209 protein-coding genes, 1 tRNA gene, 1 pseudogene and 1 riboswitch (2 of these 212 cut by a window edge) are annotated in these 230686 nt (G+C 74.4%); of the genes and pseudogenes, 84 read left to right on the top strand and 127 right to left on the bottom strand.

Features of this window, described 5'->3' with window-relative positions:
• Positions 1–356, top strand: the end of a protein-coding gene (locus ACOACO_RS10585; protein WP_420296183.1) for a sensor histidine kinase. Its footprint begins 1069 nt before the window's first position; 356 of the gene's 1425 nt are visible here — the last part of the coding sequence; its start codon lies beyond the left edge, outside the window; the stop codon is at positions 354–356.
• 432 nt (positions 357–788) lie between these two features.
• On the opposite strand, the gene ACOACO_RS10580 is transcribed toward ACOACO_RS10585, so the two are convergent.
• Entirely contained in the window at positions 789–1733 is a 945-nt protein-coding gene (locus tag ACOACO_RS10580; RefSeq protein WP_420296182.1) for a hypothetical protein, read from the bottom strand.
• Positions 1734–1736: 3 nt separating this feature from the next.
• The gene (locus tag ACOACO_RS10575) at positions 1737–2276 is read right to left on the bottom strand and encodes a SigE family RNA polymerase sigma factor (protein WP_420296181.1); all 540 of its coding nucleotides are present in this window, start codon (positions 2274–2276) and stop codon (positions 1737–1739) included.
• A 200-nt stretch (positions 2277–2476) separates the two neighbouring features.
• Between ACOACO_RS10575 and ACOACO_RS10570 the strand changes: the two genes are divergently transcribed.
• Positions 2477–3028: a hypothetical protein gene (locus tag ACOACO_RS10570; protein ID WP_420296180.1), complete on the top strand. Its 552-nt coding sequence runs from the start codon at positions 2477–2479 to the stop codon at positions 3026–3028.
• 52 nt (positions 3029–3080) lie between these two features.
• On the opposite strand, the gene ACOACO_RS10565 is transcribed toward ACOACO_RS10570, so the two are convergent.
• From ACOACO_RS10565 to ACOACO_RS10545, 5 genes are all read right to left on the bottom strand, one after another.
• A complete protein-coding gene (locus ACOACO_RS10565) occupies positions 3081–4583 on the bottom strand; it encodes a hypothetical protein (RefSeq protein WP_420296179.1) in 1503 nt (500 codons plus the stop codon).
• Positions 4584–4659: 76 nt separating this feature from the next.
• On the bottom strand, positions 4660–5598 hold the full coding sequence (locus ACOACO_RS10560; RefSeq protein WP_420296178.1) for a hypothetical protein: 939 nt from the start codon (positions 5596–5598) through the stop codon (positions 4660–4662).
• 479 nt (positions 5599–6077) lie between these two features.
• Positions 6078–6677 carry a helix-turn-helix domain-containing protein gene (locus ACOACO_RS10555; protein WP_420296177.1) on the bottom strand — a complete coding sequence of 200 codons (600 nt, stop codon included), beginning with the start codon at positions 6675–6677 and terminating at the stop codon, positions 6078–6080.
• A 305-nt stretch (positions 6678–6982) separates the two neighbouring features.
• Positions 6983–7204: a hypothetical protein gene (locus ACOACO_RS10550; protein ID WP_420296176.1), complete on the bottom strand. Its 222-nt coding sequence runs from the start codon at positions 7202–7204 to the stop codon at positions 6983–6985.
• Positions 7205–7267: 63 nt separating this feature from the next.
• Complete coding sequence (locus ACOACO_RS10545; protein WP_420296175.1) at positions 7268–7558, bottom strand: hypothetical protein; 291 nt, start codon at positions 7556–7558, stop codon at positions 7268–7270.
• 147 nt (positions 7559–7705) lie between these two features.
• On the opposite strand from ACOACO_RS10545, the gene ACOACO_RS10540 reads away from it, so the two are divergent.
• Positions 7706–8350: a PepSY domain-containing protein gene (locus tag ACOACO_RS10540; RefSeq protein WP_420296174.1), complete on the top strand. Its 645-nt coding sequence runs from the start codon at positions 7706–7708 to the stop codon at positions 8348–8350.
• 17 nt (positions 8351–8367) lie between these two features.
• Here the strand turns inward: ACOACO_RS10540 and ACOACO_RS10535 are convergent, their stop codons facing one another.
• The 3 genes from ACOACO_RS10535 to ACOACO_RS10525 are packed head-to-tail and all read right to left on the bottom strand — an operon-like array spanning position 8368 to position 12841.
• Positions 8368–9495 (bottom strand): alkaline phosphatase family protein, encoded by a 1128-nt coding sequence (locus ACOACO_RS10535; protein ID WP_420296173.1) that lies wholly within the window; start codon positions 9493–9495, stop codon positions 8368–8370.
• Positions 9496–9499: 4 nt separating this feature from the next.
• Positions 9500–10087: a DUF5998 family protein gene (locus tag ACOACO_RS10530; RefSeq protein WP_420296172.1), complete on the bottom strand. Its 588-nt coding sequence runs from the start codon at positions 10085–10087 to the stop codon at positions 9500–9502.
• 33 nt (positions 10088–10120) lie between these two features.
• Positions 10121–12841: a GNAT family N-acetyltransferase gene (locus ACOACO_RS10525; protein ID WP_420296171.1), complete on the bottom strand. Its 2721-nt coding sequence runs from the start codon at positions 12839–12841 to the stop codon at positions 10121–10123.
• Positions 12842–12962: 121 nt separating this feature from the next.
• Between ACOACO_RS10525 and ACOACO_RS10520 the strand changes: the two genes are divergently transcribed.
• Genes ACOACO_RS10520 through ACOACO_RS10505 form a run of 4 tightly spaced genes read left to right on the top strand, consistent with a single transcriptional unit; the run spans position 12963 to position 18605 of the window.
• Positions 12963–15488: a DNA gyrase/topoisomerase IV subunit A gene (locus ACOACO_RS10520; protein ID WP_420296170.1), complete on the top strand. Its 2526-nt coding sequence runs from the start codon at positions 12963–12965 to the stop codon at positions 15486–15488.
• A 5-nt stretch (positions 15489–15493) separates the two neighbouring features.
• On the top strand, positions 15494–16264 hold the full coding sequence (locus ACOACO_RS10515; RefSeq protein WP_420296169.1) for an LppX_LprAFG lipoprotein: 771 nt from the start codon (positions 15494–15496) through the stop codon (positions 16262–16264).
• Positions 16261–18051, top strand: a complete 1791-nt coding sequence (locus tag ACOACO_RS10510; RefSeq protein WP_420296168.1) for an MFS transporter — start codon at positions 16261–16263, stop codon at positions 18049–18051. Before ACOACO_RS10515 ends, ACOACO_RS10510 begins: the two co-directional genes overlap by 4 nt.
• 59 nt (positions 18052–18110) lie before the next feature.
• Entirely contained in the window at positions 18111–18605 is a 495-nt protein-coding gene (locus ACOACO_RS10505; protein WP_420296167.1) for a beta-class carbonic anhydrase, read from the top strand.
• A 2-nt stretch (positions 18606–18607) separates the two neighbouring features.
• Here ACOACO_RS10505 and ACOACO_RS10500 read toward each other — a convergent pair whose 3' ends face one another.
• The gene (locus ACOACO_RS10500) at positions 18608–19078 is read right to left on the bottom strand and encodes a hypothetical protein (protein WP_420296166.1); all 471 of its coding nucleotides are present in this window, start codon (positions 19076–19078) and stop codon (positions 18608–18610) included.
• Positions 19079–19152: 74 nt separating this feature from the next.
• Entirely contained in the window at positions 19153–21273 is a 2121-nt protein-coding gene (locus ACOACO_RS10495; RefSeq protein ID WP_420296328.1) for a DNA gyrase/topoisomerase IV subunit B, read from the bottom strand.
• A gap of 353 nt (positions 21274–21626) precedes the next feature.
• Between ACOACO_RS10495 and ACOACO_RS10490 the strand changes: the two genes are divergently transcribed.
• The 3 genes from ACOACO_RS10490 to ACOACO_RS10480 all read left to right on the top strand — a co-directional run bounded on the left by ACOACO_RS10490 (position 21627) and on the right by ACOACO_RS10480 (position 23008).
• Complete coding sequence (locus tag ACOACO_RS10490) at positions 21627–21875, top strand: DUF7455 domain-containing protein (RefSeq protein WP_277498581.1); 249 nt, start codon at positions 21627–21629, stop codon at positions 21873–21875.
• Between the two features lie 129 nt (positions 21876–22004).
• The gene (locus ACOACO_RS10485) at positions 22005–22478 is read left to right on the top strand and encodes a DUF456 domain-containing protein (RefSeq protein ID WP_420296165.1); all 474 of its coding nucleotides are present in this window, start codon (positions 22005–22007) and stop codon (positions 22476–22478) included.
• Between the two features lie 68 nt (positions 22479–22546).
• Positions 22547–23008, top strand: coding sequence for a hypothetical protein (locus ACOACO_RS10480; RefSeq protein WP_420296164.1), 462 nt, complete (start codon positions 22547–22549; stop codon positions 23006–23008).
• A gap of 70 nt (positions 23009–23078) precedes the next feature.
• Here the strand turns inward: ACOACO_RS10480 and ACOACO_RS10475 are convergent, their stop codons facing one another.
• From ACOACO_RS10475 to ACOACO_RS10450, 6 genes are all read right to left on the bottom strand, one after another.
• Entirely contained in the window at positions 23079–24638 is a 1560-nt protein-coding gene (locus ACOACO_RS10475) for an RNA polymerase sigma factor (RefSeq protein ID WP_420296163.1), read from the bottom strand.
• Between the two features lie 107 nt (positions 24639–24745).
• On the bottom strand, positions 24746–25162 hold the full coding sequence (locus ACOACO_RS10470; protein WP_420296162.1) for a YjbQ family protein: 417 nt from the start codon (positions 25160–25162) through the stop codon (positions 24746–24748).
• A gap of 52 nt (positions 25163–25214) precedes the next feature.
• Entirely contained in the window at positions 25215–25676 is a 462-nt protein-coding gene (locus ACOACO_RS10465) for a PGPGW domain-containing protein (protein WP_420296161.1), read from the bottom strand.
• A gap of 82 nt (positions 25677–25758) precedes the next feature.
• The gene (locus tag ACOACO_RS10460; protein WP_420296160.1) at positions 25759–27390 is read right to left on the bottom strand and encodes a RecQ family ATP-dependent DNA helicase; all 1632 of its coding nucleotides are present in this window, start codon (positions 27388–27390) and stop codon (positions 25759–25761) included.
• Positions 27391–27442: 52 nt separating this feature from the next.
• Complete coding sequence (locus tag ACOACO_RS10455) at positions 27443–28003, bottom strand: HhH-GPD-type base excision DNA repair protein (RefSeq protein ID WP_420296159.1); 561 nt, start codon at positions 28001–28003, stop codon at positions 27443–27445.
• A gap of 31 nt (positions 28004–28034) precedes the next feature.
• On the bottom strand, positions 28035–28418 hold the full coding sequence (locus ACOACO_RS10450) for a universal stress protein (protein WP_420296158.1): 384 nt from the start codon (positions 28416–28418) through the stop codon (positions 28035–28037).
• A gap of 135 nt (positions 28419–28553) precedes the next feature.
• Here ACOACO_RS10450 and ACOACO_RS10445 point away from each other — a divergent pair, with 135 nt between their 5' ends.
• A complete protein-coding gene (locus tag ACOACO_RS10445) occupies positions 28554–28997 on the top strand; it encodes a hypothetical protein (protein ID WP_420296157.1) in 444 nt (147 codons plus the stop codon).
• Positions 28998–29036: 39 nt separating this feature from the next.
• Here the strand turns inward: ACOACO_RS10445 and ACOACO_RS10440 are convergent, their stop codons facing one another.
• Together ACOACO_RS10440 and ACOACO_RS10435 are read right to left on the bottom strand one after the other, a co-directional pair.
• Positions 29037–30524: a glutamate--cysteine ligase gene (locus ACOACO_RS10440; protein ID WP_420296156.1), complete on the bottom strand. Its 1488-nt coding sequence runs from the start codon at positions 30522–30524 to the stop codon at positions 29037–29039.
• A 40-nt stretch (positions 30525–30564) separates the two neighbouring features.
• Positions 30565–31566, bottom strand: a complete 1002-nt coding sequence (locus tag ACOACO_RS10435; RefSeq protein ID WP_420296155.1) for a DUF4192 domain-containing protein — start codon at positions 31564–31566, stop codon at positions 30565–30567.
• 204 nt (positions 31567–31770) lie between these two features.
• Here ACOACO_RS10435 and ACOACO_RS10430 point away from each other — a divergent pair, with 204 nt between their 5' ends.
• The 3 genes from ACOACO_RS10430 to ACOACO_RS10420 all read left to right on the top strand — a co-directional run bounded on the left by ACOACO_RS10430 (position 31771) and on the right by ACOACO_RS10420 (position 36656).
• Positions 31771–33303 carry a DNA polymerase IV gene (locus tag ACOACO_RS10430; protein ID WP_420296154.1) on the top strand — a complete coding sequence of 511 codons (1533 nt, stop codon included), beginning with the start codon at positions 31771–31773 and terminating at the stop codon, positions 33301–33303.
• A 10-nt stretch (positions 33304–33313) separates the two neighbouring features.
• Positions 33314–35491, top strand: a complete 2178-nt coding sequence (locus tag ACOACO_RS10425; protein ID WP_420296153.1) for a S9 family peptidase — start codon at positions 33314–33316, stop codon at positions 35489–35491.
• 193 nt (positions 35492–35684) lie between these two features.
• Positions 35685–36656 carry a sigma-70 family RNA polymerase sigma factor gene (locus tag ACOACO_RS10420; protein ID WP_420296152.1) on the top strand — a complete coding sequence of 324 codons (972 nt, stop codon included), beginning with the start codon at positions 35685–35687 and terminating at the stop codon, positions 36654–36656.
• Positions 36657–36679: 23 nt separating this feature from the next.
• Here the strand turns inward: ACOACO_RS10420 and coaE are convergent, their stop codons facing one another.
• From coaE to ACOACO_RS10405, 3 genes are read right to left on the bottom strand one after another with little or no spacing between them, the layout of a single operon-like run.
• The gene (gene coaE / locus ACOACO_RS10415; protein ID WP_420296151.1) at positions 36680–37276 is read right to left on the bottom strand and encodes a dephospho-CoA kinase; all 597 of its coding nucleotides are present in this window, start codon (positions 37274–37276) and stop codon (positions 36680–36682) included.
• The gene (locus ACOACO_RS10410; RefSeq protein ID WP_420296150.1) at positions 37273–37938 is read right to left on the bottom strand and encodes an SIMPL domain-containing protein; all 666 of its coding nucleotides are present in this window, start codon (positions 37936–37938) and stop codon (positions 37273–37275) included. The genes coaE and ACOACO_RS10410 overlap by 4 nt, the downstream gene beginning before the upstream one ends.
• 10 nt (positions 37939–37948) lie before the next feature.
• The gene (locus ACOACO_RS10405) at positions 37949–38878 is read right to left on the bottom strand and encodes an NAD-dependent epimerase/dehydratase family protein (protein WP_420296149.1); all 930 of its coding nucleotides are present in this window, start codon (positions 38876–38878) and stop codon (positions 37949–37951) included.
• A gap of 141 nt (positions 38879–39019) precedes the next feature.
• On the opposite strand from ACOACO_RS10405, the gene ACOACO_RS10400 reads away from it, so the two are divergent.
• Positions 39020–39796 carry a TetR/AcrR family transcriptional regulator gene (locus ACOACO_RS10400; RefSeq protein ID WP_420296148.1) on the top strand — a complete coding sequence of 259 codons (777 nt, stop codon included), beginning with the start codon at positions 39020–39022 and terminating at the stop codon, positions 39794–39796.
• A gap of 4 nt (positions 39797–39800) precedes the next feature.
• Here ACOACO_RS10400 and ACOACO_RS10395 read toward each other — a convergent pair whose 3' ends face one another.
• Positions 39801–40772 carry a GlxA family transcriptional regulator gene (locus ACOACO_RS10395; protein WP_420296147.1) on the bottom strand — a complete coding sequence of 324 codons (972 nt, stop codon included), beginning with the start codon at positions 40770–40772 and terminating at the stop codon, positions 39801–39803.
• A 93-nt stretch (positions 40773–40865) separates the two neighbouring features.
• On the opposite strand from ACOACO_RS10395, the gene ACOACO_RS10390 reads away from it, so the two are divergent.
• A complete protein-coding gene (locus ACOACO_RS10390; RefSeq protein WP_420296146.1) occupies positions 40866–41009 on the top strand; it encodes a hypothetical protein in 144 nt (47 codons plus the stop codon).
• 116 nt (positions 41010–41125) lie between these two features.
• On the opposite strand, the gene rpsA is transcribed toward ACOACO_RS10390, so the two are convergent.
• Positions 41126–42607, bottom strand: coding sequence for a 30S ribosomal protein S1 (gene rpsA, locus ACOACO_RS10385; protein ID WP_420296145.1), 1482 nt, complete (start codon positions 42605–42607; stop codon positions 41126–41128).
• Between the two features lie 232 nt (positions 42608–42839).
• Between rpsA and ACOACO_RS10380 the strand changes: the two genes are divergently transcribed.
• A complete protein-coding gene (locus tag ACOACO_RS10380; protein WP_420296144.1) occupies positions 42840–43706 on the top strand; it encodes a class I SAM-dependent methyltransferase in 867 nt (288 codons plus the stop codon).
• 78 nt (positions 43707–43784) lie between these two features.
• Here the strand turns inward: ACOACO_RS10380 and ACOACO_RS10375 are convergent, their stop codons facing one another.
• Positions 43785–44738 (bottom strand): DUF3068 domain-containing protein, encoded by a 954-nt coding sequence (locus tag ACOACO_RS10375; protein ID WP_420296143.1) that lies wholly within the window; start codon positions 44736–44738, stop codon positions 43785–43787.
• 185 nt (positions 44739–44923) lie between these two features.
• On the opposite strand from ACOACO_RS10375, the gene ACOACO_RS10370 reads away from it, so the two are divergent.
• Positions 44924–46666 carry a hypothetical protein gene (locus ACOACO_RS10370; RefSeq protein ID WP_420296142.1) on the top strand — a complete coding sequence of 581 codons (1743 nt, stop codon included), beginning with the start codon at positions 44924–44926 and terminating at the stop codon, positions 46664–46666.
• A gap of 13 nt (positions 46667–46679) precedes the next feature.
• Entirely contained in the window at positions 46680–47882 is a 1203-nt protein-coding gene (locus ACOACO_RS10365) for an acyltransferase family protein (protein WP_420296141.1), read from the top strand.
• Here ACOACO_RS10365 and ACOACO_RS10360 read toward each other — a convergent pair.
• Positions 47875–52113 carry an alpha-(1->3)-arabinofuranosyltransferase domain-containing protein gene (locus ACOACO_RS10360; protein WP_420296140.1) on the bottom strand — a complete coding sequence of 1413 codons (4239 nt, stop codon included), beginning with the start codon at positions 52111–52113 and terminating at the stop codon, positions 47875–47877. The genes ACOACO_RS10365 and ACOACO_RS10360 overlap by 8 nt on opposite strands.
• Entirely contained in the window at positions 52080–52829 is a 750-nt protein-coding gene (locus tag ACOACO_RS10355; RefSeq protein ID WP_420296139.1) for a class I SAM-dependent methyltransferase, read from the bottom strand. The genes ACOACO_RS10360 and ACOACO_RS10355 overlap by 34 nt, the downstream gene beginning before the upstream one ends.
• Positions 52830–52925: 96 nt before the next feature.
• Between ACOACO_RS10355 and ACOACO_RS10350 the strand changes: the two genes are divergently transcribed.
• A complete protein-coding gene (locus tag ACOACO_RS10350) occupies positions 52926–54044 on the top strand; it encodes a glycosyltransferase family 4 protein (protein WP_420296138.1) in 1119 nt (372 codons plus the stop codon).
• On the opposite strand, the gene ACOACO_RS10345 is transcribed toward ACOACO_RS10350, so the two are convergent.
• The gene (locus ACOACO_RS10345) at positions 54022–54186 is read right to left on the bottom strand and encodes a DUF2613 family protein (RefSeq protein WP_420296137.1); all 165 of its coding nucleotides are present in this window, start codon (positions 54184–54186) and stop codon (positions 54022–54024) included. The genes ACOACO_RS10350 and ACOACO_RS10345 overlap by 23 nt on opposite strands.
• Before the next feature lie 72 nt (positions 54187–54258).
• On the bottom strand, positions 54259–56076 hold the full coding sequence (locus ACOACO_RS10340) for a hypothetical protein (RefSeq protein ID WP_420296136.1): 1818 nt from the start codon (positions 56074–56076) through the stop codon (positions 54259–54261).
• Positions 56077–56114: 38 nt separating this feature from the next.
• On the opposite strand from ACOACO_RS10340, the gene ACOACO_RS10335 reads away from it, so the two are divergent.
• Entirely contained in the window at positions 56115–57401 is a 1287-nt protein-coding gene (locus ACOACO_RS10335; RefSeq protein ID WP_420296135.1) for a lipopolysaccharide biosynthesis protein, read from the top strand.
• Here the strand turns inward: ACOACO_RS10335 and polA are convergent.
• The gene (gene polA / locus ACOACO_RS10330; RefSeq protein WP_420296134.1) at positions 57339–60065 is read right to left on the bottom strand and encodes a DNA polymerase I; all 2727 of its coding nucleotides are present in this window, start codon (positions 60063–60065) and stop codon (positions 57339–57341) included. The genes ACOACO_RS10335 and polA overlap by 63 nt on opposite strands.
• Before the next feature lie 71 nt (positions 60066–60136).
• Between polA and ACOACO_RS10325 the strand changes: the two genes are divergently transcribed.
• The gene (locus tag ACOACO_RS10325) at positions 60137–60586 is read left to right on the top strand and encodes a hotdog fold thioesterase (RefSeq protein ID WP_420296133.1); all 450 of its coding nucleotides are present in this window, start codon (positions 60137–60139) and stop codon (positions 60584–60586) included.
• A gap of 42 nt (positions 60587–60628) precedes the next feature.
• Here ACOACO_RS10325 and ACOACO_RS10320 read toward each other — a convergent pair whose 3' ends face one another.
• The gene (locus ACOACO_RS10320) at positions 60629–61198 is read right to left on the bottom strand and encodes a GNAT family N-acetyltransferase (protein WP_420296132.1); all 570 of its coding nucleotides are present in this window, start codon (positions 61196–61198) and stop codon (positions 60629–60631) included.
• A gap of 206 nt (positions 61199–61404) precedes the next feature.
• On the opposite strand from ACOACO_RS10320, the gene ACOACO_RS10315 reads away from it, so the two are divergent.
• Both ACOACO_RS10315 and ACOACO_RS10310 read left to right on the top strand, forming a co-directional pair.
• Positions 61405–62184: a DUF554 domain-containing protein gene (locus ACOACO_RS10315; protein ID WP_420296131.1), complete on the top strand. Its 780-nt coding sequence runs from the start codon at positions 61405–61407 to the stop codon at positions 62182–62184.
• A 193-nt stretch (positions 62185–62377) separates the two neighbouring features.
• Positions 62378–63679 (top strand): ABC transporter substrate-binding protein, encoded by a 1302-nt coding sequence (locus ACOACO_RS10310; RefSeq protein WP_420296130.1) that lies wholly within the window; start codon positions 62378–62380, stop codon positions 63677–63679.
• Between the two features lie 312 nt (positions 63680–63991).
• Here the strand turns inward: ACOACO_RS10310 and ACOACO_RS10305 are convergent, their stop codons facing one another.
• The 5 genes from ACOACO_RS10305 to ACOACO_RS10285 all read right to left on the bottom strand — a co-directional run bounded on the left by ACOACO_RS10305 (position 63992) and on the right by ACOACO_RS10285 (position 69268).
• Positions 63992–64792, bottom strand: a complete 801-nt coding sequence (locus ACOACO_RS10305; RefSeq protein WP_420296129.1) for an ABC transporter ATP-binding protein — start codon at positions 64790–64792, stop codon at positions 63992–63994.
• Positions 64792–65727 carry an ABC transporter ATP-binding protein gene (locus tag ACOACO_RS10300; RefSeq protein ID WP_420296128.1) on the bottom strand — a complete coding sequence of 312 codons (936 nt, stop codon included), beginning with the start codon at positions 65725–65727 and terminating at the stop codon, positions 64792–64794. The genes ACOACO_RS10305 and ACOACO_RS10300 overlap by 1 nt, the downstream gene beginning before the upstream one ends.
• Positions 65717–67003 (bottom strand): ABC transporter permease subunit, encoded by a 1287-nt coding sequence (locus ACOACO_RS10295; RefSeq protein ID WP_420296127.1) that lies wholly within the window; start codon positions 67001–67003, stop codon positions 65717–65719. The genes ACOACO_RS10300 and ACOACO_RS10295 overlap by 11 nt, the downstream gene beginning before the upstream one ends.
• A 118-nt stretch (positions 67004–67121) precedes the next feature.
• Complete coding sequence (locus ACOACO_RS10290) at positions 67122–68477, bottom strand: ABC transporter permease subunit (RefSeq protein ID WP_420296327.1); 1356 nt, start codon at positions 68475–68477, stop codon at positions 67122–67124.
• A 182-nt stretch (positions 68478–68659) separates the two neighbouring features.
• Positions 68660–69268 (bottom strand): ANTAR domain-containing response regulator, encoded by a 609-nt coding sequence (locus tag ACOACO_RS10285; RefSeq protein WP_420296126.1) that lies wholly within the window; start codon positions 69266–69268, stop codon positions 68660–68662.
• A gap of 91 nt (positions 69269–69359) precedes the next feature.
• Between ACOACO_RS10285 and ACOACO_RS10280 the strand changes: the two genes are divergently transcribed.
• A tRNA-Leu gene (locus ACOACO_RS10280) sits at positions 69360–69432 on the top strand.
• Positions 69433–69458: 26 nt separating this feature from the next.
• Entirely contained in the window at positions 69459–70226 is a 768-nt protein-coding gene (locus tag ACOACO_RS10275; RefSeq protein ID WP_420296125.1) for a transcriptional regulator, read from the top strand.
• Between the two features lie 95 nt (positions 70227–70321).
• On the opposite strand, the gene pyk is transcribed toward ACOACO_RS10275, so the two are convergent.
• From pyk to ACOACO_RS10210, 13 genes are all read right to left on the bottom strand, one after another.
• A complete protein-coding gene (gene pyk / locus ACOACO_RS10270) occupies positions 70322–71767 on the bottom strand; it encodes a pyruvate kinase (RefSeq protein ID WP_420296124.1) in 1446 nt (481 codons plus the stop codon).
• A gap of 177 nt (positions 71768–71944) precedes the next feature.
• Positions 71945–73411 (bottom strand): glutamate synthase subunit beta, encoded by a 1467-nt coding sequence (locus tag ACOACO_RS10265; RefSeq protein WP_420296123.1) that lies wholly within the window; start codon positions 73409–73411, stop codon positions 71945–71947.
• On the bottom strand, positions 73404–77951 hold the full coding sequence (gene gltB, locus ACOACO_RS10260) for a glutamate synthase large subunit (RefSeq protein WP_420296122.1): 4548 nt from the start codon (positions 77949–77951) through the stop codon (positions 73404–73406). The genes ACOACO_RS10265 and gltB overlap by 8 nt, the downstream gene beginning before the upstream one ends.
• Positions 77952–78250: 299 nt before the next feature.
• Positions 78251–79285: a prolipoprotein diacylglyceryl transferase gene (gene lgt / locus ACOACO_RS10255; RefSeq protein WP_420296121.1), complete on the bottom strand. Its 1035-nt coding sequence runs from the start codon at positions 79283–79285 to the stop codon at positions 78251–78253.
• An 18-nt stretch (positions 79286–79303) separates the two neighbouring features.
• Positions 79304–79981, bottom strand: a complete 678-nt coding sequence (locus tag ACOACO_RS10250) for an SCO family protein (protein ID WP_420296120.1) — start codon at positions 79979–79981, stop codon at positions 79304–79306.
• Complete coding sequence (gene trpA / locus ACOACO_RS10245; RefSeq protein WP_420296119.1) at positions 79974–80798, bottom strand: tryptophan synthase subunit alpha; 825 nt, start codon at positions 80796–80798, stop codon at positions 79974–79976. Before trpA ends, ACOACO_RS10250 begins: the two co-directional genes overlap by 8 nt.
• The gene (gene trpB, locus ACOACO_RS10240) at positions 80795–81964 is read right to left on the bottom strand and encodes a tryptophan synthase subunit beta (RefSeq protein WP_420296326.1); all 1170 of its coding nucleotides are present in this window, start codon (positions 81962–81964) and stop codon (positions 80795–80797) included. The genes trpA and trpB overlap by 4 nt, the downstream gene beginning before the upstream one ends.
• Positions 81965–82026: 62 nt before the next feature.
• Positions 82027–82884, bottom strand: coding sequence for an indole-3-glycerol phosphate synthase TrpC (trpC, locus tag ACOACO_RS10235; RefSeq protein ID WP_420296118.1), 858 nt, complete (start codon positions 82882–82884; stop codon positions 82027–82029).
• A gap of 5 nt (positions 82885–82889) precedes the next feature.
• Positions 82890–83090: an HGxxPAAW family protein gene (locus tag ACOACO_RS10230; RefSeq protein WP_420296117.1), complete on the bottom strand. Its 201-nt coding sequence runs from the start codon at positions 83088–83090 to the stop codon at positions 82890–82892.
• Between the two features lie 80 nt (positions 83091–83170).
• Entirely contained in the window at positions 83171–83779 is a 609-nt protein-coding gene (locus ACOACO_RS10225) for a Trp biosynthesis-associated membrane protein (protein WP_420296116.1), read from the bottom strand.
• The gene (hisI, locus tag ACOACO_RS10220) at positions 83776–84120 is read right to left on the bottom strand and encodes a phosphoribosyl-AMP cyclohydrolase (protein ID WP_277498637.1); all 345 of its coding nucleotides are present in this window, start codon (positions 84118–84120) and stop codon (positions 83776–83778) included. Before hisI ends, ACOACO_RS10225 begins: the two co-directional genes overlap by 4 nt.
• A gap of 44 nt (positions 84121–84164) precedes the next feature.
• A complete protein-coding gene (locus ACOACO_RS10215) occupies positions 84165–85991 on the bottom strand; it encodes an ABC transporter ATP-binding protein (protein ID WP_420296115.1) in 1827 nt (608 codons plus the stop codon).
• Positions 85988–87775, bottom strand: coding sequence for an ABC transporter ATP-binding protein (locus ACOACO_RS10210; RefSeq protein ID WP_420296114.1), 1788 nt, complete (start codon positions 87773–87775; stop codon positions 85988–85990). The genes ACOACO_RS10215 and ACOACO_RS10210 overlap by 4 nt, the downstream gene beginning before the upstream one ends.
• 62 nt (positions 87776–87837) lie before the next feature.
• Here ACOACO_RS10210 and ACOACO_RS10205 point away from each other — a divergent pair, with 62 nt between their 5' ends.
• Positions 87838–88440, top strand: coding sequence for a Maf family protein (locus ACOACO_RS10205; RefSeq protein WP_420296113.1), 603 nt, complete (start codon positions 87838–87840; stop codon positions 88438–88440).
• Here the strand turns inward: ACOACO_RS10205 and ACOACO_RS10200 are convergent.
• A complete protein-coding gene (locus ACOACO_RS10200) occupies positions 88367–88906 on the bottom strand; it encodes a GtrA family protein (protein ID WP_420296112.1) in 540 nt (179 codons plus the stop codon). The genes ACOACO_RS10205 and ACOACO_RS10200 overlap by 74 nt on opposite strands.
• 88 nt (positions 88907–88994) lie before the next feature.
• Here ACOACO_RS10200 and ACOACO_RS10195 point away from each other — a divergent pair, with 88 nt between their 5' ends.
• The 9 genes from ACOACO_RS10195 to ACOACO_RS10155 all read left to right on the top strand — a co-directional run bounded on the left by ACOACO_RS10195 (position 88995) and on the right by ACOACO_RS10155 (position 101652).
• Positions 88995–89654 (top strand): hypothetical protein, encoded by a 660-nt coding sequence (locus tag ACOACO_RS10195; protein ID WP_420296111.1) that lies wholly within the window; start codon positions 88995–88997, stop codon positions 89652–89654.
• A 215-nt stretch (positions 89655–89869) separates the two neighbouring features.
• Positions 89870–91642 carry an acetyl/propionyl/methylcrotonyl-CoA carboxylase subunit alpha gene (locus ACOACO_RS10190; protein ID WP_420296325.1) on the top strand — a complete coding sequence of 591 codons (1773 nt, stop codon included), beginning with the start codon at positions 89870–89872 and terminating at the stop codon, positions 91640–91642.
• A 154-nt stretch (positions 91643–91796) separates the two neighbouring features.
• Positions 91797–92786: a TIGR03557 family F420-dependent LLM class oxidoreductase gene (locus tag ACOACO_RS10185; RefSeq protein WP_420296110.1), complete on the top strand. Its 990-nt coding sequence runs from the start codon at positions 91797–91799 to the stop codon at positions 92784–92786.
• Between the two features lie 140 nt (positions 92787–92926).
• Complete coding sequence (locus tag ACOACO_RS10180; protein ID WP_420296109.1) at positions 92927–94198, top strand: hypothetical protein; 1272 nt, start codon at positions 92927–92929, stop codon at positions 94196–94198.
• Positions 94195–95412, top strand: coding sequence for a hypothetical protein (locus ACOACO_RS10175; RefSeq protein WP_420296108.1), 1218 nt, complete (start codon positions 94195–94197; stop codon positions 95410–95412). Before ACOACO_RS10180 ends, ACOACO_RS10175 begins: the two co-directional genes overlap by 4 nt.
• Positions 95409–96233, top strand: coding sequence for a hypothetical protein (locus tag ACOACO_RS10170; RefSeq protein ID WP_420296107.1), 825 nt, complete (start codon positions 95409–95411; stop codon positions 96231–96233). Before ACOACO_RS10175 ends, ACOACO_RS10170 begins: the two co-directional genes overlap by 4 nt.
• 78 nt (positions 96234–96311) lie before the next feature.
• Positions 96312–99701, top strand: coding sequence for a pyruvate carboxylase (locus tag ACOACO_RS10165; protein ID WP_420296106.1), 3390 nt, complete (start codon positions 96312–96314; stop codon positions 99699–99701).
• 8 nt (positions 99702–99709) lie between these two features.
• Positions 99710–100486, top strand: a complete 777-nt coding sequence (locus tag ACOACO_RS10160; RefSeq protein WP_420296105.1) for a PP2C family protein-serine/threonine phosphatase — start codon at positions 99710–99712, stop codon at positions 100484–100486.
• A complete protein-coding gene (locus tag ACOACO_RS10155) occupies positions 100483–101652 on the top strand; it encodes an FHA domain-containing protein (protein ID WP_420296104.1) in 1170 nt (389 codons plus the stop codon). Before ACOACO_RS10160 ends, ACOACO_RS10155 begins: the two co-directional genes overlap by 4 nt.
• A gap of 18 nt (positions 101653–101670) precedes the next feature.
• Here ACOACO_RS10155 and ACOACO_RS10150 read toward each other — a convergent pair whose 3' ends face one another.
• From ACOACO_RS10150 to lpdA, 3 genes are all read right to left on the bottom strand, one after another.
• Positions 101671–102912, bottom strand: a complete 1242-nt coding sequence (locus ACOACO_RS10150; RefSeq protein WP_420296103.1) for a SpoIID/LytB domain-containing protein — start codon at positions 102910–102912, stop codon at positions 101671–101673.
• A gap of 270 nt (positions 102913–103182) precedes the next feature.
• Positions 103183–104574, bottom strand: coding sequence for an NAD(P)H-quinone dehydrogenase (locus tag ACOACO_RS10145; protein ID WP_420296102.1), 1392 nt, complete (start codon positions 104572–104574; stop codon positions 103183–103185).
• 7 nt (positions 104575–104581) lie between these two features.
• Positions 104582–105979 (bottom strand): dihydrolipoyl dehydrogenase, encoded by a 1398-nt coding sequence (lpdA, locus tag ACOACO_RS10140; RefSeq protein ID WP_420296101.1) that lies wholly within the window; start codon positions 105977–105979, stop codon positions 104582–104584.
• A 143-nt stretch (positions 105980–106122) separates the two neighbouring features.
• Here lpdA and ACOACO_RS10135 point away from each other — a divergent pair, with 143 nt between their 5' ends.
• Positions 106123–106929, top strand: coding sequence for a purine-nucleoside phosphorylase (locus ACOACO_RS10135; RefSeq protein ID WP_420296100.1), 807 nt, complete (start codon positions 106123–106125; stop codon positions 106927–106929).
• Between the two features lie 8 nt (positions 106930–106937).
• The gene (locus tag ACOACO_RS10130; RefSeq protein ID WP_420296099.1) at positions 106938–107501 is read left to right on the top strand and encodes a TetR/AcrR family transcriptional regulator; all 564 of its coding nucleotides are present in this window, start codon (positions 106938–106940) and stop codon (positions 107499–107501) included.
• Here ACOACO_RS10130 and ACOACO_RS10125 read toward each other — a convergent pair.
• From ACOACO_RS10125 to ACOACO_RS10090, 8 genes are all read right to left on the bottom strand, one after another.
• Complete coding sequence (locus ACOACO_RS10125) at positions 107488–108633, bottom strand: hypothetical protein (RefSeq protein WP_420296098.1); 1146 nt, start codon at positions 108631–108633, stop codon at positions 107488–107490. The genes ACOACO_RS10130 and ACOACO_RS10125 overlap by 14 nt on opposite strands.
• Positions 108634–108763: 130 nt before the next feature.
• A complete protein-coding gene (locus ACOACO_RS10120) occupies positions 108764–109519 on the bottom strand; it encodes a hypothetical protein (RefSeq protein WP_420296097.1) in 756 nt (251 codons plus the stop codon).
• 134 nt (positions 109520–109653) lie between these two features.
• Entirely contained in the window at positions 109654–111360 is a 1707-nt protein-coding gene (locus tag ACOACO_RS10115) for an HtaA domain-containing protein (protein ID WP_420296096.1), read from the bottom strand.
• Between the two features lie 47 nt (positions 111361–111407).
• Positions 111408–112874: a hypothetical protein gene (locus tag ACOACO_RS10110; RefSeq protein ID WP_420296095.1), complete on the bottom strand. Its 1467-nt coding sequence runs from the start codon at positions 112872–112874 to the stop codon at positions 111408–111410.
• Positions 112871–114004, bottom strand: coding sequence for a hypothetical protein (locus ACOACO_RS10105; protein WP_420296094.1), 1134 nt, complete (start codon positions 114002–114004; stop codon positions 112871–112873). The genes ACOACO_RS10110 and ACOACO_RS10105 overlap by 4 nt, the downstream gene beginning before the upstream one ends.
• Complete coding sequence (locus ACOACO_RS10100) at positions 113989–114870, bottom strand: heme ABC transporter ATP-binding protein (protein WP_420296093.1); 882 nt, start codon at positions 114868–114870, stop codon at positions 113989–113991. Before ACOACO_RS10100 ends, ACOACO_RS10105 begins: the two co-directional genes overlap by 16 nt.
• On the bottom strand, positions 114867–115961 hold the full coding sequence (locus ACOACO_RS10095; protein ID WP_420296092.1) for a FecCD family ABC transporter permease: 1095 nt from the start codon (positions 115959–115961) through the stop codon (positions 114867–114869). The genes ACOACO_RS10100 and ACOACO_RS10095 overlap by 4 nt, the downstream gene beginning before the upstream one ends.
• Complete coding sequence (locus ACOACO_RS10090; RefSeq protein ID WP_420296091.1) at positions 115958–117025, bottom strand: heme/hemin ABC transporter substrate-binding protein; 1068 nt, start codon at positions 117023–117025, stop codon at positions 115958–115960. The genes ACOACO_RS10095 and ACOACO_RS10090 overlap by 4 nt, the downstream gene beginning before the upstream one ends.
• Positions 117026–117377: 352 nt before the next feature.
• On the opposite strand from ACOACO_RS10090, the gene ACOACO_RS10085 reads away from it, so the two are divergent.
• The 7 genes from ACOACO_RS10085 (at position 117378) to ACOACO_RS10055 (ending at position 125021) form a co-directional block, all read left to right on the top strand.
• Positions 117378–118043: a heme oxygenase (biliverdin-producing) gene (locus tag ACOACO_RS10085; RefSeq protein WP_420296090.1), complete on the top strand. Its 666-nt coding sequence runs from the start codon at positions 117378–117380 to the stop codon at positions 118041–118043.
• 27 nt (positions 118044–118070) lie between these two features.
• The gene (locus ACOACO_RS10080) at positions 118071–118889 is read left to right on the top strand and encodes an NAD-dependent epimerase/dehydratase family protein (protein ID WP_420296089.1); all 819 of its coding nucleotides are present in this window, start codon (positions 118071–118073) and stop codon (positions 118887–118889) included.
• Positions 118890–118917: 28 nt separating this feature from the next.
• Positions 118918–119409, top strand: a complete 492-nt coding sequence (locus tag ACOACO_RS10075) for a hypothetical protein (RefSeq protein ID WP_420296088.1) — start codon at positions 118918–118920, stop codon at positions 119407–119409.
• Between the two features lie 520 nt (positions 119410–119929).
• The gene (locus ACOACO_RS10070) at positions 119930–122119 is read left to right on the top strand and encodes an MMPL family transporter (protein WP_420296087.1); all 2190 of its coding nucleotides are present in this window, start codon (positions 119930–119932) and stop codon (positions 122117–122119) included.
• 151 nt (positions 122120–122270) lie between these two features.
• Positions 122271–123587, top strand: coding sequence for a sensor histidine kinase (locus ACOACO_RS10065; RefSeq protein WP_420296086.1), 1317 nt, complete (start codon positions 122271–122273; stop codon positions 123585–123587).
• Positions 123584–124255 (top strand): response regulator, encoded by a 672-nt coding sequence (locus tag ACOACO_RS10060; RefSeq protein WP_420296085.1) that lies wholly within the window; start codon positions 123584–123586, stop codon positions 124253–124255. Before ACOACO_RS10065 ends, ACOACO_RS10060 begins: the two co-directional genes overlap by 4 nt.
• Positions 124256–124436: 181 nt before the next feature.
• Complete coding sequence (locus tag ACOACO_RS10055) at positions 124437–125021, top strand: dihydrofolate reductase family protein (protein WP_420296084.1); 585 nt, start codon at positions 124437–124439, stop codon at positions 125019–125021.
• Positions 125022–125278: 257 nt separating this feature from the next.
• Here the strand turns inward: ACOACO_RS10055 and ACOACO_RS10050 are convergent, their stop codons facing one another.
• The gene (locus ACOACO_RS10050) at positions 125279–125827 is read right to left on the bottom strand and encodes a hypothetical protein (RefSeq protein WP_420296083.1); all 549 of its coding nucleotides are present in this window, start codon (positions 125825–125827) and stop codon (positions 125279–125281) included.
• Positions 125828–125864: 37 nt separating this feature from the next.
• Positions 125865–126254 carry a hypothetical protein gene (locus tag ACOACO_RS10045; protein WP_420296082.1) on the bottom strand — a complete coding sequence of 130 codons (390 nt, stop codon included), beginning with the start codon at positions 126252–126254 and terminating at the stop codon, positions 125865–125867.
• A gap of 84 nt (positions 126255–126338) precedes the next feature.
• Between ACOACO_RS10045 and ACOACO_RS10040 the strand changes: the two genes are divergently transcribed.
• Positions 126339–126734, top strand: coding sequence for a MerR family transcriptional regulator (locus ACOACO_RS10040; RefSeq protein ID WP_420296081.1), 396 nt, complete (start codon positions 126339–126341; stop codon positions 126732–126734).
• A gap of 34 nt (positions 126735–126768) precedes the next feature.
• Positions 126769–127794 (top strand): aldo/keto reductase, encoded by a 1026-nt coding sequence (locus tag ACOACO_RS10035; protein ID WP_420296080.1) that lies wholly within the window; start codon positions 126769–126771, stop codon positions 127792–127794.
• A gap of 4 nt (positions 127795–127798) precedes the next feature.
• Here the strand turns inward: ACOACO_RS10035 and ACOACO_RS10030 are convergent, their stop codons facing one another.
• Complete coding sequence (locus ACOACO_RS10030) at positions 127799–128290, bottom strand: SRPBCC family protein (protein WP_420296079.1); 492 nt, start codon at positions 128288–128290, stop codon at positions 127799–127801.
• A gap of 4 nt (positions 128291–128294) precedes the next feature.
• The gene (locus ACOACO_RS10025) at positions 128295–129230 is read right to left on the bottom strand and encodes a GNAT family N-acetyltransferase (RefSeq protein WP_420296078.1); all 936 of its coding nucleotides are present in this window, start codon (positions 129228–129230) and stop codon (positions 128295–128297) included.
• 33 nt (positions 129231–129263) lie between these two features.
• Between ACOACO_RS10025 and ACOACO_RS10020 the strand changes: the two genes are divergently transcribed.
• The 3 genes from ACOACO_RS10020 (at position 129264) to ACOACO_RS10010 (ending at position 133032) form a co-directional block, all read left to right on the top strand.
• Positions 129264–130943 carry a phospho-sugar mutase gene (locus tag ACOACO_RS10020; RefSeq protein WP_420296077.1) on the top strand — a complete coding sequence of 560 codons (1680 nt, stop codon included), beginning with the start codon at positions 129264–129266 and terminating at the stop codon, positions 130941–130943.
• Positions 130944–130989: 46 nt separating this feature from the next.
• Positions 130990–131676 (top strand): deoxyribose-phosphate aldolase, encoded by a 687-nt coding sequence (deoC, locus tag ACOACO_RS10015; protein ID WP_420296076.1) that lies wholly within the window; start codon positions 130990–130992, stop codon positions 131674–131676.
• A gap of 66 nt (positions 131677–131742) precedes the next feature.
• Positions 131743–133032, top strand: a complete 1290-nt coding sequence (locus ACOACO_RS10010) for a uridine kinase family protein (RefSeq protein WP_420296075.1) — start codon at positions 131743–131745, stop codon at positions 133030–133032.
• Here the strand turns inward: ACOACO_RS10010 and ACOACO_RS10005 are convergent.
• Positions 133004–134110, bottom strand: a complete 1107-nt coding sequence (locus ACOACO_RS10005; protein WP_420296074.1) for an adenosine deaminase — start codon at positions 134108–134110, stop codon at positions 133004–133006. The genes ACOACO_RS10010 and ACOACO_RS10005 overlap by 29 nt on opposite strands.
• Before the next feature lie 103 nt (positions 134111–134213).
• Between ACOACO_RS10005 and ACOACO_RS10000 the strand changes: the two genes are divergently transcribed.
• Both ACOACO_RS10000 and ACOACO_RS09995 read left to right on the top strand, forming a co-directional pair.
• On the top strand, positions 134214–134666 hold the full coding sequence (locus tag ACOACO_RS10000) for a MaoC family dehydratase (protein WP_420296073.1): 453 nt from the start codon (positions 134214–134216) through the stop codon (positions 134664–134666).
• An 82-nt stretch (positions 134667–134748) separates the two neighbouring features.
• On the top strand, positions 134749–135288 hold the full coding sequence (locus tag ACOACO_RS09995) for an SPFH domain-containing protein (RefSeq protein WP_420296072.1): 540 nt from the start codon (positions 134749–134751) through the stop codon (positions 135286–135288).
• Here the strand turns inward: ACOACO_RS09995 and ACOACO_RS09990 are convergent.
• From ACOACO_RS09990 to ACOACO_RS09965, 6 genes and pseudogenes are all read right to left on the bottom strand, one after another.
• A pseudogene (locus tag ACOACO_RS09990) lies at positions 135288–135560 on the bottom strand (ATP-binding cassette domain-containing protein); the annotation flags it as partial. The gene ACOACO_RS09995 and the pseudogene ACOACO_RS09990 sit on opposite strands and share 1 nt — an antisense overlap.
• A 119-nt stretch (positions 135561–135679) precedes the next feature.
• On the bottom strand, positions 135680–136726 hold the full coding sequence (locus ACOACO_RS09985; protein ID WP_420296071.1) for a BMP family lipoprotein: 1047 nt from the start codon (positions 136724–136726) through the stop codon (positions 135680–135682).
• Between the two features lie 210 nt (positions 136727–136936).
• The gene (locus ACOACO_RS09980) at positions 136937–138112 is read right to left on the bottom strand and encodes an amidohydrolase (RefSeq protein ID WP_420296070.1); all 1176 of its coding nucleotides are present in this window, start codon (positions 138110–138112) and stop codon (positions 136937–136939) included.
• Between the two features lie 26 nt (positions 138113–138138).
• Positions 138139–139146: a methylmalonyl Co-A mutase-associated GTPase MeaB gene (meaB, locus tag ACOACO_RS09975; RefSeq protein WP_420296069.1), complete on the bottom strand. Its 1008-nt coding sequence runs from the start codon at positions 139144–139146 to the stop codon at positions 138139–138141.
• A 6-nt stretch (positions 139147–139152) separates the two neighbouring features.
• Positions 139153–141321 (bottom strand): methylmalonyl-CoA mutase, encoded by a 2169-nt coding sequence (gene scpA / locus ACOACO_RS09970; RefSeq protein ID WP_420296068.1) that lies wholly within the window; start codon positions 141319–141321, stop codon positions 139153–139155.
• Positions 141318–143105 (bottom strand): methylmalonyl-CoA mutase family protein, encoded by a 1788-nt coding sequence (locus tag ACOACO_RS09965; RefSeq protein WP_420296067.1) that lies wholly within the window; start codon positions 143103–143105, stop codon positions 141318–141320. The genes scpA and ACOACO_RS09965 overlap by 4 nt, the downstream gene beginning before the upstream one ends.
• Positions 143106–143242: 137 nt before the next feature.
• Here ACOACO_RS09965 and ACOACO_RS09960 point away from each other — a divergent pair, with 137 nt between their 5' ends.
• The 4 genes from ACOACO_RS09960 (at position 143243) to ACOACO_RS09945 (ending at position 147963) form a co-directional block, all read left to right on the top strand.
• The gene (locus ACOACO_RS09960; RefSeq protein WP_420296066.1) at positions 143243–144334 is read left to right on the top strand and encodes a glycosyltransferase; all 1092 of its coding nucleotides are present in this window, start codon (positions 143243–143245) and stop codon (positions 144332–144334) included.
• Between the two features lie 137 nt (positions 144335–144471).
• The gene (locus tag ACOACO_RS09955) at positions 144472–145185 is read left to right on the top strand and encodes a succinate dehydrogenase cytochrome b subunit (RefSeq protein ID WP_420296065.1); all 714 of its coding nucleotides are present in this window, start codon (positions 144472–144474) and stop codon (positions 145183–145185) included.
• A gap of 13 nt (positions 145186–145198) precedes the next feature.
• Positions 145199–147223, top strand: a complete 2025-nt coding sequence (locus ACOACO_RS09950) for a fumarate reductase/succinate dehydrogenase flavoprotein subunit (RefSeq protein WP_420296064.1) — start codon at positions 145199–145201, stop codon at positions 147221–147223.
• Positions 147220–147963, top strand: a complete 744-nt coding sequence (locus ACOACO_RS09945) for a succinate dehydrogenase/fumarate reductase iron-sulfur subunit (RefSeq protein ID WP_420296063.1) — start codon at positions 147220–147222, stop codon at positions 147961–147963. The genes ACOACO_RS09950 and ACOACO_RS09945 overlap by 4 nt, the downstream gene beginning before the upstream one ends.
• Positions 147964–148128: 165 nt before the next feature.
• On the opposite strand, the gene ACOACO_RS09940 is transcribed toward ACOACO_RS09945, so the two are convergent.
• The 9 genes from ACOACO_RS09940 to ACOACO_RS09900 all read right to left on the bottom strand — a co-directional run bounded on the left by ACOACO_RS09940 (position 148129) and on the right by ACOACO_RS09900 (position 159995).
• Positions 148129–148371 carry an SCO4848 family membrane protein gene (locus tag ACOACO_RS09940; RefSeq protein WP_420296062.1) on the bottom strand — a complete coding sequence of 81 codons (243 nt, stop codon included), beginning with the start codon at positions 148369–148371 and terminating at the stop codon, positions 148129–148131.
• A gap of 43 nt (positions 148372–148414) precedes the next feature.
• Positions 148415–149464 carry a YihY/virulence factor BrkB family protein gene (locus tag ACOACO_RS09935; protein WP_420296061.1) on the bottom strand — a complete coding sequence of 350 codons (1050 nt, stop codon included), beginning with the start codon at positions 149462–149464 and terminating at the stop codon, positions 148415–148417.
• A 1-nt stretch (position 149465) separates the two neighbouring features.
• Positions 149466–149987: a 2'-5' RNA ligase family protein gene (locus ACOACO_RS09930; protein WP_420296060.1), complete on the bottom strand. Its 522-nt coding sequence runs from the start codon at positions 149985–149987 to the stop codon at positions 149466–149468.
• Between the two features lie 10 nt (positions 149988–149997).
• Positions 149998–151041, bottom strand: coding sequence for a tryptophan--tRNA ligase (gene trpS / locus ACOACO_RS09925; protein WP_420296059.1), 1044 nt, complete (start codon positions 151039–151041; stop codon positions 149998–150000).
• 94 nt (positions 151042–151135) lie between these two features.
• Positions 151136–152434, bottom strand: coding sequence for an MFS transporter (locus tag ACOACO_RS09920; RefSeq protein ID WP_420296058.1), 1299 nt, complete (start codon positions 152432–152434; stop codon positions 151136–151138).
• Between the two features lie 169 nt (positions 152435–152603).
• Positions 152604–156230, bottom strand: a complete 3627-nt coding sequence (locus ACOACO_RS09915; protein WP_420296057.1) for an ATP-binding cassette domain-containing protein — start codon at positions 156228–156230, stop codon at positions 152604–152606.
• A 61-nt stretch (positions 156231–156291) separates the two neighbouring features.
• Positions 156292–156759, bottom strand: coding sequence for a hypothetical protein (locus ACOACO_RS09910; protein WP_420296056.1), 468 nt, complete (start codon positions 156757–156759; stop codon positions 156292–156294).
• A gap of 151 nt (positions 156760–156910) precedes the next feature.
• Positions 156911–159142, bottom strand: a complete 2232-nt coding sequence (locus ACOACO_RS09905; RefSeq protein WP_420296055.1) for an NADP-dependent isocitrate dehydrogenase — start codon at positions 159140–159142, stop codon at positions 156911–156913.
• A gap of 118 nt (positions 159143–159260) precedes the next feature.
• Positions 159261–159995, bottom strand: coding sequence for a hypothetical protein (locus ACOACO_RS09900; protein ID WP_420296054.1), 735 nt, complete (start codon positions 159993–159995; stop codon positions 159261–159263).
• A gap of 132 nt (positions 159996–160127) precedes the next feature.
• Here ACOACO_RS09900 and ACOACO_RS09895 point away from each other — a divergent pair, with 132 nt between their 5' ends.
• Entirely contained in the window at positions 160128–161114 is a 987-nt protein-coding gene (locus tag ACOACO_RS09895; RefSeq protein ID WP_420296053.1) for a malate dehydrogenase, read from the top strand.
• 36 nt (positions 161115–161150) lie between these two features.
• Here the strand turns inward: ACOACO_RS09895 and ACOACO_RS09890 are convergent, their stop codons facing one another.
• The 5 genes from ACOACO_RS09890 to ACOACO_RS09870 all read right to left on the bottom strand — a co-directional run bounded on the left by ACOACO_RS09890 (position 161151) and on the right by ACOACO_RS09870 (position 165970).
• On the bottom strand, positions 161151–161483 hold the full coding sequence (locus ACOACO_RS09890) for a DUF3017 domain-containing protein (protein WP_420296052.1): 333 nt from the start codon (positions 161481–161483) through the stop codon (positions 161151–161153).
• Positions 161484–161488: 5 nt separating this feature from the next.
• Entirely contained in the window at positions 161489–162337 is an 849-nt protein-coding gene (locus ACOACO_RS09885) for a bifunctional methylenetetrahydrofolate dehydrogenase/methenyltetrahydrofolate cyclohydrolase (RefSeq protein WP_420296051.1), read from the bottom strand.
• A 26-nt stretch (positions 162338–162363) separates the two neighbouring features.
• Positions 162364–163932, bottom strand: coding sequence for a bifunctional phosphoribosylaminoimidazolecarboxamide formyltransferase/IMP cyclohydrolase (gene purH, locus ACOACO_RS09880; RefSeq protein WP_420296050.1), 1569 nt, complete (start codon positions 163930–163932; stop codon positions 162364–162366).
• Positions 163933–164049: 117 nt separating this feature from the next.
• A complete protein-coding gene (purN, locus tag ACOACO_RS09875) occupies positions 164050–164709 on the bottom strand; it encodes a phosphoribosylglycinamide formyltransferase (RefSeq protein WP_420296049.1) in 660 nt (219 codons plus the stop codon).
• Between the two features lie 28 nt (positions 164710–164737).
• Positions 164738–165970, bottom strand: a complete 1233-nt coding sequence (locus ACOACO_RS09870; protein ID WP_420296048.1) for a DUF6350 family protein — start codon at positions 165968–165970, stop codon at positions 164738–164740.
• 161 nt (positions 165971–166131) lie between these two features.
• Between ACOACO_RS09870 and ACOACO_RS09865 the strand changes: the two genes are divergently transcribed.
• Positions 166132–168072, top strand: coding sequence for a hypothetical protein (locus ACOACO_RS09865; protein ID WP_420296047.1), 1941 nt, complete (start codon positions 166132–166134; stop codon positions 168070–168072).
• A gap of 177 nt (positions 168073–168249) precedes the next feature.
• On the opposite strand, the gene sucD is transcribed toward ACOACO_RS09865, so the two are convergent.
• Positions 168250–169146 (bottom strand): succinate--CoA ligase subunit alpha, encoded by an 897-nt coding sequence (gene sucD, locus ACOACO_RS09860; protein ID WP_420296046.1) that lies wholly within the window; start codon positions 169144–169146, stop codon positions 168250–168252.
• Positions 169147–169165: 19 nt separating this feature from the next.
• A complete protein-coding gene (gene sucC, locus ACOACO_RS09855) occupies positions 169166–170326 on the bottom strand; it encodes an ADP-forming succinate--CoA ligase subunit beta (protein ID WP_420296045.1) in 1161 nt (386 codons plus the stop codon).
• 279 nt (positions 170327–170605) lie between these two features.
• On the opposite strand from sucC, the gene ACOACO_RS09850 reads away from it, so the two are divergent.
• The gene (locus tag ACOACO_RS09850) at positions 170606–171850 is read left to right on the top strand and encodes a M23 family metallopeptidase (protein WP_420296044.1); all 1245 of its coding nucleotides are present in this window, start codon (positions 170606–170608) and stop codon (positions 171848–171850) included.
• A gap of 82 nt (positions 171851–171932) precedes the next feature.
• On the opposite strand, the gene pcrA is transcribed toward ACOACO_RS09850, so the two are convergent.
• The 6 genes from pcrA to ACOACO_RS09820 all read right to left on the bottom strand — a co-directional run bounded on the left by pcrA (position 171933) and on the right by ACOACO_RS09820 (position 179026).
• The gene (gene pcrA, locus ACOACO_RS09845; protein WP_420296043.1) at positions 171933–174488 is read right to left on the bottom strand and encodes a DNA helicase PcrA; all 2556 of its coding nucleotides are present in this window, start codon (positions 174486–174488) and stop codon (positions 171933–171935) included.
• 61 nt (positions 174489–174549) lie between these two features.
• Positions 174550–174912 (bottom strand): hypothetical protein, encoded by a 363-nt coding sequence (locus ACOACO_RS09840; protein ID WP_420296042.1) that lies wholly within the window; start codon positions 174910–174912, stop codon positions 174550–174552.
• A 42-nt stretch (positions 174913–174954) separates the two neighbouring features.
• The gene (locus ACOACO_RS09835; RefSeq protein ID WP_420296324.1) at positions 174955–175416 is read right to left on the bottom strand and encodes a universal stress protein; all 462 of its coding nucleotides are present in this window, start codon (positions 175414–175416) and stop codon (positions 174955–174957) included.
• Positions 175416–176879 (bottom strand): APC family permease, encoded by a 1464-nt coding sequence (locus ACOACO_RS09830; RefSeq protein ID WP_420296041.1) that lies wholly within the window; start codon positions 176877–176879, stop codon positions 175416–175418. The genes ACOACO_RS09835 and ACOACO_RS09830 overlap by 1 nt, the downstream gene beginning before the upstream one ends.
• Before the next feature lie 90 nt (positions 176880–176969).
• Positions 176970–177641: a LuxR C-terminal-related transcriptional regulator gene (locus ACOACO_RS09825; RefSeq protein WP_420296040.1), complete on the bottom strand. Its 672-nt coding sequence runs from the start codon at positions 177639–177641 to the stop codon at positions 176970–176972.
• Positions 177638–179026, bottom strand: coding sequence for an ATP-binding protein (locus tag ACOACO_RS09820; protein ID WP_420296039.1), 1389 nt, complete (start codon positions 179024–179026; stop codon positions 177638–177640). Before ACOACO_RS09820 ends, ACOACO_RS09825 begins: the two co-directional genes overlap by 4 nt.
• Before the next feature lie 155 nt (positions 179027–179181).
• Between ACOACO_RS09820 and ACOACO_RS09815 the strand changes: the two genes are divergently transcribed.
• On the top strand, positions 179182–180417 hold the full coding sequence (locus tag ACOACO_RS09815) for a PspC domain-containing protein (protein WP_420296038.1): 1236 nt from the start codon (positions 179182–179184) through the stop codon (positions 180415–180417).
• On the top strand, positions 180414–180764 hold the full coding sequence (locus ACOACO_RS09810) for a hypothetical protein (RefSeq protein ID WP_420296037.1): 351 nt from the start codon (positions 180414–180416) through the stop codon (positions 180762–180764). The genes ACOACO_RS09815 and ACOACO_RS09810 overlap by 4 nt, the downstream gene beginning before the upstream one ends.
• Position 180765: 1 nt before the next feature.
• On the opposite strand, the gene ACOACO_RS09805 is transcribed toward ACOACO_RS09810, so the two are convergent.
• Together ACOACO_RS09805 and ACOACO_RS09800 are read right to left on the bottom strand one after the other, a co-directional pair.
• Positions 180766–181989 (bottom strand): glycerophosphodiester phosphodiesterase, encoded by a 1224-nt coding sequence (locus tag ACOACO_RS09805; RefSeq protein ID WP_420296036.1) that lies wholly within the window; start codon positions 181987–181989, stop codon positions 180766–180768.
• Positions 181990–182134: 145 nt separating this feature from the next.
• The gene (locus ACOACO_RS09800; RefSeq protein ID WP_420296035.1) at positions 182135–182743 is read right to left on the bottom strand and encodes a DUF4245 family protein; all 609 of its coding nucleotides are present in this window, start codon (positions 182741–182743) and stop codon (positions 182135–182137) included.
• A gap of 164 nt (positions 182744–182907) precedes the next feature.
• Here ACOACO_RS09800 and ACOACO_RS09795 point away from each other — a divergent pair, with 164 nt between their 5' ends.
• The 10 genes from ACOACO_RS09795 to ACOACO_RS09750 all read left to right on the top strand — a co-directional run bounded on the left by ACOACO_RS09795 (position 182908) and on the right by ACOACO_RS09750 (position 192719).
• Positions 182908–183300 carry a TOBE domain-containing protein gene (locus tag ACOACO_RS09795; protein ID WP_420296034.1) on the top strand — a complete coding sequence of 131 codons (393 nt, stop codon included), beginning with the start codon at positions 182908–182910 and terminating at the stop codon, positions 183298–183300.
• 28 nt (positions 183301–183328) lie between these two features.
• Positions 183329–184099: a molybdate ABC transporter substrate-binding protein gene (gene modA, locus ACOACO_RS09790; protein WP_420296033.1), complete on the top strand. Its 771-nt coding sequence runs from the start codon at positions 183329–183331 to the stop codon at positions 184097–184099.
• Positions 184096–184926, top strand: coding sequence for an ABC transporter permease (locus tag ACOACO_RS09785; protein WP_420296032.1), 831 nt, complete (start codon positions 184096–184098; stop codon positions 184924–184926). The genes modA and ACOACO_RS09785 overlap by 4 nt, the downstream gene beginning before the upstream one ends.
• On the top strand, positions 184923–186017 hold the full coding sequence (locus tag ACOACO_RS09780; protein ID WP_420296031.1) for an ABC transporter ATP-binding protein: 1095 nt from the start codon (positions 184923–184925) through the stop codon (positions 186015–186017). Before ACOACO_RS09785 ends, ACOACO_RS09780 begins: the two co-directional genes overlap by 4 nt.
• Positions 186007–187053: a class II fructose-bisphosphatase gene (gene glpX / locus ACOACO_RS09775; RefSeq protein ID WP_420296030.1), complete on the top strand. Its 1047-nt coding sequence runs from the start codon at positions 186007–186009 to the stop codon at positions 187051–187053. The genes ACOACO_RS09780 and glpX overlap by 11 nt, the downstream gene beginning before the upstream one ends.
• An 85-nt stretch (positions 187054–187138) precedes the next feature.
• Complete coding sequence (locus ACOACO_RS09770) at positions 187139–188185, top strand: alpha/beta fold hydrolase (protein WP_420296029.1); 1047 nt, start codon at positions 187139–187141, stop codon at positions 188183–188185.
• A gap of 223 nt (positions 188186–188408) precedes the next feature.
• Entirely contained in the window at positions 188409–189725 is a 1317-nt protein-coding gene (locus tag ACOACO_RS09765; protein WP_420296028.1) for an extracellular solute-binding protein, read from the top strand.
• Complete coding sequence (locus ACOACO_RS09760; protein WP_420296027.1) at positions 189722–190657, top strand: carbohydrate ABC transporter permease; 936 nt, start codon at positions 189722–189724, stop codon at positions 190655–190657. The genes ACOACO_RS09765 and ACOACO_RS09760 overlap by 4 nt, the downstream gene beginning before the upstream one ends.
• Positions 190658–190660: 3 nt before the next feature.
• Positions 190661–191509: a carbohydrate ABC transporter permease gene (locus ACOACO_RS09755; RefSeq protein WP_420296026.1), complete on the top strand. Its 849-nt coding sequence runs from the start codon at positions 190661–190663 to the stop codon at positions 191507–191509.
• Positions 191510–191513: 4 nt separating this feature from the next.
• Complete coding sequence (locus ACOACO_RS09750) at positions 191514–192719, top strand: ABC transporter ATP-binding protein (protein WP_420296025.1); 1206 nt, start codon at positions 191514–191516, stop codon at positions 192717–192719.
• A gap of 94 nt (positions 192720–192813) precedes the next feature.
• On the opposite strand, the gene ACOACO_RS09745 is transcribed toward ACOACO_RS09750, so the two are convergent.
• The 8 genes from ACOACO_RS09745 to ACOACO_RS09710 form a co-directional block, all read right to left on the bottom strand.
• The gene (locus tag ACOACO_RS09745; RefSeq protein ID WP_420296024.1) at positions 192814–193476 is read right to left on the bottom strand and encodes a DUF1707 SHOCT-like domain-containing protein; all 663 of its coding nucleotides are present in this window, start codon (positions 193474–193476) and stop codon (positions 192814–192816) included.
• Positions 193477–193536: 60 nt separating this feature from the next.
• Positions 193537–195213, bottom strand: a complete 1677-nt coding sequence (thiC, locus tag ACOACO_RS09740; protein WP_420296323.1) for a phosphomethylpyrimidine synthase ThiC — start codon at positions 195211–195213, stop codon at positions 193537–193539.
• 104 nt (positions 195214–195317) lie between these two features.
• Positions 195318–196181, bottom strand: coding sequence for a bifunctional hydroxymethylpyrimidine kinase/phosphomethylpyrimidine kinase (gene thiD, locus ACOACO_RS09735; protein WP_420296023.1), 864 nt, complete (start codon positions 196179–196181; stop codon positions 195318–195320).
• Positions 196178–196831, bottom strand: a complete 654-nt coding sequence (locus ACOACO_RS09730) for a thiamine phosphate synthase (RefSeq protein WP_420296022.1) — start codon at positions 196829–196831, stop codon at positions 196178–196180. Before ACOACO_RS09730 ends, thiD begins: the two co-directional genes overlap by 4 nt.
• On the bottom strand, positions 196828–197625 hold the full coding sequence (locus tag ACOACO_RS09725) for a thiazole synthase (protein WP_420296021.1): 798 nt from the start codon (positions 197623–197625) through the stop codon (positions 196828–196830). The genes ACOACO_RS09730 and ACOACO_RS09725 overlap by 4 nt, the downstream gene beginning before the upstream one ends.
• 8 nt (positions 197626–197633) lie before the next feature.
• Entirely contained in the window at positions 197634–197834 is a 201-nt protein-coding gene (gene thiS, locus ACOACO_RS09720; RefSeq protein WP_420296020.1) for a sulfur carrier protein ThiS, read from the bottom strand.
• Positions 197809–198948 carry an FAD-dependent oxidoreductase gene (locus tag ACOACO_RS09715; protein WP_420296019.1) on the bottom strand — a complete coding sequence of 380 codons (1140 nt, stop codon included), beginning with the start codon at positions 198946–198948 and terminating at the stop codon, positions 197809–197811. Before ACOACO_RS09715 ends, thiS begins: the two co-directional genes overlap by 26 nt.
• The gene (locus ACOACO_RS09710) at positions 198948–199580 is read right to left on the bottom strand and encodes a thiamine phosphate synthase (protein ID WP_420296018.1); all 633 of its coding nucleotides are present in this window, start codon (positions 199578–199580) and stop codon (positions 198948–198950) included. The genes ACOACO_RS09715 and ACOACO_RS09710 overlap by 1 nt, the downstream gene beginning before the upstream one ends.
• Positions 199578–199688: riboswitch (TPP riboswitch) on the bottom strand. Its footprint overlaps the gene before it by 3 nt.
• Before the next feature lie 139 nt (positions 199689–199827).
• Between ACOACO_RS09710 and ACOACO_RS09705 the strand changes: the two genes are divergently transcribed.
• Entirely contained in the window at positions 199828–201522 is a 1695-nt protein-coding gene (locus tag ACOACO_RS09705) for a fumarate hydratase (protein WP_420296017.1), read from the top strand.
• Here ACOACO_RS09705 and ACOACO_RS09700 read toward each other — a convergent pair.
• Entirely contained in the window at positions 201500–202117 is a 618-nt protein-coding gene (locus tag ACOACO_RS09700; RefSeq protein WP_420296016.1) for a DUF1990 family protein, read from the bottom strand. The two genes, ACOACO_RS09705 and ACOACO_RS09700, sit on opposite strands and share 23 nt — an antisense overlap.
• Before the next feature lie 59 nt (positions 202118–202176).
• Between ACOACO_RS09700 and ACOACO_RS09695 the strand changes: the two genes are divergently transcribed.
• Both ACOACO_RS09695 and ACOACO_RS09690 read left to right on the top strand, forming a co-directional pair.
• Positions 202177–202902 carry a hypothetical protein gene (locus ACOACO_RS09695; RefSeq protein ID WP_420296015.1) on the top strand — a complete coding sequence of 242 codons (726 nt, stop codon included), beginning with the start codon at positions 202177–202179 and terminating at the stop codon, positions 202900–202902.
• A gap of 78 nt (positions 202903–202980) precedes the next feature.
• A complete protein-coding gene (locus tag ACOACO_RS09690) occupies positions 202981–204375 on the top strand; it encodes a class II fumarate hydratase (protein WP_420296014.1) in 1395 nt (464 codons plus the stop codon).
• 109 nt (positions 204376–204484) lie between these two features.
• On the opposite strand, the gene ACOACO_RS09685 is transcribed toward ACOACO_RS09690, so the two are convergent.
• The 3 genes from ACOACO_RS09685 to ACOACO_RS09675 all read right to left on the bottom strand — a co-directional run bounded on the left by ACOACO_RS09685 (position 204485) and on the right by ACOACO_RS09675 (position 207722).
• Complete coding sequence (locus ACOACO_RS09685; RefSeq protein ID WP_420296013.1) at positions 204485–205198, bottom strand: lytic transglycosylase domain-containing protein; 714 nt, start codon at positions 205196–205198, stop codon at positions 204485–204487.
• Between the two features lie 112 nt (positions 205199–205310).
• Positions 205311–206633 (bottom strand): PhoH family protein, encoded by a 1323-nt coding sequence (locus tag ACOACO_RS09680; protein ID WP_420296012.1) that lies wholly within the window; start codon positions 206631–206633, stop codon positions 205311–205313.
• Positions 206634–206942: 309 nt separating this feature from the next.
• The gene (locus ACOACO_RS09675) at positions 206943–207722 is read right to left on the bottom strand and encodes an isoprenyl transferase (protein ID WP_420296011.1); all 780 of its coding nucleotides are present in this window, start codon (positions 207720–207722) and stop codon (positions 206943–206945) included.
• Positions 207723–207848: 126 nt separating this feature from the next.
• On the opposite strand from ACOACO_RS09675, the gene trhA reads away from it, so the two are divergent.
• On the top strand, positions 207849–208601 hold the full coding sequence (trhA, locus tag ACOACO_RS09670) for a PAQR family membrane homeostasis protein TrhA (RefSeq protein ID WP_420296010.1): 753 nt from the start codon (positions 207849–207851) through the stop codon (positions 208599–208601).
• A 56-nt stretch (positions 208602–208657) separates the two neighbouring features.
• Entirely contained in the window at positions 208658–209410 is a 753-nt protein-coding gene (locus ACOACO_RS09665) for a hypothetical protein (RefSeq protein ID WP_420296009.1), read from the top strand.
• A 47-nt stretch (positions 209411–209457) separates the two neighbouring features.
• On the opposite strand, the gene ACOACO_RS09660 is transcribed toward ACOACO_RS09665, so the two are convergent.
• Positions 209458–210288 carry a lysophospholipase gene (locus tag ACOACO_RS09660; protein ID WP_420296008.1) on the bottom strand — a complete coding sequence of 277 codons (831 nt, stop codon included), beginning with the start codon at positions 210286–210288 and terminating at the stop codon, positions 209458–209460.
• A 51-nt stretch (positions 210289–210339) separates the two neighbouring features.
• On the opposite strand from ACOACO_RS09660, the gene ACOACO_RS09655 reads away from it, so the two are divergent.
• Together ACOACO_RS09655 and ACOACO_RS09650 are read left to right on the top strand one after the other, a co-directional pair.
• Positions 210340–211398: an FUSC family protein gene (locus tag ACOACO_RS09655; RefSeq protein WP_420296007.1), complete on the top strand. Its 1059-nt coding sequence runs from the start codon at positions 210340–210342 to the stop codon at positions 211396–211398.
• Positions 211399–211402: 4 nt separating this feature from the next.
• A complete protein-coding gene (locus ACOACO_RS09650) occupies positions 211403–211903 on the top strand; it encodes a PaaI family thioesterase (RefSeq protein WP_420296006.1) in 501 nt (166 codons plus the stop codon).
• Positions 211904–211922: 19 nt separating this feature from the next.
• Here ACOACO_RS09650 and ACOACO_RS09645 read toward each other — a convergent pair whose 3' ends face one another.
• Positions 211923–212831, bottom strand: coding sequence for a serine hydrolase (locus ACOACO_RS09645; RefSeq protein WP_420296005.1), 909 nt, complete (start codon positions 212829–212831; stop codon positions 211923–211925).
• A complete protein-coding gene (locus tag ACOACO_RS09640) occupies positions 212828–213754 on the bottom strand; it encodes a LysR family transcriptional regulator (protein ID WP_420296004.1) in 927 nt (308 codons plus the stop codon). Before ACOACO_RS09640 ends, ACOACO_RS09645 begins: the two co-directional genes overlap by 4 nt.
• 121 nt (positions 213755–213875) lie before the next feature.
• Between ACOACO_RS09640 and bla the strand changes: the two genes are divergently transcribed.
• Entirely contained in the window at positions 213876–214829 is a 954-nt protein-coding gene (bla, locus tag ACOACO_RS09635) for a class A beta-lactamase (RefSeq protein ID WP_420296003.1), read from the top strand.
• Positions 214830–214835: 6 nt separating this feature from the next.
• Here the strand turns inward: bla and ACOACO_RS09630 are convergent, their stop codons facing one another.
• From ACOACO_RS09630 to ACOACO_RS09620, 3 genes are read right to left on the bottom strand one after another with little or no spacing between them, the layout of a single operon-like run.
• Positions 214836–215480 carry a class I SAM-dependent methyltransferase gene (locus tag ACOACO_RS09630; RefSeq protein WP_420296002.1) on the bottom strand — a complete coding sequence of 215 codons (645 nt, stop codon included), beginning with the start codon at positions 215478–215480 and terminating at the stop codon, positions 214836–214838.
• Positions 215473–216306: a tRNA pseudouridine(38-40) synthase TruA gene (gene truA, locus ACOACO_RS09625; RefSeq protein ID WP_420296001.1), complete on the bottom strand. Its 834-nt coding sequence runs from the start codon at positions 216304–216306 to the stop codon at positions 215473–215475. Before truA ends, ACOACO_RS09630 begins: the two co-directional genes overlap by 8 nt.
• A 9-nt stretch (positions 216307–216315) precedes the next feature.
• On the bottom strand, positions 216316–217323 hold the full coding sequence (locus ACOACO_RS09620; RefSeq protein ID WP_420296000.1) for a PfkB family carbohydrate kinase: 1008 nt from the start codon (positions 217321–217323) through the stop codon (positions 216316–216318).
• A gap of 38 nt (positions 217324–217361) precedes the next feature.
• Here ACOACO_RS09620 and ACOACO_RS09615 point away from each other — a divergent pair, with 38 nt between their 5' ends.
• On the top strand, positions 217362–217736 hold the full coding sequence (locus tag ACOACO_RS09615; RefSeq protein WP_420295999.1) for a GntR family transcriptional regulator: 375 nt from the start codon (positions 217362–217364) through the stop codon (positions 217734–217736).
• A 10-nt stretch (positions 217737–217746) separates the two neighbouring features.
• Here the strand turns inward: ACOACO_RS09615 and ACOACO_RS09610 are convergent, their stop codons facing one another.
• The 9 genes from ACOACO_RS09610 to ACOACO_RS09570 form a co-directional block, all read right to left on the bottom strand.
• Positions 217747–217992 carry a hypothetical protein gene (locus tag ACOACO_RS09610; RefSeq protein ID WP_420295998.1) on the bottom strand — a complete coding sequence of 82 codons (246 nt, stop codon included), beginning with the start codon at positions 217990–217992 and terminating at the stop codon, positions 217747–217749.
• A gap of 66 nt (positions 217993–218058) precedes the next feature.
• Positions 218059–218646: a 50S ribosomal protein L17 gene (rplQ, locus tag ACOACO_RS09605; RefSeq protein WP_420295997.1), complete on the bottom strand. Its 588-nt coding sequence runs from the start codon at positions 218644–218646 to the stop codon at positions 218059–218061.
• Positions 218647–218765: 119 nt separating this feature from the next.
• The gene (locus ACOACO_RS09600) at positions 218766–219782 is read right to left on the bottom strand and encodes a DNA-directed RNA polymerase subunit alpha (protein ID WP_420295996.1); all 1017 of its coding nucleotides are present in this window, start codon (positions 219780–219782) and stop codon (positions 218766–218768) included.
• A 122-nt stretch (positions 219783–219904) separates the two neighbouring features.
• Positions 219905–220513: a 30S ribosomal protein S4 gene (gene rpsD, locus ACOACO_RS09595; protein WP_420295995.1), complete on the bottom strand. Its 609-nt coding sequence runs from the start codon at positions 220511–220513 to the stop codon at positions 219905–219907.
• A gap of 32 nt (positions 220514–220545) precedes the next feature.
• On the bottom strand, positions 220546–220953 hold the full coding sequence (rpsK, locus tag ACOACO_RS09590; protein ID WP_277501358.1) for a 30S ribosomal protein S11: 408 nt from the start codon (positions 220951–220953) through the stop codon (positions 220546–220548).
• Positions 220954–221012: 59 nt separating this feature from the next.
• On the bottom strand, positions 221013–221387 hold the full coding sequence (gene rpsM / locus ACOACO_RS09585; RefSeq protein ID WP_163772482.1) for a 30S ribosomal protein S13: 375 nt from the start codon (positions 221385–221387) through the stop codon (positions 221013–221015).
• 186 nt (positions 221388–221573) lie between these two features.
• Positions 221574–221687, bottom strand: a complete 114-nt coding sequence (rpmJ, locus tag ACOACO_RS09580) for a 50S ribosomal protein L36 (protein WP_277501359.1) — start codon at positions 221685–221687, stop codon at positions 221574–221576.
• Positions 221688–221719: 32 nt separating this feature from the next.
• Positions 221720–221941: a translation initiation factor IF-1 gene (infA, locus tag ACOACO_RS09575; RefSeq protein WP_028473450.1), complete on the bottom strand. Its 222-nt coding sequence runs from the start codon at positions 221939–221941 to the stop codon at positions 221720–221722.
• A 286-nt stretch (positions 221942–222227) separates the two neighbouring features.
• Positions 222228–223286: an LLM class flavin-dependent oxidoreductase gene (locus tag ACOACO_RS09570; protein WP_420295994.1), complete on the bottom strand. Its 1059-nt coding sequence runs from the start codon at positions 223284–223286 to the stop codon at positions 222228–222230.
• A 91-nt stretch (positions 223287–223377) separates the two neighbouring features.
• Here ACOACO_RS09570 and ACOACO_RS09565 point away from each other — a divergent pair, with 91 nt between their 5' ends.
• Genes ACOACO_RS09565 through ACOACO_RS09550 form a run of 4 tightly spaced genes read left to right on the top strand, consistent with a single transcriptional unit; the run spans position 223378 to position 226522 of the window.
• Positions 223378–223686 (top strand): STAS domain-containing protein, encoded by a 309-nt coding sequence (locus ACOACO_RS09565; RefSeq protein WP_420295993.1) that lies wholly within the window; start codon positions 223378–223380, stop codon positions 223684–223686.
• Between the two features lie 13 nt (positions 223687–223699).
• A complete protein-coding gene (locus tag ACOACO_RS09560) occupies positions 223700–224116 on the top strand; it encodes an ATP-binding protein (protein ID WP_420295992.1) in 417 nt (138 codons plus the stop codon).
• Positions 224113–225456, top strand: coding sequence for a PP2C family protein-serine/threonine phosphatase (locus tag ACOACO_RS09555; RefSeq protein WP_420295991.1), 1344 nt, complete (start codon positions 224113–224115; stop codon positions 225454–225456). Before ACOACO_RS09560 ends, ACOACO_RS09555 begins: the two co-directional genes overlap by 4 nt.
• Before the next feature lie 34 nt (positions 225457–225490).
• The gene (locus ACOACO_RS09550; RefSeq protein ID WP_420295990.1) at positions 225491–226522 is read left to right on the top strand and encodes a cobalamin B12-binding domain-containing protein; all 1032 of its coding nucleotides are present in this window, start codon (positions 225491–225493) and stop codon (positions 226520–226522) included.
• Between the two features lie 27 nt (positions 226523–226549).
• Here ACOACO_RS09550 and ACOACO_RS09545 read toward each other — a convergent pair whose 3' ends face one another.
• The 3 genes in view from ACOACO_RS09545 to ACOACO_RS09535 are tightly spaced (at most 5 nt apart) and all read right to left on the bottom strand, a layout consistent with a single transcriptional unit that may run on beyond the window.
• A complete protein-coding gene (locus ACOACO_RS09545) occupies positions 226550–228910 on the bottom strand; it encodes a transglutaminase-like domain-containing protein (protein ID WP_420295989.1) in 2361 nt (786 codons plus the stop codon).
• Positions 228907–230076 carry a DUF58 domain-containing protein gene (locus ACOACO_RS09540; RefSeq protein ID WP_420295988.1) on the bottom strand — a complete coding sequence of 390 codons (1170 nt, stop codon included), beginning with the start codon at positions 230074–230076 and terminating at the stop codon, positions 228907–228909. Before ACOACO_RS09540 ends, ACOACO_RS09545 begins: the two co-directional genes overlap by 4 nt.
• A 5-nt stretch (positions 230077–230081) precedes the next feature.
• Positions 230082–230686, bottom strand: partial view of an AAA family ATPase gene (locus ACOACO_RS09535; protein ID WP_420295987.1) — the 3' portion only. It continues 364 nt past the right edge of the window; the window shows 605 of its 969 coding nt (coding positions 365–969); the start codon falls outside the window, past its right edge; the stop codon is at positions 230082–230084.

Raw genomic sequence — 230686 nt, 5'->3', positions numbered from 1 at the left:
TGCGGCCGGTGCGCACCACGGGCGACGGCCCGGCCCTGGGCCAGGTCGTGCGCAACCTCGTCGACAACGCCGCCCGCCACGCGGCCGGCGCGGTCGCCCTGGCCTCGACGGTCCGGCCCGACGGCGTCGTCGAGCTCGTCGTGGACGACGACGGGGCCGGGGTTCCGGCGGCGGACCGGGGCCGCGTCTTCGAGCGCTTCGTGCGCCTCGACGAGGCCCGGGCCCGCGACGACGGCGGCAGCGGGCTGGGCCTGGCCATCGTCCGGGAGGTCGCGCGCGCCCACGGCGGCGACGCCGTCGTCGTGCCCTCGCCCCTCGGCGGCGCCCGCTTCGTGGTGACCCTGCCCGCCTGCTGAGCGGTAGTCCAGCACCGAGTCAATTTCCGTCGAGACGCCGTCGCGACACTCGCGGCCTCCACGAACACCCGCTCCGCACCTGCCGCGTCCAGCGCGTTGACCGACAGCTCGGCCGGCTGGCTTCCGGTCGAGACGCGCGAAGCCCACCGGGGTCCGCACCCGCGCCGGCGCCGGCCCAGCAGCCGACGGGCTGGACGACGGCCCACCACGCGAGGCAGTTGGGCTCACAAACGATAGGTGGGCGCCTAGTGAGCCGTAGTTTTCGGCCACGGGTTCTGACCCACCGCGAGGTGGCCCTTGGGCGTTCGACCAACGGCAGGCTCAATAACGAACGATCAAGAGCCGGTGCGGCCGGTTGTAGGAAACCGACAATCGACACGTCGTCGCGCGGTCGGAACCGCCGCCCAAGAAAAGAGTTCTCGGGCGCGCCTCTTACGACCCCTGTGCGCCCGCGTCGATCGGGCCTGAGGGCGCGTACGACGGCCCCCGGAGGGGCCGTTCCTCCTCCACCCGCAATACACCGCGAACGTCAGACAAGGCGGATCGCGCCGCGTCGACATCGCCGCGCACGTGCACGACAGCGCCAACGGGGGTGTGCTCGACCTCGGCTACAACCACCTCACCGAGGGCCGAATCGCGCGCTCGGCGATCGAGCTCGACTCGGAGATCCGCGGATTCGGCACCTGACCAGGTCGACGTCAGCAACTGGAGCTCGATACCCAGCCCGTTGGCCTTTGCTTCCAACGCGTCATCCCAGTCAGAATCGGGTCGCTCACGCCAAATGGTAGTGATGCCCGCGGACTGTACGTGGTCGACCGAAAACTCGCCGAACCCGCTCGAAATCTCGGACGCGTTCTGCGTGATGAACTCGTCGAAAGTCAGGACGCCCTCGTCGTTCATCGGCTGTGTCACCACTGTGTTGAATCTGACCGGGACTTGCATCTCGGCCGCACGTGTCACGACCGCTCCCAGCAGGCCCTCCCTGTCTTCCCCGGCCCCGCTGATCACAAGCGCGTCCTCAGTCAACTCGAGAGCGAATGCCGCTCGCTGGAACCCGGCGGCGTATACGTCTCGGTAAAGGAGCGGGAGCTCGTAGCCGTCCTCGGAGGCAGGGGGCTGAGTTGCGAGGTCGGCTGCCTGGCCGGGAGGTTCGTCGCCGATGCCGTTGAGAGCGCTACCGGCGGCCGCCGACCCGAAAGCGAGGACTGCGACGGTGGAAACTGCAAGCAAGGTTTGCGCCCGCCGGCGCTTTCGGCGACCGCGTTCGATCGCCTTCGAAACGAGGAGCTCGGATACGGGGTCGAGATCGTAGGACGAGTAGGCCCGGCGGAGTTGCGCCTGGAAGTTCGAGTTCGGATTGTTCTTACGGGAGTTCATTGGCTACACCTCGCAATCTTGGGCGACGACGCCAGCGCGGGCGATCTCCACTCTTAGTCGCTGGAGACCGATGTGCGAGTTCTTCTTCACGGAACCCACCGAGCAGCAAAGGATCTCTGCTACGTCAGCAACAGCAAGGTCCTCTAGGTAACGAAGCACCACCACATTGCGCTGATGCGGCGAGAGCGCACGAAGACTCGACCTCAGAACGTCGCGATCTAGCGCCGCGTCCTCCCATTCCAGGCCAACGTCTTTAGACGCCGACTCATCGACGGAATCAGCGAAGTCCATCGGGAATTCGCTCTTATTGAGCCTCAGCCGCATTCGGGATCGCTGGGCGTTCAACACGACTTGACGCGCATAGGCGTACGGCTCGCTGGGGGGTCGTGACTGCCACCGAACCCAGATGCGCTCCAGAGCCGTTTGGAGCAGATCCTCGCCGTCGTGACCGTCCGCAGCAATCATTGTCGCGAAGTTGTGGAGGCGGGGGCCCACTGCGTCGACGAAAGCGGCGAAGTCATCGCTGGAGCGGTCCTTGCCCATCGACGTCCCACCCCCTGCGCCGTGCACTCCACTCTGGCCTCACACATACAAGACGCGCCGGGCGCCCCAATCGGTTACCTCTCACTCGCTGTTTGCTGTGCGGCGCGCTTCGCTCCTAGCGAAGCGGCCGCCGCCCAGGCTCACAAACCACCGTTTGTGACTGGAAGCTGGATGGCCTTTGGATCGACGAAGATGGCTTGGTGAAGCCCTGGGAGTCGATCGTCCACATGTCCCACGAGGAGCGCCTGGCGTACGAGACCGAGCAGATCCGAGAGGTAGTCGAGGAGCTGCTTGCAGAGGACGGTGATCGGGCTTCTTTCGTCGTTGAATCGGGCACCGCCCTGATGTGGGGCGACCTTCGTGCTGCAACCGCGACCCTGTCCTTGGTCGAAGACCCTGAGGGGCCGCGGGTCATGGTGTGGGCAGACTGGGACAGCCTTTTCGGCGTCGATCTGCCGCTGCCCGAGAACGTGACTGCCGTAGAACAGCCGTTGAACGGTGAGGAGAACACGCCGTGGTGGCGGAGCGTCTGTCGGGAGTACCACCGAGAACACGCCGACATCGGCCTCTCCGTGCTCCGCGGCGATTGCGAGTCCAGCGGCGAGCTCATCGGGGCGCTTGTTCGCCGCCGCAGTTGGACCATTCATACGCGGCACCATGGCACGGTGGTCCTTGGCCAGAGCCGATCCCGGGTGTTCCCGTCGCTGCAATGGTCCTGGGGAGACCGGAAACCTCCCGCGTCGACGGCTTGAAGCCCCCTTGGTGCCTAACCTCCCGCAGCTCGCAAACCACCGTTTGGGCAACTCAGTCGTGAAAGAGGCTCATGTCCCGCTGGATGGTGTGCGGCGTCGCTGCGAGCACGGCCTCCCGGAACCGCTCGCCCCCGTTCCAATCGTCCAGGTCGAGCACGCAGGCGCGGCCGCGACCGTCCATCAACTCCAGAGCGCCGTCTGGGCACAGCCCGACCAGTGCCAGGGTGGTGAGGTCGAGGGTCTCCCAGTCGTCTCGCAGCCGGCGCCACAGCACGGTGTCGGCGACTCCCAGCATCACCCGTCTTCGGTAGCGGCCCGTGGGTCTTGCACGCGCCGTCCAACGTCGCGGCCGACGGCTCGTTGCGGGGCGCCACGGGCTGAAGTCGTCGAGAACGAGGCCCAGCTCGTCGGCGAGGCCGTCGCGTAGCTCCTCCGTCTCGTCATACGCCACGAGGAGAGAGCCGAGCGCGTCAGCCAGCGTCTTGGTGAGCTCGTGGGGGGTGATGGTCTCGATGATCCGCAGGAGGTCCGGCGGCTCCGGGGGACGCGGGAATCCCTGAAGGTCGGCCTCGGTCGCCGCGTCCAGGTAACGCCCCCACGCGTAGGGGTTGTCCAGGTCGTTGCGCCACCCGGTCTGGGTGCGTGCGAGCCCCATCGCGCTGACGCCGTCCCGGGCGATGCGCCGCAACGCAAGGGTGGCCTCCTCGACCGTCCGCGCCACGTCGTCCTCGACCGGGTCGAGCACGAAGTCGAGCTGGGCGCGACCTTCGCCTATCCCGGTGATCTCAGGGATGACGGAGTAGATGAGCCCGCAATCGTGGCGCAATGCCCTCAACAGGTCGTGCACGACCACGTCCCGCAGGATCGGCGCGAGACCGGCATCGACGAGCAGGGAGAGCGCCACACCACCCTTCCCGCTCTCGACGAGACTGGGGCGGGTCACCAGGGGCACGCTCACTGAACGGGCGGGCACCGGACGCTCCGGCAGCTGGACGTTGAGGCCCGCTGGCACGGGTCCGGCGAAGTGCAGGCGGGCGTTGCTGCGTGTGGCCCAGGTGCTGATCCACTGCTGTGCGTCTGGGGCGGTGAGGTACGACGTGGCCGGCTCGCCCGTGTGGTGGGCGTTGCCCACCCCGCCGACCCCGTAGCGGTAGGTCAGCAGCCCGGCGCCGAATACCCCTCCGCCGCCCCGCTCGGCTCGAACCACACGTCGTTCGCGGTCGACGTTGTTCGGGTCGAAGTGGGGTGCCGCCAGTACGGCGCCGATCTGGTTGAGGCCGGCGGCCACCTCGGCCGGCGTGCCGGTGACCGAGAACTCGAGCGTGTGCGCAGACGTGATGCCTTCCGCTCGCGGCGGGATCGTCTCGTCGAGGACACGGAACACCAGGTGCTCGGCCAGGTGCGTGATCCCCATCTGCAGCGGCGCCTCGTCGGCGGTGCCGACCCCGATGGACAACGTGCCGACGTACGGCGGGTAGGCGCCCTCGAGCGTTGTCGTTGGGATGCCGTTGTGGGTCGCCCCGTCCACGACGCGGGGCGGGGATGGGTCGGCCACCGCGTCAAGGTGACAGACACGGCTGCGGGACTGCAAACAGGTCGAGGGCAGGCGGACGCCGTAGGGGCAACGTCCGTTAGCTGAGTCCGACGGCCTGGAGCAGTTGAGTGACGCCGGTTGATGTGGCGGTAGTGAGAGCCGTGGACCCCACGAGCCCGGCCAATCGCTCGAGGCCACGGGCGCGCGCTACGACGTCATCGGTATCGCCGCGCTGCACTGCGCCCTCCAGGTCGCCGATGGCGCGTTCGGCGACGTCGCGCAGACCGGGGTCGTCCACATCGGCTAGGGCGTCGCGCATCGCTCGGAAGATCTTTTCCAGCGCGGCGGCGTCGAGACCCTGGTGCTGCGTCTGGTTGACGGTCTGGCCTTGAGCGACCTGTCCAGACACGGGACCGTGAAAGTTCTGGCTGTTGTGGACGCTCATGGTGGCCTCCGCGGGTTGGGGGTTGAGGTAGTTCTGCACGTTGCCGTTGTGGTAGTCGGCGCACGCTTGGCCACGTGCTGTGAGGGAGGCTAGAAGCAGTTCGGGACCCCATGTCTTGATGCCCTTGATGAGCCCCTCGCCCTCGAGGAACGCTGCGGCCGCACTGACCTCTGCCGGCTCGAACGCGGTTCCGTAGAAGTCGCAGGGGCCCTCCGCAACAAACTGAGCGACCTCTTGGACCTCGCCCACGTCGGCGAGCCAAAGCACAATCGCGTCGCGGCAGGCGATGCGCCGGGCACGACCGTTCTGGCGCAGGGCACGCACACGGTCGAGCTCCAGCCGGCCAGCGGCCGTCACCATCGGCCAGGGCCAGGGAACGAAACCGGGCTTACACCCATACCGCTTCGCGTCCTGCTTCACCGTCTTCACCCATGCGCGCGCCTCCGCGCCCCGCCATGCGGCATCGCCGTCACCGGGGTAGCCATCGAGGAAGTCGCGACGCCTCCGCACGTCAACGCTCTCAGCCCACTCCGTGAACTGCAGCGCCGCCAGCGTCGCGTCGTCAAGGCTCCAGTCAGGATCTCCCGTCACAGCCCGTCCCCCTTCCCTCTCCCGTTGGCGGGCCGGTCTAGCTATCGCCGGCCGCGGCCCTCGTCCACCAGGCCGGGGGGTCTTATCCCTGGGCCCTCGTGGGGCTTTTCGTGGCCAGTCTCCCGCATCCCCACCGCGGCCGCCGACGCTCTTCCACAGGTCGCGGACACAGACCTAGGTCGGCACGCCGTTGACCGGCTTGACCCACGACAAGTCCAGGGGCGGCTTGCCGCTCGCGTCGACGGGCCGTAGGCACGCTTGGTGCACCCAGTCGAGCTTCATCCGCGGGGAGCCGCCGTGCGCGGGCGCGCTGGTGTCGAACCACGCGCAGAACCCCACCAGGAGCCGTCGCGCTCGTCGCGGCGCCAGGTCATCAGGAGTCCGACGCGCGCGGTGTCGATGCCCCACCGCGCGGTGGGGTCGACCCACGCGTGCCCGAACCCAGCCGCCATCCACACAGACTAGAACGAGTGTTCGATTCAGGGTGGCGGGATGCTCCGGTCAGCTCGAGCAGCGGCCGCGAGGAACGCCTGAGCGCCGATGCGCTGCAGCAAGTGGTCCTCCCGGATCCAGTTCCGCGCACCCACACGGGTCGCCGGCAGCCGCTCCTGGGCCACCAGCAGCCGCACCCACCCCGAGCTGCAGCCGAGCAGGCCGGCAGCCTGCTCGGTGGTGTACCAGCGATGCTCGGCGTCCGGCGGACCCGCCGCCCGGGCGTGCTCGGACGCCTCGGCGGCCTCGGTGGCGCGGCGTCGGCGCTCGGCCGCGCGCTCACCGTCGACGAGCTGGCGCAGCGTGTCGACGTCGCCGCGGGCGATGCTCGCGCGGGTGCCGGGCCGCTGGGTCAGGGTGCCTTCTGTGAGGGCGCGCAGGACGCGGCCGCGGGTGCAGCTGGCCAGGCGAGCCGCCTCGGCGATGGTGACCCACTGCGCCTCCCGGGCCACCAGGTCCTCGAGGGAGACCTGGTCAATCCACCAACGCTCGCGGTGCCGCACGGCCGCCAGCTCGCCGACCTGGATACGACGCACGACCATCGCCCGGGAGACCCCCAGGGCGACCGCGGCCTCCGCGGTCGTCACCTCTTCAGGCGCCTCAGCGGTGACCTTCGCCCGCGCGGCACCCCGTCGAGCGGCCTCAGCTCGTCGAGCCGCCAGCCGAGCGGCCCGCTCTTCACGTTGCCGACGCTGTTCCCCGCGGGCGCGGACCCGTCCGGCCCACCAACGCGCGAACTCCTCGACGGAGGCCCGTTCCAGCGTCGGGCGGCTACCGGCCCGAGGGCGGGTGCGCAAGAGAATGCCGGGCAGACGGCTGTGCCAGTCGATCGACGTGACCGGGCAGCCGGCGATCGCGCAGCCTCGACCTGCGTCACCCACTCCTGCACAACTCAGGTGGTCCGGTCGCCCGGGCCGGCGAGGCGGGTGTGCGGGAGGCGGCCGGCCTCGCGCTCGACGTCGACGATAGGGACCGTCGGCGGGTAGTCGATGGGTGCGAGCCCGGAGCCGGGCAGGGGCGTGTGCAGGCGGGCGTGCTCGAGCAGCTCGTACTCGGGGGTGACGTACTCCCCCGGCTCGTCGACGGCGTAGGGGTCCAGGTCGACGTCGACCACGACCTGCACACCGGCGCGCGGCCTCGGCTTCGACCTCCGCCCGTAGCCGCAGGGCGTACTCGCTCAGCTCGCGGGTCTGCTGGTCCTCCAGCGCCTGGATGCGCTGCACGTGCGGCGCCTCGACGGCCCGCCTGCGCGCGTCGAGGTCGACCAGGACGGGCGGGGGGCGTCGTCACGCGAGACCGACACCGCACCGATGAACGCGTTCGGGTCCTCCAACTGCTCGACGATAGCCGCGATCGACTCCGCCGACACACCGAGCGCGACCAGGTCCTCGCGCCACCGCTGTTCGACGAACGGCGGAGCGTCCTCCTCGAGCGGCACCACCGTGCGGACCCCCTGGTGGTACTCCACGCCGTACTCCCCCGCTTGCTGAACGCGCCTTCAGGTGCGTTCAGGGAGGCTTCAGCGGCCCCGGGGGACGGTGGTGCCACCACCCCGGGCGCGAGGCCCGGCCCGCCGCCGCAGCGGCGCGCGGGACACCGAGAGGGAGGCACCACCATGAGCATCCGCGACAAGGTCCGCACGAAGCGCGTCGTCGTCCCCACCGTCGCCGCCATCGCCCTGGTCGGGGCCGGCGGCCTCACCTGGGCCGCCGTCGCCGGCGACGACGACGGCCTGTCGGACAGCCAGCGCAGCAGCGCCGAGGAGGCGGCGCTCGAGGAGGTCGGCGGGGGCCGCGTGCTCGACGTCGACGTCGACGACGAGACCGACGAGGGCGGCGCCCGCGTCTACGAGCTCGAGGTCGTCGACGCCGACGGCGAGCGGTGGGACGTCGTCCTCGACGAGGACCTCACCGTCCTCACCTCCGCCGCTGACCGCGACGCTGACCGCGACGACGACCGCGACGACGACCGCGACGACGACCGCGACGACGACCGCGACCATGGCGACGCCGACGCCGCTACGACGGACGCCCCCGGCTCGGCGGGCGGGGTCGGGGACGACGCCCCGGTCGCCGAGGAGGAGCGGGCCCGCGTCGTCACCGCCGCGGAGGCGGCCGTCGAGGGCGGCACGGCGGTGGACGTCGACCGCAGCGACGACGCCGGCGAGGCCTTCGAGGTCGAGGTCGTCGACGCGCAGGGCCAGGACTGGGACGTCACGCTCGACGCCGACCTGCAGGTCGTCTCCGCGGTCCGCGACTGACGGCGTACCCGGGCCCGTCAGGCCACGAGGACCGGGATGAGCATCTCGTCGGCGGTCAGGGACCCGTGGAGACCGACGAGCTCGGCCTCGTACCCGAACCGCCGCGTGGACACGATCGCCGTGTCGCCCGTGCAGGCGACGAGCACGTCGCCGAGGCGCGGGCGCACGGCGTCGGTGGTCGGGCCGAACCAGCCGCGCTCCACGGCGTCCTCCCGCTCCAGCACGAGCGCGCGGTCGCCCAGCGTCTCCCGCCACGCGGCGAGCACGCCGGGCACGTCGCGGGTGGAGCAGTAGAGGTGGCGCAGGCGGGCCTCGCCGCCCAGCAGCCACACGCCGTCGAGCAGCTCGGGGTGGGCGTCCACGTCGACGCGGGCCTCCGGCGTCGTGTCGACCATGCCGTGGTCGGCGACGACGACCATCCGCACCTCGGGCGGCAGCGCACCCCGCAGCCGCTCGGCGTCGGCGTCCACCATCGCCAGCTCCTGCAGCCACGCGGCGGAGGCGACACCGTGCTGGTGGCCCGTCGCGTCGAGCTCGGACTCGTAGACGTAGGTGAGCGAGGGTCGGCGGCGGGTCGCCTCCTGCACCGCCGCGACGCGGTCGCGGACCCGGTCCACCCCGACGTACGTCGCCCCGCGGTGCGCCGCACGGGTGAGCCCGGAGCCCTCGAAGGCCGGCTTGGCGACGCTGGTGACCGCCACCCCGGCGGCCGCCAGGCGCTGGAAGAGGGTGTCGTGCGGCTGCCACTGCAGCGGGTCCACGCGGTCGTCCCAGGCCAGGGCCTGCAGCAGGCGGTCGGTGCCGGGCACCCGCGAGGTGAAGCCGACGAGGCCGTGGGCGCCCGGGGCGAGGCCGGTGCCCAGCGAGGTCAGGCTCGTCGCGGTGGTCGAGGGCACCCCGGCGGTGGCCGCCTCGGCCCCGGCCGCCAGCGCGGAGAGGAACGGGGCGTCGCGGGCGTGCCGCGCGAGCAGGTTGGCCCCCAGACCGTCGATGAGCAGCACGACGTACGCCGGGGCGTCCGGCAGCACGAGGTCGGTCGGGGCGGGGCCGACGACGTCGCCCCGGCCCAGCGCGTGGGCGACGGCGGGCACGACGTCGCCCAGCGAGCGCGCGCCGTACGCCGGGGGGACGAGGAGGTCGGCCACCGGGTCAGGCGGGCCGGGTGAGCGCCGACAGCGCGTCGGCGAAGGCCAGCAGGCCCAGCACCGCGTCCTTGCCGTCGGCGGCCGAGGAGACGCGCAGCGAGAAGTCGTCGCCCAGCAGCTCGCCGGTGTAGCCGTGGTCGGCGTCGCAGTCCGGGTCGTCGCAGGCGGCCGGCATCAGCTCGATGCGGCTCACGCCGCCCCAGCCGATGGTGAGCACGGCCTCGGCGGGCAGGCTCGGGCCCTTCGTCGGGTTGGTCGTCATGCGGGTGACGACGACGGAGCGGACGGCCGAGAGCGCCACGGCCTCCGACGACGTGGAGGTGTAGGGCTGCGGGAGCAGCTGGTCCCCCGCGTGCTCGTCGGTGTGCACCTGGATCAGCCGGGTGGGCGTCAGCACGGCCACGGTGATGTGGCGGCGCACCTCGTCGCGCTCGATCGTCGGCTCGTGGTGCACGTAGTAGGCGAGCACCTCCTCGCCGCCGACGGCCCCCTGGACGCCGTCGACGACCACCTCGGGGTAGTACCCGGTGCGCTCGATCGCGGTCCGGAGCTCGGCGGTGCGGTCGGTCGGGCGGGCGGAGCGGCTCTGCATGGACCGAAGTGTGGCACGCGCGGGCGGGGGCCCTCACTCCGGCAGCGTGTCCCCCACCATCGCGTTGAGGCGGCGCACGAACCAGTCGGACCGGGCGTCGGCGACCGGCTCGACCCGCGCGGCCGCGTTGAGCACGGTCGCGCCCTCCGCGCCGGCGAGCACCAGGGACAGGTCGAGCATGCGGACCTGCGGGATGTCGTTCTGCAGCTGGGCGACCCGGCGGACCAGCCGCTCGACGTCGGCGACGTCGGCGACGTCGCCGCCGCGGTAGCCGAAGAGCAGCGGCGCGGCCTTGATCTCGCGGACCATCTCGGCGGCGTCGACCCGGCTCAGCGGCGGGATGCGGTAGACGCGGTCGCCCAGCAGCTCGGTCAACGGGCCCGAGACCCCGAAGGAGATGACCGGCCCGAACAGCGGGTCCTCGACGGAGCCGATCGAGACCGGCACGCCAGGCCGTGCGACCTTCTGCACGACGAAGCCGGCGGAGCCCGGGTCGATGATGACGCCGCCGAGGAACTCCCAGGCGTCGGCCATCTCGCGCTCGTCGTCGATGTTGCGCCACACGTGCGCCTGGTCGGGGCGCTCGCGCAGCCGCTCGGCCGTGGCCTTGAGCACCACGCCCCAGCCGAGCCGCTCGCCGGCGGCCACCGCCTGCTCGAGGCTGGTCACGGGCACCGCCGGCCACAGCTCCACGCCGTAGCAGGCGAGCAGCTGCACCAGCTCGTCCGAGTCGAGCACGTGCCCGTCGGGGTGGCGCAGCAGCAGCTCGTTGACGAAGCGCTTCGCCTCGGTGGGGTCGATCTCGTCGTCCTCCTCCTCGGCGCCCTGCTTGCCGAGCCACACCGAGTAGCCCACGACCCGGGCCAGGGCGCGCACCGCGGCCTCCACGGCCGGGTACGACGGCACGGAGCCGCGACCGGCGGTCGCGCCGGCGACGTCGGGCACGCGCAGCAGCTCGGGGATGCCCTCGGAGCCGAGGAAGGTGGAGACCAGGGGCTTGTCGGACTGCTCCCCCACCGCGGCGAGCACGTTCGCGACGTCCTCGCCGGAGACGTCGAGCGGCGGGATGTAGACCGCCACGACCGCGTCCACGTCCGGGTCGTCGATGGCGGCGTCGAGCGCGTCCTCGAAGTCCTCCGCACCGGCGTCGGCGCCCAGCTGCACGGACTTGTTGACCACGAGGCCGACCGAGACGGCGGCGTCGGTGGCGAGCAGGCCGAGCGCGTCGGAGTTGCCGACGACGGCCACGCGGCGCCCGCGCGGCAGCGGCTGGTGGGCGAGGAGCTGGGCGACGTCGAACATCTCGTCGAGGGTGTCGACCTGGATGACGCCGGACTGGGCGAACATCGCGTCGACCGCCTCGGGCGGCGCGCCGATGGTGCGCACCGCGTGGCCCATGGGCACGCCCTGGGTGTTGCGGCCCGAGCGCACGGCGACGATCGGCTTGCGGCGCGAGACGCGCCGGGTGATGCGGGAGAACTTGCGCGGGTTGCCGATGGACTCCAGGTAGAGCAGGACGACCTCGGTCGACTCGTCCTCCTCCCAGTACTGCAGGAGGTCGTTGCCGGAGACGTCGGCGCGGTTGCCGGCCGACACGAAGGTCGACAGGCCCAGGCCCCGGTTCTGCACCTTCTCGAGGATCGCCGAGCCGAGCGCACCCGACTGGCAGAAGAAGCCCGCGCGGCCGCGGGGCGGCATCACCGTCGACAACGACGCGTTGAGCTGGCGGGTCGGGTGGGTGTTGATGATGCCCAGGCAGTTGGGCCCGATCAGGCGCAGGCCGTAGCTGCGGGCCAGGCCCACGAGCCGGCGCTGGCGCTGGCGGCCCTCCTCGCCCGTCTCGGCGAAGCCCGAGGAGATGACGATGAGGCCGTGCACGCCCTTCGCGGCGCAGTCGAGCACCACGTCCTGCACCGCCTCGGCCGGCACCGCCACGATCGCGACGTCCACGTCACCGGGGATGTCGGCGACCGAGGCGTACGACGGCAGCCCGGCCACCGCCTCGGTCGAGGGGTTCACGACGTACACGCGGCCCGTGTAGTCACCGGTGACGAGGTTGCGCACCAGCGTGCGGCCCACGGTCTCCTGGCGGCGGCTGGCGCCGATGATCGCGACCGAGCGGGCGTCGAAGAACGCCTCGATGGAGGCGGACTCGGCGCGGTGCTCGCGCTGCTGCATGACGCCGATGGCGGTCTCGGTGGGGTCGATGTCGAACTCGAGGGTGACCACGCCGTCCTCGAAGCCCGACGCGACGTGGTAGCCCGCGTCCTGGAAGGTCTGGATCATCCGCCGGTTGTCGGGCAGCACGTCGGCGGTGAAGACCTGGATGCCGCGCTCGCGGCCCGCCTGGGCGAGGTGCTCGAGGAGCACCTGCGCGATGCCGCGTCCCTGGTGGGAGTCCTGCACGAGGAAGGCGACCTCGGCCTTGGCGGCCTCGTACGCGTCGTACCGGCCCACGGCGATCATGTCGCCGCGCACCGTGAGCACGAAGGCGACCCGGCGCACGTGGTCGACGTTGGTGAAGCGCAGCACGTCGCGCTCGGAGAGCCGCGGCATCGGGGTGAAGAAGCGGTAGTACTTCGACTCGTCGGAGACCCGGGCGTAGAAGTCCACGAGCAGCTCGGCGTCGCCGGGGCCGATGGGCCGGATGTGCGCCGTGCGCCCGTCCCGCAGCAGGACGTCGGCCTCCCAGTGGCGGGGCGGCTCGGGCACCTCGGAGGTCTCGGGCACCCCGTCGTCGGCGGTCGCGGTCACGGGGTCCAACCTATCGCCTGGGCACCGCGGGGCGTGCGGGTGCTGCGCGCCACGCCAGGTGCGCGGGGCCGGACGGCGAGCCGGGCGCGGCGCCGGGCCGACGCTCCGCGACAATGCGCCCATGGCTCGACGCACGCCACCCCCGCCCGCCGACGACGTCGAGGAGCACATCCTCGACATCGACGTCTCCGACGAGATGCGCACCTCCTTCCTGGAGTACGCCTACTCGGTCATCTACTCGCGCGCCCTGCCGGACGCCCGCGACGGCCTCAAGCCGGTCCAGCGCCGCATCCTGCACACGATGAACGACATGGGCCTGCGCCCCGACCGGGGGCACGTGAAGTCGGCCCGCGTGGTCGGCGAGGTGATGGGCCGGCTGCACCCCCACGGAGACGGCGCGATCTACGACGCCCTCGTGCGCCAGGCCCAGCCCTGGGCGGTGCGCCTGCCGATGATCGACGGGCACGGCAACTTCGGCTCGCCCGACGACCCGCCCGCCGCGATGCGCTACACCGAGTGCCGCATGGCACCCGCAGCGGTGGCGATGACCGACTCGATCGAGGAGGAGACGGTCGACTTCCGGCCGAACTACGACTCCCGCGAGCTGGAGCCCGTCGTGCTGCCGGCGGCGATCCCGAGCCTGGTGGTCAACGGCACCACGGGCATCGCGGTCGGCATGGCGACCAACTGCGCCCCGCACAACCTCGGCGAGACGGTCGCCGCGCTGCGCCACCTCATCGAGCACCCCGAGGCCGACGTCGAGGCGATCATGCGCTTCATGCCGGGCCCCGACCTGCCGACCGGCGGCAAGATCGTCGGTCTCTCCGGCATCCGCGACGCCTACGAGACGGGGCGCGGGTCGTTCAAGATGCGCGCCACCGCCCGCATCGAGACCATCGGGCGCCGCAAGGGCATCATCGTCACCGAGCTGCCCTACGGCGTCGGCACCGAGAAGGTCGTCGAGCGCATCAAGACGCTCGTGCAGGGCAAGAAGCTGCAGGGCATCGCCGACATCAAGGACCTCACCGACCGGGAGAAGGGCCTGCACCTCGTCATCGAGGTCAAGAACGGCTTCCACCCCGAGGCGCTGCTCGAGCAGCTCTACAAGCAGACGCCGATGGAGGACTCCTTCGGCATCAACGCCGTCGCCCTCGTCGACGGCCAGCCCCGCACGCTGGGCCTCAAGGAGATGCTCGAGGTCTTCCTCGCCCACCGGTACGACGTGGTGCGGCGCCGCTCGACGTTCCGCCGCGGGAAGGCCGCCGACCGCCTGCACCTCGTCGAGGGCCTCCTGCTGGCGCTCGTCGACATCGACGAGGTCATCCAGGTCATCCGCACCAGCGACGACGCCGGCGCGGCGCGCGAGCGCCTGATGACGGTCTTCGACCTGTCCGAGGCCCAGGCGCAGTACATCCTCGAGATGCAGCTGCGCCGCCTCACCCGCTTCAGCAAGCTGGAGCTGGAGAAGGAGTCCGAGGAGCTGCGGCGCACCATCGAGGAGCTCGACGCGATCCTCGCCGACGAGCGCCGCCTGCGGGCCGTCGTCTCCGACGAGCTGGCCGCGGTGGCCCGCGAGCACGGCACCCCCCGCCGTACCGTCCTGCTGGAGTCGGCGTCGCTGCCGGCCACCGCGGCGGTGCCGCTGGAGGTCGCCGACGACCCGTGCTTCGTGCTCCTGTCCTCCACCGGCCTGCTCGCCCGCACCCGTACGGCGGAGCCCGCCAGCACCAGCGCCGAGCCCGGCGCCCGCGTGCAGCACGACGTCGTCGTCTCCGCGGTGCGGAGCACGGCGCGCGGCGAGGTCGGGGTGGTGACGAGCGCCGGGCGCGTGCTGCGCCTCGGGGTGCTCGACCTGCCCTCGCTGCCCGACACCGCCAGCGACCCCCACCTCGCGGGCGGCCACCCGGTGAGCGAGTTCGTCGCGCTCGAGGGCGGCGAGCGCGTCCTGTGCCTCACCGCGCTGCGCGAGGACGGGCCGGGCCTCGCGCTCGGCACCCGCCAGGGGGTCGTGAAGCGGGTCAACCCCGAGGTGCCGAACCGCGACGACTGGGAGGTCGTGCGCCTGGCCGACGGCGACGAGGTCGTCGGCGCGGTCGAGCTCGCCACCGGACGCGAGGAGCTCTGCTTCACCACCTCCGACGCCCAGCTGCTCCACTTCCCGGCCGACGCGGTCCGTCCGCAGGGGCGGGCGGGTGGCGGTGTCGCCGGCATCAAGCTCGCGGCCGGCGCCCGGGTCGTGCACTTCACGGCCTTCGACCCCGACGGCCCGCCCGGGCTCGAGGGCCACGAGCCCGTGGTCGTCACGGTCGCCGGCTCCTCCACCGCGCTGCCCGGCACGGACGTCGGCACCGTGAAGGTGACCCCGTTCAGCGAGTACCCCGGCAAGGGCCGGGCCACGGGCGGCGTGCGCTGCCACCGCTTCCTGCGGGGCGAGGACGCCCTCGTGCTCGCGTGGGCCGGCCCGGGCCCGGCGCGCGCCGCCGCTGCCTCGGGCGCGCCCGTCGACCTGCCGCCCGCCACCGGTCGGCGCGACGGCTCCGGCGTCGCCGTGGCGCAGCCCGTCGCGGGCTGCGGCGCACCGGTCCTGGCGACCCAGGTCGGGCTCGGCGCCGACCCGCTCCCGACGCACCTCGATGTGGAAGGCTGAGCCGCATGGAATCCCCCTCGACCTCCCCCACCGGCGACGGTGGCGAGCGGCCCCGCCCCAGCCGGCGCGGATGGATCATCGGCGGCATCATCGTCGTCGTCCTCCTGGTCGCCACCCTCGTCCCGGCGCTGCTGTTCGGTGACGGCGACGACGGCCTCGACTTCTCCCGCCCCGGGGTCACCCCGGAAGACGTGCTGAAGGAGGCGAAGGAGAACCTCGACGACACCGAGGGCGTGGAGATCGCGCTGACCTCGCAGGGCCTGACCGACGACGTCTCGACGGCCCTGGTGAGCGCACAGGGCACCGCGGTGCGCCCCGACCGGTTCTCGGGTGCGTTCGCGCTGCGCGCGTTCAGCCTGCCGGTCGACGTCGACATCGTCGCGACCGAGGGCACGACCTACGCCCGCGCGGCGCTGCTCGGCCCCGGCTGGCGCGAGGTCGACCCGAAGCAGTACAACGCCCCGGACCCCGGCACCCTGCTCGACCCGGACAGCGGCGTGTCGGGGATCCTCACCGCCACCCAGGACCCGGTGGAGGACGGCGAGGAGCGCTGCGGCGAGGCCACCGCGACCCGCTACACCGGCACCGTGCCGGCCGAGACCGTGCGCAACATCATCCCCGGCGCCGACGGCGACTTCGACGCGGCGTACCTCATCGACTCCGACGGCTTCCTGTGCCGGGCCGACCTCACCGGCGAGTTCTACCCCGAGGTCTCGCTGACCTACGAGATCGGGTTCAGCAACTACGGCGAGACGATCGAGATCACTGCGCCGTGACGCTGCGGGGCGCCGACCGGGCGCTGCTGGTGGTGGCGGCGGTCGCGATCGCGATCGCCGCCGCCGACACCTACGTGGTGGTGCTGGCCCTGCCCGAGATGAGCGCCGCGGCGGGCATCGAGGCGATCGACCTGCAGCGTGCGGCGCCGATCATCTCCGGCTTCCTGCTGGGGTACGTCGCGATGCTGCCCCTCATCGGGCGCGTCGCCGACCTCGAGGGCCGGATCCCGGTGCTCGTCCTCTCGCTGGCGGTCTTCGCGGTCGGCTCGGGCGTCACCGCGCTCGCCTACGACCTGCCCGGCATGGTCGCCGGCCGCTTCCTCCAGGGCGTCGGCGGCGGCGGGCTCGTGCCCGCGACGATGGCCCTGGTCGCCGACCTCTACCCGGTGCACCGCCGCGGGCTTCCCCTCGGGCTCGTCTCGGCGGTGCAGGAGCTCGGCAGCGTCGTCGGCCCCGTGCTGGGCGCGGCGGTGCTCGCGGTCGCCACGTGGCGCGGCATCTTCGCGCTCAACCTCGCCGCCGGGGTCGTGCTGCTGCTCGCCACCCAGCGGCTCGCCCGGCGCTCCGCGGCCGTCGAGGCCGGCGCCGCCTCCGGCGAGGTCTCCCCCGCGGACCCTGCCCTCGCCCCGCGCCGCCACCTCGACGTGGTGTCGGTGATGCTCGCGGTGCTCGTCACCGTGGCGGGGGCGCTCACCGCACTGCAGCCGTCCGGGCTGGTGCGCCACGTCGTGTGGGGCGAGCTGTTCGCGCCGTACGTCGGGGAGGACCGCTGGCTCTCCCCCGTCGGGCTGCTGGCGGTGCTGGGGCTCGTCGCCCTGCTGGCGTGGTCGCTGCTCGCCCCGGCCCCGCTGCTCGACCTGCGGCGCTGGGGCCGGGCGCTCGTGGCCGCCGACCTCCCGGGGGCGCTGCTGCTCGCGGTCGCGCTCGGCGGGGTCATCCTCGCGTTCGGCACCGGCGACCCCGAGATCCAGGTCTTCTCCGACCACGGTCACTGGTACCTGCTCGGCTCCGCAGTCGCCGTCGTGTGGCTCGTGGTGCACCTGCGGCGCTCGGAGCGCCCGCTGATCCCGCGCGGCGCCCTGGCCTCCCGGGGCGCCTGGGGCGGGCTGCTGGTCAGCCTGTTCGTGGGGGCCGCCCTCATCGCGGCCGTGGTCGCGCTGCCGATCTTCGCCCGCACCACGATCTACCCCGACTCGCAGCTGCTCGCCTCGCTCGTCCTGGTGCGACTGCTCGTCGCGCTCCCGGTGGGCGCCGTGCTCGGCGGCCTCCTGCTGCGGCGGGTGCCGGCGGGAGCGGTGGCCGGCGCCGGCATGGCCGCGGCCGCGGTGGGCTTCGTCGTGATGGCGCGGTGGGACGCGACGGCGCTCGAGGGCTGGAGCGCCAACGTGCCCCTGCTCCTGACCGGTCTCGGCTTCGGGCTCGCGCTGGCCCCCGTCAACGCCGTCGTGCTCGCCGCGACCGACGACGAGGTCCACGGGCTCGCCTCCGCGATGGTGGTCGTCGCCCGGATGGTCGGCATGCTCGTCGGCATCTCGGCGCTGACGAGCATCGGCCTGCGCGCGTTCTACGCGGAGCGCGACTCCCTCCCTCCGATCGGTGAGGTCTGCGGTCGCCGCGGCACGTGCGGGGAGTACAACGACCTGCTCCGCGACGCCGCCCTCACCCAGGAGCAGGTCGTCTTCGCGGGGGCCGCCGGGTGCGCGGCCGTCGCGGCGCTGCTGGCGCTTGCGCTGTTCCGCGGCACCGACACCCGGGGCGTCCGCCGGCCGGGTCTCCTGGTGGGCTGAGCGCCCGGGGGCCGGACCCCCGGCCGCCCGTCTGCGTCCCGTCGGCTACCTTGCGATCCGTGAGCGACTTCGACGACCTCCTGGAAGCGAACCGGACGTTCTCCGAGACGTTCGAGTTCGGTGGCTTCGACGGCATCGCCCGAGCGGGCGTCGCCATCGTCACCTGCATGGACAGCCGCATCGACCCCCTGGGGATGGTCGGGCTGAAGCCGGGTGACGCCAAGATCTTCCGCAACCCCGGCGGTCGCGTGACGCAGCAGGCGCTGGAGGCCCTCGTCCTCGGCGTCCACCTGCTCAACGTCGACCGCATCCTCGTGGTGCCGCACACCCGCTGCGCGGTCGCGTCGAGCACCGAGGAGGAGCTGCACGAGCGCGTCACCGCGTCGGCCGGCGTCGACTCCACCTGGCAGACGTTCAACGTGGTGCGCGACCAGCGCGCGACCCTCGCCGCGGACGTGCACAAGGTCCGCTCCCACCCGCTCGTGCCGGACTCCGTCGCGGTCGGCGGGTTCGTGTACGACGTGGACTCCGGCCTGCTGGAGCCGGTGGCCTGACCTCAGCGGCCGGCGGTCGAGCCGTCGACGAGGTCCCGGTCACCGACCGGCTCGTCGAGCTCGACCGTCGTCTGCCGCACCTGCCCGGGCGACGAGCACAGCGCCGGGCGGGGCACCTCGCGCACGACGACCACGACCTCGTCGGCGCTCTCCTCGACCGTCGTGGTGCCCGTGGAGGCGCACGGGCTCGCGTCCCAGGTCACGGTGACGGAGCTGCCGTCCACGACGGGGTCGCGCCAGGCGACCGGCGTCCCGGGGTCCTCGCCGCCGACGGCGGCGCGGACGGCCGCCACCCCGCCGATCACGCAGCCCAGCAGCAGGACGACCGCGCCCGCGAGCACGAGCCACTGGCGGCGCCCGCCCGACGTTCCGCGCTCGGTCGCGGGCCCGCCCGACGCGGACGGCGCGGCGTCGTCGTGGTCGTGGTCGTGGTCCAACAGGTCCTCGAACAGCGACGTGTCATCTCCTCGCATAACCCGTCCACCTTCGCACACCCACCGGGCGCGCCCGAGACGGTGACGGCGTGGGCCGGGCCACGCCGGGAGGCTCAGACGTCGATGGCGTCGCGGTCCACGCTGTAGCTGCCGGCCACGATGAACTCCTTGCGCGGCGCCACCTCGGAGCCCATCAGCAGCTCGAACACGTCGGCGGCGCCCTGGGCGTCGTCGATCGTCATGCGACGCAGGGTGCGGTGCCGGGGGTCCATGGTGGTCTCTGCGAGCTGCTGGGCGTCCATCTCGCCGAGACCCTTGTAGCGCTGCACCGGGTCGCGCCAGCGGATGTTCTTCCGCTTGAGCTCGGCGAGCTTCCGCTGCAGCTCGGCGTCGGAGTAGGTGTAGACGTACTTCTCCTGGCCCTTGCGCGGGTTGGAGAGCTCGATGCGGTGCAGCGGCGGCACGGCCGAGAAGACCCGCCCGGCCTCGATGAGCCCCGGCATGTACCGGAAGAACAGCGTGGCGAGCAGGCAGCGGATGTGGGCGCCGTCGGAGTCGGCGTCGGCCATGAAGATGATGCGGCCGTAGCGGGCGGAGTCGAGGTCGAAGGTGCGACCCGAGCCGGCGCCCACCACCTGGATGATCGAGGCGCACTCGGCGTTCTTCAGCATGTCGGCCATCGAGGCCTTCTGCACGTTGAGGATCTTGCCGCGGATCGGCAGGAGCGCCTGGAACTCGGAGTTGCGGGCCAGCTTGGCCGTGCCCAGCGCGGAGTCGCCCTCGACGATGAACAGCTCGGAGCGCTCGGCGTCGGTCGAGCGGCAGTCGGCGAGCTTCGCGGGCAGCGCCGACGACTCCAGCGCGGTCTTGCGGCGCTGGTTCTCCTTGTGCTGGCGGGCCGCCAGGCGCGTCTTCGCCGCGCCCACCACCTTGTCCATGACGAGGCGGGCCTGGGCCTTCTCGACCTTCTTGGTGCTGGTGAGGAACTCCTTGAGCTCGCGGGCGACGACCTTGCGCACGATGGTGCGGGCGGCCGGCGTACCCAGGATCTCCTTCGTCTGGCCCTCGAACTGCGGCTCGGCCAGGCTCACCGTCACCACGGCGGTCAGGCCCTCGAGCACGTCGTCCTTGAGCACGTCGGCGTCGGCCTGCTTGAGCGTCTTGGTGGCGCGCAGCACGTCGTTGAAGGTGCGCGTCAATGCCTGCTCGAAGCCGTTGACGTGGGTGCCGCCCTTCGGCGTGGCGATGACGTTCACGTAGGAGCGCAGCTCGGTGTCGTAGCCGTGGCCCCAGCGCGCCGCCACGTCGACCACGAGCTCGCGCTCGACGTCCTGCGGCGTCATGTGGCCGGCGGCGTCGAGCACGGGGACGGTCTCGGTGAAGGTGTCGCTGCCCCGCAGGCGCAGGATGTCGGTGACGGCCTCGTCGTGGGCGAGGTGCTCGACGTACTCCGCGATGCCGCCGTCGAACTTGAACTCCTCCTCGCGGGCCACCTCGCCGCGCAGGTCGCGGATGATCAGCTGCAGGCCCGGGACGATGAAGGCCGTCTGCCGCGCCCGGGTGACCAGGTCGTCCCAGACGAACGCCGCGTCGGAGGTGAAGATCTGGCGGTCGGGCCAGAAGCGCACGCGCGTGCCCGTGGCGCCCTTCGCCGTCACGCGGGGGCCCTTGCGGGTCAGGCCCGAGCGGACCTCGAAGCCCGCCTGGGGGCCGTCCCCGTCGTACACCCCGGGGACGCCGCGGCGGAACGAGATGCCCTGGCGCGCCGGCGGCCGGTCGATGTCGACGTCGAGCCGGGAGGACAGCGCGTTGACGACCGAGGCCCCGACGCCGTGGAGGCCGCCGCTGGCCGCGTAGGAGCCGCCGCCGAACTTGCCGCCCGCGTGCAGCTTGGTGAAGACGACCTCGACGCCCGGCAGTCCCGTGCGCGGCTCGGCGTCGACCGGGATGCCCCGCCCGTCGTCGTGGACCTCGACGGAGTCGTCCGCGTGCAGCGTCACCTCGATGCGGCTCGCGTGCCCGCCCAGCGCCTCGTCCACGCCGTTGTCGATGATCTCCCACACGCAGTGCATGAGACCCCGCGTGTCGGTGGACCCGATGTACATGCCCGGGCGCTTGCGGACCGCTTCCAGGCCCTCGAGGACGAGGAGGTTGGCTGCGTTGTACGTGGCGTCGATGACGGTGCTCCCTCTGCGTGCTGCGGGCGGCGTCGTACGACGTCGCGCGAGCCGCAATCTACCGGCGGGCACCGACGGTGCCGGGGACCCGGTGCCGCCCTGCGCGGCCCGAGTCGGACACGCGGTCGGACACGCGGTCGGACACGCGGTCGGACACGCCCGCGCCGAGGTGCGCCGAAATGCCCCCGGGCGGCCCGTGCAGGCGGGAGGATGGCGCACGCCCCCTCGACGGCGAGGGGGCGACAGCCAGCGCGGCACCACCGCGGTGCGCGTCGGCGGAGCACCTCCCCCGTCTCAGGAATGGGGTGCGCCGTCGGCGGGTACAGCGGGCCGTGATGGGATCCAGGTGTCAGCCCGACCACACGCCGAGGGGAATGTTTTCCCCCGCGGCTAGGTTGGGCAAGGCACCGATGAAGAGAAATGAGGCCGATGTGACCACTGCAGTTGCCCCCAACTCCGCGGCACTGACCGCGACGGACCGCTGCGACCGCTGCGGCGCCCAGGCCTACCTGCGTGTCGAGCTGGCCAGCGGCGGCGAGCTCCTGTTCTGCGCGCACCACGCGCGTCAGCACGGGGACGCTCTCCGTTCCGTCGCGAGCAACGTCCAGGACGAGACCCACCGACTCCAGGGCACGCCCGGCGCGGGATCCGCCGAGTAACGCCCCGGGCGCCACGCGCCCACCGACGACCGACCACGACGGCCCCGGACCACCAGGTCCGGGGCCGTCGTGCGTCCCGGGCCGGTCGGCACCGCAGCGGTCCTCGCTGCGACCTGCGAGGATGGCGCCGTGACCTGGACCGACGCCCTCGTGGCGCTGCTCGTGGCCGTCGGCATCGTCGGCATCGTCGTGCCGGTGCTCCCCGGCACCCTGCTCATCGGCGCCACCTTCCTGGGGTGGGCCGTGCTGACCGGCGGCGCCGCGTGGGGCTGGTTCGCCGCCATCGCCGTCATCCTGGTCGTCGGCACCGTGGTGCAGTACGCGCTGCCCGGGCAGCGGCTCAAGGCCGCCGGTGTGCCCGGTCGCACGCTGCTCCTCGGTGGCCTCGCCGGTGTCGTCGGCTTCTTCGTCATCCCCTTCGTCGGCCTGTTCGTCGGCTTCGTGGCCGGGGTGTACGCCGCGGAGGTGCAGCGCGTCGGGTCCGTCGCGGCCCGGCCGTCGACGGTCGCGGCGCTCAAGGCCGTCGCCATGAGCATCGCCATCGAGGCCACGGCTGCGGTCGTCGCCTCGGCCGTCTGGTTCGTGGCGATCTTCCAGCTCTGAGACCGGCCCCGTCCGAGACCGGGGACGCCGCGCCCGATGCCCGGGCGCCCACCGGGTACCGGGGGCACATGCGCCGCCACCTCCTCGCCGTACCCGCCCTCGCCCTGATCCCCGCCCTCGCCGCCTGCTCGGCCAGCGACGAGGAGTCCCCCGACAACGTCGCGCCGGAGGCGAGCTCCACCGTCGGCACCGGCATGACCGAGAGCGGCTCTCCGTCGGCGAGCTCGACCACCTCCGAGAGCTCGGGCGCCGGCTCCGGCGCGTCCGGCGCCCCCGCGGACGCCCCGGCGTGCGCCGAGGTGTGGGTCGTCGGCGGCAGCATCCCGGCCGACTACGAGGGCTGCCTCGACGAGGAGGGGACGCTCGAGGTCGCCGAGACCACCGAGTGCACGGACGGGCGCCAGCTGCTCACCGGGCCGTCCGGCTTCGGCTTCGCCGGCGAGACCGCCACCCCGACGCCCGCCGGGCTCGCCGAGCCCGACCCCGCCAGCCCCGAGTACACCGCCGCGCTCGAGGAGTGCACCGGCTGACCTCTCCCCCGTACGACGACGGCCCGTCACCGAGGATCTCGGTGACGGGCCGTCGTGGTGAGGCGGGCGCTCAGTCCAGGTAGTCGCGCAGCACCTGCGAGCGCGACGGGTGGCGCAGCTTGCTCATCGTCTTCGACTCGATCTGACGGATGCGCTCGCGCGTCACGCCGTACACCTTGCCGATCTCGTCCAGGGTCTTCGGCTGGCCGTCGGTCAGGCCGAAGCGCATCGAGACGACGCCGGCCTCGCGCTCGGACAGCGTGTCGAGCACCGCGTGCAGCTGCTCCTGGAGCAGCGTGAACGACACGGCGTCGGCGGGCACGATCGCCTCGGAGTCCTCGATGAGGTCACCGAACTCCGAGTCGCCGTCCTCGCCGAGCGGTGTGTGGAGCGAGATGGGCTCGCGGCCGTACTTCTGGACCTCGACGACCTTCTCGGGCGTCATGTCGAGCTCCTTGGCCAGCTCCTCCGGGGTGGGCTCGCGGCCCAGGTCCTGGAGCATCTGGCGCTGGACGCGGGCCAGCTTGTTGATGACCTCGACCATGTGCACCGGGATGCGGATGGTGCGGGCCTGGTCGGCCATCGCGCGGGTGATGGCCTGACGGATCCACCACGTCGCGTACGTCGAGAACTTGTAGCCCTTGGTGTAGTCGAACTTCTCGACCGCGCGGATCAGACCGAGGTTGCCCTCCTGGATGAGGTCCAGGAACAGCATGCCGCGGCCGGTGTAGCGCTTCGCGAGCGAGACGACGAGACGCAGGTTGGCCTCGAGCAGGTGGTTCTTCGCGCGGCGCCCGTCGTCGGCGATCCACTCGAGCTCCTCGAGCACCTTGGGCGTGATCTTGCCGCCCTTGGCGAGCTTCTCGTCGGCGAAGAGACCGGCCTCGATCCGCTTGGCGAGCTCGACCTCCATCTCCGCGTTGAGGAGGGGGACCTTGCCGATCTGCTTCAGGTAGTCCTTGACCGGGTCGGCCGTCGCGCCGGCCACCATGACCTGCTGCTCGGGCTCGTCCGTGTCGTCGGCCGCCGAGACGACGAAGGAGGCCTCCTTCTCGTCCTGCTTGATCGTGGGGTCGGCCACGACGTCCTTCTCGAACACCTCGTCCGGGATGTCGGGCAGGATCTTCTTGCCGTCGGGGCCGACAGCGGCCGCGGGGGTCTCGGCGCCGTCGGTCTCCTCGACCTCGACCTCGATGACGTCCTCGACCACCTCGATGCCCTCGAGGTCGACGATCTCCTCGGCGTCCACGCCGTCGGCGTCGGCGTCGGGGGCGGCCTTCGCGGCCGCCGCCTTCTTCGCCGGGGCCGCCTTCTTCGCCGCCGCCTTGGCGGGGGCCTTCTTCGCCGCGGTCTTCTTCGCCGTGCCGGCGCTGGCCGTCGTCGTACGACGGGTCGCCGAGGCCGCGACGGCGCGCGTGGCGCCCGCGGCGATGTCGACGGTGATGCCGAGGGTGCTCAGGTGCACGAGCAGGGCCTTGAGGTGGACCGGCTCGATGGCCGCGTCCTCGCTGGCCTGCCGGACCTGGTCGGGGGTGACCACGCCGGTCGCCGAGCCGTGCTCCACCAGAGCGGCCAGGGCGGGGTGCGAGAGCACCTCGGCGGGGAGCTTCTTGCGTGCGATCGAAGCCACGAACACCTCTCGTCAACTACATCAGGGCGCGGCAGAGCCAGGTACTGTCAAGAGCCGCGAGCACCATGATGCCACGCGCCCCCACGCATCGCCGACCTGACCCGGGCTCACGCGCCCGCGGCGTCACCCAGGAAGCTGAGCCGCACCTCGCGCTCCGCGTTGTCCACGTTGAGGTCGACCAGGCAGATGCTCTGCCAGGTGCCGAGCGCGAGCCGGCCGTCGAGCACCGGCACGGTGGCGTACGGCGGGACCAGCGCCGGCATCACGTGGGAACGGCCGTGCCCGCGGCTCCCGTGGCGGTGGCGCCAGCGGTCGTCGGCCGGCAGCAGGTCACCGAGGGCGGCGAGCAGGTCGTCGTCGCTGCCCGCGCCCGTCTCCAGGACGGCGATGCCCGCCGTCGCGTGCGGCACGAAGACGTGCAGCAGGCCGTCGCCGCGGCCGGCGGCGTACTCCCGGCAGTCCTCGGTCAGGTCGAGCACGACCTCGCGGTCGCCGGTGCGGTAGGTCCGGGTCTGGCTGTCCATCCTGCGATCGTGCCAGGCGGGCCCGCGCGGCACCCGCCCCCGCGCCTCGGCCTCACCCCCGCCCCGCCGCGGCGGCGGCCGCCTCCATGCGCGCGAGCTCGTCGGGCCGGCCGTGGTAGCGCCGGTAGCTGTGGACGACCAGGGCCAGGCTCACGAGCCCAGACAGCACCTGGCTGACGCCGGCGGTCAGCCCGCCGGGCAGCCACGTCCACGGCGGCAGCACCCACCACGACGGCTGGTCGGGCGCCCAGATCCACAGCACCCCGGAGGCGGCGAGCAGCGTCGTGCCGACGATCGAGGCCCACGCCTTGGGGTGGGTGCGCACGCCGCGGGCGGCGGCGAGCTCGACCTGCGCCCGCAGCCGGTCGACGCGCCGCGCCGCCCACTCCTGGTAGCGCGCCAGGATGCCCAGACCGATGACGCCGACGAGCAGGCCCGGGCCCGGGAGGGGGAACAGCACGACCCCGAGCAGCAGCAGCACCCAGCCGACCACGATCGCCACCAGCCGACGCATGCGGACGAGGCTGACCCTCCTCCGCGACCGGCAGGTGAACGCGCGACCACGGGCGGGCGCCGCCGGGCCGGGTCGGGCAGCGTCAGGCCGGCGTCAGCAGCCCCTGCTCGTCCACCAGGCGGGTCGCGAGGGTCTTGTAGCCGTTCTCCTCGAACAGCACCGTCACCTGGTGCTCGTCGGCCTCGACGACGACCCCGGTGCCGAAGTCGGCGTGCACCACGCGCTCGCCGCGGCGCTCGTCGTCGACCGCGGGCGCCTCGTCGGCCCGGCCCGAGCGGCAGTTGTCGCAGTGGCTGCAGGGCTCGGAGGAGTGGCCGTAGTACCCCAGCAGCCAGGCCGAGCGGCAGCGGCCGGTCTCGGCGAACTCCCGCATCATTTCGACGCGGGACTGCTCGAGGCGGCGGCGCTCCCGCGCGACGTCCAGCACGGCCTCGACGTCCGCGTCGGGACCGGCCAGCTCGGCGAGGTTGAGGACGCGGGTCGCGGCGGCCGTCCCGACGCCGGCCGCCTCGGCGACCTCGCGGACGTCGGCCGCGCCCACCCGGCGGGCGGCGTCGAGCACCGAGCGCACCGTGCCCCGCCGCGGCACGCCGGCGGAGAAGAAGCGGCCGAGGGCCCGGTCCTCCGGCCGGTGCATGAGCACGACGTCGGCCGGCTCGCCGTCACGCCCGGCGCGGCCGATCTCCTGGAAGTAGTCGTCGACGGAGGCCGGGGCGCCGGCGTGCACGACGAGACGGACGTCGGGCTTGTCGATGCCCATGCCGAAGGCCGAGGTCGCGACGAGCACGTCGAGGTCGCCCGCCTCGAACCGGGCGTGCACCTCCTCGCGCTCGGCGCGCCGCAGCCCGGCGTGGTAGGCGGCGCTGCGCCGGCCGCGGGCGGCGAGGTCGCCGGCCAGCTGCTCGGCGTGCCTGCGGGTGCGCACGTAGACCAGCGCCATCCCCGCGTCCTCGCTCCCCCCGGCACCGGTGTCGGCGTCGGTGTCCGCACCGGGGTCGGCGTCGCGGCGCTCGGCCAGCTCGCGCACCCGCTCGTCGAGCCGATCGCCGTCGGGCACCTGCTCGACCGAGAGCCGGAGGTTCGGGCGCGCCAGGTCGGCGGTGACGACGGCGACGTCGTCGAGACCCAGCCGCGCGGTGATCGACTCCAGCACCGGCGCGGCCGCCGTCGCGGTGGTGGCCACGCGCACGGCCCGGTCACCGGACCCGTCGAGCCGGTCGAGCAACGAGCCCAGCCGCAGGTAGTCGGGGCGGAAGTCGTGGCCCCACTCGGAGACGCAGTGGGCCTCGTCGACGGCCACGAGCCCGGGCGGGCACGCGGCGAGCGCCTCGGCCACCTCGACGTTGGCGAGCTGCTCGGGTGCCAGGAACAACAGGTCGACCTCGCACCGGCCGACCGCCGCCAGCAGGTCCGCGCGACGGCCCTTCGCCAGCGTCGAGTCGAGACGCTCGACCCGTACGTCGGTCTCCTCCAGGTGGGCGACCTGGTCGCGCTGGAGGGCCAGCAGCGGGGAGACCACGAGCGTCCACCCGTCGACCAGGCGACCGGCCGCGAGGTAGACCAGCGACTTCCCGGACCCGGTCGGGGCCAGGACGACGGTGTCCCTGCCGTCGAGCACGGAGCCGAGCGCCTCGCGCTGCCAGCCGGTCGGGGTGTCGACGCCGAAGGCGGAGGCCGCCGCGTCGATGCGCTCGTCCGTCGTCTCGTCCGCCACGCATGAAGACTGGCAGCGCCCTCCAAGCGCGTCGCCCGGCCGGCGCAACGCCCTACTTCTTCGCCGCGGCCTTCTTCTGCTTCTTGTAGTCCCGCACCTTCTGCAGCGACTCGCCGTCCACGACGTCGGCCACCGACCGGAAGCCCGGCTCGGCGTAGTCGCCGACCGCCTGCTCCCAGCCGTCGGGGCGCACGTCGCGCTGCTTGGCCAGCAGGGCCACGAAGATCTGGGCCTTCTGCTTGCCGAAGCCCGGCAGGGCCATGACCCGCTTCAACAGGTCCTTCCCGTCGGTCGCCTCCGTCCACAGGCGGGCGGCGTCGCCGTCGTGCTCGTCGACGACGATGCGGGCCAGCTCCTGCAGCCGCGCGGCCATCGAGCCGGGGAAGCGATGGATGGCGGGCGCCGTGGCGCACAGCGCGGCGAACTCCTCGGGGTCGGCCGCGGCGATGCGCGCCGGGTCCAGCGTGCCGAACCGGTCCAGCACCTTCGCGGGGCCGCGGAAGGCGTGCTCCATCGGGTACTGCTGGTCGAGCATCATCCCCACGAGCAGCGCGAAGGGGTCGGACTCGAGGACGGCGTCGGCGGCCGCGTCACCGGTGATCTGGATGGCCATGGGGCCATCCTGCCGCAGGGCGCGGGCGCGCTCAGCCGACCGCGGGCACCTTGACGGCGAGGACGGGGGTGCGGGCGTCGAGCAGGATGCGCTGGGCGTTGCTGCCGAGCAGCAGCTTGCCGACGGGGGTACGTCGGCGCAGGCCGATCACGATGAGGTCGGCGTCCAGCTCCTCGGCCACCGCCAGCAGGTCCTCGGCCGGGTCGAACGCCCCGGTCGTCACGCGCACCTCGTGGGGCACGCCGGCGGCGGCGAGCAGCTCGCGCGCGGGCTCGAGGCCCTCGACGGTGTCGTCCCCGCGGGTGGCGCTCACGAGCACGACGCGGGCGTCGCGCAGACGCGCCTCCTCGATCGCCTTGTGCAGGGCCGCCTCGCCCTCCGGCTTGGTCACGTATCCCACGACGATCGTTGTCACGCGCACTCCCCTTCGCTGCGGCAGCCACGTCGGTCACGACGGGCCCTCCTGGGCACGCTAGCCGATGCGCCCGACCCGCGTCGGCCTGTGGAGAGCCGTTCGCCCCGGACGGCGCCACGGGTGAGGCTGACGGTCGTGACCCGCCCTCCCCCGCGTCCCGCGCACCCGGCGGGCGGCGCCGCGCCGGTGGGCACGTCGTACGACGAGCTGCGCACCGCCGTGCGGTGCCTCCTGGCCGAGGGACGGCGCAGCCGCTTCGCGCCCCGGGTGCACGCGGGCCGGCCGGGCGGCACGGTCCGCAGCGTCGAGGCCGCGCCGTACGACGACCACGCGCTGCAGGCCGACGTGCTCACCGTGATGGTCGAGGCGCTGGCCGCGACCACGCCCCCGCTGGTGTGGGTCACGCGGCCGGGCGGGTCCGGGGCGCCGGAGGCGGCGGACCTCGACCTGGCGTGGCTGCGCGCGACCCGGGCGGCGTCCGGCGAGCTCGGCGTGCCGCTCGCCTTCGCCGTCGTCACGCGGCACGGGTGGTGGGACCCGCTGGGCGGCGCGAGCCGCACGTGGCGCCGGCTGCGCTGAGCCGCCGCCGGGGCCGCCGGGAGACACGCCGGGCGGGGCTCAGACGTCCCAGGTGTGCACGGGCTCGTTGGTGTGCATGCGCTCGCGGTAGTCGCCGCAGGCGCGGCGCAGCGCCTCCTCGCGGGGCACGCCGTCGCCCTCGGCCCGCACCCGGCGCACGAGCCAGTCCGCGCCGTTCGTGCCGCGCAGGCACCGCTGCTCGATCACCCCCAGGAGGCGGTCGATCTCGTCCGTGCCCACGCCCCACGCGAGCAGGCCGTTGCGGGCCTGCGGCAGCAGGCGGCGCAGCACGAGCTCGGTGACCGGCACCTGGCCCACGCCGGGCCAGTAGACCTGCGCGTCGATGCCGTGCTGGGCGGCGGTGTGGAAGTTCTCCTCCGCCGCGCTGAACGACATCTGCGACCACAGGGGGCGCTCGTCGGTCGCGAGCTCGCGCACGAGGCCGAAGTAGAAGGCGGCGTTGGCGATGGTGTCGACCACCGTGGGCCCGGCCGCGAGCACCCGGTTCTCGACCCGCAGGTGCGGCCGGCCGTCCGCGACGTCGTAGACGGGCCGGTTCCACCGGTAGACCGTGCCGTTGTGCAGCCGCAGCTCGGTGAGCTCGGGCACGCCGCCGTCGTCCAGCACGGCCAGCGGGTCCTCACCCTCGGTGACGGGCAGCAGCGCCGGGAAGTAGCGGACGTTCTCCTCGAACAGGTCGAACACCGACGTCACCCACCGCTCGCCGAACCACACCCGGGGGCGCACGCCCTGCGCCTTCAGCTCCTCGCTGCGGGTGTCGGTGGCCTGCTCGAAGAGCGGGATGCGCGTCTCGCGCCACGCCTCCTTGCCGAACAGGTACGGCGCGTTGGCCCCCACCGCGATCTGCACGCCGGCGATGGCCTGGGAGGCGTTCCAGTAGGCCGCGAAGTCCTCCGGCGCCGTCTGCACGTGCAGCTGCGTGCTCGTGCAGGCGGCCTCCGGCACGATCGAGTCGGTGCGCGTGCGCACCCGCTCCACCCCGCGGACGTCGATCTCGATGTCCTCGCCGCGCGCGGCGAGGATCTGCTCCGACAGCAGGGCGTAGCGCGGGTTGGGGCTCAACGACGCCGGGCGCATGTGGCCCTCGCCCAGGGTCGGCAGGATGCCGACCATCACGAGGTGCGCGCCGACGGCCGCGCTCGCCGCCTCGGCCTCGTTGAGGCTGCGGCGCAGGCCCTCCTCGAACGCGGTCAGCCCACCCGGCCCGCCGGCCACCTCGGGCGCGAGCCGGGCGGGCGGCACGTTGATCTCGACGTTGAACTGGCCCAGCTCGGTCTGGAAGTCGGGACTCGCGATCGCCTCGAGCACCTCGGCGTTGCGCAGCGCGGGTCGCTCCTCGGCGTCCACGAGGTTGAGCTCGACCTCCAGCCCGGTGCGCGGGTCGTCGGCCTCGAACGCCTCCTCGCGGAGCATGCGGGCCAGCGCGTCGAGCGAGTGCCGGACCTTCTCCCGGTGCCGCGTGCGGTCAGCGCGGGTGAACTGCTGCTGATCGACCTCGTCTCCCATGGCGCGAGCGTAGTGGGCGCCCTGACGCCGACTCCGCCGCTCATGCCGGCGAGGGCAGCTCCCCCGCCCCGACCTCCTCCCACCAGTCCGGCGGCGTCGCCGTCTCCAGCAGGTCCCGCACGAGGCAGCCGAGGGGGTGCTCCGGGGCCTCGGCCAGGCACACGTCGACCGCGCACCAGGCCAGGGCGCCGTCGCCGTGCAGCCAGGCGCTGAGCCCGACCAGCGCCGCCACGCCCGACCGCGCCCCCTCCGGCGCCCGCCGCAGCGCCGGCACCCACACGTCGAGGTGCGCCCGGGCGTCGGGGCGGGTCATCCCGGCCCACGCGGCGTCGCGGTTCACCCCGACCTCCAGGGCCACGAGCAGCCGGGCCAGGTCGGCCGGGCCCGGCTCGGCCCCGGACTCCAGGGCCCGCAGCACCGTGCGCCGCACCCAGGCGGCCTCCTCGACCCCCTGCACCCGCCGGCGCTCACGGGCGACCGCCTCGGCGACGTCGCCACGCTGCTCGAGCGGCAGCGGGGCCAGCTGGGCGGCCATCGCCGCCCGGGAGCGGTGCACCACCCGGCCGTCGACCACGGCCCGGGCGCGCACGGGGTGGGTGTCGTTGCGGTACGGCGTGCCCTCCGCCCCCGGGGAGGCCCCCGCGGGGACGCACGCGGAGTCCCCGGCGACGTACCAGCGCCGCCCGTCCGCCCGGATCGCCGTCGCGAGACCGATCCCGGCCTGCCAGCAGCGGTCCCGCAGCGCGTCGGCGACCGCGTCGGCCAGGTCGGCGCGGTCGGTGTAGAGCACGGCCGCCACGACACCCACGCCGTGGCGCACGCACGGCGCGACCACGGCGTCGACGACGAGGTCGACGTCCCGCGGGTCCGCCGGCAGGTCGATGCGCAGGTGCATGCCGCTGCGCCCCGGGGTGCCGGAGGGGCCCTGCCGGCCGGAGCGGCCGTCCGCCCCGAACGTGAGGACGGCCAGGGAGTCGGCGGGCTCGAACCCGAGCACCACCGGCACGGCGGCCAGGAGGTCGGCGGGCGTGCGCAGGCGCACGACGGGTTGCTCGCCGGCGGGCGGGAGGTCGGGTCGGGTCCCGGGCGACGGGACGGAGCGGAGGGGTCGGGGGCCGGTGCGGCGCTGTTCGGTCATGCCCCCGGCGTCCCCGGCCCCCGGCAGGCCCACCCCGCCCGATCCGTGCCTGTGGACGACCGGCGGTTGCCGCCGGCCTGTGGACGGGAAGCGGCTAGCGTGCCCTGCGTGTCGCCGTCCGTGCCGCCTCCGCCCGGGCCCGTCGTCCGACGGCCCCACGCGTCGGTGCTGCACCTCGACCTCGACGCCTTCTTCGCCGCCGTCGAGCAGCGGGACAAGCCCTCCCTGCGCGGCAAGCCCGTCGTGGTGGGCGGCACCGGCGGCCGCGGTGTCGTCGCCACCGCGTCGTACGAGGCGCGGGTCTTCGGCGTGCGGTCCGCCATGTCGACCCGCGAGGCGCGCGCCCGGTGCCCGCACGCGGCGTACCTGCGGGGGCGCTTCGACGCCTACCGCGAGGCCAGCGGCGTCGTCATGGGGCTCCTGCGGGAGGTCTCCCCGCTCGTCGAGCCCCTGTCGATGGACGAGGCCTTCGTCGACCTCGCCGCCGCCACCGACCCCGCCCTGCGGGACCTGTCGACCCCGGCCGTCACCGAGTTCGCCGAGGAGCTGCGCACCCGGGTGCGGGAGGCCACGGGCGGCCTGACGGCGTCGGTGGGCCTCGGCACCTCGAAGTTCGTCGCGAAGGTGGCGAGCGACCTCGACAAGCCCGACGGCCTCGTCGTGGTCGCCCCGGGCACCGAGCAGGAGCTGCTGCGCCCGATGTCGGTGTCCGTCATCCCCGGCGTCGGGCCCGCCACCGCCGAGCGCCTGCGCCGCGCCGGCGTGCGCACGGTCGCCGACCTGGAGGGCCTCAGCCTCGACGAGCTCGTCCGCCAGGTCGGCAACGCCCACGGCCGCTCGCTGCACGAGCTGGCCCGCGCCCACGACCCCCGGCCGGTCGTCGCGGAGCGGGAGGCGAAGTCGGTGAGCGCCGAGGGCACCTACGAGACCGACCTGCGCGACACCGCCGTCATGGCCGAGCTGCTCGCCCGGCAGGCCGGGGGCGTCGCGCGGCGCCTCGCCGACGCGGGGCTGTCGGGGCGGACCGTCACCATCAAGGTGCGCCTGCACGACTTCACCACCCTCAACCGCTCGGCGACCCTGCCGTCGCCGGTCGACGACGCCGCGAGCATCGCCCGCGTGGCCCGCCGGCTGCTCGCCGAGCTCGCCACGACCACCGACCTGCGCGACGGCGTCCGGCTGCTCGGCGTCGGCGTCTCCGGGCTCGCCGACTGGGTGCAGGAGGACCTCTTCGGCACCCTGCTGCCGGGCCCCGACGACCCGGACCAGCCGCCCGCCTCGTCCGCTGCCGCCGCGTCCACCTCCCCCGCTCCGGGCCCCGCGGCCCCGGACGCCGAGACGTCTCCCCCGACCGACCCGGCCGGCGCGGGTGCCCGCAGCGACACGACGTACGCACCCGGCACCGACGTGGAGCACGACGAGCACGGTCGCGGCTGGGTGTGGGGCTCGGGCCGCGGCGTCGTCACTGTGCGCTTCGAGACCGCCGACACCCCGCCCGGGCCCGTCCGCTCCTTCCGCGTCGACGACCCGGCGCTGCGGCCCTGGCAGCGCCCGGCGGCGCCTCCCGCGCCCGGGACCACCGACGGCGGGGAGGACGACGGCGGGGAGGACCGCGGCGGGGGCGTCGTACCCCGCGACTAGCCTCGGGCCCATGACCTCGAGCGCTCCCGAGCACCCGCCCGTCGCCGAACCCCGGCCCGTCACGACCACCCACCACGGCCACGAGCGCACGGACGAGTACGACTGGCTGCGCGCCAAGGACGACCCGGAGGTCCTCGCCCACCTCGAGGCGGAGAACGCGTGGACCGAGGCGCGCACCGCGCACCTCGCCGACCTGCGCGAGGCGATCTTCGGCGAGATCAAGGCCCGCACGCAGGAGACCGACCTGTCGGTGCCGACCCGCAACCGGGGCTACTGGTACTACTCGCGCTCCTTCGAGGGCAAGGAGTACGGCGCGAGCTGCCGCGTCGCGGTCACCGACCCCGACGACTGGACGCCGCCGCAGCCGGCGGCCGACAGCGCGCCCGACCAGCCGGCCCTGGCCGGCGAGGAGCTGCTGCTCGACCTCAACGAGCTGGCGGAGGGCCACGAGTTCTTCTCCCTCGGCGGCTCGTCGATCAGCCCGAGCACCACGCTGCTCGCCTACGCCACCGACACGGTGGGCGACGAGCGCTACACGGTGCGGGTCAAGGACCTCGCCACCGGCGACCTGCTGGCCGACGAGCTGACGGGCGTCCTCGGCGGCGTCACCTGGAACCGCGACTCCGACGCCTTCTACTACACGACCGTCGACGACACCTGGCGCCCCGACAAGGTGTGGCGCCACGTGCTCGGCACCGACCAGTCCGACGACGAGCTGGTCTTCCACGAGACCGACGCCCGCTACTGGACCGGCATCGGCCGCTCCCGCACCGACCGGTTCCTGCTCGTGTTCACCGGGTCGAAGACGACCAGCGAGGTGCGGTTCCTCGACTTCGACGACGCCGCGGCCGGGCTGCAGCTGTTCGCCCCGCGGGTCGAGGGCGTCGAGTACGGCGTGGAGCACGCCCGTCTCGCCGGCGAGGACGTGTTCCTGGTGCTGCACAACGCCGACGGCCCCGACTTCGCCGTCGCGGTCGCGCCCGTGGCGCCCACCCCCCGGGAGGACTGGCGCCCTCTGCTCGCCCACGACCCCGCGGTGCGGCTCGAGGCCGTCGAGGCCTTCGCGGGGCACCTCGTGGTGCACCAGCGCAGCGAGGGCCTCACCCGGCTGCGCATCATCGAGCTCGACGACGCGGCGGCCTCGGGGACCGGCGACGACTACCTGGTCGAGTTCGACGAGGCGGTCCACACCATCGACACGGGCAGCAACCCGGCCTTCGACCAGCCGGTGGTGCGGCTGGGCTACACGACGCTGGCCGTGCCCGCGTCGGTCTACGACTACGACGTCCGCACGCGGGAGCGTCACCTGCTGCGACGCACGCCCGTGCTGGGCGGTTACGACCCGTCCGCCTACGTCGAGCAGCGGCTGTGGGCCACCTCCGACGACGGCGAGCGGGTGCCGATCTCCCTCGTGGCGCGCCGCGAGGTCGCGGACGCCGTCGCCGCGGGCACCCCGGCGCCGCTGCACCTGTACGGCTACGGCTCCTACGAGGTGTCGGTGGACCCGTACTTCTCCGTGGCGCGGCTCTCAGTGCTCGACCGGGGCGCCGTCTTCGCCATCGCCCACGTGCGCGGCGGCGGCGAGATGGGCCGCCGCTGGTACGACGCCGGGAAGATGGAGCACAAGCAGAACACCTTCACCGACTTCATCGCCTGCGGGCGCCACCTCGTCGCGGAGGGCTGGACGACGCCCGAGCGGATGGTCGCCGAGGGCGGCAGCGCCGGCGGGCTGCTCATGGGCGCGGTCGCCAACCAGGCGCCCGAGCTGTGGGGCGGGATCGTCGCCGAGGTGCCGTTCGTCGACGCCCTCACCTCGATGCTCGACTCCTCCCTCCCCCTGACGGTCGGCGAGTACGAGGAGTGGGGCAACCCGGAGGACGACCCGGAGGCGTACGCACGGATGGCGGGGTACGCGCCGTACGACAACGTGGCCGCCGTCGACTACCCGCCGATCCTGGCGGAGACGTCGCTCAACGACACCCGGGTGCTCTACGTCGAGCCGGCGAAGTGGGTGGCACGCCTGCGGGCCACCGCCGTCGGGCGTCGCGACTTCCTGTTGCGCACCGAGATGTCGGCCGGTCACGGCGGGGTGTCCGGGCGCTACAAGGCCTGGCGCGACCGGGCCTTCAGCCTGGCCTGGATCCTCGAACGGATGGGTCTCGCGGACCGCGATCCCCTCGGAGGCTGAGACCTCCCCGCGAGGACTGAGAAGTCCCTGAGATTAAACGTTTCCTGCAACTCGCAGGGATTCCCGCTCGTCGGGTACTGGTGAGACGCGCGGCGGGGAGGCCCCACCAATCGGGAATCCCCTCCGCGCCGAAGCAGTTACACCACACGTGCGGCGTACCACCCGACGCCGCACCGACGAGGAGGCGGGTCAGATGTCCACACGCACCACGAAGGCAACGGGACGCGCGACCGGGGACCGCGACATCGAGGGTCGCGACAGCGTCGGCCTGTACCTGGACGAGATCGCCCGTACGCCGCTGCTCGACGCGATCACCGAGGTCGAGCTGGCGAAGACGATCGAGGCCGGGCTGTACGCCGAGCACCTGCTGGCGATCGGCCGGGTCGGCCGGCGCGGCGGCGGCGCACCCAAGTCCGCCACGCGCGAGGAGCTCGAGTGGCTCGCGGCCGAGGGCCAGCGCGCCATCGACACGTTCATCCAGGCCAACCTGCGCCTGGTCGTCTCGATCGCCCGCAAGTACGGCCGCTCCCAGATGCCGATGCTGGACCTGATCCAGGAGGGCAACACCGGCCTGATCCGCGCGGTCGAGAAGTTCGACTACGCGAAGGGCTTCAAGTTCTCCACCTACGCCACCTGGTGGGTGCGCCAGGCGATCACCCGCGGCATCGCGCAGCAGGCCCGCGTCGTGCGGCTGCCCGTGCACGTCGTGGAGGAGCTCAACCAGGTCAGCGGTGCCCGCCGCACGCTCGAGCGCCAGCTCGGCCGCGACCCCGAGCCCGAGGAGATCGCCACCGAGCTCGGCATGACGATGGAGCGCGTGACCGACCTGCTGTCGTGGGGTCGCGAGCACGTCAGCCTCGACTCCCCCGTGGACGAGGACGGCGACACCTCGCTGGGTGACCTCATGGCGCAGGCGACCTCCCCGGGGCCTGACCTGACGGTGCTCGACGTCGAGTCCCGCGACCGCCTCAACACGCTGGTCGCGCTGCTCGACGACCGCTCCGCCGACATCATCCGCTCGCGCTACGGCCTGTCCGACGGCCGCCAGCACAAGCTGGCCGACATCGGCACCAAGCACGGCATCTCCGCCGAGCGCGTCCGCCAGCTCGAGCGGGAGGCCCTGCAGAAGCTGCGCGGCTTCGCGGACCCGGACCTGGCTGCCTGACCCCAGCCCGGTCCGTCCGGCCCTCAGGGCCGGGGCGCCCGCCGCAGCTCGTCGATGACCTCCACCACACGCTGGTGGAGGTCGTCGCGCGTCCCGGTGTTGTCGATGACGTGGGTGGCGACCGCCAGCCGCTCCTCCCGCGTCGCCTGCGCGGCGATGCGCGCGCGGGCGTCGGCCTCCGTCCAGCCCCGGTCGCCCGTCATGCGGGCGACCTGCACCTCGACCGGGACGTCGACCACGACCACCGCGTCGAAGCGCCCCTGCTGCCCCGTCTCCACGAGCAGCGGGATGTCGTGCACGACCAGCGTCCCGGGGCCGGCCGCCGCCTCGAGCTCGGCGGCCGCCGCCCGGATGAGCGGGTGGAGGATCCCCTCGAGGGCGACCCGCCGGTCGGGGTCCGCGAAGACGATCGCGCCCAGCGCGGCCCGGTCGAGCGCGCCGTCGTCGGCGAGCACCGACGGGCCGAACTCCTCGACCACGGCGGCGAGCCCCGGCGTACCCGGCTCCACGACCTGCCGCGCCAGCAGGTCGGAGTCCACGACAACCGCCCCCAGCTCACGCAGCACGGCGGCCACGGTGCTCTTGCCGGAGGCCACTCCCCCGGTCAGCCCGATCCTCATGCGTCCTCCTCGGTGGCGGTGAACCGCGCGTGCACGCGGACGGTCAGGTCGACGGGGGCCGGCGAGACGGGGGCGTGGGCGAAGCCCGGCCCCGATGCGGGCACGGCGCCGCTCATGCCGCGCCAGGCGCGGTCCCCGGAGTCGTGCAGCAGGCCCGCGTCCGCGACCGCCACGACCCGAGGGCGAGCGAGCCCGGCGGCCGCGGCGTAGTCGCCCGCACGCTCCCGGGCGTCGGCGACGGCCTCGCGGCGCAGCCGCGCGAGCACCTCGCGCTGGTGCTCCCGCGTCAGCGTCCACTCGACGTGGGCGACCTCGAACCCGTCGACGTCGGACGCCTGCGCCACCCAGCGGGCGAGCGCGGCGGCGTCGTCGAGCTCGGCGCGGACCGAGACCAGGGCGTAGCGCCGCGGCTCGCGCGCACGCTCGGGACCGTCGTGCACCCAGTGGTCCTCGCGGCCAGAGATGACCGCGTCGACCGACCGGGAGCGCACGGGCCCGTCCACGGGCAGGAGCGCCACGACCTGCTCGGCCGCCCGCGCCACGTCGGCGTGCACCTGCGCGCCGTCGGGGCCGGTACGGCGGACCCGGGCGTGCACCGTGCCCCGGTCGGGCGGGACGGCGGCGTGCGCCGCGCCCTCGACGGTGATCTCGACCTGCGTCACGCCGACGACACTACTGGCCGGCGAGTGCCGCCTCCGCGCTCGCGCGGCACACCTCGTCCCAGGGCGTCGGCGCCAGGCCCAGCTCGCGCTGGGCGGCGGTGGAGTCCAGCACGTAGGGGCACTCGAACTGGTGGGCCGTCTCGCGCAGCTCGCGGAGCAGCGGCACGACGGCGCCGCCGACCGTGAGCAGCGCCCGCGGCTGGGACCGGACGCGCACGGGCGGACGGCCGACCGCCCGGCACAGGTCGGCGATGGTCTCGGCCTGCGTGCGGGCGGGGTTCGTCGGCACGTGCCACACCCGCCCGTGGGCCTCGGGCCGGTCGACGACGGCCACGAGGGTCCGGGCGACGTCGCGCACGTCGGTCATCGAGTGCGGCACGTCGGTGCGACCGAAGACGCGTACCGGCCGCCCCGCCAGCGCACGGGGCGCCACCCGGGCGACGTGCGCCGTACCGACCCCGGGCCCGACGTAGTCGGACCCACGCACCTCGAAGCCCCGGAGCCGGCCGGCCTCGTGGGCCTCCCGCACGTCCGCCCACATCCGGGCCCGCAACGCGCCCTTCGCGCCCCTCGCCGTGTCCGGCATGCCCTCGACCATCGGGCCGTCGACCTCGCCGTAGGGGTACAGGTTGCCCGTGACCGCCAGCACCGCCCCCGTCTCCTGCGCCGCCCGCAGGAACGCGGCGGCCGCCGGGGGCCACCACGTCGCCCACACGTCGTACGACGGGGGGTTGATGCAGTTGTAGAGGGCCACGGCGCCCTCGGTCTCGCGCACGAGCGCCTCGCCGTCCGCCACGTCGAGCGCGACGCGGCGCGCCCCCACGACCTCCGGGCCCGCGCCCGACCGGCTGACGAGCCGGACCTCCTCGCCCCGTGCGACCAGCTGCGCCGCGACCGCGCGTCCCACCGCGCCGGCGCCCACCACCACGTGACCAGCCACCACGCCCACCTCCTGTGATCATCGATCCGATTCGAGAGCAGTGCTCTGCCTCGTGGTGGACGGTGCCACGGACCAGCACGCATGCGCAAGAGCAGCGCTCTCGTCGTGGTCGGGCGCTCCGGGTGGCGCTAGGCTGCGTGCGTGCCGACCCCACCCGCCGACCGGACCGAGCCGGGCCCGCCCTCCGCCGGCCGCAACGCGCGCACCCTGGCGCGGGCCGAGCTGACCCGCGCGATCCTCGACAGCGCCCGCCGCCAGCTGGCCGAGGTCGGGCCGGCGGGCCTCTCGCTGCGCGCAGTCTCGCGCGACCTCGACATGGCGTCGTCGGCGGTCTACCGCTACTTCGCGAACCGCGACGCGCTGCTGACGGCCCTGCTCGTCCACACCTACGACGACCTGGGTGCGGCCGCCGAGGCCGCCGACCCGGGCACGGGAGTCGACCCGGCGACGCGCCTCACTGCGGTCGGGCGCGCCTTCCGCACCTGGGCCCGCGCCCATCCCCACGAGTACGCGCTGCTCTACGGCAGCCCGGTCCCCGGGTACGTCGCGCCCGCCGACACCGTCGGCCCCGCCACCCGGATCACCCGCGTGCTCCTCGAGGTGGTCGCGGCCGTCCCGGGCGCGGCCGAGCGACCCGCCGACGACTCGGCCCGCCTCGACGACGCCACCGCGGCCGCGATCGCACCCGTGGCGGCCCTGGCGAGCCGGCCGCTCGCACCGGAGACCGTGGCCCGGGCCTTGCAGACCTGGGCCACCCTGGTCGGCCAGGTGTCGCTCGAGCTCTTCGAGCACCTGCAGGACGCGGTGCTCGACCACGACGCGCACTTCGAGCAGGTGCTGCGCCAGGTGGTGGCCGACCTCATGGCCGACGTGGCGGCCGACCCGGTGGCCGACCCGGTGGCCGACCCGGCGACGTGAGTCCTCAGCCGGTCGCCGCCCGCTCCTCCTCGCTGCACGCGAACGTGCGGCGGTAGCGCTGGGGACTGACCCCCCGGGCCCGGGTGAAGTGGTGGCGCAGGGTGGCCGCGTTGACGAAGCCCACCTCGGCGGCGATCCGCTCGACCGCCAGGTCGGTGCGCTCCAGCAGCTCCTCGGCGAGCCGCACCCGCTGGGCGGTGACCCAGGCGTGCGGCGTCGTGCCCGTCTCGTCGCGGAAGCGGCGCGCGAAGGTGCGCGGCGACATGTGGGCCCGGCGGGCGAGCTCCTCGACCCCGAGGTCGGCGGCGAGGTTCTCGGCCACCCAGGCGAGCAGCGGGCCCAGGGTCTCGGCGGTGCACTCGGGCACCGCGCGGGCGATGAACTGCGCCTGACCGCCCTCGCGCTGCGGCGGCACGACCATGCGGCGCGCGACGACGCCGGCCACGGCCGACCCGAGCTCCTGGCGCCACACGTGCAGACAGGCGTCCAGGCCGGCCGCCGTGCCGGCGCTGGTGACGACCTGGCCGGCGTCGACGTACAGGACCTCCGGGACGACCCGGGCGCGGGGGAACCGCTCCGCCAGCTCCGCCGTGTGCATCCAGTGGGTCGTGCACTCCCGGTCGTCGAGGAGGCCGGCGGCGCCGAGCACGAAGGCGCCGGTGCACACCGAGAGCAGGCGGGCGCCGCGGTCGCGAGCCGCCCGGAGCGCCTCGACCACCTCCCCCGGCGGGTCCGCCCGCGGGAGGGACGGGACGGCGACGAGGTCGGCGTCGGCGAGCCGGTCCATCCCGTGCTCGACCGTCACCGACAGGCCCGGCACGGTGGTCGAGAGCGGCCCGGGGGTCGGACCGCACACGGCGAAGTCGATGGCCGGCAGGCCGTCGTCCGTGCGGTCCACCCCGAACGCCTCGCACAGCACGCCCAGCTCGAACGGCGCCATCCCCGCGTAGGCCAGCACGGCCACGTTTCCCAGCACCCGCACAGCGTGGCACACGAGTGGCAGGAAATCGCCCCAACCGGGCATATCTGCCACTCGTGGCGCGATCGGGGCGGTAGCACGATTTCTGCCATGACCATCGCCCTCATCGCCCTGGTGCTGCTGACCCTCCTCGCCGTCGCCGTCGCACGAACGGTGGCCCACGACCGCGGATCGGCCCCCCGCTCGCACCCCGCGGACGCCTTCGACCCCACGGGCCCCGGGAGGTGGCGCTGACGCACCTGCCGACGGCGCCGACCGCGCCCCGAGACGGACGAAGGGCGTCCACCCCCGTGGGGGTGGACGCCCTTCGCGTCGTTCGGTGCGCCGGTGGCGCGAGCCCTAGCTCAGGCTCACGCGCCGCCGCCGGTCAGCTTCTCGCGCAGCGCCTGGAGCGCCTCGTCGGAGGCGAGCGAACCGCCGCCGGTCTCGTCCGCGCCCTCGACGACGTCGCCGCCGCTGGAGTACGACGTGGCCTCGCCGGCCTCGGCGTCGGCCTGCTTGGCCTCGGCCTGCTGCTTGACGTGCGCCTCCCAGCGAGCGTGCGCCTTGGCGTACTGCTCCTCCCAGGTCGCGCGCTGCTCGTCGAAGCCCTCGAGCCACTCACCCGTCTCGGGGTCGAAGCCCTCGGGGTAGATGTAGTTGCCCTGCTCGTCGTACGACGCGGTCATGCCGTAGAGCGTCGGGTCGAACTCGTCGGCGTCGGCCGCGGCAGCCGTCTCGTTCGCCTGCTTCAGCGAGAGCGAGATGCGGCGACGCTCGAGGTCGATGTCGATGATCTTGACCATGACGTCGTCGTTGACCTGGACGACCTGCTCCGGGATCTCCACGTGGCGCTCGGCCAGCTCGGAGATGTGCACCAGGCCCTCGATGCCCTCCTCGACGCGGACGAACGAGCCGAAGGGCACCAGCTTGGTGACCTTGCCCGGCACGATCTGGCCGATCTGGTGGGTGCGGGCGAAGTGCTGCCAGGGGTCCTCCTGCGTCGCCTTGAGCGACAGCGAGACCCGCTCGCGGTCCATGTCGACGTCGAGGACCTCGACCGTGACCTCGTCACCGACGGTGACGACCTCGGAGGGGTGGTCGATGTGCTTCCACGACAGCTCGGACACGTGGACGAGACCGTCGACGCCGCCGAGGTCCACGAACGCACCGAAGTTGACGATCGAGGAGACGACGCCCTTGCGGATCTGGCCCTTCTGCAGCTGCGTCAGGAAGCCCTGGCGGACCTCCGACTGCGTCTGCTCGAGCCAGGCGCGGCGCGACAGGACCACGTTGTTGCGGTTCTTGTCGAGCTCGATGATCTTCGCCTCGAGCGTCTGGCCGACGTACGGCTGCAGGTCGCGGACGCGACGCATCTCCACCAGCGAGGCGGGGAGGAAGCCGCGGAGGCCGATGTCGAGGATGAGGCCGCCCTTGACGACCTCGATGACGGTGCCCTCGACGACGCCGTCCTCCTCCTTGACCTTCTCGATCGTGCCCCAGGCGCGCTCGTACTGCGCGCGCTTCTTGGACAGGATCAGGCGACCCTCCTTGTCCTCCTTCTGGAGGACCAGGGCCTCGACCTTGTCACCGACCTCGACGACCTCGGAGGGGTCGATGTCGTGCTTGATCGACAGCTCGCGCGAGGGGATGACGCCCTCGGTCTTGTAGCCGATGTCGAGCAGGACCTCGTCCCGGTCGACCTTCACGATCGTGCCGTCGACGATGTCACCGTCGTTGAAGTACTTGATGGTCGCGTCGATCGCGGCCAGGAAGTCCTCTTCGGAACCGATGTCGTTGATCGCGACCTGCGGAGCCTCGGAACCGGGAAGAGTGGAGATGCTGCTCGTCATGTGGAAGGGGGAACCTTTGCGGTGGACAGTTGGTCGGTCGGGCACGCACAGCGGTCAGTCGTCACTACCGGTGGTGACTGTCTCCGGGGCGGCTTCGACCACCGCGGCGACGAGTAGCGAGCACGGGTCCACTCCGTCCGGGACGCAGGCAGACCTCTGGCGCTCGAAAGAGCCTACGCCCGCGCTCCCCACGGCGTCCAACCGGGTCGGTGGGGCTCCCTAGGGTGGGGCCGTGCCCGACCAGGACCCCCACGACCCCGACAGGGGCGTCGACGACGCCGACGACGAGGTCGTCGTGACCCTCGCCCACCGGCGCCCCGTCGACGACGCCACGAGCCGGCGGGCCAACCGCGCGGACTGGGACCGCTCCGCCGACGACTACCAGGCCGAGCACGGCGCGTTCCTCGGCGACGACGGCTTCGTCTGGGGGCCGGAGGGCCGCACGGAGGAGGAGCTGGGGCTGCTGGGCGACGTCCGCGACCGCGACGTGCTCGAGATCGGTGCCGGCGCGGCGCAGTGCTCGCGGTGGGTCGCCGCCCGCGGCGGGCGGCCCGTCGCGCTCGACCTGTCGTTCCGGCAGCTGCAGCACGCGCGGCGCATCGACGCGGCGCGGAGCTCCGTCGTACCGCTCGTGCAGGCGGGGGCCACCGACCTGCCGTTGGGCGACGACACCTTCGACCTCGCCTTCGCCTCGTACGGCGCGCTGCCGTTCGTCGCCGACGCGGGGCGCGCCCTCGGCGAGGTGGCCCGCGTGGTGCGGCCGGGCGGGCGGTTCGTCTTCTCCCTGACTCACCCCGTGCGCTGGGCGTTCCCCGACGTGCCCGGGCCCGAGGGGCTCGTCGCGTCGCAGGACTACTGGGACGAGACGCCGTACGTCGAGGTGGACGGGGCGACCGGCGAGGTCGGGTACGTCGAGCACCACCGCACGCTCGGCACGTGGGTGCGGCTGCTCACCGCCAGCGGGCTGGCCCTGGTCGACCTCGTGGAGCCGACGTGGCCCGCGACGAACGACGCCACCTGGGCCGGCTGGTCGCCGCTGCGCGGGCGGGTGCTGCCGGGGACCGCGATCTTCGTGACGGTCGTCGCCGGGAGGAGCTGAGCCCGACGTCCCGCCCCGGGCCCGGACACGCAGGAGGGCGGCACCGTCGCCGGTGCCGCCCTCCTCGTGCTCAGGTGCTCACTCGACCCGCGTCGCGCCCCCGGTGTGCCCGGCGTGCCCGTCGTGCCCGTCGCGGGTGCGGCGGCCGCCGCCACCGGCGGTGACGAGCAGGAACGCGCCCGCGAGCAGGAGGATGAGGCCGAGGATGCCGCCCACGAGCGGGATCCAGGTGCCGAGCAGCTTCAGCGTGCCGGCGTTGTCCTCAGCACTGGCCACGTTGTTCTTCACCGTCTCGTCGGTGTAGGCCAGCTCGATGTCGAGGGCCACGTCGCCGGTCGCCGTCGTGCGGGTCTCGTCCTGCGTCTGCTTGATGATCGCGCCCGTGGTCGGGTCGATCCAGTAGACCTTCGTCTGGCTGTAGGTGCCCTGGACGCCGTCCGCGATCTCGGTCTCCTGGTCCTGCACCGAGTACTCGAACTTGTAGGTGCGCAGCCCCTCGACCGACTCGGTGCCGACGTACTCCGCCGTCACGGCCTCCCCCAGCACGTCGTCCCAGACGTCGTAGTCCTTCTGCTCGACGCGGAAGGGCCACTTGTTGACGAGGCCCTGCTTCTGCTCGTAGTCCTCGGGGACGTAGTCGCCCCGGTCGACCGCGACGGCGTCGCTGCGGTCGGTCGCGAAGACGTCGGGCTCACCGATGGTGACGATGCGCCGGTCCTCGCCCGTCAGGCAGTACTCGTCGGGCTCGAGGTCCTCGTCGACCACCAGGCAGGTGTAGGCCGCGAAGACGATGACGTCGTCGTCGGAGCGCTCGGAGTCGGCCTTCGTGACGTTGAGGGCCTTGACGGGCTGCGGCTCGCCGTCGCCGACCTGCACCACCGCTCCGCTCGCCTCCCCCGACAGGGTGGTGCGGCTGTCCGTGTCGAGCGGCGTCCGCTCGGCTGCCGGCAGGCCCCACAGACGTGCCACCAAGGCGGCGATGACCAAGAAAGCACCTAGTCCCAGCAGTGCCCACGAACCGAACTTCCGCATCTCTTCCCTCCCACAGGAGCCACGATGGCCGCCGAAGGCTAGCAGTAAGTTACGCACCGGTCACCTCGAACTTGTGAAGTAGACCACGCCCTCGAAGGCCGTGGGATAGTTCCCGCGTGCCCGGCGCGTCGACCCCCTCGTCGTGGTCTGGACCACGCACCGTCCTGCGCCTCTCACTGCTCCTCGTGGGCGTCCACCTCGGGGTGCTGACGTGGGTGCTGCGGCGCTCCTGGTGGCACGCTCCGGACTACGCACTCCTCGCCGACGCTCGCGCCTCGACGGGCACCCGAGCCGTGCTCGACCCCCTCGACGGACGGCTGTCGGTGGTGGCACGGGCGGCCGCGGAGCTGGTGGCCCGGGAGGACCCCGTGCGCTGGCCGCTCGCCGCCGGGCTCCTCGTCGCGGCGCAGCTGCTCGCCTCGCTCGCGGTCCTCGCCCTGCTGCTCACGGCCTGCGGGCGCCGGCCACGGGTGCTCCCGCTCCTCACCCTTTACCTCGCCTCCCCCCTCACCTGGGCCGCCGGTCGGTGGTGGGCCTCCGGGCTGACGACGGCGGTCCTGGTGGCCCTCGTGGCCGGCGCCCTGGCCGCCCGGTTGCGTGCGGTGCGATCGGGCCGGCGCCGCTGGGACGTCGCCGCGGCCACCGCGGCGGTGCTGGCCGCCCTCTGCTCCCCCGCCGCGCTCGCGCTCCCCGTGCTGCTCGGCGGCCTGCACCTGCTCCGGCACCCGGGCGGCGGTGCGGACGGGCAGGGCGGCGGGCTCCGTCGTACGGGCGTGGCGGTCGGGTGCGGCGCGGTCGTCGCGGTGGCGGCCGCGGTCGTGCACGCGGTCCTCGTGCCGGGCAGCGCCCTGGGCGAGCCGAGCGCGGCGGCGGCGCGGGCAGCGCTGGCGACCGTGGGCGAGGCCTGGCTCCCCGGGCTCCTCGGCGGCCCCTGGACCTGGAGCGACGACGCCACCGCCGCCCGGGTGCCCGACCCGCCCGCGGCGGCCGTCGCCGTCGCGGCGGTCGTCGTCACCGCCGTCGTCGTGGCCCTCCTGCGCCGGCCCGGGGCTCGCGCCCCGGTGGCCCTGCTCCTCGGCTGGGTGGTCGTCGTGGTGGTGCTCGGCACCTTCCTGGCCGCCCCCACCGAGGCCGCCCGGATCGAGGTGCCCACGCAGCTGGTCGCCGTGCTGGTGCCCCCGACCCTCCTGGCGGTCGGCCTCGCGCTCGGCCCCCGGCCGGTCGACCAGTCCGCCGCCCCGCGGGAGGGTCGCCTCCGACGGCTGACCGCCCACCTCGAGGACCTGCGGCCCCTCGTGCCGTACGGCGCGCCCGTCGCCGCCGCGCTGCTGGTCGTCGTGGCCCTCCTGGCCACCACAACCCTCGTGCGCGCACAGCTCACCGACGACGCGGCCGCGGACTGGGCCCGCGCCGCCCGGCAGGCGGCCGAGCAGCGTCCCGTCGTCGACCTGGCCGACGCCCCCGTTCCCGCGTTCGTCGACGTCCCCTCCCGGGACGTGCCGCTGCGGACGGGCACGGTGCTCGACCTGGTGACCGACAACGTCCGTGTGCCGGTGACGACCTCGAACCTCGTGGTCGTGACCGAGGACGGCGCCCTCCGCCCCGCCCGCGTCGTGGGCACCGCGGCGTACCCCGCCCTCGCGGGCACGTGCGGCTCCCTGGTCGCCGACGCACCGGTGCGGGTGCGGCTGCCGGAGGCGACCGGTCCGGGGAGCCACTGGGTGTCGATCGGCTACCTGTCGGGCGCGAACCGCACCCTCGCGGTGCGCGCCGGCGACACCGAGGCCGAGGTCCCGATGCGCTCCGGCGCCAAGACCGTCTACGTTCGGGTCGAGGGCGACGTCCGTACGGTCGTGCTCGACCCCGTCACCCGCGAGGGCGGGCCCGCGACCTGCGTGGTCGGCCTCGACGTCGGGGACGCGGAGTGACCAGGAGGACCCGATGACGACGAGCAGCACCGACCCCGTCACCACCACGGCGGCCGCGGCCCCCGACCCGACGACCACCACGCCCGGCCGCGACTGGTTCCCCCTGCTCGACACCCTGCGGGCCGTCGGGGCGATCGCCGTCATGACGACGCACGTCGCCTTCCTGACGGGCTCGTACGGCGGGCAGGGGTACGACGGGTGGCTGCTGGCCCGCCTCGACGTCGGGGTGGCCCTCTTCTTCGTGCTCTCCGGGTTCCTGCTGTCGCGGCCCTACCTCGCCACGGCTGTCGCGGGCCGGCCGGCACCGTCGCTGGCGCGCTACGCCCGGCGGCGCGTGTGGCGCGTGCTGCCCCTGGCGGTCGTGACGGTGGCCCTCGCCCTGGTCCTCCTCGAGAGCAACCGCGGGGCGTCCTGGTACGACCGGCTGAGCGCGCTGACCCTGACCAGCACGTACCTGCGGCCGTCGTTCCCGGCGGGCCTCACCCACCTGTGGAGCCTCGCCACCGAGATCACGTTCTACGCCGTGCTGCCCGCGCTCATGGCGCTCCTCGTGGGCCGACGGCGGCGGACGCTGCGCGTGGGACGGGTCGTGCTGCTCGTCGCGGGCAGCTTCGCGCTCGCCGCGGTCTGGTTCGCCGTCGCCGTCCCCGCCCTCGAGGGGGTGGGGGTGCCCTCGACCTGGCTGCCCGGCTACCTCGCCTGGTTCGCGGTCGGCATCGGTCTCGCCGCGGCGCGCGAGGCGGCGACCTCCGGCGCGGACGGCCGGCTGCTCGCGAGCCTCCGAACGCTGGCCCTGCAGCCCGGCGTCTGCTGGACGCTGGCCGGCGGCCTCCTCCTGCTGGCCTCGACCCCGATCGCCGGCCCCGCCACGCTCGCCCCCGTCGCCCCGGAGCAGCACGTCGTCAAGGTCGTGCTCTACGCCGTCGCCGCGGGCCTCGTCGTGCTCACAGGGGTCTTCCCCACCACGCCCCGGTACGCCGCCGCGCTGGGCCACGCGGCGCCGCGCCGTCTGGGCGCGATCTCGTACGCCGTGTTCTGCCTCCACCTGCCGATCATCCACCTCGTCTTCTTCGCGACGGGCTGGGAGTTCTTCGAGGGCCGGTTCCTCGCCGTCTGGGTGCTGACGGCGGGGCTCACGTGGGTGGCCTCCGAGGCGGCGTACCGGTGGATCGAGGTGCCCGCCCAGCGCATCGGCCACGGGCGCCCCGTCAGGTAGACGCGGCCCCAGCGGGGTCGTCGTCCGGCGGCGCACCCGGCTCCAGGGCCGCGCGCAGCAGCACGCCGGCGAGGGTGACGAGGGCGGCGTGCTGCGGCCAGGCGGACGCCCCGGCCCAGCCGGAGGCCGACCCCCAGGGTTGCAGCGCGTAGCCGACGGCGGCCGCGAACAGCGGCAGGGCCAGCACCCACGGGACCAGGTCGTCCGCGCGCTCGCGCAGGACGGTCGCGGCCGCCGCGAGGACGACGCCGACGGCGGCGCCGATGACGACGGCCCCGGTGCCGGCCACCACTCCCAGCACGAGCAGGACGAGGGCGACCGCCGGCCACGGGCGGTGGCCGCGCGGTCGCAGCGGCCCCGCCGACGCCCGCGCGTCGCGCCCCGCCCGGCGGCGCCGGGCCGGGAGCGACCCGAGGACGACGACCCCCACGAGCACGAGCAGCGCGAGACCGCCGACCGCCATGCCGGCGCGGTAGGTCGCGTCCGGCACGTAGCGGACGACGACCTCGCCGGTGCCGACGCCCGGCAGGGCCCATCCCTGCTGCCAGCCGTCGACGACCAGCGGGTCGAGGGCCGCCCCGTCCTGGGTCGCCGCCCACCCGGGGTTGACGTTCTCCCGCACGACGGCGAGGCGGTCGCCGTCGCCCACGTCGAGCGCGCGCGTGGAGGCGTCCGCGCCGATCCCCCCGGCGGACGCGACCGGGCTCGTCGAGGCGGTGCGGGCGCCGACCCGGGTGAGGACCACACCGTCGACGGCGAAGGCCGCGCCGTCCTCGACGACCACCTCGTTGCGACCCGCGGCGAGGACCACGCGTGCCTCCTCCCCGCAGGGCACCGCCTCGGCGGTCCGGGCGCCCGCGGCGTCGGCACCGGAAGTGACGACCTCGGTGGGCGTGCGCACGCCCCCGACGACGAGCGTCGGGCCGGTGCCGCACCCGAGCGCCCGGGAGGCCGTCGGCAGCGCGACCGGCAGGTCGGGGGCGCCCTCGAGCCGCAGCTCGCTGATGCCGATCGACGGCCCGTCGTCTCCCGCCCCGGGAGCGCTCACGTCGCTCTCCGCCCGGACGACCGCGACGGTCAGGCGCTCGGCGGTGATCGGCGGGAACGAGGCGCGGCCGTCGCGGAGCTCCACCGTGGTGCGCCCGCCGGGCCAGGTGAGGGCGAGCTCGGTGGGGGCCCGCGCGGCGGCACCCGCGTCGAGCCGCACCTCCACCTCCGTCACCACGCGTGGTCCGAGGAAGGTCAGGTCGAGCTCGGGGCGCAGGTCGTCGGGGTCCGCCAACCAGGTCGTTCCGCGCAGCCCGTCGACCGCCGCGGTGGCCGAGGCCCGGGGGTCCGGGACCGCCAGCGACGACGCGGACACCCGGACCGTCCCGTCCTCGCGCGTGAGGGAGCCCAGGACGTCACCGGCGCGCGGGCGGACGGTCAGGCGGGGCATGTAGGCGTCGGTCGTGGGCACGGTGACCACCCGGCGCACGGCGCCCGGCTCCTCGTCCGCCACGACGGCCTCGGCGGTGCACCGGACCGCGCTGCCCACCTCGGCGCAGCCGTCGCGGGCGTCGCGGTCGGCGCGGAGCACCACCTGGTCCGGGGCGCCCCAGGAGGCCGGCAGCTCGGGGAGCTCGTACCACCGCTCGACCACGGTGCCGGGCACCACCACCTCCGCGAGCGACACGTCCTGCTCCCCCGCCGGCGACGCGTCCTCGACCCGCAGCCACCCCACGGGGCCGTCGGCCTGCACCCGCACGTCGACGCTGTCGCCCGCGGGCAGCGCGATCTCCTCCGAGGTCCCGCCCGGCCAGCGCAGCCGGACGACCTGCTCGGCCACCGCGTCGGCCCCGCCCGTGAGCCGCACCTCGACGGCACGCTCGGCGGGCAGCGGCTCCTCGAGGTCGACCTGCCACCACGCGCGGCCCGCGGTGCCGGCGTCCGCCGTCCAGGACGACCCGGGGTCGCCGTCGACGGCGGCGAAGGGCAGCGCACCGCGCCGGGCGGCGCCGAAGCCGCCGGCGTCGGACACCGAGGAGGACGCCGAGACGCGCGCGGCACCGGTGATCGCGGCGGTCGTCGACCACCGGTCCTCGGTGTCGAGGAGGTAGTCGCGGGTGGGGCTGGTGGTGGTGCGCGGCTCGTCGCCCGTCAGCACCGGCGACGACGCGTCGTTGATCCGCGCGAAGTCGCGCTCCCGGGCCCGCAGGCCGTCCGTCAGCACGACGCGGGAGCCGGCGAGCGCCTCGCCGAGCTCGCCGTCGGGCCCCCGGGGGGCGTCGGCCGCGAGCACGGTCGGCCGGTCGGCGACGACCCCGAGGTCGAGGAGGTCCGCGAGGTCCTCCGGACCGCCGGCGACCACGTCGGGCCACGTGCTGGTGAGGGTGGTCGCGGCGCCGGGGACCTCGAACACCTCGATGGCGGGGTGGAACTCCCGCCACCCGCGCTCGAGGACGAGACGGTCGCCGTCGTCGGCCTCCAGCACCGTCTCGCCACCGCGGTCCGGGCCGAAGGTCGCCACCACCTCGAGACCGGGTGAGGACTCGAGCGCCTGGTGCACCAGCGCGGTCGGCGGCTGGTCGCCGTCCGGCAGGAGGTCGTTGCGCACGACGACGTGGCGCACGCCGGCCCGCTGCAGGTACGCCGTCAGCCCCGCGCCGCCCTCGCCCTGGGCGAGGCGCTGCTCGATGCCGTCGAGCATGCGGATGGTGCCCGGCGGGGTCAGCGGGATGACGTTGCGCACGGCCCACCGCGAGCCGGCGAGGAACTGCAGCGGCTCGTCGCGGGGGCTGCCCCAGTCGTAGTCGGCGAAGCGGGACCCGGGCGCGAGGAGCGCGACCGCGCCGCCGTCCCGGCCGCTCCCGTCGTCCTGGTCCGCCAGCCAGGCGGCGGCCTCCGGCCAGTGGTCGGGGACCCCGAACGACTCCCCCGTCGGCGCGAGGCGGCCGAGCAGCGCCGGCATGGCCGCCCCCACGACCACGACCATCGTCGTTGCCAGCACCGCCCCCCGCTCCACCACCCGGCCGGAGCCCGCCGAGCGGGGGGTGCGCCGTACCGCGTGGTCGAGGAGGAAGCCCAGGCCGACCACCAGCGGGAGCCGCACCAGCGGGTCGAACTTGTGGACGTTGCGCAGGGGGGCCAGGGCGCCGTCGAGGGCCTGCGCGAGGTCGCCGGCGAACCAGCCGGACACCGCACCGGCGTGGCCGGCCGTCACCATCACGAGGCCGAGGGCGAGGCCGCCGGCGAGGAAGGTGCGGTGCGGGGTGCGCCGGTCGAGCAGCCCCGCCGCGCCGACGAGCAGCACCACGCCGCTGTTGAGCACGAGGTAGGACGTCGTGACGAGGTCGTTCCCGGCCCGCGAGCGCGCGTCGAGGTACGGCACCCAGTTCGAGGTGCCGCGCAACGCGTCGAAGACGGTCGTGGGGAAGGTCGTCGCGCCGCTGGTCTCGATGAAGTCGAGGAACGGGGGGCTGTAGGCGCCCATGAGGAACAGCGGGACGAGCCACCACAGCGTGCCGAGCAGCGTGAACAGGGGCCACCAGATCATCAGCGCCCGTCGGCGCGGCCCGGGGGCGCGCGTCAGCAGCCACAGCGCGCCGAGCGGGATGACCGCGAACGTCGCGGCGGCGTTGACCCCGCCCACCATGGCGACGCCGAGCGCGGCGAGCGCCGCGGCCCGGCGGGGGCTGCCGCGCTCGCTGCCCACCACCAGCGCCAGCAGCACCCACGGCGCCAGGGCGCTCGGCCACCCCTCGATCGAGATGGGCCCCAGCACGGTCAGCAGCCGCGGGGAGAGGGCGTACGCCGCCGCGCCCACGAGCACGGCGATGTCCGAGCGGACCCCGAGCGCGCGCAGCAGGAGCGCCGTACCGACGAGGGCGGTGCACAGCACCACGGCCCACCACAGGCGCTGCACGACCCAGCCGTCGAGCCCGATCGTGTCGCCCAGCCAGAAGAACGGGCCCATCGGCCACAGGTAGCCGTAGGCCTGGTTCTGCAGCTGCCCGAACGTGCCCTCGGCGTCCCACAGGTGCAGCGCCCGCGAGAGGAACCCGCCCGGGTCGGCGACGAGGTCGAACTTGGTGTCGGAGACGAGCAGGCCGGGCGACTGCACGAACGCCAGGCCGGTCAGCAGCACGCAGGCGGCGACGAGGCGCAGGGTCAGCCGGGAGGCCGGGGTGGTCGCCCCGTCCACGGGTACGGCGGAGCTCACCGCCGGCGCAGCACGATCACGAGGTTCCACGTGACCACCTCCCGCAGCACGGGCACGCGCACGATCCAGCGGGCCCACCACGGGTGGTAGCGCGGCAGGATCGCGAGGACCTCGCCCGCCTCCTGGCGGGCCGCCCACCGCAGGCCCTGCGCGACGGTCACGGCGAACAGGGACTCGCCGTACCGGTTCTTGGGCTCGTGGCCGTGGGTGCGGCGGTAGCGCCGGCGCGCCCGGGTGCCGCCGAGGTAGTGCCACGGCGCGGTCTCGTGCCCGCCCCACGGGCCCCACCAGACCGTCCACGAGAGGAACACGACGCCCCCGGGACGGGTGACCCGCAGCATCTCGTCGGCCATCGTCCACGGCTCGGGCACGTGCTCGAGCACGTTGGAGGAGTAGCAGACGTCGACCACACCGTCGCCGAACGGCAGGTCCATCCCGCTGCCGATCACCGTGCGCGGGTGGATGTCGCCCGCACCGGCGAGCTCGCCGACGTCGGCGTCGAGGGCGACGTACGTCGCGCCCGCCCCCTCGAAGGCCCGCCGGAAGTAGCCGGGACCGCCGCCGACGTCGAGCAGAACGGCGCCGTCGAGGTCGGCGTGCTCGGCCAGCTGGGCCACGGAGTCCTCCGCCAGGGCCGTGTAGAAGCGGGCCGGGTCGGGCTGCTCGTAGCGGAACTCGCGCAGCAGCCGCACCGAGCGCCGCAGCGTGGCGCGACGGGGACCGGAGCGGCGCGGGGACCTGGGCACCCGCCGGAGACTACCCGTGACCCGCCGCACGTTACCGACGGGTTGGGATAACCTCGCGCGGCGGCCGGGGAGGGTCGCGGGAGACGAGGGAGTGCAGTGCGCGGACGGCACGTCGTGTTCACCAGCTGGCGGGACACGCTCAACCCGGAGGGCGGGGGCGCCGAGCGGTACCTCGAGCAGGTGGCGGCAGGACTCGCCGCCCAGGGGGCGCGGGTGACGGTCTTCAGCGCCGCCTACCCCGGGGCGCCGCGCAGCGAGGTCCGGGACGGCGTGCGCCACGTGCACGCGGGCACGAAGACCACCGTCTACCTGTGGGGCTTCTGGCTCCTGCTCACCGGGCGTCTCGGGCGGCCGGACGTCGTCGTCGACGTGCAGAACGGGCTGCCGTTCCTCACCCGGTTCGCGGTGCGGTGCCCGGTCGTCGTGCTCGTGCACCACGTGCACCGCGAGCAGTGGCCCGTGGTCTACCCCGGGGTGACGGGCCGCTTCGGGTGGTGGGTCGAGCGCTGGCTGGCGCCGCGGGTCTACCGGCGCTCCCGCTACGTCGCCGTCTCCGAGGCCACCCGCGACGAGCTCGCCGAGCTGGGGGTCGACCCGGAGCGGGTGACGGTCGTGCACAACGGCACCGACCCCGCGGCCCCCACGGACGTCGAGCGGGCCACCGTCCCCACCATCTGCGTCGTCGGGCGCCTCGTGCCGCACAAGCAGGTCGAGCAGGCCATCGACGCGGTCGCACTGCTGCGGGGCACCCTGCCGGACCTGCGCCTGGTGGTCGTGGGCTCGGGCTGGTGGGCCGCCGAGCTGGTCGACCACGCGGAGGCCCGCGGCGTCACCGACGCCGTCGTCTTCGCGGGCCAGGTCGACGAGCAGCGCAAGCACGACCTCTACGCGTCGTCGTGGGTCATGGCGGTGCCCTCGCTCAAGGAGGGTTGGGGCCTCGTGATCGTCGAGGCCGGGTCGCACGGCGTGCCGACGGTGGCCTACGCGGCCGCGGGGGGCACGCGCGAGTCCGTGCTCGACGGCGAGTCGGGGCTGCTCGTCGACACCTTCGACGAGTTCGCCGAGGCGCTACGACGGGTGCTGACGGACGAGGCGCTGCGGAGTCGGCTGGGCGCCGGCGCGCGCCTGCGCGCCGGCGAGTTCACCTGGGAGCAGGCGCAGTCGACGTTCGCGCGCGTGCTCGCCGGTGAGATCAGTTCTCGCCGTACTCGATGATCGAACTGGTGGGCGCGTGCGAGTCGACCGGCGACTTCTCCGGCGCCGACGTCTGCGAGTTGACGACACCGACGACGGTGACTGCTGCCACCGAACCGCCGACCACGAGCGACACGATCGTGCCGATGATTCCTGTACCCATGTGAGACCTCCCTCGTCCGTCGGCGACTGTACCAGCGAGTAGAGCGCGCGTCCCGATCCTCGGCGACGTCCGTCACACGTCACGGGCCGCGACCCGGTCGGGTCCCCGGCGGCGGGCGACCGCGGCTCGTGCGCCGGCCGCGAGACCCAGGAGCGGCAGGGCGAGGAACGCCGACCACGCCGCGGCGAGCGTCGCGGTCGCGACCGGTCCCGGGGAGTCGGCCGGGGGCGCGGCGACCTCCCCCTCGAGCCTCGCCAGGACGAGCTCGTCCCCCGCACTGACGACGTCCTCCTCCAACGTGGGCGCGAGCTCCGGGGGCGCGCCGTCGACGTCGGGCCCGCGGGCGCGCAGGACGTAGGCGACGCCGAGCTCGCGCAGCGCCGCCGTCCGGTCCGCGGCACCGGGCAGTGCCAGCGCCTCGGCGACGCGGGCGGCCCGCGGGTCCTCCCCCGCGACGGTGCGCCCGCCGACGACCAGGGAGTCGTCGGTGACCACGTCGGCGCCCCGCAGCACGCGCGGCACCGGGTCGAGCACGGTGCGCCCGGCGTTCCACCCCGGGGCGCGGAACGCGGCGAACGGCAGGCTGACGACGAGCGCGTCCTCGAGGTCGCGCCCGACAGCGTCGGTGCGCCACGCCTGCGCCGCCGCGGGGTACGCCGCCGGGTAGCGCTGAGCTCGCAGCTCGCCTGCCGCTCCCCCGGCCAGTCCGGGCAGCAGCGCGACGGGCAGGAGGGCGGCCGCGACACCCAGCGCCACCCGACCCGGTACGGCGGGACGCACCCGGGCGAGCCCGTCGCCCGCGCCGGCGGCGAGCCCCACGACCGCGGCCGGCACGACGAGCCCGAGCAACCGGGCCCCGTCCCGGGCCACCCCGCCCCCGGGCACGTGCGTCGCCAGCCAGGCGTTCACGCCGGGCGCGGCCCACGACACCAGCGCCACCGCCCACGCCACCCCGGCGGCCCCGACGAGCGCCCACCGCTCGGCGGCGGGCACGCGGGCCCGGCCGGCGAGCACGACGACGACACCGCCGAGCACGACGGCGGCCCAGAGCACCGAGGTCACGAGCCCCAGCCCGTGCGGGACCACGGCGGTGTTCCAGATCCCGCCCAGGCCCGCGACGGCGAGCGGCGTGGGCACGTCGTCCCCACGGGCCGCGAACACCTCGGCCGCCACCCGCGCCGCGGCCGGGTCGCTGCGCGTCACCCCGCCGGCCAGCGCACCCGCGAGCACCCACGGGGCGTTGGCCGCCACGACGACCGCCGCCAGACCCGCCCACGCACGCCGGCCGGCCCGACCCGCGACCCCCACGAGGAGGGCGAGCGCGACCGCCGTGCCCAGGCCGGCCGAGGCGCTGAGCGACCCGATCGCGGCGAGGGCCGCGACGTGGGGCGGCAGCCCGCCCCCCTCCGCGCGCAGGCGTCGGCCGGCGAGCAGCAGCCACGGCAGCACGCCGTACCCCAGCAGCACCGGCCAGTGCCCGACCAGCAGGCGCTCGGCGACGAACGGGTTCCAGGTGGCGACCCCGGCGACGAGCAGCCGGGCCGCCAGGGGGGCGTCACGGGCCAGCCGGTGCGCACCCGCGCCCGCGGCGACGAGCGCGCCCAGCAGCACGACGCGCTGCAGCACCGCCCCCGGCACGACCTCGTCGAGGAGCGCCACCACCTGGTCCGACGGCACGGCGCGCGGGACGCCGTCCACCCAGCCCCAGCCGGCGGAGGTCACGGCCAGGTCGGGCACCCAGACCATGTCGTAGGAGAGGACGAGGCCCGGAGCCAACGCCGGGCCGAGGGCCAGCAGCGCGAGGGCGAGGACGACGACGTCGAGGACCGCGCTCGGGACACCGGCGACGGGCAGCGACGGACGTCCCCGCCCCGCTCCGCGCAGCGCCACGTGCCCGCACCTCCACCTCGTCCTCTAGGCTCCGCCGGGTGAGCGGATCGAGGGGCACGCTACGGGAGCTGCTGCGCACCGGCGCCGGCGTGGCGATCGCCATGGCGGTGATGAACGTCGGCACCTACGGCTTCACCCTGGTCGCCGCCCGCGTGCTGGGCCCGCGGGAGTACAGCGCGGTCGCCGCCCTCATGGGCATCCTGCTCATCGTCAACGTGCTGTCGGTCGGCCTCCAGGCCACCGGCGCCCGCCAGGTGGCCGCCTCCCCCGAGGACCGCGCCACCATCGAGAACCGCGTGCTGCGCACCACCGACCGCTCCGCGTGGGCGCTCGGAGCCGTGTGCCTGCTGCTCAGCCCGCTGGCGACGTTGCTGCTCGACCTGGACTCCTGGCTGCCCGCCGTGCTGGTGGCACTGACCGCGGTACCGCTGACCAAGATGGGCGGGCAGGCGGGCATCTTCCAGGGCGAGAAGGAGTGGGCGCCGCTCGCCGGCATCTACCTCGGCATGGGGCTCGGCCGGCTCGTCTTCGGGTGCCTGGGACTGCTCGTGCAGCAGGACGCCACCGGTGCCATGGCGGGCGTGCTCGTCGGTGCCGTCGTGCCCGTGCTCGTCGGCGGGTGGGCGCTGCGCCGTCGCCGGGGCGCGCGCCCGGGTCCGGCCGACGTGCGCTCGGTGCTGCGGGAGGTCTCGCACAACTCCCACGCCCTGCTGGCGTTCTTCGCCCTCACCAACGCCGACGTCGTCCTCGCCCGCGTCACCCTCGACTCGCACGAGGCCGGCCTGTACGCCGGTGGCCTCATCCTCACCAAGGCCGTGCTGTTCCTGCCGCAGTTCGTCGTCGTCATCGCGTTCCCGTCGATGGCCGCCGAGGGCGCCCGCCGGATGTACCTCAAGGGCATCGGGCTCGTGTTCGTCATGGGCGTGCTCGCCACCGCCGGCGCCTTCGTGCTCGACGGCCTCGCCGTGACGTTCGTCGGCGGCGCCGAGTACGCCGAGATCCGCTCCACCGTCTGGATCTTCGCGGCGCTCGGCACCGTGCTGGCCATGACCCAGGTGATGGTCTACGAGGTCGTCGCCCGCCAGCACCGCCGCGCCGTCTACCTCGTCTGGGCCGGCCTCCTCGTGCTGGGCGGGCTCGCCCCGCTCGCCGAGCACGGCACGGCCCTGCTCGAGATCGTGCTCGCGGTCAACGTCGTCGTGCTGCTGACGCTGCTCGCCGTCGCCCTGCTGCGCCCGGCGGCGGAGGACGGCGAGCCCGGGTCAGTGGGCGGCGGCGTGCCAGCTGACGCCGGTGCCGACCGAGACGTCGAGCGGCACCCGTAGGTCGGCCGCCGCGCCCATCTGGGTGCGGACCAGCTGCTCCAGCGCCTCCTCCTCGCCCGGCGCCACCTCGAGCACGAGCTCGTCGTGCACCTGCAGCAGCAGCCGCGACGCCAGGCCGTCGGCCTCGATCGCCCGCTGCACGGCGAGCATCGCGACCTTGATCAAGTCCGCCGCCGAGCCCTGGATCGGCGCGTTCAACGCCATCCGCTCGGCCGCCTCGCGGCGCATCCGGTTGTCGCTCGTCAGGTCGGGCAGCTGCCGGCGCCGACCCATGATCGTCTCCGTGTAACCGCTCTTGCGGGCCTCGACGACGATGCCCGCCAGGTAGTCGCGGATGCCGCCGAAGGTCTCGAAGTACTCGTCCATCAGTCCCTGCGCCTCACCCGGCGTGATGCGCAGCTGCTGCGAGAGGCCGAACGCCGACAGCCCATAGGCGAGGCCGTAGTTCATCGCCTTGATCTTCGCCCGCATCTCGCTGGTGACAGCGTCGGGCGCCACGTCGAACACGCGCGCAGCGGTGATCGAGTGGAAGTCCTGGCCCGAGCGGAACGCCTCGGTCAGGCCCTCGTCCTCCGACAGGTGGGCCATGATCCGCATCTCGATCTGGCTGTAGTCGGCCGTCATGAGGGACTCACCCCCGGGGCCGACGACGAACGCCTCCCGGATGCGGCGGCCCTCCTCGGTGCGCACGGGGATGTTCTGCAGGTTGGGGTCGGTGCTGGAGAGGCGGCCCGTCGCCGCGATCATCTGGTTGAACGTGGTGTGGATGCGGCCGTCGGGCTGGACCGTCTTGAGCAGGCCCTCGATGGTCTGGCGCAGCCGCGCCACGTCGCGGTGGCGCAGCAGGTGCAGCAGGAACGGGTGCTCGGTCTTGACGTAGAGGGCCTGCAGCGCGTCCGCGTCGGTGGTGTAGCCCGTCTTGGTGCGCTTGGTCTTCGGCATCCCCAGCTCGTCGAAGAGCACCACCTGGAGCTGCTTCGGCGAACCCAGGTTGATCTCCTTGCCGATCACCGCGAACGCGTCGTCGGCCGCGCGCCGCACCTCGTCGGCGAAGTGGGCCTCGAGCTCCTCGAGCCGGCCGGTGTCGACCGCGACCCCGGTGCGCTCGATCCGGCCCAGCAGCTGGATGAGCGGGAGCTCGACCTCCGCGAGCAGGCGTGCCCCTCCGACGGCCTCGACCTCGCCGTCCAGCGCCTCGGCCAGGTCGATGACCGCCCGGGCGTGGAGCATCGCCGTGTCGGCCACCTCGTCACCGGCGTCGAACAGTGCCTCCTGAGCGTCGTCGCTCTCGCTGCGCAGCTCCCGGCGCAGGTAGCGCAGCGTCAGGTCGCCCAGCACGTAGGACCGCTGGTCCGGCTGCACGAGGTACGCCGCCAGGGCGGTGTCGCTGATGAGACCGGCCAGGGTCCACCCGTGGGCGGCGAGGGCGTGCTGCGGGCCCTTCGCGTCGTGCAGGACCTTCGGCCGCTCGGGATCCGCGAGCCAGGCGGCGAGCGCGACCTCGTCGTCGGCGGTCAGGCTCGACACGTCGACGTACGCCGCGAGCCCGGTCGCGTCGGCCAGGGCGATGCCCTCCACGACGCCGGTGCCGGAGCCCCAGGTGCCGCGCACGTGGACGCCGACGTGCTGCCCGCCCAGCCCACCGAGGAACGCCGCGACCTCGCCGGCCGCGAGCTGGCGGCCCACGAGCTGGAAGCCACCCTCCTCGACCGGGATCTCCTCCTCGACGCTCAAGGTGTCGATGGTCCGCTGCCGCAGCTCGCCACGGAACTCGAGCTCGTCGAACAGGGTCAAGGCGGCCGCCCGGTCCCACGGCGTCAGCAGCAGGTCCGCCGGCGCCAGCTCGAGGTCGAGGTCGCGCACGAGCGCGTTGAGCTGGCGGTTGCGGATGACGTCGCCGAGGTGCTCGCGCAGCGCCTCGCCCTTCTTGCCGGTGATCTTGTCGGCGTTCGCGATGACGTTGTCGAGCCCGTCGTACGCGTTGATCCACTTGGCCGCGAAGCCCTGCCCGACGCCCGGCACGCCGGGCAGGTTGTCGGAGGTCTCCCCGACGATCGCCGCGAGCTCGGGGTAGCGGTGCGGGGGCACCCCGTACTTCTCCTGGACCGCCGCCGGGGTCATCCGGGCGAGGTCGGAGACGCCACGCATCGGGTAGAGCACCGTGGAGCGGTCGGAGACCAGCTGGAGCGAGTCGCGGTCGCCGGTGAGGATCAGCACGTCCATCTCCGGGTCCTCCGCGAGCGCACGGGTGACCCAGGTGGCGATGATGTCGTCCGCCTCGTAGCCCTGCTTCGTCTGGAACCGGATGCCCATCGCCCCCAGCACCTGCTGGATCAGGGGCAGCTGGCTCGAGAACTCCCCCGGCGTCTTGTTGCGCTTCGCCTTGTACTCCGCGTACTGCTCCAGGCGGAATGTCTGGCGGGACAGGTCGAACGCGACGCCCACGTGCGTCGGCTGCTCGTCGCGCAGCACGTTGACGAGCATCGAGGTGAAGCCGTAGACGGCGTTGGTGTGCTGGCCCGTGGTGGTCGAGAAGTTCTCCACCGGCAGCGCGAAGAACGCGCGGTAGGCGAGGGAGTGGCCGTCCAGCAGCAGCAGGCGCCTGCGCCCGCCGGCGGCGGTCGTGGCGGACGCGGACACGGGGGCGCTGCTCTGCTCGGGCACGCCCGCGACCCTACCGCCGCGCGCCGACCACCCCACGCGGGCGGGCGCCCGGCCACCGGCATGATGAGCCCATGAGCGACGACGACACGACCACCACCACGCCCGCCGTCGAGGACATCCTCGCCGCCATGCCCCACGGCATGGGCAGCCTCAACGAGAAGATGGGCATCGAGCTCGTCGAGGTCGCCGCGGACCGCATCGTGGCGACCATGCCGGTCGAGGGGAACACCCAGCCCTACGGGCTGTTGCACGGCGGGGCCTCGGTCGTGCTCGCCGAGACGCTCGGCTCCATCGGCTCCGCCCTGCACGCCTACCCCGACCGTCTGGCCGTGGGCGTCGACATCAACGCCACGCACCACCGCTCGGCCAGCAGCGGCACCGTGACGGCCGTCGCCACGCCCGCCCACCTGGGGCGCACGTCGACGTGCTTCGAGGTCGTCATCACCGACGAGCGCGACCGCCGCGTCTGCACGGCGCGGATCACCTGCGCGCTGATCCCGGCGGACCGCCTCGGGCACTGACCCGGCGTACGACGGGGAGCCCCGGGACCGCCCGGGGCCCGCTCAGCCGGCGCGCGGGGTGGGCGCCTGACGGCGCGCGGAGCGCCGGGCGGCGAGCACGTGCGTCAGCTGCTGGCGGCCCGCGGGCCGCGTCATGGTGGGACGCATTGCGTTGATGCGGGCACGGACCGCGGTGGTCGGCGCGAGGCGCAGGGAGGCCCGGGTCGCGAGGCCGAGGCGGGCCATGAAGCGGTTGGCGTCGCGGGAGGTCGAGAGCGACGCGGTCGACACCTGCGGCACCTCGTTCTCCTCCGCGAACGCGACCCCGGCCTCGATGAGGGAGCGGCCCACGCCGCGGCGGCGGAACTCCTCGCGCACCGTCGGCGACACGATGTGCACGACGGGCGTGAGGTTGAGCGGGGAGATGGTCGTCAGCTGCAGCAGCACGGCGCCGGCGAACTCACCGTCGTGCTCGGCCACCACGACCCGGGTGGGGCCGCCCGCCTGCGAGCGCTCGACGACCTCGCCGAGGTCGACCTGCCCGTCCTCGGGCCGCACCGCGTCGCCCCACAGCTCGAGCAGGAGCGGCACGTCGTCGGGACCGGCGGCGCGCAGCAGGAGCGGTGCAGCCATCACGCGATCACCCAAGCCATCCCAGTGCCTCCCAGCGATCCAGCCCGCGGCGCGGGCGGTGACGTGCGCGCCATCCTCGCGCGGCACCCGTCGCGAGCCGGACGCCGGGGCCACCCTACGCTCGCCCGTGCCGGCTCGACAGGGCGGCCGGGCAGGACGGAACACCCGCACGGACCGCCCGCGGTCCCCACCCCCAGGAGGCACCCGTGTTCACCGGCAGCGGCACGGCGGTCAACATCGTCACCGTCCTCGTGGGCTCGGGCGTCGGCGTCGCCCTGGGCCACCGCCTGCCGGAGCGGGTACGCCGCGTGGTCACCGACGGTCTCGGGCTGGTCACGCTGCTCGTCGCCGGCACCGCCGCCGTCGACGTGCTGGACCCCGAGCTGGCCGCCGCGACCGGCACGGGCGCCCCGATGCTGATCGTGCTCGGCGCGGTGCTCGTGGGTGGGATCGTCGGCGCGGCGCTCGACCTCGACGGCCGGCTGCTCGCCCTGGGCCACCTCGCGCAGCGGCGGCTCACCCGTCGTACCGCTCCCCCCGCCGGCGTCCCCGGCGACGCCGCGGCTCCCGACGACGCCGACCGGTTCGCCGCGGGCTTCGTCGCCGCGTCGATCCTGTTCTGCACGGGGCCGCTCACCGTGCTCGGCTCGCTCAACGACGGGTTGGGGACCGGTGCCGACCAGCTCTACCTCAAGGCGGTCCTCGACGGCTTCGCCGCGATCGCCTTCGCGGCCACGTTCGGCTGGGGGGTCGCGGCGAGCGCCCTGACCGTCCTCGTCGTGCAGGGCGGCCTCACCCTCGTCGGCGTCGTGGCCGGCGACGTCCTCCCCGCTGCGCACGTCGCGGCGCTCAGCGCGGTGGGGGGCGTGCTGCTCGTCGGCGTCGCGCTGCGCCTGCTGGACGTCAAGCAGGTCGCGGTGGCCTCGCTGCTCCCCGCCCTCGTGGTGGCCCCCGCCCTGGTCGAGCTGGTCGTCCGCCTGCGCTGACGCCGTACCGGTCCGGTCCTGTGGCCCCCTGGTCTGGTCCGGTCCGTCGCCCGCAGGCCGCCGGATGGTCACGAAACGGCCACAAATGGCAGGAGGTCGCGGACTCCCCCCCGCGGGCCGGTGCCGAGGGCTACGTTCCCTCCAGACCCCGGCGGTTCCCGCCGGGCGGATCCCGAGAATCCACGGAGGATTGATGAAGAGCAGGTCCACCACCTTCCGCCTCGCCGCGGTCGTGTCCGCCGGCGTGCTCGCCCTGTCCGCCTGCGGCGGCGGCGAGGAGGAGAACACCGACGAGGGCGGCTCGAACGGCGGGGACAACTCCTCGGAGTCGCCCGCCGCCGAGGGCGACGGCACCCTGACCTTCGGGTCCCTGCTGCCCGAGACCGGCAGCCTCGCGTTCCTCGGCCCGCCGGAGTTCGCGGGCGTCGACCTGGCCGTCCAGGAGATCAACGAGGCCGGCGGCGTGCTCGGCCAGGACGTCGTCCACGTCCGTGGCGACTCGGGCGACGCCGACTCCGGCATCGCGCCCGCCGAGGTCGACTCGCTGCTGTCGGCGAACTCCGACGTCATCGTGGGTGCGGCGTCCTCGGGCGTCTCCATGACCGTCATCGACCAGATCATGGACGCCGGCGCGGTCATGTACTCCCCGGCCAACACCTCGACCGACTTCGACGAGGGCGACTACGCGGAGCCGGACCTGTACTTCCGCACCGCGCCGTCCGACATCCTCCAGGGTGCGGTCATGGCCAACCTCCTCATCGAGGACGGCCGCTCGAACGTCGCGATCCTGGCCCGCCAGGACGCGTACGGCGAGACGCTCGCCGAGCAGGTCCAGACCAACCTCGAGAACGCCGGCAGCTCGGTCGCCGCGACCGTCTTCTACGGCGAGAACGCGCAGTCGTTCGACTCGCAGGTCGAGGAGATCGCGGCCGCCGGTGGCGACGCGCTCCTGCTCATCGGCTTCGAGGAGACGGCGACGATCATCCCGCAGCTGATCACCGCCGGCGCCGGCCCGCAGGACCTGCCGACGTACTTCGTCGACGGCAACACGGCCGACTACTCCGCCGACTCCGACCCGTCGCTCCCCCCGGGCGTGCTCACCGGCACGAAGGGCACCATCCCCGGCGCGGACACCGCGGGCGAGTTCCAGGAGCGCCTGCTCGCGATCGACCCGGAGCTGACGTCGTTCGCCTACGCCGCCGAGTCCTACGACGCGGTCATCACGTCGGCGCTCGCCGCCATCGCCGCCGAGAGCGACGCCGGTGAGGCCATCGCCGACGCCCTCGTCGACGTGACGAAGGAGGGCACGAAGTGCACCACCTTCGCCGAGTGCGCCGAGCTGCTCGCCTCCGGTGAGGACATCGACTACGACGGTGCCTCGGGCCCCATCGAGCTCGGTGAGACGGGCAGCCCGACCGCTGCGTCGATCGGCATCTACGAGTACGACGCCGAGAACCGCAACGCGCCGGTCGACTACATCGCCGGCGAGATCTGAGCCGGTACGACCCACGCACCACACCCCTGAGCGGGCCCGGGACCAGCTGGTCCCGGGCCCGTTCTGCGTCTGCGGACGGTCGCGGCACTGCGGCGGCGGCACTGCGGCGGCGGTTCGACGGGGCGCCGGTCGGGGTGGGGCGCCGGTCGGGGTGGGGCGCGCCGGACGTCGGGCGTCGGGCACCGGGCGGCCTACTCGGGTACGACGGAGGGCCCCGGTCCGCTCGTGCGGCCGGGGCCCTCGTCGTAGGGGTCGTGCGGGTCGTTCGGGTCGCGCTGCTCGTGCACCCGCCGGCGGCGCCGGCGGGGCGGATCAGGCGGGGGTGCCCTCGTCCTTCGCCTCGGCGGCGCCGAGCGTGCCGAGGTAGAGCTGGATGACCTTCGGGTCGTTCGCCAGCGAGCGCCCCGTGCCCGTGTAGGCGTTGCGGCCGTGGTCGAGCACGTAGCCGCGGTCGCAGATCTGCAGGCAGCGACGGGCGTTCTGCTCGACCATGATCACGGAGACGCCGGCACGGTTGATGTTGCGCGTCTGCACGAACACCTCGTCCTGCAGCACCGGCGAGAGGCCGGCGGAGGGCTCGTCCAGCAGCAGCACCGACGGCGCCATCATCAGCGCCCGGCCCATGGCGACCATCTGGCGCTCGCCGCCCGACAGGGAGCCCGCGCGCTGCTTCCGGCGCTCCCCCAGCCGCGGGAAGATGTCGGTCACGAAGTCGAACCGCTCCGTGAACTTCTTCGGCGCCTGGTAGCAGCCCATCTCGAGGTTCTCCTCGATGGTCAGGCTGGGGAACACGTTGTTCGTCTGCGGGACGAAGCCGATGCCCGCCGTCACGAGCTGGTCGGCGCGCTTGTTGGTGATGTCGCGCCCCTCGAGGGTGACGGACCCGCTGCGCACGTTGACCAGGCCGAAGAGGGCCTTGAGCAGCGTCGACTTGCCGGCGCCGTTGGGGCCGATGATGCCGACCAGCTCGCCCTTGTTGCAGTACAGGTCGGCGCCGTTGAGGATGTTGACGCCCGGCAGGTAGCCCCCGGTCAGGTCGTCGGCGCGGAGGATCGCGTCGCCCGCCGCGGCGAGGTGCGCCTCGCGCTCGGGCGTCGTCGTGGCTGCGCTCATCAGTGCTTCTCCTCCTCGTTGGCGGCCTCGAGCTCGGCGTTGGCCTCGGCCTCGATCGCGGCCTCGTCCATCTCGCTGAGGTCGGTGTCGTGGTGGGCCCCGAGGTACGCGTCGATGACGGCCTGGTTCTGCATGACGCGGTCGGGGGTGCCCTCGGCGACGATCCGGCCCTGCGCCATGACGATGACCCAGTCGGAGATGTCGCGGACCATGTCCATGTCGTGCTCGACGAACAGCACGGTGCGGCCCTCGTCGCGCAGCGACTTCACGTGGCCGAGCAGCGACTGCTTGAGCGCCGGGTTCACACCGGCCATGGGCTCGTCGAGCATGATCAGCTCGGGGTCGACCATGAGGGCGCGCGCCATCTCGAGCAGCTTGCGCTGGCCGCCCGACAGCGAGCCCGCGAAGTCCTCGCGCTTGGCGTCGAGCTTGAACCGGCGCAGCAGGTCGTCGGCGCGCACCGTGTTCTCCTGCTCCTGCTTCTTCCACAGGAACGGGAAGGCCGCCTGCCACATGCGCTCACCGCGCTGGCCGGTCGCGCCGAGGCGCATGTTCTCGATGACGGTCAGCTTGGCGAGCACCTTCGTCAGCTGGAAGGTGCGCACCATCCCGAGCCGCGCGACCTTGTACGGCGCCACGCGCTGCAGGGAGCGCCCGTTGAAGCTCCACTTGCCCTCGTCGGGCACGTCGAAGCCGGTGAGCAGGTTGAACAGCGTGGTCTTGCCGGCGCCGTTCGGGCCGATGAGGGCCGTGATGGCACCGCGCTGGATCTCGATGTGGTCGACGTCGACGGCCTTGAGGCCGCCGAACTGACGGGTGATGCTGTCGCCGACGATGATCGGGTCCGGCTTGGGCGAGCCCGGCTCGCTGCCGACGCCCGACAGGTCGGGGCGCGGGCGCGGCTGGACGGAGGTGCCTGCGAGTTCAGCGGCCATCGATCGCGATCTCCCTTCGGTCACCGAAGATCCCCTGGGGACGGAAGATCATCAGCAGCATGAGTCCGAGGCCCGTCGCGATGAAGCGCACGAGGCTCGCCTGGGTGTTGTCCATGAACCAGTCCGGCATGAGCGGGCTCGGGCCCGACGTCGCCTGGTCGAAGAAGTCGCCGAGACCGGCGATGAGGAACCAGAGGACCATCGCGCCGATGACCGGGCCGAGCACGCGCGCGGCACCACCGATCAGCAGCGCGGTGAACGCCAGGAACGTCATGTTGGTGGAGTAGTCGCTGGGCACGACCGAGGCCTGCTTGAGGGCCAGGAACAGACCGGCCAGGCCACCGAACACGCCGCCGAGCACCAGCGCCTGCATTTTGTAGGCGAAGACGTTCTTGCCCAGCGAGCGCACGGCCTCCTCGTCCTCGCGGATGGAGCGCAGCACGCGGCCCCAGGGGCTGCGCATGAGCGCCCACACCAGGAGGCAGCACAGGGCGACGAGCGTCCAGCCGACGACCATCGACCACAGGTCGCGGGCGCTGAAGGACACGATGCCGAGGTCGAGCCGCTCGCTGAACGGGTTCATGTCCTGGTAGGTGCTGGCGAAGCCGTTGAGGCCGTTGGAGCCGCCGAACACGTCCTTGGTCTCGACCGCGCCGAACACCAGCCGCAGGATCTCGGCGGTCGCGATGGTCGCGATGGCCAGGTAGTCGGCCCGCAACCGCAGCGTCGGCAGACCGAGCACGATCGCGAGGGCCACCGGGGCGAGCAGCGCGACGATGACGCCCATCCAGAACGGGAGGTCCCAGGTGACGACGCTGACGGCGAGGCCGTAGGCACCCACCGCCATGAAGCCGGCCTGGCCGAAGTTCAGCAGGCCCGTGTAGCCGAAGTGGACGTTGAGGCCGATCGCGGCGAGGGCGTAGACGATCGCGTTCGGGCCGAAGGCCTGGTTCAGCGCCGTGCGGAACACACCGGTCAGCTCGACGTCCGAGATGCCCGCGGTGAAGCCGATGACCAGCCACAGCACGAGGTAGACGGTGCCGATGACGCCGAGCACCTGGCCGGCGATCGCGAGACCGCGACCACCCTGCCGGCCGTCCGACGCCTCGATCTCGCGGACCGCCTTGCGACCCGCCAGCCAGGCGAAGGGCGAGGTGAAGCCGAACGCGAGGGTGATGCCGAGGATGCCGAGGACCACGGAGGTCACGGCGCCGCGGTTGTTCTGCTGCGCCACGACCGGGGCAGCGGGCTTCGCCGTGGTCGAGGTGTCGCTCATGCGTTGCTCCGATCGTGGGTGGCGCCCACCGGGGCGGGGTCACGGTCGTCGTGACGGTGCGGGGTGGCCGGGGCCGCGGGGGCGGCCGGCATGGGGACGGTCGGGTTCGTCATGGCGCTCACCCGATCCGCTCGCGGCGGCCCAGGATGCCCTGCGGCCGGATCAGCAGGACGAGGATGAGGACGACGAGGGCGCCGACCTCCTTGATGGAGGAGGGCACGCCGAAGAGCGGACCGACCTCGACCATGATGCCGATGACCATCGAGCCGAACAGCGCGCCCCAGATGGTGCCGAGGCCGCCGAGGGTGACCGCGGCGAACACGAGCAGCAGCAGCTTGAAGCCCATGAGGAAGTTGATCTGGCTGTTGATCGCCAGCAGCACCCCCGCCAGGCCCGTCAGGGCGGTGCCGAGCACCCAGACCGAGCTGATGACCCGGTCCACCTTCAGGCCCGACGAGGCCGAGAGCGCGGGGTTGTCGGAGACCGCCCGCATCGCCTTGCCCATCCGGGTGCGCATCAGGGCGATGCAGACGACCACGATGGTGACGACCGAGATCCCGATGATCGCGATCTCCTTGTCGGCCAGGCTGACGATCCCGTAGTCGGTGCGCGCCTGGCTCACGTACTCGCTGAGCGACTTGCGCGAGCTGCCGATCGAGTACTGGTAGAGGTTGCGCAGCAGCAGGCTGAGGCCGATGGACACGATCATCATGGCGATGAGTCCGGTCCCCCGCCGTCGCAGCGGGCGCCACAACCCCCGGTCCTGCGCCCAGCCGAACGCGGCGGAGACGAGCACGGCGACCACGCCGGCCAGCACGACCGGCATGCCGAGGCCGCGGTTGGCGACGTACGTCGCGAGCGCCCCGAACGTGATGAGCTCGCCGTGGGCGAAGTTGGTGAGACCGGTCGTGCCGAAGATGAGGGAGAGACCGAGGGCGGCGAGGGCCACGATGAGCCCGAACTTCACGCCGGAGACCAGGCTGGTCGTCAGCCGGTCGGCGAAGGAGACCGTCTCGACCTCCTGCACGCCGATCGGGAAGAGGCCGCCGTTGGCGCCGTTGATGCGCGCGGTGATGATGATCTCGGACTTCGTGCTGTCGCCGAGCTCGATGCCGTCGGGCAGCGAGTCCTCGTCGAGGGTCACGGTGTAGGTGCCCAGCTCGGGGATCGGGACGATGACGACGCCGTCGGGATCGGTCTGCGCCGACCCGATCTCCTCGCCGTCCTCGGACTCCACCGTGAGCGTCACGCCGGTCACCGGCTCGTCGGCGGCCTCGTCGAGCAGACGCACCCGCACGTAGGGACCGTCGGCCGGCGGCTGGGCCGCCGGGACCGTGGTCTCCCCGGACCCGGGCTCGCCCGTGGCACCCGCGCTGGGGGACGGCGTCGGCGCCTCCGTCTCCTCGGCGGCGTGGGCGGCGCTGAGCGGAAGCATCAGCACCACGAGCAGGGCGAGAAGCGCCATGAAACGCATTCGCACGCGGTGACTCCTGTCGTTGGAGCGCACTCCGCGCTCGTCGGTCGGCACACCCTAACGGCGCCGACGAGCCCTCAACGCGGGTTTCGCACCCCCGGAGGTAACAGTTCAGTCTCCGACCGTGATCGGTACGGCGGACGCGGCCGCCGCGGCCCCGCTCAGACCTGCCCGGGCCCCGCTCAGGCGGTGCCGGAGGCGCCGGGGCCGTGCGCCACGACCCCCTCGGCCACCTGCCGCATCGAGAGCCGCAGGTCCATCGCCGTCTTCTGGATCCACCGGAAGGCGTCGGGCTCCGAGAGGCCGAGGTCCTTCTGCAGCACGCCCTTCGCGCGGTCGACGGCCTTGCGGGTCTCGAGTCGCTCGGTGAGGTCGCCGACCTCCTGCTCGAGCTGGCTCAGCTCGGCGAAGCGGCTGACGGCCATCTCGATCGCCGGCACCAGGTCGGTCGCCGAGAACGGCTTCACGAGGTAGGCCATGGCGCCGGCGTCGCGCGCCCGCTCCACCAGCTCGCGCTGGGAGAACGCGGTGAGGATGACGACCGGCGCGATGCGCTGGGCCGCGATGCGCTCGGCCGCGGCGATCCCGTCGAGCACGGGCATCTTGACGTCGAGCACGACGAGGTCGGGGCGCAGCTCCTCGGCGAGCTCGATGGCCTTCTGCCCGTCGCCGGCCTCGCCGACCACCTCGTAGCCCTCGTCGGCCAGCATCTCGGCCAGGTCCATGCGGATGAGCGCCTCGTCCTCCGCGATGACGACGCGTCGGCGGGCACCCTGGGCTTGATCGGTCACGGGTGAAGGCTAGCCCTCGGCGGGGACGTCCGAGACCGGACGTCTCGCGGAGAGGCGGGGCTCACGCATCCGGTACGGTTCCACCGGCCCGGCCCCGGTAGTCCAACGGCAGAGACAGTGGTCTCAAACACCATCCAGTGTGGGTTCGAATCCCACCCGGGGCACTCCGGCCACCCGTCCCGTTCCGTCGGTGCCCTCCCCCATGCTCGGCACCGTGCACGGCGAACGCACCCGGACGGCGGCCCTCGACCTCCTGGCCACCGGTCTGTCGCTGGCCGAGGTCTCCCGTCGTACGGGCGTGGCCCGATCGACCCTGCGGTCTTGGGCCGTCACGCCCACCCCGGTGACGCTCACCGGGTGCTCCCGGTGCGGGGGCCCGTCGCTCGACGAGCCGGCGTACGCCGCGCTCCTGGGCTACTACCTCGGCGACGGCTGCCTGTCGCGCGCCGCTCGCTGCTGGACCCTCCGCGTCAGCTGCGACGCGACGCTGCCGGCGGTGCTGGCCGACGTGACCGAGGTGGTGCGCCGGGTCAACCGCCGACGGCCGGCCCACCACGTCCGGGCTCCCGGGGTCGTGGTCGTGGCCTCGCACTGGCAGCACTGGCCCTGCCTGCTCCCCCAGCACGGCCCGGGCCGCAAGCACGAGCGACCGATCGTGCTCGAGCCGTGGCAGCGGGAGCTGGTCGAGCGCCACCCGGGCGCGTTCCTGCGCGGGCTGCTGCACTCCGACGGCGCGCGGGTGCGCAACTGGGCGACCCGGGTGGTGGCGGGCGAGCGGCGCCGCTACGACTACCCGCGGTGGCAGTTCGTCAACGCCTCGCCCGACATCCGCGGGCTGTGCTGCTGGGCGCTGGACCTGGTGGGCGTGGCCTGGCGCGGCTCCGGGCCCCGCACGATCAGCGTGTCCCGGCGCGAGGCGGTCGCCCGCCTCGACGCACTCGTCGGGACGAAGGCCTGAGCGCGGGGCCCCGCGGCCCCGGCGGACGCAGCACGGCCCCGGGTGCTCCCGGGGCCGTGCGGCGTCGTGCTCGGTGGGGCGAGGTCGGAACGAGGTCAGGCGCGGCGGTACGCCGGCGCGACCTCGTTGATCGCGTCGCCCATCTGGTGCACGCGCAGCGCGTTCGTCGAGCCGGGGATGCCGGGCGGGGCGCCGGCGATGATGACGACCAGGTCGCCCTCCCGCACGCGCTCGATGCGCAGCAGCGCCTCGTCGACCTGCCGCACCATCTCGTCGGTGTGCTCGACCTGCGCGGTCTTGAACGTCTCGACGCCCCACGTCGCGGCCAGCTGCGAGCGCGTCGAGGCCAGCGGGGTGAAGGCCAGGATGGGGATGGGGCCGCGGTAGCGGGCCAGGCGCCGGGCCGAGTCGCCGCTCTGCGTGAACGCCACCAGGTACTTCGCACCCACCCGCTCGGCGACCTGCGCCGCGGCCAGAGCGATGATGCCGCCGGTGGTGTGGGGGTCCCAGTCGATCGAGCGGATGTCGGCGGCCGCGTGGCGGTCGGCGCTCTCGATGATGCGCGCCATGGTCTCGACGGCGGTCACGGGGTACTCCCCCACGCTCGTCTCGCCCGACAGCATCACGGCGTCCGCCCCGTCGAGGACGGCGTTGGCGACGTCCGAGGCCTCCGCGCGCGTCGGCGCGGGCGCCGTGATCATCGACTCGAGCATCTGCGTCGCGACGATGACGGGCTTGGCGTTGCGGCGGGCCAGGTCGACGATCCGCTTCTGGTGGAACGGCACGTCCTCCAGCGGGCACTCCACGCCGAGGTCGCCGCGCGCCACCATGAAGGCGTCGAACGCGTCGATGATCTCCTCGAGGTTGTCGATCGCCTGCGGCTTCTCGATCTTGGCGATGATCGGGACGCTGCGCCCCTCCTCCGCCATGATCGCGCGCACGTCGTCGGCGTCCGCCGCGGAGCGCACGAAGCTGAGCGCGACCATGTCGACGCCGATCCGCAGGGCCCACCGCAGGTCGGCGACGTCCTTCTCCGAGAGCGCGGGCACCGACACGGCCACGCCGGGCAGGTTGATGCCCTTGTGGTTCGAGACCCGGCCCCCGACGAGCACCTCGACCTCGACGTCGGTCTCCGTGGTCGACACGACCCGCATGCGGACCTTGCCGTCGTCGATGAGCAGCGCGTCGCCGGGCTTCACGTCACCGGGCAGACCCTTGTACGTCGTGCCGCAGATCGACGCGTCGCCGTCGACGTCGCGGGTGGTGATCGTCCAGCTCTGGCCGCGGCGCAGCAGCACCGGGCCGTCGGAGAACGTCTCCAGCCGGATCTTCGGCCCCTGCAGGTCGGCGAGGATGCCCACCCCCCGCCCGCTGGCGTCGGACGCCTGGCGGACGTGCTGGTAGACCTGCTCGTGGTCCGCGTAGGCACCGTGGCTCATGTTGAGCCGCGCCACGTCCATGCCGGCGTACACCAGCTCCTGGACGCGGCGGGCGGAGGAGGTCGCGGGACCCAACGTACAAACGATCTTGGCTCTGCGCACGAGTCAACGGTACTGCCGACCACCCCCGCGGGTGACACTGGTCTGGATCGTTCAAATGAACTTCACAGCAACGCCACGGGGCCGGGACCCCCGTGAGGGTCCCGGCCCCGTGGCCCGGCACTGACGACAGGTGCGGTGCGGCCGGCGTCGGTGGTACGACGCGAGCGGCCGCCGCGCTCACACGACCAGCGGTCGCTCCGTCGACTTGATGGGCACCGGCAGCGACGTGGAGCCCGTGAGGTACTCGTCCACCGCCGCCGCGGCCGCCCGCCCCTCGGCGATGGCCCAGACGATGAGCGACTGCCCGCGACCGGCGTCACCGGCCGCGAACACGCCCTCGACCGAGGTCCGGTACGTCGGGTCGCGCTTGACGTTGCGCCGCTCGTCGAGCTCGAGCCCGAGCTGGGCCACGACCGAGTCGGTCTCCGGCCCGGTGAAGCCCATCGCGAAGAGCACCAGCTCGGCCGGGATCTCGCGCTCGGAGCCCTCGATCTCGACGAGGCGGCCGTCCTCGAACCGCACGTCGACGAGGAGCAGCGCGCGGACGTTGCCGTCCTCGTCGCCGCGGAACTCCTTGGTGGACACGCCGTACACCCGGTCGCCGCCCTCCTCGTGGGCCGAGGAGACGCGGAACAGCGCGGGGTACGTCGGCCAGGGCTGCGTGCTCGGGCGCTCGCCACCCGGCTGGGGCATGATCTCGAGCTGCGTGATGGACGCCGCTCCCTGGCGGATGGACGTGCCGAGGCAGTCCGCGCCCGTGTCGCCGCCGCCGATGATGACGACGTTCTTGCCGTCGGCGCGCACCTGGCCCTCGACGGTCTCCCCGACCGCGACCCGGTTGGCCTGCGGCAGGAAGTCCATCGCCTGGTGGATGCCGCCGAGCTCGCGCCCGGGGACCGGCAGGTCGCGGGGGACGGTGGAGCCGGTGGCCAGCACGACGGCGTCGTAGCGGGCCCGCAGGTCCTCGCCGGTGACGTCCTTGCCCACGTCGACGCCCGTGCGGAACACGGTGCCCTCGCGGCGCATCTGGTCGAGGCGCCGGTCGACGTGCTGCTTCTCCATCTTGAACTCGGGGATGCCGTAGCGCAGCAGGCCGCCGATGCGGTCGGACCGCTCGTAGACCGCGACGGTGTGGCCGGCGCGGGTCAGCTGCTGCGCGGCGGCCAGGCCCGCGGGGCCCGAGCCGACGACGGCGACGGTCTTGCCCGACAGCCACTCGGGCGGCTGCGGCTTGACGTAGCCGGCCTCCCACGCGCGGTCGATGATCGAGACCTCGACGTTCTTGATGGTCACCGGGTCCTGGTTGATGCCCAGCACGCAGGCGGTCTCGCAGGGCGCCGGGCAGAGGCGACCGGTGAACTCCGGGAAGTTGTTCGTGGCGTGCAGCCGCTCGATCGCCTCCTCCCAGTCGTCGCGCCAGACCAGGTCGTTCCACTCCGGGATGATGTTGCCCAGCGGGCAGCCCTGGTGGCAGAACGGGATGCCGCAGTCCATGCAGCGCCCGGCCTGCGGCGTGATGATCGGCAGCAGCGCACGGCCGATGCCGTTGGGGTAGACCTCGTTCCAGTCGTTCACCCGCTCCTCGACGGGACGACGGGTCGCGACCTTGCGGCCCTCCTTGAGGAAGCCCTTCGGGTCAGCCATGCAGCACCTCCATGATCCGGGCGGCCGTCTGGTCCTCGTCGAGGCCCTCGGCTTCCGCAGCGGCGCGGGCGTCGAGCACCCGCTTGTAGTCACGCGGCATCACCTCGGTGAAGCGCGCCAGCGACGCGGGCCAGTCGGCGAGCAGCTGCTCGGCGATGACCGACCCGGTCTCCTCGAAGAACGTGCGGACGTGGCCGTGCAGCTCCTCGGCCGCCTCGCCCTCGACCGCGCGGAGGTCGACCAGCTCGCCGTTGACCCGCCACGGCTTGAGGTCGAGCACCCACGCGATGCCGCCCGACATGCCGGCCGCGAAGTTGCGGCCCGTCTTGCCGAGCACCACCACGCGTCCACCGGTCATGTACTCGCAGGCGTGGTCGCCCACGCCCTCGGTCACCACGACGGCGCCGGAGTTGCGCACGCAGCAGCGCTCGCCCACCCCGCCCCGGATGAAGATCTCACCGGAGGTCGCGCCGTACCCGATCGTGTTGCCCGCGATGATCTGCTCGTGCGAGGCGAACGTCGCCGCGCGGTCCGGGCGGATCACCAGGCGGCCGCCCGAGAGGCCCTTGCCGACGTAGTCGTTGCCGTCGCCCTCGAGGCGCAGCGTCACGCCGCGCGGGACGAAGGCGCCGAACGACTGCCCCGCCGAGCCGGTCAGGGTGATGTCGATCGTGCCGTCCGGCAGGCCCTCGCCGCGGTAGCGCCTGGTCACCTCGTGGCCGAGCATCGTGCCGACCGTCCGGTTGACGTTGCGCACCGCGACCTGGGCCCGGACCGGCTCGCCGTTCTCGAGCGCGGGGCGGGCGATGGCGATGAGCTCGTTGTCGAGCGCCTTCTCCAGCGCGTGGTCCTGCGTCTTCGTGCAGCGCAGGTCCTGCTCGGGGAACGCCGTTGTGTCGGGCTCGTGGAGGATCGGCGTCAGGTCGAGACCGGCCGCCTTCCAGTGGTCCACGGCCTGCTCCACGTCGAGCGCGCCGACCTGGCCGACGGCCTCGTCGATGCTGCGGAAGCCCAGCTGCGCCAGGTACTCCCGCACCTCCTCCGCGATGTAGGTGAAGAAGTTCACGACGTACTCGGCCTTGCCGCTGAAGCGCTCGCGCAGCACCGGGTTCTGCGTCGCGACGCCCACGGGGCAGGTGTCGAGGTGGCAGACCCGCATCATGATGCAGCCCGAGACGACGAGCGGGGCGGTGGCGAAGCCGAACTCCTCGGCGCCCAGCAGGGCGGCGATGACGACGTCGCGACCGGTCTTGAGCTGGCCGTCGGCCTGCACCACGATCCGGTCCCGCAGCCCGTTGATGAGCAGCGTCTGCTGGGCCTCGGCGAGGCCGAGCTCCCAGGGACCGCCCGCGTGCTTGAGCGACGTGAGCGGGGACGCGCCCGTGCCGCCGTCGTGGCCCGAGATGAGGACCACGTCCGCGTGCGCCTTGGAGACGCCCGTGGCGACGGTGCCGACGCCGACCTCGGAGACCAGCTTCACGTGGACCCGCGCCGCCGGGTTGGCGTTCTTCAGGTCGTGGATCAGCTGCGCCAGGTCCTCGATCGAGTAGATGTCATGGTGCGGCGGCGGGGAGATCAGGCCCACGCCGGGCGTGCTGTGCCGGGTCTTGGCCACCCACGGGTAGACCTTGTGGCCCGGCAGCTGGCCGCCCTCGCCGGGCTTCGCGCCCTGCGCCATCTTGATCTGGATGTCGTCCGCGTTCGTCAGGTACTCGCTCGTCACGCCGAAGCGTCCCGAGGCGACCTGCTTGATCGAGCTGCGGCGCTCCGGGTCGTGGAGGCGGTCGGCGTCCTCGCCGCCCTCACCGGTGTTCGACTTGCCGCCGAGCCGGTTCATGGCGATCGCGAGGGTCTCGTGCGCCTCCTGGGAGATGGAGCCGTACGACATCGCGCCGGTGGAGAACCGCTTGACGATCTCGGAGACCGGCTCGACCTCCTCGACGGGGATCGGCCGGCGACCGGTCGCGCCGGCGTCCTTGAACCGGAAGAGCCCGCGCAGCGTCATGAGGCGCTCGGACTGCTCGTCCACGCGGCTCGTGTACTGCTTGAACACGTCGTACCGGCCCGCGCGCGTCGAGTGCTGCAGGCGGAACACGGTCTCGGGGTCGAACAGGTGCGGCTCGCCCTCGCGACGCCACTGGTACTCGCCGCCGATGGCCAGCTCGCGGTGCGACGGGGCCACGCCGCTGGGGGGGTACGCCGCGGCGTGGCGCCGCGCGACCTCCTCGGCGACCGTGTCGATGCCGATGCCGCCGAGCTTGGAGGTCGTGCCGACGAAGTACTCGTCCACGAGCTCCTGCGAGAGACCGACGGCCTCGAAGATCTGCGCGCCGGTGTAGGAGGCGACCGTCGAGACGCCGATCTTGCTCATCACCTTGAGCACGCCCTTGCCGAGCGCCTTCACGAGGTGCTTGACGGCGACCTCGGGCTCGGCCTTGACGTAGTACCCCGCCCGCGCCAGGTCCTCGACGGACTCCATGGCGAGGTAGGGGTTGACGGCGGCCGCGCCGTACCCGACGAGCAGGGCGACGTGGTGCACCTCGCGGACGTCGCCGGCCTCGACGAGCAGGCCGACCTGGGTGCGGGTCTTCTCGCGCACCAGGTGGTGGTGGACCGCGCCCGTGAGCAGCAGCGACGGGATCGGCGCCAGCTCGCGGGTGGAGTGGCGGTCCGAGAGCACGATGATGCGGGCGCCGTCGGCGATCGCGGCGCTGACCTCGGCGCAGATCTCCCGCAGGCGGGCGGCCATCGCCGCGCCGCCGCCCTCGACGGGGTACAGGCCCCGGGCGACGTGCGTGACGAAGCCGGGGTGCTCGCCGTCGCGGTTGATGTGGCGGATCTTCGCCAGCTCGTCGTTGTCGATGACGGGGAACGGCAGCACGACCTGGCGGCACGAGTCCGGGCCCGGCTCGAGCAGGTTGGCCTCCGGGCCGATGGAGCCGTTGAGCGAGGTGACGAGCTCCTCGCGGATGGCGTCCAGCGGCGGGTTGGTGACCTGCGCGAACAGCTGGGAGAAGTAGTCGAACAGCAGCCGCGGCTTCTCGCTGAGCGCCGCGATCGGGGTGTCGGTGCCCATCGAGCCGATCGGCTCGGCGCCGGCGTTGGCCATCGGCGCGAGGAGGACGCGCAGCTCCTCCTCGGTGTAGCCGAAGACCTGCTGGCGGCGGGTGACCGAGGCGTGCGTGTGCACGACGTGCTCGCGCTCCGGCACGTCCTTCAGGTGCACGAGGCCGTCGGCCAGCCACTCGGCGTAGGGCTGCTCGGCCGCGAGGCCCGCCTTGATCTCCTCGTCCTCCACGATCCGGTGCTCGGCCGTGTCGACGAGGAACATCTTGCCGGGCTGCAGACGGCCCTTGCGCACGATCGTGGCCGGGTCGATGTCGAGCACGCCGACCTCGGAGGCCAGGACGACGAGGCCGTCGTCGGTGACCCAGAAGCGGGAGGGGCGCAGGCCGTTGCGGTCGAGCGTCGCGCCGATCTGGGTGCCGTCGGTGAAGACGACGCAGGCGGGGCCGTCCCACGGCTCCATCATCGTGGAGTGGAACTCGTAGAAGGCCCGCTTGGCCTCGTCCATCTCCCCGTGGTTCTCCCAGGCCTCCGGGATCATCATGAGCACGGAGTGCGGCAGGCTGCGCCCGCCAAGGTGCAGCAGCTCCAGCACCTCGTCGAAGGACGCGGAGTCCGAGGCGCCCGGGGTGCAGATCGGGAAGAGACGGTCGAGGTCGCCCGGGATGGCGTCGGAGGCCAGGAGGGCCTCGCGGGCGCGCATCCAGTTGCGGTTGCCCATGACCGTGTTGATCTCGCCGTTGTGCGCGATGAAGCGGAACGGGTGCGCCAGCGGCCAGCTCGGGAACGTGTTCGTCGAGAAGCGCGAGTGCACCACGCCGATCGCCGACGCCATGCGCTCGTCGACGAGGTCGGGGAAGAAGTGGTCGAGCTGGTCGGTCGTCAGCATGCCCTTGTAGACCAGGGTGCGCGACGACAGCGACGGGAAGTAGGCCTCCGCCTCCCGCTCCGCGCGCTTGCGCAGGCAGAACGCGAGGCGCTCCAGGTCCATGCCGCCCACCGAGCGGTCGGCGGGAGCCACGAACAGCTGGCTGAAGGTCGGCATGACGCCGAGCGCCATCGAGCCGAGCACGGCGGGCTCGACCGGGACGTCGCGCCACCCGAGGACCTCGAGGCCCTCCTGGGTCGCGATCTCCTCGATCGTGGTGCGCGCCTTGGCGAGGTCGTCGCCCTCGCGCGGCAGGAAGGCGGTGCCGACGGCGTAGCCGCCGACCTCCGGCAGCTCGAAGTCCACGACGGCGCGCAGGAACGCGTCGGGGACCTGGAGCAGGATGCCGGCGCCGTCGCCGGAGTTGACCTCGGCGCCGGCGGCGCCGCGGTGGTCGAGGTTGCGCAGCGCCTGCAGGGCCTTGGCCACGATGTCGTGGCTGGCCTCGCCGGTCATGGTGGCCACGAAGGCGACACCACAGGCGTCGTGCTCGAACCGCGGGTCGTAGAGCCCTTGGGCCTCGGGGATCGCGTGCGAGATGGGCACGTGGACATCTCCCGTCGTCGGGGCCCGGCGGGCGTGGGGGCGCGCCGGGCGATCACTGGTGCGGGGGTGGTCGTGGCGTCGCGCGGAGCGACAGCTCGTGGCTGTCGTGCCGGCTGGGTGCGAGGCCCCGGGCCCACCTTCGAAGGGACGACGTTGGCCCTGCAGGCGGTGAGGTTACCACCGTGAAACGTCGCTGGTGCGCGACGGCCACACGGTGGCGGTACGCCGTTCAGTCGCAGGGCCGGCGGCGGGGCCGGACGGAGGGCCCGACCGCGGGCCCGCCGGCGGCCGGCGGAGCGTCAGCCGCGGGAGCCGAACCGGCGACGGCGCGGCGGGGCGGGCGCGCCGCCCTCGGTGTCCTGGGTGGTCGAGGTGGTGCCGGAGCGCCCGGCGCGCGCGTCCGCGGCGGCCCCCGGCGCGGCGTCGGGATCCACCTCGTCGGTCCCGGCGTCGGTCCCCGCGTCGGTCGCCTCGGGGCGGCGCCCCTCGACGTACACGTCGTCCTCACGGGTCCGCCCGCGGGTGACGAGCAGGTACACGACGGCGGCGGTGAACAGCACGATCGAGGTCCACACGTTGAGGCGCAGCCCCAGCACGTCGTCGAGCTGCACCTCGTCGATGCGCAGCGACTCGGTGAAGGCGCGCCCGACCGTGTACGTCGCGACGTAGAGCGCGACCACGCGGCCGCCGCCCAGGCGGTAGCGGCGGTCGAGCCAGACGATGAGGGCGAAGGCCGCGAGGTTCCAGAGGAACTCGTAGAGGTAGGTCGGGTGGAACGTCTCGAACTGGGTGTAGCCGGTCGGACGGTTCTCGAGGTCGATGCTCAGGCCCCACGGCAGGTCGGTGGGCCGGCCGAACAGCTCCTGGTTGAACCAGTTGCCCCACCGCCCGATCGCCTGGGCCACGAGCAGGCCGGGCGCGAGGGCGTCGACGAGCGGCAGGAACCGGATGCCCTTGCGGCGCGCGCCGATCCAGGCGCCGAGCGCGCCGAGGGCGATCGCGCCCCAGATGCCGAGGCCGCCCTCCCACAGGTACAGCGCGCGGATCGGCTCGCGGCCCTCGCCGAAGTAGAGCTCCCAGTCGGTCGCGACGTGGTAGATCCGGGCGCCGACGATGCCGAGCAGCACCGCGGGCACCGCGATGTCCTGCACGTCGCCGTACTGCCCGCCGCGGGCCACCCACCGGCGCTCCCCGATCATCACGGCGGCGACGACGCCGAGGATGATGCACAGCGCGTAGCCCCGCAGGGGCAGCGGCCCCAGGTGCCACACGCCCTGGTCCGGGCTGGGGATCGCGTGGACGAGCGCCGGGAACGCGTCGAGGGCCGTGAGCATGGGGCCCATCATCGCCCGTCAGGAGGCGGGACGCGCCAGGAGGGTCGCGACGTCGGTGGCGAGCTGGTGGGGCGAGGTGTCCCGCATCCACAGCACCGGCACCGTGTCGTCGGCGTCGACGCCGCTCACCTGGTCGTGGTGGGTGACGTCGTAGCCGCCGCTCGGCAGCCGCGCCCCCTCCTCGAAGTAGACGTGGAAGCCGTCCCCGGCCTCCTGCAGCGCGGCCATGTCGCCGGTCAGCCCGACGAACGCCGGGTCGAACCGCTCGAGGTAGGTGCGAAGGGTGGCCACGTCGTCGCGCGCCGGGTCGGTCGTGACGAACAGGACCTGCACGCGCTCCTGGTCGGCCGGCTCGAGCCGGGCCAGCGCGTTAGCGACGTTCGCCATCACCATCTGGCAGATGTCGGGGCAGTTCGAGTAGCCGAAGAAGACCAGCGTCAGGTCCGCGGTCGAGTCGGTCGTCAACGAGTACGGCGTGCCCTCCGGCGCGTCGCCCAGCGTCGAGGTCAGCGTCACGTCGGGCACCTCGTAGGGCGCCTGGTCGATGACGGAGCCGTAGAGCGCGTCGTCGCTGATCTCCGCGCCCACCATCGGGTTGAGCGGCTCGGCCGAGCCGCCGCACGCGGTGAGGCCGGCCAGCGCGAGGGCGGCGACGGCGGCAGCGCGGCGTACCCGGGCCGGGGCGGACTCACGCACCGCCGGCGCTCCCCCGGCGTACTCCCGTGGCGAGGTCCTCGGTGAGGGCGCGCAGCGCCGCGAGGCCCGCCTGGCGGTCCGTGCCGGCGTCGAGCAGGGTGCGCACGAAGGCCGAGCCGACGATGACGCCGTCCGCGTAGGCCGCCACGTCCGCCGCCTGGTCGCCGTTGCCGACGCCGAGGCCGACCCCGACGGGCAGGTCGGCACCGCGGGGCTGCAGCGCCCGGGCGCGGGTGACGAGCGGGCCGCCGAGCTCGCTCGAGGCGACGCGCGCCCCGGTGACGCCCATGACGGCGGTGGCGTAGACGAAGCCCCGGCAGGCCGCGGTCGTCATGGTGATCCGCTCGTCGGTGGAGGACGGTGCCACGAGGAAGACCTTGTCGAGGTCGCGGGCGTCGGCCGCCGCGATCCACTCCGCGCCGTAGTCGGGCGTGATGTCGGGGGTGATGAGACCCGCTCCCCCGGCCTCGGACAGGTCGCGCGCGAACCGCTCGACGCCGTACCGCTCGACGGGGTTCCAGTAGGTCATCACGAGCGTCGGGGTGCCGGTCGCCGCGACGGCCTCGACGGTGCGCAGGACGTCGGCGACGCGGAAGCCGCCGTCGAGCGCCTGCTGCGCCGCGGCCTGGATGGTGGGGCCGTCCATGACCGGGTCGCTGTAGGGCAGGCCGACCTCGATGACGTCGCAGCCGGCGTCGACCATGGTGCGCAGCGCCTCGATGGCGCCGGGCACGTCGGGGAAGCCGGCGGGCAGGTAGCCGACGAGGGCCGCGCGGCCCTCCTCGCGGGCGCGGGCGAACGCGGGGGCGGTGCTCACGCCTCGATCTCCTTCTCCGTGCGGCCGAGCCCGAACCACTCGATCGCGGTGCCCATGTCCTTGTCGCCGCGGCCCGACAGGTTGACGAGCACGGTGGCCTCGGGGCCCTTCGTCGCCGCGAGCTCACGGGCGACGTCGAGCGCGCCGGCGACCGCGTGGGCCGACTCGATCGCGCAGATGATGCCCTCGGTGCGGGCCAGCAGGGACATCGCGTCCATGGCGGCCGCGTCGGTGACGGGGACGTAGGTGGCGCGCCCGACGTCCGCCAGGTGGGAGTGCTGCGGGCCCACCCCGGGGTAGTCGAGCCCGGCCGAGATGGAGTGCGACTCCACGGTCTGGCCGTCCTCGTCCTGCAGCACGAAGGTGCGGGAGCCGTGGAGGACGCCCGACTCGCCGGCCGTGATGGTGGCCGCGTGGCGTCCGGTCGCGACGCCGTCGCCCCCGGGCTCGAAGCCCCAGATGGCCACGTCGTCGTCCTCGAGGAAGCCCGCGAACAGGCCGATGGCGTTCGAGCCGCCGCCGACGCAGGCGGCGACGGCGTCCGGCAGCCGGCCGTACCGCTCGAGCACCTGCGCCCGGGCCTCGTCGCCGATCCCGCGGCAGAACTCGCGGACCATCGACGGGAACGGGTGCGGGCCCGCCGCCGTGCCGAAGAGGTACGCCGTGTGGTCCACGCTGGCGACCCAGTCGCGGAACGCCTCGTTGATGGCGTCCTTGAGCGTGCCGCTGCCCGTGTCGACTGCGACGACCTCGGCGCCCAGCAGCTGCATCCGGGCGACGTTGAGGGCCTGGCGCCGCGTGTCGACGGCGCCCATGTAGATCGTGCAGTCGAGACCGAAGTACGCCGCGGCGGTCGCGCTGGCCACGCCGTGCTGGCCGGCCCCGGTCTCGGCGATGACGCGCTTCTTGCCCATGCGCCTGGTCAGCAGCGCCTGGCCCAGCACGTTGCGGATCTTGTGGGCGCCGGTGTGGTTGAGGTCCTCGCGCTTGAGCAGCACGCGGCAGCCGACCATCTCGGAGAGGCGGGTGGCCTCGTAGAGCGGGCTCGGGATGCCGGCGTACTCGCGCAGGATGGTCTCGAACTCGGCGGTGAAGCCGGGGTCGGCCATCGCCGTGTGCCACGCCTCGGTGAGCTCGTCGAGCGCCGCCACGAGCGCCTCGGGCATGAACCGGCCGCCCCACCGGCCGGACTCGCCGAAGAAGCCGTGGTCGTCGGCGTCGAAGCGGCTCACGGGGTGACCTCCACGGTCGGCTGGGACGGGGGCTCGGACGAGGGCTGGGACGGGGTCCCGGCCGACGGCCGGCTGCGGGTGATGCCGGACATGGCGCGCACGGCGCCCTCCGGGTCGCCGTCGCGCACGAGGGTCTCGCCCACCAGGACGGCGCGCGCACCCTGCTCGACGTACCCCTCGACGTCGGCGACGCCGCCGATGCCGGACTCGGCGACGAGCACGCGGTCCGCGGGCACGAGCGGGGCGAGGCGCCCGAACGCGGCCGGGTCGACGGCGAGGGTCTTGAGGTTGCGGGCGTTGACGCCCACCAGCTCGGCGCCGAGGGCGACGGCGCGCTCGGTCTCGGCCTCGTCGTGCACCTCGACCAGCACGGTGAGCCCCAGCTCGCGGGCCAGGTCGTGCAGGCGGTGCAGCGTCGGGTCGTCGAGCGCGGCGACGATGAGCAGCACGAGGTCGGCGCCCGCGGCGCGGGCCTCGACCACCTGGTACTCGGTCACCACGAAGTCCTTGCGCAGCAGCGGCACGTCGACCGCGGCGCGCACCGCGACGAGGTCGGCGAGGGAGCCGCCGAAGCGGCGCTCCTCGGTGAGCACGCTGATGGCCGCCGCACCGCCGGCCGCGTACGCCGACGCGAGCACGACGGGGTCGGGGATGTCGGCCAGGTGCCCCTTGCTGGGGCTGCGCCGCTTGACCTCGGCGATCACGCTCGACCCCGCGGCGCGCAGCGCCGGCATGGGGTCGCGGGGCGGGTCGACGTCGGCGAGCCGCGCCCGCAGCCCGGCCAGGTCGACCTGGGCCTCGCGGCGCGCCAGGTCCTCACGGACCCCGGCGACGATCTCGTCGAGGACCGTCACCCCGGTCAGTGCTTCTCCTCGTGCAGGCCCATCTTGGCCATCACCAGGAAGAGGAAGAAGGACCCGACGGCCAGCCCGAGGCCGACGTAGAACACGGGGAGGTTGATGGGGTCGAGCATGAGGCCCACGGACCCGACGAGGAACCCGATCATCGCGACGAAGACGCTGGTCCAGGCCGCGGGGGTGTTGCCGTGGTTGTTCGACATGAGGGCTCCTCGGTTGCGGGGGGTGCGTCGGCGCCGGGCTCGCCCGGGCCACGGTCGATTCTAGGCGGGCCGCGGTCGGATCACCGCGTCGGGTCCTCGCCCTCGTCGATGGCCTTCCAGAGGTCGAGGGAGGTCTCGGGGGCCCGGGTGGCGGTGGTCGCGGCGTCGGCGGGCGCGTCGTACCGCGACCCCATCTCGGGCCACGACGGTGCGAGCCGCACCGCGGCGACGCAGGCGGCCAGGGCGACGAGGGCGGCCAGAGCCGTCACCGGCAGCCACGCGGTGACGCCCGGGTCGGCGTCGGTCGTGCCGCCCCGCGCGAGCTGCTCGGCCACGTCGTCGGGCAGGGTGCGGACCGAGGTGACCGCCACGGCCACCACGCCCAGGGCCGCGAGCGCACCGAGGGCGGCCGCGGCGCGGCGGAACCAGCCCCGGGTCACCAGCAGGACGCCCCAGCACGCGAGGAGCACGAGCCCGAGGGCGGCGGCCAGCGGCGCCTCACCGATGTCGCTGGTCCGCGCCAGGCCGCCCGGGCCGATGCCCGCGACGCGACCGGTCTCGCCGTCGGTGCCCACCCACGCCCGCGTGCCGCCCAGGGCGGTCAGGCCGCTGGCGACCAGTCCGACGAGGACGACGGGCCCGAAGGTGCGGCGCCGGCCGTCGGGCCGCGGGGTGGCGGGAGCGCTCACGCGGGGCCCAGCCGGACGGCGTCGAAGCAGGTGCGGTCCCCGGTGTGGCAGGCCGCGCCCTCCTGGTCGACCTTCACCAGCAGGGTGTCGCCGTCGCAGTCGAGGCGCACGTCCTTCACCCACTGGCGGTGGCCGGAGGTCTCGCCCTTCACCCAGTACTCCCGCCGGGAGCGGGACCAGTACGTCGCGCGCCCGGTCGCCAGCGTGCGGGCGAGGGCCTCGTCGTCCATCCAGCCCAGCATCAGGACCTCGCCCGTGTCGTGCTGCTGGACGACGGCGGGGACCAGACCGTCCTCCGTGCGCTTGAGGCGGGCGGCGATCTCGGGGGCCAGGGTGCTCACCGCTCCAGTATCCGGGCCGGTCGGCACCGGCCCGTCGGGGGTGGTCACCGCTCGCCCGCCACGGCCTGCTGGGCGACCCACGAGCGGTGGAGCCGCGCGTACACGCCGTCGGGCTGCGCGACGAGCGCCGCGTGCGGGCCGTGCTGCACCACGCGGCCGGCGTCGACCACGACGACCTCGTCCGCGTTCTCCGCCGTCGTGAGGCGGTGGGCGATGGTGATCGAGGTGCGGCCGTCCATGAGCGCCTCGAGCGCGCGGCTGATGCGCATCTCCAAGGCCGGGTCGACGGCACTCGTCGCCTCGTCCAGGACGAGCAGGTCGGGGTCGGCGAGGTGCGCGCGCAGGAGCGCGACCAGCTGCCGCTCCCCCGCCGACAGGGACTCGCCGCGCTGGCCCACACGGGTGTGGACGCCGTCGGGCAGCCCGAGGAGCCAGTCGTCGACGCCGATCTCCGCGGCGGCGGCCAGCACGCGCTGCTCGTCGGCGTCGAGGTCGCCGTACCGGAGATTCGCCAGCACGGTGTCGTCGAAGAGGAAGCCCTCCTGGGGCACCAGCACGACGCGGCGGCGCAGCGAGCTGCTGCGCACCTCGCGCAGGTCGACCCCGTCGAGGAGCACCGCGCCGTCCGTCGGGTCGGCCAACCGCGTCAGCAGCTTCGCGATCGTCGACTTGCCCGAGCCGGTCTCGCCGACGACGGCGACGCGACGCCCCGCCTCGATGCGCAGCGAGATGCCGCGCAGCACGGGCTCCCCGCCGCCGTACGCGAACCAGACGTCGTCGAGCTCCACGTCGACCGCGCGGTCGGGCAGCTCGGCACCGTCCTCGCCGGGGTCGACGAGCTCGGCGGGGGTGTCGAGCAGGGCGACGACCCGGCGCCAGCCCGCGATGGCGTTCTGGGCGTCGGTGAGGATCTGCGTGCCCATCTGCACCGGACCGACGAAGAGGGTGACGAGGAAGGCGAACGCGAGGATCTCGCCGGCGCTCACGTCGCCCGCGAGCCCGAGCCAGACGCCGACCACGATGACGCCGGCGTTGGCCAGGCCGGCCGAGATCCCGCCGAGGGAGAACGAGACAGCCGTGAAGCCCTGCGCCTTCGTGGCGGCGGAGCGGTAGCGGTCGATCGAGGTGTCGATGCGGGCCTGGGTGCGCGCCTCCACGGCGTACGAGCGCACGACCGCGGCGCCGACGACGGGCTCGGCGATGGCCGACAGCATCACGCCGACCTGGTTGCGCACGATGCCGTAGGCCTGCGACAGCTTGCGCTGGAAGTAGCGCAGCGACGCGAAGAGCGGCGCGAAGCAGACCCAGACCACGAGGGTGAGGCGCCAGTCGTAGACGGCCATGACGACGGTCGCGACCAGGATCTGGCCGATGCTGACGATGAACAGCACGCCGCCGAACACGATGAACTGGCTGACCTGGTCGATGTCGCTGGTGACGCGCGAGACCAGGGCCCCGCGGCGCTCCGTGTCCTGCGTGCCCAGCGGCAGGTCGTGGACGTGGCGGAAGGCCTTGACCCGCAGCGTGGCCAGGCCGGTCTCGGCGGCGACGAAGAGGCGGGCGGTCATGAAGTACGACGCCACGCCCGTCACCAGCACGGCGACGCCGGCGGCGACGGCCATGAGGACGGTGAAGCCCACGTCGGGGCCGCCGGGCGCTCCGATGCCGCGGTCGAGCGTCTGCTGCACCGCGACGGGCACGACGACCTGGCCGACGGTGGAGAGCACCGCCAGCAGGAGGGTCCCGACGAGCCCGTCGATGAGCTCCGGGGAGTGGCGCACCCCGCGGCGGATGGTGTCGACGGCGCCGATGTCGTCGCCGGTGCCGACGCTCGTGGTCTCGCGACGGGTCGGGCTGGTCACGGCGCTCACGCCTGGACCTCCTCGGGAAGGGCCTCGTAGGCGTTGACGAGCCGGGCGTAGGCCGGGCTGCGCTCGAGCAGGGCGGCGTGGGGACCGCGGTCGACGATGCGGCCCTGGTCGAGGTGGACCACCTCGTCGGCGAGGCTGATGGTGGCCTTGCGGTAGGCGACCACGACCACGGTGGCGCCGTCGGCGCCCTCCCGCAGCGCCGCCAGGATGCGGGCCTCGACCTCGGGGTCGACCGCCGAGGTCGCGTCGTCGAGCACGAGCAGGCGGGGGCGGCGCACGAGGGCCCGGGCGAGCGAGAGGCGCTGGCGCTGGCCGCCGGACAGGGTGGTGCCGCGCTCGCCCAGCGGGGTGTCGAGCCCCTGCGGCAGGCGGGCGACGAAGCCGTCGGCCTGCGCGACCCGCAGGGCGGCCCACACCTCGTCGTCGGTGACGTCGACCCCGAGCGCGACGTTGCCGCGCACGGTGTCGTCGAAGAGGAAGGCGGTCTGCGGCACGACCGCGAGCACCTCGGCCAGGGCGCCCGGCGCCAGGTCGCGCAGGTCGGTGCCGTCGATGCGCACGTGGCCGGCCGCGGGGTCGACCAGCCGGCTCAGCAGGGCGGTGAGGGTGCTCTTGCCCGACGCCGTCGGGCCCACGAGGGCCACCGTGCGGCCCGGCTCGACCCGGAAGGACACGTCCTGCAGGACGGGGACGGCCGCGTCGTACCCGTAGCGCACGTTCTCGACCTCGAGGAGCGCGCCGCCCGCCGCGGTGCGCGGGGCCGGGCTCACGCCGTACTCCATCCCGGCCTGCTCCTCGAGCACCGCGTGCACGCGGTCGAAGCCGACGACGCTGCGGGGCAGCTCGCCGAGCAGCCAGCCGATCGAGCGGATGGGGAAGGCGACGACGGTGAGCAGGTAGGCCACCGTGACGACGGCTCCGGCGTCGGTGTCGCCGTCGAGCACCCGAACGACGCCGACGACCAGCACGAGGAGCACCCCGATGCTGGGCAGCGCGTTGAGCAGCGGGTCGAAGAGGGCCCGGCGCCGGCCGGCCTCGATGGCGACGTCGCGCAGGTCGGCGGTGCGCCGGGCGAAGCGCTCGGTCTCCTCGGCCTCGCGGCCCAGGGTCTTGACCACGAGCGCGCCCTCGAACGACTCGTGGGCGATCTCGCTGACCTCGCCGCGCAGCTCCTGCACCCGGGTCATCAGCGGGGAGGTGACGCGCTGGAACCACAGGTTGACCGCGATCACGGCCGGGAACACCATCAGGCCGACGACCGCGAGCACGACGTCGGTGAGGAGCATCTGCGCGACGGCGACGACCATCATGGCGATCGTGCCGACGGCCATCGGCAGCGGGGCCACGGGGCCCCACGCCGCCTGGACGTCGGAGTTCGCGTTGGACAGCAGCACGCCGGTGGGGTGGCGGTGGTGCCACGACATGGGCAGCGACAGGTACTGCCGCGTCACGGCCCGGCGGTAGTGGGCCTCCATCCGGTACTGCATGATCCCCGCGCCGAGGCGCCGCGCCACGATGCCGACCGCGCGCAGGATGGCGACGCCGACGAAGAGGCCGAAGACCGCCCACAGTGCTCCCGCACCCACCTCGCCGGTCTCGAAGGCGGGGAGGACGACGTGGTCGGTGGACCAGCCGAGCACCCAGGCGTCGGCCACGGTGAGGGCGCCGAAGAGGACGCTGCCCACCGCCGAGACGGTGAACACCCAGGGCTCCCGCCGGATCGCGACGCCGAGCACCTTCAGGCCGGCCGCGGTGGTGGAACGGTCGCGGGAGGAGGCAGGCACGGTGGTCCAACCTAGGAGACGGGGCCGACATTCCGCACGTCGCCGGCCCTAGGCTCGACCGGGTGACGACGCTCGTGCTCGCCTCCGCCTCCCCCGCCCGTCTGGCCACCCTCCGCACGGCGGGCGTCGAGCCCCTCGTCGTGGTCTCCGGCGCCGACGAGTCGGGCCTCGAGCACCTCGCCCCGGCGCAGATGGCCGGCCAGCTGGCCGTCCGCAAGGCCGACGCGGTCGTGCGCCGCGGCGGTCTCCCCGACGACGCCCTCGTCCTCGGGTGCGACTCCGTGCTGGAGGTCGACGGGACCGCCCACGGCAAGCCGGGCACGGCGGAGGTCGCGACGCGGCGCTGGCAGGAGGTGCGCGGTCGCTCGGGCGTGCTCCACACCGGGCACGCGCTCCTCGACCTGGCCGGTGACCGCAGCACGACGGCGGTGGCCTCGACCGTCGTGCACTTCGCGGACGTCGACGACGAGGAGATCGCCGCCTACGTGGCGACCGGTGAGCCGCTCGACGTCGCCGGCGGGTTCACGCTGGAGGGGCGGGGCGCCGCGTTCGTCACGGGCGTCGAGGGCGACCCCCACAACGTGGTCGGCGTCAGCGTGCCTCTCCTGAGGACCCTGTGCGCCGAGCTGGGGCTGCGGTGGACGGACCTGTGGGCTCCGCGATGATCGCCGCGGGCACCGTCGACGCCCGCTGCACCGGGCTGTTGAAGACGTAGGTGCGGAAGAGGTAGAAGCGGGCGACGAAGCCGGCCGACAGCCCGATCACGTTCGCCGAGATGTTGTCGGCGACCGGGTCGCTCAGCCCGAGCACCGAGCGGCTGAACCACAGGCACGCCATCGGCAGCACCATCGTCACGACGTTGATCCCGGCGTAGGCCAGGAAGCCGCCGTCGGCCCCCGGGGCCTGGCGGTGCCGGAAGACCCACCGCTTGGTGCCGCTGTAGCTGACGAGCATGCCGATCGTGTTGGCGAGCACGTACGACGAGTACGGCCGGTCGCCCAGCACGGGGTCCACCACCCAGGCACCGTGCAGCAGGGCGTTGAAGAGCACGAAGGACACGAGGGTCGCGAGACCGCCGACGAGGCTGAACTTGCTGACCTCGGCGGCCAGCCGTCGCCAACGCCGTCCCATGCATCGCAGGCTATCCCCAGCGCGCCCCCGGCGTCGCACGCCGCCCCCGCGGGTGTGGCCGTGGCCGGGAGGGGGTAGCACCGCGGCCGTGAACCCCACCGGCCCCACCGGCCCCACCTCGCCCGCGCCCGCCGGGTCCCCCTCGGGTTCCCCCGACGCGTGGCGGGTCCGCTTCGACGACCGCACCGGCGCCCTCCACCTGCTGGACCCCGCGGGCCGGCCCGCGGGGCGGGTCGAGCTCGCCGAGGGCCTGCCGCCGGGCTGGACCGAGGCGCCCCCGCTGCAGCGGGTGTGGCGCTCGGTGAACGACCCGCTGGGCAGCCTCGCGCGCCGCACGTGGGTCCGCGGGCGCGGCCGGCTGCTCGACGGCGCACGCGGCACGCTGCTGCTGCCCGGGGGCGCTGTCGGCACCGTCGACAACGGGCGCGGCGAGGGCTGGCGCCGCCGCCACCGGGACGGGTACGTCGAGGTGCACGGGGTCCGGTGGGAGGTGCAGCACCGCTCGCGCCGCCGTACCTGGGTGCTGCGGGACGGCGTGCGGGTGGCGCGGATGCGGCGGCGCGGGCTGCGGCCCCGCACCTGGGGCACCGCCGAGGAGGGGGCCGCGCCCCGGAGCCGGACCCGGGTGCGGTGGGAGCCCGCGGCGACGGCGCACGACGCCCTCCCCGTCACCGTCGCCCGGACGGCCCTCGGTCCCGCCGGCCGGCCCGGCTGGTGGTCGGCGCTGCTGGACGGCATCAGCATCTGAGGGCGAGCACCGGGGCCGACGGCGCCCACCGGGTCCGTGAGCGGGCTCACGGCGCGGGCGCGGTACGCCGTACCGGCCGACAGGGACCGAATTCCGGATCCGCTCGCTCACGACGGCCCCGGTGCCCCTAGACTCCGCTGCGGTGGCGCCGCGGGGCGCGCCGTGAGTCGAGTGACCCGAGCCTTCGAGGAGTGCCCGTGCCCGAGATCAAGCCCTTGCGTCGCGTCCTCATCGCCAACCGCGGTGAGATCGCCGTGCGCGTCATCCGCGCCTGCAAGGACGCCGGCATCGGCAGCGTCGCCGTCTACGCCGAGCCCGACCGCGACGCGCTGTTCGTGCGGCTCGCCGACGAGGCGCACTCGCTCGGCGGCGCGACGCCTGCCGACTCCTACCTCGACATCGCGAAGATCATCGCGGTCGCCGAGAAGTCCGGGGCCGACTCGGTCCACCCGGGCTACGGCTTCCTCGCCGAGAACGCCGACTTCGCCCAGGCCGTCATCGACGCCGGGCTGACCTGGATCGGTCCCCCGCCGGCGGCCATCGAGGCGCTCGGCGACAAGGCGAAGGCCAAGCACATCGCCGACAAGGCGAAGGCGCCCCTGGCGCCCGGCACCAAGGACCCCGTGGCCGACGCCGACGAGGTCGTCGAGTTCGCGAAGGCCAACGGCCTGCCCGTCGCCATCAAGGCCGTCTTCGGCGGCGGCGGCCGCGGCCTCAAGGTCGCCCGCACCCTCGAGGAGATCCCCGACGCCTACGAGTCGGCGGTGCGCGAGGCGGTCACCGCCTTCGGCCGCGGCGAGTGCCTGGTGGAGAAGTTCCTCGACAAGCCGCGCCACGTCGAGACCCAGTGCCTCGCCGACCAGCACGGCAACGTCGTCGTCGTCTCGACCCGCGACTGCTCGCTGCAGCGCCGCAACCAGAAGCTCGTCGAGGAGGCGCCCGCGCCGTTCCTCAGCGACGAGCAGCTGGCCGAGCTCTACGAGTCCTCCAAGCGCATCCTGCGCGAGGCGGGCTACCACGGCGCCGGCACCTGCGAGTTCCTCGTCGCCCAGGACGGCACCATCTCGTTCCTCGAGGTCAACACCCGCCTCCAGGTCGAGCACTGCGTCTCCGAGGAGGTCACCGGCATCGACCTGGTGCGCGAGATGTTCCGCATCGCCGCCGGCGAGGAGCTGGGCTACGACGACCCCGAGATCCGCGGCCACTCGATCGAGTTCCGCATCAACGCCGAGGACGGCGGACGCAACTTCATGCCCGCGCCCGGCACGCTCACCGCGTGGAACCCGCCGCAGGGCCCCGGTGTCCGCGTCGACGGCGGCTACGAGAACGGCGAGACCGTCCCCGGCTCGTTCGACTCCCTCATCGCCAAGCTCATCGTCACCGGCCGTGACCGCACCCAGGCCCTCGAGCGCTCCCGCCGTGCCCTGGGCGAGTTCGTCGTCGACGGCATGCCGACGGTGCTCCCGTTCCACCGCGCGGTCGTCGAGGACCCGGCGTACGTCGGCGCCTCGACCCCCACTGGCCAGGGCGAGTTCACCGTCTACACGCAGTGGATCGAGACGGACTTCGACAACCAGATCGAGCCCTACGCGGGCGCCGTCGGCGAGGCCGAGGAGGAGGGCGAGCGCCAGACGGTCGTCGTCGAGGTCGGCGGCCGCCGCCTCGAGGTCGTGCTCCCGGCGGGCCTCGGCGGGGTCGCCGCGGGCGCGGGTGCGGCGGGCGCGAAGAAGCCGAAGCGCAGCGGCGCCAAGAAGGCCGGCGCGGCCGCCTCGGGCGACTCCGTCACCTCGCCCATGCAGGGCACGATCGTCAAGGTCGTCGTCTCCGAGGGCCAGGAGGTCGCCGAGGGCGACACCATCGTCGTGCTCGAGGCGATGAAGATGGAGCAGCCGCTGAAGGCCCACAAGGCGGGCACCGTCACCGGCCTGACCGCCGAGGTCGGGGCCACCGTCACCAACGGCGCGGTCGTCTGCGAGCTCAAGGACTGACCGCTCCCCCCGCACGGCAGCAGGACACCAGCACCTGACCGGCACGGGCCGGTACGACGCCGGGTCGCCCCTCGCGGGCGGCCCGGCGTCGTGCGTCGCGGACCGTCCGGGATGCGGCCCGGGTGCGTTTGGACCGCCGTGCTCGGGTGGATCCATGACGACCCGTTTCGGCTACACCCTCATGACAGAGCAGTCCGGCCCCAAGGACCTCGTGCGTCACGCCGTCGCGGCGGAGCAGGTCGGGTTCGACTTCGAGGTCTCCAGCGACCACTACTTCCCGTGGCTCTCGGCGCAGGGGCACGCGCCGTACGCCTGGAGCGTGCTCGGCGCCGTCGCGCACGCCACCGAGCGGGTGGACCTGATGACCTACGTGACCTGCCCGACGATCCGCTACCACCCCGCCGTCGTCGCCCAGAAGGCCGCGACCCTGGGGCTGCTGTCCGACAACCGCTTCACGCTCGGCCTCGGCGCCGGCGAGAACCTCAACGAGCACGTCGTCGGCCAGGGCTGGCCGAGCGTCGACGCCCGCCAGGACATGCTCGTCGAGGCCGTGGAGATCATCCGCGCGCTGCACACCGGCGAGCTGACGACGTGGGAGGGCGACTACTTCCGGGTCGACTCGGCCCGCATCTGGGACCTGCCCGACGAGCCGGTCGACATCGGCATCGCGGTCGGCGGCGAGAAGGCCGTGCACCGCTTCGGCCCGCTGGCCGACCACCTCGTGGCCACCGAGCCCGACGCCGGGCTCGTCGAGACCTGGAACGCCACCGAGGGCGCCCCGCGCATCGGCTCGCCCGGCCGCGCCGTCGGCCAGATCCCGATCGCCTGGGGCCGCGACGCCGAGGAGGCCACCCAGCGGGCCCACGAGCAGTTCCGCTGGTTCGCCGGCGGCTGGGCCGTCAACGCCGACCTGCCGACCACGGCCGGGTTCGCGGGCGCGACGCAGTACGTGCGGCCCGAGGACGTCGCCGAGACCATCCCCTGCGGGCCCGACCTGGACGCCGTCGTCGAGGCCGTCAAGCCGTTCTGGGAGGCCGGGTTCACCGACGTCGCCCTCGTGCAGGTCGGCGGGGACACGGTCGACGAGTTCCTCGCCGAGGCCGCCGGCCCCCTGCTGGAGAAGCTGCGGGCCGCCGCCCCCTGATCCCCCGCACCACCCGTCACCGCACCCACCCGCCCGGCCCGCACACCCGCGGGCCGGGCGCGTGGCGCAGAATGGGCGCGGCCGACGAGGGGCGGCCACGGCGCCCGGCGCCGGTACGACGCACGAGGGGGCGGGAGCACGTGGCCGAGGACGACCTGGACGAGATCATCGCCGCCCTCGAGACCACGGGCCTCTACGTCCACCGCTCTGCCGCGTCGAGGCTGGAGCCCCACGAGCAGGCCGTGATCGTCGACAACCTCACGGCCCTGCGCGAGGCCGGCGCACCGGTGTTCGTCGTCGTGGAGGACCTGTCCGAGTCCGGCCGGTTCGAGCGGAACATGGACAACCTCCTCGCGCTCGTCCACGACGAGGCCGACCAGGAGGGCCTCTACCTGGACGGCCTCTACCTCGGCACCAGCTACTTCTACGAGCCGGCGTACGTCGAGGAGAACGGCGGGCCCGAGTACACCCTCGCGGAGCGGGCATGGAACCCGTCGGAGCAGCTTCCCGACGCCTACGACGCCCTCGACGTCCACGTCGTCGAGCCGGAGCTCGGACCGGCGCTCGTGCGGTTGACGGAGGCGCTGGCGGCCCACGTGTCGGGCGGGCCGGCCGACATGGCGGTCTGGGACGACTTCCAGCAGGAGGTCCGCGAGACCCGCGAGGAGTCGTACGCGCGGACGAGCGGCGACGGGGGCGGCGACGGGGACGGGCTCGGCGCCGGCGCCACGACGGGCATCCTGCTGGGCGTCGTCGTGCTGGTCGTCCTGGTCGCCCGCGCCCTCCGCGGCGGACGCTCGTCGGGCTCCGGCACGTCGGCGGGCACGACCCGCAACGGCGCCTTCGTCCTGCCCCCGTCCGCCCTCGACCTGGTCCGGTCCGCCCGCGACGCCGGCGTCGTCACCCGCGGGAGGGACGCGCTGCTCGCCCTGGGTGAGGCCGTCGACGAGGCGGAGCTGACACCGAAGGGCGACGCCACGTCCTGGCAGGCCGCGCTCGACCACTACGACGCCGCCCGGCGGGTGCTGCGGCCCGAGGAGCGCGCGGATGACGTGCCCCTCCTCGACGGCGTCGGCGGCCTCGTGCTCGCCGAGCGCGGGCGTGCCGCCCTCGCCGCGGCGCTGCGCGGCCGCGCGTACCGGCCGTCGCCACCGTGCCTGCTCAACCCGCTCCACGGGCCGGGCGAGAACGTGCGCGACGTCGAGGTGGCCGGCGAGCGGCTGCACGCACCGTTGTGCAACCGGTGCCGCCGTGACCTCAAGCGCGGGGCCCGGCCCGAGATCCTCGACGTGATGGTGGACGGCCGGCCGCGCCACTACTTCGAGAGCGGCATCGAGCCCTGGGCATCGACCGGCTTCGGGGCCCTCCAACCGGACCTCGTCGGCGCGGTCCACCGGATGCGGCAGCGGTGAGCGCGGTGGCCCCCGTCCCCGAGGACGACGACCTCGGCCTCTCCCCCTCGATCGACGACGTCGCCGCGGCGCTGCGCGAGGACCCGGTCCTCGTGCACCCGCTGTACGGCAACGGCGCCCGTGACGAGGTGGACGCCGCCCTGACGGCGAAGGTGGGGACGGCGCGGGAGGAGGGGGTGCCCGTGTACGTCGCCCTCGTGCCCGGCGTCCCGGGTCTCGCCGAGGGCGATCACGGCTACGAGGCAGCCCAGGACCTCGCCCTGCGCCTGTCCCGCGAGCTCGGCGACGGCTACTACTTCACCGCCACGGACCCGTCCTCCAACGCGAGCGCCGACCTCGGCACCGGCGAGTGGAGCTCGACCAGGATCGAGTACGTGCCCGGGCAGTCCCAGGACGCGCAGAGCGCCGTCGTGGGCCAGGTCGCGTGGGGCGTGGACCAGCTCGCCGGCACCGCGGACGACCCGGGGCAGTACCTCGGTGGCATCTGGCAGCGCCCCGACTGGGACATCGGGGGCGACGGACCGTCCGACGCCTTCAGCGCCTCCTTCGCGCCCGCCGTCGCCTTCGTGGCCGTCGGGATCGGCGCGACGCTCCTGGTGCGCAACGTGACCCGCTGGCGGGAGACGGCGCCCGCCGGGACCCGGGTGCGCCGTGACGCCAAGGTGCTCGCGGACGCCTCGGCGCCGAGCCGCGGCGGGGTCGACTCCCCGGACCATCTCGCCACGCTGGAGCACACCGTGCGCCGCGAGCTCGACGTCGTCGGTCGACGCCGCTCCCGACGAGCGGGGCGACCGCTCGACGCCGCCACCCGCACCCGGGTGGACGGGTCGTACGCCACGGCGCAGGCCATCCTCGACGACCCGTCCCCCGGACGGGCCCGCCGCCTCGACCTCGTCGGCGCCCTCGTCCTGACCCGCGTGGCGGCCGAGGCGCTCGACGAGCCGAGGGGAGCGCCGTACCGCCCCTGCTTCGCGAACCCCCTGCACGGGCGGGGCGACCGCACGCGGGAGGTGGCCGACGCGGGCCTCGCGGTGCCCGTGTGCAAGGCCTGCTCGGTCGGCCCCATCACCGACCCGCTGACCGTGCGGCACGGTCTGCGTCGGCGTCCCTACTACGAGGGCGGCGACGTCTGGGCCCGCACCGGGTTCGGTGCCCTCGTCGACGACCTGTGGAGCGAGGTCGGCCGGGCCCGGGCCGGAGGGGGTCGCTCGTGAGGGCCTTCCTCCGCACCCGCACGCTCGCCGCCGTGGTCGGCCTGGCGTGCGGCACCCTCGCCGCGCTCGGCGTGCGGCAGGACATCGGGGGCCCGGACGGTCCCCGCGACGACCTGGCCCCGGGCGACGTCCTCCAGCAGGCCATGGACGCCTGGGCGGCGGGCGACCACGTCGTCGTCGCCCCCGGGAGCAGCGCGCTGCTCGACCCCGCGGCGGAGTCCGCCATCGAGGAGGTCATCGCCGAGGAGGGCGCGCCCCTCTACGTGCTGGTCGTCGCGAAGTCGTGGAACGCGGGGTACGCCCAGGCCGGCCACGCCCTCGACCAGGTCATGGCCAACGTCGAGGTCGAGGGCGTGGTCGCGATCTGGGAGGGCAACGGCGACGGCGACGTCGCCCTCACCGGCCACCGGTCCCTGCCCCCGTCGTACCGGCTCGAGGAGGCCGGCGTCGCACTGGCCCCGGAGGACGTAGCAATTTACGACGAGATCTCCTCGTACGGGATGGTCGGGCAGGCCTCGGCACGGCTCGACGAGTGGGCCCGCGCCATCCCACCCGACATCACCGACGTCGAGGACACCACCGAGCCCCGGGGGTCCACCCGCCGCGGCGACACCGTCCTCGGCGCCGTCGTCGGAACCGTGGTGGGTCTGGTCGGCGGCGGCGTGGTGTGGGGCCTCATCGGGATCGTCCGCGTCCGCTCCGGCCGGTCCTTCACCAACGTGCCCGTCGCCGCCGGGTCGTCGCCGAAGGCCCGCCCGGTCGAGATGCGCAAGCCGCGGGACACCACGCGCGGCCGGCCTCCCCGCAAGCGCCGACGCTGAGGGTCCGCCGCACCCGACCCGTCCCGCCCACCGGGCCTCGTGCACCCGCTCGGGTGAGGATGTGGATAGCCTCCCCCCATGTTCTCCAAGGTGCTGGTGGCCAACCGGGGCGAGATCGCGATCCGGGCGTTCCGCGCGGCGTACGAGCTGGATGTCAGGACCGTCGCCGTCTTCCCCTACGAGGACCGCTGGTCCGAGCACCGGCTGAAGGCCGACGAGGCCTACGAGATCGGCGAGCGCGGCCACCCGGTGCGCAACTACCTCGATCCCGAGGCGGTGGTCGCCGCGGCCGTGGCCTGCGGCGCCGACGCGGTCTACCCGGGCTACGGCTTCCTCTCGGAGAACCCCGCGCTCGCCGAGGCCTGCGCGAACGCCGGCATCACGTTCGTGGGCCCGACCTCGGAGATCCTCGAGCTGACCGGCAACAAGGCGCGCGCCATCGCGGCGGCCAAGGCGGCCGGGGTGCCGGTGCTGGCCAGCGTCGAGCCGTCCACCGACGTGGACGCGATCGTCGAGGCCGCGTCCTCGCTGCCCTACCCCCTCTTCGTCAAGGCCGTGGCCGGCGGCGGCGGGCGCGGCATGCGCCGCGTCGAGCGCCCCGAGGCCCTGCGCGAGGCGGTCGAGACCTGCATGCGCGAGGGCGAGGCCGCGTTCGGCGACCCGACCGTCTTCGTGGAGCAGGCCGTCGTCGAGCCGCGCCACATCGAGGTCCAGGTCCTGGCCGACGGCACCGGCGAGGTCATCCACCTCTTCGAGCGCGACTGCTCGGTGCAGCGCCGCCACCAGAAGGTCATCGAGATCGCGCCCGCGCCGAACCTCGACCCGGCGCTGCGCGACCGCATGTGCGCCGACGCGGTGAAGTTCGCCCGGCACATCGGCTACCGCAACGCCGGCACGGTCGAGTTCCTCCTCGACCCCGACGGCAACTACGTCTTCATCGAGATGAACCCCCGCATCCAGGTCGAGCACACGGTCACCGAGGAGGTCACCGACGTCGACCTCGTGCAGTCCCAGCTGCGCATCGCCGCCGGCGAGACCCTCGCCGACCTCGGCCTGTCCCAGGACACGGTCCGGTTGCGCGGGGCCGCCCTGCAGTGCCGCATCACCACCGAGGACCCGGCCAACGACTTCCGCCCCGACACCGGCAAGATCTCGACGTACCGCTCCCCCGGCGGCCCGGGCGTGCGCGTCGACGGTGGTACGACGTACGCCGGCGCCGAGGTCAGCCCCCACTTCGACTCGATGCTGGCGAAGCTCACGTGCCGGGGCCGCACGTTCGAGAAGGCCGTCGAGAAGGCCCGCCGAGCGGTCGCGGAGTTCCGCATCCGCGGCGTGCGCACCAACATCTCGTTCCTCTCCGGCGTGCTGGCCGACCCCGACTTCACCGCCGGGCGGGTCACGACGAGCTTCATCGAGACCCACCCCGCCCTGCTGACCGCTCGGCCGTCGGCCGACCGCGGCACGAAGCTGCTGCGCTACCTCGCCGACGTGACGGTCAACAAGCCGCACGGCGAGGCGCCCGTGACCCTCGACCCGGTCACGAAGCTGCCGGTGGTCGAGGAGTCCGTGCCCGCGCCGGACGGCTCGCGCCAGCTGCTGCTCGAGGTCGGCCCCGAGGAGTTCGCCCGGCGCCTGCGCGCCCAGACGCAGGTGGCCGTCACCGACACCACGTTCCGCGACGCCCACCAGTCGCTGCTCGCGACCCGCGTGCGCACCCGCGACCTGATGGCCGCCGCGCCCGTCGTGGCCCGCACGCTGCCGCAGCTGTGGTCGCTGGAGGCGTGGGGCGGCGCGACGTACGACGTGGCGCTGCGCTTCCTCTCCGAGGACCCGTGGGAGCGCCTGGCGCAGCTGCGTCAGGCCGTGCCGAACATCCAGCTGCAGATGCTGCTGCGCGGGCGCAACACGGTGGGCTACACGCCGTACCCGACGGAGGTGACCGACGCCTTCGTGGCGGAGGCCGCCGCGACCGGCATCGACGTCTTCCGGGTCTTCGACGCCCTCAACGACGTCTCGCAGATGCGGCCCGCGATCGACGCGGTGCGGGCCACCGGCACGACCGTGGCCGAGGTGGCGCTGTGCTACACCGGCGACCTGTCCGACCCCGGCGAGCGGCTCTACACCCTCGACTACTACCTCCGCCTGGCCGAGCAGATCGTCGAGGCCGGCGCCCACGTGCTGGCCGTCAAGGACATGGCGGGCCTGCTGCGCGCGCCCGCCGCCCGCACCCTCGTCACCGCGCTGCGCGAGCGCTTCGACCTGCCGGTGCACCTGCACACCCACGACACCGCCGGCGGGCAGCTCGCGACCCTGCTGTCGGCCATCGACGCCGGTGTCGACGCCGTCGACGCCGCGACCGCCACCATGGCCGGCACCACCAGCCAGCCCTCGCTGACCGCCCTCGTCGCGGCCACCGACCACTCCGCGCGCGAGACCGGTCTCGACCTCGGGGCCGTCGGCGCGCTGGAGCCGTACTGGGAGGCGGTACGCCGGGTCTACGCGCCCTTCGAGTCCGGCCTCTCCTCCCCCACCGGCCGCGTCTACCGCCACGAGATCCCCGGCGGCCAGCTCTCGAACCTGCGTCAGCAGGCCGTGGCGCTCGGCCTCGCGGAGAAGTTCGAGCAGATCGAGGACACCTACGCCGCCGCGAACGACATCCTCGGCAACATCCCCAAGGTGACGCCGTCGTCGAAGGTGATCGGCGACCTCGCCCTCCACCTCGTCGGCACGGGCGCCGACACCCCGGAGAAGATCGCCGACTTCGCCGAGAACCCCGGCGACTACGACCTGCCCGACTCCGTCATCGGGTTCCTCTCCGGCGAGCTCGGCGACCCGCCGGGCGGCTGGCCCGAGCCGTTCCGCACCAAGGCGCTCGAGGGCCGCACCTGGAAGCAGCCCGCGGCCGAGCTCACCGACGACCAGCGCGCCGGGCTCGCCTCCGACCCGCGCGGCACCCTCAACGAGCTGCTCTTCCCCGGCCCGACGAAGGACTTCCGGGCGGCCCGCGAGACGTACGGCGACGTCGGCCGCATCCCGACGCTCGACTACCTCTACGGCCTGCGTCGCGGCGAGGAGCACACCGTCGAGCTCGACGAGGGCAAGACCCTCATCCTCGGCCTCGAGGCGGTCAGCGAGCCCGACGAGCGCGGCTACCGCACGGTGATGTGCACCATCAACGGCCAGCTGCGGCCCCTGTCGGTGCGCGACCGCTCGATCGCCGCCGACGAGCAGAGCACCGAGAAGGCCGACCCGGGCGACCCCACCCACGTGGCCGCCCCGTTCCAGGGCGTCGTCACCGTCGTCGTCGGCGAGGGCGAGGCGGTGGAGGCCGGCGCGGTCCTCGCGACCATCGAGGCCATGAAGATGGAGGCGGCGATCACGGCGCCGCGCGCGGGCACCGTCCGGCGCCTCGCCCTGAGCGGCACCCGCCCCGTCGAGGGCGGCGACCTCGTCGCCGTCGTGGAGTAGCAGGCACCGTGGTCAGGCACGCACCGGCGCCCGCCCCCTTCGACATCGATCGGGGGGCGGCCAGCGACGTGGGTGTGCGCCGTCGCGAGAACGAGGACGCCTGGTACGCCGACGACCGGCTCTGCCTCGTGGCCGACGGCATGGGCGGCCACCACGACGGGGCCGCCGCCGCGTCGGTCGTCGCGGCCACGCTGGCCGAGCAGCCCTGGACGTACGGCGTGAACGCAGCCGGCCTGCGGGCCGCCGTGGCCGAGGCGGGTCGCCGCGTGACCGGCCTGGCCGACGGGTCCGGCGCCGCCCCGGGGTCGACCCTCACCGGCGTCGCGGTGGCGGAGGAGGACGGCCGCCCGGGCTGGCTCGTCTTCCACCTCGGGCAGTCCCGGGCCTACCTGCTGCGCGACGGTGTGCTGGAGTGCCTGACCACCGACCACACCCGTCGCCAGGAGCTGATCGACCAGGGCGTCCCCGCCGTCGACACGGAGCTCGCGGACGACGGCCACGTGCTCACCCGCGCGCTCGGGGCCGGCCAGGGCGGCGCCCCCGAGCTCGACGTCGACTTCCACCCGGCCCGCGCCGGCGACCGGGTGCTCCTGTGCACCGACGGCGTCACCGGCGAGCTGACCGACCAGCTCGTGACCGCCGTGCTGCTGGCGCACCCCGACCCCCGCCTCGCGGCCGAGACGCTCGTCGCGGCGGCGGTCGACGCGGGCGGTCGGGACAACACGACCGCGGTGGTGGTCGACGCCCGGCCCACGGGCCGGCTCGCGGCGGGGGCCGGCCGGTGACGCGCCCGGGCAGCCGGCCGCCGGCACACTTCCTCCACCTCGCCGGGGACCACCTGGGCGTCGTCTGCGACGCGGGCGTCGCGATCGTCGACCGCACGGTCGGGGCCGAGGCGGCCACCGTCCTGTGGGAGGTGCTCAACGAGGGCCCCGACCTCGGCGTGTTCCTCGCCGCGCTCGGCTCCGTGAGCCGGCGCACGCTGCTCGACCTGCCCCCGTTCGCGATCGCCCTGTGGTCGGGCCCGAGCACCGACCGTCGCACCCACCTCGCGGCCCGCGGCACCGGGTTCGTCGCGAGCGCGAGCGGCGACACCGACCACGCCGTCGCCGGGACCGGGGCCGCCACCTGGTCCGAGCGCACCGTCGACGGCGCCCAGCGCATCGCCGTGCGGGCGACGCCCCCCGGGGACGCCGGCGACGCGACGCCCGCCGCGCCGCCCCCCGCGCTGCCCATCGTCTCGGGGGTGGCCGCCGCGCGCCGTCTGCACTCCCCGGGCTGGGGCCGCTCCGGCGCCGGCACCGATCCCGCCCAGGCGCTGCTCGACGCCCGGGCACGACACCCGGCGCCGCGACCCGGTGGGGTGGCCCGGCCCTCGGACGCCTCCGCGACCCTGCACCGGCCCCTGCCCCCGCTCCCGGCCCCGCCGGAGGAGGGCATCGGCACGACCCGGCTCGGCTCGCGCGGCGGACCGGTCCGGTCCGGCGGCACCTCGTCAGGCCCGGGGGCGCTGCCGTCGGTGGCCTGCGGCCAGGGTCACCCGAACCCGCCGCACCGCACGACCTGCCGGGTGTGCGGCGTCACCGTGACGCGCGACGTGCGTCCGGTGGTGGCGCCGGCGCGCGGCCGGATGACCGTGAGCACCGGCGAGGTCGTCGAGATCGACGCCCCCGTCGTGGTCGGCCGGTCCCCACGGGCCGACCTGCTGCCCGGACCGGCCGCGGCCCGCCTCGTCGCCGTGCCGGAGGGTCACGTCTCCGCGACCCACGTCGAGGTCCGCCCCGACGGGTGGCAGGTCGTCGCGCTGGACAAGCGCTCGACCAACGGCACGTTCCTGCGGCGGCCCGACCGGGAGCCCCTGCGGCTGCGCGACGAGCCGGTCGTGCTGGCCAGCGGGGACGTGCTGGACCTCGGCCACGGCGCCTGGCTGTCGTTCGACGAGCTCGCCTGAGGCCCCCGCCGGTGGTGCTCAGCTGCGGGGCGCCACCCGGAACGTGAACCAGGTCGACTTCAGCCCGAGCTTCGAGCGCACCGTGGCGCCCGTGACCGTGACGGTCCCGGCACTGCCGCGGAACGTCACCGAGTTCACCCGGCCGCCCCACTCGCCGTACCCGTTGCGGTCGGAGACCGCGATGGCCTGCAGGTTCCCGAGCTGCGGCCACGCCCGCTCGATCGTCGTGTCGGTGATGCGCAGCAGCCAGGTGTGGTTCGGGTTGGCCGACGTGCCGTCGTACGGGTCCTGCCGGGCCGTCAGGTACGGCGCGGACCCGTTGTTGGTCCACCCCCCGTTCGACGAGGAGAACTGCGCGAACGCCGGCTTGCCCTGGTAGCTGAGGATCGCGCCCGCGGTCGCGTCGATGGCCCGGTTCGAGCCGGTCTGCTCGGCCGAGTACCCGCCGTACACCTGGCAGGTGGTGGTGTCGCAGATCTGGTAGTGGCGGGCCTTGGGCTCGGAGCGCTGCTGCACCGCGTACGTGCGGGCGGCGACGGCCTGGGCCTGCACGGCGGCCGGGGTCCAGGACGACGGCATCTCCTTCGGGACGACCCCGCGCAGGTAGTGCTCGAGCGTCACGTAGTTGACCGTGTCGCGGCCCGAGGCGCCGGGCTGGGCGATGGCGGCGCGCAGGGTGCCGCGGTACTGCACCGTGGTGCGGCCGCCGTCCAGGATGAGCGGGATCGCCCCGCCGCTGGCGTAGAGCTCGGCCTCGCCCTGCGTGCGCTTCCAGAACACCCACTTGCCGCCCCGCGCGAAGCTGACGATGGAGGTGTCGGCGCCGCCGTAGCTCACCCGCCAGCTGCCCGACACGCCGGCCGGGACGGGCAGGCGGGCGTTCGTGCCGCGGTCGACGACCGTCAGGCCCTCACGCCAGCCGACGATGGTGTCGCCGTCGTCGTCGGCGGAGATCCGCACGCTGATCGTGCCGCCCGCCGTCGTCACCGTGGTGCCCGGGTAGTAGAAGCGCAGGATCTCGCGCACGTTCACGCCGCGCTGCGCCGCGCCGTACGCGCCGTACTGCGACATGCCGTTGCCGTGGCCGAAGCCGTGCCCGTCGATGGCGATGGTCGCGGCGTCGGGCACAGCCCACCACTGGTCGGTGACCGGTACGGCGCCCGCGCGGCCGCCGCCGGCGGCGACGAGGCCGACGCCGAGCAGCAGGGAGACGAGGAGACGGGCACGGCGCAGGCGGGGGCGGCGCGGACGGGCAAGCACGGGTGGGGCTCCTGGGGCAGGCGGCAGGCGGCAGCCCCGGGCGGGGGACGTCCCGGGGCTGGTGTGAAGGGTGTGACGGATGTGCACTCGCGATCGGACCACAGGCGCGCGGGGCCGTGCAATCGGAACGCGTGAACTACACGGCGGTAGTTAGCGCCCCGGTCGGGACGTGCGACGGGGCCCGCCGCACGGCGGGCCCCGTCGGTGACGCTGGGGTGCTGCTGGGGTGATCCTGGGACGCTGCTGGGCGCAGGTCGGTGGCCGGGGACCTCAGACGTGGTGCATCCGGCGGGCCGCCTCGGCGATCGATCCGGACATCGAGGGGTAGACCGTGAACACCGCGGCCAGCTGGTCGGCGGTGAGGCCCTCCCCCACCGCGACGGCGACCGGGTGGATGAGCTCGGAGGCACGCGGGCCGACGACGACGCCGCCCACCACGATGCCGGTGCCGGGACGGCAGATGAGCTTCACGAAGCCGTCGCGGACACCCTGCATCTTGGCGCGGGGGTTGCCCGACAGCGGCAGCAGGACCGTCTCGGCCTGGATCTCGCCCTCGTCGACCGACTGCTGCGACCAGCCGACGGTCGCGATCTCCGGGGAGGTGAAGACGTTCGACGAGACCTTGCGCAGGTCGAGGGGCAGCACGGCGTCGCCCAGGTGGTGCTGCATCGCGATCCGCCCCTGCATCGCGGCCACCGACGCCAGCATGAGCACGCCGGTGCAGTCGCCCGCGGCGTACACGCCCCGCGCGCTCGTGCGCGAGACGCGGTCCACGCCCACGAAGCCGCCGTCCTTCAGGCGCACCCCGGCCTCCTCGAGACCGAGCCCCTCGGTGTTCGGCACCGAGCCGAGCGCCAGGATGCAGTGCGAGCACTCCACCTCGGTGCCGTCGGTGAGCCGGACGGTGACGACGTCGCCCGAGCGGGTGACGGACTCCATCCGGGAGCGGCTCAGCACCTTCATGCCGCGCCGCTTCAGCACCTCCTCGAGCACGCCGGCCGCGTCGGCGTCCTCGCCGGGCAGCACCCGGTCGCGCGAGGAGACCAGCGTGACGTCGATGCCCAGGGAGAGGTACGCCGAGGCGAACTCCGCGCCCGTGACGCCGGAGCCGACGACGACGAGCTTCTCGGGCACGTCGGCGATGTCGTAGACCTGCTCCCAGGTGAGGATGCGCTCCCCGTCCGGCACCGCGCTCGGCAGGACGCGCGGCGAGGCGCCGGTCGCGACGAGCACGGCCCCGGCCTCGAGGGTCTCCTCGCCGCCGTCGACCAGGTCGACCACGACGCGGCTCGGGCCGTCGAGACGGCCGCGACCGTGGACGAGGCGCACGCCCTCGCGGTCGAGGCGCCCGGCGATGTCGGTCGACTGGTCGGCCGCGAGCTGCTTGACCCGGGCGTTGACCCGCCCGAGGTCGACGCGGATCGAGGTGGCCGCGTCGCCCTCGCCGTCGAGGAAGCTCAGCCCCAGCTCGGAGGAGCCGGAGAGCTCCGACATGAGCTCGCTCGTGGCGATGAGGGTCTTGCTCGGCACGCAGTCGGTCAGCACGGCCGAGCCGCCGAGGCCGTCGGTGTCGACCACCGTGACCTCGGCCCCCGCCTGGGCGGCGACGAGTGCGGACTCGTAGCCGCCGGGACCGCCCCCGACGATGACGACGCGGTTCATCGGCACCTCAGAGGTTGATCATGTGGCCGGAGATGCCGTGGACGGCCTCCTTGACGGCCTCGGTCAGCGTCGGGTGCGCGAAGACGTTGCGCCCGACCTCGTCCGCGGTCAGGTCCCACTTCTGGGCCAGCGTGAGCACGGGCAGCAGCTCGGTCACGTCGGGGCCGATCATGTGGGCGCCGAGGATCTCGTTGTGCTCGGCGTCCGCGACCACCTTGACGAACCCGACACCGTCGCCGAGGCCCTGGGCCTTGCCGTTGGCGCTGAACGGGAACGTCGAGGTCTTGACGTCGTAGCCCTTGTCCTTGGCCTGCTGCTCCGAGTAGCCGAACGAGCCGATCTGCGGGTGGCAGTACGTCGCGCGCGGGATGAAGTCGAACTCGACCGGCATGGTCTCGGCGCCGGCGATGACCTCGGCGGCGACGATGCCCATGGCCTCGGCGACGTGGGCGAGCATCATGCGGCCGGTGACGTCGCCGATGGCGTAGACGCCGTCGACGTTGGTGCGGCCGTACTCGTCGATCGCGATGGCGCCGCGCTCGGTGAGCTCGACTCCCGTGTTCTCCAGGCCGTAGCCCTCGGTGCGCGGCGCGAAGCCGAACGCGGCGAGCATCTTGTCGGCCTCGAGCACCTGCTCGTCGCCGCCCGCGGCGGGGGCGACGGTGACCTTGACGCCCGAGCCCGTGTCCTCGACGCCCTTGACGGCGGTCGAGGTCATGATCTTGATGCCCAGCTTCTTGTAGTGCTTGAGCAGCTCCTTGGACACGTCGGCGTCCTCGGTCGGCACGATGCGGTCGAGGAACTCGACGATGGTGACGTCGACGCCGAAGTTCTTCATCACGTAGGCGAACTCGACGCCGATCGCGCCCGAGCCGCCGATGATGATCGAGCCCGGCAGGTTCTCGTCGAGGATCTGCTCCTCGTAGGTGACCACGTTCTGGCTGATCTCGACGCCGGGCACCGTGCGCACCTTCGCGCCGGACGCGATGATCACGTCGTCGGCCGTGTAGGTCGTCGTGGAGCCGTCGGAGCCCTTCACGTCGATCGACTTGGGACCGGTGAAGGTGCCCCACCCGTCGATCTCGGTGATCTTGTTCTTCTTCATCAGGTAGTGGACGCCCTTGACGATGCCGGCGCTCACCTGGCGGGAGCGCTTGAACGTCGGGCCGTAGGACATCGTGACGTCACCCTCGATGCCGAACTTGGCCTTGTCGTGGGTGAGCGTGTGGGCGAGCTCCGCGTTCTTCAGGAGCGCCTTGGACGGGATGCAGCCGACGTTCAGGCACACACCGCCCCAGTACTTCTCCTCGATGACGGCGACGGACTTGCCGAGCTGGGCGGCTCGGATCGCCGCGACGTATCCACCGGGGCCGGCACCAAGGACGAGGACATCGAAGTGGGTCACGGGTACCAGACTATCCACCCGGGCGGGCCCGCCCGGGGTGGGAGGGCTACCGCCCGGTACGCCCTGCGCGAACGCGGCGGCCGGGGGCCCGGTGCGAGTGCGTCGACGGGTGTCCCGGGCCACCCTGGCCTACAGTTCGCGACGTGCACCACGACGACCTGGACCCGACCGAGGCCGCTACCGCTGCCGCCGCCCGCCTCACCGAGCTGACGGGGGTGGAGCGCCACGACGCGGCCGTCGTCCTGGGGTCGGGCTGGCTCCCGGCCGTCGACATGCTCGGCGAGACGGTGGCCGAGATCGCGACGACCGACCTGCCCGGGTTCGCGCCCGCCGCGGTGGCCGGGCACGCCGGGCGGATCCGCTCCGTGCGCGCCGGCGACCGCTCCGTGCTGGTCTTCCTCAGCCGCACCCACTACTACGAGGGCCGCGGCGTGCGTGCCGTCGTGCACGGCGTGCGCACCGCCGCCGCCGCCGGGTGCCGCACCATCGTGCTCACCAACGGCTGCGGGGGCCTGAAGGAGACGTGGTCCCCCGGCACGCCGGTGCTCATCAGCGACCACATCAACCTGACGGGCCGCTCGCCGATCGAGGGCGCCGAGTTCATCGACCTCACCGACCTCTACTCGTCCCGCCTGCGGGCCCTGTGCCGCGAGGTGGAGCCCGGGCTCGACGAGGGCGTCTACGTGCAGTTCCCCGGCCCCCACTACGAGACGCCCGCCGAGATCGGCATGGTCCGCGCCATCGGCGGCCACCTCGTCGGCATGAGCACGACCCTCGAGGCCATCGCCGCCCGCCAGGCGGGCATGGAGGTGCTGGGCATCTCGCTCGTGACCAACCTCGCCGCCGGCATCTCGGGCGAGCCGCTCGACCACGCCGAGGTGCTCGAGGCAGGTCGCTCCGCCGCCACGCGGATGGGCACGCTGCTCGGCGCCGTGGTGCCGAGGCTCTAGGCCGGCGCGTGCCCAAGATCTCGGGAGAGTCCCTGTCGGCCCACCGCGAGCAGATCCGCGAGCGGGTGTTCGCCGCGTTCGTCGAGCTGGTCGCCGAGCGCAGCTTCGAGGCCATCACGATGGCCCAGCTCGCCGCGCGGGCCGGGGTGGGGCGCACCTCGATCTACCACCACTTCCCCGACAAGGACGCGGTCGTGGTGGCCTTCGCCTCGCACGAGACGACGCGGTACCTGGAGAAGCTGCACGGGGTCCTGGCCGACGCCGGCAGCCCGACGGAGCGGCTGCGCCGCTACCTGCACCACCACCTGGCCGAGGGCGAGCAGTTCCACCTGGGGCTGGGACCCCAGGTCTACGGGCTGCTGTCGGACTCCTCCCTGCGCGAGATCCGCGAGCACGTCGTCGCGGTCGAGGCCGTGCTGCGCGACATCGTGGACGAGGGGGTGGCGAGCGGCGAGTTCGCCGTGCGGGACGTCGACGCCGTGCTCCCCCTCGTCCACGCCTGCCTGAACCCGCGGCAGGTGCCCGCGGAGGTCGTGGTCGAGTTCGTCCTGGGCGGCGTCAGCGCACGCTGAACGCACGCGTGGCGCTCGACGCCTCGAACACGTTGGACCCGCCGTACCCGACGACGAGGCGGTAGCTCCCGGCCGGCAGCGCGGGGACGGCGAAGCGCCGGAGGCCGTCGAACGCCGCGTTCGCCACCAGCTGCTGGACGCCCGACGACCAGGCCACCGAGCCGTCGGCGCGGTAGACCTTCACCGCGATCGGGCCGCGGGCCCGGGGCACGGCGAGGTGCACGCGGCGGTCGGTCGCCACGGCCCCGGCCAGGACGCTGCTCCCCCGCCCGGCGCGGGGCGCCACCTCGAACGACGAGACGGCCGTCGTCGCCGCACGCGTCACCACGAGCTCGCGCGAGAGGACGAGCCCGTCCGCCGCCGGCTCGGGGCTGCGCACCTCGAGCTGCAGCGTGCGGGTGCCCGGGAGGGTGCGCTCGGGGATCCGGAAGCGCAGCACGCCGCCACCTCGGTTCTCGCCCACGACGGGGGCTCCGTCGAGGCCGGTGAGCACGCCGCCCAGGTCGGCGGGGCGCTCGATGCCGCGCACCGCGAGCCACACGTAGCTGTCGGTGCGGCCGAAGCCGTGGGTCGTCGCACCGGAGGACTCGACGACCACGTCGCCCCGCAGCGCGTCGCGGTCGACCTCGAGCGGCACCGAGGCGGAGCCGCCGGGGCCCGCCTCGCCGTCGGACTGCCAGGCGTAGACCGCGTGGTCCGCGTCGGCGAGCACCCGCTCGGCCTCGGCGGTGAGGGTCGTGGTGAGGGCGCCGGCGTACTCCTCGGCGGCGGCCGCGGGCTCGGTGACCACGGCGGCGAAGACCGAGGGGTCGAGCGATGCGGGGTCCTCGAGCCCGGCGGGGCCGAGGGCGAAGGTCACGGTGTCCCCGCCGCCGTCGGCGGGCAGCACCACGCCGCGGGCCGTGGCGTCCACGGCGAGCCCGGCGGACGAGGCGGAGCGCACGCGGGCGTCGAGGGTGAGCGCGGCCTCGGCCGCCGACACCGCGGCGGGTGCGGCGGGTGCGGCGGGTGCCGACGCTGCGGTGGCCGCGCCGGCGGGGGCGAGCAGCGCCGGGCCGCCGAGCGCGAGGGCGGCGACGGAGGCGAGCGCCACGCGGCGCAGGGGGCGGGTGGAGGTACGACGAGCCGTCACGGCGGTCCTTCCGAGCAAGGATCGGGGCCGGTCCGTCCGCCCCCGCGAACGCCCGACCCTAGCGCTCGACGGCCCCGGCCGGGAGGGCCTCGGCCACCGGTCGAGGGGCGTCGGCCGTGCGCTCGACGCCTCAGCGCACGACCAGCCCGCGGACGGTGGCGCCGGGCTCCAGGTTCGCCGAGCCCCCGTACCCCACGGCCAGGCGGTAGTCGCCCGGCCGCAGCACCGGCAGCCGCACGACCAGCGTCCCGTCGGCGGCGACGGGCAGCGTGCCGGAGCTCCACACGCTGTCCGCGCCCAGGTAGACCTTGACCGAGACCGTCCCGTCGGGCTGCGGGGGCGTGGTGTCGAGCCCGCGCACGAAGGGCGCCACGCGCAGCAGCCCGGTGTCGCGGGTGGTGGGCGGCCGGATGAAGGAGGCCCCGACGACGGACTCCGCCTTGCGCACCTCGAAGGCGTGGGTGGCGCGCAGCCCGTCGCCCTCTCCCCCGGCGGTGTCCAGGGTCGCCGTGACCTCGTGGGACCCGGCACCGAGGGCGGGGTCGGGGCGGACGTGGGCGCGTCCGGACCACGACAGCGGCAGCGTCGTCGGCTCGCCGACCCCGGTGACCTCGACCCGGGCCTCGTCGTCGACGTCGCCGGAGACGTAGGCCGTGAACCCCTGCAGCGCCTCGTCGACGCGCCCGTAGGTCAGGGTCGTGGGGCCGTCGACCCGCAGCTCGACACCGGTCTCGTCGGCGTCGTCGGGACGGGCGGTGGCGGGGTCGGAGCCGCCGGGCAGCACGAGCGCCAGGACGGCGAGGACGGCGAGGGCCACCACGACGGCACCCACCGCGAGGGCGGCCGGGGACGGCCCCGCGCCGGCGGTACGACGTTCCTCACCCATGTCGGCTCCCTCGGTGTGGGCCATCTCGTGCGACCGGCCGCGTCCCGGTCCCGGTCCCGGCCACCGGCCCAGACTAGATGCCCGGACGCACGCGGGGCCCGGTCCTCGACAGACCGGGCCCCGCGCGGTGCAGATCAGCGCACGTCGACGTAGCGCGAGTGGTTCGAGGACAGCAGCAGGTTCGACCCGCCGTACCCGATGACGACGGCGTACCGGCCGGCCGGGAGGCGCGGCACCGTGACCTGCAGCTGGCCGCCGGCGAGCTGCTTGACGCCGGAGTACCAGACGACGCGGTTGCCCTGGTAGAACTTCACGGCCACCGGGCCGGCCGCGGCCGGGACGCCCGTGGTGTTGCTCTGCGGCGTGACCACGACGCGCACGCTGCTCGCGGCGCGGCTCGACGGGCTGGAAAGGAACGAGGCGCCCGTCGTCGACTTGCCCGGCAGCACGGTGAACGTCGTCGTCGTGGTGGTGCCGTCGCCCGCGCCGTCGGTGGCCAGGGTGTAGCGCGCGGTGTAGGTGCCCGGCGCGAGGGTGGCGGGCACCCGGAACGCGGCCTGGCCGTACTTCACCGGGGTGGCCTGGGCCGGGCCGACGCCCGTCAGGGTCACCGTGCCGGCCCCGTCGGCGACGCCGGCGACCTTCGCGGCGACCCAGGTGGTGGTGGCGTAGCGCTGGCCGGTGGAACCGATCGCGGTGAGGCTGACGTCCGCACCGGGCTGCTCGAGGGCGTCCCAGTCGATGGTGACCGGGGTCTGGGTGTCCTGCGAGACGTTCGAGTAGGTGTGCGCCTGCCAGGTGTAGAGCGCGTAGTCGACCGCCGGGTCGAGCGCCTCGGTCGGCGCGCTGACCGACGTGGTGAAGGTGCCGCCCTCGCCGATGGACGCCGCGGGCACCCAGTTCACGCCGGCGAACAGCTCGATGTTCTCCCGGTCGGTGACGTCCGGCATCTCGCCGGCCGGGGCGAGCCCGACGTACACGCCGTTGTCACCCTCGACCGTCACGCCGCGGAAGCCGGTGCCGGCGACGCGCAGGAGCAGACCGTCCTCGTACGACGCGGAGGTGGTCTCCCACGCGACGGACGGCGCGGCGGCGGGCGTCGCCGTGGCCGTGAAGGCCGACGGCCGCTTCGCGCTCTGGCCGGCGCGGCTCTGGTAGAAGTGCGCCCGCACCCCCGGCGTCAGTGCGCCCAGGAACTCGGGCGCGAACGAGGCGCCCTCGACGGGCTGGCCCGCCGGGATCCCCATCGCGGTGGCCTGCTCGGAGTCGGCCGGCAGCACGCCCGCCCAGTCCGGCGTGGCGGTGATCGTGCCGAGCCCGTCGGCGCCGGCGGTCCACTCGGCCGGGGCGTCGAAGGTGGTGACGACGACCCGGGTCGGCTCGGTCTGCGCCGGGCTCGACCCCATCCCGCCGGTGTTCCACGCCGAGACGGTGGCCTCGATCGTGCCCTGGCCCGACGCGTCGACCGTCACGACCGGGTCGGCCACCGTGACCGTGTACTGCGCCGGGAGGCCGTAGTTGGGACCGAACGTGCCGGAGACCGAGCCCTCGTAGGCCACGCTCGCCGCGCCGGTGGACGGGTCGTACGTGCCCACCCCGCCGGGGAACGTGACGACGCCGTCCGCGTCCTCCGTCGCACCGTCGGCCAGCACGTGCTCGGCCAGGTGGTCGTCGAACTGCTGCGAGATCTCCCACTGCAGGGAGGGGGCGACGACGACCTCGTCGGCCGCCGAGGCGGCAGGGGTCGCCAGGGCCAGGGGCGCGGTCACCAGGGCCGCGACGGCCGCCGTGGCGCTCGCGCGGACGCCGCGACGAGCTCCCGATCGGGTGAGGGTGGGCATGGGTGCTTCCTTTCTCGGGTCGGCGCGGGCGCGCCGAGAGGGGCCGGTCAGACCGGGGGTGGGATGGGGCGGGCACCGCCCGAGCGGCGGGAGCGGGCCAGCGGGCCCGGGAGTCGGTGGGCGGGCACGGCGAGCAGGGCGGCCGCGGCCAGCAGCAGCCCGCCGCCGACCCACCACAGGGCGCTGGTGGCCCCGGCGGCCGCCGGCTCGTCGCGGGCGGTGACGGCGGAGACCGACTGCAGGTCGTAGCCGAACCCCAGCTGGTCGAGGGCCGCGACCGCGGCCGCGGCCGGGACCGTGAGGGCGCGGGCGGTGGTCGGGGCCGGCGCGCCGGCGGAGCGTGGGACGGCGGGCCGGGGCGCGACGTCCGCCGGACGCGTGGGCGGGGCCAGGGCCGTGTTCTCCGGCACGGGTACGGCGGTCGTCGGGCCCGGCGCGGGCTGCGGCCCCGCGACGGGGGTGGACGCGTCGTACGCCACCGTCACCGGGAGCGCGACCTTGAAGGCGTCGGTGGCGGCACCGCTGGAGTACCAGAACGCGCCGGTGCCGAGCTCCTCCATGAGGGTGACGAACGACTGCGGGAAGGACCCGGCGTCGGCGACGTCGGTGCGCTGCGCCGTCCCGCTCACCCGCACCCCGCGGTAGGCGGGCGTCGCGCTGAAACCGGTGACGTCGTCGAGGTCCACGGCCGGGAGGTCGGCGAGGCTCACCTCCCGGGGCGCCACGGGCTCGCGCTGCGTGGGGTCGTCGCGCGACGAGGCGTAGCCGGTGACGGTGCCGGTCAGGGTGCCGCGGCCGTCGGCGACGCTCAGCACCGGGTCGGAGACGTGGAAGAAGGAGCGCCCCGAGTAGTAGAGGACCGTGAAGGTGCCCGTCCACGCGATGCGGGCGGTGCCCGCGGTGCGGTCGACCGTCCCCTCCCCCGCGCGCAGCACGACCTGGTGGTTGCTGAACGTGCCGGCGCCCGGGTTGGTGATGGGCGCGCCCGCGCTGGTGGTGCGCAGCCCGGCCCACGTGGCGGTGCGCCAGGAGGAGCCGTCCCACTTCTCGATCGCGACGTCGCCGTCCGTGGCGGTCCACTGACGCTCGCGGAGGTGGGCGCCGACCCCGGGCACCGCGCGGCCGGCGGCGAGGAAGTTGTGGGCGCCGGGCTCGTGCGCGGCGTTGTTCGACTCGTTCGTCAGGCCCCAGCGCAGCACGGCGTCGTCGACAGTGACGGCTCCCGTCGTCGGCGGGGCGGTGGGCTCGGGTTCTCCAGTGGGCTCGGTCGTCGGCGCCGTCGTCGGCTCGGTCGTCGGTTCGGCCGTCGCCGGGGTGGTCGCCGGAGCGGTCGTCGACGGCGCGCCCGTGGCGGTCTCCGCCGCCTGCGCCGCCTGCGCCGCCTGCGCCGCCCGGGGGGCGGGGACGCCCAGCACCACCGACGCCAGCAGGGTGCACAGGGTGAGGACCCCGACGCAGGCGAGGACGGCGGCGCGGACCCGGGCGACGCGGTCGCGGCGGTGCGGGGCGGTCACCGGGCGGCCCTCCGGCGCACGAGCACGACGCGGGCGACGGCGGCGAGCAGCACGAGGGCGGCGGCCACCACGAACGCGACGGCGAGCCGGTCGGTGCCCGCGTCCTCGGTGGGTGCCGCGTCGCCCTCCGACGCCGCGACCTCCGCGGCGTCGTCGGCGGCGCGCACGGCGAAGCTGACGACGAGCGGCTCGTCGAGGCCGAAGACGCGCAGCTCGTGCGTGCCGGCGGGGGTGTCGGCCGGGAGGGTGATGACCCCGGCCATGCTGCCGTCCGCCGCGACCTGGAACGGCCCGGCGGCGGCCTCCCCGTCGTCGAAGGTCACGCTGACCTGGCGGCCGGGCACCAGGCCGGTCGCCTGGAACGGGAGCACCCGGCCCGCGACCGCGGCACCGCGGTCGACGTCGAGCGCGGCGGGACCGGCGGCCACGGGGGCGGCAGCAGCGGGTGCGCCCGGGGCGGCGGTCCCGCCGGGCGCAGCGTCGGTCCCTGCCCCGGCGCCCGACGAGGCGGAGGGTGCCGCGGCGGCGGGCTGCTCGTCGTACAGGTCGGCGACGCGGACCGGGGTGAAGGTCTCGTTCGTGCCGTTGGCGACCCCGTGGGCGCCGACGGTGATGATGCCGCAGGTGACGCGGCGGCAGTCGACGGTGCGCTCGCCGTTCGCGCGGTCGTAGGCCGTGAACGTCGCGCCGGGGACCACCACGGAGGTGGACCAGGAGCCGTCGGCGCCGATGGTGCCGCCGTTGGCGGAGGACGCGGTGTCGGAGCCCGGGAAGGCGACGAACTTCTGGAACCCCTGGTTGTCGCGGCTCTCGGAGTCGGGCACGTAGAAGTACTCCACCCCGGTGCGGCCGCCGCGCGTGGGCTGCCAGCCGTCGGAGACGGTGCCGAAGAAGACGTAGAGGCCGCCGTGGCCGCCCGCCACGGACTGGAAGCCGCGGCCCGAGACGGTGAGCGTGGTCGCGTAGGTCGCGTCGACGACCGGGTCGCCGTCGGGGTTGGCGACGACGACGCGCGCCGCGGCCTGCGCGGGCGGGGCGGCGGCGAGCGGCACGAGCACCCCGACGCACGCCAGCAGGAGGGCGAGCGCGGCGGGGGCGCGACGGGACGCGACGGTCAGGTGGCCGGGCACGGCTGCTCCTGGTGCGGGTCGGCGGACGGGACGGGTACGGCGGACGCGGCGGTCTGCGCCCCCGGCAGGGCCGGCAGGGCCGGCGGGGCCGGCGTGCGGGCGGGCCGGACGGGGACGACGACGAGGTGGCCCCCGTGCTCGATGACGTCGACCGGGTGCTGGTAGACCTCGCTGATCAGCGCGGGGGTGACGACGTCGCGGGGCGGGCCGCTGGCGCGCAGGACGCCGCCGGCCAGCACGCAGACGCGGTCGGCGTACGCCGCGGCGAGGGACAGGTCGTGGAGCACGACGACGACCGCGGCCCCACCCGCGGCCTCCTCGCGGGCGACGCGGAGCACCGCCTCCTGGTGCTGCAGGTCGAGGGCGGCGGTCGGCTCGTCGAGGAGCAGCAGGGTCGTGGCCTGGGCGAGCACGCGCGCCATCGAGACGCGGGCCTGCTCCCCGCCCGACAGTGTCGGGAAGAGGCGGGTGGCGAGGTGGGCCACGTCGGCGCGCTCCTCCGCGTCGGCGACGACCGCCAGGTCGCGCTCGGCCTCGGCGGAGCGGTGCCATGGGGCCCGCCCCATCTCGACGACCTCGCGGGCGCGGAACCCGAAGGCGAGGCGCTGCTGCTGGAGCAGCACGGCGCGGCGCCGGGCCAGCTCACGCGCCCGGTAGGACGCGACGGGACGCCCGTCGAGCTCGACGGTGCCGGTCGTGGGCTCGACGTCGCCGGTGAGCACCGAGAGCAGCGTGGACTTGCCCGCGCCGTTGGGCCCGACGAGCACGACGACCTCCCCCGCGGCGACGTCGAGGTCGACGCCGTCGAGGATCGGCGTGCCGTCGATGACGACCCCGACCCCGCGGGCCCGCAGGCCGGCGCTCACGCCCAGCCCCCCGCCGTACGACGGGCGCGGCGCAGCAGCCAGAAGAAGAAGGGGCCGCCGACCAGCGAGGTGAGCATGCCGATGGGCAGGTCGGCGTTGGCGATCGCCGTGCGGGCCCACAGGTCGGCGAGCACGAGGAGCACGGCGCCGCCCAGCGCGCTCGCGGGCACGAGGACGCGGTGGCCCGGCCCGGCGACGAGCCGCACCAGGTGCGGCACCACGAGGCCCACGAAGGCGATGACGCCGCAGAACGCGACCCCGGCCGCGGTGAGCAGCGCGACGAGGACGATGCAGACCATGCGCAGGCGCTCCACGTCGACGCCCACGTGGCGCGCGGCCCGGTCGCCCAGCGCCAGGAGGTCGAGCTGCCGGGCGAGGACGAGCGCGGCCGCCACGCCGACCACCACGAGCGGGGTGACGACCTGGACCTCCGCCCAGCGCGAGCCGTTGAGGCTGCCGAGGGTCCAGAAGACGATCTCCTCGCGCGCCGAGGTGTTGGCGAGGAAGAGGAGGAAGGCGAGGCCGGCGCTGGTGATGGCGTTGACCGCCACCCCGGTGAGCACGAGGGTCACGACCTCGGTGCGCCCGTTGTCCCGCGCCATCACGTAGACGACGAGCGTGGTGACCAGGCCCCCCGCGAAGGCGCAGACGGCGATGGTCCAGCTGCCGGCGAAGTCGAGCGAGAAGACGATGACGGTCGCGGCGGCGACCGCGGCGCCGGAGGAGACCCCGACGACCCCCGGCTCGGCGAGCGGGTTGCCGAACACGCCCTGCATCAACGCCCCCGCCGTGGCGAGCGCGGCGCCGACGAGCGCCGTCATGACGACGCGGGGGAAGCGGACGTTCCACAGGTTGTTCTCGGCCTGCGGGTGGGTGGGCAGCGGGCCGAGGTCGAGCCCGAGCCGGTGCAGCACCGAGCCGAGCACCTCGCCGGGCGGGATCGGGAACTGGCCGGTGGCCGCGGACAGGACGCAGGCCACCACCAGGGCGACCGCGAGGGCGCCGATCAGGCCCATCCCTCCGGTCAGCGAGCGCACCCGTCCCCGGGGGCCGACCGCGACGTCGCGCGGCAGCGTCGGCGCCGTCGTCACGCGACCTCCCCGGGCGCGTGGACGGCGACGGCGAGCGCGTTGAGCACCTGGGCGGTGAGCGGTCCGTAGCCCAGGATCTGGGCGTCGGCCATGTCGACGAAGCGGCGGCTCTCCCCGGCCGGGGTGGCCGCGAGCGCGGGCAGCCGCTCGAGCAGGCCGTCCACCCCGCCGGCGGACTCGAGGCCGTCGGTCATCATCAGCACCAGCTCGGGCTGCGCGGCGATGATGCCCTCGTCGGTGACGGGCCGCATGCCGGCCCAGCCGATCTCGCCGGCCACGTCGTACCCGCCCACGGCGGTGATGAGGGCGTCGGCACCGGAGCCCTCGCCGAACATGTAGTAGATGCCCGAGGTGCCGCGCACGTAGAGGAAGACGGTCCGAAGCCGCTCGCCCGGGTCCGCCGGCGCGACCTCCGCGATCCGAGCGGTCACCTCGGCGACCTCGGCCTCGACGCGCTCCGCCAGCTGCTGCCCCGCGGTCGGCACGCCGAGGGCGGCGGCGACCTCGGCGGTGAGGCTCGAGAGGTTGTCGAGACCGCGGTGGGAGTCGACGACGACGACCGGGATGCCCGAGTCGCGCATCTGCAGCATCACGTCCCAGGGACCGAGCGAGGTGTCCGTGATGATGAGGGTCGGGTCGAGGGCGAGGATCGCCTCCGCGTTGAGGTCGTGGCCGTTCTGCGTGACCAGCGGCAGGTCCGCCCCCTCGGCGAACTGGGTGCTGACGTCGCGGCCCACGAGCGCGTCGCCCAGGCCGAGCTCGAACACGGTGCGCGAGAGCGTGCCGTAGACGTCGAGCGCCAGCACCCGGCTGACGTCGGTGACCTCCACCTCCGTGCCCTGGGCGTCCGTCACGGTGACGGGGAGGTCGGGCACGGGGTCGGCCACGGGCTCGACCGGCGTCTCGGGGATGATCGCGGAGACCTCGCCCTCCCAGTCGCGCGGGTCGTCGAGCGGGGTGACCTGGGCGAGCGGCGGGGCCGCGGGCCCGGAGGCGCCGTCGTGACCGTCGTCCGCCGCCCCGACACCCTCGAGGCCGCAGCCCCCGAGCGCCGCCGCGAGCACGAGTGCGAGCCCGGCGGTGACCGCGCTCCCCCGTCGGGGCGGTCGGGGAGCGGGGCCGTGGCCGAGCCGACGGGCGGCACGGCGCGACGGGTGGGGTCGCAGGACAGGGCGCATTCTTCGCGGGCTCTCGTGGTCGAGGACGGGGGTACGGCGGCACGCCGACCCCAAGCGGTCGACTTAGGTTACCCTAACCGAAGTGAGGCTAGCCTTGCCTACTTGCGGACCACATCTTGACAGACTGTCGAGAACATGTCGACACTCTGTCAGGATCTTCTCGGCGGTCGCAGCGCCGCGTCCCGCCACCGCAACGCCCGCCACCCGCCCGCCCACCGCCCCACCCGGGAGCCGCGCCATGACCGTCCTGACCCGTCCCGACCTCGACGCTCCGCTGTCCACCGTGATGCGGGAGGGCTCGCAGGCCGAGCACGCCGCGGCGGAGGGCTCGTCCTTCATGGCCGAGCTGCTGGCCGGCCGCGTGAACGAGGCGGGGTACGCCGCCTACCTGCTGCGCCTGCGCCAGGTCTACGTCGCGATCGAGGAGACCGTCCACGCCCACGCGCACGACCCGGCCGTGGCGGCGGTCCTCGACACCGACCTCGAGCGCCTCGCGGCGATCGACGCCGACCTCGAGCACTGGGCGCCGGGCGGGGCGCGGACCGTGGACAGCGCCGCCGCCACCGCGTACGCCGACCGCGTGCGCGCCGGCGCCGCCTGGGCCCCGCTGCTGGTCGCCCACCACTACACGCGCTACCTCGGCGACCTGTCGGGCGGCCAGGCGATCGGCCGCATCCTGTCGCGGGCCTTCGACCTCGAGGCGGGCGCCGGCACCGCGTTCTACGCCTTCCCGGCGATCCCCAAGCCGAAGCCGTACAAGGACGCCTACCGCGCCCGGCTCGACGCCCTCGACCTGACCGTCGAGGAGAAGCAGCGGGTCGTCGACGAGGTCCGGGTCGCCTTCGACCTCAACCAGGCGCTCTTCCGCGAGCTGGGCGCCGACCTCGCGTCGTACCGGCGCTGACGCGCGCCCGCCCCTAGGGTGGGCGCTGTGCGCGTACTCGTCACCGGCTCGGCCGGGAGCATCGGTCGGGTGGTGGTGAACGGTCTGACCGCGGCCGGCCACGACGTCGTGGGCGCGGACCGCGCCCCGGAGCCCGAGGGCTGGACGCTGCCCTGGCACACGCTGGAGTGCGCGGACGCCGACGCGGTGCTCGCCGCCTTCGACGCCCAGGCCGAGGCCGGCGCCCCCGTGGAGGCCGTGGTCCACCTCGCGGGGAACCCGGACGAGGACGGCCTCGTCGAGGCCCTCACCTCCCACACGACGACCACCGCCGCGCTCCTCGACGCGATGCGGGCCCACCGGGTCGACCGGATCGTCTACGCGTCGTCGAACCACGCCGTCGGGCGCACGCCGCACGGCTCCTACTCCCCCGCCGACCCGCTGCCCGTGACGACGCCGCCGCGCCCCGACACGTTCTACGGCGTCGCGAAGGTCGCGGCCGAGGCCGTGCTGGCGCTCTACGCCGACCGGTACGGCATCGACGCGGTGGCGTGCCGCATCGGCTCGTTCCTCGAGGAGCCGGCCACCCGCCGCAACCTCGCGACGTGGCTCTCCCCCGACGACTGCGTGCGCATGGTGCTCGCCGCCCTCACCGCACCGGCCCCCGGCTTCGCCGTGCTGTACGGCGTGTCCGCCAACACCCGCGGCTGGTGGGACCTCGCGCCCGGACGGGCCCTGGGCTACGAGCCCCTCGACGACGCCGAGGCGTGGGCCGAGCGCATCGGTGCCCGGGCCGACGACGCCGTCGAGGACGCCCACGTCGGTGGGCCCTTCGCGACCGAGGCGTTCTACCGCCCCGCGCTCTGACGTCCCGGCGCTCGTCGACGGGCTCGACGTGGGCGGCCGAGCATGCCGAGACTCCTCGGGTGAGCGAGACGCCCCCCCCTTCCCCTTCACCGTCACGTGGCACGGCGAGGCGCCGGAGCAGTACGAGTCGGCGGACGAGCTCGCGAGCGACCTCGACCTCTACAGCGACGGACCCTGCGACGCCGCCGAGGACCAGCCCGATGTCCGCGACGCCGTCGGCCGGCGGGTGCGTGTCGCGACCGATGCGAGCCTGGATCTGCTCCTCGCCGTGCGCGTCCCCGACGACTACGACGCGAACGGCCTGTACGTCATCGAGGCCGCCACCGCGGGCGGGACTGTCTGGGTCGAGCAGTACGCCGGGACGGCCCACCGCTGCTACTGGCCGGCCGATCGGCGCGCGGAGCCGGCGCACTGGAGCCGGGCCGCCGTGGTGCCAGCCGGTGCGGACGCCCGTGGACCTGTCGACTTCCGTGTCTTCGCCGACGCCTGGCACCAGGCCCGCCGCGCGCCGCAGCCCTAGCCCTGGCCCAGCCCGTGGGCCCCGCCGGTCACCGGGTGGGCGTCGAGCCGCGTGACCGCGGTCCGGGCTCGTCCGCACTCATCGGTCGGATCGCGCGAACAGGCTCGAAGCCCTCGCCGGTCTCGACGTGCGCGACGTAGGCGCCGTCGGCGGAGCGAGTCACCGCCACCTCGCCGACGCTGAGGACCCCCCACCCCGCGAACGGGATCCGGGGTCCGGTGCGTCGTCCTCCCCGGCAGTGGCGCGGGTCAGCGCGGCGGCATGCCGTCACCGCACAACACCCCTGAGGAGTCCGGACGCGGGAATCCGAGGCCACCGGGCGTGCCGGTGTTGGCGCACACCGCTGCGGAGTGAGCGGCGCGCCACTGCGCCTACGACGAGCGGTGGATCTGGGGGCGGGCATACCGCCGTCGCAGTACGCGACAACACCGCGCTGGGGCGACGCGCTAGACGCCCTTCGGGACAGACGATCGGAACGCACCTGCTGCTCCGTCCTGTCTCGTCTCGAAAGGCTCACTTCATGTCGACGTTCCTCGCCAGCTTGGGGCGCTTCAGCGCCCGCCACCGGATGGTGGTGGTGACCGCCTGGCTTGCCCTGTTCCTCGGGCTCGCCGGCGTCATCGCCGCGAACGGGATGGGGGAGACCGCCGAGGACACCATCCCGGACTCCCGCGCCTCCCAGGCACTGGCGGTGATGGGCGAACACTTCCCCTCGGAGCAGCCTGCCGAGGACGCGCAGGAGCTCCAGCTGGTCTTCGCACCCGAGACGGGCTCGGTCGCGGACCCCGCCGTCGCCGAGGAGATCCAGGGTCTGCTGGACGAGGCGAGCGCCTTGCCCGGCCTGGAGTCCATCACCAACCCGCTCGACCCCGAGAACCCCTACATCTCCCCCGACGGGAGCACGGCGGTCTCGACGCTGACCTACGTCGGGCTGGACGAGGAGCAGCAGGAACCCTCGTACGAGGCGGCGCTCGAGCTGCAGGAGTCCGCCCCGGACGAGCTGGGCGTCGAGCTCGGCGGCAACCTGGTGGCGCTCGGCTCGGAGCAGGGCATCGGCGAGATCATCGGTGTGCTCGCCGCGTTCCTCGTCCTCCTCGTCACCTTCGGCTCGCTCCGTGCGGCCGGCGCCAACCTGTTCGTCGCCGCGTTCGGCGTCGGGGTCGGCCTGATCGGCACCTTCGCCTACGGCGCCCTGACCCCCATCGGCGGCAACACGATCGTCCTGGCCTCCATGCTCGGACTGGCGGTCGGCATCGACTACGGGCTCCTCGTCCTCTCCCGCTTCCAGCACGAGCTACGAGGCGGTCGAACGGTCGAGGACGCCGTCGCCCGCGCCACGGGTACGGCCGGCACCGCCGTGGTCTTCGCCGGCGCCACCGTGATCGTGGCGCTGGTTGCGCTGGTCGTGGCCGACATCGGCTTCGTCACCGAGATGGGCTTCGCCGCCGCGTTCGCCGTACTGACCGCGGTTCTGCTGTCGGTCACCCTGCTTCCGGTGCTCCTGAGGACGATGGGCATGAAGGCCCTGTCGAAGAAGCACCGCCGCGAGATCGCCGAGGGGCTGCGCTACACCGACGACGACGCACGCACCGGCGGTTTCCTGCGCAGCTGGGGCACGGGCGTCGTGAAGCACCCGGTCGTGTCCCTGGTGGCCGGCACCGTCGTCCTGGCGATCGTGGCCATCCCGTTCCTGAGCATGAAGACGGCGTTCTCCGTCCCCGGTGGTGCCGACCCGGAGTCGACCGAGCGGGCCGCCTACAACTTGATCCTCGACGAGTTCGACGGTGTCCAGAGCCCCGTCATCGTGCTGGCCGAGGGCGAGGACGTGGCGAGCAGCGCCGACGACCTGGAGCGGGAGCTCGCTGCTCTGCCTGCCGTCACCTCCACGACCCCGGTCGAGATCAGCGCCGACGGCCAGTTCGCCCGCATCACGCTGATCCCCGAAGGCGGGCCGATCGACGACTCGACGAAGGAACTGGTCCAGGACATCCGTGACCGCGACGACACGCTGGTCGAGGGGCTGACCCTCGAGCCGACGGGTGAGGCCGCCATCGGCATCGACCAGGGCGACGCGCTCAACGAGGCGCTCATCAAGTACGTGATCGTCATCGTGCTGATCTCGATGGCGCTGCTGGTCCTCATGTTCCGGTCGATCCTGATCCCCGTGGTCGCGACCGCGGGCTACCTGCTCTCGCTGCTGGCCTCCTTCGGTGCCAGCACCGCCATCTTCCAGTGGGGCTGGGAGTTCCCGCTGGTGCGGGCCGCTCAGGGCGACCCCATGATGAGCCTGCTCCCGATCCTCCTCGTCGGGGTCCTGTTCGGTCTGGCCATGGACTACCAGGTCTTCCTGGTCTCCCGGATCAAGGAGATGCACGACCAGGGCCTGCCGGCCAGGGAGGCGATCATCGAGGGCTTCGCGCGAGCCGCCCCGGTGCTCGTCGCCGCGGCGACGATCATGACGGTGGTCTTCGCGGGATTCGCCTCGGCGACCTTCGCCATCGCTGCATCCATCGGGTTCGGGCTCATGGTCGGAGTGATCGCCGACGCGTTCATCGTCCGGATGATCCTCATGCCGGCCGCGATGACCCTGCTGGGCGAGTCCGCGTGGTGGCTGCCCAAGTGGCTCGACAAGCTCCTCCCGGTGATCGACACCGAGGGTCACACGCTGGACCACCCGTCCCACCGCGAGCCCGAGGTCGCGAACGCCTGACCCACCCGTGGTCGTGGGGTCGTGGGGTCGTCGCTGTCCGGCGACGACCGCGCGACCCACGTTCCCGTGGGCGAGACCGACACCGGTGCGCGGCGACCACCATCCCTGCGGCACGATCGCGGACACAGCCAGCCCGAGAGTCAGGAACACGATGGACACCGACACGATCACCGGTGGAGGGCCCCGGCTTCGCCCCGCGCTCCGCGGCCGGTGGTCGCACGGGTACGGGTGGCGGCACCTGCCGCTGACCGCCAGCACCCTGGTCGTCATGCTCGTCGCGGTGTGGCACCGAGAGGGTCACCTCGAGAGTCCCGGGCCCGCGCTCCTCGTGTTCACCGCGCTGCAGTGGCTCCCGCTGACCGTCCGCACGGTGTGGCCGGTCCCGGTGCTGGGCGCCACCACGGCCGCGTCGGCCGCGCAGCTGGTCCTCATCCCCCAGCTGGACGAGGACTGGGAATCAGCAGTCGGCATGGCGGTCTTCCAACCGGTCCCGGTTGCCGTCATGGTCGCGGCGTTCACCGTCGGGCTGCGGGCACCGCGTCGTACCGCCTGGGTCGCCGGGGCCACCGCTGCCGCGGTGCTGCCCCTGCTCGCCCTGGGGACCCACCCGGCCGAGGACTACCTCTGGACGCACCTGGTCATGGTCAACCTCGTCCTCGACGGAACCGTCGCCGGCGTCCTCGTTGCCGCGCGCCGGGAGCGCACCGTCCGGGAGCAGGCAGAGCAGGTTGAGCAGACGCGTCGCGAGGTCGAGGCCGAGCGGCTCCGGATCGCCCGGGAGCTCCACGACGTGCTCGCCCACCACCTCACCCTGGTCAACGCCCAGGCCTCCGTGGCCGACTACCTGGTCCGCACCGATCCCGACGCCGCGGCCCAGGCACTGCGCGGGCTGGCCAAGCACACCCGACAGGCACTCGACGAGGTCCGCGCCACCGTCGGCCTGCTCCGCCAGGCCCCCGAGGCGACCGAGGCGGCCGCCGGCACCGCAGGCGGGCCGGGCGCGCCTCCGACCGAGAGCGGCAGCGCGCCACCCCTGCCCACGCTCGACCAGCTGCCCGAGCTGGTCACCGCCGTCAGCGCCGCCGGGGCCACCGTCGACCTGCGGGTCCACGGGACTCGGACGGCGCTCTCACCGCGAGGGGAGCTCGCTGCCTACCGCCTCGTCCAGGAAGCGCTCACCAACGCCCGGAAGCACGCTCCCGGCACGAAGATCACGATCACGTTGGACTGGGACGCGGACCACGTCCGCGTCCGGGTCCACAACCCTGCGCCGCCAGCACGACCCGGCTCGCCCGCTCCCACCGGCGGGCACGGACTGGTGGGAATGGCTGAGCGCGTCAAGGCGGCCGGGGGGACCCTCGACCTACGACGCCCGGGTGACGGCTTCACGGTCACCGCGGTCCTGCCGACGGAACCCATCGACCCCCCGTTCTCGCCCACGCCGCTCGACAGGACGGAGACCCCGTGACCATCCGCGTGCTGCTGGCCGACGACCAGGCGCTGCTGCGCGGCACCTTCCGGCTGCTGATCGACTCCGCGCCCGGCTTCGAGGTGGCCGGAGAAGCGGCGACCGGTGCGGAGGCGATCGCACGTGTCCGCAGCGACCGCGCCGACGTCGTGCTCATGGACATCCGGATGCCGGAGATGGACGGCATCGAGGCCACCCGTCACATCACGGCAGACGACGACCTCGCCGGTGTCAAGGTGCTGGTGCTCACCACCTTCGAGACCGAGGAGCTCGTCGTCGAGGCGCTTCGTGCCGGGGCCTCGGGCTTCCTCGGCAAGGGAGTCGAGCCCCGGGTGCTGCTCGATGCCATCCGCACCGTCGCGGCTGGGGACTCCCTCCTGTCCCCCGCCGCGACCACCGCTCTCATCGAACGGTTGCTCGCCCAGGCACCGCCGATCCCGACGCACGCGCCGACCGGGACCGACCCCCTGACCGCCCGCGAGCGCGAGATCACCACCCTCGTCGGTCATGGACTGTCCAACGACGAGATCGCCGACCGGCTCGTCATCAGCCCCGCGACCGCCAAGACCCACGTCAACCGCGCGATGGCGAAGGTCGGAGCCCGCGACCGCGCCCAGCTGGTGGTCCACGCGTACGAGACCGGACTCGTCAAGCCGAGGTCCAGCTGAGGGCCGGACGGCGCAGCGAGAGGCGCTGTGCGCACTGCATCCCCGCCTGACCACCTCGGTCGCCGCCCACGGAACGAGGAGCACGCCGGCACCACCGGCCGGGGCACCGATGAGAACGGGCACCGGCAGCCGTCTGAGTACGGACCGATGACCGCGCGCGGCGCATCAAGGGAGAGCAAGGATGAGACCACTTCGATACTCCATCAACGTCACGCTCGACGGCTCGGTCTCTCACGAGGCGGGCCTCCCGCCGGACGAGGAGTCGATGCGCTACTGGACCGCTCAGATGGAGCGAGCCGACGCGCTGCTGCTCGGCCGGGTGACCTACCAGATGATGGAGTCGGCGTGGCGGCGTCCGGCCTCGGGCACGTGGCCCGACTGGATGGCGGAGTGGGAGATCCCGTTCGCCGAGGCCATCGATCGGGCGAGGAAGTACGTCGTGTCGAGCACGCTGGACGAGGTCGACTGGAACGCCCAGCTGGTGCGAGGCGACGTGGGGCAGGCCGTCCAGCGGCTCAAGCAGGAGCCCGGCGAGGGCCTGTGGGTGGGCGGCGTGACGCTGCCCGTGGCGCTGGCGGACCTGGGGCTCGTCGACGAGTACGAGCTCGTCGTGCAGCCGGTCCTGGCCGGGCACGGGCCGACCTTGCTCGCCGGTCTGCGCGAGCGCATTCGGCTCGAGCTCGTGGACCGCCACGAGTTCCCCTCAGGGGCGGTGGCCGTGCGCTACCGGCCCACGCGAGCCACGGATCGACGCGGGAGATCCTGACGCGGGCAGCGGCCTCCCGTCTGCGGCGGCGCAGCACCACCACGAGGTCGTCATCCGCAGCGATGGCCTGGTGCGGGCCCAGCGGCGGCAGTTCCGCTCCCACCGCGGTTCGCCCGAGGCGACGTCGAGGGGCGACGAGCCTCGTCACCGTGTCGCCCCACCGGGGAGGCGCCGCACTGGCGCCACGCCGACAGCAACGGGTTCGAAGCACCCGTCGCTCGTGGACCTGATCCTGGCGAGGACAGCGCCACGTCCTTTCACTCGTGCCAGCAGGGCTCGCTCTGCCAGGCGTCCAGCTGGTCCACCGGGGCGACCGCGGTCTCGCCGGTGGACGTCAGGTACAGGAACTCGCCCCGGTCGAGCTCCGTCCAGGTCGACACCCGCCCGTCCGGCCCGTCGAGGGACCTCTTGTTCGAGTAGGTCCAGCCGTTGACCACCCAGGACACGTCCCGACCGAACACGACGTCCGCCGGGACCCGGAGCGGCCAGGAGCTGCCGTCGACGACCTCACCGGGTGCGTCGACGACGGCCAGGTCCTGGGCGTCGTGCTCCGCGGGCAGGTCGGCGACGTCGCCCGTCTCCTCGTCGTCCGTGTCGTCGTCGCCCGTGCGGTCGTGGGGCCGCGCGTCGAGGGTGAGGCCGTCGACCGGCTCGGAGCCCTCGCAGATCTTGACGTGCGCGACGTAGGTGTCGTCGTCCGCACGGATGACGGCCACCTCACCGACGCTCGGCACACCGCACCCGCCGAGCGCGACCGCCACCACCGCACCGACGGCGAGCAGCCGTGCCCAGGAGGTCCGGCCCACCCGTGCATCCCAGCACCACGACCCTGGGTCCACGGCGTCACCGTCCCCGTGGCGAGGACGCAGCGCCCCGCGCGTCAGCTGCTGCCCGCCAGAGCCTCGGCGCGGTGGCCGCCACGACGGCACCGAAGGCCGCCTGCAGGATCAGGCCCCACGATCCTAACCCGGTGGTCGTCGCGAGGACGGTCGCGTTGACTGCGACGTCGGAGACCATGATCGCGACCCCCAGGACCACGCCCGAGCGCCTCCGCAGCGCGGTCAGCACGGCGGCGACCGGGTCCAGCACGGTGAGCGACACCCAGTACGCACGAACTCCGATCGGGAACCCGGCGTACACGTCCCGCCCGCCGTCGACCAGGTCGACGACGTGGGTCGTCGTACCGACGAGGAAGCCGGCGACCCAGACCAGGCGGACGACGCGGGTCAGCACGCCCGCAGCGTACGGCGACGACCGGGCGGCCGCGCGACACTCACCCCTTGACCTCGAGCGCACTCGAAGGTCGACACTGGGCCGGTGAGCGCCCTGCCGGAGACCAGCCCGTCGTACTCGATCGCCGAGGCGGCCGCCCTGAGCGGCCTGACCACCCACACGCTGCGCTACTACGAGCGCGACGGCCTCCTGCTCGCGCCCGTCGGGCGGGCCAGCACGGGGCACCGGCGCTACGACGTCGAGGATCTGCGGTGGATCGAGATGGTCACCCGGCTGCGCTCGACGGGGATGCCCGTGCGGGAGGTGCGGCGGTACGCCGACCTGGTGCGCGCGGGCGACGGCAACGAGGCCGAGCGGCTCGAGCTGCTGCGCGAGCACCGTCGTGCGGTGCTGCAGCAGCTCGCCGAGACCACCGAGCACCTGGGCGCCATCGACCGGAAGATCGGCATCTACACCGACCGGCTGCGCCAGGACGCTTGACCTCGAGCGCGCTCGAAGGTCTTCACTGGAGGACATGAGCGAGAACAGCACCCCGTCCACCACCACGCTGGGCACCGCGGCGCCCCTGACCGTCTCCGCCCTCGGCCTGGGCTGCATGGGCATGTCGGAGTTCTACGGCACCGGCGACGAGGCCGAGGCGACGCGGACCATCCACCGCGCGCTCGACCTCGGCGTCACCTTTCTCGACACCGCGGACATGTACGGCCCCTTCACCAACGAGACGCTCGTCGGGGCGGCCCTGGCCTCCGCGCCCCAGCCGCGCGACGTCGTGCAGCTGGCCACGAAGTTCGGCAACGAGCGGCTCCCCGACGGCACCCGGGTCGGCGTCAACGGCCGCCCCGAGTACGTGCGCGCCGCCTGCGACGCCTCCCTGCAGCGCCTCGGCGTCGACCACATCGACCTCTACTACCAGCACCGCGTCGACTTCTCCGTGCCGATCGAGGAGACCGTCGGCGCGATGAAGGAGCTCGTCGAGGCCGGCAAGGTCCGCTTCCTCGGCCTCTCCGAGGCCGGCCCCGAGACCATCCGCCGGGCTCACACCGTGCACCCGATCACCGCGCTGCAGACCGAGTACTCGCTGTTCACCCGCGACCTCGAGGACGCGGTCTGGCCGGTCCTCGCCGAGCTCGGCATCGGCCTCGTGCCCTACTCCCCCCTCGGCCGCGGCCTGCTGACCGGCACCATCGCGCGCCCCGACGACCTGCCGGCCGACGACTCCCGCCGCTCGGCCTACTTCCCGCGCTTCGCCGACGGCGCGCTCGAGGCCAACCTCGTGCTCGTCGCCCGCCTGCGGGAGGTGGCGGAGCGCCTCGGCTGCACCCCGGGCCAGCTCGCGCTCGCCTGGGTGCTCGCCCGCTCCGGCCCCGAGGTCGGCGTGGCGCCCATCCCGGGCACCAAGCGGGTCCGCTACCTCGAGGAGAACGCCGCCGCCCTCGCCGTGGACCTCACCCCGGACCTCGTCGCCGAGCTCGAGGCCGCCGTGCCGCGCGACGCCGTCGTGGGCGAGCGGTACGGCGACATGTCCACCATCGACGCCTGACGGCTCAGGCCGCGCCGGGCCCCGCGTCGGGCCCCGCGTCGGGCCCCGCGAGGCACCCGAGCAGCCCCCGGCGGCAGCCCTCCATCATCCGGTGGTGGTTCCAGCGCAGCAGCGGGTCCGCGAGGCGCACGAGCGGGGTCGGCACCCGGCCGGGCCGCCCGGCGAGGTCGACCTCCTGGTGGTAGTCGACCCGGCAGCCGGGGCCCCCGCCGACCGCGGCCTCCGGGGTGAGCGCGAACCGCGCCTCGCCCCGGAGGTCCCCGTCGACGTCGACGGCGAGCAGGTCGGGCTCGCGGACGCGGGCGTGCAGGTGCAACCGCAGCTCGTAGGGCAGGGTCGAGCGCGCGACGACGTCCGCGGCGTCGGGGCCGAGCGCGACGACGGCACGCACCTGCGGCCACCACGCGGCGTACCCCTCCACGTCGCCGAGGACCGCGGCCACCCGGTCGGGGGCGTGCGGCAGGTGCCAGCGCTCGGTGAACACGTAGGCGGCCACCGGCTCAGCCCTCCCCGCGGGGGCGGAGCGCCGGGCGCCTCTGCCACGTCGTCAGCAGCGGCCGGTAGCCCGCCGAGGCCCAGAAGGGCGCCGACCACGGGCTGACCCCGGCGTGGTGGAGCAGGAGCGCGGCCCAGCCCTCGTCGACGGCGCGGGCGTGCGCGGTCGCGGCGAGCACCCGGCCGAGGCCGGCCGAGCGGTGGGCGGGGTCGACGTACGCCCCCACGAGGTAGCCGGCCGGGGCGAGCCAGGTGGCGCCGGTGGCCCACGACGCGGGCTCGGGCGGGTTGACCTGGCAGAAGGCCAGCGGGACGCCGTCGACCTCCGCGACCCACGTCCAGCCCTCGTCACGCGCGAGCGCCTCCGCGAGCTCGGGGGCCAGCGAGGCCCGCGCGTCGGGACGCTCGGGCACGGAGCCGAACCGGGTCTCCCACCGGTGCAGGTCGAGGGTCCGCTCGAGCAGCCACGGCACGTCGGCCTCCCCCGCGGTCCGGACGACGACCCCGTCGGGCGGGGTCCGCCACTGCGGCGGGTCCGGACGGTCGAGGGTGCGCAGGGCCAGCACGGAGGCGGGGCCGAAGTGGCGGTGCACGAGGGGCGCCACCAGCTCCGTGTCGCGGCTCGCCAGCGTCACCGAGGCCGCGGTCTCGTCGTCGCTGGCGGCCGGGTCGTCGGCCAGCTCCGCGAGCCAGTCGTCGAGCACCCGCCCCCAGGCCGCGTCGCCGGGGGCTGCGGCGCGCACGTGCAGCGCGTGGCTGCGCCGGGCGACCCACAGCGAGTCGGTGGTCGTGGTGGTGGCGACGGCGCCCACGCCGTCGTCGAGCAGCGCCCGCCCCTCCGGCAGCTCGGACACGCGCACCAGCGGGTCCACCTCCGCCAGTCGCGCCTCGTGGGCGGCCTGCAGGGCCGCGAGCTCGGGACCGGGTGTCGAGGAGCGCACCTCCCCATCCTGGCACCGGCTACCGTGCCGCCCATGACGTCTCCGCTGCCCACCGACCTCGCCGACCGGGCCCGGACCTGGATGGCCGAGGACCCCGACGAGGTCACCCGCGCCGAGCTCGCCGCCGTGCTCGAGGCCGCGGAGCAGGGGGACACGGCGGCCGCCGCCGACCTCGCGGACCGCTTCGACGGCACCCTCGAGTTCGGTACGGCGGGCCTGCGCGGCGCCCTGGGCGCGGGGCCCAACCGGATGAACCGCGTCGTCGTGCTGCGCGCCGCGGCGGGCCTCGCGGCCTACCTGCGGGCGAACGGCGCCGGCAACGAGGACTCGGTCGTCATCGGGTACGACGCGCGCCGCAACTCCGACGTCTTCGCGCGCGACACCGCCGAGGTCGTCACGGGCGCCGGCCTCAAGGCCCTCCTGCTGCCGCGCCCCCTGCCGACGCCGCTGCTGGCCTACGCGATCCGCGAGCTGGGCTGCGTCGCGGGCGTGATGGTGACGGCGAGCCACAACCCTCCCGAGGACAACGGCTACAAGGTCTACCTGGGCGACGGCTCGCAGATCGTGCCGCCCGCCGACAGCGGGATCGCGGCCGAGATCGACCGCGTCGGGGCGCTGGCGGACGTGCCGCGCGGCGGTCCCGGCCGGGTGCTCGACGACTCCGTGGTCGACCGCTACCTCGACACCGTCTCGGCGCTCGCCGACGACGGCCCCCGCGACCTGCGCATCGTCTACACGCCGCTGCACGGCGTGGGCGGCGTCCCGGTGCGTCAGGTGCTCGAGACCGCCGGCTTCGACGAGCCGTCGGTGGTGGAGGCGCAGGAGGAGCCGGACGGCGCGTTCCCGACGGTCGCGTTCCCCAACCCCGAGGAGCCGGGCGCCATGGACCTGGCCCTCGAGCTGGCCGTGCGGGTGGGCGCGGACCTCGTCGTGGCCAACGACCCCGACGCCGACCGCTGCGCCGCGGCCGTGCCCGTGCCCGGCTCGGCCTCCCCGTCGTGGCGGATGCTGCGCGGCGACGAGGTCGGCGCCCTGCTCGCCGCCCACCTGCTCTCGCGCGGCGCCGAGGGCGTCTTCGCCTGCTCGATCGTCTCCTCGTCGCTGCTGGGCAAGATCGCGGCCGCCGCCGGGCAGCCGCACGCGGAGACCCTCACGGGGTTCAAGTGGATCGGGCGCCTCGAGGGGCTCGCCTACGGCTACGAGGAGGCGCTGGGCTACTGCGTCGACCCGTCGTCGGTGCGCGACAAGGACGGCGTCTCCGCGCTGCTGATGCTCTGCGAGCTGGCCGCGGCGCTCAAGGCCGAGAGCCGCACCCTGCTCGACGCGCTCGACGACCTCGCCCGCACCCACGGGCTGCACGCGACCGACCAGCTCTCCGTGCGCGTGGCGGACCTCGCCGTCATCCGCGACGCGATGGCGCGCCTGCGCGCCAGCCCGCCCGCCGAGCTGGGCGGGCTGGCGGTCCTCGAGGCCACCGACCTGGCCCTCGGCACGCCGGAGCTGCCCCCCACCGACGGCCTGCGCTACCGGCTCGCCGACGGCGCGCGCGTCATCGTCCGCCCGAGCGGCACGGAGCCGAAGATCAAGTGCTACCTCGAGGTCGTCGTACCGGTCGAGGCGGGCGCCGAGGACGGCGTCGCGGCCGCCCGGATCGTCGCCACGCAGCGCCTCGACGCCCTGAAGCAGGGCGTGCGCGAGGCCGCCGGGCTCTGAGCGCCCGCCCGGCGGGGGCGGCGGCGCAGGCACCTATGCTGACCCGGTGACCGCCGAGACCCCCGCCGCGAGCCCCGCCGAGATCGCCCGCCTCATCGACCACACGCTGCTGAAGCCGGAGGCGACGCGCGCCGACGTCGACGCCCTCGTGGCCGAGGCCGCGGAGCTGGGCACCTACTCGGTCTGCGTCTCGCCCTCGATGCTCCCGCTCGAGGTGCCCGCCGGGCTCGCGGTCGCCGTCGTCTGCGGCTTCCCGAGCGGCAAGCACACGTCGACGATCAAGGCGGCCGAGGCGGCCGAGGCCGTCGCCAACGGCGCCGACGAGGTCGACATGGTCATCGACGTGGGTGCCGCGATCGAGGGCCGGTACGACGACGTGCGGGCCGACATCGCGGCCGTGCGTGCCGCCGTACCCGCCCCCACGGTGCTCAAGGTGATCATCGAGTCGGCGGCCCTGCCCGACGAGGCGATCGTCGCGGTCTGCCACGCGGCGGCGGGCGTCGGCGCGGACTTCGTGAAGACCTCCACCGGGTTCCACCCGGCCGGCGGGGCGTCGGAGCACGCCGTCCGGCTCATGGCCGAGACCGTCGGCCCGGGTGTCGGCGTCAAGGCCTCCGGCGGTGTCCGCACCCTCGAGCAGGCGCAGGCGATGGTCGCCGCGGGCGCGACGCGCCTCGGCGTCTCCGGCAGCCGCGCGCTGCTCGGCGGCGGCCCGTCCACCGGCTCCTACTGAGCCGACGACGACCAGCGACGACCGAGCCAGACCGCCCGAGACCGCCCGAGAACGGACCGGCCGCCCGTGACCACCGCTCCCCCGACCGCCCGGGTCGTCGTCCTCGCCGGCCCCTCCGGCTCGGGCAAGTCCCGCCTGGCCGAGCGGCTGGGCCTGCCCGTCCTGCGGCTCGACGACTTCTACCGCGACGGTGACGACCCGGCGCTGCCGCACATCACCGAGGGCGCGAACGCCGGCCTCGTCGACTGGGACCACCCCGACTCCTGGCTGCCGGACGACGCGATGGCGGCCCTGGAGGCCCTGTGCCGCGACGGACGGGCCGAGGTGCCGGTCTACGACATCGCCGCCAACGGGCGCACGGGCTCCCGGGTGCTCGACCTCGGCGGGTCGCCGCTGTTCGTGGCCGAGGGCATCTTCGCCGCCGACGTCATCGCGGCGTGCGCCGAGCGGGGGCTGCTCGCCGCGGCGTACTGCCTGACCCAGCCGCCCGCGGTGACCTTCTGGCGGCGCCTGACCCGCGACCTGCACGAGCGGCGCAAGCCGCCGCTGGTGCTGCTGCGCCGCGGCCTGGCCCTGGCCCGGGCGCAGCGCGACGTCGTCGCCCACGCGGTGGAGCGGGGCGCGACGCCGGCCTCCACGCACGACGCGTTCGCGGCGCTGCGCGACCTCGTCGCCGCCACCGACTCCCGCCCGCCGGCGGCCCGCTCCTCCCTCGGGGCGGCCCTGGAGCTGTTCCGCCAGCCCGACGGCACGACCTGCGGGTCCTGCTGCCTGGTGGCCGCCCATCTGCACCACTCCCCGGCGTACGCCGCCGCGGTCCTCGGCGACGCCGACCTCCTGCCCCGGCTGCACGCCGAGGCGCTCGCCGTGCAGCGGGTGACGGCCGGGGCCCGGCTCGCCGGCGAGACCCAGCTGCCGTGGCCGGCCCGGCTCGGTACGGCGCCCTGGGCCCTCGCGCGCCACCTGCGGCTGGTCTCGGGGCGACCGGGCACGACGTACGCCTGGACCCCGCGCGGGGTCGACTTCTGGGAGCGGATGACCGCGGCCGTCGACGCGGGCCACCCGGTGCCGCTCTACGTCGGCACCCGGCTGCTGCCGCGCCACGTCGTGCTGGTGCTCGACGTCGCCGACGACCACCTCGTGGCCTACCAGCCGGGGCGCGGCGGCACGGTGCGCGTCACCCGCGGGCAGGTCACGCGCAGCGAGGCGCGGGCGCTGGGGTGGCCGCACGTGTGGGGCGGCGTGCTGCCGACCCTCACCGCGGGCGGCGACCCCCGCCGGGCACCGGTACGACGCGCCCTCCCCCTGGCGCGCCGCCGGGCCGGCGTCACCGCAGTGCCGCGTAACCGGGCTTGACGACCTCGGTGATGAGCGCGTAGCGCTTGTCGTAGTGGGTGAACGCCGACTTCATGGCGTTCGTCGTCAGCCACTCGAGCCGGTCGAGGTCGAAGCCGAGCTCGGTGTGCAGCAGCCACATCTCGTCGGTCATCGACGTCCGGCTCATGAGCCGGTTGTCGGTGTTGACGGTGACCCGGAAGCGGAGGTCGGCGAGCAGGCCGATGGGGTGCTCCGCGATCGAGGGCGCGGCGCCCGTCTGCACGTTGGAACTGGGGCACATCTCGAGCGGGATGCGCTTGTCGCGCACGTAGCTGGCGAGGCGGCCCAGGCGCACCTGGCCGTCGGGACCGACCTCGACGTCGTCGATGATCCGGACGCCGTGGCCGAGCCGGTCGGCGCCGCACCACTGCAGGGCCTCCCAGATCGACGGCAGCCCGAACGCCTCGCCCGCGTGGATGGTGAAGTGCGCGTTCTCGCGGCGCAGGTACTCGAACGCGTCGAGGTGGCGGGTGGGCGGGTAGCCCGCCTCGGCGCCCGCGATGTCGAACCCGGTGACGCCCCGGTCGCGCCAGGCCACGGCGAGCTCGGCGATCTCGCGCGACATCGCCTGGTGGCGCATCGCGGTGAGGATCTGGCGCGCGACGATCGGTCGACCGGCCTCGGCGGCGAGCGCCATGCCCTCGTCGAAGCCGGCCTGCACCGCGGCGACCACGTCGTCGGGCGTCAGGCCCTGCTCGGTCATCAGCTCGGGTGCGTAGCGGACCTCGGCGTAGACGACGCCGTCCTCGGACAGGTCCTCGACGCACTCGCGGGCGATGCGCGTGATGGCGTCGCGGCGCTGCATCACGGCCACCGTGTGGCTGAAGGTCTCGAGGTAGCGCACGAGCGAGCCGGAGTCCGCCGACTCGGCGAACCAGTCCGCGAGCCCGGCGGGGTCGCCGGCCGGCAGCTCGTGGCCGATCTCGGCGGAGAGGTCGACGATCGTGGAGGGGCGCAGGCCGCCGTCGAGGTGGTCGTGGAGCAGCACCTTGGGGGCGCGACGCACCAGCTCCCGGGTCAGCGGGGCGGGGGCGGAGGGGGGTGTGGTCTCGGCCATGGCTCATCCTCTCAGCCGCTAGGGTCCCGAGCGGGAATCGACGCACCACCCCGCCAGCCCCCACCAGCCCCCACCAGCCCCCACCAGCCCGACAGGAGCCAGCATGCGCACGTTCACGACGCTCGACGAGGTCGCCGCCGCCGCCGGGGAGGAGCTCGGCACGTCGGAGTGGGTCACCATCGACCAGCAGCGGGTCGACACCTTCGCCGAGGCGACCGGGGACCACCAGTGGATCCACGTCGACGCCGAGCGCGCGGCCGCCGGCCCGTTCGGCGGCACCATCGCCCACGGCTACCTGACGCTGTCGCTCGTGCCGTGGCTCGGCAGCCTCGTCTTCTCGTTCGAGACGCCCGGCGCCAAGCTCAACTACGGCGTCAACAAGGTGCGGTACCCCCAGCCGCTGCTGGTGGGGCGCCGCGTGCGGGCGCACGTCGCGCTCGGCGACGTGGCCGACCTCCCGGCCGGCAAGCAGGCGCTCCTGCGCTACACGATCGAGATCGAGGGCGAGGCCAAGCCCGCGTGCGTCGCCGAGACCGTCGTGCTGCTGCTCCCCTGAGCCGGCTCTAGCAAAGTGCTATCACTCTGCTAGATTCTCCCCGAGGGCCGGCGAGGGACGCCGGCCGAGGAGGGGGACGACCATGGCGATCACCGAGGACGAGACGCGACTCGACATCGACGAGCGGCGCAGCCCGGCCGTCGGCGGTTGGCCCGTGCTGGGCCTGTTCGTGCTGATGCTGGCGGGCGGCACGGCCGCCCTGGTGGCCGGGCTCGTCCGGCTGACCGACGACCCGGGGGCCGCCGGCGCGCTGCTGACCGGCCTGGGCGTGCTGGTCCTGTTGGCCGCCCTCGTGGTGTCGACCGGCTTCGCGGTGGTGGCACCCGGGGAGACGCGCGTGGTGGTGTTCTTCGGCAACTACCTCGGCACGATCCGCCGGACGGGCCTCGCGTGGACGGTGCCGTTCACGCTGCGCCCGAAGGTGCCGGTGCGGGTGCTCAACTTCGAGACCGAGACGCTGAAGGTCAACGAGCGCAACGGCTCCCCCGTGCAGGTCTCCGCGATCGTCGTGTGGCAGGTGAAGGACACCGCGAAGGCCCACTTCGCCGTCGACGACTACCGCGACTTCATCGAGAGCCAGGCCGAGTCGGCGCTGCGCCAGGTCGTGGCCCGCCACCCCTAGACGGGGACCAGCATGAAGTGCTGGTGGACCATGCCGATGCCGGCGGCGAGCGCGTCGCCCGGCCCCGAGAACGAGACGGGCTCGCCGTCGAGCAGGATCCTGCCCTCGGTGGGCTCGAGCAGGCCGTAGAGCATGTTCATCAGGGTCGACTTGCCAGCACCGTTCTCGCCGAGCAGGCAGTGCACCTCCCCCGGCTCGACGACGAGGTCGATCGCGTCGTTCGCCGTGAAGGTGCCGAACCTCTTCGTGAGGCCGTGGATCTCGAGACGCATGGGGACTCCCGGGACAGCCGCAGGTCGGGGGGCCGCAGCACGCTGCGGCCCCCCGACCCACGGTCGTTGATCAGGTCGTGATCACTGGACGGTGGCGCGCCGCGCGCGCCACCCCCGTGTCACTCGTCGAGCTGGATCTCGCCGTCGATCAGCTGCTGGCGCAGGTCGTCGATCTCGCTCGCGGTCTCGTCGCTGACGTCCGCGCCGAACTCGGCCAGACCGACACCCTCGTTCTCGAGCGTACCGACGAAGACCTCGTTGGTGAACGTGTCGCTGGCGGACTCGTAGATCGCCGTCTCGACCGCCACGTCCATGCCCTTGACCACGGAGGTCAGCAGGATGTCACCGAACTCCGTCGACTCGGTGCCGTCGGTGTCGACCCAGATGCCCCAGGCGCCCGCGTCGCGCGCCGCCTGCAGCGCGCCGAGACCGGCCGGACCGGCCACGGGGAAGATGACGTCGGCGCCCTGGCCGATCAGCTGCTGCGCGATGGACTGACCGGCGGTCTGGTCCTCGAAGCTGTCGGTGAAGGAGTCCTGGCCGAGGACCTGGACGTCGGCGCCCTTCTCCTCGTTGTAGTACTCGACACCCTGGGCGAAGCCGTCCATGAAGTCGGTCACGGTCGGGATGTTCTGGCCGCCGAGCATGCCGACGACGCCGGACTCGGAGGTCGCGGCCGCCGTGTAGCCGGCGAGGAACGACGGGGAGAGCGTGTCGAAGACGAGACCCTTCACGTTCTCGCTCGGCGCGTCGTAGGCGAAGTCCACGATGGCGAAGTCGACCTCGGGGTTCTCCGCCGCCGCGGCGGCCGTCGCGTCACCGAGGAGGAAGCCGACCGTCGTGATCTGGTTGCAGCCCTCGTCGATGAGGCCCTGGATGTTGTCCGCGAACTGCGAGGGGTCGGTCGACTCGGCCTCGGCGGTCTGCACGCCGTAGATGTCGGCGGCGCTCTGCAGGCCCGCGTACGACGTCTCGTTGAACGACTGGTCGTCGAAGCCGCCGGAGTCGGACACCATGCAGGCCAGGAAGTCGGGGAACTGCTCGTCGGAGGCCTCGCGCGTCTCCGACGGCGAGGAGGACCCGCTCGAGTCCGAGCCACCCTCGTCCGCGCGCTCGCCGCAGGCGGTGAGGAGCAGGGTCAGCGACGCTCCGAGCACAGCGGCCATGCGAACATTTCTCTTCACGGGGTTGCCTCCTGGGCATCGGGCGCCCATCCGCTCGGGCGCGACCGTCGCACCCTAGTTCGTGGTGGTAGGCGGGGCGAACCGGTTGGCCGAGAATGGCCGCTTCGTTACCGGAGGGTGATGTTCCGGGGTCTGCGGGACGCCGGCAGAGCGGTCAGACGCTCGTCGGTCCGCCCACGGCGACGTCCGAGGTCAGGCGGAGGCGGCCGCGAGCGCCTCGACGGCGGTCTCGGCCAGCAGGGCGGCGCCGATGCCGATGGCCCGCTCGTCCACCACCAGGTCGCCCTGGTGCAGGTCGTAGGTGCGCCCGCCCGGCGTGCGGGTGCCCAGCCGCGCCAGGGCGCCCGGCACGTGCCGCAGGTACCACCCGAAGTCCTCGCCGCCGAGGCTCTGCACGGTCGCCACGGCGCCGTCCGGACCGAGGACCGTCAGTGCGGCCCGGCGCAGCACGGCGGTGGCGGCCGGGTCGTTGTCGACCGGCGGGACGCCCCGGGTGTAGTGCACGACCGCCTCCACGCCGTACGGCTCGGCCAGCTGACCCACGGCGCGGCGCACCACCTCCTCGGCGCTCGCCCACGCCTGGACGTCGAGCATCCGCACCGTGCCGGACATCCGGCCCTCGACGGGGATGACGTTCGGTGCCACGCCGGCCTCGACGTGGCCCCACACGACGCTCGCACCGGCCCGGGGGTCGATCCGGCGCGAGAGCACCGCCGGCAGCTCGGTGAGCAGCTTGCCCAGCGCGAAGGTCAGGTCCTCGGTGAGGTGCGGCCGCGAGCTGTGGCCGCCGCGTCCGCTGAGGTGGACGACGAGGGAGTCGGCCGCCCCGGTCACGGGCCCCTCCCGGAGCCCCACCTGGCCGACGTCGACGGAGGGGTCGCAGTGCAGCGCGAAGATCGAGACGACGTCCTCGAGCCCGCCGGCCGCCACGACCTCGAGCGCGCCGCCGGGCATGACCTCCTCGGCGGGCTGGAAGAACAGCCGCACCCGCCCGCGCAGCTCCCCGCGGTGGTGCAGCTCCTGCAGCGTCAGGGCCGCCCCGAGGAGCGCCGAGGTGTGCACGTCGTGCCCGCAGGCGTGCGCCACGCCCGTGACGGTGCTGGCCCACGGCAGGCCCGAGCGGTCCTCCAGGGGCAGGGCGTCGAGGTCGCCGCGCAGGGCGACCACGGGGCCCTCGGTGCCGACCTCGGCGATGACGCCCGTGCGGGACAGCCGCTCGTGGCGGATGCCGGCGGCGCTCAGGCGGTCGGTGACGAGCGTGGTCGTGCGCTGCTCGTTCCACGACAGCTCGGGGTGGGCGTGGATGTCCCGGCGCAGGGCCACCAGCTCGTCGGCGAGGGCCGTCAGGATCTGGGAGGTCGCGTGCACGAGGGCTGACCCTAGCGTCGCGCCCCTCAGGCGTCGTACGCCGCCAGGATCCGGTCGGCGGCGACGGTGGCCGGCAGGTCCCCCGCGAGGACGGCCGCGCGGACGTCCTCACGCACGGCACGGACCGCCGGGGAGTGCCGCAGCCGCTGCTCGAGCTCGTCGCGCACCAGCGCCCAGGTGAACTCCAGCTGCTGCTCGGCGCGCTTGCGCCGCAGGCCCTCGGGGCCGAGGTGGTCGCGGTGGCCGAGGACGCGCTGCCACAGGTCGTCGACGCCCACGTCGGTCAGGCCGGAGCACGTGACCACCGGGGGCGCCCACTCGTCGTGGCCGCGCACCAGGCGCAGCGCGCCGGCGAGCTCGCGCGCCGCGACGCGCGCCTCCTGCTCGCGGTCGCCGTCGGCCTTGTTGACCGCGATGACGTCGGCGATCTCGAGGATGCCCTTCTTGATGCCCTGCAGCTGGTCGCCGGTGCGGGCCAGCGTGAGGAACAGGAAGGTGTCGACCATCCCGGCCACGGTGATCTCCGACTGCCCGACGCCGACCGTCTCGACGAGCACCACGTCGTACCCCGCCGCCTCGAGCACCGCCATGGCCTGCACGGTCGCCCGGGCGACACCGCCGAGCGTCCCGGCGGACGGCGAGGGACGGATGAACGCGCCCGGGTCGGCGGCCAGGCGGCCCATGCGGGTCTTGTCCCCCAGCACCGACCCGCCGGTCCGCACGCTGGAGGGGTCGACGGCCAGCACGCCCACGCGGTGGCCCTCGGCGGTCAGCCGCGACCCCAGCGCCTCGATGAACGTCGACTTGCCCACCCCGGGCACGCCCGAGATCCCGACCCGCACGACGCCCGAGCCGCCTGGGCCGCCCGGGCCGCCCGAGTCCCCCGTGCCCGCGTCACCGGCGAGCGCGGTCAGCAGCTCGCGCGCCTGCTCGCGGTGCTGCGGGCGGGACGACTCCACGAGGGTGATCGCCCGGGACACCGCGGCGCGGCGTCCCGAGCGGATGCCCTCGAGCAGCTCCTCGACGGACGGCACGCCGGGTCAGCCGTGGCCGAGCTGCTCGCGCAGCTTGGCCAGCAGGTCGAGCGCCGACTCGGCGATCACCGTGCCCGGGAGGAACACCGACGCCGCGCCCATCTCCTTGAGGGTCGGCACGTCGTCGGGCGGGATCACGCCCCCGATGACGACCATGATGTCGTCGCGGCCCTGCTCGGCGAGCGCGGCACGCAGCGCCGGCAGGAGGACGAGGTGGCCGGCCGCGAGCGAGCTGACGCCGACGATGTGCACGTCGGCGTCCACCGCCTGCTGGGCGACCTCCTCGGGCGTGGAGAACAGCGGCCCCACGTCGACGTCGAAGCCCATGTCGGCGAACGCGGAGACGATCACCTTCTGGCCGCGGTCGTGACCGTCCTGGCCCATCTTGGCGACGAGGATCCGCGGGCGCCGGCCCTCCGCCTCCTCGAACTCGGCGGTCTCCGCGAGCACGCGCCGCACGGGCCCGCTGCCGTCCTCGCCCAGCGTCGACTCGTCGCGGTACACGCCCGAGATCGTACGGATCACGGCCTGGTGGCGCCCGTAGACCTTCTCCAGCGCGTCGGAGATCTCCCCGACGGTGGCCTTGGCCCGCGCCGCGTCCACGGCGAGCGCGAGGAGGTTGCCCTCCAGCGCCGGGCCGGGCTGCGAGCCGGCCGCGTTCGTCAGGGCCTCCAGCGAGCGCCGCACGGCGTCGTCGTCGCGCTCGGCGCGCAGGCGCTCGAGCTTGGCGACCTGGCGGCGGTAGACGTCGTCGTTGTCGACCTTGAGGACGTCGAGCCTGTCCTCGGCGGCCAGGCGGTGCGTGTTGACGCCGATGACCTTCTGGGCGCCGGCGTCGATGCGCGCCTGGGTGCGCGCCGCCGCCTCCTCGATGCGCATCTTCGGGATGCCCTGCTCGATGGCCTGCGCCATGCCGCCCGCGGCCTCGGCCTCGGAGATGTGGGCCCAGGCGCGCTCGGCGAGGTCGTGGGTGAGGCGCTCCAGGTAGTAGGAGCCCGCCCAGGGGTCGATGGTTCCCGTCGTGCCCGACTCCTGCTGCAGCAGCAGCTGGGTGTTGCGCGCGATCCGCGCGGAGAAGTCGGTCGGCAGGGCGATGGCCTCGTCGAGCGCGTTCGTGTGCAGGCTCTGGGTGTGGCCCTGGGTCGAGGCCATGGCCTCGATGCAGGTGCGGCCCACGTTGTTGAACACGTCCTGGGCGGTCAGCGACCACCCGGAGGTCTGCGAGTGGGTGCGCAGCGACAGCGACTTGGGGTTCTTCGGGTCGAACTGCCGCACGAGCCGGGCCCACAGGGCGCGGGCCGCGCGCAGCTTGGCGACCTCCATCGAGAAGTTCATGCCGATGGCCCAGAAGAAGGAGAGCCGCGGCGCGAACACGTCGATGTCGAGCCCCGCCTCGAGGCCGGCGCGGATGTACTCCACGCCGTCCGCGAGCGTGTAGGCCAGCTCGAGGTCGGCCGTCGCCCCGGCCTCCTGCATGTGGTAGCCGGAGATGGAGATCGAGTTGAACCGCGGCATCCGCGCCGACGTGAAGCTGAAGATGTCGGAGATGATCCGCATCGACGGCGACGGCGGGTAGATGTAGGTGTTGCGGACCATGAACTCCTTGAGGATGTCGTTCTGGATGGTCCCGGCCAGCTTCTCCGGCGCCACCCCCTGCTCCTCGGCCGCGACGATGTAGAGGGCCAGCACCGGCAGCACGGCGCCGTTCATGGTCATCGACACGCTCATCTCGTCGAGCGGGATGCCGTCGAAGAGCGTGCGGGTGTCGTAGATCGAGTCGATCGCCACGCCGGCCATGCCGACGTCGCCGCGCACGCGCGGGTGGTCGGAGTCGTAGCCGCGGTGGGTGGCGAGGTCGAAGGCGACGGAGAGGCCCTTCTGGCCGGCCGCGAGGTTGCGGCGGTAGAAGGCGTTCGACTCCTCGGCGGTGGAGAACCCGGCGTACTGCCGGATGGTCCACGGCTGCGTCGTGTACATGGTCGGGTACGGCCCGCGCAGGAACGGGCTCAGGCCCGGCCACGTGTCGAGCGCGTCGAGGCCCGCCACGTCCTCGGGGCCGTAGGCCGGCTTGACCTCGATGCCCTCCGGGGAGGTCCACGCCTCGCCGTCGGTGGGCGGCGCGACGGCCCGGCCGCCGCGCAGGTCGAGGCCCTCGAAGCTCTTCGGAACGCTCATGCCAGGTGCTCCCTCGTCCGGGTGAGGAACGCGAGGGCGTCCACGCCCACCGCGCAGGAGTCGTCGGTGTGGTCGGTCGGCCTGCCCGCGATCACGACGCGGGTGGCTCCCGCCTCCCGCAGCGCCGCGGCGGCCTGCTCCCCCCACTCCGCGTACGTCGCGTCCGACCCGGCCAGGCACACCACGGGCGGGCTGCCCGCCGCCGTGTACGCCGCGACGAGCGCGTCGGGCCCGTCGGTCGGGCCCGCCACCTCGACGGCGATGCCGCCGGCGGCCAGCAGGTTGCTGGCGAACGTGGCCCGGGCGGTGTGCGCCGCGACCGTGCCCATCGTGGCGAGGAAGACCGGTCGCGCCGCCGGGGCGTCGCGCAGGGCCTCGAAGCTCGCGCCGTACGGGCGCACGCCGTCCCAGGCGCCGTCGGGCTCGCGCTCGGGAAGCACCTCGGCCGGGTTCGGGAACTCCGAGAGGCCCGTGAGCGGGCGCTTGCGCGTCGCGACCTGCTGCTCCCGCTCGGCCACCGTCGCCGCGACCAGCTCCTCGACGACGGCGTCGAGCCCGTCGAGGCCGCCGGACTGCAGCGCGGCGTCGAGCCGGGGCAGGAGCGCCCACGCCGCGAGGGCCAGGTCGTCGGTGAGGCGCTCGACCGCGTAGGCGCCGCCCGCGAGGTCGGCCACCTTCCCGAGGTGGGACTCGTCGATGAGCAGGTGGGAGGTGTTCCGCGCGATGCGGCGGCCGAAGGCCTCCGGCCGGCCCAGCGGGGAGTCGAAGGGCAGCACCGTCACCGACTCGGCGCCACCGACGCCCGCGGCGAACGCGGCGACGGTGGTGCGCAGCATGTTCACGTAGGGGTCGTAGCGGCTCATCATGGGCCGGCTCGTCACCGCGTGCTGGCGCTGCTGCACCGCGGCGGCCTCGCCCTCGACGTCCTCGCTCAGCTCGACGAGGCGGGCCCACAGGCGGCGGGCGGCCCGCAGCTTGGCGATGCCGGGGAACTGCTCGTCGGTGACCGCGTAGCGGAACTCCACCAGGCCGGCCGCCTCGGCGAGCGGCACCCCCGCACCGGTCAGCACCCGCAGGACGCGGGCGCCGGCGGCCAGCGACCAGGCCAGCTCCTGCGCGTCCGAGGCCCCTCGGTCGTGGACGACGGTGGCGTCGACGACGACGCCCAGCACACCGGCCTCGCGGGCGAGGCCGACGACCTCCAGCAGCGCGTCCTCGGGGGCCAGGGCGGCGACGCCGAGGTTGGTGCCGGCCGCGGGCTCCGTGGCCTCGAGGTACGCGAGGAAGGCGCGGGCCGCGCCGACCGGGTCGCTCGGCGCGTCCAGCACGACCGGGGCCAGGTCGAGGTAGACCCCGGCCAGCAGGGCGGGCAGGTCCGTGGCGGCGTCGACCGTGAGCCACAGCGAGGTCACGCCGCCCTCGAGGTCGGCGAGCAGCGTCTCGTTGCCGGCGCGGGCGTCGAGGCCGACGGCGCCGAGGTGCGCGCGGACGTCCCACGGGCCCGTGCGGGTCGGGCGGCCCTGCGTCGCCAGGTCGGCCACGGACTCCGGCGTGCCCAGCGGGGTGACCTCGATGCCGTCCAGCGTGCGGCGCGTCAGCCGCTGCCAGACCAGCTCGTCGGGGTCGTCCTCGCCCAGGCGACGGGCCTTGCGCAGGACGCGCGCGGCCTCGGCCTCCCAGTCCGCACGGGTCCACCGGTCGGTCGCGGCGTCCGCGAGCGCGAGGGCGCCCTGCTCCGGCTGCAGCTCGGTCGGCTCGTCGAGCCCACCCTCCACTTCGGTCATGGTGCGAACCATAGAAGGTGTGACGGACGTCGCGACACCGGGTCCCACGAATCAGGCACCGCGGCCCGCGGGCCCGTTCACCCGGCGGTCACGCCGCGGCCACTCCCCCGTCGTGGCGTCCTCCCACTCTCGGACTCATGCGGATCGCGCTCGTGACCGAGTCCTTCTACCCGGCCACCGACGGCACGACCACGACGGTGCGCAACCTCCTCGACCGGCTCGTCGACCGCGGCCACACCGTGCGCCTCGTCGCGCCGGCGCCGGGGCTGACGTCGTACCGCGGGGTCGAGATCGTGCGCGTGCGGGCCCTGGACAAGCCGGGGCGCCAGGTGCGGGCGGCCCTGGAGGGCTTCGCCCCCGACCTCGTGCACGTCACCTCGAGCCTGGAGCTGGGCCCGACCATCGGCCGCAAGGCCCTCAAGCACGCCCGGCGACTCGACGTGCCCACCGTCGTCGTGCAGCAGACCCCGGTGAGCGACCTGGCCGCCCCGCTGTGGCAGGCCAAGGTCGCCGAGCGCGCCGACCGCGTCCTCGTCACCGCCCGGTGGATGGTCGACCGGCTCGCGGCCCTCGACGTCGACGCCCACCTGTGGTCCCCCGGCGTCGACACCGCCGCCTTCACCCCCGCCCTGCGCGACGAGTGGCTGCACGACAAGTGGGCGAAGGCGCGGTCGCGGGGCGGCCCGCGGGTCGTCGTCGGCTACGTCGGCGCGCTCGAGAAGGACCACGGGGTACGACGTCTGCCCGAGGTCGCCGCCGTCCCCGGCACCCGGCTCGTCGTGGTGGGCCAGGGCTCGCAGCGGGAGTGGCTCACCCACCGCCTGGCCGGGGTCACCGGCCCCGGCGCCAAGCTCGCCGGACCGCTGACCGCCGGCGACCTGACGACCGCGGTCGCCTCCCTCGACGTGCTCGTGCACCCCGGCGAGCACCTCACGTGCGCCCACACGCTGCGCGAGGCGGCCGCGTCCGGCGTACCCGTCGTCGCCGCCCGCACCGGCGGCGCCCGCGACGTGGTCGCCCACCTGGAGTCCGGGCTGCTGTTCGACCCGTCCACGCCCCGCGGCCTGCGCGACGCCGTCGAGGCGGTCACGGCCGACCGGCACCGCGGCCTCATGGGTGCCCACGGTCGCGAGCTGGCGCTGCAGCGCTCCTGGCACGACGCCGTGGACGAGCTCGTCGAGCGGCACTACGCGTCGGTCCTCGACGCCCCGCACCTCGCGCCGGCCTGACCCGCGGCCCCGGGGGGACCGCAGGGAGGGGTCTGCCCGTACCCCATCGTTAACGTGTCGGTAACAGGGGATATGTCACACGAGGTGAGGTCGACCTTCGTTACTGACCCCCTGGTAGGGGGAGTAGCGTTCCGGTCGTGGCAACCCCGACCCTTGTCTCTCCTCCCAGGTCGACACGCTCGACCATCGCGCTGAAGCTGGTGATGGCGACCAGCGGGCTCCTCTTCGTCGCGTACGTGCTCGCGCACATGTACGGGAACCTGAAGGCGTTCTCCGGCCAGGACAAGTTCAACGACTACGCGCACCACCTGCGCGAGTTCGGCGAGCCGATCCTGCCGTACGAGGGCTTCCTCTGGATCGCCCGGACCGTGCTGCTCGTGGCCCTCGTGGCCCACGTGGTGGCCGCCGTGCTCCTGACGAACCGCAACCGCCGGGCCCGCAGCACCCGCTACCAGGTCAAGAAGAACGTGGCGTCCTCGCTGTCCTCGCGCACCATGCGCTGGGGCGGGGCGGCGCTGCTCCTCTTCATCATCTGGCACCTCGTGAACTTCAGCTTCGGGAAGGTGAACGTGGCCACCGGCGAGACCGGCAGCGCCGCGGGCGACCCCTACACGCTGATGGTCGAGTCCTTCGAGGTCTGGTGGCTCACGGTGATCTACCTGGTGGCGATGGTGGCGCTCGCGCTCCACCTCCACCACGGCACCTGGAGCGCGATCCAGACGCTGGGCTACACCAACACGGCCGCGGCGCGTCGCCGGGCGAAGCAGGCCGGCCTGGTGCTGGCCGTCGTCGTCGCCGGCGGTTTCTCGCTCGTCCCGCTGGCCGTGCTCTTCGGCATCATCGAGAAGTAAGGGAGTCCCGACCATGGCTGGATCCACCCTCCACGAGGGCCTCGCCCCGCTCAACGTCGCTCCCGAGCAGAAGTCGGACGACGCCCACGGCTACTACGTGCTCGGCGACAAGCTCGTCGACGCGAAGGCGCCGACGGGTCCCATCAAGGACCGCTGGACCACCCGCAAGTTCGAGAACCGCCTGGTCAACCCGGCCAACCGCCGCAAGCTCGACATCATCATGGTCGGCACGGGCCTGGCCGGCGGCGCCGCCGCCGCCACGCTCGGCGAGGCCGGCTACAACGTGAAGTCCTTCTGCTACCAGGACTCCCCGCGCCGCGCCCACTCGATCGCGGCCCAGGGCGGCATCAACGCGGCGAAGAACTACAAGGAGGACGGCGACTCGACGTTCCGCCTCTTCTACGACACGGTCAAGGGCGGCGACTACCGCAGCCGCGAGTCGAACGTGTACCGCCTGGCCGAGGTCAGCGCGAACATCATCGACCAGTGCGTCGCGCAGGGCGTGCCCTTCGCCCGCGAGTACGGCGGCCTGCTCGACAACCGCTCCTTCGGCGGCGTGCAGGTGTCCCGCACGTTCTACGCCCGCGGCCAGACGGGCCAGCAGCTGCTCATCGGCGCCTACCAGGCCATGGAGCGCCAGGTCGCGGCCGGCACGGTGAAGCAGTACACGCGCCACGAGATGCTGGAGCTGATCGTCGTCGACGGCCGTGCCCGCGGGATCATCGCGCGCGACATGGTGACCGGCGAGATCGAGACGCACCTCGCGGACGTCGTCGTGCTCGCCACCGGCGGCTACGGCAACGTCTTCTACCTGTCGACCAACGCGATGGGCTCGAACGTCACCGCCACGTGGCGTGCGCACCGCAAGGGCGCCTACATGGCCAACCCCTGCTACACGCAGATCCACCCCACCTGCATCCCGGTCTCGGGCGACTTCCAGTCGAAGCTGACCCTGATGTCGGAGTCGCTGCGCAACGACGGTCGCATCTGGGTGCCGAAGAACCGCGAGGACTGCGACAAGGACCCGCGGGACATCCCGGAGGAGGACCGCGACTACTACCTGGAGCGGATCTACCCCAGCTTCGGCAACCTGGTCCCCCGCGACATCGCCTCGCGCCAGGCCAAGAACGTCTGCGACGAGGGTCGCGGCGTCGGCCCGGTCGTCGGCGACTTCCGCCGCGGGGTGTACCTCGACTTCGCCGACGCCATCGCGCGCATGGGTCGCGAGGCGGTCGAGACGAAGTACGGCAACCTGTTCGACATGTACGCCCGCATCACCGGCGAGGACCCGTACGAGGTGCCGATGCGCATCTACCCCGCGGTCCACTACGTCATGGGCGGCCTGTGGGTCGACTACGACCTGCAGTCGAACATCACCGGGCTCTACGTGACCGGCGAGGCCAACTTCTCCGACCACGGCGCGAACCGCCTCGGTGCCTCGGCCCTGATGCAGGGTCTCGCCGACGGCTACTTCGTGCTGCCGAACACCATCCGCGACTACCTCGCGGACGGCCCGTTCCCGAAGGTCCCGGAGGACCACCCCGAGGTCGTCGCCGCCCGCGAGTCCGTCGAGGCCCGCATCAACACCTTCATGTCGATGAACGGCACCCGCTCCGCCGACAGCTACCACAAGGAGCTCGGCAACATCATGTGGGAGTACTGCGGCATGGAGCGCACGGAGGAGGGCCTGCGCAAGGCGATCGACATGATCCGCGAGCTCAAGGCCGACTTCTGGAGCAACCTCAAGGTGCTCGGCACGGCGGACGGCATCAACCAGAGCCTCGAGAAGGCCGGCCGCGTCGCCGACTTCATCGAGCTCGGGGAGCTCATGTGCATCGACGCCCTCAACCGCCGCGAGTCCTGCGGCGGCCACTTCCGCGGTGAGTCCCAGACCGAGGACGGCGAGGCGCTGCGTCACGACGACGAGTTCGCCTACGTCGCCGCCTGGGAGTGGGGGGGCGAGGACGGCCAGCCCGTGCTCCACAAGGAAGACCTGATCTACACCGCCATCGAGATGAAGCAGCGGAGCTACAAGTGAAGTTGACCCTGAAGATCTGGCGCCAGCCGAACACGGCGACCGCCGGAGCGATGCACACCTACGAGCTCGATGGCGTCTCCGAGGACATGAGCTTCCTGGAGATGCTCGACGTCCTCAACGAGAAGCTGAACACGACCGGCGAGGAGCCGATCGCGTTCGACTCCGACTGTCGCGAGGGCATCTGCGGCATGTGCGGCCTGATGATCAACGGCGAGGCGCACGGCCCGGAGGTCACCACGACCTGCCAGCTGCACATGCGGTCCTTCAAGGACGGCGACGAGATCACGATCGAGCCCTGGCGCGCGGACTCGTTCCCCGTGCTCAAGGACCTGTGCGTGGACCGCTCGGCGCTCGACCGCATGGTGCAGGCCGGTGGCTACATCTCCGCCAACACCGGCTCCGCGCCCGACGCGCACGCCGCCCCGGTGGAGAAGAAGAAGGCCGACCGCGCCTTCGACGTCGCCACCTGCATCAGCTGCGGCGCCTGCGTCGCGGCCTGCCCGAACGGCTCCGCCTCGCTGTTCCTCGGCGCGAAGATCACCCACCTCGGTGAGCTGCCGCAGGGTCAGCCGGAGCGCTACTCCCGCGTGATCGGCATGGTCGGCCAGCACGACCACGACGGCTTCGGCGGGTGCACGAACATCGGCGAGTGCGCCGCGGCGTGCCCCAAGGAGATCCCGCTGGACGTCATCAGCCAGCTCAACAAGGACCTCCGCACCGCGATGGTCAAGGGCCGCTGAGGCGGCTCCCGCGTCGTACGACGTGACGTTCGGCCCGTCCGGGGACTCCCCCCGGGCGGGCCGTTCGACGTCCGCCGGGGGTACGGCGTGCCCGTCACCGGTCCCGTGAGCGGCCGGCTCAGGTCACGGAGCGGTCACGAAGGTCACGGAGAGGTCACGGAGAGGTCACGGGGTGGTCGTGGTCTCCCGGCGGGTGGCCCTGAGGGCCTGGAGCCCGAGGCGGCCGAGGACGGCCGCGATGAGCAGGTTGACGACCACGAGCACGGAGTGGGCGACCCAGTAGCCGGTGGCGCGCTCCTCCCCCGCGGACCACGCCGAGGCCAGGTTGCGCGCGAAGTTGCCAAAGGTCACGACGTTCCACACCGCGACCGCCAGCAGGAGCACGGCGTGCTTGCGCTCGAACCTCATCCCGGACCCCTTCACCTCGTCGGAGGGGTCATCGTGCCACGCCTCAGCGGGCGCGCCGCAGCAGGGTGAGGAAGCCCAGCACGGTGCCGGCGCCGAGCGCGAACGACCGCGCGGCGACCTGGTTGGTGGTCAGCTCCCGCTCGTCGTCCTTGTCGAGGTCGACCCGCAGGGCGGCCAGGCGGGCCTCCTCGAGCGCGGCCGCGTGCTCGCGGCGCAGCCGGGCCGACGTGGAGGTGTGCGCCCAGGAGGCGGCGTACATGACCACCCGGGAGAAGTAGTTGATCCACACGAGGAGGATCAGCGCGATGCCGAAGGCCTGGAAGGCGGGCTGGCCCTTGGTCGCGCTGAGGAGCACGCCGGCGACCTGCTTGAGCACCTCGAAGCCGACGGCGCCCAGCAGCGCGCCCTTCCAGAGGTCGAAGCGCGGGATGTCGGGCTTGACGAGCAACGTGAAGATCGCGGTGAAGAGCAGCGAGCTGGCGCCGATGCCGATCACGACGGTGATGACGCGCAGCAGCCACGAGAGCTCGTCGCCCAGCCCGACGAGGTCGAGCACCTCCGAGGAGAACGCGTTGACGCCGCTGGAGATCGCGACGCTGGTGAGCAGGATGACCCCGATGGCGGGGAGCGTCAGCAGGTCGCGCAGCTTGCCCTTGAGGAAGCTCGGCTGCTCCTTCGCCGGCTCCTCGAACACCACCATGAGCGACTCGCGCAGCCCCGAGAGCCACCCCAGGCCCGAGTAGAGGACGCCCAGCAGGCCGATGACCCCGGCGGTGCCCGCCACCTCCTCGAAGTCGGCGATGGAGATCTGGCCCTCGTCCGAGCCGATCATCCCGGGGAAGATGCCCGAGATGGCGTCGACCAGGTCCTGCTGCGCGTCCGGGTAGATGCGCGCCAGGTAGCCGACGAGGAAGAACGCCAGCGCCAGCAGGGGGAAGAAGGAGAGGAACCCGAAGAAGGTGACGGCCCCGGCCTGGGTGTTGCCCTTCACCGCCCCGTAGTGGCGCTGCATCCGCACCACGTGGTCGAGCCACGGGTGGGCCGTGCGCTGCTCGGCCAGCCAGACGACGACCCGTTCCTTCGGGCCGGCCACCTCAGCCGTCCCGTCGCTGCAGCGCGAAGTCGTCGCTGCGGCGCCAGCCGGTGCTCTCGTCGTGGACGTAGAGGTGGAACATCGCCACCTCGAAGACGCACTCGAAGGCCGCCAGCTCCTTGAACGCGCGGTCCAGGCGGTCGTCGTCGAGGTGGTGGGCCACCGTGACGTGCGGGTGGTACGGGAAGCTGAGGTCCACCTCCAGCGGGCCCCGCCGCAGCGAGGCGGCCAGCTGCTCGGTCTCCGCGATGCCCTCCGCGACCGTCACGAACACCACCGGGGAGACCGGACGGAACGTGCCGGTGCCGCGCAGGTGTACCCGGAAGCCGCGGTGCTGCGTCGCGACCGCCGCGAGGTGGTCGGACACGGCCGCGAGCTCGTCCGCGGCGACCTCGGTCGGCGGGATGAGGGTGACGTGGGTGGGGATGAGGTCCGCGGTGGCGTCCCCCAGGGAACGGCGGTAGTCCTGGAGCTGGGCCCCCCAGGGCTCCGGGATCGCGAGGGCTACTCCGATCGTGGGCACGGCGTCGACCCTAGCCGAGGGGTCGAACGAAGCCGACGCGCTCGTAGACGTCCGCGAGCGTGCGGTCCGCGACCTCGCGGGCCCGCTGCGCGCCCGCGGCCAGCACCTCGTCGAGGCGGGCCCGGTCGTCGAGGAGCTCGAGGGTCCGCTCCCGCAGCGGCGTCACGAACGCCACGACGACGTCGGCGAGGTCGCCCTTGAGGTCGCCGTACCCCCGGCCCTCGTAGTCGGCGGCGATCTCGTGCACGCCGCGGCCCGTCAGCGCCGAGAAGATGGACAGCAGGTTCGACACCCCGGGCTTGGCCTCGGGGTCGAACGCCACCACGGCCTCGGAGTCCGTCACCGCGGAGCGGATCTTCTTCGCGCTCACCTTCGGCTCGTCGAGCAGGTCGATGATGCCGGCGGGCGAGGACGCCGACTTGCTCATCTTCGCCGTCGGGTTCTGCAGGTCGTAGATCTTCGCCGTCTCGCGCAGGATGTAGGGCTCCGGCAGGCGGAACGTCTTCTTGTAGCGGGTGTTGAACCGGTGGGCGAGGTCGCGGGTCAGCTCGAGGTGCTGGCGCTGGTCCTCCCCCACGGGCACGTACGCCGGTCGGTACAGCAGGATGTCGGCCGCCTGCAGGATCGGGTAGGTGAAGAGGCCGACGCTCGCCGCCCCCTCACCGCCCTTGGCCGACTTGTCCTTGAACTGCGTCATGCGCCGCGCCTCGCCGAATGCCGTGATGCTGTTGAGCACCCAGGCCAGCTGCGCGTGGGCGGGCACGTGCGACTGCACGAAGAGCGACGAGCGGGCGGGGTCGACGCCCATCGCGAGCAGCTGGGCGGCGGAGCGGTAGGTGCGCTCGCGCAGCAGCCGCGGGTCGTGCTCGACGGTGATCGCGTGGAGGTCGACCACCATGTAGAACGGCTCGTGGTCCTCCTGCAGGCTCACCCACTGCCGCAGCGCGCCGAGGTAGTTCCCGAAGTGGAACGAGTCGGCCGTCGGCTGGATCCCCGAGAGGACCCGCGGCAGCGACCCGCCCGGGGACGAGGCTTCCTGGGTCTGCGCAGACATGCGCACGATTCAACCACCCGGCCGCGGGCGCCCCGCACCGGGCTCGGGCGGGACCCGACGAGGGCCCGACGGGGCCCGCGGGGCCCGGTCGGGCCTAGACGGCGGTCGTCGCCCGGCGGCGGGCGACCAGGGACCAGCAGAAGATGAGGAGCCCACCGGCGGCCAGACCGGCACCCACGAGGCTCGGGGCGCGGTAGCCGTGGCCGGCGTCGATGACGAGGCCGCCGAGGAACGCGCCGAGGCCGTTGGCGATGTTGAGCGCCGAGTGGTTGAGCGCAGCGCCGAGCATCTGCGCGTCCCCGGCCGACTGCATGAGGCGCACCTGGAGGTTGATCGCCAGCACGGAGCCGAGCAGGCCCACGACGAAGACGATCGCCACCATCGCGACCACGCTGCCGGCGAGCGGCACCACGAGGGCGAGCACGACGACGGAGACGACGAACGCCCCGACGACGGAGCGCTCCACGTTCCAGTCGGCCAGCACGCCGGCGAGCCACGACCCCAGCACCGAGCCCACGCCGAACGCCAGCAGGAAGGCCGGCACGGCGCTCTTCGCCAGCCCGGTCTCGTCGGTGATGAGCGGCGCGACGTAGCTGTACATCGCGAAGATGCCGCCGAAGCCCACCATGCCGGTGGCGACGGCGTACAGCACCGCGGGGCGGCGCAGCGCGGACAGCTCCCGGCGCACCGTGGCGGTGCGGTCGCCCGGGGTGTGGGGCACGGCGAGGAGCACGAGGACGGCGGTGATGATCGTCAGGGCGAGCACGAACCAGTAGGCGCTGCGCCACCCGACCTCCTGGCCGAGCCACGTGCTGGCCGGCACGCCCGCCACGGTGCCGACGGACAGGCCCACCATGACGCCGCTGATCGCGCGCCCCTGCTGGTCGGGCCGCACGAGGGAGGCGGCGATGAGCGAGGCGACCCCGAAGTACGCCCCGTGCGGGAGGCCGGCGACGAAGCGGGCGAGCAGCACCGGGAGGTAGCCGCTGGCCAGCGCGGTGAACGCGCTGCCGAGACCGAGCGCCAGCACGAGGCCGACGGCCAGCTCGCGCCGCGGCAGGCGGGCGCCGAGCGCGACGATGAGGGGGGCGCCCACGACGACGCCGAGCGCGTACGACGTGATGATGTGCCCCGTGGTGGGGATCGACTCGTCGATGCCCCGCGCGATGTCGGGCAGCAGGCCCATCGTCACGAACTCGGTCGTGCCGATCGCGAAGCCGCCCATGGCCAGCGCCACGATGGCGAGCGCGAGGCGTCCGCCGGACAGCGGGGCGTCCGCCGCCGGGGCGGCCGTTGCGGGGCCGGCGTCCACGACGGTGCCGTCCGCGGCACCCTCGCGGTCGTGGGGCAGGTCGCGGTCGGACGGCGGCGGGGTGGAGGTCGAGGTCGTCATCGGCACTCATGCTGCAACTCGCGGGGCCGCGACGGCGATTCCTCGTCGCCGCGGTGACCTGCGCCACCGACGCAGCGCGCCGGACCGCGCGCCGGACCGCGCGCCGGACCGCGCGCCGGACCTCGCGCCGGACCTCGCGCCCGGCCTCGCGAGGCCCCCCGTCCGGGGCTCATCCGGCGAGGTGGCCCCACCGGGCGGACAGGTCCGCCCAGGGCCCGTCCGCGACCACCGCGCCGTCGACGAGCACGACCACGCGGTGCGCCTGCACGAGCGCCGCCCGCTTCGAGGTGGCGCCGAGCACCGTGGTGCCCCGCTCGCGCAGCCCCCGCCACAGCTCGACCTCCGTGCGGGCGTCGAGCGCGCTCGACACGTCGTCGGCGACGAGCAGCTCCGGCTCGCAGGCCAGAGCCCGGGCGAGCGCCAGGCGCTGCACCTGTCCCCCGGACAGCCGTACGCCGCGGTGCCCGACCAGCGCGTCGGGTCCGCCGGCCGCCTCGACGTCGGGGCCCAGGCGCGCCGTCGTCACCGCCGGGCCGACCGCCCGGTCGTGGTCGAGCCGCACGTTGTCGTCGAAGGTGCCCGACAGCACCCGGGGCACCTGGGCGACGTGGGCGACCTGCGCGGGGCGCAGGAAGTGCTCCGGGTCGCCCACGGGCCGGCCGTTCCAGCGCAGGGTGCCGGTGTGGTCGACGAGGCCCGCCACGGCGCCCAGGAGGCTCGACTTCCCGGACCCGACCTGCCCGAGCAGCAGCACGAGCTCGCCGGCCCGCACGGTGAGGTCGACGTCCACGACGCCGCGCGTGCCGTCGTCGTGGACGGCCGCGAACCCGCGCAGCTCGAGGGTGCGCAGCGGCTCCCGGACCACGGGCGGCGGCGCGGGCGCCGTGCCGCGCACCAGGTCGACGCCCGGCGGGAGGCGCACGAGGTCCGTCCCGCCGGCGAACCGGCTCGTGGCGCGCTGCCACGCCCGGGTGCCGGGCGCCTCGGTGATCACCCAGCCCGCGACGAGGCCGAAGTAGTCGAAGCCGGTGACGGCCGCCGAGACGAGCAGCGCCGTCGCCAGGTCCCACCCGCCGGCCAGGTGGATGCCCCAGGCGGCCACGACCCCGCCCTGCACCACGACGAGGGGCACCCCGTCGAGCGCGGCCTGCACCCGGTGCTCGCGCACGGCCGCGTCCACCCGGCCACCGTCGACGGCCCGAAGGTGGCGCTGCACGGCCGGGGTGGCGGCGGCCAGCTTGACGGTGCGCGCCGCGTCGAGGGCCGAGACGAGGGAGCGCCCGAACCCGGCGCGGGCGGTGGCCGCGGCAGCCGCCGAGCGGCCGGCCAGCGGGCGGCCCAAGGAGGACGCCAGCGACGAGGCCACCATGACGGCCAGCAGCACGGCACCGGCCAGCAGGCTCCCGCCGAGCACCGTGGTCACGACGACGATGACGAGGGCGTTGACCAGGTCGACCCAGCGGTCGGCGTACCGCGCGTACCGGTCGGCGTCGAGGGCCCGGCCCGCCACCTCGCCGGGCGGCGTGCGCGGCAGCCGCTCCTGCGCGGTCTGCCCGAGGAGCACCGTCGTGCGCACCCGCAGCAGCACCTCGATCCACCAGCGCGGGTAGCGGCGCACGGCGTCGGTCAGCAGCAGCGGACCGGCGAGCAGGCTCACCGCCAGCAGCGCGAGGAGCGGCCACGGGATCCCCCCGCCGTCCCCGGCGACGTCCTGCACGACCCGCCCCCACAGGAAGGCGCTGACGGCGCCGAACGCGCCCGTCAGCGCGGACAGCAGGAAGAGGACCGCTGCGAACAGTCCCCAGGCCGGGCGCACGGTGATCGCCGACAGGATGCCCCGCGCCAGGCTCGGCCCGTCGCCGGGCTCGGGGCGGCCGAGGGGCTCGCCCTGCCGCCGTACCCCGCCCACCGGGGCCGCGCCTCCCGCCGGGGCCGTCGGCCTCGCCGGGGTCCCCGGGGTCCCCGGGTTCGCCGCGGCGGGTCCGACCTCGGGCTCCACCTCCTGGGCCGCCTCGAGCAGGTCGCGGAAGGGGCCGGGCTGCCGCGCGAGGGTGCGCCGCTCCCCCTGCTGCACGACCCGGCCGTGGTCGAGCACGGCCACGAGGTCGGCCCGGGCGATCGTGGAGAGCCGGTGGGCGACGAGCAGCCCGGTGCGGCCCGCGAGCAACCGGTCCGCGGCCCGCACGACGGTCTCCTCGGTCACCGGGTCCATGCGGGCCGTCGCCTCGTCGAGCACGACGACGTGCACGTCGCGCACGAGCAGGCGCGCGAAGGCGACGAGCTGCTCCTCGCCCGCCGACAGGCTGGTGCCGCCGGGCCCGAGGGGCGTGTCGAGGCCGGCCGGCAGGCCGGCGACCCAGCCGCCGAGGCCGAGCTCGTCGACCGCCTCCTCCAGCCGCCGGCGCGGCACGTCGGCGAAGAGGGCGATGTTCTCGGCCAGGGTGCCCGCGAGGATCTCGGTGCGCTGGGTGACGACCCCGACCCGGCGGCGCAGGTCCTCCAGGTCGAGGTCGCGCACGTCCGCGCCGCCGAGCAGCACGCTGCCGCGCGGCGGCTCGTGCGCCCGCGAGACCAGCGCCGCGAGCGTGGACTTGCCCGAGCCGGAGCGACCGACCAACGCGCACGTGCGGCCCGACGCCACGTGCAGCGAGACGTCCGCGAGCGCGAACGTGCCCTCCTCGTAGGCGAACGTCAGGCCGCGCAGCTCGAGGTCCGCGTCGGCGGGCACCGGCGCCCCGCCCTCGGGCTCGCGCTCCGCGCCCAGCAGCTGGCGCAGCCGCACGAGCGCGCCGAGGCCGGCCTGCAGGTCGGGGATGTGCCGGGCCATCTGGTCGACCTGGCCGACGAACGTGGTCGTCACGAGGAAGAGGGTGACGACGCGCCCGACCGACAGGGAGTCGTCGACGACGAGCGCCACGCCGGTGATCGCCGTACCGGCCAGCAGGGCGTGCAGCAGCACCCCCGTGCGCAGGGCGATCGCGGCCTGGCTGGCGACCACCGCGGCCATCTTGGCGTGCACCCGCGCCGCCAGCTCGCTCGTGCGGCGCAGCACGTGGGCCTGGCCCAGCGAGGTGCGCAGGTCGTCGCGTGCGGCGACGCCCTCCTCGAAGGCGGCGGCGTGGTCGGTCCAGGCCACCTCCTCCTCGACCTTGCGACGCGTCAGGTCGGCCAGCAGCGGGCGGACCGAGAGCACCGCGATCGTGCCGACGACCGGGAACAGGAACCACGCCGGCCACCAGGTCAGGCCCGCCACGACCCACATCGGCACGGCGGCGAAGACCGTGCGCAGCGCCTCCCACACCTGGCGGCGCACGAGCGTGCCGACGTCGTGGGTGTCGTCGTCCACCCGGTCGAGGACCTCGCCGACCGCCTGCTCCGACAGCGTCGCGAGCGGTTGGTGGAGCGCGGCGTCGAGGAGGTCGTCGCGCAGGCGCCCCTCGGCGCGGTCGACGACACCGGCCCACAGCACGCGGCCCACCGAGTCGAGCGCCGCGCCGCCCACGAGGCAGGCGGCCAGCACGGTCACCAGGGTGCCGCTCGGGCCCGCCGCGAGGCGACCGGCGACGACCGTGCCCAGGGTCTCCCCCACCGCGCCGAGGAACGACAGCACGAGCGCGACCGCGGTCGCGGGGGCCCGCAGGCGGCGCGCGTCGACCGTGCGGGCGAGCGGCGGCCGGGCCTCGCCCCCGGCACCGCCGCGGGCGCCGCCCGGGGTGTCCGTGGGACCGGCGGTCCGGCCCGGGGACGGGTCGGTCGCGGGGTGGGTGGAGGGGGTGATGGTGTCGGCGCCGCTCATGTCGGGATCGACCGTAGGGCGCCGCACCGACGCTCCGCCTCCCCTTTTCCCCGCCGCCGGCTCAGCAGACGGTGGTGATCTCCCCGACCGCGGTGTCGAGCCGGGCCTCGGCCTCGGCGACCGCCTGCTCGTCGACGGCACCCTCGGCGCCCGCGCGGGCCTGGGTCACGAGGGCGTCGAGCGCGGTGCGCGCGTCCTCCACGTGGCCGCGCAGCTCCCCCGACAGACCCCGCTCCGCGGTGGCGAGACCGTCGCGCAGGGCGGTCAGCTCGCGCTCCGCGCGGGCGGGGTCGACGCCGATCCGGTCGGTGGCCTCGTGCGCCTGGCGGGTCACGCCGTCCACGGCGTCCTGCGCCAGGCTGCACCCGGCGTCGGAGGCGGCGTCGCGCACGGCCGTCTCGACCTCGGAGCACCCGGCGAGGGCGACGACGGACAGGACGAGGCCGGACAGCACCGCCGCGGACCGCGGCCCCGGTCGCGCCGGGGCGGAGGGGACGGCCCGGGACCAGGGGGTACGACGCGCGCTCACCGCGCCATCATCCCCGACGGCTCCAGCCCGGGGCGCCCCCGGAACGCCGGCCCGCGGGCAGGGCCGGAGACGCGCACCGGGTGCGGCCCGCAACTGCGGACCGCACCCGGTGGAGTGCGTCGTACCCGTGTCCCCGCGCGCGGGGGTCGGCTCAGAGCGTCGCGACGGCGTCGTGGAGCTTCGCGACGGCGGCGTTGAGCGTGGCGCTGGGGCGCATGACGGCCTCGGCCTTGGCCGGGTCGGGGCGGAAGTAGCCCCCGATGTCGGCCGGGCTGCCCTGCACCGCGGCGAGCTCGCCGACGATCTTCTCCTCGTCGCTGCGCAGCGAGGTCGCGAGCGCCGAGAACGCGGAGGCCAGCTCGGCGTCCTCGGTCTGCGCCGCCAGCTCCTCGGCCCAGTAGAGCGCCAGGTAGAAGTGCGAGCCGCGGTTGTCGATGCCACCGACGCGACGCGTGGGCGACTTGTCCTCGTTGAGGAACGTGCCCGTGGCCCGGTCGAGGGTGTCGGCCAGCACCTGGGCGCGGGCGTTGCCGGTCGAGGTCGCCAGGTGCTCGAAGGAGGCGGCCAGGGCGAAGAACTCTCCGAGGCTGTCCCAGCGCAGGTAGTTCTCCTTGACGAGCTGCTGCACGTGCTTCGGGGCGGAGCCGCCGGCGCCGGTCTCGAAGAGGCCACCGCCGTTCATCAGCGGCACGACGGACAGCATCTTGGCCGAGGTGCCGAGCTCGAGGATCGGGAACAGGTCCGTGTTGTAGTCGCGCAGCACGTTGCCGGTCACCGAGATGGTGTCCTCGCCGCGGCGGATCCGCTCGAGCGAGTACGCCGTCGCCTCCGCCGGCGCCATGATCTCGATCGTCAGGCCCTCGGTGTCGTGCTCGGACAGGTACTTCTTCACGAGCTCGATGAGGTTGGCGTCGTGGGCGCGGGTCTCGTCGAGCCAGAAGACGGCCGGGACGCCGGTGGCGCGGGCGCGGGTCACGGCCAGCTTCACCCAGTCGCGGATGGGCGCGTCCTTCGTCTGGCAGGCGCGCCAGATGTCGCCCGGCTGCACGTCGTGGCTCAGCAGCACCTCGCCCGCACCGTTGCGCACCTCGACGGTGCCCGCGGCGGGGATCTCGAAGGTCTTGTCGTGGGAGCCGTACTCCTCCGCCGCCTTGGCCATGAGGCCGACGTTGGGCACCGAGCCCATGGTCGCGGGGTCGAACGCGCCGTTGGCCCGGCAGTCGTCGATCACCGTCTGGTAGACGCCCGCGTAGGAGGAGTCGGGGATGACCGCGAGGGTGTCGGCCTCCTCGCCGTCCGGGCCCCACATGTGGCCCGACGTGCGGATCATCGCCGGCATGGAGGCGTCGATGATGACGTCGCTCGGCACGTGCAGGTTGGTGATGCCCTTGTCGGAGTCCACCATCGCCAGCGCCGGGCCGTCGGCCAGGCCCTGCTGCACGGCGGCCTTGATGGCGTCGCCCTCGGGCAGGGTCTCGACCGCGCTCAGCAGGCCGCCGAGGCCGTCGTTCGGGGAGATGCCCGCGGCCTTCAGCTGCTCGCCGTACTGCTCGAAGAGCGTCGGGAAGAACGCCTGCACGACGTGGCCGAAGATGATCGGGTCGGAGACCTTCATCATCGTGGCCTTGAGGTGGGCGGAGAACAGGACGCCCTCGGCCTTGGCGCGCGCGACCTGCTCCGTCAGGAAGCGACGCAGCGCGGCGACGTCCATGTAGGTGGCGTCGACGACCTCGCCCGCGAGCACCGGCACCGCGTCCTTGAAGACGGTCTCGGCGCCGTCGGTGCCGACGTGCACGATCTGCAGGGTGTCCTCGGCGGGGATCACCACCGACTTCTCGTTGGAGCGGAAGTCGTCCTTGCCCATCGTCGCCACGTTGGTCTTGGAGTCGGCGCTCCACGCACCCATGCGGTGCGGGTGGGCCTTGGCGTAGCCCTTGACCGACGCGGGCGCGCGGCGGTCGGAGTTGCCCTCGCGCAGCACGGGGTTCACGGCGGAGCCCTTGACCTTGTCGTACTTGGCGCGGATCTCCCGCTCCTCGTCCGTGGTCGGGTTCTCCGGGTACGCCGGGAGGTCGTAGCCCTGCTCCTGCAGCTCCTTCACCGCGGCCTTCAGCTGCGGGATGGAGGCGGAGATGTTGGGCAGCTTGATGATGTTGGCCTCGGGCTTCGTGGCCAGCTCGCCGAGCTCGGCGAGCGCGTCGTCGAGACGCTGCTCCTCGGTCAGGCGCTCGGGGAACTGGGCGATGATGCGGCCCGCCAGCGAGATGTCACGCGTCTCCACGTCCACTCCCGCGGTCGCGGCGTAGGCCTCGACAATCGGCAGGAAGGAGTACGTCGCGAGCAGCGGCGCCTCGTCGGTGTGGGTGTAGATGATCTTGGCCATGGGCGTGGTCGACTCCTGAGCTCTCGAGGCGGTCGGAAGAATCTCTCGACGTCAAGATACCTGACGCGCGTACGGCACCTGACGCCCGGTGACAGCGTCGCAGGTCGCCCCCGAGGTGTCACGGCCCGAGGAGGGTCCAGGTCGAGCCCGGCTCCTCGAAGCGGGCCAGCCCGACGCCCCGGGCCAGCAGCTCCTCGCCCCGGCGGGCGGCGCGGGGCCGCCCCTCGTCCCGCGCCGGGCCGTCGGTCGTGACCTCCAGCAGCAGCACCTCGAGCTCCTGGCCCGCGACGGGAGCGAGCTCCCCCACCTCCTGCACGCGCACCCGCTCCCCGGCCAGGCGCGGCACGGACAGGCGCACGTAGCCGTCCCCCACGCGCGGCACGCCGGTGACGACGAGACCCGCCTCGGCGCCGTCGCGGCCGGCCTCCCAGCGCGAGCCGTCGGCGAGGGTGCCGCCGACGAGCCAGACGTTGCGGCGACGGTCCTGCGCGAACCACGCCGTGCGCTCCGGCGGCAGCGCGCGCGTGCCCCACGTCGCGGCGACCGCCTCGGTGCGCACGCCGGTCGCCGGGACGCCGCCGACCTGCTCCGGGGCGCCGGCGACGGTGCGCCGCAGCCGGCGGCCGGTCGCGTCGGCGTACACCCGCGCGGTGCCGCCCACGAGGGGCCACCAGGGGTTGTCGACGTCGGTGACGAAGTCGACCGGGTCGGGCGTCGGGGTGGGCACGGTCAGCTCGTCGACCCCCGACGGCGGGGCCGTCGCCGGGCCGGTCCCGCAGGCGGCCAGGAGCAGGGCCGCGGGCGTCGCGACCGCGCCGGCCAGGACGCCCCGCCGCGACACGGGAGGGGTCATGGGGGCCAGCATGCCAGCGCGCCCCGGCACGTGACGCAGGTCTCGCCGTCCGCCCACGACGCTGCTAGCGTCGCGACCGGGCGCGCCCGCGCCGCCCGGCCGTCCCGTCCGCCTCGCACCCCAGGAGTCCATGTGAGCACGTCCCCCCTCAAGGTCGCCGTCACCGGGGCCGCCGGCCAGATCGGCTACAGCCTGCTGTTCCGGCTCGCCAGCGGGGCGTTGACGGGCGAGCGGCCGATCGAGCTGCGGCTGCTGGAGATCACGCCCGCGCTCGGGGCGCTCGAGGGCGTCGTCATGGAGCTCGACGACTGCGCCTTCCCGGGACTGGCCGGCGTCGAGATCGGCGACGACCCCCGGAAGGTCTTCGACGGCGTCGACCTCGCGCTGCTGGTCGGCGCGCGGCCCCGCACCAAGGGGATGGAGCGCGGCGACCTGCTCTCGGCCAACGGCGCGATCTTCACCGAGCAGGGCAAGGCCCTCAACGAGGTCGCCGCCGACGGCGTGCGCATCGGCGTGACCGGCAACCCGGCGAACACGAACGCGCTCATCGCGCAGCGCAACGCCCCCGACATCCCCGCCGAGCGCTTCACCGCGCTGACGCGCCTCGACCACAACCGCGCGCTGGCCCAGCTGGCCAAGCGCACCGGGTCGCCCGTCTCGGAGATCCGCCGCATGACGATCTGGGGCAACCACTCCGCGACGCAGTACCCCGACCTCTTCCACGCCGAGGTCGGCGGTCGCAACGCCGCCGAGGTCGTCGACGACCAGGCCTGGATCGCCGACACCTTCATCCCGACCGTCGCGAAGCGCGGCGCGGCCATCATCGAGGCGCGCGGGTCCTCCTCGGCGGCCTCGGCCGCCTCGGCCACCATCGACGCGGCCCGCGACTGGCTGTTCGGCTCGGCCGCCGACGACTGGGTGTCGATGGCGGTCGTCTCCGACGGCTCGTACGGCGTGCCCGAGGGCCTGGTGTCGTCGTTCCCCGTCACCACGCGCGACGGGGACTGGGAGATCGTCCAGGGCCTGGAGATCGACGACTTCTCCCGCGCCCGCATCGACGCCTCGGTCGCCGAGCTCGAGGAGGAGCGCCAGGCGGTCACCGAGCTCGGCCTGGTCTGAGGCTCCCGGGAGCAACTGCCGGGAGCAGCCGGGCGCTCAGGCGCCCGGCTGCTCCGGGATGTCCTCGGCCAGCAGGAGCAGCGCCGCACCGACGGCCAGCAGCAGGCTGGCGTCCGTGAAGCGGTTGCGGACGCCGAGCATCCCCGCCTGGCCGGCCGGCAGAACGAGCCGGGCCGTGCCGCCGCCCAGCAGGGCGGCGGCGATCCAGCGGACGCCGGTGCGCCACTCCCCCGCGACGACCACCCACAGCCCGATGCCGCACAGCAGCATCACGACGAGGTAGGCGTACCCCCCGAGGTGCGCCGGCAGGAACCGGCGGCGGGCGCGGTCCGGCGTACCGTCGTCGGCGCGGGAGCCCGGCAGGACCACGACGCTCAGACCCGGCTCTCGGCCAGCGACACCACGTTCGCCAGCAGCATGGCGCGTGTCATCGGACCCACGCCGCCCGGGTTGGGCGAGACCCAGCCCGCCACCTCCCACACGTCGTCGGCCACGTCGCCGGCGATCTTGCCGTCGACGCGCGAGACGCCCACGTCGAGCACGGCGGCGCCGGGCTTGACCATGTCGGCCGTGATGATGCCGGGCACGCCGGCCGCCGCGACCACGACGTCGGCCTGGCGCACGTGCGCCGCCAGGTCGCGCGTGCCGGTGTGGCACAGCGTGACCGTCGCGTTCTCGCTGCGGCGGGTGAGCAGCAGGCCGAGCGGGCGCCCCACGGTGACGCCGCGGCCCACGACCACGACCTCGGCGCCGGCGATCTCCACGCCGTGGCGGCGCAGCAGCTCGACGATGCCGTACGGCGTGCACGGCAGCGGCGCGTCCTCACCCAGCACGAGCCAGCCGAGGTTGGTCGGGTGCAGGCCGTCGGCGTCCTTCGCCGGGTCCACGAGCCCCAGCACGCGGTTCTCGTCGATGCCCCGCGGCAGCGGCAGCTGCACGATGTAGCCGGTGCAGGCGGGGTCCTCGTTGAGGCCGCGCACGGCCTCCTCGATCTCGGCCTGCGTCGCCGTGGCCGGCAGGTCGACCCGGATCGAGGCAATACCGACCTCGGCGCAGTCCTTGTGCTTGCCGTTCACGTACCAGCGGCTGCCGGGGTCGTCGCCCACGAGCACGGTGCCCAGCCCGGGCACGACGCCCTTCTCCGCCAGGGCGGCGACCCGGGTCGCCACCTCGCCCTTGATCGCCTTCGCGGTGGCGCTGCCGTCGAGCTTCTGCGCGGTCATGTCGTCCTCCTCGTCTCGTCGGCTGCTCAGTGGGCGAAGTGGCGGGTGCCGGTGAGGTACATCGTCACGCCCGCGGCCTTCGCGGCCTCGATCGTGAGCTCGTCGCGCACCGAGCCGCCGGGCTGCACGATCGCCGCCACCCCCGCGTCGATGAGGATCTGGGGGCCGTCCTCGAAGGGGAAGAACGCGTCGGAGGCCGCCACCGAGCCGCGGGCCCGGTCGCCGGCCCGCTCGACGGCGAGGCGGCACGAGTCGACGCGGTTGACCTGGCCCATGCCGACGCCCACCGAGGCGCCGTCCTTGGCGAGCAGGATGGCGTTGGACTTCACGCCGCGCACCGCGCGCCACGCGAAGGCGAGGTCGGCGAGCAGCTCCGGGGAGGCGGCCTCGCCCGTCGCGAGCGTCCAGGTCGACGGGTCGTCGCCCTCGGCCTGCAGGCGGTCGGCCTGCTGCACGAGCTGGCCGCCGGAGACGGGACGCACCTCGAGCGGGGGACGCTCCGCGTCGGCGGCGCAGCGCAGGACGCGGATGTTCTTCTTGCGGGTCAGCACCTCGAGGGCGCCGGGCTCGAAGTCGGGGGCGACGACGACCTCGGTGAACACCTCGGCGACCTGCTCGGCCATCGCCACGGAGACCGGGCGGTTCGCGGCGATGACGCCGCCGAACGCGGAGACGGGGTCGCAGGCGTGGGCCCGGGCGTGGGCCTCGGCGACGTCGGCGCCGACCGCGATGCCGCACGGGTTGGCGTGCTTGATGATCGCCACGGCCGGCTCGTCGAAGTCGGCCGCCGCCCGGCGGGCGGCGTCGGTGTCGACGTAGTTGTTGTAGGACATCTCCTTGCCGTGCAGCTGCTCGGCCTCGGCCAGGCCGCCGGTGCCGTCGACGTAGAGCGCTGCCGACTGGTGCGGGTTCTCGCCGTAGCGCAGCACCGCCGAGCGGGTGAGCGCGGAGCCGGTGAACGCGGGCCAGCCCGCTGCGTCGGTGTCGGTCGCGGCGGTGTAGGCACCCGCGAACCACTCGGCCACGGCCACGTCGTACGCCGCGGTGTGGGCGAACGCCTGCGCGGCGAGCTGCTTGCGCTGGGCCAGCGTGAAGCCGCCCGCGGCGACGGCGGCGAGCGCCTCGTCGTACGCCGCGGGGGACGTCAGCACGGCGACCGACGGGTGGTTCTTCGCGGCGGCGCGCACCATCGACGGCCCGCCGATGTCGATCTGCTCGACGCACTCGTCGGGCGAGGCGCCCGAGGCGACGGTCTGGCGGAACGGGTAGAGGTTGACGACCACGAGCTCGAAGGGCTCCACCCCGAGGTCGGCCAGCTGCGCGACGTGGGAGTCGAGACGGCGGTCGGCGAGGATGCCGGCGTGCACCCGCGGGTGCAGCGTCTTCACGCGGCCGTCGAGGCACTCCGGGAAGCCCGTGAGGTCCTCGACCTTGGTGACGGGCAGGCCGAGGCCGGCGATGAGGGCGGCGGAGCCGCCGGTGGAGACGAGCTCGACGCCCGCCTCGGCGAGGCCGCGGACGAGGGTCTCGAGCCCCGTCTTGTCGAAGACGGAGACGAGCGCGCGGCGCACGGGGACCTGGTCGGGACTGCTCACGGTGGAACTCCTCGTGGGGGACGAAGGCGGACATCCGGTGCGCACCCAGGCGGTCGATGCGCACGCTGCTGCACTCCCTGGTGGTCGACCACCTGCGCCAGTCGTGTGGGCCCCAGGCTAGTCGACGGCGGGGGCGGGCGCCGCTCCGGGCGTCGCACCGAACCGGGCGGTGCGGCCCTCGACGTGCACCCCCTCGCGGGCGAGGCGCCCGACCGTCCCGACGAGCATGGCCCGCTCGGCGACCTTGATGCGCTCGTGCAGCGACTCCTCGTCGTCGGTCTCGAGGACGGGCACCGCGCTCTGCGCGAGGATCACGCCGGTGTCGACGCCCGCGTCGACCACGAAGAGGGTCGCGCCGGTGATCTTGACGCCGTACGCCAGCGCGTCGGCGGGCCCGTGCATCCCCGGGAAGCTGGGGCTCAGCGCAGGGTGGGTGTTGACGACGCGGCCGCCGAAGCGGTCGAGGAACGCGGGCCCCACGAGCTTCATGAAGCCCGCCAGGACCACCCAGTCGGGGTCGTGGGCGGCCACGGCGTCGGTCAGCGCCGCGTCCCAGGCGCCCCGGTCGGGGTGGTCGCGCAGCCGCTCCACGAAGGTCGGCACGCCGGCCCGCTCGGCCCGGCGCAGGCCCTCCACGCCGTCGCGGTCCGCGCCGACGGCGACGACCCGCGCGCCGTACGCCGGGTCGGCCGCGGCGTCGAGCAGCGCCTGCAGGTTGGTCCCGGAGCCGGAGACGAGGACGACGAGGCGAGCGGGCTGGTCGGGCTGGTCGGGCACGGCCGGGAGTCTAGGGGCCGCGGGGGGCTCAGCCCGCCGGGAGGCCGCGGCGCTGCAGCAGCGTCATGAGCAGCCCGCCCACCAGTCCGCCGGTCGCGAGCGCGACGACGGCGTGGACGGTGACGTCGCCCGCGAACGGGCCGACCTCCGCCATCCGGCCCGGCCCCACGGCCCCGCCCGCCAGGCGGGCCACGACGCCGAGGGCGAGGCCGGCGAGCACGCCGGCCGCTCCACCGCGCAGCACGCCCACCTCCAGGCGGGTGGTGGGCCGGACCCGCTGGACGAGGGCGACCACGACGGCCGCCAGCACGAAGGGGGCGACGAGCAGCACGGTGGCCAGCCACCCGGGGGCGGGCTCGGCCGGGGTGGCCGCGACGAGCGGGAACACCGGGACGGGGCCGAGGGCGACCGCGGACGGGGCCACGACGGTGCCCGTGCCCAGCGCGAAGCCCGGACCGAGACCGTAGGCGCCGGCCATGACCACGACGTTGGGCACGAGCAGCAGGGCGAGGCCGACGACGAGCAGCGCCGTACCGGGTCCGGTCTGCAGGCGCGACAGGGTGGACGCGGCGTCGGAGAGGCCGAGGGCGAGGGCCGTGGCCGCCAGGAGGCCCGCGACGACGGCCCACGCGAGCACCAGGGCAACGGCGGCGGCCAGGCCGTCGCGCAGGTCGGCGGGCACGAGGTCCGCCCACACCGCGGCGCGCCCGGACCCGACGGCGATCCCCGCGCCGCCGACGCCGACCGCGAGCAGGAGCGACCACAGGAGCACGCCGGCGAGGGAGACGCCGTCGCCCGGCCCGGAGGCGAGGACGGCGGTGAGCAGGGCGGGCACGACGTACGACGCGGCGAACAGCCCGACCGCCGTCGGCACCACGAGGTCCCGCTCCCCCGCGGCGATGGCGCGGGCGTCCGGGCCGTGGGCGGCGAGCGTCTCGCCCGTGCGCAGCCCGAGCCGCCAGCAGACCACGGCACAGAGCAGCGTGATGCCGAGCGGCACCACCGTCACCGGCGTCCCCTGCACGTCGACGCCGGAGCCGTGACCCGTGAGCCAGCCCAGCGCGCCCACGCGCAGCGCACCGGAGGGCCGGCCGTGCGCCCCGGCGTCGGAGACGAACCAGCCGACCACGCCCACCGCGAGGGCCACCACGAGCGTCGACAGCGCCGCCACGGCGCCGCCGGCCGACGCGACGAGCACGAGGCCGCGCGGCGCCGGCGCGGCGGGGGGTCGGGACCGGAGGCCGGTGAGCACGGAAGTCATCGGGCCCATCCTCGTGGCGGGCGGGCCGGCGACCGGGGAGCCCTCGCCCGACACGCCGCACCGGGGCCCGTGCCCGGCCCGTGCCCGGCCCGCGCCCGACCCGCGCCCGGATCGGGTGCCGGACCGGGGCGGGCGCGGCGTCGGCTACCGTGGTCGCCGCCATGGCCGACTCCGATGCGTTCGACGCGTTCTACAAGGACGCCCGCGACCGGTTGCTGGCCCAGACCTACCTCCTCACCGGCGACCTGCCGGCGGCTCGCAGCGCCGTGCGCGAGGCGTTCGTCGCGGCGTGGCACCACTGGCCGAAGGTCGCGTCCTCCGGCGACCCGGAGTCGGAGGTGCGGCCCCGCGCCTGGACCCTCGCCCAGCGCCGCGCCACCACGCGCCCCTGGCACCGCGAGAAGGGCCTCGCGCCCGAGGTGACCGCGACGCTCGAGGCGCTCGCCGCGCTCGACGGCGCCCCGCGGCGCCTGCTGGTGCTCTCCGAGCTGGCCGGGCTCGCGCTGGGCGACGCCGCCCGCGAGGCCGGTGTGACGCTGGAGGAGGGGGCGCGCCACGTCGCCGTCGGCCGGGCGGAGTACGCCGAGGCGCTCGGGCTCACCACGCCCGAGGAGGTCACCGCGACCCTCGGCGTCGCCGCCGACGCGGCGACGGCGGACGCGCGCTGGTCCCGCCCGTCCATCCTCCGGCGGGCCGGGTCACGCCGCCGCCGCACGCACGCCGTCGTCGGCGTCGCGCTCGCGGTCGTCGCGGTCGGCGCGTCGGGCCTCGTCGTGCACGACGACGCCGGCACCCCGACCTCGCTGGCGCGGTCGGTGGACCGCGACGCCCGGACGCCCGGCGACCCCCCGCAGCTGACGCCGCCGGAGCTGGCGGACACCCTCACCGTCGACACGCTCCTGCCCACCTCGGACGTCGAGGCGCTCGGCCCCGACCTGACGTGGACCACGACGACCACCGACAACACGCCGGGCGACGGGCTCCGGCTGCCGTGCCAGGAGGCGCGGTACGCCGACGCCGACGGGCTCGTGGGCTTCGTGCGGACGTTCTCGGCGACGACGGCGGAGGGCCGTTCGCTCAAGGCCTACCAGGCCAGCGAGCTGTCCCGGACCCCCGAGGCCGCCGGCGGCGCCTACGGCACGTGGGCCACGTGGCTCGCGGGCTGCTCCACCCCGCGCACGCAGCTCGTCGCGACGTACGACGTGGAGGGCGTGGGGGACGAGGCCGTGGCCTTCGTGCTGCGCCGCAGCGGCGAGGACGCCGGCATCGTCACGGCCGGCGTGGCCCGCACCGGGGACATCACCACCGTCACGGTCGCCGAGGCCGTCGGCGCGGAGGAGGACGCGGGCCCGACCGTGGCCAACCTGCTGGCCACCGGCGTCAACCGGGTCTGCGGGGCCGAGGGCGGCGGGGAGTGCGCGAGCGACCCCGCCCTGGCACCGCGCCTGCCGCTGCCCGTCGGCGACGACCCGTACCTGCTCGACGTGGTCGACCTCCCGCCCGTGCCCGGCGTCGAGCTGCCGTGGTCGGGCACCCGTCCGGCCGCACCCGCCACGGGCACCGAGTCGGCGACCGTCTGCGACCGCGCGAACTTCCTGGGCGAGGGCATCGCCGCACCCGTCACCCGCACGTTCCTCATCACCGACGCCGGTCTGCCCGACACGTTCGGCCTCAGCCAGTCGACCGGCACCTTCGCGGACGCCCAGGTGGCCCAGGGCTTCGTCGGCGCGATCGAGGGCCGCGTCGCGGACTGCCAGGAGCAGGACCTCGTGACCGGCGCCGAGCTCATCGGCGACGCGACGTACGACGACGGGCGCCTCCTCGTGTGGAGCATCGACGTGCGCGTGAGCGAGGACGCCACGGTGCGGATGCTCATGGGCGTCGCCCGTGCGGGCGCGCTCGTCACCCAGGTGAACCTCGTCCCCGCCGGCGAGGCGACGCTGGACGACGCCGAGTTCGTCGCCCTCGTCGACCGCGCCCGCCAGCGCCTCGCGCAGGTCGTCGCCAGCGCCGCCGCCGCTCCCGCCCCGGCCGAGGCGACCACGCCCGCCGAGCCGACGGCCCCGGCCGCACCCGCCAGCCCCGCGCCCACCCAGGGCTGAGCGCGGCCGAGGGGTGGCGGGTTCCCCGGTGCACCGGGGAACCCGCCACTTCCCGTGCGGAGTTTCACACCGGAAGTGGCGGGTTTCGGCTTCAACCGTCTGCGCCCGCCCGCCTCCGGACGCGAGCAGGGCCCGCCCCCTCGCGGGGACGGGCCCTGTCGGGCGTGCGGTGACGGCTCAGAGCGCGTCGAGGATCTCCCGCATCAGGCGAGCGGTCTCGGACGGCGTCTTGCCGACCTTGACGCCGACGGCCTCGAGGGCCTCCTTCTTCGCCTGCGCGGTGCCCGAGGAGCCCGAGACGATGGCGCCGGCGTGGCCCATCGTCTTGCCCTCCGGGGCGGTGAAGCCCGCGACGTAGCCGACGACCGGCTTCGTCACGTTGTCCTTGATGTACGCCGCGGCCCGCTCCTCGGCGTCGCCACCGATCTCGCCGATCATGACGATGGCCTTGGTCTCGGGGTCCGCCTCGAACGCCGCGAGGGCGTCGATGTGGGTGGTCCCGACGATCGGGTCGCCGCCGATGCCGATGGCGGTCGAGAAGCCGTAGTCGCGCAGCTCGAACATCATCTGGTAGGTCAGCGTGCCCGACTTCGACACGAGGCCGACGGGGCCCTTGCCCGCGATCGTCGCCGGCGTGATGCCCGCGAGCGCCTCGCCCGGCGTGATGATGCCGGGGCAGTTGGGACCGATCATCCGGGTGGACTTGCCGTCGAGGTACGCCCACACCTCGGCCGTGTCCTGCACGGGCACGCCCTCGGTGATGACCACGAGCAGGCCGATGCCCGCGTCGATGGCCTCGATGGCCGCGTCCTTGGTGAACGCCGGCGGCACGAACGCGACGGACACGTCGGCGCCCGTCTCCTTCATCGCCTCGGCGACCGAGCCGAACACGGGGAGCTCGACGGCGTTGCCGTCCTTGTCCGTGTGGCTGACGGTCGTGCCCGCCTTGCGGGCGTTGACGCCGCCCACGACGTTCGTGCCGGACTTGAGCATGAGGGCGGTGTGCTTGGTGCCCTCACCGCCCGTGATGCCCTGGACGATGACCTTGGAGTCCTTGTTGAGGTAGATCGACATGTTCTCTCTCCGTCCCGTCTCAGGCGTTCGCCAGCTCGGCGGCCTTGTCGGCCGCACCGTCCATCGTCGGCACGACCGTCACCAGCGGGTGGTCGCGCTCCGCGAGGATGCGACGGCCCTCCTCGACGTTGTTGCCGTCGAGGCGGACGACGAGCGGCTTGGTGGCCTCGTCGCCCAGGATGTCCAGGGCGCCGACGATGCCGTTGGCCACGGCGTCGCACGACGTGATGCCGCCGAAGACGTTGACGAACACGCTCTTGACCTGGGGGTCGTTGAGGATCACGTCGAGGCCGTCGGCCATGACCTGCGCCGAGGCGCCGCCGCCGATGTCGAGGAAGTTGGCGGGCTTCACGCCGCCGTGCGCCTCACCGGCGTACGCGACGACGTCGAGGGTGCTCATCACGAGACCCGCACCGTTGCCGATGATGCCGACCTCGCCGTCGAGCTTGACGTAGTTGAGGCCCTTCTCCTTGGCCTTCGCCTCGAGGGGGTCGGCCGCGGCCTTGTCCTCGAACTCGGCGTGGTCGGAGTGGCGGAACTCGGCGTTCTCGTCGAGCGACACCTTGCCGTCGAGCGCCTCGAGCACGTCGCCCTCGAGCCGGGCGAGAGGGTTCACCTCGACGAGGGTGGCGTCCTCCTCCACGAAGACCTTCCACAGCGCCAGGACCATCTGCACGGCCTGGTCGGTGAGGGCCTCGGGGAACTGGGCCTCCGCCACGATCGCGCGCGCCTTGGCCTCGTCCACGCCCGTGCCCGGGTCGATCGGGATCTGCCGCACGGCCTCGGGGTTGGTCTTCGCGACCTCCTCGATCTCGACACCACCCTCGACGGACGCGATGCAGAGGTACTGCCGGTTGGCCCGGTCGAGCAGGAAGGAGAAGTAGTACTCCTCCTGGATGCTCGCGGCCGGGGCGATGAGGACCCGGTTGACCGTGAGGCCCTTGATCTCCATGCCGAGGATGTTGGACGCGTGCTCGTGCGCCTCGTCGGGCGTCTTGGCGAGCTTCACGCCACCCGCCTTGCCACGGCCGCCGGCCTTCACCTGCGCCTTGACGACGACGACGCCGAGCTGCTCCGCCGCCGCCCGGGCCTCGTCGGGCGTGTTCGCCACGATGCCCTCGGTCACGGCCACGCCGTGCTTCGCGAAGAGCTGCTTCGCCTGGTACTCCATCAGGTCCACGATCCGACCAGTCCTTTATGTGTGAGGTGAGAGTCCGGATTCCTCGCGGCACGATAGACCTGCACCGTCCGGCGCCGCACAGGGGTCTCGCACCGGCGGGTACGACGTGACGCCCGCCACACGCGCCGGGTCGGCGCGGACCCGGCGCCCGCACGATCCACAACTCGACCGCACCCGGGATTCCGGTGGGCGCCGTCCGTCCGTTACAGTCGGGCGCTGACCTTCCGAGCACGTCGAGCAGGCCCCCGCCTGCCGAACCGAACGAGGAACACGAGGTAGATGGGCAACCACCGAGCCGAACGCCGCGGCCCCCGCCGCGCAGGCTCGTCGACCGCCGACGCCCCTCGCACGGCCGGAGGCAAGCGCGCCGCCCGTCCCGCACCGCGCCGCAGCCCCGTCCCGGAGCTCGAGGCCACCGAGGCGCACCCGGTCGACGAGTCCCCCGAGATCGTCCGCTCCCCCGAGACCGCCGCGCCCGTCCTGGCCGCACTGGCCGACGACGCCGCCCGCGAGGCACTGGTACCCACCACCCCCGCGCCCCAGACGGTCCTCCCGTCCGTGGCCGCCGCGGGCCGCCGTCTGCGCTCCGAGGTCTCGTTCGAGGACACGACGCTCACGCTCCCCGCCGTCGCGGCCGAGGCGTCCCCGGCGACGACGTACGACGTCCGCGGGTTCGCCGCGCAGGCGCGCGCCGACCGCAGGGCCGGCACGAGCGCCACGGCGGGTCGCCGCAAGGCCGTTCGCACGCGGGAGGCCGCCGCCCCGTCGGGCCTGCGCCTGCCGATCCGCCCCTCGGCCCCCGTGCTCGCGGGCGTGGCCGTGCTGGCGATCTCCGCCGGCGGTGCCGTCACCGCCGGAGGCACCGGCCCCCTCGCCGAGGTCGACCCCACGTCGTACCGGCTCGCGGCCAGCAACGCGATGTCCGGCACCACGGTGGAGTCCAGCAGCGACCTGCTGACCGAGCGCACCCGCGCCGTCAGCCGCGACTCCGAGCGCGACGCCCTCGAGGACGCCGCGGACGACGCGACGATCGCCGAGACCGAGGCCCAGGCCGAGCGCCGCTCCACCCAGCTGCAGGCGCTGGCCACCTCCGCGGAACAGGAGGCGCAGCGCGTCGCCGAGAACGCCTGGGTGCTGCCGGTCGACAACTACCGCCTGACCAACCGCTTCGGCCAGGCCGAGGCCTACTACGCGTCCGGCTACCACACCGGTCTCGACTTCGCCGCCCCGTCCGGCACGCCGATCCGCGCGGTCGCCGGCGGCCGCGTCTCGGAGACCGGCTACGCGGGCAGCTACGGCAACAAGACCGTCATCACGCTCGAGGACGGCACGGAGATGTGGTACGCCCACCAGTCCTCGATCAGCGTCTCCTCGGGCGCCGAGGTCGCGGCGGGCGACGTGATCGGGTACGTCGGCTCGACCGGCAACAGCTCCGGCCCCCACCTGCACCTCGAGGTGCGCCCCGGCGCCGGCGACCCGGTGGACCCGTTCGCCGCGCTGGTGCAGAACGGCGTCACCCCCTGACGCCCGCGGACCATCCCGGCGGCTCCTGAGCCGTCGCCCCGAGCGGCCCCGACGCACTGCGCGTCGGGGCCGCTCGTGCTTCTCAGAGCTTCTCGACCGGGGCGTAGCGCAGCAGCAGCCGCTTGACGCCCTGGGAGCCGAAGTCGATGGAGGCCACGGCCTTCTCGGCCGCCCCCTCCACCGTCACCACCGAGCCCATGCCGAAGGCGTCGTGCACGACGCGGTCGCCCGGCGCCAGGGAGGGCACCGGCCGGTTCTTCTTCGCCTTGGCCGCGGCGTCGGCGCGGGCGGCGGCCGCGGAGAAGTTGCGCCGACCGGCAGCCGTGGGCAGGCCCAGCGGCGTCGTCGAGCCACTGCCGGGGCGGGCGCCGGCCGCAGCGTTGCCCGAGCCGAGGTCGGAGCGCGTCCAGGACGTCATGGCCGCGGCGGTGCGCCGCCACTCCACGAGGTCGACGGGCAGCTCGTCGAGGAAGCGCGAGGCGGGGTTGTGCGACGGGGCGCCCCACGCCGAGCGCACCACCGCGCGCGAGATGTAGAGGCGCTGCTCCGCGCGGGTCAGCCCGACGTACGCCAGCCGGCGCTCCTCCTCCAGCTCCTTGCGGTCCCCCAGCGTGCGCATGTGCGGGAAGACGCCGTCCTCCATGCCGGTGAGGAACACGACGGGGAACTCGAGCCCCTTGGCGGTGTGCAGCGTCATGAGGGTGACGACGCCACCGCCCGCGCCGTCGTCGTCGGGGATCTGGTCGGCGTCGGCGACCAGCGCGACCCGCTCGAGGAAGTCGGTGAGGCCCGGCGTCACCGCGCCCGCCTCGACGTCGTCAGGGTCCGCCGAGGGCCCCGCCTGGGGGTCGTCGGCGAACTCGCGCGCCACGGCCACCAGCTCGGCCAGGTTCTCCAGGCGCGTCTGGTCCTGCGGGTCGTCGGACTCCTCCAGCTCCGCGAGGTAGCCGCTGCGGTCGAGCGCCGCCTCGAGGATGACGTCGGGACGCTCGTCGGCCGCGACCATCTGCTGCAGCTGCTCCACGACGTCGACGAACGCCCGGATGGAGTTGAGCGAGCGGGTCGCGATGCCGTCGGCGCGGTGGGCGACGCGCAGCGCCTCCCAGTACGTCGAGCCGTCGCGCGCCGCGAGCGCGGCGACGCAGGCCTGCGCCCGGTCGCCGATCCCCCGCTTCGGCGTGTTGACCACGCGGCGCAGCGAGACCTCGTCGGCCGGGTTGGCCAGCATGCGCAGGTAGGCCAGCGCGTCGCGCACCTCGCGCCGCTCGTAGAACCGGACGCCGCCGACGACCTTGTAGGGCATCCCCACCCGCACGAAGATCTCCTCGAAGACCCGCGACTGCGCGTTGGTGCGGTAGAAGACGGCGACGTCGGCGGGGCGCACCCCGTGCTCGTCGGTCAGGGTGTCGATCTCGTCGGCGACGAAGCGGGCCTCGTCGTGCTCGTCGTCCGCGACGTAGCCCACGATCGGCTCGCCGTCGCCCGCGTCCGTCCACAGCCGCTTGGGCTTGCGGCCCTCGTTGTTGCCGATGACGGCGTTCGCGGCGGTGAGGATGGTCTGCGTCGAGCGGTAGTTCTGCTCGAGCATCACCGTGGTCGCGTCGGGGAAGTCCTGCTCGAAGTCGAGGATGTTGCGGATGTTCGCGCCCCGGAACGCGTAGATCGACTGGTCGGCGTCACCGACCACCATGAGCTCGCTCGGCCCGACGCGCTCCCCCGCCGAGCCGCCGACGTCGCCCGGCACCGGCGTGGTCGAGTCGCGCGCCGCCTCCGGGTCGTCGGCGCACAGCTGGTGGATGAGGGCGTACTGCGCGTGGTTGGTGTCCTGGTACTCGTCCACGAGCACGTGGCGGAACCGGCGGCGGTAGACCTCCCGCACCTCCGGGTACGCCGAGAACAGGTGCACCGTGGTCATGATGAGGTCGTCGAAGTCGAGCGCGTTCGCGTCCCGCAGGCGCCGCTGGTACTGCGTGTACGCCGCCGCGTAGGCCTCCTCCAGCCCGTTGCTCGCGTCGGCCGCGGCCTGCTCGGGGTCCTTCAGCTCGTTCTTGGCGTTCGAGACCCAGGCGAGCACGGCCCGCGGCTGGTAGCGCTTCGGGTCGAGCTCGAGGTCGCTGAGGACGAGCCCCATGAGGCGCTGGGAGTCGGCGGAGTCGTAGATCGAGAAGCTCGACGAGTACCCCAGCCGGTCGATCTCCTTGCGCAGGATGCGCACGCAGGCGGAGTGGAAGGTCGAGACCCACATGACGCGGGCGCGGCGCCCGACGAGCGCCTCGACCCGCGCCTTCATCTCTGCCGCGGCCTTGTTGGTGAAGGTGATGGCGAGGATCGAGCCGGGGTGCGCGCCCCGCTCGGAGACCAGCCAGGCGATGCGCCGCGTGAGCACGCGGGTCTTGCCCGACCCGGCGCCCGCGACCACGAGCAGCGGCTTGCCGGCGTGGACCACGGCCTGGCGCTGGGGGTCGTTGAGGCCCTCGAGGAGCGCTGCGGCGCGGTCGGCGCCGGCGTCGGCCGCGCCGTCGCCGGCGGGTGCGGCGCCACGCCCGGCGGCCCTCGACGGGGGTTCGCGGCGGGCCTGGAGGTGCTCGAGACCGGGCAGGACGGAGGTGTCGACCGGGGGGACGGAGGGTGAGGACATCGTGGCGTCAAGGGTACGCACCGCCACCCCCCGTCGCGGCCGGGGCACCCGCCCCGGCGGCTCAGTCGAAGGTGTGCACCGGTGACCAGAAGAGCGCGACGACGACCTGGACGACCGAGAGCACGAGCAGGCCGGCGAACAGCCCGTCGGGGATGCGCGGCTTGCGGGTGTTGGCCATCACGAGCACGAGCAGCACGAGGCCGATCCCGAACTTCACCGCGATCTTGCCGTGGTCGACCGCGGCGTCGCCGGCCTCCAGCACGCCGACGAGGAGCAGGCCGGCGACGAACGCCGTGCCGACCCCGTCCCGCACGGGCGGGGTGATGCGCTTCTCGGGGTCCCGCACCTGGGCGAGCAGCCCGCCGATGAGGGCCGCGAAGCCGAGCACGTGCAGCAGCAGGAGGACGAGGCGCAGGATCTCCACGGCCCGCAGCCTAGTGCCCGGCCGGACGGCGGGGCGCAGCCGTCAGCGCTTGCGACGCGGCTGGGGCCGGACCACCAGGACGGGGCACGGGGCGTACTGCTGGACCCGCTGGGCGGTGCTGCCGAGCAGCACCCGGTCCGACAGCCCCCGCCCGCCGCTGGCGACGACGACGAGACCGGCGTCGACCTCCTCGGCGTACCGGATGATCTCCGCCCCCGGCGACCCGCTGCGGATGCGGCGCGAGACCTCGGGCCCCCAGTCCGCGAACACGGCGGCGACCGCCTCGGTCGCGGCCCGCGCGGCGTCGCGGAACGAGGCGACCTCGCGTGTCGCCGACTCCCGCGGCCCCGGGTCGAGCTCGTTGACGAAGGACACCGCCGCCAACGGCCGCACGACCGCGAGGACGGTGATGGCGGAGAGGGCGCCGGGATCGGCGAAGGAGCGCAGGTGCCGGGCCGCGGCGAGCGACTGCCGGGACCCGTCGGTGGCGACGACGACGTGCATCACGCACCCCCGTCCCGGCCGCCGCGGGCCCCGAGCACCCGTTCGCACAGGTAGAGCACCACGCCGAGGGCGAGCAGGCCGGCGCACCACACGAGCGAGGTCCAGTCGTCCACCACGACGTACAGGAGCAGCGCCGTGTTGCCCACGAGGCCGAGCACGAGCAGGGGCGTCGGGGCCCGGAACGTCCCCGGCCCCTCGTCGTGCCCGCGCAGCCGGAAGGCCGAGACGATCACGAGGCCGTAGATGAAGAGGGTGAGCACCACGGTGACGTTGGCGAGCGTCGTGACGAGCCCGTCGCTGCCGCCCCACCCGGCGCGGTCGACCGCCGTGCCGACGCAGAGCAGGCCCACGACCACCGTGGCCGCGAAGAGGAGGGCCACCCACGGGCTGCGCCGGGTCGCGTGCACCCGCGCGAAGACCCCGGGGACGACGTCCTCGCGGGCCATGCCGAACAGGATGCGCGACTGGGTGACCACCGCGACGAGGGTGGTGTTGGTGATGGCGACCATCGCGATGACCGAGAACACCGTTACCATCGTGCCGTTCGGGACGGGCACGACGTCCGCCTGGACGACCTGCAGCAGCGCCGGGTCGCCGTCGGTGTCGACGAGCCGGTCGAAGGGCACGACCAGGGCCGCGCTGACGGCCACGAGCACGTAGACGATCCCGGCGCCGACCATGCCGCCGACCAGCGCGCGCGGGAAGGTGCGCCGCGGGTCGACCGTCTCCTCGGCGACGTTCGCCGCGTTCTCGAACCCGGTCATCGCGAAGAAGGCCAGCGCGATGCCGGCGACGAGCGCCCAGACGGGGTTGCCCTCGGCCTCGAAGCTGGTGAGCACCCCGGCGTCGGCCTCGCCGCTCACGACGTGGGCGATGCCGATCGCCACGATGATGACGAGGCCCGACACCTCGACCACCGTCATCACGAGGTTGGCGGTGACGGACTCGGTGATGCCGATGAAGTTGACGAGCGCCAGCAGGCACACGAAGACGATCGAGACCAGCAGGGCGGGCGGGGCGTCCCAGATCGCGGCGAAGTACGTCGAGAAGCCCGTGGCCAGCGACCCCGCGGCCGCGAAGGTCGCCGAGAGCATGCTGATCGTGATGAGGAACGTGAACGCCGGCGACCGGAACGCCTTCCCGACGTACAGCGCCGCGCCCGCCGCCTGGGGGTACTTCGTGACGAGCTCGGCGTAGGCCAGCCCGGTCAGGGTCGCCACGGTGACGCCGGCCATGAACGCGAGCCAGAAGGCCCCGCCGACCGCGGCGGCCACCGCGCCGATGAGCACGTAGATCCCGGAGCCGAGCACGTCGCCCAGCACGTAGAAGAACAGCAGCCGGCCGGTGATCGCGCGGTGCAGGTCGTCGGGGCCGTCGTCCGCCCCCTCTCCCGGCGCCCGGGCCGGTGCCGCCGTGGCCTCGCCGACGTCGGGGTCGAGGGCCGGTCGTCCGGGATCGCTCATGTCGTACCTCCCGTGGGGAGCGCCTTGGGGTGCCCGATCCCAGCCGTTACCCCGCGCCGGCCGTCCCCAACCCCCTCGGCACCCCCGTCCTCACAGCAGCCGGCGGTCGGACGCCCACCTCGCGAGCTCGTGGCGCGAGGACAGCTGCAGCTTGCGGAGCACGCTCGACATGTGGGTCTCGACGGTCTTCACCGAGATGAAGAGCTCGCGGGCGACCTCCTTGTAGGCGTAGCCGCGGGCGATGAGCCGCATGACCTCGCGCTCGCGCTCCGAGAGCAGGTCGAGGTCAGCGTCGACGTCGGCCACCGGGATCGCGCCGGCGAAGGCGTCGAGCACGAAGCCCGCCAGGCGCGGGGAGAAGACGGCGTCCCCGTCGGCGACCCGGCCGATCGCGTCGACGAGCTCGCCCGCGCTGATCGTCTTCGTCACGTAGCCCCGGGCGCCGCCGCGGATCGTCCCGATGACGTCGTCGGCGGCGTCGCTGACGCTGAGCGCGAGGTAGCGCGTGGCGGGAGCGGAGGCGACGCTGCGCCGTACCACCTCGACCCCGCCGCCACCGGGCAGGTGGACGTCGAGCAGCACCACGTCCGGTCGCGTGCGGGCGACGACGGCGACCGCCTCGTCGACGTCGGCGGCCTCGCCGACCACCTCGACGCGCCCGGCGCCCGCGGTCGCGAGCTCGCTGCGCACCCCGGCGCGGAACATGTGGTGGTCGTCGACCACCACCACCCGCACCGGCTGCGTCCGGGGTTCGTCGCTCATCCCTCGTCCTCCCTCGTCTGGCCCGCCGCCTGCACCGGCAGGTGCAGGCGCACCTCCGTGCCCTCCCCGGGCGCCGAGCGCACGCGCGCCCAGCCCCCGTGCCGGGCCATCCTCTCGACGATGCTGCCGCGCACGCCGTGCCGGCCCGCCGGCAGGGCCTCGGGGTCGAACCCGGCGCCCCGGTCACGGACGAACACGTCCACCGTGCCGCCGATGACCTCGAGGTACACGTCGACCCGTCCCGTGCCCGCGTGCTTCGCCGCGTTGACCACGGCCTCGCGGGTGGCCGCGACGACCGGGGCGAGCCGCTCGTCGTACGGCGCGTCCCCCACCGTGACGACCTCGACCTCCACGCCGTGGTCGTCCTCGACGGCCGCCGCGGCCGCGCGCACCGCGCCCGCCAGGCTGCTGGCCTCGGTCCGCTCCTCGGCGAAGAGCCAGCCGCGCAGGTCGCGCTCCTGGCTGCGGGCCAGCCGCGCGACGGCGGTCGGGTCGTGGGCGTTCTTCTGGATGAGGGCGAGCGTCTGCAGCACCGAGTCGTGCAGGTGGGCGGCGACGTCGGCGCGCTCCTGGCTGCGCACGCGCTCGGCGCGCTCCTCCCCCAGGTCGCTCACCAGCCGCACGACCCACGGGCCGACGACCACCGCGAGCCCGCCGATGCCGAGCAGCACCGCCAGCACCACCTCGCGCGCGGCACCCAGACCGCCGTCGCGCAGCACGAGCACGAGCAGGCCGCCGGCCAGCAGGAGGCCGCCCGCGGCGAGCCGGGCGTAGGCCGCCCAGCCGCCGGAGCCGAGCACCATGCCGACCGGGTCCAGGGACTCGGTGCGCTCCAGCCACCGCTCCCGCTGCGCCTCGTCGGCCTGGCGCCACAGCAGCGCGACGCCACCCGCGACGAGCGCCAGCGCCCACACGAGCGTGCCGCGCCCGACGGCCGCCTCGACCACCAGGACACAGCCGACCGCGACGCAGCCGACCACGGTGGCCTGGCCGACGTTGACCACGTGCCGGGCACGGCGGGGGCGGCGCCCGTCGCGGGTCGCGCCCGCCAGCCCGGGGGCCCCGGGACCGGGCGAGGTCGCGGCCGGCAGCAGCATCCAGTACGCGCCGTACAGCACGACACCGAGACCGCCGAGGAGCGTCGTCACCGCGAAGACGGCCCGCAGCGCCAGCACCGGCACCGCGAGGTGGGTCGCCAGCCCGGCCGCGACGCCGCCGACGACACCTGTCTCGAGGTCGCGGCGCGCGCGGCGCACCGACGTGGCGTCGGCGGCGGGCGCGGGGCCGGCAGCGGCTCCGGCAGCAGGACCGGCAGCAGGACCGGCAGCAGGACCAGCGGCGGCTCCGGCAGCGGGGCCTGCGGCGGCGGGGAAGGGGTCGGGCATGGCGGAACCATCGTCACACGGGCGCGCACCGCCGCACATCGGGACGATCCCCGAGCGACCCCCGACCCGCCGGAGGAGACGCCGGGTCCGTCCCCGGGGCAGGATCAGGGGCGTCCCCGATGGTCGGGAGGCCCGCGGCGCACGAGGCTGGATGCATGACGACGACACACGACGAGGCACCCGCCTCCCCCGGTGGGCCGCACCCCGGCGACACCCACGACCACGGTCCGCGCGTGACGGGCGCCCAGGTCCGGGACCTGCGCCGGCTGCGGCGCTCCCGCGACGACCGCTACGTGGCCGGCGTCGCGGGCGGGCTCGCCCGCCACCTCGACCTCGACCCCCTCGTGCTGCGCGTCGCGCTCGCCGTGCTCGTGCTGTTCGGGGGCAGCGGCCTGCTGCTCTACGGCGCGGTCTGGCTGCTCGTGCCCTCCGACGACACCGAGGACGCCGTCGTCCCCCTCGACGACCGCAGCCGCACGGTCGCGCTCGCGATCGCCGGGGCGCTGGCGGCGCTCGCCCTGCTGGGCGACCTCGTGGAGGGCTGGGTGCCCTGGCCGCTGCTCCTCGTGCTGCTCGTCGTCGCGCTCGTGGTGGGCGGCCACCAGCGCCGCTCCACCCCCCGCGCGACCCCCGGCCCGGCCGCGGCCGGCGGGCCCGCGACGACCACCCCGGCCTACCCCGGCGCCACGGCGTACACCGGCGCCACGGGCCACCCTGGCGGCCCGGCGTACCCCTCCGGCCCCCGGTACGTCGCGCCGCCCCGTCCGCGCAACCCCCTGCGCCGCGGCCCGCTCCTCTTCTGGTTCACCGGCGCGCTCGTCGTCTTCGGGGTCGGGCTCCTGGCGCTGGTCGACGTCGCCGGCCTCCACGTCGTGCCGTCGGCCTACCCGGCCCTCGCGCTCGCCGTCGTCGGCACCATGCTCGTCGTGGGGGCGTTCTACGGACGGGCCGGCGGTCTCATCCTGGTCGGGCTGCTGCTGGCCGGCGCGACGGCCGCGACCGCGGCCGCCGAGGAGGCCGGCTCGGCCGAGCGCCGTGTCGCGCCGACCAGCGCCGCGGGCGTGCAGGACCGCTACCGCCAGGGCGCGGGCGAGCTGCTCGTCGACCTCTCCGGCGTGCGCGACGTCGAGCAGCTGGCCGGGCGCACCGTCCGCATCGAGGCGGGCGCGGCCCGCGTGGAGGTCGTCCTGCCGCCCGGCCTGGACGCAGAGGTCTTCGTCGACGTCGGGCTCGGCGGCGCCGAGGTGCTGGGCCGCGTGCACGAGGGGCCGGGCGTGCAGCTGCGCGAGGCCCACGACGCGCCCGGCACGACGCCCGGGGTGCGCTCGCACGAGGCGCTCGGGCTCGACATCAGCCTCGGGCTCGGCGACGTCGTGGTGGTGACCCCGTGAGCGCCCCGCACCCGCCCGTCCCCGAGCCCGAGCACACCCACCCCCTGACGACGAGCACGACGGAGGCGACCGTGGCCACCCACCCCGACCCCACCCGGCACCTCGGGGCCACTGCGGCCGCCGAGCCCGCCGAGACCGTCACCTGGTGGGGTGCCGGCCGGCACCCCGTGAACGTCGGTCACCTCGTCATGGGGGTCGCGTTCCTGGGTCTCACCCTGGTGTGGGCGCTGCTGGTCTCCGGGGCCGTCGAGGCCGTCGACGCCCGGTGGCTCCTGCCGCTGCCCTGGCTCGCGGCCGGCGGCGCCGGCATGGCCGCCACGGTGCTGGCGGCCCGCCGGCGCCGCTGACTCAGCGCCGCCGGCGCGGCTGGTCGGCCACCCAGGCGTCGCGGGCCCGGACCGCGACGTCGGGGTGGTCGGCGAACAGCACGTCGACGCCCGCGTCGAGGAACGCCCGCGACTCGGCCGCGAGGTCGCCGTGGGCGTTCGGGTCGGTGCCGATCCGGAAGTTCGTCGCCATGAACTGGTTCTCCGCCCGCAGGGTCCACACGACGACCCCGAGCCGCGCGCGGTGGGCGTCCCGGACGAGGGTGCTCGGCGCGCCGGTGGCGCCCGTCGCCGGGTCGCGCGGCAGCACGCGGTCCTTGTGGGGCGCGACGTGCTCGGCGTACCGCGCGATCTCCCGGAGGCCGCGCGGGGTGACGAGGTCGTCGTACGTGCGGGGGTCGCCGGCCGCGACGAGGTCGTACGGCGCGCCCGCGGCGTCCACGAGCTGGGCCAGGGGCACGTCGGTGAGCCGGTCGAGCTCGCGCAGGTTGGTCGTCTCGAACGACTGGACGACGACGTCGTCGTGACGGCTGTCGAGGCCGTGCTCGTCGAGCGTCGCCACGAGCGGCTCCTCGAGGCTCAGGCCGATGGAGTCGAAGTACGTCGGGTGCTTGGTCTCCGGCGCCACCGTGATGTCGCGGCCCACCTCGCGCGACTCCGCCGCGACGAAGGTCAGGACCTCGTCGAGCGTCGGCACCTCGTAGAGGCCGTCGTACGCCGTGTTGCCCGGCCGCACCTGGGGCAGCCGCTCGACGGCGCGCAGGGTCTTGAGCTCGGCGAGGGTGAAGTCCTCGGTGAACCAGCCCGTGACGGGGCGGCCGTCGATGGTCTTGGTGGTGCGGCGGTCGGCGAACTCGGGGTGGTCCGCGACGTCGGTGGTGCCGCTGATCTCGTTCTCGTGGCGGGCGACCAGCACGCCGTCGCGGGTGCTGACCAGGTCGGGCTCGATGGCGTCCGCGCCCTGGGCGATCGCGAGCTCGTAGGCGGCCAGCGTGTGCTCCGGGCGGTAGCCGGAGGCGCCGCGGTGCCCGAACACCTCGGGCTGGTCGTGGCGGCCGTTCCCGTGGCCGTGACCGTTGCCGTTGCCGTTCCCGTGGCCGTGGCCGTGGCCGTTGCCGCGGTCCGCGGCGTGCTCGGGGGTGGCGGCGCCGACGGGCGCGGTGGGGGCGATCAGGGCGAGGGCGGCCGTCGCGACGACGACCGGCGTGGCGGTGCGCAGGGTCCGAGAGAGGTTCCGAGAGGTCATGCGGCCCACCCGAACCCAGCCGGGCGACGCCGCCCGGACACCGTGGTGGCGCCCGCGTGACCCCGCGACGACCCGTGGGTGAACCGGGCCGCCCCGGCTCCCCGGCCGCCGGTCAGCCGCCGGTCAGTCGCGGGTCAGCCGCGGGTCAGCCGCGGGTCAGCGGCGCGTCCGTGAGCGAGCCCGCGAGGTCCACGAGCTCGTCCTGGTCGAGGCTGCCGTAGACGACGGCGACCGACGGCGCGTCGGCCTCGGCCCCGGTCGGCAGCACCCGCACGAGGGCGGTGTCGGAGCCCTCGGTCCACACGTCCCACTCCCCCGCGACCGCGGCGGTCGACGACGGCACGTCGACGTTCCCGGCCGCCTCGCGCTCCTCGCCGAGCACGGTGTCGAGCACCGTGTCCTCGTCGACGAGCGTCACCTTGACCCCGGCGAAGCGCTCGCCGTCGACGAGCATCCCGAGGGTCCACTCGGGCTGCTCGCCGAACGGCAGCCGGGCGGAGGTGGCCTGCCAGCCGTCCGGCAGCTCGGCCGGGTACAGGACGGGGAACCCGGACTCCTGGCCGGCGCGCACCGCGGAGAGGTAGTCGACCTCCTCGACCGGCGCCACGGACGCCGGGTCGGCCCGGAAGAAGTCCCGGAAGACGACGAACGCCACGACCGCCAGCACCAGCACGATCATCGACCCGACGAGCCCCCCGAAGCTGCGGTTGTACCGGCCGGGCTTGCCCACGGGGGCGGGTCGGGAGGCGCTCACGGGCCCCATCCTCCCACCCGCGGCACGACGTTCCGCAGCCGCCGCCCGCGCACCCCGGCCCAGGACCGGACCACCTCCGCAGGTGCGGACCCCAGAGCCGGATCGACCCGCGATCCGGGATCCTATGCCCCCGTCTCACCGCAGGTGCGGCATAGTGGGCCCTCGTGGACACCTACCGCGTGGCCGAGGCGGCCGCCCTCCTCGGCGTGAGCGACGACACCGTGCGCCGGTGGATCGACGCCGGGCGCCTGCCCGCGCGGCGTGAGGGCGGCCGGACGGTGGTCGACGGCCCGGAGCTCGCGGCGTACGCCGCCCGCGAGGCCGAGCAGCAGCCGGACGACGCGCGGGCCGGCGCGGTGAGCGCGCGCAACCGGATGCCCGGCATCGTGACGCGGGTCGTCGCCGACACGGTGATGGCCCAGGTCGAGATGGTCTGCGGGCCCTACCGCGTCGTCTCGCTGATGAGCGCCGAGGCCGCCCGCGAGCTGGGGCTCGAGCCCGGCGCCCGCGCCGTCGCCTCCGTGAAGTCCACCAACGTCGTCGTCGAGCGTCCCTGACGCGCCCGGCCCACCGATCGGAGCACCCGTGCCCCTCGTCCCCACCCGCCGCCCGCTCGGCACCGGCCTCGCCGCGCTCGCCGTCCTCCCCCTCGCCGCGTGCGGAGCCGACGCGGGTACGGCGGGCGACGGGTCGGCGCGCACCCTCACCGTCCTCGCGGCCGCCTCCCTGACGGGCACCTTCACCGAGCTGGCCGAGCGGTTCGAGGCCGAGCACGAGGGGGTGCGCGTCGACCTGGTGCTGGACTCCTCGGGCACCCTGGCCGACCAGGCCGCGCAGGGCGCCCCCGGCGACGTGCTGGCCACGGCCGACACCGCCTCGATGGAGCGCGCCGGCGACGCCCGCGCGGACGACCCGGTCGTCTTCGCGACCAACGAGCTGGTGCTCGTCACCCCCGCCGGCAACGCGGCCGGCGTGGAGGGCCTCGCGTCGCTGGACGACGACGACGTGACCTACGTCGTCTGCGTCGAGACCGCGCCCTGCGGTGCGCTCGCCGAGCAGGCGCTGACCGACGCGGGCGTCACCCGGGAGCCGGCGAGCCTCGAGCGCGACGTCAAGGCGACGCTGGCGCGGGTGAGCGAGGACGAGGCCGACGCCGGGCTCGTCTACCGCACCGACGCCCTGGCGGCGGGGGCCGACGTCGCGACGCTCGACCTCCCGACGTCGCTGGTCACGGACTACCCCGTCACCACCCTCGCGCAGGGCGCCGAGCCGGGTCTCGCGGCGGAGTTCGTCGACCTGCTGCTGTCCGAGGCCGGCGCCGACGTCCTCGCGGCCGCCGGCTTCGGGACCCCGTGAGCGACCGCGCGACCCTCGGGCGTCCCCCGGCGCTGCTGTGGGTGCCCGCCGCCGTGGCGGTGGTGTTCCTCGCCGTGCCGCTCCTCGCCCTCGTGCTCGCGACCCCGTGGTCGTCGCTGCTCGCCGACCTCCGCTCCCCCGACGTGCTCGCCGCCCTGCGACTGAGCGCGCTCACCTCGCTCGCCACCGTCCTCGCCTGCCTGGTCGTCGGCACGCCGCTGGCCTGGGTGCTCGCGCGGGTCGACTTCCCCGGCCGCGGTCTCGTGCGGGCGCTCGTCACCGTGCCGCTCGTGCTCCCGCCCGTCGTCGCCGGTGTCGCCCTCATCGCCGCCCTGGGGCGCAGCGGGCTCGTGGGCGGCCCGCTCGACGCGGCCACCGGGCTCACCCTCCCCTTCACCACCGCGGCGGTGGTGGTGGCGCACACCTTCGTGTCGCTGCCCTTCTACGTCATCAGCGTCGAGGGAGCCCTGCGCTCGGCCGGGGAGGACTTCGACGAGGTGGCCGCCGGTCTCGGGGCGACCCGCTGGTACACCTTCCGCCGCGTCACCCTGCCCCTCGCCCTGCCCGGCGTGGTGGCCGGCTCCGTGCTGGCCTGGGCGCGCTCGCTCGGCGAGTTCGGCGCCACCGTCACCTTCGCCGGCAACTACCCGGGCACCACCCAGACGATGCCGTCGCGCATCTACTCCGTCTACCTCGCCGACCCGGAGGCGGCCCGCACGCTGGCGATGATCCTGCTGCTCGCCTCCGTCGGCGTGCTCGCGCTGCTGCGCAACCGGTGGCTCACCACCGGCACGGCCCCGCGGGTGGGCCCGGGGGTGGCGGCGTGAGCGGGCTCGTCGCGGACCTCGAGGTGCCCGGGCGGCTGCGGGCCGCCGTACGCGCGGAGCCCGGCGACGTGCTCGTCGTCGTCGGGCCCAACGGCTCCGGCAAGACCACCCTCCTGCGCTGCCTCGCCGGTCTGCTCCCCGGCACCGGCGCGGGCACCGGCACCGGCACCGGCACCGGGAGCAGCGGCCCCGCGGTGGAGGTCGCGGTGGGCGGGCGGTCCTGGACCTCGCCGCTGGTGCTGCCCCGCGACCGGCGGGTCGGGTACGTCGTGCAGGGCCAGGCCCTCTTCCCCCACCTCGACGCCCGGGAGAACGTGGCCTTCGGGCTGCGGGCCCGGGGCGCGGACCGTCGGGCGGCCCGCGCCCGCGCCGACGCGGAGCTCGAGCGGCTGGGCGTCGGCCACCTCGCGGGGCGCCGTCCCGGCGAGCTGTCCGGGGGGCAGGCCCAGCGGGTCGCGATCGCGCGGGCCCTGGCGACCGATCCCGAGCTGCTCCTGCTCGACGAGCCGTTCGCGGGTCTCGACGTCGGCGTCGCCGCCGCGCTGCGGGTGGAGCTCGCGCGGCACCTCGCGGCGTACGACGGCACGGCTGTCCTCGTCACCCACGACGCCGTCGACGCGCTCGCCCTGGGCACGCGGATGCTGGTGCTCGAGGACGGCCGCGTCGCGCAGGAGGGCACGCCCGCCGAGGTGGCGGCCCGCCCGCGCACCGACCACGTGGCCCGGCTCGTCGGCCTCAACCTGGTGCCCGCCGGGCCCGCGGGGCTCGCGCAGCTCGCGGCGTTCCGGCCCAGCGCCGTCACCCTGTCGCCCGACGCCCCCGCCGCGCCGGCCGGCTCGGCGCGGCTGCGCTGGCACGGCCGGGTCGAGCAGCTCGTGCCGTACGGCGACGGCGTGCGCGTCTCGGTGCGCACCTCCGGGGACGCGCCGGTGGCCCTGCTGGCCGACGTCACGGCCGCAGCGGTGGCCGAGCTGGGGCTGCACCCGGGGGTCGAGGTGTGGGCGAGCGCGAAGGAGACGGCCGTGACCCGCTACCCGGCCGGTGCCGCCGACGACGCCGGGCCGACGCTACGATCCGGCCATGGCGACTGATCCTTCGACGATGTCCGACCTGCCCGAAGACCTGCGGGTAGAGCCGGAGGCGCCCGATCGCAACCTCGCGCTCGAGCTCGTGCGGGTCACCGAGGCGGCCGCCATGGCGGCGGGCCGCTGGGTCGGCAAGGGCGACAAGAACGGCGCCGACGGCGTCGCGGTCAACGCCATGCGCGTCATGATCTCGAGCGTCGGCATGAACGGCACCGTCGTCATCGGCGAGGGCGAGAAGGACGACGCCCCGATGCTCTACAACGGCGAGCGCGTCGGCAACGGCACCGGCCCGGAGTGCGACGTGGCCGTCGACCCGATCGACGGCACCACGCTGACCGCCAAGGGCATGGCCAACGCCGTCGCCGTGCTGGCCGTCGCCCCCCGCGGCTCGATGTACGACCCCTCCGCCGTGTTCTACATGGAGAAGCTGGTGACGGGGCCCGAGGCGGCCGACGTCGTCGACATCCGCCTGCCCATCGCCGAGAACATCGCCCGCGTCGCCAAGGCGAAGCGCTCGGGCGCCGAGGACGTGACGGTCGTCCTCCTCGACCGCCCGCGCCACGAGCAGATGGCCCGGGAGATCCGCGACGCCGGGGCCCGCATCAAGTTCATCACCGACGGCGACGTGGCCGGCGCCATCGCCGCGGCCCGCCCGGGCTCCGGCGTCGACCTCCTGCTCGGCGTGGGCGGCACCCCCGAGGGCATCATCACGGCCTGCGCGATGAAGTGCCTGGGCGGCGTCATCCAGGGCCGGCTGTGGCCCACCGACGACGAGGAGCGCCAGCGCGCCCTCGACGCCGGTCACGACCTCGACCCCGACCACGTGCTCACCACCGACGACCTCGTGACCGGCGACGACTGCTTCTTCGTGGCCACGGGCATCACCGACGGCGAGCTTATGCGCGGCGTGCGCTACTCCGGCGGCGGGGCCACCACCGACTCGCTCGTCATGCGCTCCCGCAGCGGCACCATCCGCCAGGTCGTCTCCGAGCACCGCCTCAGCAAGCTGCGCGCCTACTCGGCCATCGACTTCGAGCGCTGAGCCGACCGGTTCCGGCCGGCGGGCCCGGGCCCCTCGGGTCCGGGTCCGGCCGGGGCTGACGGGGGCGGCTGTCATCATGGCGGGCATGGCCCCGAACGACCCCTCCCTCCCGTCCGAGCCGGCCCACGACCCCGACGCCGGGGCCGAGGAGCACCTCGACGCCGGTCTGGCGCCCGAGCCGGAGGACGTCGAGCGGGGGGCCGACCTCCCGCCGGAGCTGGCCGCCGTGCCCCGCTCCCCGGAGTCGTTCGCGCCCGTGCGCGACGACCTCGAGCTCTGCTACCAGACGTACGGCGACGCCGAGGACCCCCCGGTGCTGCTCGTCATGGGCCTCGGCGGCCACATGACGTGGTGGCCCGACGAGCTGTGCCGGATGATCGCGGCCGAGGGCTACTTCGTCGTCCGCTACGACAACCGCGACGTCGGTCGGTCGACCCGGGTGGCGGAGCGGGTGGGCAAGTCCGCGATCGTGCGGGCGTTCCTCGGCCTGCCGGTCCACGTGCCCTACACGATGGCCGACCTCGCCGAGGACGCCGTGCTGCTGCTCGACCACCTCGGGATCGACCGGGCCCACGTGGCGGGCGTGTCGATGGGCGGCATGATCGCCCAGACCCTCACCGTCGACCACCCCGAGCGCGTGCTGTCGCTGACCTCGATCATGTCGACGACCGGCAACCGCCGCGTCGGCTGGCAGCACCCGCGCCTGCTGCCCGTGCTCGTCGCGCCGCGCCGCCCCGACCTGGAGTCGTACGTCGCGAGCACCGCCATGATGGCCCGTCTCATCGGGTCGCCGGCGTACACCGACACCGACGACGCGGTGCGCTCGCGCGCCGTGGAGACCCACGGGCGGGGCGTCAGCAGCTCCGGCATCCTGCGCCAGATGGGCGCGATCCTCACCCAGCCCGACCGCACGGCGAAGCTGCGCGAGGTGCGGGTGCCCGTCACGGTCATGCACGGCAAGCAGGACCGGATGGTGCACCCCTCGGGCGGACGGGCGACGGCCGCGGCCGTGCCCGGCGCGCGGCTGGTGCTCGTCGCCGGGATGGGGCACGACCTCCCCCGCGGCCTCTTCCCCTCGTTCGCGGACGTCATCACCAGCACGGCCCGTCGCGCGACCCGCGCCGACGCCTGAGGACCACCTGAGGCCAACCTGAGGCCCGCCTGGGCGAGCGGGCCGCGCGCCGTACCCATCTGGGAGCCGCTCAAACCCCCTCGACACCCCCCGACCCCCTTTCTGACCTGGGGTTACGCTCACGAGACGTTCCGTGGCACGAGGGGCGGCCGGGGTGCTGGACAACGCCGCCGCGAGGGTCTAGACCTGTGTGCCACACAACTCAATGGAGAGGGAGTGGCACATGGGTGGCCCCCATCCCCGTCTCGGACGGAGGGTCGGCGCGGCGGCGACGCTCGTGCTGGCGGCGAGCACGCTCACCGCCTGCGGCAGCTCCGGCAAGCCGACGCTGAACTGGTACATCAACCCCGACGGCCAGGCGACGTTGACGTCGCTGGCCGAGCGGTGCAGCACGGACGACTACGACATCGAGATCCAGCTGCTGCCCACGGGCGCGACGGACCAGCGCACGCAGCTCGCGCGCCGGCTCGCCGCGTCGGACAGCTCGACGGACCTGATGAGCCTCGACCCGGTCTTCGTGCCGGAGTTCGCCAGCGCCGGTTGGCTGCTCGAGCTGCCCGAGGACGTGGCGTCGAACGTCGTGGACGAGGACGTGCTCGCGGGCCCGGCGGAGACCGTCACCTGGGAGGACGGCGTCTACGCCGCTCCGCAGTGGGCGAACACGCAGGTGCTCTGGTACCGCCAGTCGCTCGCCGAGGCCGCCGGCATCGCCGAGGACCTCGAGGCGGGCACCGCGACCTGGGAGCAGGTCATCACCGCGGCGTCCGAGAACGGCGCGACCGTGGGCGTGCAGGCCGACCGCTACGAGGCCTACATGGTGTGGATCAACGCGCTGGTGCAGGGCGCCGGCGGCGAGATCGTCAGCAACACCGAGGAGGGCGTCGACGCCGAGGTCGAGATCGACTCCGAGGCGGGCCGGGCGGCCGCGACGGTCGTCCAGCAGCTCGCGGACTCCGAGGCGGCGCAGTCCGACCTCTCCGTCTCCCGCGAGGGCACCTCGCTCGGCGCGATGTTCGCCGAGGGCAGCCCGGGCGAGTTCATGACGAACTGGACGTTCGTCTACAAGAACTACGAGCCGAGCGAGACCAACACGGTCGTCACCGAGGAGCAGTTCGAGGACCTGGCCTGGGCGCGCTACCCGCGCACCGTCGAGGGCGAGGAGTCCAAGCCCCCGGTCGGCGGCATCAACATCGGCGTCGGGGCCTTCACCGAGCACCAGGACTACGCCCTCGAGGCCGCCCAGTGCGTCACCGACCCGGAGGCCCAGCTGGCGCTGGCCGTGACCGACGGCCTCATGCCGGCCCGGGCGTCGGTGTACGACGAGCAGGAGCTCGTCGACGCCTACGACCCGACGCTGCTGGAGCTGTTCCGCACCAGCGTCGAGGAGGGCGGCCCCCGCCCGAAGAGCGCGTTCTACAACCAGATCTCGGGCGCGATCCAGGCGCGGTGGCACTCCCCGTTCGACGTCGACCCGGAGACCACGCCGCGCGAGTCGGCGGAGTACCTCCGCGACGTGCTCCGAGGGGAGGCACTGCTGTGACCCACACCGTGACCGCACCCGCCCCGGCGGAGCAGCGGAAGAAGGCCAGCGACCGGGCCGTGGCCGAGAACAAGCTCGGCATGAAGCTCGTCGCCCCCGCGCTCGTCGTCATGCTCCTCGTGACGGCGTTCCCCATGCTGCAGGCGCTGTGGCTCTCGCTGTCGAACTACGCGCTGACGGCGCCGGACGACCGCTCCTTCGTCGGCCTGCAGAACTACGTGACGGCCCTGACCGACCCGCTGTTCTGGCGCACGATGCTGGTGACGGTCGGGATCATGGTCGTGACCGTGCTCTTCGAGCTGGTCATCGGGTTCGTCTTCGCCCTGGTGATGCACCGGGTGATCTTCGCGCGCGGCATCATCCGCACGTCGATCCTCATCCCCTACGGCATCATCACGGTGGTCTCGGGCTTCGCCTGGCAGTTCGCCTTCAGCGGCACCAACGGGTTCGTGAACCTGTGGCTGCCGTTCATCGAGGACAACTTCAACTGGTTCGGCGAGCAGTTCCCGGCGCTCTTCGCGATCTGCGTCTCGGAGATCTGGAAGACCACGCCGTTCATGTCGCTGCTGCTCCTCGCCGGCCTCGCCCAGGTGTCCGAGGACATGATCGAGGCCGCCAAGGTCGACGGCGCCACGTGGTGGCAGCGCCTGTTCCGGGTGATCCTGCCGAACATGCGGGCCGCGATCATGGTCGCGATCCTGTTCCGCGCCCTCGACGCGTTCCGCATCTTCGACAACATCTTCGTGATGACGGCGGGCGCGGTGAACACCGAGTCGGTCTCGTTCCTCACCTACCGCCAGGTGATCGAGCAGTTCCAGATCGGCATGGGGTCGGCGCTCTCGGTGCTGCTGTTCCTCTCGGTGCTCGTCATCGCCTTCGGAATCGTCAAGCTCTTCCGCGTCGACCTCGCCGCGGCACGGCAGGAGGGATGAGCGATGGGTAACGGTTCCGCGCTCCGCAAGGCCGGCATCGCCGTCGGCGCACTGCTGATCCTCGCCTGGTGCCTGCTGCCGGTCGCCTGGATCATCTCGCTCTCCTTCAAGTCGCAGGAGGCGATCACCAACGGCAGCCCCGGGTTCTTCCCCGCCGACGGCGGCTTCGCCGGCTGGGACAACTACGTGGCGGCCTGGGAGAACGACCAGTTCCGCCGGGCCATCTTCAACTCGGTCGGCATCTCGCTCATCGCGACGGTGCTGTCGGTCATCGTGGCGACGCTCGCGGCGTACGCGATCGCGCGGCTGGAGTTCAAGGGCAAGAAGCTCGTGCTCACCACCGCGCTGGCGATCGCCATGTTCCCGGTGGTCTCGCTCGTCGGCCCGTTGTTCGACCTGTGGCGGGCGATCGGGCTCTACGACACGTGGCCCGGCCTGATCATCCCCTACATGTCCTTCACGCTGCCGCTGGCGATCTGGACCCTGTCCGCCTTCTTCCGGGAGATCCCGTGGGAGATGGAGCAGGCCGCCCAGGTCGACGGCGCCACGTCGTGGCAGGCCTTCCGCAAGGTGATCGTGCCGTTGGCGGCGCCCGGCGTTTTCACCGCCGCGATCCTCACGTTCTTCTTCGCCTGGAACGACTTCGTCTTCGGGATCTCGCTGACCTCCACCGAGGCCGCGCGACCGATCCCCGCGTCGCTGTCGTTCTTCGTCGGGGCAGATCCGTTCAACCGGCCGGCGTCCCTGCTGGCCGCGGGAGCCGTCATCGCGACGATCCCGATCATCGTCATCGTGCTGGTCTTCCAGCGCAAGATCGTCGCCGGGCTCACGTCCGGCGCAGTGAAGGGATGATTCCGTGGCCGGCATCCAGATGAAGAACATCGTCAAGAAGTACGGCGACGGCTTCCCCGCGGTGAACGACGTCTCCATCGACATCGCGGACGGCGAGTTCGTGATCCTCGTGGGGCCGTCGGGATGCGGGAAGTCGACGCTCCTGCGGATGATCGTGGGCCTGGAGGACATCACCTCCGGGGACATGGTCATCGGCGAGAAGCGGGTCAACGACCTGGCTCCCCGCGACCGCAACCTCGCGATGGTCTTCCAGAACTACGCGCTCTACCCCCACCTCACCGTCTACGAGAACATCGCGTTCCCGCTGCGGCTGGCCGGCGCCTCCGACGCCGAGGTGGACGCCAAGGTCCGCGAGGCCTCGACGACGCTGGAGCTCGACGAGCACCTCGAGCGCAAGCCCGGCAACCTGTCGGGCGGCCAGCGCCAGCGCGTGGCCATGGGCCGCGCCATCGTGCGCGACGCCGACGCGTTCCTCTTCGACGAGCCGCTGTCGAACCTCGACGCCAAGCTCCGCGGCCAGATGCGCACCGAGATCGCGCGGCTGCAGAAGAAGCTGGGCATCACCACCGTCTACGTCACCCACGACCAGACGGAGGCCATGACGCTCGGCGACCGCGTGGCGGTCCTCAAGCGGGGCGTGCTCCAGCAGCTCGCGTCGCCGCGGGAGCTCTACGAGAACCCCGGCAACCTCTTCGTCGCCGGCTTCATCGGCTCCCCGCCGATGAACTTCCTGCCGGCCGAGGTGGACGGCACGAAGGTGCAGCTGCCGTTCGGCACCGTCGAGATCCCGGCCGACCGGGCCGAGAAGGTCGCCGGCCGGGGCCTGCTCATCGCGGGCATCCGGCCCGGGGCGTTCGAGGACGCCTCGCTCGTCGACGAGGCCAAGGCGCCCATGGGCTCGACGTTCCGCGCCAAGGTCGAGGTCGTCGAGTGGCTCGGCAATGAGACCTACGCCTACCTGCCGTTCGAGGCGCCGCCGGAGGTCCAGAAGCAGCTCGAGCAGCTGGAGAGGGACCTCGACGGCGACCAGCTGCGCACGCAGCTCGTCATCAGCCTCGACGGCGCGAGCCGCGTCCGCGAGGGCGACGAGGCGGAGATCTGGGTCGACACCTCGCAGATGCACCTGTTCGACCCCGCGACGGGCGAGAACCTGACGGTGGACCGCTCCCGCGCCGGGCGCATCCCGGAGCTGGACGGCCCCGCCGCCTGACCCCACCGCACCACCGCGACCCGGGCCCCGCCCCGGACGCACGACGGCCCCCGGTCCACCAGGACCGGGGGCCGTCGGCATCACCGCCGCGTCGTCACTCCAGGAGCTTGCGCTTGCGCTTGCGCTCCCCCGGCATCGGCTTGCGGGTGACGCTGACACCGCCCATCAGCGCCACGCCGCGGACCCGCACGACGGGCGAGCCCTCGTCGTACTGCGCCTCGACGCGGTCGCGGCCCTGCTCGAAACCGCCCATGATGCCGATGCCGTCGATCACGACGCGGGTCCAGGCGTTCACGGTGATGTCGACGCCGCCCATGAGCGCGTTGGCGGTGATCACCACCTCCCGCGTCGCGAAGCGCGCCTCGCGCAGGTCGAGCTCGACGCCGCCCATCAGCGCGAAGGCGTTGTGGGTCGGCCCGACCTCCCACACGCCCTTGCGCGTCACCCCGCTCATCACCGCGACGCTCGCCGCGTAGTGGTCGGCGGGCACGGGCGGGCCGGCGTACGACTTCGTGAACGACACGGGCGACGGCGCCGCCACCCCCGGTACGGCGAGCCCGCCCACCGTCGGCGCGTCCCCGGGGAGGTCGGCGAGCAGCGGCACCAGGTCGGCGTAGATCTTGGCGCCGTAGGCGGCCTCCAGCCGCTCGTCGAGCTCGTCGGGCTCGAGGCGGCCCTCCCCCGCCGCGTCGCGGAGCAGGTCGGCCACCTTGTGCCGGTCGGCGTCGGAGATGCGCAGCTGGGACGGATCGCTCACCCGCCCAGCCTAGGTGTCCCGAGCCCCCGCGGGGACCCGACCAAGGTCGGGTTCCGCGCCTCAGCGGGGATCGACGTAGACCGTCCCGCCCAGGTCCACGAACTCGCGGGACTTCTCCTGCATCCCCGCGAACCGCTCGCGGACGTCGTGGCTGATCCGCATCGAGCAGAACCGCGGGCCGCACATGGAGCAGAAGTGCGCGGTCTTCGCCGCCTCGGCCGGGAGCGTCTCGTCGTGCAGCGCCTGCGCGGTGACCGGGTCGAGGGAGAGGGCGAACTGGTCGTGCCAGCGGAACTCGAAGCGGGCCCGCGACAGGGCGTCGTCCCACTCCCGCGCCCGCGGGTGGCCCTTCGCGACGTCGGCGGCGTGCGCGCAGAGCTTGTAGGTCACCACGCCCGTCTTGACGTCGTCGCGGTCGGGCAGGCCCAGGTGCTCCTTCGGGGTGACGTAGCAGAGCATGGCGGTGCCGTGCATCGCGATGCTCGCCGCGCCGATGGCGGACGTGATGTGGTCGTAGCCCGGCGCCACGTCGGTCGCCAGCGGGCCGAGCGTGTAGAAGGGCGCCCCGTGGCACCACTCCTGCTGCAGGCGCACGTTCTCCTCGACGAGGTCGAGCGGCACGTGCCCCGGGCCCTCGACCATGACCTGCACGTCGTGCTCCCAGGCGCGCACCGTCAGGTCCGCGAGGGTGCGCAGCTCGGCGAGCTGGGCCGCGTCGTTGGCGTCGGCGACGGAGCCCGGCCGCAGGCCGTCGCCCAGGCTGAAGCTCACGTCGTACGCGGCCAGCAGCTCGCACAGCTCGTCGAAGTGGGTGTGGAGGAAGTTCTGCTCGTGGTGGGCCAGGCACCAGCCCGCCATGATCGAGCCGCCCCGCGACACGATGCCGGTCACCCGGTCGGCGGTGAGCGGCACGTGCTCGAGCAGCACGCCGGCGTGCACGGTCATGTAGTCGACGCCCTGCTCGCACTGCTCGACGACGGTGTCGCGGTAGACCTCCCAGCTCAGGGCGGCGGCGTCGCCCCCGACCTTCTCCAGCGCCTGGTAGAGCGGCACCGTGCCGATGGGCACGGGCGAGTTCCGCACCACCCACTCGCGCGTGGTGTGGATGTCGTCGCCCGTCGAGAGGTCCATGACGGTGTCGGCGCCCCAGGTGACGGCCCAGGTCAGCTTCTCCACCTCCTCGGCGACCGACGACGTGACGGCCGAGTTGCCGATGTTGGCGTTCACCTTCACGAGGAAGCGGCGCCCGATGACCATCGGCTCCAGCTCGGGGTGGTTGACGTTGGCCGGGACGATGGCGCGGCCGGCCGCGACCTCGCTGCGCACCAGCTCCGGATCGCAGCCCTCGCGGGCGGCCGCGTAGGCCATCTCCGTCGTCACCACGCCCTGCCGCGCCAGGTGGAGCTGCGTAGGACGCCGCCCGGGCAGGGCCCGGCGCGGCGCCCGCCGCTCGCCACGCCACTGCGTGCGCACCTCGCCGCGGCGCACGGCGGCGGGACCGTCGTCGCGCAGCCGCGTGGCCCGGCCCTCGTACGGCGCGGTGTCGCCGCGTGCGTCGAGCCACGGGGTCCGCAGGGGGGGCAGGCCGACCTCGGGGTCGGACCCGGGGCCCGCGGTGGTGTAGCGGTCGAAGGTGCTGCCGTCGGTGAGCGCCACCCGGGTCACGGGCACGCGCAGCGGCGTGCCGTCCGGCCCGGGCGGGCCCTCGAGCAGCACCCGTGCGTGGGCCGGGTGCACCGGGCCGGCGCCGTCCGGCGCGGTCGGCGCGGGGGCGGGCTCCGGGGTCGGCCCCGGGGCGGGGGTCGGAGCCGGGGTCGGGGTGACGGTCGGGTCGGTGGTGGTCACGAGGTCTCCTGGGGTCGGTGGGGCGGGTGGGGGTCGAGGGTGTGGGCGACGGGCCCGCGGCCGCGGCCGAGGTCCCAGTCCGCCGAGCGCGCGAGCTGGCGGGCGACGTAGCGGGCGGCCGCACCGACGGCCGGCTCGAGGTCGGCGCCACCGGCCAGCCCGGCGGCCAGGGCGGCGGAGAAGGTGCAGCCGGACCCGTGGTCGTTCTCGGTGCGGACGCGGGGGTGCACGAGCGGCACCGGGCTCCGACCGGGCCGGGCGAGCCAGTCGGTGCAGGTCGCCCGGGGGACGGCCCCCGGAGCGGGCCCGCCCGTGAGGACGACGGCGCAGCCCGTCGCGGCCAGGGCCGCGGCGAGGCGGGGCGCGGGCGTGGTGTCGTCGGGAGGGAGGCCCAGGAGGGCGCGGGCCTCATCGGCGTTGGGCGTCACCACGGTGGCCCGGGGCAGCAGGACGTCGGCGTAGGCCGCGGCGACCGACGCGTCGCCGAGGACGGCGCCCGAGGTCGCCACGAGCACCGGGTCGACCACGAGCGGCCGGTCGGGGCGGGCCGCGAGCCGCTCCGCGACGAGCCGGACCACCGCGGGCGAGCCGAGCACCCCGGTCTTGACGGCACCGACGGGCAGGTCGCCGAGCACCGCGTCCACCTGGGCGGCCACCACCTCGGGCGGCGGGGCGTGCACCGCGTGCACCTCGGTGGTGTCCTGGGCCGTCACCGCCGTGACGACGCAGGCGCCGTGGACGCCGTGGGCCGCGAACGTCGTCAGGTCGGCGGCCACGCCCGCGGCGCCCCCGGAGTCGGTGCCCGCGACGGTGAGCACGACGGGCGGTGTGGGCGACCGGGTGCTCGACAGTGTGGTCATCGGTCCTCCCCGCGGCTCGCGGCGGCGGTGGCCGCGCCGACCGCCGCGAGGAGGGCGGCGACCTCGGCCGCGGGCTCGGGGGCGCGCATGACCGCGCCCATCACCGCGACGCCGTGGGCACCGGCGTGCACCGCGTCCGCGGCCGTGCGGGCGTCGATCCCGCCCAGCGCGAGCACCCGGGTCGCCGAGCCGGCGCAGCGGCGGCGGGCCTCGCCGTACGCCGCGGGGGGCAGGGACGGCCCGTGGCCCGGCTTGCTCGCGGTGGCCGCGAACGGGGACAGCGTCACGTACGCCGCGCCCTGCGCCGCCGCGCGCGCGACCTCCTCGACGTCGTGGCAGGAGCGGGCGTGGATCCCGGCCCCCGGCGCGCGGTCGCCGGCTCGGTGGTCGGGCTGGTGGGCGGCGAGGTGCACCCCGTGCGCGCCGGGCAGGAGCGCGTGCGCGGTCAGCACCGTCAGGTCCGGGACCTCCCGCAGCCGGGCGACGAGCGCGCGGCGTGCGTCCACCGCGAGGTCCAGCTCGCGCACGACGACGGTGCGCAGCCCCGCCGCCGCGCACTCGCGCACGGTGCGGACCAGCCCCCGCCCCAGCGACAGCTGGGAGCGGTCGGTGAGCAGCACGACATCGGTCCGCACGCCGTCGGTCGTCACGCCGTCACCCGACCCGTCGACGGGCTCGACGCCCGGGCCACCGGCCGGCGCGGGATCCGGCCGGCGCCGCGCGCGGCCCACCCGGCCTCCACCGCGAGCCGCAGCGCCCGGGCCATCGCCACGGGGTCCTCGGCCCGGGTCACCGCGCTCGCCGCCAGGACGGCGTCGCACCCCAGCTCCAGCGCCGTGCAGGCGTCGCTCGCCGTGCCGACCCCGGCGTCCAGCACCACGGGGACCGCCCCGTCCACGGTGGCGACGAGGGCCTCGACCGCGTGCGGGTCGAGCACGCCGAGCCCGGAGCCGATCGGCGACCCGAGCGGCATGACGGCCGCGCAGCCGGCGTCGAGCAGCCGGCGCGCGATCCCCGCGTCCGCGGTCGTGTAGGGCAGCACGACGAAGCCGCGGGCGACGAGCCGCTCGGCGGCGTCGACGAGCTCGACGACGTCCGGCAGCAGCGTCCGGTCGTCGGTGACGACCTCCAGCTTCACCCAGTCGGTGCCGAGCGCCTCGCGGGCCAGCTCGGCGGTGAGCACCGCCTCGTGGGCGCTGCGGCAGCCCGCCGTGTTCGGCAGCAGCCGCACGCCGCGTCGTCGCAGCGTCGCGAGCAGGCCACCCGCTGCGCTCGTCGAGGTCCGCCGCACGCTCACCGTGACGAGGCCCGGCGCGGCGGCGTCGAGCACCGGGTCGAGCAGGGCGGGACGCGGCAGCCCGCCCGTGCCGAGCAGCAGCCGCGAGCCCAGCTGCTCGCCGGCCACGACCAGACCGTCGTGCCGCCCGTCCACCTGCCCGCTCACCTGCCCGCTCACCCGCCCTGCACCGCCGTCACGATCTCGACGACGTCGCCGTCGTCCAGGGGCGTGGAGGCGTGCTCGGCGCGCCGCACGACGGCGCCGTTGACGGCGACGGCGTGCCCGGCGGGGTCCCCGACGCGCGCGGCCACGAGCTCGGCGACGGTGCGGGCGGGGGTGGGGACGGGTTCACCGTTGACGGTGAGGTGCGGCATGGCGTTCCTCCTGGGTCTCGGTACGGCGGGGTTCGGTACGGCGGGGGTCGGTGCGGCGGGGGTCGAGCAGCGGCTCGACGTGCCCGGTGGCGAGGTGCTCGGCGACGAGCCGTGCGGTGAGCGGGGCGAGCAGCACGCCGTGGCGGAAGTGGCCGGCGGCGAGCACCACGGGGACGGCCCCGCCCGACCCGCCCGACCCGCCCGGCGCCGGTCCGACGAGCGGCAGGTGGTCGGCCGTCGTCGGCCGGTCCCGGGCGGTCGCCTCGACGAGCTCCGCCCGGTCGAGACCCGGCAGCAGCACGCGGGCGGCCTCGAGCAGCCGGGCCACGCCGCCGGCCGTGACGACGGGGGGCCCGTCGTGCTCCTCGCTCGTGGCGCCGACGACCACCTCGACGCCGGGGGCCGGCGCACCGGGCTCGGGCGGGCGGGGCTCGGGCGGGCGGGGCTCGGGCGGGCGGGGCACGACGTACACCGGCTCCCCCGCCACCCACCCGCGGACCACGTGGCGCGGCGGGTCGTCGGTGTGCAGGCGCAGCACCTCGCCGCGGACGCCGCGGACGAGGTCGCCGTGCGGGGCGGGCAGCCGGGCGCCGGTCGCGACCACCTCGACGTCGTGCGCCCACCCCGTCGCGGCGGGCTCCACCCGCACGCGCGAGCGCAGCGCGGCGACCACGCGTCGCGGGTCCACGGCCCGGTCCTCGGGGAGCAGGGCACCGCCGGCGACCCGCCCGAGGGAGGGCTCCGCACGGCGCAGGGCCGGCCGGGCCAGCAGCGTCGCTGCCCCGCCCAGCGAGCGCAGGAGGCCGACCTGGCGCTCGACGTCCTGCAGGTCGCCCCGGTCGTGGCCGACGAGCAGCGTGCCGGCCCGGTGGAGCGGGACGCCGAGACGGGCCGCGTACGCCGGCCACAGCGCGGCGCTGCGCAGCGTGAGGGCGAGCAGCCCCTCCTCGCCCCACCACACCTCGCTGCCGGGCGCCAGCATCCCGGCGGCCGCGTGCGAGGCACCGGACCCGGGTGCGGGATCGACCACCAGCACCGCGTGGCCGCCGCGCTGCAGCTCCTCGGCGACGGCGAGACCGACGATGCCGGCCCCCCGCACGAGCACGCGCGCCATCAGCGCGCGGCCAGGAGGTCCTCCGCCGCGGCCAGGGGGTCGGGTTGTCGCCAGATCGCGCCGATGACGGCCACGCCGTGGGCACCGGCGGCCCAGGCCTCCGCGGCGAGGGCGGGCGTCATGCCGCCGATGGCGACGAGCGGCAGGGGGCCCACGGCGGCGGCGAGCCCGTCGACGCCGCGGGGGGCCGGCAGTCCCGCCTTCGACGTCGACGCCGCCACGGGACCGAAGCCCGCGTAGTCGGCACCGGCGGCCGCCGCGGCCTCGACCGCCGGGCGGTCGCGGCAGGTGGCGCCGACGAGGAACCCCGGGAGGGCGAGCGCGTCCACGACGCGCCGGGCGGCGGGCACGGGGAGGTCGTCCGCGCCGAGGTGCACCCCGTCGGCGGACGTGGCGAGCGCGACGTCGAGTCGGTCGTTCACCACGACCCGGGCGCCGTGGGGCCGCACGGCCTCGACGACCCGGTGGGTCAGGTCGACGAGCGCGGCCGTGGTCGCGGCCTTCGCCCGCACCTGGAAGCCGTCCACCCCCCGCGCGGCGAGCGCCGGCAGCAGCGCGAGGTCGTCGTCGAGGTCGACGAGGCAGAACAGGCGCGGCACACCGGTGGCCGCGCCGCTGGTGACAGCAGGCACGAGAACGCTCCTCACTTCCTGCGCCGGCATGACCCGGATCAGGTTCGACGGTCGGGGCGGTCTCAGCCCCATCTCAGCCCACTGCCGTGGACTCCCGTGGTGGATGCCGCACACCGTACTCGTCCTCGCGACGGGCGCAACCCCGGCCCGCAGCCCCCGTCGAGGACCGGGAGGGGGACCAGGAGGGGGACCAGGAAGGGGACCCTGTGCGGCCCCCGGGTGTGACGCGGGTCTACGGTGCGTGTCCGTGAGCGCACCGCTGGGCGAGGACTTCCGCTACTCCGACCTGCTGCCCCTGGGGGCCGACACCACGCCGTACCGGCTGGTGACGACCGAGGGCGTGTCGAGCTTCGAGGCCGGCGGGCGCACGTTCCTCGAGGTGGAGCCCGAGGCGATCCGACGGCTCACCGCCGAGGCCATGCACGACATCGCGCACTACCTGCGCCCCGCCCACCTCGCGCAGCTGCGCCGGATCATCGACGACCCCGAGGCCAGCGGCAACGACCGGTTCGTGGCGCTCGACCTGCTGAAGAACGTCAACATCTCCGCGGGCGGCGTGCTCCCCATGTGCCAGGACACCGGCACGGCGATCGTCATGGGGAAGAAGTCCGAGGGCGTCCTCACCGGCGCCGACGACGGCGAGGCGATCAGCGCGGGCGTGTACGACGCGTACACCCGGCTGAACCTGCGCTACTCCCAGCTCGCCCCGCTCACGACGTACGACGAGAAGAACACCGGCACGAACCTCCCGGCGCAGGTCGAGATCTACTCGACCCCGCAGACGTCGGGGAAGCCGGAGTACAAGTTCCTCTTCATGGCGAAGGGCGGCGGCAGCGCCAACAAGTCGTTCCTGTTCCAGGAGACGAAGGCGATCCTCAACCCGAAGCGCCTGCTGCAGTTCCTCGACGAGAAGATCCGCAGCCTCGGCACGGCGGCGTGCCCGCCGTACCACCTCGCGGTCGTCATCGGCGGCACGAGCGCGGAGTTCGCGCTGAAGACGGCGAAGTACGCGAGCGCGCACTACCTCGACGCGCTGCCGACCGAGGGCTCGATGGCGGCGCACGGCTTCCGCGACCTCGAGCTGGAGCAGCAGGTCTTCGAGCTGACCCAGGGCTTCGGGATCGGCGCGCAGTTCGGCGGCAAGTACTTCTGCCACGACGTCCGCGTGGTGCGCCTGCCCCGGCACGGGGCGTCGTGCCCCGTCGCGATCGCGGTCTCCTGCTCCGCCGACCGCCAGGCGCTGGGCAAGATCACCCCCGACGGCGTCTTCCTCGAACAGCTCGAGACCGACCCCGCGCGCTACCTGCCGGACACCACCGCGGAGCAGCTCATCCAGGGCGGGGAGGTCGTGCGCATCGACCTCAACCAGCCGATGAGCGACATCCTCGCGGAGCTGCGCAAGCACCCGGTGAAGACGCGGCTGTCGCTGACCGGCCCGCTCGTCGTGGCCCGCGACATCGCGCACGCCAAGATCCAGGAGCGGCTCGACGCGGGCGAGGAGATGCCGGCGTACCTGCGGGACCACCCCGTGTACTACGCGGGCCCGGCCAAGACGCCCGAGGGCATGGCGTCGGGCTCGTTCGGCCCCACCACGGCGGGCCGCATGGACTCCTACGTCCGCTCGTTCCAGGCCGCCGGCGGCTCGATGGTGATGCTCGCCAAGGGCAACCGCAGCAAGCAGGTCACCGAGGCGTGCGCCGAGTTCGGCGGCTTCTACCTCGGCTCGATCGGCGGTCCCGCCGCGCGGCTGGCGCAGGACTGCATCAAGAGCCAGGAGGTGCTGGAGTACCCCGAGCTCGGCATGGAGGCCGTGTGGAAGATCGAGGTGGAGGACTTCCCCGCCTTCATCGTGGTCGACGCCGAGGGCAACGACTTCTTCACCGACCCGTCGGGGGCCGTGACCGTGCCGCTGAGCGGGATCAGGGTCCGCTCGGCCCAGTGAGGTCGGCGGGCGGGGTGAGGTCGGCGGGCGGGGTGAGCCCGGCCAGCGCCGCGAGGTAGCGCCCGGTCACGTGCCGCTGGACGGCCCCGGTGACGGGGCCGCCGAGGCGCGCCCACCACGTGGCGGGCCGGGAGAACGCCCGCACGACGAGCACCACGGTGTCGTCGGCGCGGTGCTCCAGCACGAACGCCTCCTCCCCCTCCTCGGGGTGGCCGGGGAGCGTGCCGTAGGAGTAGCCGACGCGCCGGGGCGTCGCCACGGCGGCCACGACGAGCACGGGCGCCCGCACGCCGACCGGCCCCCGGCCCAGGAGCAGCTCGGCGACGCTGCCCTCCGCGGTGGCCGGGCCGTCGGCCAGCACGGCCACGCCCGCCCGGCGCTGCACCTCCCAGGCACCGAGCGCCGTCGCGGCACGGGCGAACGCGGCGGCGCCGCGGCCGACCACCTGCTCGCGCTCGACGCCGGCGTAACCCGCCGGGGCGGCTCCCCCGGCCAGCGTCAGCCCGCGCAGCAGGGCGTCGTACGTCGGACCCTGCGCCCGCAGCGCGGACGCCCGGTCGGCGGGCAGCGGGAGCAGGGGCCGTGGCGGTCTCATGCCTGCGACGGTACGCCGCACCCGCTCGCGGGGGCCGCGCCCGCCACTAGGCTCCGGCCGTGGACCAGCCCGCCTCCCCGCATCCCGGCCCGCACCCCGGCCTGCACCCCGCCCCGGAGACCGACCCCGCTCCCGGCGACGTCGCCCGCGCCCGCTCCGAGCGGGGCGAGGTCGCGCTGCGCCGCCGCGAGGACGGCGCGCTCGAGCTGCGGGTGAACGGCGTCTTCGTCATGGACACCCTCGAGACCACCAGCGAGCGGCTGCTGGCCGAAGCCGCGCTGGCGGCCTGCGAGCGGCCCGAACGGGTGCTCGTCGGCGGTCTCGGGCTCGGCTTCACCGCTCGCGCCGTCCTCGCCGACGACCGGGTGCGCCGCCTCGACGTCGTCGAGATCGAGCCCGCCGTCGTCGCCTGGATGCGCGACGGCACGGTGCCGCACGGGCCGGCGTACCTCGCCGACGAGCGGCTGCGCGTCGTGGAGGCCGACGTGGCCGTCGCGCTCGCCGACGCGGCGGACGGCGCCTACGACCTCGTGCTCCTGGACGTCGACAACGGCCCGGACAACCTCGTCCACGCGCCCAACGCGGCGCTCTACACGCCCCCGCTGCTGGCCGGCGTACGACGCGTGCTCGCCCCCGGCGGCACCGTGGCCGTCTGGTCCGCGACGCACTCCCCCGCCCTGGAGCGCGCCCTGGCCGACGTGCTGGGCGCGTCGACGACCCACGAGGTCGCCGTGCCGGGCCACGGTCGCGTCGGCTCCTACTGGCTGCACTCCGCGCGCCGCTGACGGGCGGGCCGAGGGGCGGACTGACGGGCGGACTGACGGGCGGGCCGGCGGGACCGGGGCGAGGGTAGCCTCGCGGGCATGGCTGAGAACCAGGAAGAGTTCCGCGTCGAGCACGACTCGATGGGCGAGGTGAAGGTCCCGCGCGAGGCCCTGTGGCGCGCGCAGACGCAGCGGGCGATCGAGAACTTCCCGATCTCCGGCACGACGCTCGAGCGCCGCCACATCCAGGCGATGGCGCTGGTGAAGGCCGCCGCGGCCCGCGTCAACACCGACCTCGGCGTCGTCACCGCCGAGCAGGGCGACGCCATCGCCGCCGCCTGCGCGACGATCGCCGCGGGCGACGTCGACGCCCACTTCCCCCTCGACGTGTTCCAGACGGGCTCGGGCACGAGCTCGAACATGAACACCAACGAGGTCATCGCCTCCCTCGCCCGCGACGCCGGCACCGACGTGCACCCCAACGACCACGTCAACGCCAGCCAGTCGAGCAACGACACGTTCCCCACCTCGATCCACGTGGCCGCGACCCTGGCCGTCGGCGAGGACCTCGTGCCCGCCCTCGGCGTGCTCGCGACCTCGCTCGAGAGCAAGGCCGAGGAGTTCGCCGGCCTCGTGAAGTCCGGGCGCACCCACCTCATGGACGCCACCCCGGTCATGCTCGGCCAGGAGCTCGGCGGGTACGCCGCGACGATCCGCTACGGCGTCGAGCGGCTCGAGTCGGTGCTGCCCCGCGTGCGCGAGCTGCCCCTGGGCGGCACCGCGGTCGGCACCGGCATCAACACCCCGCAGGGCTTCGCGGCCGCCGCCATCTCCGCGCTGGGCGAGGCCACCGGCCAGCCGTTCACAGAGGCCCGCAACCACTTCGAGGCCCAGGGCACCCGCGACTCCCTCGTCGAGCTCTCCGGCGTGCTGCGCACCATCGCCGTCGGCCTCACCAAGATCTGCAACGACCTGCGCTGGATGAGCTCGGGCCCGACGACCGGCCTCGCCGAGATCCACCTGCCCGACCTGCAGCCGGGCTCGTCGATCATGCCGGGCAAGGTGAACCCCGTCCTGCCCGAGGCCACCCTCATGGTCTGCGCGCAGGTCATCGGCAACGACGCCGCGATGACGGTGGCCGGCCTGTCGGGCAACTTCGAGCTCAACGTGATGCTGCCGGTCATGGCGCGCAACGTGCTGGAGTCCGTGCGACTGCTCTCGACCTCGTCGGTGCTGCTCGCCGAGCGCTGCATCGACGGCATCACCGCCGACGCCGAGCGCATGCGCCGCTACGCCGCCTCGTCACCGTCCGTGGTCACCCCGCTCAACAAGCACGTGGGCTACGAGGCCGCGGCCAAGATCGCGAAGAAGGCCCTCGCCGACGGCGCCACCATCCGCGAGACGGTCATCGCGATGGGCTACGTCGAGCGCGGCGAGCTCACCGAGGAGCAGCTCGACGCCGCCCTCGACCTGGAGTCGATGACGCACCCCTGAGCCGCTGCGGCGTGCCCCGCGGGGCCGCGGACGCGACGAGGGCCGGTACGGCGGGACTCCCCGCCGTACCGGCCCTCGTGCGTGCGTCGTGTGCCCGGGTCGTGCGGGCTCAGTACCAGTTGACGGCCTGGCTGTGCGCCCAGGCCGAGCAGGGGGTGCCGTAGCGGTCCTCGATGTAGCCCAGCCCCCAGCGGATCTGGGTCGCCGGGTTGGTCTCCCAGTCGTCGCCGGCCGAGGCCATCTTCGAGCCGGGCAGCGACTGCGGGATGCCGTAGGCCGACGAGGTCGGGTTGTCGGCCGTGACGTCCCAGCCGGACTCCTTGGTCCACAGCGAGTCGAGGCACTCCCACTGGTCGGCGCCGAAGCCGGCCTCGGTGAGGAGCATGCGCCCGACCTCGCGGGGGTCCAGGTCGGAGGCGTCCTCCGCCTGCGTGACCGCGGGCCCGGCGGCGCCCGAGAGGGCCACCGCCTTCGCCGGGTCGACGGCGGCGCGGGTGTCGGAGCGGGAGGTCACGGAGCCGGCGGCACGTTCGGCCAGCAGCTCGTCGGCCACGATGCCGGCGTCGTCCGCGGCCGCGCTCGGGGTCGTGGCGGCCTCGGCGCCCTCGGCCAGCGAGGCGGAGGCCAGGTGGCCGTCCGCGGCGGACACACCGCCGGCGGTCAGCACCCCGCCGCCCACGACCACGCCGGTCGCGGCGGCGGCGACGGAGGTGAGGACGACGGTGGAGCGCAGGGCCTTCGAGGGGTCCAGCGGGAGGACGGCGCGACCGGGGGCGCGGTGCTTCGCCTGCCGGTGCCGGGGCTCGTACTTCTGCTTCGTCAACTGATCGGTGCTCACGTGAGGGGCCGGGGACCGCGGGACAGCCTGCCCGAGGTGCTCGGACGAGGCAAACCCGCGGTCCACCGGCCGCGACGCGCGACCCCTGGTGGGCGAGCTAGAGGGCGACGTTCTCCAGCATCTCGGTGACCAGGGCGGCGATGGGCGAGCGCTCCGAGCGCGTCAGGGTGACGTGCGCGAAGAGGGGGTGGCCCTTGAGCTTGTCGACCACCGCGACGACGCCGTCGTGCCGGCCCACCCGCAGGTTGTCGCGCTGGGCGACGTCGTGGGTGAGCACCACCTTCGAGTTGGCGCCGATGCGCGAGAGCACCGTCAGCAGCACGTTGCGCTCCAGCGACTGCGCCTCGTCCACGATGACGAACGCATCGTGGAGCGAGCGGCCGCGGATGTGGGTGAGGGGCAGCACCTCGAGCATGCCGCGGTCCAGCACCTCGTCGATGACGTCGCGCGACGTCAGGGCACCGAGGGTGTCGAAGACCGCCTGGGCCCACGGCGACATCTTCTCGCTCTCGCTGCCGGGCAGGTAGCCGAGCTCCTGGCCCCCGACCGCGAACAACGGCCGGAAGACGACCACCTTCTTGTGCTGGCGCCGCTCGAGCACGGTCTCGAGGCCCGCGCACAGCGCGAGGGCCGACTTGCCCGTGCCCGCCCGGCCGCCGAGCGAGACGATGCCGACCTCGGGGTCGAGCAGCATCTCGAGGGCGATGCGCTGCTCGGCCGAGCGACCGTGGATGCCGAAGGCGTCCCGGTCCCCGCGCACGAGGTGGGCCCGCTTGTCGGCGCCGACGCGGGCGAGCGCCGTACCCCGGTCCGACAGCAGCACGAGGCCCTGGTGGCACACGAGGTCGCGGGCCTGGTCCAGGTCCGTCGTGCCGTGGTCGTAGAGGTCGTCGAGCACGTCGGCCGGGACCTCGAGCTCGGCCATGCCGGTGTAGCCGACCTCCGAGTCGCTCACGGCCTCGCCGCGGTACTCCTCCGCGTCGAGACCCACGGCCGAGGCCTTGATGCGCAGCGGCAGGTCCTTCGAGACCAGCGTGACGACGCGTCCCTCGTCGGCCAGGTTCCGCGCCACGGCGAGGATGCGGGTGTCGTTGTCGCCGAGCCGGAAGCCCGACGGCAGGGCTCCCGGGTCGGTGTGGTTGAGCTCCACGCGCAACGTGCCGCCCAGGTCACCGACGGGCACCGGCTGGTCCAGCCGGCCGTTGGTGACCCGCAGCTCGTCGAGCGTGCGGAGCGCGGTGCGCGCGAAGTACCCCAGCTCGGGGTGGTGCCGCTTGCCCTCCAGCTCGGTGATCACCACCACCGGGAGGACCACCTCGTGCTCGTCGAACCGGCGCAGTGCGCCGGGGTCGGCCAGCAGCACGCTGGTGTCGAGCACGTAGGTGCGGACGGACGTCTCGCGCGTCGGGTTCGAGGCCACGGTCTACCCCTCAACGAACCGGTGCGCGCACTCGTCGCCCCGGCCCTAGCTCCAGCAGGCGGACTCAGGGATCACCCGAAGACGGGAGTGCCCGCCTCCTCCCACGCAGCGGCTGTGCCGCGCGGTGCAGTCGTGGTCGTCCACGATCGGGCCTCCTGGGTACGGCGGGCTTCCCCACCCGCCGATGAGCAGGAAATTACTCCCGGGCCCGGGCCGCCCGTGGCGACACGCGCGGATGCGAGGTGAACGGTGCGTTACCGGTGCGAACACCCGTCACACCAGCCCCACCGGCACCGCGCGCGCCGGGGTTCAGCGCCCGTGACGCCGCTCGCGCTCGCCGTACGCCCGGATGGCCCGCAGGAAGTCGACCCGGCGGAAGTCGGGCCAGAAGGCCTCGCAGAAGTAGAACTCGCTCCCCGCGCTCTGCCACAGCAGGAAGCCGCCGAGCCGCTGCTCCCCCGACGTGCGGATGACGAGGTCCGGGTCGGGCTGGCCCTTGGTGTAGAGGTGGTCGCCGATCATCGCGACGTCGACCTGGGCGGCCAGCTCCTCCAGCGTCGTGCCGCGGCGGGCGTGCTCGAGCAGCAGCGACCGCACGGCGTCCGCGATCTCGTGCCGCCCGCCGTACCCGACCGCGACGTTGACGAGGATGCCGTCCACCTCCGCCGTGGCCGCCGCCGCCGCCCGCAGCCGCTCGGAGGTCTCCGGCGGCAGCAGGTCCAGCGCCCCGACCGGGTGCAGGCGCCAGCGGCGCTGGTCGGCGAGGCTGTCGACGGCGTCCGCGATGATCTCCAGCAGCGGCTCGAGCTCGTCGGCGGAGCGGTTGAGGTTGTCGGTCGAGAGCAGCCACAGCGTGACGACCTCCACGCCGATCTCCTCGCACCAGCCGAGGAGGGGCTCGATGTTCGCCGCCCCCGCCCGGTGGCCGTGCGCGGTGTCGGCGCCGACGGCCCGCGCCCAGCGCCGGTTGCCGTCGAGCATCACGCCGACGTGGGCCGGCACGCGGGAGGCCGGGAGGCGCCGCACCATCCGCGCCTCGTACGCCGGGTAGAGCGCACGACGCACGACGGACTTCCAGCTCCTGGCCACCCGACGATGCTAGTGGCGCGCGGTCCGGGCACCGCCAGGACTCCCCGTGGCCCGCGCCGCGGCCCGGGCGCGAGGTGGGGCCTCGCCGCGCCGGGAGGTCGCCGGCACGACGGCTACATTGGGCCCATGAACGCTCCCTCCCAGCGCATCGCCGAGCTCCGTGGCGCCGCCGGTGAGCGTCTCGACGCCGCCGGCAAGCAGGTCCGCGAGGTGCTCGACGACGTCAAGCCGCACCTGCGCGGGTGGCTGCACCTCGGCACCGCCCCCGTGGCCCTCGCGGCCGGCATCGTGCTCGTCGCGCTCTCCCCCGACGCCACGACGCGCATCGGATCGGCGATCTTCACCCTGAGCGCCCTGCTGCTGTTCACGGTCTCGGCGGTCTACCACCGCGGCACCTGGTCGCCGCGCACGTGGTCGTTCCTCAGGCGCTTCGACCACGCCAACATCTTCCTGCTCATCGCGGGCTCCTACACGCCCTTCACGCTGCTGCTGCTCGAGGGCGCGCAGCGCACCGCGCTGCTCGTGGTGGTGTGGTCGGGCGCCCTGGCGGGCGTCGCCCTCAAGGTGCTCTGGCGGGGCGCCCCGCGGTGGCTGAACGCCCCCATCTACCTGGCGCTGGGCTGGGCGGCGGTGTTCTTCATCCCCGGCTTCCACGACGGCGCGATCGCCCGGTACGGCACCACCGTGGGCGTCGCCGTCTTCACCATGATCTGCGTGGGCGGCGGCCTCTACACCCTCGGCGGCATCGTCTACGGCCTGAAGCGGCCCAACCCCTCGCCGCGCTGGTTCGGCTTCCACGAGGTCTTCCACACGTTCACGATCCTGGCGTTCTCCGCCCACTACGTCGGGGTCTCGCTCGCGACGTACTCCCTGCGCTGACGCCCGGCAGGCCCGGGTTCGTCCCCGCCCGGGCCGTCGGGGTGGTTGGATCAGTCGTGCCCACTTCCCCCGACCGTGTGGACGTCGCCCGGGCGATCGGGGCGACGTGGGCCGCCGAGCTGGACCCGCGGGTCCGCCGCTGGTCGCTCCTGCTGTCCGCCGGCGAGGTCGAGCTGGCCCGCGCGGAGCGCGACGCCTACGACGGCGGCGGCACCCTCACGCCCTTCCTCGCGCTGCAGGTCGTGGAGCGCGGCCTCGCCACGGTCGACGTCCTCCTGGCCCTCGCCCGGGGCGCCCGCTCCGACCTCGACGGCGTGCGCGCGGCGCTCGACGTGCTCGGCGGTGCCGACGCGGTCAACGAGCGCCTGCGCCGGGGCGGGAACCTCACGCGGGCCCACGCCGACGGGTCGAGCCGTGTCGTGCCGGCCGAGCACGCCGAGGCCGTCGCGGCGCTGACGGGCAACCCGGCGTACGCCGACGCCCGCACCGTGCTGCTCGGTCACCGCTCCGCGGGCCTGGCCGCGGCCCTGGTCCCCGAGGGCGCCGCCGAGGTCGGTCCGACGCTGTGGCACGCGCGCGCCACGTCCGGCGGCGTGCGTCACGACGGAGGGCTGCTCGTGCTCCCCGACGGCACCGAGCTGGCGGTGCACTGCTTCACCGAGCTGGGTGCGGACGGTCCCGACGACGGTCCCGACGAGGGGCTGGACGACGGGCCCGACGACGTCCTCGACGCCGTGGCGCGGGCGTTCGCCACGACCCTGCGGCTGCTGGGCCACCGCGGGCTGACCGACCCGGGCCGGCCGGCCTGACACCCCCGGGCCTGACACCCGCGGGCCTGACACCCCGGGCCGGCCGCTCAGAGGTGCCGGTGCACGAACTCCAGCACGTCGGCGAGCACCTCGTCGCGGTTGGTCTCGTTGAGGATCTCGTGGCGCGCCCCGGGGTACTCGCGCGACTCCGAGCCGCCGGGCGCCGCGATCGCGGCGAACCCGGCCCGGGACAGGGCGACCGGCACGAGGGCGTCCTCGGCGCCGTGCAGGTGCAGCAGCGGGGTCGAGGTCACGGGACCGGCGGCCGTGATGGTGCCGAGGAACGCGACGAGCGCCGCGACCGTCGTGCGCTTGAACGGGCCGTGCCACACCAGCGGGTCGGCGACGTACGCCTCCCCCACCGCCGGGTCGCGCGACAGCGTCGCCGGGTCGATGGGCACGTCCGGGATCTCGGGCAGGTCGAGCAGCGCCTCGGCCGCCTCCCACCGCCCCAGCACGGGCCCGCTGAGCACGACGCAGGCCAGGCCGTCGCCGTGGCGCTGGGCGTAGCGGGCCGCGATCATGCCGCCCATCGAGTGGCCGAGCAGCACCACCGGCAGGCCGGGGTGGTCGGCCCGGGCGGCCTGCTCGAGCAGGTGGACGTCGTCCACGACGGCCTCGAAGTCGGGCACCAGGACGCGCTCGCCGGCGCTGCGGCCGTGACCGCGGTGGTCGACGCCGTACGCCACCGCGCCGTCCGCGACGAGGCGCTCCGCGACCCACGTGTAGCGGCCGACGTGCTCGCCGTACCCGTGGCACAGCAGCACGACGTACGACGGGTCGGGGCCGCTCCAGCGACGGCCGGCGAGGGTGCCGGCGTGGCCTGCCAGCTCGAGGGCGTCGTCGCCGTCGGGCGCGGGCGGGGTGACGTGGGTCATGGTGCCGAGCCTGCCACGCGCGTGGGCGTCGGGTCCTGCGATCCTGGGGCGGTGGGGCACGCACGGACGGTGATCGCGGACCTGCTGCGCGTGCACCCGGCCGCCGGCACACGGGTGGTCGCCCTGCGGGCGGGCGCGACGATCCTCGTGCCCCTGCTGGTGCTGGCCGGCACCGACCGCCTGACCTGGGGCCTCTACGCCGTCTTCGGCGCGTTCGCCGCCGTGTACGGCGGGAGCACCGCCGCGCGGGGTCGCTGGCGGGTGCAGGCCCACGCGGGCTCCCTCCTCGTCGCGGCGGCCACCACCGGCGCCGCCGTGGCGCTCTCCGAGCACCGCGCGTGGCTCGCCGTGCCCGTCGCCGCGGCCTGGGCGGCGCTCGCGGCCGACGCGTCGGACCGCCGGCGCTGGGTGCCGCCCGGCCCCCTCTTCGTCGTCTTCGCCGTCGGCGCCTGCTCCGCCCGGCCCACCGAGCCCCACGAGGTCCCCGTCGCCCTGGGCATCGCCGGGGGCACGGCGGCCCTCGCGCTGGCCCTCGGCGTCCTCGACGAGCGCCGGCCCCGCCCCGCCCCACCGGCCCCGGCCGCCCGCCACACGCCCCCGGCGGCCGACCGTCGCCGCCTCCACGTCGCCCGGGTCGCCGTCGCGGTCGGGGTCGCCGGCGTGCTGGCCACCGCGAGCGGCATCGGCCACCCCTACTGGGCCATGGTGGCGGCCGTCGTCCCCCTCGCCGTGCCCCGCCTGCGGGCCCAGGTCGTGCGGGCGCTGCAACGCGCGCTGGGCACGACCGTCGGCATCGGTCTCGCCGCGGTGCTGCTGTCGGTGCCGCTCTCGCCGCTGGCGGCCGTGCTCGTGGCCGCCGCGCTGCAGGGCGTGGCCGAGCTGCTCGTGGTGCGCAACTACGGCGCCGCGCTGGTGTTCATCACGCCGCTGGCCCTGCTGATGGGCCACCTCGCCCACCCGGAGCCCGTCGGCGACCTCGTGGTCGACCGGCTTGCCGAGACCCTGCTGGGCATCGCGGTCGGGCTGCTCGTGGCCTGGGTGACGCGTCAGCGACCTGCGCCCGCAGTGCCCGCACCGCCCGCACCGCCCGGTCCGTCCCTGGCAGGGTGAGCCCATGACGTCGACGCGCACCCCGGAGCCCGTCCCGCACCCGGACGGGCCGAGCCTGCAGGACCGCTACCTCCCCGACCTCCCCTGCTTCGGCTGCGGACCCGCCAACCCCCGGGGCCTCCGGCTGCGCAGCTTCGCCCCGGACGCGGGCGGCCCGGTCGTCGCCGCCTTCACCCCGTGGCCGGAGCACGACAACGGCCTGGGCTTCCTCAACGGCGGGATCATCGCCACCGTCCTCGACTGCCACTCGGCCGCGGCCGTCGTCCACGCCGCGCACGAGAACGGCTGGCCCGCCGAGCCCGGGGTGCCGCTGCCCTACGTGACCGCGGGCCTCGACGTGCGCTACCGCCGTCCGGCGCCCCTGGCGGCCACCCTCGGCCTGGTGGCCGAGGTGCGCGACGCGTCGTACGACGAGATCACCGCCCACGTGCGCCTCGAGCACGACGGGAAGGTGCGCGCCGAGGCCGAGGCGACCTGGAAGCGGTGGCGGCCCCGACCGGCCTGACGCCCCCGGGTCCCGGCGCTCAGCCCGCGCGCAGCAGGTCGTGCAGCGCCCGGGCGACGCCGCCCATCACGGCCTCGGCGCCCGGCTGGACGGCCGCCGCCACCCGGGACTCGGTGAGCGCGACGACCGCCAGGCGGGCGCCGTCGTCGTGCTCGACCACCCCCATCTCGTGGCGCTGGTTGAGGACCGTGCCCGTCTTCGACGACCAGCGCTCGGCGTCGCTGCTGAAGTCGGGGGCGAGCCGCTGGCGCATCACGCTGTGGCCCATGAGCATCCGGACCCGCGCGGCCACCTCGGGGCGCACGCGGGTGGGTCGCCAGACCTCCTGCAGCAGGTCGGCGAGGGACCCGGCGGCGGCGGAGCTCGCGAGGCCGACGTCGAGCTGCTCGACCGGGTGGCCGCCGCCGGGGGTGCCGAGCGCGGCGGCGAGCCGGTACGCCAGGTGGGCGTCCTCCGGTGCGAGCCGCTCCACGGCCGTTCCGACGAGCGGGGCGAGCGTGTGGCGCACCGCGATGCCGCCGATCCCGAGGTCGTCGAGGTGCTCCGCGACCGCGGCGGGGGGCACGAGGGCGAAGAGGGCGTCGGCGGCCGCCGAGTCGCTGATGGCGAGGGCCAGGTAGAGGAGGTCGTCGACCGCCACCGTGGCCGGGTGGCGGAAGCGGCCGAGACCCGGGGCGCCCGCGCGGTCCGCCGGACCGTTCGTCCCCGGCGCCACCTCGACCCGGTGCGCGGGGTCGATCTCGCCGCGGGCCACCCGGTCGAGCACCGCGAGGGCGAGCGGCACCTTCACCAGCGAGGCGGCCGCGTAGCGACGGGCCGGGTCGATCGCGACCTGTTCCCCCGTGGCGAGGTCGCGCACGACGAAGGACCCGACGAGCCCGGCCGCGTCGAGGCGGTCGCGCAGCTCCCGCAGCAGCCGCGTGCTCACGACGGTGCCTCCTCGCCGGCCCCGAGGACCTCGGCGAGCGCCGGGCCGACGGCGGCCAGGACGCGGGCCGCCTCGTCCCGCGACGTCGCGACGAGGGCGTGGGTGCGCTGCAGCGGGCGGCCCGCCGCCACGTCGCCGAGCGGGCGCCAGTGGAGCTCCGCGGCCCGGGCCTCGGCGGGCGTGCAGAGCAGCAGGTCCCCGGCCAGCACTGCGGCCAGCGCCGCCGTGACCGACCCGGCGACCGCGACCTGGCCGGGCCGCAGGGCGAGCCGGTCGCGCAGCCGGAGCAGGGGGTCGCGCACGTGGGGCACGTCGTCCTCGGGCAGGAGCCAGAGCCGCCGCGGCTCCTCGGGCGCCCCGTCCGAGGCCGCCACCCCGTCCCGCGCGCGCCGGACCCGCAACGACGCGAGGTGCACGACGGCGCCCCCGCCGACCCGCGCCGTACCCACGCCGAGCGGGACCCGCCAGGTCGCGTCGTCGGGCGCGGCGGGCACGACGGCGGCCTGGACGACCCGCTCGTCGACGAGCTCGGCGCGGCGGCGCGGGTCGGCCGTCACCAGGTCGACCACCAGACCCGCCCGGGCTCCGGCGGCGACGACCTCGGCGAGCACCCGGTCGACCACGGCCGGGCCGGCGGGCACGGCGATGCCGACCGGCCCGCGGCCGGCGCGGGCGGCCGCGGCGTCGAGCTCCTCGGCCGCCACCACCACCCGGCGCGCCGCCGGCAGCAGGTGCCGGCCCGCGTCGGTCAGCCGGGCCCGCCGGGCCGACCGGTCGAGCAGCACGACGTCGAGCCGCTGCTCCAGCGCGGCGACGCGCCGGCTCGCCACCGACTGGGGGACGCCGGTCGCGGCCGCGGCCTCCGTCACGCTCCCGCGCTCGCCGACGGCGAGGAGGAGGCGGCAGGCGGCGACGAGGTCCACCCGCCGAGGATGGCACATCGATGCCATAACGGCATGGGACCGGTCGTCGCGGTCTTGGACCGCATGGGTGCAGGTCGGCCAGGCTGCGACGCGTCCCGTCCTCGCTCGGAAGGTCCCACCCGTGACCACACCGCTCCGCCGCCGCACCGCCCTCGCCGCCCGCGTCGTCGGCCTCGCGCTCGCGTTCCCCGTCGCCCTCGCGGGCTGCACCGACGGCGACCCCTCCGCGGCCCCCGACCGCGGCGCGAGCAGCGCCACCAGCACCGCCGCCGTTCCCGTCGACGCCTCCGCGGCCCTGACCGCACTGGAGGAGCAGTACGACGCGCGCCTCGGCGTGCTGGCCGTCGAGGTCGGCACCGGCCGCACGGTCGCGCACCGCGCCGACGAGCGGTTCGCGTTCGCCTCGACCATCAAGGCCCTCCAGGTGGGCGCCCTGCTCGAGACGGCCACCGACGCCGACCTGGAGCGGCGGGTCACCTGGACCGACGCCGACCTCGTGACGTACTCGCCCGTCACCGAGCAGCACGTGGACGACGGGCTCACCGTCCTCGAGCTCGCGGACGCCGCCGTGCGGTTCAGCGACAACACGGCCGCGAACCTGCTGTTCGCCGAGCTCGGGGGCCCCGCCGGGCTGGCCGAGCGGCTGCGCGGGGTGGGCGACACCACCACGAACCCCGTGCGGGTCGAGCCGGAGCTCAACACCGCCGTGCCCGGCGACGACCGCGACACCACCACGCCGCGGGCGATGGCCGCGACGCTGCAGGCCTACGCCCTGGGCGACGTGCTGACGCCCGAGCGCCGGGAGCTGCTCGTCGACCTCCTGCGCCGCAACACCACGGGCGACGCCCTCGTCCGGGCCGGCGCGCCCGACGGGTGGACCGTCGGGGACAAGACGGGATCGGCGTCGTGGGGCACGCGCAACGACGTGGCCGTCGCCTGGCCGCCCGCCGGGTCCGACGGCGCGTCGCCCGTCGTGCTCGTCGTCATGACCAGCGGGAGCGCGCAGGACGCGCCGACGCACGACGCGCTCGTCGCCGACGCCACCCGCGCCGCGTTCGCCGCCCTGGACGACTGACCCGCCTCAGGGGGCGCGCCGCACCTCGAGGACGCGGAAGCCCTTGGCGCTGGCCAGCCGGTCGGTGGGCCAGCCCTGCTCGTCGAGCCAGCGGGCGAGCGAGTCCGCCCCCAGGTTCTTGCCCACGACCAGCACGGCGCGCCCGCCCGGCGCCAGGCGCGGCAGCCAGGTCAGCAGCAGCTCGTGCAGCGCCGCCTTGCCGATGCGGATGGGCGGGTTCGACCAGATCTCGTCGAACTCCCCGTCCGGCACCCCGTCGGGCAGGACGGCGCGGTAGCGCTCCGCCACGCCGAGCGCGCTGGCGTTCTCGCGGGCGAGCAGCAGGGCCCGCTCGTTGACGTCGACCCCGACGACCTCCGCCGCGGGGACGGTCGCGGCGACGGCGAGGCCGATCACGCCGTACCCGCAGCCCAGGTCGAGCACCCGCCGCACCCCGGCGGGCGGGTCGGTCTCGCGGAAGAGCACCGCGGTGCCCACGTCGAGGCGGCCCCGCGCGAACACGCCCGACCCGGTGACGAGGGACAGCCGCCGGTCCCACACCTCGACCTCGACGGGCTCGCGCGTGAAGGGCACCGAGGGATCGGCGGTGAAGTAGTGCTCGCCCGGGTCGGAGGCCTCGGGGGTCTCGGGGGTCTCGGGGACGTCAGCCACGGGTGCGCACCTTCCGGGTCTGCTCGGCGCGCAGCGCGAGCTCGGCGTCGTCGGGGTACCCGACCTCCTCCAGCACCAGGCCGTGCGGGTGCACCACCTGCACCGCCGGGTCGCGCCGGCCGCCCACGAGCACCTCGTGGGCCCAGGTGGCCGGGCGCCGTCCCTCCCCCACCGTGAGCAGGCAGCCGACGAGGGCGCGCACCATGTTGTGGCAGAACGCGTCGGCCACGACGGTGCCGACGAGCACGCCGTCGTCGCGACGGGTCCAGGAGAGCTCGAGCAGCGTGCGGATCGTCGTGGCGCCGGGACGCTTCTTGCAGAAGGCGGCGAAGTCCTGCTCGCCGACGAGGGTCGCGGCGGCCGCGTTCATCGCGGTCTCGTCCACGGGCTGGCCCCACGACAGCACGTGCCGGCGCGTCAACGGGTCGACGACCCCGGCGCGGTCGGCGACGCGGTATGCGTAGCGGCGCCACAGCGCCGAGAACCGGGCGTCGAACCCTTCGGGCGCCACGCGGGTGCGGTGCACGCGCACGTCGGGCGGCAGCACCCCGTTGAGCCGGCGGGCCAGGGCCGGGACCGGGTCGTCGACCCCGCGGCCGGCGCTGCGGGCGACGAGGTCGTCGTCGAGGTCGACGTGGACCACCTGGCCGCGCGCGTGCACGCCGGCGTCGGTGCGCCCGGCGACGACGACGGCCGGCCGCTCAGGGGCCCGGACGACGGTCTCCAGCGCCGCCTCCAGCTCGCCCTGCACGGTGCGCAGCGCCGGCTGGGTGGCCCAGCCGTGGAAGTCGGTGCCGTCGTAGGCGAGGTCGATCCGCAGGCGCACCGGGTGATCCTACGAGTCGGCGGGACCCTCCACCTCCGCGAGGTACGGCGGGTCCGCCCCGGGCCGCGAGACGGTCACGGCGGCCGCGCGGGCGGCGTACGCCAGGGCGTGGCGCAGGTCGCCCTCCCCGAGGCCGGCGAGCCGGTCGCGGTGCTGCGCGCCGACGACGCCGAGGTCCCACAGCGCGCTGATGAACGCGGCGGCCAGGGTGTCCCCCGCGCCGATGGTGTCGACGACGCCGAGGTCGCGCACGGCGGGCACGGTGACCTCGCCGCCCGGGTGGTGGCAGGTGGCTCCCTCGGCGCCGCGGGTCACGACGACGAGCGCGGGACCCAGGGCGCGGAGCCGTGCGACGGCGGCGGCCTCGTCGAGGTCCGGCCACAGGGCGGCGAGGTCCTCGTCGGAGGCCTTGACGACGTCGGCCTCCGCCACGACCGCCTCGACCTGCGTGACGACCTCCGCGCCGGTGCCGGTGATGGCCGGGCGGGCGTTGACGTCGTAGCTGACGAGGGCCCGCAGCCGCTCGCGGCGCACGAGGTCCAGCACGTCGTTCGCCCCCGGCGCCAGCACCGCGCCGATCGAGCACACGTGGAGCCAGCCGGGGTCGGCGTCGGGCACGTGCACCGCACCGAGGCGCCACTCGAGGTCGAACTCGTACGACGCCGCGCCGTCCGCCCCGATGGTCGCGACGGCGCTCGAGGTGTGGTCGATGACCTCGGGGTCGGCGGCGAGCCGCACCCCGTCGCGACCGAGGTGGGCGGCGAGGATCCCGCCGAGCCGGTCATCGGCCAGCGCGGTCGCGAACCACGTCGGACGGCCGAGGCGCACCAACGCGACGGCCACGTTGGCGGCGCTGCCGCCCGCCCGCTCCTCGACGGTCCCGTCGGGGCGGCGCACGACGTCGACCAGGGACTCCCCCGCCACGAGCGCCACGGGACCGGGCTCGGGCGTGGCCTCGGGCGCGGGCTCGGACGGGTTCGGGGGTGCGGGCTGCGTCGCGTCGACCGGCTGCTGCATGGGTCCACCCCACCACACGGGCCCCCTAGAGTGGCGCCGTGCCCGCCCTCGCGCTCGACCCGCCCGACCCGTCGTCCGCCACGCCTCCCTTCGAGCAGCTGCGCGCCCAGCTCGCGAGCCGGGTGGCCGCCGGCGAGCTGCCGCCCGGCGAGCGGCTGCCCACGGTGCGGGCGCTCGCCGCCGAGCTGGGGCTGGCGGCGGGGACCGTCGCGCGCGTCTACCGCGAGCTCGAGGCCGACGGGGTCGTCGTCACGCGCGGCCGCTCCGGGACGTTCGTGGCGTCCACGGCGGCGGCGGGCGACGCGGACCCCGCCGCCGCGGAGTACGCCGCGGCCGCCCGCCGTGCCGGCCTGTCGCTGGCCGAGGCGACCCGGGCCGTGGAGCGGGCCTGGGACCCGGGTTCCTCGCGCTGAGGCGCCGGACCTACTGCCGGCCCTCGATGATGTGCTCGCCCGCCGACTCCTCCTGGGCCGCGGCCACGTCGGGGGCCTCGGTGGTCGGCGCGACGTCGTCCGCGCCGGGCGTCGGGCCTGCGCCGCCGTCGGGCTCCTCCTCCGCGCCGGAGACGTGCTGGCCGGCCTCCGCCTCGCGGGCGTCGCCCTCCAGGGTGGGCTCCTCGTCCGGGTTGTCGGTCCTCAGCTGCTCTGCGGGTGACTTGTCGGTGCTCATGACCCCCCAACGTAGAGCAGCCCGCCACCCCGGTGGGGTGACGGGCTGCTCGACGAGCAGGTGCGCTCAGGCCTTGGCGTCGTCCGACGACTCGTCGGCGGCCTCGGTCGGCTCCGCGGTCTCCTCGGTGGTGGTCTCCTCGGCGGGAGCCTCCTCGGTGACCTCGGCGCCCTCTACGTCGGCCTCGGCGACCGGGGTCTCCTCGACCTCCTCCGCGGGGGCGGCCGGGGCGGCGGTGGCCGCACCGGTGGTGGCCGGGCCGGTGGTCGCCTTCGCGACGTACGCCTCGGTCACGAGCTCGATGACCGCCATGGCGGCGTTGTCGCCCTTGCGGGGGTTGAGCTTCGTGATGCGGGTGTAGCCGCCCGGACGCTCCGCGAAGGTCGGCGCGATCTCCGTGAAGAGGGCGTGCACGACGCCCTTGTCGCGGATGGACTTGAGCACCTCGCGGCGCTGGTGCAGCGGGTTCTCACCGTTGTGGGCCTTGACGGCCTTGGTGATGAGCTTCTCCGCCACGGGGCGCAGCGTGCGCGCACGCGACTCGGTGGTGACGATCCGGCCGTGCTCGAAGAGCTGGGTGGCCAGGTTCGACAGGATCAGCCGCTGGTGGGACGGGCTGCCGCCGAGGCGGGGACCCTTCTTCGGGGTGGGCATGGTTCTTCTCTCTTCTCCCCGGCCGTACGAGGTACCGGGGTAGACGGTGCTGCGGCGGCGGTCGCCGCCGCAGCAGGGTCGGACCTAGCGGCCCGGGTGGGACAGGGGCCGGTCGTGGATCAGTACTGCTCGTCCTCGACGAACGCGTCGTCGTCGTCGTCGCCGTACGCCGCGAGGGCGGTCGCCGGGTCGAAGCCGGGCGCGCTGTCCTTGAGGGACAGGCCCATCTCGACCAGCTTCGCCTTGACCTCGTCGATCGACTTGGCGCCGAAGTTGCGGATGTCGAGCAGGTCCTGCTCCGAGCGCCCGATGAGCTCACCCACGGTGTGGATGCCCTCGCGCTTGAGGCAGTTGTACGAGCGCACCGTCAGCTGCAGGTCCTCGACCGGGAGGGCGAGGTCCGCCGCGAGCTGCTCGTCGACCGGCGAGGGGCCGATGTCGATGCCCTCGGCCTCGACGTTGAGCTCGCGGGCGAGGCCGAAGAGCTCGACGAGCGTCTTGCCGGCCGACGCGATGGCGTCGCGGGGACGGATCGACGGCTTGGTCTCGACGTCGATGATCAGCTTGTCGAAGTCGGTGCGCTGCTCGACCCGGGTGGCCTCGACCTTGTAGGTCACCTTGAGGACCGGGCTGTAGATCGAGTCGACCGGGATGCGGCCGATCTCGTTGTCGGCGCCCTTGTTCTGCACGGCGGAGACGTAGCCGCGGCCGCGCTCGACGACGAGCTCCATCTCGAGCTTGCCCTTGTCGGACAGCGTCGCGATCTTCAGGTCGGGGTTGTGCACCTCGACGCCGGCCGGCGGCGCGATGTCGGCGGCGGTGACGTCACCGGCACCCGACTTGCGCAGGTACATGGTGACGGGCTCGTCGTGCTCGGAGGAGACCACCAGGCCCTTGAGGTTCAGGATGACCTCGGTGACGTCCTCCTTCACCCCCTCGACGGTGGAGAACTCGTGGAGCACGTTGTCGAGCTTGATGCTGGTGACCGACGCCCCCGGGATGGAGGACAGCAGCGTGCGGCGCAGCGAGTTGCCGAGCGTGTAGCCGAAGCCCGGCTCCAGCGGCTCGATGACGAATCGAGCGCGGAAGTCGCCGACCGTCTCCTCGGTGAGAGTCGGGCGCTGAGCGATGAGCACTGGTTGATTCCTTTCCGGACCCACCCACTATTTGACGGGACCGAACGACGTGGAGCGAGGGACGAACGGGACGACACAGCGGTGCGGGGCGGCGACTCGGTCGCTGCCCCGCACCGACCGGGTCACTTCTTCGAGTAGAACTCGACGATCAGCTGCTCCTGCACGGGCACGTCGATCTGCGCGCGGACCGGGCGCTGGTGCACCAGGATCCGCATGCGGCTCGGGACGGCCTCGAGCCACGCCGGGACGACGCGCTCGCCGTGCGTCTCGCGCGCGACGATGAACGGCGTCATCTCGAGCGACTTCTCGCGCACGTCGATGACGTCGTACTGCGACACCTGGTACGACGGGATGTTGACCTTCTTGCCGTTCACCAGGAAGTGGCCGTGGCTCACGAGCTGGCGGGCGTGGCGGCGCGTGCGGGCGAAGCCGGCGCGGTACACCACGTTGTCGAGGCGGCACTCCAGCAGCTCGAGCAGGTTGTCACCCGTCTTGCCGGTGCGGCGCGAGGCCTCGACGTAGTAGTTGTAGAACTGCCGCTCGAGCACGCCGTAGCTGATGCGCGCCTTCTGCTTCTCCTGCAGCTGGGCGCGGTACTCGCTCTCCTTGACGCGAGCACGGCCGTGCATGCCGGGCGGGTAGGGGCGGCGCTCGAACGCGGCGTCGCCACCGACGAGGTCGACACCAAGACGGCGCGACTTCTTGGTCATGGGGCCGGTGTAACGGGCCATGTCTCAGTCTCTCCTAGGTCTCTGGTGTCGGGTCAGACGCGGCGGCGCTTGGGCGGCCGGCATCCGTTGTGGGGCTGCGGCGTGACGTCCTGGATGGTGCCGACCTCGAGGCCGATCGCACCCAGGGACCGGATCGCCGTCTCGCGGCCCGAGCCCGGGCCCTTGACGAAGACGTCGATCTTCTTCATGCCGTGCTCCATCGCCCGACGACCAGCGGCCTCGGCGGCCATCTGCGCCGCGTACGGCGTGGACTTGCGCGAGCCCTTGAAGCCGACGGTGCCGGCCGAGGCCCACGAGATCACCGCACCGGTGGGGTCGGTGATGGTGACGTGCGTGTTGTTGAACGTGCTCTTGATGTGAGCCTCGCCAGCGGCGACGTTCTTCTTCTCCTTGCGGCGCACCTTCTTGGCGCCAGCCGCAGCGCGTCCCTTGGGGGGCATGCGTTATCTCCTGAAAGGTCTGGTGAGCTCGTGATGGGAGGGCTGCGATCCCGGGGGGATCAGCGAGCCTTCTTCTTGCCGGCAACGGTGCGCTTGGGGCCCTTGCGGGTGCGCGCGTTGGTCTTCGTGCGCTGACCGCGGACCGGGAGGCCCATGCGGTGGCGCCGACCCTGGTAGCTGCCGATCTCGATCTTGCGGCGGATGTCGGCCTGGACCTCGCGTCGGAGGTCACCCTCGAACTTGTAGTTGGCCTCGATCTCGTCGCGGAGCTTCACCAGCTCCTCGTCCCCCAGGGTGTGCACGCGGGCGTTCGGGTCGACACCCGTGGCCGCGAGGATCTGCTGGGAGCTGGTACGGCCGATGCCGTAGATGTAGGTGAGTGCGATCTCGACGCGCTTGTCGCGCGGGAGGTCGACACCAACGAGGCGTGCCATGCGTGGTGTTTCCCTTCGATGTGCACAGAGGTGTCGGTCGTGTCGCGCCCCGGTCGGTCGGCCCGATCTGTCGGGCCACCGGGCTCCGGCCTCTGCTCCGGAGGTGCATCCCCCGCGCCAGGCGCGGGTTGAGCGAACACGGTGGTGGGTGGTGCTGGTGCTGCTGGCGGGCACGGGGCCCGTTCGTCAGCCCTGACGCTGCTTGTGACGCGGGTTCTCGCAGATCACCATGACCCGCGAGTGCCGGCGGATCACCTTGCACTTGTCACAGATGGGCTTGACGCTCGGCTTGACCTTCACGAGGAGGTCCTTTCAACGTGTCTCGGCTGATGTCACTTGTAGCGGTAGACGATGCGGCCGCGCGTCAGGTCGTACGGCGAGAGCTCCACCACCACGCGGTCCTCGGGGAGGATCCGGATGTAGTGCTGCCGCATCTTGCCGCTGATGTGCGCGAGGACCTTGTGCCCGTTGCTCAGCTCCACGCGGAACATCGCGTTGGGGAGAGCCTCGATGACGGAGCCCTCGATCTCGATGACGCCTTCCTTCTTGGCCATGTCCTCACAATCCGTCGTGCCGGCGTACCGGCCGTGGTCGTCTCGTCTACCGTTGGTGCACCGTCCGACCCCGTGGGGGCGATCGGTCGGCCGGCCCGGGAACCGCCTGCCGGCCCGGATCGCGCCGGGTGGCAGTGGACCTCGTGCAGCCGCTCGGTGGACCTCATCCCGGAGAACCGGACAGCCGCGAGGCACCACGAAGCAGACCCACGTTGGGCCGACGCAGCAGTCTAGGTGAGCGGCCCAACGATTCCTAATCCGTTCACCGCGCCCGCGGCGGGGCCCCTCAGCCGTCGGCCGCGAGCAGGCGCAGCGTCTCCTCGCGCGCGGGCGAGGAGCCCGCCGCGACGCCCGTGGTCTCGCCCGGCACCGGGTGCACCATCACCTCGTCGACACCGTGCTGCGCCGCGAGGGCCGCCACCTGGGCGCGCGCCTGCGCGGGGTCGCCCACCACCCACCGCTCGAGCATCGCGTCCACGAGCTGCTGGTGGCTGGGCGGCAGCTCGACCGCGAGGGCCTCCTCCACCGTTGGCTGGGGACGCAGTGGCTGACCGGTGCGCAGCGCCAGCATGGAGAGCTGCTGGGGGCGGGCGCGGCGCCGCGCCTCCTCCTCGGTGGGCGCGACCACCGCGTTCACGGTCAGGAAGGTGCGCGGCGCCGCCAGCTCCGCCGAGGGCTCGAACGTCGAGCGGTACAGGTGCAGCGCACGCTCGGTGCCCTCGCCGCTGAAGTGGTGCGCGAAGACGTAGGGCATGCCCCGCTGGGCGGCGAGCCGGGCGGAGTAGTCGGAGGAGCCGAGCAGCCAGGCGGTGGGGACCGAGCGGGCCACGGGCGTGGCCCGCAGCGCGTGGGTGCGACCGGACAGCTGCAGCCCCACCCCCTCCGGCGACAGCATCGCCACCACGTTGCCCACGTGCTCCGCGAAGCGGGCCACGGCCTCGTCGTCCGTGCCGGCCGGGCCGCCGTGGCGCAGCGCCCAGCTCGTGACCGGGTCGGACCCGGGGGCCCGGCCGATGCCGAGGTCGATGCGGCCGGGGTAGGCCGCCTCCAGCAGGGCGAACTGCTCGGCCACGACCAGCGGCGCGTGGTTGGGGAGCATGACGCCCCCCGAGCCGACCCGCAGGCGCTGCGTCGCCCCGGCGATCATCGCGATCAGCACCGGGGGGTTCGTGGCGGCCACCGCCGGCATGTTGTGGTGCTCCGCGACCCAGTAGCGCTCGTAGCCCGTCGCGTCCGCCACCCGGGCCAGCGAGAGCGACGCCGCGACGGCGTCCCCGGTCGTCTGGTCGGAGCGGACGGGCACGAGGTCGAGCACGGACAGGCGCGGGGCGGGGTGGTCGCTCATCGCCGGTCCCAACCGGGGGCGCCACGGCGCTATTCCCGCTCGTACCCGAGAGGGGAGGCGTGGCCCTCGGGGCGTCGCGTATCGTCGCCCCGTGACCGAAACATCGTTCTCCGCCACCACCGAGCCGGGCACGCTCGTGCTGTCGGGCGACATCGACGCCGCCGACCACCGCGCGCTCAACGACCTGATCGAGCAGGCGAGCGCCACGTTCACCGAGAACCTGACGATCGACCTGCGTGCCGTGACGTTCCTTCCGAGCATCATCGTCGGCGTGCTCGCCCGCGCCACGGTGATGGCGAAGAAGAACGGCGCCCGCGTCACGCTGGTCGCCGTCGAGGGCACCGTGCCGCAGCGGGTGCTGACCGTGTGCAAGATCCCCTACGAGCAGGTCACCGCCTGACCGGCGCCCTCCCATGGCACTACCGACCCCCCTCCCCGACGCCGCGCCGTCCTGGCACGTGCTCGACCTCCCGCACGCACCGGAGGCGGCACGCCGGACCTGCGCGGCCCTGCGGGACGACCTCGGGGCCCTCGGTGTGCCGACCAGCGTGCTGAACGACGCGATCATCGTCGCCGGCGAGCTCGTCACGAACGCGGTCGAGCACGGCCGGGCGCGCGACGCCGGGACGATAGAGGTCGCCTGGCTCCTCGCCGCCGACAGCCTGCAGCTGCGGGTCGTCGACGCCGGTGAGGGCCCGGACATCCCGGGCGGCACCGTCTCCGCGGACGGCCTGCGGGGACGCGGGCTCGCCATGGTCGCGGCGATCTGCGCCGAGCTCGCCCTCGACCGCAGCGGCTGCACCACCTTCACGGCCCGGATCCCCCTGTGACGGCGAGCAGCGAGGCCCCTCCCGGCCTCCTGAACGTCGGCACGATCCTGGGCGGCGTCGACCGCGCCGGACTCGCCGAGCGCCGCGCCGCCTTCCTCGAGCGCCTCCACGACGTCACGGCGAGCGTGCACCACCCCGGCCGGGCGATCGAGCTGGTCGCGGACACGTTCGTGCACCACGTCACCGAGTTCGCCCAGGTCACGCTCCACACCCACCAGGGGTGGATCGCCGCCGGCCAGGTCGAGGGCCACGCCCCGGTCGACCACGACGGGTACGCCATCGGCCGCAACCAGGCCGCCGTGCTGCGGGGGCTCCTCGCCCGGCGCTCCCCCGAGCACTGGGTGCTGCCGCCGGACACGCCCGACCGCGCCGAGGTGCTCGCCCGCCTGCTGGGCCGCACGCCGCTCGTCGGCCAGCTCGAGCAGCTCGGCGCCGTCGGGCTGCTCAACGTGCCGCTCCTGGCCCGCGGCCGCGCGATCGGGCTCCTCACGCTCGCGCGCCGGGGACCCTTCGACTTCGACGCCGACGACGTGGCGTTCCTCGAGGGCGTCGCCCACCGGGTCGCGGCGACCCTGGACGTGTGCGTCGTCGTCGCGGACAACCGGCACGTCGCGGCGACGCTGCGCACCTCGCTGCTCCCGCCGCCCATCCCGGCGACCTCGGGGCTCGACCTCGCGTCGTACAGCCGCGTGGCGCAGGAGGAGGTCACCGTCGGCGGTGACTTCATCGACGTGCACGGGCCCGACGACGACACGACGCTGCTGCTCGGCGACGCCGTCGGCAAGGGCGTGGTGGCGGCGATCGCGGCCAAGCGCATCCGTTCCGCGGTGCGCACCGCGGCGCTGGTCGACCGCTCGCCCGACCGCGTGCTGGCCCTCACGAACCAGGTGCTGGTCGCCGAGGCCGAGTCGGCCATCGAGAGCTTCGCCACCGCCGTGTGCGGGCGCCTGCGGCGACGTCCGGACGGAGCGGTGGACCTCGACCTCACCAACGCCGGCCACCCGCCGCCGATCGTGCTGCGGCGCGACGGACGGCTGGAGTACGTCGAGTCGAACGGCCCCGCGCTGGGCGTCTTCGAGGAGGCCACCTACGCCTCCGCGCGCCTCGTGCTCCAGCCCGGCGACACGCTCATCTGCTACACCGACGGCATCACCGAGGCGCGCGGCGCGGACGAGATGTTCGGCGAGGACGGCATCGCCGCGGCCCTGGCCGGCCTGGGCGGCGCGCCGAGCAGCGCGATCGTGGAGCGGCTCGCGGTGAGCGTGTCGGAGTTCGTCGCCGGCGACACCCACGACCGCGACGACGTGGCCGTCGTGGCCGTGCAGCCGCGGGTGCGGTGACGACCACGTGGGCGACGGCGGCGACAGCAGCGACGTGACGACCACCGACGCGGGTCCGGGCACCGGACCCGGGGCGGGCCTGGGCGACGGGGCCACCGAGCGCTACTGGGCCGCCGTCGACACCGGCGACGCCCCGGCCGCCCGCGACGTCGCGCTCGCGGCCCTCGACGCCGGGGCCACCCTCCCCCAGGTCCTCGACGGGCTCGTGGGCGAGGCCCAGCGCCGCGTCGGCCGGCTGTGGGAGCGGGCGGAGTGGACCGTCGCGCGCGAGCACGGGGCCACCGCGGTCGGCGAGTTCGTCGTGCGCAGCCTGCGCGAGCGCACCCGCCACGGGGCCCACACCCGCGGCGGCCGCCCCCTGCTGGTGCTCTGCGCCGAGCGGGAGTGGCACGCCCTGCCCGCCCTCATGCTCAGCGCGCGGCTCGAGCACGAGGGTCACCCGGTCCACTACCTCGGCGCCGACGTGTCGACGGCCGTCCTGCAGGGCGCGCTGATGGAGACCGGCCCCCGGGCCGTGCTCGTCAGCGCCTCGCTCTCCTCGTCCCTGGTCTACGTGCGCCGCCACGTCGAGGCCGCCCGCGCCGTCCGGGTGCCCGTGGTGGTGGGCGGCTCGGCCTTCGACCCTGCCGGCGCGCGCGCCCGACGCCTCGGCGCGAGCGCCTGGGTGGGGCCCGGCGACGACACGGGCGCGGTGGTCGCCGCACTGCCCACCTCCGTCCCGCCCGCCGAGGACCTGCCCGGCCCCGGGGCCCGCGAGGCCGACACCCTCATGGCGTCGCACGCCGCGGTCGCGGGGGACGTGGTCGCCCGGATGCGCGCCGACCGCACCGCCAACCGTAACGCCCTCGAGGCCATCGTTGACCAGGTGCCCCACGTCGTCGGCTCGCTCGCCGCCGCCCTGCTGCTCGACGACCCCCGGATCGTGGACGAGTCCGGCGTCTGGCTGCGCGAGGTCGCCTCGGCCCGCGGGTGCGACGGCGACACCGTGAGCGCCGTCTGGTCCTCCCTCGAGCGGCAGGTCGCCGACTTCCCCTGCGCCCGCGCGCTGCTCGCCCGGCGCGCCTGACCCCACCTGCCCCGCCCGTCGAGGTCGTCAGGTACGGCGGAAGCTCCGCACGCTCGCCGCGGCCCGCACCCGGCGGTGCCACGGCACGCCCTCCCGCAGCTCCCGGCGTACCGCCATGACCTGCTCCCAGTAGTCCGCGGCCACGCCGTCCGCGGGCGGGGTCGGGCCGAACACGTGGCCGTCGGCCGTGCGCGCCAGCGCCGGGGCCGCGGGCAGCGGCAGCGACCGCGCCTGCTCGCGCCGCGTGACGCCCGCGGCGACCGGCACCCCCGCGCCGAGGTCGCGGGCGGCGTCGACGAGCTCGCGCCACGCCCCCACGAGGCGGGCCGACGCCCGCGGGGCGCCCCGGCGGCGCCGCCGGCGCCAGGCCTTCGCCCCCAGCACGAGCGCGAACCACAGCGCCACGAGGAGCAGCGGCCCACCGACGATCCCCAGCACCCACACCACCCAGGCGGGCAGCTCGAACCCGGCCTCCTCGGGCTCGCCGGCGCGGGCGTCGAGCTCGGCGTCGGTCTGGTCGGTGAGGCTGGAGGGCGGCGGGACGGGCGCCGGGGGCGGCACGACGGTGCCGGACATCTCCTGCTCGTTGAGCGGCGGTCGCTCGGCGGGCCGGTCGTAGTCCATGAAGGTCTCGGTGGGCAGGGTGCGCCACGAGCCGTCGGCGACCTGCAGCTCCACCCACGCCTCGACGTGCTCGCCCCGCACCACCCCGTCGGCCGGGACGACCGCCCCGACGACGACCCGCGCGGGCACGCCGATGGCGTTGGCGACCAGCGCCATCGTGGCGGCGTACTGCTCGTCGTTGCCCGCCATCACCACGTCGTCGACGAAGCCCTCGCCGAGCCGGCCGCGGTAGTGCCCCGCCGTGTAGATCTTCTCGGCCTCGAGCACGCCGTCGGTGTACTTGCCCACGGTGCGCAGGTGGCGCGCGGCCGCGAGCACGCGGGCCATCGGCTCGGCCTCGCCCGCGGTCCACTGCACGGCCTGGGTGGCGAGGAACGAGGCGGCCGACGCGAGCGCCGGGTCCGGCGTGCCCGGCAGGTCGTCCGCGTCGACCTCGTCGGGCGGCAGGACGGCCTCGAGCACGTAGGCGTCGCCCGGCGCCAGGCCGCTCGGCACGACGCCGGTGGAGGTCGCCAGGTTGTAGCGGAACGAGGCGGCGGCCGCGTCGCCGCGCGGGCCGGTGAACCGCAGCTCGGTGAGGGCCCCGACGGTGGGGAGCCACACGCCGTCGTACCCCTCCCCCAGCTCGACGCGGACGTCGACCTCCTCGCCCTCGACCGGGTTGTCGATGGAGGTCGAGACGCGCTGGAACGACGCGCGGGTGACGCCGACGCCGCTCGCGCCGGCCGCCCGGTCCGCCGCGCCCCACACGACGCCGTCGTAGGAGTCGAGCGCGGCGAAGCGCACGCGGGTGCCCTCGGGCGCGCCCTCGAGGGTCATCAGCACCTGCTCGTAGCGGTTGGCGGCGTCGGGCTCGGGCATCTCGACGTACCGGCGGAAGGAGGCGAGCGGCGAGGGGTACTGCCCCACCTCGAAGGGCGGGGAGACGTGCTCGCGCAGCACGAAGCGGTCGTCGTCGCCGACGGCCCAGGACCCGACGGGCACGGCGAGCGCGCCGGCGAGGGCGACGAGGGCGGCGCCGGTGAGACCGCGGCGCAGCCGGCCGGACGCGGGGCCCGTGCCGCCGGTGACGGTGGGCACGACGGGGGCGGTCGCCGCCGCACGGGCCGCCCGCAGGCGGGCGCGCAGGCCCGCGACGCCGAGGGACAGCGCCGCGAACGCGCCGCCCTGGAGCAGCACGGACGCCGGGGTGGCGACGCCCAGCAGCAGCACCGCGCCGAGCACGAGGAACGGCCCGGCGAGGACGAGCACCGCCTGCAGCGCCACCGGGGGGCGGCGCAGGCCCGCGGCGAGCACGGCGGCCAGGGCCCCGGCCGTGCCGAGGACGAACGGGAGGACCAGCAGCGGACCGTCGCCGTCGACGGGCGGCAGGGTGGTGAGGGCGTCGCGCCACCCCCCGACGACGGCGTCCCCCAGCTGCTCGAGCGTGCCGGGCAGCGGCAGGTACGCCGTGCCCCCCGCGGAGCGCAGGCAGAGCGGGCCCCCCAGCAGGACGACCCCGGCCGCGGCGAGGAGCACCGGCAGGGCGGGGGGCCAGCGGTGGCGGCGCGCCAGGAGCGCGGAGCCCGCGCCGAGGAGCGCGCCGACCGCGCCCACGAGCAGGAACTGGGCGCCCGTGAAGGTGCGGGCGAGGCCGGAGAGGGCGACGACCACCAGCAGGACGAGCAGGGCGGCCTCGCCGAGGTCGCCGCGGGTGAGCCGGGGCCGCCGCCGGGTGCGCCGCGAGCCCGGGGTCGGCGCTGGAGGCGGGGTCGGCGCGCTCACGACGCCCCCCAGCGCAGCAGGGCGGCGAGGTCGTCGCGGCGGGCCAGCGTCAGCACCGGCACGTCGCCGGCCTCACGCACGTGGGCACGCGCGGCGGGGTCGACGAGCAGGCCGAGGCGGCGCACCTGCGGACCGTACGTCGCGGCCGCGCGGGTCAGGGTCGCGAACGACGTGCCGGTGCCGCCGAGGAGGAACAGCAGGCTGGTGTCGGGGGCGACCCGCGCCGCCTCCTGGGCGCCCGCGAGCAGACCGCGGCCCTCGGTGGTGGCGCGGCAGACGGCGTCGAGCACCCGGTTGCCGTCGGTGCCGGTCACGACCTGGCTGCCGCACACGAAGGTGGCGGCGAAGTCGTCGAGCGTGGCGCGGGCGACGATCGAGGCGGCGACGCTCATCGCGGTCTCCAGCTCCTCCTCGTCGCCCCACGCCGCCGGGTCGTCGTCGACCACCACGGTGGCGTGGGAGCGGCGGGTGTCCTGGTACTGCCGCACGAGGAGCTGGCCCACCTTGGCCGAGGAGCGCCAGTGGACGTGGCGCAGGTCGTCGCCCGGCGCGTACTCCCGCAGGGCGTGGAACGCGAGGTCGCTCGACGTCACGGCGTCGGTGGTGACGCCCTCGAGGTCGCGCAGCAGCCCCGCGCCGAGGGACTCCAACGGCACCATCACCGGACGCACCAGCACCTCCTCCACGCCCGTCCACACCGCGTCGCGGGAGAACACGCCGACGGGGTCGCCCCGGCGGGTGGAGGCGGGGCCGACCGCGACCACGCCGCGCCGCTCGGTGCGCAGCAGCAGGTCCTCGAGGTGCGCGGCCCCCGGACGCAGCGCGGGCAGGGCGTAGCGGTGCGTCGACGCCCCCACCGGCAGCTCGAGGGCGACGGGCAGCAGCCGCCGGGACCCGGTGTTGGTGACCACGACGCCGACCGCGACGCTGGCCCCGGCCACCACGCGGCGCGGCTCCGCCGTGACGTCCACCCGCACCCGCGTGCGACCCAGCACGAACGGGGCGGCCAGCACGAGCAGCAGGAGGCAGGCCGCCGCGACCACCCCGGCCTCCCGCCAGCCGGCGACGACCGCGACGACCCCCGCGAGCACGCCCAGGCACGCGACCGCCCACCCCAGGGGGTCGACGACCGCGACGGCGGGACGCAGGGACCGCAGGACGCGCACGGGCCTCAGGCCACCCGGTCGGTCGGCGGCGCGACCGCGTCGAGCAGGCGGCCGATGACCGTGTCGACGGTGACGCCGCCGAACTGCGCCTCCGCGTCGAGCAGCAGGCGGTGGCACAGCACGGGCTGCGCGAGCTCCTTCACGTCGTCGGGCACGACGTGGTCCCGGCCGTCGGCGGCCGCCCACGTCTTCGCCACGCGGATGAACGCCAGGCAGCCGCGGGCCGAGAGCCCGAGGCGGACGTGCGGGAGGCGCCGCGACTCCTCGGCGAGGTCCGCGACGTACCCGACCACGGCGGGGTCGACGTACACCTGGTCGGCGAGCCCGCTCATCTGCGAGACGACCTCCGCGGTGATCACCGGCGTCACCAGCGAGGCGCGGTCGCGGGTGCCGGCCTCGACGAGGAGCGCGACGGTGGAGGCGTGGTCGGGGTAGCCGACCGAGGTCTTCATGAGGAAGCGGTCGAGCTGCGCCTCGGGCAGCCGGTAGGTGCCGGCCTGCTCGATCGGGTTCTGGGTGGCCACGACCATGAACGGGCGCCCCACGGGACGGGGCTCGCCGTCGACGGTGACCCGGCCCTCCTCCATGACCTCCAGCAGCGCCGCCTGGG

This window comes from Nocardioides sp. CPCC 205120, from assembly GCF_048654585.1.
Classification (GTDB): domain Bacteria; phylum Actinomycetota; class Actinomycetes; order Propionibacteriales; family Nocardioidaceae; genus Nocardioides.
The sequence above is the reverse complement of the archived record's forward strand: the minus strand, read 5'-3'. Positions and strand labels throughout refer to the sequence as shown.

What these genes read in the sequence shown, in the direction of transcription:
- ACOACO_RS10580 (WP_420296182.1), bottom strand. Translation starts at nt 1,733, where the DNA reads ATGAACTCCCGTAAGAACAATCCGAACTCGAACTTCCAGGCGCAACTC.
- ACOACO_RS10575 (WP_420296181.1), bottom strand. Translation starts at nt 2,276, where the DNA reads ATGGGCAAGGACCGCTCCAGCGATGACTTCGCCGCTTTCGTCGACGCA.
- ACOACO_RS10540 (WP_420296174.1), top strand. Translation starts at nt 7,706, where the DNA reads ATGAGCATCCGCGACAAGGTCCGCACGAAGCGCGTCGTCGTCCCCACC.
- ACOACO_RS10530 (WP_420296172.1), bottom strand. Translation starts at nt 10,087, where the DNA reads ATGCAGAGCCGCTCCGCCCGCCCGACCGACCGCACCGCCGAGCTCCGG.
- ACOACO_RS10520 (WP_420296170.1), top strand. Translation starts at nt 12,963, where the DNA reads ATGGCTCGACGCACGCCACCCCCGCCCGCCGACGACGTCGAGGAGCAC.
- ACOACO_RS10515 (WP_420296169.1), top strand. Translation starts at nt 15,494, where the DNA reads ATGGAATCCCCCTCGACCTCCCCCACCGGCGACGGTGGCGAGCGGCCC.
- ACOACO_RS10500 (WP_420296166.1), bottom strand. Translation starts at nt 19,078, where the DNA reads ATGCGAGGAGATGACACGTCGCTGTTCGAGGACCTGTTGGACCACGAC.
- ACOACO_RS10490 (WP_277498581.1), top strand. Translation starts at nt 21,627, where the DNA reads ATGAAGAGAAATGAGGCCGATGTGACCACTGCAGTTGCCCCCAACTCC.
- ACOACO_RS10480 (WP_420296164.1), top strand. Translation starts at nt 22,547, where the DNA reads ATGCGCCGCCACCTCCTCGCCGTACCCGCCCTCGCCCTGATCCCCGCC.
- ACOACO_RS10470 (WP_420296162.1), bottom strand. Translation starts at nt 25,162, where the DNA reads ATGGACAGCCAGACCCGGACCTACCGCACCGGCGACCGCGAGGTCGTG.
- ACOACO_RS10465 (WP_420296161.1), bottom strand. Translation starts at nt 25,676, where the DNA reads ATGCGTCGGCTGGTGGCGATCGTGGTCGGCTGGGTGCTGCTGCTGCTC.
- ACOACO_RS10455 (WP_420296159.1), bottom strand. Translation starts at nt 28,003, where the DNA reads ATGGCCATCCAGATCACCGGTGACGCGGCCGCCGACGCCGTCCTCGAG.
- ACOACO_RS10440 (WP_420296156.1), bottom strand. Translation starts at nt 30,524, where the DNA reads ATGGGAGACGAGGTCGATCAGCAGCAGTTCACCCGCGCTGACCGCACG.
- ACOACO_RS10425 (WP_420296153.1), top strand. Translation starts at nt 33,314, where the DNA reads ATGACCTCGAGCGCTCCCGAGCACCCGCCCGTCGCCGAACCCCGGCCC.
- ACOACO_RS10420 (WP_420296152.1), top strand. Translation starts at nt 35,685, where the DNA reads ATGTCCACACGCACCACGAAGGCAACGGGACGCGCGACCGGGGACCGC.
- coaE (WP_420296151.1), bottom strand. Translation starts at nt 37,276, where the DNA reads ATGAGGATCGGGCTGACCGGGGGAGTGGCCTCCGGCAAGAGCACCGTG.
- ACOACO_RS10390 (WP_420296146.1), top strand. Translation starts at nt 40,866, where the DNA reads ATGACCATCGCCCTCATCGCCCTGGTGCTGCTGACCCTCCTCGCCGTC.
- rpsA (WP_420296145.1), bottom strand. Translation starts at nt 42,607, where the DNA reads ATGACGAGCAGCATCTCCACTCTTCCCGGTTCCGAGGCTCCGCAGGTC.
- ACOACO_RS10375 (WP_420296143.1), bottom strand. Translation starts at nt 44,738, where the DNA reads ATGCGGAAGTTCGGTTCGTGGGCACTGCTGGGACTAGGTGCTTTCTTG.
- ACOACO_RS10365 (WP_420296141.1), top strand. Translation starts at nt 46,680, where the DNA reads ATGACGACGAGCAGCACCGACCCCGTCACCACCACGGCGGCCGCGGCC.
- ACOACO_RS10345 (WP_420296137.1), bottom strand. Translation starts at nt 54,186, where the DNA reads ATGGGTACAGGAATCATCGGCACGATCGTGTCGCTCGTGGTCGGCGGT.
- ACOACO_RS10325 (WP_420296133.1), top strand. Translation starts at nt 60,137, where the DNA reads ATGAGCGACGACGACACGACCACCACCACGCCCGCCGTCGAGGACATC.
- ACOACO_RS10320 (WP_420296132.1), bottom strand. Translation starts at nt 61,198, where the DNA reads ATGGCTGCACCGCTCCTGCTGCGCGCCGCCGGTCCCGACGACGTGCCG.
- ACOACO_RS10310 (WP_420296130.1), top strand. Translation starts at nt 62,378, where the DNA reads ATGAAGAGCAGGTCCACCACCTTCCGCCTCGCCGCGGTCGTGTCCGCC.
- ACOACO_RS10305 (WP_420296129.1), bottom strand. Translation starts at nt 64,792, where the DNA reads ATGAGCGCAGCCACGACGACGCCCGAGCGCGAGGCGCACCTCGCCGCG.
- ACOACO_RS10300 (WP_420296128.1), bottom strand. Translation starts at nt 65,727, where the DNA reads ATGGCCGCTGAACTCGCAGGCACCTCCGTCCAGCCGCGCCCGCGCCCC.
- ACOACO_RS10295 (WP_420296127.1), bottom strand. Translation starts at nt 67,003, where the DNA reads ATGAGCGACACCTCGACCACGGCGAAGCCCGCTGCCCCGGTCGTGGCG.
- ACOACO_RS10290 (WP_420296327.1), bottom strand. Translation starts at nt 68,477, where the DNA reads ATGCGTTTCATGGCGCTTCTCGCCCTGCTCGTGGTGCTGATGCTTCCG.
- ACOACO_RS10265 (WP_420296123.1), bottom strand. Translation starts at nt 73,411, where the DNA reads ATGGCTGACCCGAAGGGCTTCCTCAAGGAGGGCCGCAAGGTCGCGACC.
- lgt (WP_420296121.1), bottom strand. Translation starts at nt 79,285, where the DNA reads ATGCTCACGGCCCTCGACGCGTTCCCGGCGCTCGTCCACGCGATCCCC.
- trpB (WP_420296326.1), bottom strand. Translation starts at nt 81,964, where the DNA reads ATGCCCGAGGCGCTCGTGGCGGCGCTCGACGAGCTCACCGAGGCGTGG.
- ACOACO_RS10230 (WP_420296117.1), bottom strand. Translation starts at nt 83,090, where the DNA reads ATGTCGAACAACCACGGCAACACCCCCGCGGCCTGGACCAGCGTCTTC.
- ACOACO_RS10200 (WP_420296112.1), bottom strand. Translation starts at nt 88,906, where the DNA reads ATGGGACGGCGTTGGCGACGGCTGGCCGCCGAGGTCAGCAAGTTCAGC.
- ACOACO_RS10185 (WP_420296110.1), top strand. Translation starts at nt 91,797, where the DNA reads ATGACGACCCGTTTCGGCTACACCCTCATGACAGAGCAGTCCGGCCCC.
- ACOACO_RS10165 (WP_420296106.1), top strand. Translation starts at nt 96,312, where the DNA reads ATGTTCTCCAAGGTGCTGGTGGCCAACCGGGGCGAGATCGCGATCCGG.
- ACOACO_RS10145 (WP_420296102.1), bottom strand. Translation starts at nt 104,574, where the DNA reads ATGAACCGCGTCGTCATCGTCGGGGGCGGTCCCGGCGGCTACGAGTCC.
- ACOACO_RS10120 (WP_420296097.1), bottom strand. Translation starts at nt 109,519, where the DNA reads ATGGGTGAGGAACGTCGTACCGCCGGCGCGGGGCCGTCCCCGGCCGCC.
- ACOACO_RS10115 (WP_420296096.1), bottom strand. Translation starts at nt 111,360, where the DNA reads ATGCCCACCCTCACCCGATCGGGAGCTCGTCGCGGCGTCCGCGCGAGC.
- ACOACO_RS10085 (WP_420296090.1), top strand. Translation starts at nt 117,378, where the DNA reads ATGACCGTCCTGACCCGTCCCGACCTCGACGCTCCGCTGTCCACCGTG.
- ACOACO_RS10070 (WP_420296087.1), top strand. Translation starts at nt 119,930, where the DNA reads ATGTCGACGTTCCTCGCCAGCTTGGGGCGCTTCAGCGCCCGCCACCGG.
- ACOACO_RS10065 (WP_420296086.1), top strand. Translation starts at nt 122,271, where the DNA reads ATGGACACCGACACGATCACCGGTGGAGGGCCCCGGCTTCGCCCCGCG.
- ACOACO_RS10055 (WP_420296084.1), top strand. Translation starts at nt 124,437, where the DNA reads ATGAGACCACTTCGATACTCCATCAACGTCACGCTCGACGGCTCGGTC.
- ACOACO_RS10035 (WP_420296080.1), top strand. Translation starts at nt 126,769, where the DNA reads ATGAGCGAGAACAGCACCCCGTCCACCACCACGCTGGGCACCGCGGCG.
- ACOACO_RS10020 (WP_420296077.1), top strand. Translation starts at nt 129,264, where the DNA reads ATGACGTCTCCGCTGCCCACCGACCTCGCCGACCGGGCCCGGACCTGG.
- ACOACO_RS10005 (WP_420296074.1), bottom strand. Translation starts at nt 134,110, where the DNA reads ATGGCCGAGACCACACCCCCCTCCGCCCCCGCCCCGCTGACCCGGGAG.
- ACOACO_RS10000 (WP_420296073.1), top strand. Translation starts at nt 134,214, where the DNA reads ATGCGCACGTTCACGACGCTCGACGAGGTCGCCGCCGCCGCCGGGGAG.
- ACOACO_RS09995 (WP_420296072.1), top strand. Translation starts at nt 134,749, where the DNA reads ATGGCGATCACCGAGGACGAGACGCGACTCGACATCGACGAGCGGCGC.
- ACOACO_RS09985 (WP_420296071.1), bottom strand. Translation starts at nt 136,726, where the DNA reads ATGGCCGCTGTGCTCGGAGCGTCGCTGACCCTGCTCCTCACCGCCTGC.
- scpA (WP_420296068.1), bottom strand. Translation starts at nt 141,321, where the DNA reads ATGAGCGTTCCGAAGAGCTTCGAGGGCCTCGACCTGCGCGGCGGCCGG.
- ACOACO_RS09965 (WP_420296067.1), bottom strand. Translation starts at nt 143,105, where the DNA reads ATGACCGAAGTGGAGGGTGGGCTCGACGAGCCGACCGAGCTGCAGCCG.
- ACOACO_RS09960 (WP_420296066.1), top strand. Translation starts at nt 143,243, where the DNA reads ATGCGGATCGCGCTCGTGACCGAGTCCTTCTACCCGGCCACCGACGGC.
- ACOACO_RS09950 (WP_420296064.1), top strand. Translation starts at nt 145,199, where the DNA reads ATGGCTGGATCCACCCTCCACGAGGGCCTCGCCCCGCTCAACGTCGCT.
- ACOACO_RS09940 (WP_420296062.1), bottom strand. Translation starts at nt 148,371, where the DNA reads ATGAGGTTCGAGCGCAAGCACGCCGTGCTCCTGCTGGCGGTCGCGGTG.
- trpS (WP_420296059.1), bottom strand. Translation starts at nt 151,041, where the DNA reads ATGTCTGCGCAGACCCAGGAAGCCTCGTCCCCGGGCGGGTCGCTGCCG.
- ACOACO_RS09920 (WP_420296058.1), bottom strand. Translation starts at nt 152,434, where the DNA reads ATGACGACCTCGACCTCCACCCCGCCGCCGTCCGACCGCGACCTGCCC.
- ACOACO_RS09915 (WP_420296057.1), bottom strand. Translation starts at nt 156,230, where the DNA reads ATGAGCGGCGCCGACACCATCACCCCCTCCACCCACCCCGCGACCGAC.
- ACOACO_RS09905 (WP_420296055.1), bottom strand. Translation starts at nt 159,142, where the DNA reads ATGGCCAAGATCATCTACACCCACACCGACGAGGCGCCGCTGCTCGCG.
- ACOACO_RS09900 (WP_420296054.1), bottom strand. Translation starts at nt 159,995, where the DNA reads ATGACCCCTCCCGTGTCGCGGCGGGGCGTCCTGGCCGGCGCGGTCGCG.
- ACOACO_RS09885 (WP_420296051.1), bottom strand. Translation starts at nt 162,337, where the DNA reads ATGACCGCGCAGAAGCTCGACGGCAGCGCCACCGCGAAGGCGATCAAG.
- ACOACO_RS09870 (WP_420296048.1), bottom strand. Translation starts at nt 165,970, where the DNA reads ATGACTTCCGTGCTCACCGGCCTCCGGTCCCGACCCCCCGCCGCGCCG.
- ACOACO_RS09865 (WP_420296047.1), top strand. Translation starts at nt 166,132, where the DNA reads ATGGCCGACTCCGATGCGTTCGACGCGTTCTACAAGGACGCCCGCGAC.
- sucD (WP_420296046.1), bottom strand. Translation starts at nt 169,146, where the DNA reads ATGTCGATCTACCTCAACAAGGACTCCAAGGTCATCGTCCAGGGCATC.
- ACOACO_RS09850 (WP_420296044.1), top strand. Translation starts at nt 170,606, where the DNA reads ATGGGCAACCACCGAGCCGAACGCCGCGGCCCCCGCCGCGCAGGCTCG.
- pcrA (WP_420296043.1), bottom strand. Translation starts at nt 174,488, where the DNA reads ATGTCCTCACCCTCCGTCCCCCCGGTCGACACCTCCGTCCTGCCCGGT.
- ACOACO_RS09835 (WP_420296324.1), bottom strand. Translation starts at nt 175,416, where the DNA reads ATGCACGTCGTCGTCGCCACCGACGGGTCCCGGCAGTCGCTCGCCGCG.
- ACOACO_RS09830 (WP_420296041.1), bottom strand. Translation starts at nt 176,879, where the DNA reads ATGAGCGATCCCGGACGACCGGCCCTCGACCCCGACGTCGGCGAGGCC.
- ACOACO_RS09825 (WP_420296040.1), bottom strand. Translation starts at nt 177,641, where the DNA reads ATGAGCGACGAACCCCGGACGCAGCCGGTGCGGGTGGTGGTGGTCGAC.
- ACOACO_RS09820 (WP_420296039.1), bottom strand. Translation starts at nt 179,026, where the DNA reads ATGCCCGACCCCTTCCCCGCCGCCGCAGGCCCCGCTGCCGGAGCCGCC.
- ACOACO_RS09815 (WP_420296038.1), top strand. Translation starts at nt 179,182, where the DNA reads ATGACGACGACACACGACGAGGCACCCGCCTCCCCCGGTGGGCCGCAC.
- ACOACO_RS09805 (WP_420296036.1), bottom strand. Translation starts at nt 181,989, where the DNA reads ATGACCTCTCGGAACCTCTCTCGGACCCTGCGCACCGCCACGCCGGTC.
- glpX (WP_420296030.1), top strand. Translation starts at nt 186,007, where the DNA reads ATGGCGACTGATCCTTCGACGATGTCCGACCTGCCCGAAGACCTGCGG.
- ACOACO_RS09770 (WP_420296029.1), top strand. Translation starts at nt 187,139, where the DNA reads ATGGCCCCGAACGACCCCTCCCTCCCGTCCGAGCCGGCCCACGACCCC.
- ACOACO_RS09765 (WP_420296028.1), top strand. Translation starts at nt 188,409, where the DNA reads ATGGGTGGCCCCCATCCCCGTCTCGGACGGAGGGTCGGCGCGGCGGCG.
- ACOACO_RS09755 (WP_420296026.1), top strand. Translation starts at nt 190,661, where the DNA reads ATGGGTAACGGTTCCGCGCTCCGCAAGGCCGGCATCGCCGTCGGCGCA.
- thiD (WP_420296023.1), bottom strand. Translation starts at nt 196,181, where the DNA reads ATGACCACACTGTCGAGCACCCGGTCGCCCACACCGCCCGTCGTGCTC.
- thiS (WP_420296020.1), bottom strand. Translation starts at nt 197,834, where the DNA reads ATGCCGCACCTCACCGTCAACGGTGAACCCGTCCCCACCCCCGCCCGC.
- ACOACO_RS09715 (WP_420296019.1), bottom strand. Translation starts at nt 198,948, where the DNA reads ATGGCGCGCGTGCTCGTGCGGGGGGCCGGCATCGTCGGTCTCGCCGTC.
- ACOACO_RS09700 (WP_420296016.1), bottom strand. Translation starts at nt 202,117, where the DNA reads ATGAGACCGCCACGGCCCCTGCTCCCGCTGCCCGCCGACCGGGCGTCC.
- ACOACO_RS09690 (WP_420296014.1), top strand. Translation starts at nt 202,981, where the DNA reads ATGGCTGAGAACCAGGAAGAGTTCCGCGTCGAGCACGACTCGATGGGC.
- trhA (WP_420296010.1), top strand. Translation starts at nt 207,849, where the DNA reads ATGAACGCTCCCTCCCAGCGCATCGCCGAGCTCCGTGGCGCCGCCGGT.
- ACOACO_RS09660 (WP_420296008.1), bottom strand. Translation starts at nt 210,288, where the DNA reads ATGACCCACGTCACCCCGCCCGCGCCCGACGGCGACGACGCCCTCGAG.
- ACOACO_RS09650 (WP_420296006.1), top strand. Translation starts at nt 211,403, where the DNA reads ATGACGTCGACGCGCACCCCGGAGCCCGTCCCGCACCCGGACGGGCCG.
- ACOACO_RS09620 (WP_420296000.1), bottom strand. Translation starts at nt 217,323, where the DNA reads ATGCAGCAGCCGGTCGACGCGACGCAGCCCGCACCCCCGAACCCGTCC.
- ACOACO_RS09610 (WP_420295998.1), bottom strand. Translation starts at nt 217,992, where the DNA reads ATGAGCACCGACAAGTCACCCGCAGAGCAGCTGAGGACCGACAACCCG.
- rplQ (WP_420295997.1), bottom strand. Translation starts at nt 218,646, where the DNA reads ATGCCCACCCCGAAGAAGGGTCCCCGCCTCGGCGGCAGCCCGTCCCAC.
- rpsD (WP_420295995.1), bottom strand. Translation starts at nt 220,513, where the DNA reads ATGGCCCGTTACACCGGCCCCATGACCAAGAAGTCGCGCCGTCTTGGT.
- rpsK (WP_277501358.1), bottom strand. Translation starts at nt 220,953, where the DNA reads ATGCCCCCCAAGGGACGCGCTGCGGCTGGCGCCAAGAAGGTGCGCCGC.
- rpsM (WP_163772482.1), bottom strand. Translation starts at nt 221,387, where the DNA reads ATGGCACGCCTCGTTGGTGTCGACCTCCCGCGCGACAAGCGCGTCGAG.
- infA (WP_028473450.1), bottom strand. Translation starts at nt 221,941, where the DNA reads ATGGCCAAGAAGGAAGGCGTCATCGAGATCGAGGGCTCCGTCATCGAG.
- ACOACO_RS09570 (WP_420295994.1), bottom strand. Translation starts at nt 223,286, where the DNA reads ATGAGCGACCACCCCGCCCCGCGCCTGTCCGTGCTCGACCTCGTGCCC.
- ACOACO_RS09560 (WP_420295992.1), top strand. Translation starts at nt 223,700, where the DNA reads ATGGCACTACCGACCCCCCTCCCCGACGCCGCGCCGTCCTGGCACGTG.